Source organism: Allostigmatella hybrida (assembly GCF_020103775.1).
Lineage (GTDB): Bacteria > Myxococcota > Myxococcia > Myxococcales > Myxococcaceae > Hyalangium > Hyalangium aurantiaca.
In genome coordinates this window covers 1-228,701 of the sequence record NZ_JAHXBH010000006.1, presented here as the reverse complement: position 1 = coordinate 228,701, position 228,701 = coordinate 1, and the positions used below count along the sequence as shown (strand labels likewise).

The window sequence follows — 228,701 nt, the reverse complement described above, 5'->3', positions numbered from 1 at the left end:
GGCCATCCCGGTCCGCGTCGAGCATCGTGGCACGCGAGGGCTGGATGGAGTCCTCGCCCCAGGCCATCAGCGCCGCGAACAGCTTGGGCACCGGCTGGAACTGGGCGCTGGAGAGCGCCGAGGCCGGCGAGTGGTAGGTGTAGTGCACCGGGGGGGCAGTCTCCCCGGAGCTGAAGAGCTGCTGGACCTGGGAGAGGTAGAAGGCCGTGCCGATGCCGGCCTCCTGGTACCCGAGCTCGTAGCGCCAGCGCTCCTGGAAGGTCCCCAGGGCCGCGTGGCGCGCCTTCACCCGTACCTGGGAGACGCGCCGGTCGAGCTCGAGCGCCTGCCCGGAGCGGTAGTCGGAGAAGACGTGCGCCGTGGGGGCATAGCTCAGCTCGATGCGGTACTGGAAGTTGTTGCCGGTGCCGCCGTAGGACACGGCGGTGACGAACAAGCGGCCCGAGGCGTTGGCCTCGTAGTCGAAGTGCGTCTGGCGCCCCGTGGCGGACACCACGTCCTGGAGGTACCAGGCATAGGTGCCCTGAGCCGTGACGGCGCGGGCCTGGCCGCCGAAGGTCCAGGTGCTTCCGTCCGGGAGGAAGGCGGTGAGGACCGTGCCCGCGAGCTGCACGCGGACCGGCCCGCTCAGCCCCGCCGGGTACCAGTATCCGTCATTGCCGGCGACCAGACGGCCCCAGGGGCTGGAGAGCTCGTCGGTGGCGTAGTCCAGGTCTCCGCGCACCCGCCAGCGGGTGATGGCCAGCGTGGCCTGCCAGCCGTGGCCCCACTCGGAGAGGCCCGCGTCGGCGGAATAAGCCGGGAACGGACTGGCGAGCGGCGCGCCCCGCTCGGTGGGAACGGAGAAGGGAGCGGTGAGGGAGAAACCGCCCCGGGCCACGTCCGCCGGGCCGAAGGCCGTCTGCGCGTAAGTCCCCACGAGCGAGCCGCGTTGCGGTGCGCCGAGCTGGGGCGGTTGGATCTTCGAATCACTGAAGGGCAGCGTCTGGGCGGACGCGGAAAGGCAAAGGAAGGTCACGGCGCTGCTCAGCAGCCGCCGCAAGGGCAGGAAGGTTTTCATGGGGAGCTTTCAGGAAATCAAGGTTGCTGGCACACCTGCGGCTGCGAAACGCCGAGCACCGCGCGTTTGTCCACCTTCACCATCACGACGAGCTCGGTGGCGGCTTCCAGCGGGTTGGGCGCCTGCAGGAAGAAGTCAGACATGTCGACCTGCATGGCCCCGAAGGGTGACAGGCCGTCTCCGGCGATGTTCTGGTTGGCCTCGGGCTTGCCCGTCTCGTGCAGCTCGAACCGCTCGAGCGCCTGGGTGCCGTTGCCGAAGAGGATGCGGGGAGCGCCGGAGAGCCACAGCGGATTGACCATGGTGTAGCGCTTGGTCACGGTCTCGCCGGTGAAGTCGAAGCTGTCGGTCCAGTCCACATGGGCCCGCTTCATCTGGCTGTTGAGCGAGTCGTTCGAGGGCTGGTTGGGCCGGACCAGGAAGAAGGCCATCGTCTTCAGCAGGGGCGTGCCCTCGTTGCACTGCATGAGGCCCGAGGCACCGCCCACGGTGGTGTACAGGTCCTCCGGGGTCAGCTTCAGGGTGAACTTCCCCTGGCTGGCCAGGGCATTCCAGAGCGCCTCGGAGCGCTCACCATCCGCCTTGCGCCAGGGGGAGGCGGCACCGTTGCTGACGCCGGGGCGGGGAAAGCTGAGGGCCACGAGCATGTGGCTCTCCACCGGATCATTGATGCGGGCGTTGGCGAGCCCTGTCTCGATGGCCGACACCGCATTGATGGCCAGGGTGCTCAGGGACGGGAAGTCCGCCGACCAGTTGGCCCTCACCAGGGTGTCGAGCGCGGGCGCGGTCTTCAGGCTGGCGGCCGCCGTGGGATAGCGCAGGTCCATCACCGGATACAGGTAGTCGGTGACGAGGGTGGTGAGCGAACGCAGCCCGTCCCGCATCATCAGGCCGTCCAGGTTGCGCAGGCTCCACAGTGGCAGCAGCCGCAGCAGGCGGGCCTTCTCCTCGCCCGCGGCGAGATCATCCCTGAGGAATTGGAAGTCGAGCAGCATCGTCTGGAGGGCCCGCTCCACGGCATGCAGTTGCACCAGCCGCTCCAGGCGGGCCAGCTCCTTGCTGACGTGCGCGGTATAGAGCGCGTGGAAGACCTGGGGCATGTCCGAGACCTGGCAGCCCGGGCACTGCTGGCTGAAAGCCGTGAGCAGCCGGGCCAACGCCGCGTCGCGCAGGGCCCCCAGCTCGCTGGAGGTGACGCGGCCCTGGGAGACCGCCGCCGCCGTGGCGGCCCTCAGGTCCGTCAGGGACTGCGCCATGGCCTTGCCGAGCGCCTTGGCCGCCAGGCCCGCGGGCACCAGGTGGGTGAACTCCACGGAGAGGGCATGCTGGGTGTCCGCGACGCACCCTCCCTGATCATTCACCACGAGGTAGTAGTCCCGGTCCGCCTCCACCACCACCGCGGTGTGCGGATCCTGGAGGACGCGCACTTCGCGAACCTGCCCAGGGGCAACGCCGTCCTTTTCCATGGCCACCAGCAGCAGGCTGCCCACGGGCGCTTTGGGAAAGGGGGTGTTCGGCACACGCAGCCCCGTGGAGAAGGACGCGGAGGTGCGCGTATCGGCGCCCTGCTGGGCGTTGACCGAGGTCTCCATCCCCAGGGTGGCCGCGAGGCATTGCTCCACGGACGCGTAGGCCGTGACGCCACTGCCGTAGAAGGTGACTCCCGCCTCGACCTTGACGCCCGCGCAGATCCGGCTGTCCACCGAGGAGCGCGCGTACGTATTCATCGCCGTGGAGCCCGAGGAGAACTTCCCATCCTGGAAGGTGACGACGTAACCGCCGGGACCGGTGAGGGCGCCCCCCGCGGGGGCCTCGACGAAGAGGTAGCTGTCCGGATCCTCCGGATTCGCCAGGGTGGTTGTCTGCAGCGTGCAGCTCGGGGCATAAAGGCCCATGGTGCGGAAGTTCAGCAGGTGGCCTGTCTGGGCCGGCACCTTCCACACCTGCCCTCCAGTTTCGAAGGCGATCGCGCCGATGTTCTCCCAGGTGGTGTTGAAGTGAGCGTCCGCCGCGTCGACGTTCAGGGTCTGCGGCGGCGTGCGCTGAATCTGCATGAGCGCCAGCTGCCCGGTCTCCTGCTCCAACACGGTGTTGAAGGCGCTCGCGAAGTCCCCGAACTGGGCCTCATCGAGGGCGAGGTTGTCCTGAAGGCCGATCAGGTCCGCGTTGAGCGCGTAGAACTCCTGGACCTTCTTGTCGAGCTGACTCGTGAGCGAGGCCTGGTTGCTCGCGTTGCCCATCTCCGCGAGCAGGTTGCTCACGTAGTTCGCCTGATTGGCCGCGTATGCATCGCGCGCCGAGGTGAGCTCCTGCTTGCGGAGCTGAATCTGGGTGTTGAGCAGGCTCTGCTTTGACTCCTGAATGCCGATGCGCAGCGTGTCGCGGGCGGTGCTCTGGAAGACGCCTGCCTTGACGTAGCTCTTGGTGAAGCTGTCCGCCTGCTGAACCATCTTCGCCCACGCGGCCAGGGGCACGCTCGGAGCGCCCTGCGGCGCACGCAGTACCTGGGGGGTATACGAGGGCACGCCCGCGCTCGCGGCGGCCGCCCCGGCGAAGGTTCCGTGCCGCAGGGCGAGCAGGTTGAAGAGGTTCTTCCACTCCGCGTGGCCCGCGTACGGGGAGGCGGCCAGCACCGTGGACGCATTCACCGCGCTCTGGAGCGGTCCCGCCTCCGGCACCGCGGCAAAGAGCGCCCACAGCTCGCTCATCTCCGTCTTCACCTGGCCCGCCTCGCAGCCCTTGAAACGGCAGCCCAGGTCATGCAGCCGGCTGAAGTCCTCCATCCGTTCGAAAAGGCCCCGGAAGCCGTCCCCCAGGAGCATGAGCAGCGCGCCCCCCTTGAGCGGTGGATTGGCCGGGGACAGGGCCGCGCGGAGCACGGCTTGATCCGTCTTGAGCCCAATGTTGAGCGGGTCCGCCACCAGTCCCGTGCCGGACGGGTTGATGAGCGTGTTCGCATAGGCCGCCTTCCAGAAGACGCCCAGCGTGTCGCTCACGTCCCGCCAGAGCGTCCCGTCTGGCGGAGTCCCCGCATGGACAGTGGTGAGCTGGAGCTCGAACCAGCGATTGAGCTGCCCCAGGCGCACCGTCACATCGGCCTGCTCCGGGAGCTGCTCCGGTCCGCTCCGCTTCAGGCCGGCGAGGCTGTGCTCGAACAGCTTCAGCCATACCTGATGATACGCATCGCGGTAGGCCTGCCCCTGGCACGCCTCGGAGATCATCGAGACCGGGAGGCCCAGGTCCATGCAGGCGTTGAGCATCGCCGCGGCGGACTGCGGCGGCACGTGAGCGGAGGCCAGCTGCGCGCACATCTGCAGGGAGCCGTTCAGGTTCGCCTGGCTGGGACACGAGGGATCCCCGCCGGTGGGCGGGAGGAAGCCCGTGCCACAAGTACCATGCTGCGCGGGCTTGGTGGCATAGAGGTTGTGCGCGTAAGCCTTCTGCGTCTCCGTGAGCTGGTGGCCCCGCAGCTCGAACAACAGCTTCAGGCGGCTGACGAGCTCGCTCTCCAGCTTCGCGCCGCCGGCAGCGGGCGGGAGCGAGGGGTAGGCCTGGAGGGTGCTCTTGAGGCACTCGAACTTCGCACTGACCTGCGTCACCTGCACGGCCGGATCGGTGGCGTCGAGCGGCAGCGCGTCACAGGTCTGACAGGTGAGCGCCTTGGAGTAGTTCATGGAGCCCTCGTTCTTCAGGGCCGCATCGGCCCACTTCGCGCTCGCCTGGGCCTTCGCCTGGGTCAGCGTCGCGGGGGCGGTGGTGAAGAGGTTCCCCGTGCCACAGCTGCCCGTGCTGTCCGCGCCGTGCGCGGGGTGCCGGCAAGAGGCATAGATGGGCTTTTCCGTGTCATCGCACTGGACCGTACCGGTCTGCGCGCACGGTGCGCTGGCCTGCTGCTTGTAAACGGGGAAGTTCTGGAGCTCGAACTTGCAGGTGGAAGAGGGGACGTTGGACGTATAGCTGAGCACCTTGGCCACCACGCCGGTGCGAAAGCGGGAGTCGACCGTGGCCTTCTCGGCATCGGCCCGGGCCTGGCACGCTTCCTGGCACTTGTAGCCCACGGTATCGGTGACGCATTCCAGCTGGCCATACTCGTGGTCGTACCAGCATTCCTTCTCCGTGATCGCCTCGCAGGTCACGGTCTTCGTGTACTGGGGATGAGGGCTCGCGTACTTCTCCAAGCCAAAATCCGGGTGGCGGCAGGCCTGATAGACGGGGCACTGCTTCTGCTCGTACCCGGTCCGATGGCAGTACGGAGAAACCTGCTGCTTGTAACAGGCCAGGCCATAGTTCCACGGCACCTCGCATGTCTTCTGTGCATCGCCCGTCCCCGCCGCCCAGGCCAGCGCGCTCTCGTTGCACGCGGCGCTCAGCGCCTGCGATGGGGTCCCGGTATCGGCTTCGGGGGCAAAGGAGGTTTCTTCCAGGGGGGCGCCGCAGGCTGCCAGAAGGCAGACGGCACCGAGATACATCATGTTGAACAGACGCAAGGCAAACTCCTCGCGAGAGGCTCAGCGCGCACGTCATGCGTCCGGCCGGACTCTGCGGATCAATCGCGTTTGGAAGCACTCAACTGGGGTTGTTGAGGAGAGCGCCGTTTGGGTCCGGCGGCCGCCCCTGCCCCTTCTGCAAGGCGCGCGCCCGTCTTCCGGCCGCGTGACGCACCTCAGCGGACGAGGGTTCAGGCCTCCGGGGAGCGCCAGGCAGGCAAACCTTGCGCGCAACTTTTGCCCGCGAGAATTGCCCAGCCAGGGTCCTGGGGAGTGGCGATGCGCCGGAACTTACAGGCCCCTACCGTGGCTCACCCCGCCACGTTCTCCTGGCCGATAAAAGCCCTCGTTTCCTGCCTCGCAGCTGCCTGGGGCGCCTCGCTCGCCTCCTCCGCTCCCTACGTGAACGAGGCGGGAGGGGTGAGCGCGACCGTGGAGCACCTGGGCCTGCCCACGGCAGGTGCGAGGCGGGCCCCGGCGCGCGGGCACCTCCAGGCCTCAGGGGGTTGAAGCTCAAACGCCAACACCTCCAGGGCGAACGTCCTGCTCAGCAGCACGGCCCAGTCCAAACGGGGGCGCACTCCTTCCTCGGCTCCTCCACCGTCGCGGCACAGAAGTGCGCCGAGTGCCACGCAAGGGAGACCTCCGCCGTGGTGCACCAGTTCGAGCGCAGCCAGCACGCGGCGCGGGGCGTCAACTGCCTGGACTGCCACAAGCCGCTCGAGGGCCAGCAGCCCATGGAACACCGCGGCTTCACGCTGGCGCGCTCCCTCACCGCGAAGAACTGCGCCCAGTGCCACGCCACCGAATACGAGCAGTTCGAGCGCAGCCGGCACGCGGCGCCCTCCTGGGCGGCGGTGCGGGGAACGCAGGGCTTCTCGCCGGAGCAGATCGAGCTGGGCGAGCGCTTTCATCCCGGGTGGATCAAGCGCCCGCCCCACTCCGTGGGAGTGCTGGAGGGCGAGGTGGCGACGAGCAGCGGTTGCGACGCGTGCCATGACATCGGCAAGCCCAACGCGGACGGCTCCTTCGGCACCTGTACCGAGTGCCATGCCCGGCACTCCACCTCCGTCGCGCTCGCGCGCGAGCCGCGCACCTGCGGCCAGTGCCACATGGGGCCGGACCACTCGCAGATCGAAATCTTCGAGGAGTCCAAGCACGGCGTGCTCTTCACCGCGCAGCGGGAGCACTTCAACCTGAACGCCAACCCCAAGCAGTTGACGACGGTGGACATGCCCGCGCCCACCTGCGCCACCTGTCACATGAGCGGACTGGAGGGACTCAAGGTGACGCACAACCCGGGCGAGCGTCTGGCCTGGTACCTCTTCGCGCCCGTTTCCACGCGCCGCCCCGAGGGCAACTCGGGCGAGCAGCAGATGAAGGAGGTGTGCCTGAAGTGCCACGCGCACACCCAGGTGGAGAACTTCTACACCGCCGCGGAGAAGGTGCTGCAGAACACCAATGAGCGGGTGAAGGGCGCCCAGGACGTGGTGGCCGCGTTGCGCAAGGAGGGGCTGCTCGACGACGCGCCCTTCAATCACCCCATCAAGTTCGTCGAGTTCGACCTCTGGCATTACTTCGGCCGCACGGCCAAGCACGGCGCCTTCATGGGCGGCGCGGACTTCGTGCAGTGGCACGGGAACTACGAGCTGGCGCGGCTGCGCAACGAGCTGGACAGCATGGCCGAGGAGCTGCGTGCCAAGGGCAAGGGCGGCTCCGGGCCGGTGACGCCGGGGGACGCCCGGCCATGACGCTCCGGGAGCGGCTCGGCGCCGTGACGCCCTTCCTCGCGGCGCGTGCGTTCGCCGTGGGCAACCTGGCCTTCCTCGCCGTGGACATCCTGCTCGCGCACGCGGCCAACGACTTCGCCCATCGCGCGGAGTGGTTGCCCATTATCTTCTCGGTGGTGGCGCCGTTGCTGCTGCTGCCCGGCCTGGTTTCCGCGCGGCTGTGGGCGCGCACCCGGGCGGTGGACGTGGCCGTGGCGCTGGGCGCCATCGGCGTGGGGGTGGCGGGGATGATCCTGCACCTGCACAGCGCCTTCTTCGAGCGCCAATCGCTGCACAATCTCGTCTACACCGCGCCCTTCGTGGCCCCGCTCTCCTACGTGGGGCTGGGGCTGCTGGTGTTGCTCGACCGCATGGAGGACCCGGTAGGCCCCGCGTGGCCGAGCTGGGTGGTGATGCTCGCGCTGGGCGGCAGCGTGGGCAACCTGGGGCTGTCACTGCTGGACCATGCGCAGAATGGCTTTTTTTCCGCGACGGAGTGGATCCCCGTGGTGACGGCCGCCTTCGGCACCAGCTTCCTGCTGGTGGCGATGCTACGTCCGGCGCGCGGCTTCCTGTGGCTCACCCTGGGGGTGATGGGGGTGCAGGCCGCGGTGGGGGTGCTCGGCTTCGCGCTGCACGTGCTCGCCAACCTGCGGCACACGAACGTGCCGCTGAGGGATCAGCTCATCTTCGGCGCGCCCATCTTCGCCCCGCTGCTCTTCGCGGACATTTCCGTGCTCGCGGCCATTGGCATGTGGAGCCTGTTGCGCGGCGCCTCCCCGTCCCAGGGCTCGCTGGGAGCAGGCTCGCTCGCCCACGCCTCCAAGGAGGGCTGAGCGAGGTCCAGGCTGCTGCGCTGTAGGGTGGTGGGAGTGTGCCTGCTGGGCACGGCGCCGGTGAGCGCCGACGCGCCGAAGAAGGACGAGGACTCGCCCAGCCTCATCTACACCGAGCCGTGTGATCCCAAGGATCCGGCGATTCGCGCGAGCATAGGAAGGACAGGAGCCCGATTGGGGGTAGCGGGCGGGAACCTCCCCCCGCAGGGAGTCCGGAGCTGAAGGACAGCGCCACCCGGCGCCTCCTCCTCTTCCCCGTTGCAGCCCTCTACCCTGAGCCCCTTCTCGCAAGAAGGGGTGACACATGCTGCCATGGAGGATTCTCTGGAAGGCTGAAGCGCTGTTCCTTGCGTTGCTCGTGGGGTGCGCCAGCCCCCCTCGGGGTCCCCTCGTGGAGAACACCGGCCAGGGCAAAGCCGTCGTCCACGTGCCCCGCGCGGCGGACCTACAACCGGTGGAACTGAAAGAAGCGGAGTTCCAACAAGCTATGAGGCGCCTTGCGCGCGAAGTGCGGCTGACAGGCACGCCGCGCCAGACGGCAGAGAAGGCATTTCAGATGGACCCGCAGAGTGGCCAATACCTCTACCTCCAGCGAGATAGGAAGCTGGTGCCAGCAGGCGGCGAGCCCTGGGATGGCATGTTGACGAAAGAGGACTTGGCGCTGTCGGAACGCTATCGGCTCTGGTGCCAGAGCGCCTACAACGCCTATGGCGACTGTCTCGGCGGAGCGCTGGTGGCAGGCCGCTACTTGGACATGCAAGGCCGTTACATCTGGGCGCTGGCCATGAGCAAAAGCCCAGTGCTGGGCGAGATGAAAAGGCTCTCGGAGAGCTGGTGGAATTCCGAGCACTCATGAGCGCGGCCCTGTGGACGTTGGGCTCCATGCTGCTGATCCTGCTCCTCAATCCCGCAGCTCCGGCGCTGGTGGCGGTGTTGGGCGTCGGGATGCTCCTGTATGTAGGCTACGATGCGCTCCACAACCTCGTGACGGGCTGGGCGGAGTTGACGGGGGCGGCGAAGGCCGCAACCACCTTCGAGGAGATCCGCGAGGCAGGCGAGCGCTTCGGGAAGATCATCGGGCGAGAGTCCGCGCGCGCGTTCGCCCTGCTGCTGGTGGCGGCCATTGGTTCAACGGCGCAACGCTTCGCGGCGAAGGTGCCGACGCTGCCAGGCTCGGCGCAGGTGGCCATACAGGCCGAGGGTGAGGCAGGTATCTGGCTGCCCGCGCTGGGGACGGTGGAGGAGATCGCGGTCAGTGCCGAGGGCGTCAGCATCACACTTCCCGCTAACGCGGTGGCCATGGCGACGCGACCCCATCGCGGCAAGGGTCCCTGCGTCGAGACGCACCACATCGCCACCATCTGCAACGACAAGTCCACCGTGCGCGGGGGGCGTGGACGCCGAGATTCCGGGCGCTCTTCGCCAAAGCCGGGGTGGCCCTGAATGATCCGGCGAATAAAATGCCCCTCCCGGGGCACTACGGGCCCCACCCTGAGCGGTATCATCAAATCATCCTCAAGGAACTGACCGAGGCCACGGAAACCTGTCGCACCGTCGTCGAGTGCCGTCAGGCGTTGACTGGAGCACTCCGAATGCTGGTAGCCCCCACGCTAAATGGATGCCATGCCCAATCGTCATTTCGAACTATCCGACGATGTGAACTTCCCGCACCGCTGGCACCTGGCCACGCCGACAGACAGCCACGGCCAGAGCGTGGACGACAGGATGTTCAGACGCGGGGAACCCGTCCAGCTCCAGGAACGCTTGAGAATCCCCGTTGAGATAGCGGGCAAGCCACTGGACTACATGGAAGCGAACGTCAGCGTCCCGGTGGTCCATGTCCGGGTCGCATCCATGTTCGCGGAGCTGGCCCCGGACGACGTGCAATTGCTCCCCGTGGATGTGGAGGGCCATCCGGATCAGTATTTCATCCTCGTTGCCACACGCCTGATTCGCTGTATCGACGAAATGGCGTCCCGCATTCGGCTCTGGACGCACGAGGACGGAGTACCTCATAAGGTCGGCCAGTATGCTTCCGTGCGAGATCTGCGCATCGACAAGAGCAAGGTGGGAGACACGCGTGTGTTCCGTCTTGAGGGGTGGCGGAGTTCGCTGATCGTCTCCGGGGAGATCAAGGATGCGTTGGAGCGCATGGGCGCAACGGGTACGAGGTTCGAGGAGGTCTAAGAGTGTGTCGAGCTAACGAGCTATGGGCGTCGGGCGGACAGCCCGGCGCCTGCTGCCCTCAAGGGCAGCGAGCCCGCCGCTACGCGGCGGCCGTGGCTCGGTAAACCCACAGTCCGCGAGCTGTGGCGGCGCCCTCTCGGTACGCCTTGCCACCCTACAGGAAGGCTCCACCGACAGGCGGCAAGCTGTACGCGGCAATGCAGGAGGTACGCGATGCCCAGCTCGTTCTCCAAGCCACCTGGGCAGCCTTGCATCGCGTCGAACTCCCGTGTGTGCCGACCTCCCACTGCGATGGCGAGGCAGTTACCCTCACGATCGGCCCTCGCATGCATGCCCAGCCGGTGAGAATGCCCTCAGGCGCGCATGAGCCCGGGATTTCCCAGCTTGCCAGCACCTTCACAGCCTGAGGCAGAACCTTCGGTATCGGCGAGGTAGCCTGCGGCTGGTACCAACTGGTTGGTACCGTGGAGCGGCTGCTGCCAACTGGTTGGTACCGAGGAGCGGCTGGTACCGACTGGTTGGTACCGTGGAGCGACTGGTACCGACTGGTTGGTACTGGCGACGGGCGCAGTCCGCGATCTCGGACTGTGTTCAAAGCGCTTTCGCACTCAAGCGCCTGTTTTGACTGGAGAGCAGCCGTTGGTACGGAACCTGCTATGGGAGGCCTCAACCGCAATAACCCAATATTCGCGGCGGGAAACGCAATCGTGCGGTTCCCCTCAGCAGGTGCGGAGAAGGCGAGTGCGGGGATTGGGGCAGGAGCAGGAGCATAGGAAGGACAGGAGCCCGATTGGGCGTAGCGGTCGGGAGCAGAGCGGAAGGTGAGGGACGCTGCCGGGGAGCCCATGCGCCGCACTCCCGGCCGACGCAGAGGCCATTCATCTCCAGCAGCCACACGCCTGCCCAGCCCAGCCGCCTTCCCAGGCAGGGCGCGGCAGGGGCTTGGTTCTTTTGGCTGGCTGTGGCGGCTTGAGCTTCAACACCCCGCGCTCGGGGGCGGCCCTCGCGCAGGGGCCAGGGGCGCACTCGCCGTGGGCAACCCCAGGTGCTCCACAATCGCGCAGCGACGAGACGGGAGCCGACCCAGGAGTGCACGCCTCGGCTGGATGGGGCTGGGCTGCTGCGTGCCCCTGTTGGGCCGCATGTGCCCCCAGTGTGCCCCTCCAGCGGGGATGAGAACGGGACGAAACGGGATGGAGCGGGAGAACGAACCGACATGAGCTCAAGGCGTTAGCCGGTAACAGCGCGACCTGCTTGGGGTTTTGCTTCCGCCTTGATGCGGGTTCGAAACCCGCCGCCTCCCCTGTTTCAAGCTGAGCTTGCGGCCCTGCCGCAAAAGTTGGCGGCATGGCTACTGTCCACGTGACTGGGGCAAGCTCAAACTTCTTGGGAGGAGGATCAGTCGCCGCGCAGGCGGTTGACGGCCTCGATGAACTTGCCCTCAACGGCGTTCCAGGCGGGCTCGCGCTCGGCGGAGATCCAGCCGCGGTGTCTTCTCGCGATCGCCGCCGCGACCGTCTCGTCGGCCTCGAACTCCAGCTCGTCGACCTCCGGCCCGGCCAGGTAGGTGTCCTTGCTGAGACCGTGCTGCTGGAGCCAGTGCTCGAAGGAGCCCTGGGACCTGGGCCCGTCATCCCGCTGCGTATCCAGCAAGAACACCTCTTCGGTGTCGGGGTTCAGGAGCACGAACATCTCGCCGGGCTGGTAATCGTTGGTGCCGATCGTGACGAGCTGGCGCGCGCGCGCGTCTTCCCATTGATGTTCGTTCAGGTACTTCCAACGTGTGACGGGCAACAGGCAGACGTCGGCGGAGTAGCCGTGACTGTCGCGCTCCGGGAAGCCGCCGGTTGCGCCGCTGCACTCGCGCATCAGGTCACGGACGCGTGCCGGCAGCGTGACGCCGAGCCGTGCCTGGGCGGCGGCGATCTCTTCCTCGGTATTGCCGGGCTGCCACATGAACTCGAAGCCCGGCCAGTAGGCCTTCACCCGGGCCCAGACCTCCTGGGCAGACAGGCTCGCGCTGCCGCCGGTCTCCGCTCCGGAGCTGGCGCTCGGGCCGGTCGGGGGGGCACTCGGGCCGGTGGAGGTCGGGACAGCGTCGACCCCTGCGTGAGTGCCGTAGCCGATCTGCGCGACGAGCTTCCTTTGCGCGTCGCGGAGTTGGGCCACGCCGCCCTTGTCATTCCATACCGAGCGCTTGCTCTGGAACGAGAAGCCGCCGGTCTCCGGGTGCACCTCGTTGGTGTAGACGTGCACGGTCTGTCCCGGCACGAGCACGGTCTTCATTGGGAATGTAAAGCCTTGCCCGCCGTCACCCGCGCTGAGGACCCAGCCCGACACGTCCGCGGGAGCGGCGCCGCGGTTCGCTATGACCACGTACTCGTCAGACTGTGTGCGCTTGACTGCCCCCTTGTGGTTGATGGCGACGATGACGACCCCGGTCTGGATCGCCGTACCTGAATGCTCCAGTGAATTGCTCATGAGATGGTCCCTTTTCACCCGTCATCCATCCATGTGCGCTGCTATTGGCAGCCATGGCACCTTGGCCCCATATCACGCGCGGCGCCTTCGACCTTGCGCTAACATCGCCAGAGTCAGGCCGGGGTGGTGCCTGTCCTCCACCTGACAAGCTTATAGAACCCAGGTCAATGGTAGCCGCCAGTCGGACTTTCTCCCAATAGAAGGATCATGCCTCGGGCGATGCGGGCACGCTGCGCCTGTTCGTTCCCGAGGAGAAAGAGATCTGAAAATGACTACAGCAGTGACTTCGGGCATCTGGTCGGGCATCAACGCTTCTCCGCCGGGGCTCGCCGGGTTGAACAGTCAGCACGTCCGGTGGGGCGTGCCCGCTGGCGGCGCCGGGCAGAGCGGCTACATCTTCAAGGGCCGCACGGTCGAGGTGCCGCTCGACAGCACGACGTTCGTGCTCGGCACGTTCTCGCACCAGAACTTCCCGGTCTACGGCTATCAGCCCGCGCAGTTCGACGTCAGCCTGAGAGTCCACGTCACGTTCAGCGGGGGCGTGCTGGCGAGGGACTTCAGCTTCACCTTCCACCACAACGAGACGCCGAACGTCGGGCCAGCGCCCGAGGACCTGGTCGATCTGCCGACCTTGCGATCGCCGGAGACCATCGAGATCGACGGCGAGGAGTACGCGCTCGTCATCGAGGGCTTCATGCAGGGCGGCAAGCTGGTGACGAGGTTCATCAGCCCCGAGAACGGCTCCAACAGCGCCGATATCATTGCCAAGCTCGTGCAGATCGAGAAGCCGGTCCAGACCTACATGTTCAAGGTCCTCAACCCGGACGGGTCGGTGTTCGGTAGCGGGTGCTTCACCTACAAGGGCGAGGAGTACCCCGTCGACATCGCGCACGTCATCGGTGGGCTGGGGCGCGGGTCGAAGCTCACGGAGTTCTGGTATCACGACCCGCTGGTCGGTTCGCTCGGGCTGAGCGAGCTGCTTTCGCTGAACTTCCAGCGGGGGGCCGACGGTGAGCCGTCGCGCTTCGCCATCAATGGATTCAAGCTCCCCGGCGCGGCGAGCGGCATCACCGCGGGGATTGCCACGCGCGAGAAGCCGGGGCCGGTGACCACGCACCGCTCCGAGGACAAGGAGCATGGCCACGAGGGGCGCACGCTGGTCTTCCCCGGGATCTGCCGCCCGGGCCAGGTCCAGCAGCAGCCGGAGCCCGCGGTGCCCCTCGTCGACCTGGTCATCGTGATCGACTCGAGCACGTCGATGAAGCCCGACGCGACGAGCCTCAGCAACTCGGTCAGCTCGGCCATCGAGGCGGCGAAGTCGAAGTGCCCGTCGGATCTCAAGGTCAGCTACCTGGGGATCGAGGGGAAGTTCTCCGACTCGCTCTTCCGCACGACCATCCGCGAGCACCTCCATAAGCTCGGCGTCGCCGAGTCGGCGATGCGCGGGCGCAAGCGCGGCACGGTGACCTCTGGCGGCGCGCAGGAGGACGGCGGGCGCGCGATCGAGGACGTGGTGACGCACAACGACTGGCGCCCGAACGCCAAGCGCGCGCTCCTCTTGCTCGGCGACGAGGGGATGGAGGGCGGCGACAACGTCGACGCCGAGGATATCGCCGCCGCCAACAAGGCGATCGAGGTCGCCAAGGCCGGGAGCACGCGGGTGCACACCTACCTAGCCAAGAGCGGGGCGGACGAGAAGACGCGCAAGGCCAACCAAGCCGAGTTCGCGCGCGTGGCGGCCGAGACCGGCGGCAAGGCCTTCACGTACGAGGACACCCTGCGGGGCTTCCAGGAAATGCTCGAGGAGGTCATCTGTGCGAGCAAGCAGCCGGAGCAGCCGGTGGAGGACTGCAAGTGCTGCAAGGAGTGCATGGAGCGCAAGGTCGTCGCGGCGAAGCCGTGATCGGCTGCCGCGCCTTTCTCATGGCAAGGACGTCGGCCTCGATGCCCTGATGCACAAGCGGGGCGTCCCGGTCCCTGACGCCCCGGTGTAAAAGAAGAAGGCAAACCAGTTCGGGACTACCGGGTCCCCCACTACATCCGCACCGGGCTCCCTCCACCCTTCCAGTGAGGGGAGACCCGGAGTGCACTGAGCCTGCCCCAAGTTCAGTGGACAGACCCCGCTGGCGCTCTTCGAATACATTGAGGTCTTCTACAACCGGCAGAGGCGGCACTCGACGCGGGGCGATGTCAGCCCCATGTACTTTGAGCTTTCGGCCTGACCGCAGAAGTTGGCAGCATGGCCCTACTGTCCACGTAACTGGCTCTCCCGCAGTTTGTGTGGATCCTGGGCTCATGCGGACGGCCGCACGAGCGGGGTTCGCCCGATCACCACCGCTGAACCACATAAAGTGCGGGAGAGCCACGTAACTGGGGCAAGCCCAGGGGCCGAATGCCCAGGGACTTGAGCCTCAAGGACTGGATGGTACGTCGGCTGAGGACGAAGAAAGGCCGAGCGGTGTACGCACGCCGAAAGGCGGTGGCGGAGGCACCCTTTGGACAAATCAAGCAGGTGCGAGGCTTTCGGCAACTGCTGCTGCGAGGGCTGACGAAGGCCCGTGGGGAGTGGGCACTCATCTGCCTGACCCACAATCTGCTGAAGCTTTACCGAGCCACGGTCGCCGCATAGCGGCGGGCTCGCTTCCCGTGGAGGAATCAGGCGCCAAGCCGTCCGACGCCCCTGGCTCGTTAGCTCAACAGACTCCGAGCAAGGGGCGCCCGGAAGTGAGCCCCACAGGGTGCAGGCTGCATCTACGGCACACGATGACGGGCACCGTCATGTTGCGCGTATGTCGCAGGAGCGCGCGGAGCGGGAGGGAACAGGACGGGACGAGACGGGACGCGGCGGGATACCGACTCCTAAGCATTCCGGACGGTTGCGAGGTAAGGGCGCGATTCTGCTAGAGGTTTCGCACCGCCCGGCGTGGGTTCGATTCCCGCCGCCTCCCACTCAGCCCGGAGTTACGCGCCCGCCAATCTCCGGGAAGCGCTCATACGCACGCAAGAGCGCCGCAAGATGCGCGGGATTGTCGAGATCGAGCGGCGTATCTGTAAGCCGAACGATCCACCCGCCCCTCTCGGTGCGTCGCGCCAGCGAGAGCAAGTCCGCGTCACGCGAGGGATCCGGGAAGCCGATAGCCCGAGCGGCAGCATCGGACCAGTAGTTCAGCCACCCGAGGTAGTAGGGAATCTCTGGCGCGCGGATCTCCTTGAAGAGCTTCAGGGCAGGCAGCCCCCGGCGTGGGGACGGCGGCCCTTGCGGCGTGGGTGCTGTCTGATACGCGATGTCCACCTTAGCGGCGTACGGCGTTGCACACCCCCAGAACGCGCGTGCGCCTTCCGCCACGCCTTGCAGCACATCCGCCGCTGCTGCGATGCCGACCACATCCAGCGGCAGTTCTGCATGGACATCGAGCAACGGCTGGCCGCCCGGCGCTTGGAGTCCGGATGTCCGCAACCCATAAACCGTCACCGGGTAACTCTCGTCGCCGTTGCACAGCAGCGGGAAGTCCCCGCGCAAGGCCGCCTCAGCGAGCCACCGATCGCGTTGCGTCAACACGACGGGCCGCCCTGCCTTTGTCAGCTCCCATTCCAAGCGCACACCAGGGAACGCCCGTTCGATTCCGTGGACGACTGCGAGCGGGCGGCTGTCGTCACCCAGGAGCGCTGGCGCGTAGACGATGAGGACGAGGGAGTTTTGAGTGGTCATCGTTTGCATCCCGTGACGACGATATTGAGGGACTGATCCTCGACGAGCAGAGCGTCTTTGTGCGCTTGGGTGCTCACCCCGACGGCGAAGCCATATCCACATGCCGCCGCTATGTCCCGTTCTTCCCGCAGCAACGGCAGTTCCTCCTGGATCGTCATCCGCCGGATGAAGGCATTGTACGTGTCAAATCGATGGGTCTTGATCTCCCACAGCACGCGCACGCCGACTTGCAGCGCATCAAAGCGCTTGCCGCCAACGAGCACGTCCTTTCCGGGGTAGCGGTTCGGCGGAAACTTATCGGCGCACTGGTTATGAGGGGGATCTTCGCCCGCGTGCGGCACTGGGGTGGGCTCGCACTCTGGGCGGCGGCGCTCCGTCGTCACCGGGGCAGGCGGGCCCCTCCTGTTCGCTCCGGACTTCTCCGGTGTGGGGTTCGCCTCCGGTTCCTTCGAGGCGCGAGGAGCATCTCCGGCCCAAAGGCCCGGCTCCCGGGTGGGCGGCAACACGCGCTTGTGCGGGCTTCGCGGCAAGGACTGGGGGCGAACCTGCCCTGGCTGCCCGGGAGTGGGGAGGCCCGTACCGGGCACAGCGGGTGGGCGCACAGGCGCCCAAGCGTAGGTCTCAGGTGCCTCTTGAGAGGTGGCGCACCCAGCTACGACTACGGCAACGGCAACGGCAACGGCTTGGTGGAGTGCGCTGCAAGTTCGGAAGTTCATTCCACGTCCTTTCGGGGCACGGCGAACTGATCGCCGGGGCACACGCTACCGTCCGCCTCCCAGGGCCTTCTCGCCAGCCTCGGGAAACCGAGGAACTGAGGCTGCTCGCATCCCCCCGTAAGGTTGTCCCAGCCTGCCGCCCTGCACGAAAGGGCCCACACCGGCACGGCAGGTGGTATCACTGGCCCCGTCATGTCCCAGCCCCCTGCCCCGCTGTTCGCCACGGTCCCCAACGAGATCGACTTCCCCGCTGACGAGCGCCGCACCCTCGCCTTCTGGAAGGAGCGCCGCATTTTCGAGCAGACGCTCCAAGGCCGGGACCAGGCGCCCGCCTTCGTCTTCTACGAGGGCCCCCCGACCGCCAACGGCCTGCCCCACAACGGCCACGTCCTCACCCGCGTCATCAAGGACCTCTTCCCCCGCTACAAGACGATGCGCGGCTACCGCGTCCCCCGCAAGGCCGGGTGGGACACCCACGGTCTGCCCGTCGAAGTCGAGGTGGAGAAGGAGCTGCGCATCCACGGCAAGGCGGAGATCGAGCGCTACGGCGTCGAGCCCTTCACCCAGCGCTGCATCGAGTCCGTCTTCCGCTACACCAACGAGTGGGAGCGCCTCACCGAGCGCATCGGCTTCTGGGTGGACCTGCCCGAGGCCTACGTCACCTACCACCGCAGCTACGTGGAGAGCGTCTGGTGGGCGCTCGCCGAGCTGTACCGCAAGGGCCTGCTCTACCAGGGCCACAAGGTCGTCTGGTGGTGGCCCCAGGGTGGCACCGCGCTCAGCTCCGGCGAGGTGGGCATGGGCTACCGCACCGTGGACGACCCCAGCGCCTATGTCGCCTTCCCGCTGAGGGACGCGCCCGACACCGCGCTCCTCATCTGGACCACCACGCCCTGGACGCTCCCGTCCAACATGTTCGCCGCGGTCAACCCCACCGTGGACTACGTCACCGTGGACGCGGGCGACCGCAAGCTCATCGTCGCCGCCGCCCTGCGCGAGGAGCTGGCCAAGAAGCTCAAGAAGGACCTGCCCGTCCTGGCCACCCAGAAGGGCAGCGAGCTCGTGGGCCAGCGCTACACCCCGCCCTATGACGTCTACGCCCAGCGCGTGGGCGATAAGGAACTGCCGCTCAAGGACGGCGGCACCGCCGCGCCCGCATGGCGCGTCATCGCCGCGGACTTCGTCACCCTCTCCAGCGGTACCGGCATCGTCCACACCGCCCCGGCCTTTGGCGAGGACGACTACAACGCCTTCCGCCAGGAGCGCACCCGCTTCGCCCAGCCCGATGCGCTGGAGATGTTCTGCGCCATCCGCCCGGATGGCACCTTCTCCGAGGACTTCCCCTCGCTCACCGGCCGCTTCGTGAAGGACGCGGACAAGGACATCCAGCGCGAGCTCAAGGAGCGCGGCCGGCTCGTCCTCATCGAGCAGTACCGCCACGAGTACCCGTTCTGCTGGCGCGCGGATGACGACCCGCTCATCCAGTTCGCCCGCCCCGCCTGGTACATCCGCACCACGTCCGTCAAGGACCAGGCCATCGCCAACAACCGCCAGGTCAACTGGGTCCCCGAGCACATCAAGGAAGGCCGCTTCGGCGACTTCCTCGCCAACAACGTGGACTGGGCCCTGTCCCGCGAGCGCTACTGGGGCACCCCGCTGCCCCTGTGGATCCACTCGGAGACGGGCGAGGTGGAGGTCATCGCCTCGCTCCAGGACTTGCGCCAGAAGCCCGGCAACAACCTGGCCGCCATCGAGGCCGAGCTGAAGGAGTTCCTCACCCAGAAGCCCGGCGCCACCAGCAGCGAGCACCTCATCGTCCACAAGCCGTGGATCGACAAGGTCACCTTCGAGAAGCCCGGCACCCCGGGCCGCTTCGTCCGCGTGCCCGAGGTGGTGGACGTGTGGTTCGACTCAGGGTGCATGCCGTTTGCCCAGTGGGGCTACCCCCACGCGGCGGGCTCCCACGAGAAGTTCGCCCAGGCCTTCCCCGCGGACTTCATCTCCGAGGCCATCGACCAGACGCGCGGCTGGTTCTACTCCCTGCTGATGGTCAGCACGCTCGTCTTCGACGAGGAGACCCAGCGCCGCCAGGGGCTCACCCCCGTGCAGGGCTTCCCGCTGCCGTACCGGAGCTGCATCGTCCTCGGCCACGTCTCCGACAAGGAGGGCAAGAAGGAGTCCAAGTCCAAGGGCAACTACACCCCGCCGGAGATCATCCTCGACGAGGTCCGCATGGACTTCGCCGTGCTGGATGACAAGGCGGCGGGCGTCCCTGGCGTGGCCGGGGAGGCGCTCATCGCCCGCGAGGACCTGGAGGGCCTGGACATCCAGGAGGGCGCCAAGGTGCAGCTCTTCCGCCCGGATGCCCCCGGCGCCGCCGTCACCGTCACCGTGAAGGTCCACAAGAAGCTCAAGCGGCGCGTGGTGCTGCTCGCCAAGAAGGAGCTGGAGGCCCTGGGCGTGGCACCCTCCGCTCGCGGCGTGGACGTCATGCCGGTGGAGGTGCCCCGGCTCGCCCCCACCGAGCGCGTGGTGCTCAAGGACCCGGCCAGCCGGGCCCCCGGCGCGGACGCGTTCCGGTGGTTCTTCTTCGCCGCCAGCCCCACCTGGTCCAACACCCGCCACTCGCTGAGCAACGTGCGGCTGCTGCAGAAGGACTTCCAGGTCAAGCTGCGCAACGTCTACTCGTTCTTCACCATCTACGCGAACATCGACGGCTTCTCGCCCGCCACGGGCAACGCGGGCGCCACCGAGGCCCCGTGGCTCGCCGTCCGCCAGAGCACCGGCTGGCGTGAGCCCTCGCAGCGCACGGTGCTCGACCGGTGGATCCTCTCCGAGGTGCAGCTCGCCCTGCGCGACACCACCCGCTCGCTGGACACCTACCAGGTGTACGAGGCCGCCCAGCGGCTGGTGGCGCTCGTAGATGGCCTCTCCAACTGGTACCTGCGCCGCAGCCGCGAGCGCTTCTGGGGCCCCGGCCTGGAGCAGGACAAGCTCGATGCCTACTTCACCCTGTACGAGGCGCTGACCACCCTCACCGCGCTCTCCGCCCCCTTCATCCCCTTCTTCGCCGAGGAGATGTGGGGCAATCTCGTGCGCCGTCCCTGGCCCACCTCGCAGCCCGAGAGCGTGCACCTGGGCCGCTTCCCGGACGTGGAGGCGCGCCTCATCGACGAGGGGCTCTCCGCGGAGATGGGCGCGGTGCGCGAGCTCGTCTCCCTGGGCCTCAAGGTCCGCACGGACAACCGCCTCAAGGTGCGCCAGCCGCTGGCCCGCGCGGACGTCGTCCTCTCGCGCCGGGAGCTTCAAGAGCGCGTGGCCGTCTACCGCGACCTCATCTCCGACGAGCTGAACGTGCACGAGGTGCGCTTCCTGGAGTCCGGCCAGGAGACGGACGTGGTGCGCTACAAGGTCCGCCCCAACCTGCGCGCCATGGGCAGCCGCCTGGGCCCCAAGCTGGCCCCGGTGCGCAAGGCGTTCGACGCGGCCGACAGCCGGAGCCTCCAGCGCGAGCTGGCGCTCCAGGGCAAGGTGGTGCTGGCCGTGGACGGCGAGCAGATGACCTTCCCCGCCGAGGAGCTGGAGGTGCTCGTGGAGGCCAACCCCGGCTACGCCGCCGCGGGCGCGGGCGTGGGCGTGGTGGTGCTCCACACCGAGCTGACCGAGGCGCTGGTGGACGAGGGGCTCGTGCGCGAGCTGCTCGCCCGGGTGCAGGCGGCGCGCAAGGACATGGCGCTCGGCTACACGGACCGCATCCGCCTGTGGGTGGACGGCGATGCCCGGGTGCGCAAGGTCGCCGAGGAGGGCCGGGAGCTCATCTCCCGCGAGACGCTCACCTCGGAGCTGAAGGTGGGCCCCGAGGGCTTCACCGGCCAGGAGGAGGAGTTCAACCTCAATGGCCTGCCGGCGCGCCTGCGGGTGGAGCGCGCCTGAGCCGGCCTCACGGCTGGTAGTGGAGGATGGAGCCGCCCGCGCCGCCGATGCGCGGCTCCTTCCCCGCGCCCCACAGGGCGTTGAAGCGCCCGCCGTAGGGCACGGCGGCGCCCTTCCAGGTCTTCCCGTCGTAGTGGTGCAGGTTGGTGAAGGCCTTGGGGATGCCCTGCACGAGCTCCTCCCCTGCCTCGAGCACGTAGATGTCCGAGGGCCCCGTGCCCCAGATGCCCACGAGCTCGCCCTTGGCGAAGGGCACCCAGGTCTCCCAGCGCTTGCCATCGAAGTGCCGGATGCTGCCCTGGGCGCCCACCACCCAGACATCGTCCGGCCCCGTGCCCCACACGTCCCGGAAGGCCTGCCGGGTGGGCTTCTCCAGGGAGACCACCTTCCAGGTGGTCCCATCGTGGTGCAGCAGGGTGCCCAGCTCGCCCACGGCCCACACGTTCCGGGCGTCCGTTCCCCAGACCTGGGTCAGCGTCACCGAGGTGGGGCTCTCGCGGACGCTCCAGTCCTGGCCGTCATAATGAAGGATGCGCCCCTGCGCCCCCACGGCCCAGATGTCCGTGGGGCCGGAGCCCCAGATGCCCCGGAGCGCCGCCCCGCCGGGAACGTGCCGACGGAGGGCCGCCGCCGTGCCATCGGAGCGGACAATCGTTTCCTCCGCACCCACGGCCCAGACCTCTTCCGGGCTCGCGCCCCAGACGTCATGCAGGGCCGCCCCCGTGCCGCTGGCCAGGGTGCTCCACGCCCCCTCGCGCCAGCGCAGCAGCATGCCCTGCTCGCCGCAGGACCAGGCCTCCGCCGCGTTCAGCTCCCAGCCGCCCAGGACCGTCTTGCTGGCCCCCTCGCGCATCGACACCCAGCCGGTGTCCGTCTTGTGCATCACCTGGCCCGAGTCGCCCACCATCCAGAGCCCCGCCTCACGCGAGGCCCACACGTGGGCGAGGTTCTCCGGCACGTCCAGGAAGTTCAGGGCAATGCCCTCGGGCCCAATGTGGAGGGCAGCCCCTTCCGGTCCGGCCACCCAAGCCTCGTCCGCGCTCAGCGCGGCGATGCTGGTGAACCTCCGGCGCTCCTCGTGAACCACCTGCCATTCGCCCTTCTCGAAGCGGAGCACGCGCCAGACGCCCTCATCGACCTTCTCGTCCAGGGCCCACAGCACGCCCTCGGCGCCGCTCAGGCTCCAGACGCGATCGCTCGCGAAGCCCGGCTCGGGCACCCAGGCCTGGCCGTTCCAGCGCCATACATTGCCCTCCGCGCTGATGACCCGGACATCGTCCGGTGCGAAGCCCCAGATGCCCGTGTAGTAGTGCGGCAGCGTATCCGGAGGCCGCGACCAGTCGGTGCCATTCCAGTGCAGCAGCGCCCCGCCGGAGCCCACCACCCAGATGTCCTCGGGGCTGCTGCCCCAGACGGCCAGCAGCAGCTGCGTGAGCCCCGTGCCCACCGCCTGCCAGGCCTTGCCGTTCCAGCGCACCACGGCGCCCTCGCGGCCCACCGCCCAGACGTCCTCCGGCCCCGTGCCGAACAGGGCCAGCAGCGACTGGTCCGTGGCGGAGCGGTGAATCTTCCAGTTCTGGCCGTCCCAGTGGGTCGCCATGCCCGGCGCCCCCACGGCCCAGACGTCGTTTGGAGCGGAGGCCCAGACGGCCCGGTAGTAGTGCGCGTGCGGGGTCGGGTTCTCCCAGCACCAGTTCTCGTCCAAGCAGAGCGTGGGCGCCACGGCCGGCGGCTGCTGGGACTGCTGGCAGGTGGCCCCGGGCTGGACGCACATCTGCGTCGCCTCGCAGCACGTCCACCCGTCCCCACAGGGACAGGAGCGGTCGTCCAGGGACAGGGGGGCCACGCACGCGCCCAGGATCAACCCGAGCAGCGCGGCCAGGGAGACTGCGACACGAGGGGTCCACGCGGGGTTCAAAACCGTCCTCCCAGCTGCACCCCGGCCAGGTCTGGCCCGGCCACGGGGAGCGCCTCGGCCGGGGCCCCCGGCCACAAGAGCATTCCCAGCCCCGCCCCCGCCGCGAGGGCACCCGCCACGTACAGGGTGGTGGAGCGGTGGTTGAGGGTGCGAATCCGCTGGTTCTGGCCCATGGCCTCGGCATGGGGCAGCGTGGCCCTGTTGCCGGAGCGGGCCTCCCGCGCGGACAGCGTCGTCCAGAGCCCTCCGCCCAGGCTCGCCCCCGCCAGCCCCAGCGCGCTCCAGCCCGCCACCCGGCGCCAGGTGGGCCTGCGCCGGGAGGGCTCGGCCTCCAGGAGCACCGGCGCCTGAAAGTCGTACGCGTCCACCACCTGCCGGTCATACGGCAGCGAGAAGATGAGGCTGAACGCCTCGTGCTCCGCGCCGCGGTCCGCCGTCCGGGCCTGCTGCGGCGTGAGCGCGGCGAGCTGCACCACCTCCGGCATCGAGTCGATGCGGTACTCCCGGCCGTCCCCCATGCGCCGCAGGTAGAGCGGGCCGGTGCCGATGGGCCGCGCCAGCCACGTCCGCTGGCCGGAGGCATTGTGGAAGTCGGCCAGGCGCACCCCCCGGCTGTCCTCCAGCCGCAGGTGCTGGGCCTCCTGCCCATCCACCTCGATGCGGTGCTCCATCGCCTTGCCCAGCACCACCAGCCACGTCCCGTCCTTCGGCGGCCGGGCGTGGACCTGGGGGCGGAAGCGCTCGTTGGGAATGGCCGCGTTCGCGCGCTCCACGAAGGCGGCGATCTCCCGGTAGCTCACCCGCCCATCGCCATCCACGTCCGCCGCGCCGTAGAGCCCCGAGCGGACCTCGTGGCTGAAGACGCCCGACTGGAAGGCCTCCCACTCGTGGCTGGCCCGTGCGCTGGAGGTCGACAGCAACAGCCCCACGCGCCCGTCCTCCGAGAGCTGCGCCACCTCGCTGAACCCCTTCAGGGGCCGGCGCTGGCCGCCCGGGCCTCGCCCGTAGGCCAGGAAGTAGGAGGAGCACGCGTCCACGATGAGGTGGACCTGGTCCGCCTCCACCCGCTGGATGAGGCCCTTGGCCAGGTCCTCTCCCGTGAGCCGCCGGTCCTCCAGCGTCACGTAGCCCTGACCGTTGTGCACGCTGCCGTGGCCCGCATAGATGAAGTAGACGACGGTGCCCAGGTTGCGCGCGCGCGCCTGGGCCACATCGCGCGTGAGCTGCTCCACCAGCCGCTGCCACTCGCCCCAGTTCGGCACGCTGGTTTCCGCCGCCGCCTGAGGGTGCAGCCGCTCCGTGTTCTGGTCCATCCGGGCCAGCAGATACGTGCGCGCTCCGAGCAGCCGGAACAGGTCCTGGTAGCGCGCGGCATCGTCGTCCGCGTAGCGCAGGGGAAGCTCGTCCGCGTCCACGCTCCGGTTCACCCCGACGATGAAGGCGAAGGTGGCCTGCGGGCGCTCCTCCGCCCCCACCACCCCCGCCACCAGCAGCACGGCAAGGCCCAGGGCCTCGCGCGCGAACCTCACGGTTCCACCCGCATGGGGAAGGAGGTGTTCTCCGCGCCCGGCAGGGGCAGCGGATCCGAGGGGGCGCGGCCCTGCATCAAGGCCTCGGCCTGCTTCACCGAGAGCCGCTCGTCGGACAGCACGCCGTGGAGCACCAGCCGCTTTCCATCGAAGGTGTGCGAGATGGCCTCGGGCAGCTCATGCAGGGCCATCCCCTCGAAGGCCTGCACCGCCAGCGGGTTCGTGTCCGGGTCGGACCAGCTCGGGTGGAACCAGTACACGTGGTTGTGCTCGTCCACGCCATAGATGAGGAGCCACTTCCGGGCGCGCGGGTTCTGATAGGCGAAGGCCAGCTCGTCTCCCGGGCGAATCGCCTCACCCACCGCTTCGGCGGCCAGGCCCGGCCGGACGCGGTAAACGCGCAGGGCCTCGGACGAGGCCGTGGCGGCGCCTCCCCGCGCGGTGAACCCCTCCGTGTTGGCGAAGGGGTCCGGCCGCGTCGCCATGACGCCCAGGACGAGCACGGCCAGCACGCTGAGCGCCGCGGCCGCGGGGGCCACCGGCAGGGGCGGCCGGACCAGCCCCAGGCCCTGCCCCAGGCGGTCCTGGTCTCCCCGGCTGGATTTCGGGTCCAGGCGCCGCAGCAGCAGGTGGCGCTCGTAGATGGACTTGCACGCGCCGCAGCCCGGCAGGTGCTCGCGCAGCGAGTGCTCTTCCCGAGGCTTCAGGCGGCGGGCAAAGTGGTTGTCAACGTGCCCGCGCATGGGGCAGATCCCGGTATTCATGGTGTGTCCCCTTCGCGCAGGAGGAAACGCTTGAGCAGCGCGCGAATGCGCATCTCTTGGTAAGCCAGCGTGGTCCGGTGGATGCCCAGCTCCCGGGCCGCGTCTCTTTGAGGAAGTTGCCGCAGGAAGCGGACCTCGAAAACCCCGTGCCACTTGGCCGGCAGGCACTCGCGCTGGAAGCGTTCGATGAGCAGCCGCGCGTCGCTCTCCTCGGAGAACTCCCGCGTCCCGGTGTCCTCCTCCATGCCGAGCCCTCCGGCCTGCTCCAGCGCGCCTTGCTCCCGCTGCTGGCGCCGCACGTAGTCGAGCGCGAGGTGGTAGGCCACCGTGGCCATCCAGGCCTTGAGGGAGCCGCCCCGGAAGCTGCGGCGCAGCTCCTCGCGGGAGATCAACCGGTAGAAGACCTCATGAATGACGGTCTCCTGGTCTGCCCCCGACAACACCCGTCCCACGGCGCGCTGCACGGTGGGGTAGAGCTCCCGGTAACACCGCTCCAGCACGGGGCGGTTGCCGGCGTGGAACCCTGTCAGCCAGAGTTCCTCGCGTTCCGCGCCCAGACCGGAATAGAGCGCATTCTCGGTTTCCACCCGCACGCCCACGCCTCCCCATGTTGCTTGCAAGGTGGGATTTAGGGACAGCCCTCCGCGAGGCAACCCCACCCCTGCCCTCTCCCGGGAAAACGGTGTTCAGCGCCGGACGCGAAGCGGTTGGCACGAAAAAGAAAAAAAAGATTCGTCCAGGTTTCCCTACCCGGGCGCTTCACCCCTGAAAGCCAAGCAAGGCAACCACAGCGGGGGACTTCGGTGAGAACGGCGGCGGTGAGCGGGGTGGGGACGGGGCGGGACGGGCGGGGCCAGGAGCGCATGGTCTTCTGGATCGCGGTGGTGGGGACGGTGCTGCTGGGAGCCCTCGGTACCGGGTGTGGACAGGAGGAGGCCGGGGCGACTCTGGAGCCGGGGCCGAAGGAAGGGCAGTTCGCGTTCCCGGCGCTGCAGACGGAGGTTCCACTCTACGAGCTGACCATCCCCGCGGAGACGATGGCGAAGTTCGAGGCCAACCCCTACGAGGACGAGCACCCGGCCACCTTCGTCTTCGAGGGAAAGAGCTACACGGTAGGGGTACGGCTGCGCGGCTCCAGCTCCCGCTTCTTTCCGAAGAAGAGCTGGCGCATCGAGTTCCCCAAGGGCGTGGAGTTCGACGGGCGGCGCAAACACAACCTGGTCGCGGAGTTCCAGGACCGGACGATGATGGCGGAGAAGCTCGCCTATGACTTGATGCTCGCCATGGGGCTGCCCGCGCCCGTCACGAAATACGTGCGGCTGTCCATCAACGGCCAGTACCAGGGCGTCTACCTGGACATCGAGCGCGTGGACAACAGCTTCGCCAAGGCCCATGGCTTCGTGGATCCGGACCCCACCATCTACCGGTGCGGCGCCAAGGACTGCGAGATGAAGCTGTGGCGCACCGATTACCAGCAGGACTGGCAGAAGGAGACAAATGAGGAGAAGGAGCCGGGCAAGGACGACATCCGCACGCTGATGACCGTCATCAACCGCGCGCCCGAGCCGGACTTCGCGCAGATGCTGGGCGAGAACTTCGAGGTGGAGCGCTACCTGCGCACCCTGGCCGCCGAGGTGCTCATCTCCAACAACATCACGGAGGACTCGCAGAGCTACCTCATCCACGACCGGGTGACGTACAAGTGGACCTACGTGGCGTGGGACCTGAACAACGCCGATTCGCGCTGGTGGCCCACGTATGGCCTGGGCATGAAGCCGGTGGCGGACCACCCGCTGTTCCCCTTCAGCCTCGCGGACGCCTGGGTGGAGAAGATGTACCTCAAGCGCAACACGCGGCCGGACTTCCTGCCCACCTTCTCCAACCTCACCACGCGCATTCTCTACAACCCCGAGCTCCGGGAGCAGCTGTTCGCGGTGGTGGAGAAGAGCCTCGACGAGCTGTTCGCTCCCGCCGTCATCGAGCCCCGGCTGGACGCCATGCACCAGCTCATCGCCCCGTACATGGACGCCGACCCGTACCTGCTGCTCAATGACGTGGGCCATCCGGACCCGGACGGGCTGGCGAAGTTCCGCGAGGGGCTGCCCTTCCTCAAGGCCTACGCGAAGCAGCGGACGGACTTCGTGCGCCGCGAGCTGGAGCGCCTCCGCGCCCCGCCCTCCACCCTGCGCCTCCAGGCCGTGAGCCCCAGCGAGGGCTGGGTGGAGCTGCACAACCCCACCGGCCAGGCGCTCTCCACGGCGGGGCTGGTGCTGACCACGGACCTGCGGCGCACGATTCCCACGCTGCGCCATCCCTGGAGCAGCACCGTGCTGCCCGAGCGCCGGGTCCCCCCGAATGGCACGGTGCGCTTCACCCGCCAGGAGCTGGGCTTCACCCTGCCGCCCGAGGGCGAGCTGGGCCTCTTCGATGGCGTCTCCGTGGTGGGCGTGAAGGACGTCTTCTTCTACGCGGCCCTCCCCTCCGGCGGCACCTACGTCCGCGGGAGTGACGGCTCCCACTGGGAAGCCCGCTAAGGGGAGGCTCAGCCCCCTGAGCGCAGGGCCTTGAGGGCCTCGCGGAACAGGGCCTGGAAGGCGGCCTCGGGGCCGAGCCGCTCACCGGCCAGCTCCGCGGCCTTCTCCGCCTGCGGGGCCTTGTAGCCCAGGTTGAGCAGCGCCGAGACGAGGTCCGCCTTCGGGCCCGCCGGCACACTGGCCGAGGTGGCGCTCCGCGCCACCGTCTCCAGGTGAAGCTCCTTCACCTTCTCCCGGAGCTCCAGCACCAGCCGCTCGGCGGTCTTCTTCCCCACCCCGTGAATCTTGGTGAGCCGGGTCACCTCGCCCTTGTTGAGCGCCACCGCCAGCTCCCCCACCTCCATGCCCGACAGCACGGTCAGCGCCAGGCGGGGGCCCACGTGGGACACGGAGGTGAGCAGGAGGAACATCTCCTCCTCCGCCCGCGAGAGGAAGCCGAACAGCTCGAAGGCATCCTCGCGCACCACCGTGCGGACCCGCACGTGCACGGGCTGTCCCTCGGCGGGCAGCTTTCCCAGCGTCAGCGTGGAGAAGGCGACGCGGTAGCCCACGCCCCCCACGTCGATGATGGCCTCCTCCAGGTCCTTCTCCGCGACGGTTCCGCGCAGGGCCGCGATCATCGTGCCTCCGGGCGCCGGTAGGACGGGCGGAGCCGGTCCGCGAGCAGCGCGGACGCGCCCTTCCGGGGCTTGGAACGGGAAACCGCCGGGGACAGCCCCGGCACGCGTCCCTGGTTCAAGTGGCAGAGCGCCACCGCGAGCGCGTCGCTCGCGTCCGCCCTCTCAATGACGTCGATCTTCAGCAGGGTGCAGACCATGCGCGCGATGGCATCCTTGGCGCTGGCGCCGCTGGCCCCCACGGAGCGCTTCACCCGGGCCGGGGCATACTCGTGCACGGGCAGCCCCGCCTGGGCCGCCGCCAGCAGGGCCACACCCCGGGCATGGCCCAGCACCAGGGCGCTGCGCGCGTTGCGGAAGGTGAAGACGCCCTCCACCGCCACCGACTCGGGCCGGTACTTCCGCAGCACGGCCGACAGCTCCACGTGCAGCACCATCAGGCGCTGGTGAAGCGGCGCGTCGGGATCGACCTTGATGACGCCATGCCCCAGGTGCACGAGCTGGCCCCGCCGCTCCTCCACGACGCCATAGCCCATGAACCGGCTGCCAGGATCGACCCCCAGGACACGCAAGTGGCTCTCCCTCAGGACAACGAAACGGGTGTTCAGCCCTTGTAACGCGTGGGCGGGGCCGCTGTCGATTCCCCTCCCAGCGGCTACTGCAGCGACTCCATCAGCGCCTCGTCGATCTCGAAGTTCGCGTGGACGTTCTGCACGTCGTCGTTGTCCTCCAGCGTGTCCATCAGCTTGAGCATCTTCCGGGCGTTGTCCCCGTCGAGCCTGACGGTGGTCTGCGGGAAGAAACTCCACTTCTGCTCGCCCAGCGGCAGCCCTGCGGCCTCCAGGGTGGTGGCCACCGTGTGCAGGTCCGCTGGGGCGGTGCGCACCTCGAAGCCATCGGCGCCCTGGGGGACCATGTCCTCCGCGCCCGCCTCGATGGCCTTCTCCATCACCTGGTCCTCGGTCGGCCCGGGCTTCACGGTGATGACGCCCTTCTTGTGGAACATCCAGCCCACCGCGCCCTCGGTGCCCAGGTTCCCGCCCCCCTTGTTGAAGAGGATCCGGACGTCACTGGCGGTGCGGTTGCGGTTGTCCGTGAGGCACTCGACCATGACGGCGACACCGCCCGGCCCATAGCCCTCGTACGTCACCTCCTCGTAGCTCTCGCCTTCCAGCTCGCCGGTGCCCTTCTTGACGGCGCGGGCGACGGTGTCGCTGGGCATGTTCGCCTCGCGGGCCGCGGCGATGGCGGCGCGCAGGCGGGCGTTGCCATCCGGATTGCCACCGCCCAGGCGCGCCGCGACGGTGATTTCCTTGATGACCTTCGTGTACAGCTTGCCCTTGCTCGCGCCCATGGCTGCCTTCTGGCGCTTGATTTTCGACCACCGATTATGACCGGACATGGGAGTGTCGCCCCTCGGGCAACTTCTCCCTTAACCCCACCCGCCGAGTCAAACTTTGCCGGACACGCGCAGGGCCTAGGCCGCCGGGATCCGGGGCCGCTTGGGGAAGCTCAGGATGATGGGCGCACTCTGTGGCGCAGCCGCCTCCTCGGCCTCCTCGTCCAGCGGCTCGCCGTCGATGGCCTCCTCCGCCTCTTCGCCGGTGGCCGCCGCGGCTTCCTCGTCCACGAAGATCGGCAGCTCGTCCCCGCCGTCATCGCCCGAGAGCATCATGTCCAGGGCATCCGCCGCCGTCAGGAAGAGGCTCGGGGCGGCTGGAGGGCGCTCGCGCTCCTCCACGTGGCTGGCGGGCATGAGCACCCCCAGCGAGAACAGCTGGGTGATGGCCTCGTACGCGATGACCTCCGCGAAGCGGCTCTCCAGCAGCACCGCGCGCACCACGCGCCGGCCGTCGAAGAGGCGCACCAGGGCGATGATGTCGTCCGGCAGCGTGGCGAGGTGCTCGGACAGGCGCGCGAAGTCCACCGTCAGCCGCGCGGCCAGCGGCACGCCCACCTCGCGCAGCTTCTCGAACCGCTCCAGCGCGGGCAGCACCTGCTCGCTCAGGAAGGGCAGGTCCATCAGCAGCGAGCCCCGGTGCAGCTCGGGCCCGAAGGAGACCGCGTACACCCCGCTGCCAAAGCCCAGCAGGCGCCGGAACGCCGTCACCCCGCGCTCGCCCTGAAAGGCCGCATCCACCACATAGCCGCCACGGAACGCGAAGAAGCCCTCGTTGTCCTTGAGCACCACCCGGCCCGAGCGCGCCCCGGTGAGCAGCGCGCGCGCAATGTGCGTCAGCGGCAGCCGGGCCGCGTGGGCCTCATAGGCCATCTCCGAGGCGCGGCGGCCGGCCTTCAGCCGCGCCAGGGCCACCACGTCCTGCACCCGCACGGGCTTGGGCAGGTAGTCGTCCGCGCCCACCGTGCTCGCGAGCTCCGGGTGGAACGGCTCGCGCTTGGAGGAGAGCAGCAGCACCGGCACCCGCGCCGTGCGCACCTCGGCGCGCAGCTTCTCGCAGAACAGAAAGCCGTCGAGCCCCTCCAGCTGGGCCTCGGCCACGACGAGGTGCGGGGGCACCGGGAGGGCCGCCAGTTCCTCCAGGGCCGCCTCGGCCGTGGAGACCACCGTCACCTCGAAGCCCGCCTCGGCCAGGGCCGTTCCCAGCTGGGACTGGTACTGAGCGTCTGGCTCCACCAGCATCACCCGTGGAGACTTGCCCCGGCGGGTACGGGGACTCAGCCCTGCGGCGCCTGGGCTGGAAGCAGGCTCGATAATGGCCGCGCGAGAGGAACGAGCGCCCATGGGGTTTCCCTCGGAAAAGTCTGTCCCCATTGTCCACGGAACTGTGCTTTCGAGGAAGCTCCCGAGACACTTTTTTAACGTGAAGTTCCCGTGTGTCCGGAATCAGGCGAGTCCTGAGGGAAAGGTCGACGCGAGCGATGTGCGGCGTATGGTGGGGCCGTATGACGCACCCCGCCTTCCGGTTTCTGCTCCTCCTGGTCCTGTCGACTCCCGCCCTCGCGCAGGAACGGTCGTCCCCCCGTTCCGAGCGGTGGTCCTTCGGTGCCGTGGTGGCCCCCGTGACGATGCCCGAGGGGATGACCTCACTGTATGGGTATGTAGGCGTCCCCGAAATGGGGGCGGGCTTCCGCCAGGGGCTGGAGGGGCTGGAGCTGGAGGCGAAGGCGAAGCTGGACTACTTCCGGCTGGCCGGCATCTTCGAGGTGGGCGCGCGCCGGCAGGTGCTGGCCTCGGAGACGGCGGCCCTGGCCCCCACGCTGAGCCTGGGGCTGGTGCTCAACTCGGGCACCGACTACCTGGACGAGGAGAACTTCGGCGGGGTGTTGCTGCGGCTGTCTCCGGGCCTGGTGTCGGGTTGGCGCGCCGGGGAGACGGTGGTCCTGATGGGGCTGGTGGACGTGCCCATCGACATCGGCCTGAGCCCCACGGGGGCCTGGCGCATTCAAACGCTGGTGGGCGGGGGACCGGAAATCTACCTCGGCCAGGGCGTGACGCTGCTGCTCTCCGGGCAGATCGGCCTGGAGCACTTCCGGGAAGACCGCCACGACTGGAACACGCGCCTGGCCTACCAGATCCGGCTGGGCATCGGCTCGCGCATGTTCTGAGCGCTGCCCTCGGGCCGCTCAACCACAGCCCGGCACGTCCTCCAGCCGGGAGAAGACCTGCTTGCCCAGGGCCCGCGCGGTCCGCACCATGTCGTCCGCGCCCTGCGAGGGTCCGCCAATGCGCAGGCACGCATCACACTTGGGCAGGAGCCGGTGCGCGATGGGGTGGAAGATCTCGTTGAAGATCTCATCTCCCATCCGCTGAGAGCCCGCCGCTTCCACCAGCGGCAGCGCGAACCACTCGCCCAGCACCGGCAGGTGGCCCGCCCGGTAGAGCTTCAGGGCCACCTCCGTCATCGCCTGGACGTTGGCGTGAATCTTCGCGGGCTCATCGTTCGTTCCGGACCGGTAGGGGCCAGCAACGAGGATCATCAAGGGCTGTACGGAACGCGTTTCCATGAGCGTGAACCTATCTCCACCAGCGCCTTGACGTCCGCTAAGGACGCGGCGGGGGCGGCGTCTGGCGCGCGAGGAAGGCCAGCGCCGTATGGCGGACATCTCCGTTGGGATCATTCTGGCCCGCCCAGGACAGCAAGGGCCCGGCGCTGGGCAGATTCAGGAGGTTCGAGCCCAGCAAGCGCACCACCTCGATGCGCACCGCGCCCACGGTGTCGGTGCGCAGGGTGCGCTCCAGGGCGGGCATCAGGGGCGGTAGGGGCCGGAAGCTGCTGGCGAAGATGGCCGCGCGGCGCACCTCGGGAACGGGATCCTCCAGCATGCTCGCGGCCAGCATCTGATCGGCGGCGGGGCCCGGGATGAGGCGCAGCGCCTCCACGGCGGCCTCGCGCACCACGGCGGAGGCATCTCTCAGCGCCTCCTGGATGGTGGGCAGCGCGAGCGGGTGCGCGCTGTTGGCCAGGGCCCGGAGCTGGAGGGCCCGCGCCTCGGGGGTGGGCGCGGTGGCCACCGCGTCCTTCAGCTCGCGCAGCAGCGTGTCCGCCGAGGGATCCTTCTGCGTCTCCAGGTTCCGTGCGGCGTTGCCCAACGCGAGCGTGGCCGTGCTCCGCAAGTCCTCTTCACCGCTCTGGGCGAGCTGGCGCAGCGCCGTGAGCCCCTCCTGCGTGGGCTTCTCCACCACGCCCAGCCCCGCCGCGGCATCCACCCGGACCGCGGTGGGCAGCTGCTCATCCAGCACCACCTGCCCCAGGGCCTGCACGGCCTCCGGCGTGCTGGCCGCGGAGAGCGAGCCGATGAGGCTGCTGTACGTGTTGCGCTCCTTCTCGCCCCGCAGGAGCGCGGGCACCTGGGCGGCCGCCCCGGGCTCCAGCGTGAAGAGGGCGCGCATCCGGTTCATGAGCTGAGAGGTCGCCTGCCCCCGCTCGTTCTCGCCCGGGGGCAGCTTGCGCAGGTCCCCGACGAGATCCGCCAGCTGCGCGCCGCCCACGAGGCGCCGCAGCTCCGCCTGGGGGTCCTCGGGCGCAAACACCTGGGTGGCCAGCGAGGCGGTGGCCAGTTGCTGCCGCCGCGCCTCCAGCGAGCCAATGAGCAACGGCACACTGCGCACCGCCGTCCGGGTGAGCTGCACCTGCCCCTCGCCCCGCACCGTGGGCAGCCCCTCACCGGAGCTGACCGACACCTGCTCCCGGCTCGAGACCGACTCGGGCCAGCCCTCCTCGCCCAGGAGGAACGAGGCCGAGGCATCCACGGTGATGCGCACACTGGCGTCCAGGTTCTGCAGCCCGCTGGGCGAAGCCATCCGGAGGTAGCGCTCCTTGGTCTTCTCGTACTTCCGCGCGCCCGGCACCTGCCGGTACTGGGCGGCGTACAGCCCGGTGACATCCAGCTCCTGCGCCGGCCACGCCTCCTTGGGCACGTTGGGCGTGACGAACTGGGTGGAGGCCACCAGCGTGCGCAGGAAGTTCTGCGTCACCGGATCCAGGTTCCGCTCGAAGTGCCCCAGCAGCGCCGCGCCCTGACGGTTGAACGTCACGTAGAAAGGCGCCTGCAGGTGGGCCAGCATCAGCGGGCGTGACTTCGCATCGAGCGCGTCCTGGCCTTCCGCCTCGAAGGTGAGCCGGTTCGAGCGGAGCTGGAACTGCGCCTCCAGACGGTCCCCCTGGCCGCCCACCACCGCCATGGACAGCTCTCCGTCCAGCGTCAGGTGCAACGAGGGCGAGGTGCTCGCGCCTTGCTGGCCGAAGGTGACCTTCTGCTCGGCGGAGAGGGTGTAGACGAACTGGGTGCCCGCGGACCAGGTCCGGACACGCCCCTCGCTGGAAACGGCCCCTGCCTCCTGCTGCGCCGGAGCGGCCAGAGGCGCCGTCACCGCGGCCGGAGCGGCCGGAGGCTCCGCGGGGGCGGACTCCTTCGCCAGGGTCCAATAGACACCGGAGCCCAGGAGCAGGACCGCGGAGAGGGAGGGCACGAGCCAACGGCGGTCGAACACGAAAGAACCTCGGAACTCCGAAAGGAAAACCACGGTGGCGGAAGCTCTCCGCCACCGTGAAGGGCCTACCGCCTACTCCATCTGGCAAGGCATATCGGGCAGATAGTAGAGGCTGTCCACGCTCTGGTCCGTGGGGGCCCGCAGGCAGCTTCCTCCGCCGCCACCCCAGCCGCCGCCACCACCACCGCCGCCACCGCCCGTGTCTCCCCCACCGCCCGTGCCATCCAGCGAGCCCGTGCCACCCACCGGAGCCCCGTACGAGCAGGTGAAGTTGAGCGGCACCGAGCTGGTGGCGTTGTAGAGCGTCCAGCTCTTCGTCACGCCGCTCCACTTGGCGATGGTGAGCGAGAACTTCTTCTTGATGAAGAAGAGCTTGATCTTGATGAACGCCTTCAACTTGCCGGACAGGGTGTTGACGGTGAAGTCCGACTTGAGGTTCCAGTCCATGGAGCTGCAGCCGGTGGACACCAGCTGCGCGGTGACCGGCAGGCTCGCGCCGATGAGCGTCAGGCTGCCCTCCACGCCCAGGCTCGCCACGGAGATGCCCACCGCCGCGCTCGCGGCCACGTAGACGTTGCCCTTGGGCGTGGCGATGAGCTTCGCCACGGTGGGGGCCATGGAGCCGGTGACCTTGATGCCCGCGTTGCCGTTGAGCGACGCCGTCACCGTCACCGGGACGAACATGATGGGGAAGCTCTTGCTCGCCGACTTGAACGTGCGGTTGAAGAGCTGGTCCTCGTACAACGTGCCCGAGAGCAGATCCTTCGAGTAGATCTGCGAGCCCATCACGTACACTTTGACATTGGCGCCCACGAAGGCGTTCTGCTGGGCGGTGCCCGAGGCCCGGGCGCGCAGCAGCTCCGTCTGCGCGGAGCCGAACACCTTGCCCCAGACCTTGCCCTCGGCCACCGCGTCGAGCTTCGCGCCCGCGCTGGCCGTGGCCGGCAGGCCGTTGAGGGACGCGTCGATGACGTAGCCCGCGCCGAACGTGCTGTTGCCGAAGCCGTCGTCCTTGTGGAACGCCTTGCTGAACGGCTGGTTGCCGGGGCTGGTCGCGTTGGGGTCCACCTGGACGCCCGGAGGCTCCGTGGCGAGGTCCGCATCCGGCGTCTGGCCCTCGTCGTTGAAGACGTGCAGATCCGGATCTCCGGACTCCATGCCCGTGGTGCAGACGCCGATGCAGTCCTGATACAGCGCCTGGTTCATCTCGTTGTTGATCTGCACCACTGTGTACGGATCCCCGTACACCGTGGAGCCGTCATCCATGACGATTTCTCGCTCATAGGCGATGCGCGCCTGCGCCGGGCCGGACAGGCCCAGCGACGCCATCGTTCCGATCAATGCAACCTTGGGGGATAGACGAGACATGAGGTGGGGGACCCCTCTTTGGGTGGTTTCCTGGGATGGCAGGTGGGTGTGGATAGGCCCTGACTGCGGGCCCTCTGGCGCCGCCCCGGAAGCGTATGAAACCCCATAATTACAAAAATAAGCAACATTTCTATTATCCCTGCTATCCCTTGCCCCCTTATGCGCCGATAGACGCACGTAGGCGCACATCTCTCGGATGATGGAAGGACCGGGGGTTCTTGCCCGGAACTGGACACCCCCTCACCCGCGCCTCGGGGCGCCAGGAGGCCCTGGGCCATGCTCCCGCGCCAAAGGAGAGCCCTGGTGCCCATGGTTCAGAAAGCCCTGTTCGTTGTTCCGGCAGCCCTCTGTCTGGCGGCGTGTGCCCACGCGCCCGCGCCATCCCCTGCGCCTCCCACCGAGCCCCCGGCGGCCGGCGCGCCCTCGCTCCCGGCGCCCGACCCCAGCCATGACGTGAAGCGATACAGCAAGGTCATCGGCTGGGCGGAAGGACAGACGCCCGTGGCGCCCGACGGCTTCCAGGTGAGCCGGTTCGCGGACGGCCTGCGCAACCCGCGTTGGATCTACGTCCTACCCAACCAAGACATCCTGGTCGCGGAGGCCAGCTCTGAATACAAGGACGACGAGGACAAGAAAGAGGCGGAGGCGTCCGGAAAAGCCCAATCCCAGAACCTGGGCAACAGCGCGAATCAAATCACGCTGCTCCGGGACGCGAACGGCGACGGGAAGCCCGAGGTGCGGGAGGTGTTTCTCTCCGGGCTGCGCCAGCCGCTGGGCATGTTGCTCTTGAATGGGCAGTTCTATGTCGCCAACACGGATGGCGTCTGGCGATACCCTTACAAGACAGGGGAGACCACCCTGCGGGTCCGGGGCGAGAAGATCCTCAGCCTGCCCGCGGGTGGCTATAACAACCACTGGACGCGCAACCTGCTGGCAAACACAGACGGCTCGCGAATCTATGTCTCGGTGGGCTCGGCCAGCAACATTGGCGAGCACGGCATGGACGAGGAGAAGCGCCGCGCGAACATCCTGGAGATTCACCCCGACGGCAGCCAGGAGCGCATCTTCGCCAGCGGCCTGCGCAACCCCGTGGGCATGGGCTGGGCGCCTGGCACGCAAACCCTGTGGACCGTGGTCAACGAGCGGGACAACCTCGGCGACGACCTCGTTCCGGACTACCTGACCCGCGTTCAGGACGGCGGCTTCTACGGCTGGCCCTATGCCTACTTCGGCGCCAACGAGGATCCCCGGCATGCGGGGGAGCAGCCCGCGTTGGTGAACAAGACGCGGGTTCCGGAGGTGCCGCTGGGCTCGCACACCGCGTCGCTCGGCCTGGCCTTCTATGACCAGAAGGCCTTCCCGGCGAAGTACCAGGGCGGGGCCTTCATCGGCCAGCACGGCTCCTGGAACCGCTCGGAGCTCTCCGGCTACAAGGTCGTCTTCGTTCCCTTCCAGAATGGCAAGCCCAGCGGCGAGCCCGAGGACTTCCTGACGGGCTTCATCGCCAACCGCGAGAAGGCGGAGGTGCATGGCCGGCCCGTGGGCATCGCCGTCCTGCCCGATGGGGCCCTGCTGGTGGCGGACGACTCGAGCAACACGCTCTGGCGCGTGGCGCCCCGGAAGTAAGCACCCCTCACGGGGGCAAAGGGGCCTGCCGGGGCGTCCCCATCAGCTCCAGGGTGCGCGCCGCGATCCGCACGAGCAGCCCGGCACACGGCTCACACAACCCGCCACAACAGCCGGGCCAGCGGCCTTCCGGCTCTCGAATCAACGGGCGGACGCACGCCCAGTAATGGCTGGGGAGTTGAAACTCCTCACACGCCTGGGCGAGCGCGTCGTCGAAGGCAAGCGGGGGCGCGGCGGACACGCCCGCCACCCTACCCCGTGTTCCCCGTCGCGACGATGGGAACGGCTCCCGCCTATTCCTCGGGAGGCGGGTTCACCAGCCCCCGGCGGGAGACCTCCGAGTCAGGCTCCTCGTCCCCCCGGGCTTCGCGCTCGGGCACCTGCTCCTCGATCCACTCCTCGCCCCGCTCCACGCGGGCCTCCCACGGGGTCTGCTGGTGGGGCCCGGGGTTGACGGCCTCGTCCTCGGCCGCGAGCTGGCGGCTGACCTGCGCGGCCCCCCGGTCCAGTGCGTCCTCGACCTGGCCCCGGTTGCGAGGCTGGAAGTTCTCTCGTGGGTTCATGCCTGCTTGCGAGTCATCCCCGATGCCCCGGGGCGTGTCCTTCGGGTTATTGCCGGCCATGGCGCTGTCTCCCTCGTCAATCGCAGGGCCCGGGGGCCCCAGGACTCAAGCTCGGCACGGCAGCGCGCGGCCGAATCTCCCCAGGAGGAAAGGAGATGGCTTGGAGGCCCGGTGCGAGCCCAAGGAGGCGAGTCATCTTGCCCCAGGGGTGTTCGCACGGACCCAGGGTGATGACAGCCGTCCCCAGGGTGGTGGCTGCGGTCACCACTTCTCAGAGCCCTTCACCCAGAAATACGGTAAAAACACGACATCCACTGAAAAACCGGAAGCGGCATACGAATTGCTTCTGGCGCGCACCGGGAAAGGGGTGGGCAAGCCCCCCCTCTCATCACCCCATCGTCAGGAGCGAATTGTGTCGAAGATGAGTGTGTACCGTGGCCTGTCCCTGCTGGGCGTCGTGGCGGGACTGAGTGGATGCAGCACCCAGGAGCTGGAGACCGCCGAGGAGACCGGACAGCTTCAGGGCGAGGCCATCGTGTCGAGCATCACGGAGGGCGACTATGTCATCCGCTCCGTGATGACCGGCAAGTGTATCGACATCGCCGCGTCGGGCACCGCAGACGGAACCAAGGTGCAGCAGTGGGACTGCAACGGCAGCAACGCGCAGAAGTTCCGCATCTCCCCGACGTCGGGCGGATACTGGAAGATCCTCAACGTCAACAGCGGCAAGGCGCTCGACATCAAGGATGCGAGCACCGCGCAGAACGCCGAGCTCCACCAGTGGTCCTACGTCGGCGCCAACAACCAGCAGTTCAAGTTCGTGGACCGCGGCAGCAGCCGGTTCAGCGTCCATGCCCGCCACACGGACATGGTCATCGATCTGTCCTGGGGGAAGCCCGACAACGGGACGGTCTACGTGCAGTACCCCTATACCGGGACCAACAACCAGCTCTTCACCTTCGACAAGGTGAGCGGCGGCACCACGCCGCCCCCCACGGGCAACTGCGCCGTCTCGGGTGACGGGAAGACCACCCTGCGCTTCATCAACCAGTGCTCCTTCGAGGTGAACTTCGCCGGCAACAACATCACGGGCGGACTGCTGGGCTCCGGCAAGGAAGAGTGCCGGACCATCGGCTCCACCACGGAGATGATGCTGACGAAGCGCTACTGGGGCTTCCGCAAGGGCGAGGACCCGGGCTTCGAGAAGCACTCGCTGGCGGAGTTTGGCTTCAACGAGGTGTTCTACGAGCACCGGAGCTGGGACTGGTTCAACCTCAGCCACGTGGATGCCCACAACCTGCCCCTGAAGATCGTCCCCTATAACCTGCCGGGTGGAAACACCTGCGCGGGCCAGACGCGCAGCTGCCCCATGGACATGATCGCGAACTGCCCCCCCGAGGGCCAGTTCCGCAACGCCGCCGGCAAGGTCATCTCCTGCGTGAGCCGCGACCGCGACAACCCCAACAGCGTGGTGGCGCGGTACTTCGACGCGGCCTGCTCGCAGTCCTACTCGTGGTCCGGCGATGACTCGGTCATGGCGGCGTGCAACGGCGAGGACTTCGACATCGTCTTCTGCCCGCAGAACTAAGCGGGCCAAGCCTCGCGGGGCCTGCCTGGCCGTCCCCTCTGCGGGACTCCCGGCAGCCCCGCGCAGGCTTGCCTTCCCATACGTGGAATACGTCTCCCCCCCGCAGCGCTTCTAACGGGGCCCAACCATGCGTCCCCAGGAAGCCGGGGGCGGAACGGTGCGCGGAGGGAGACGGCGCGTGACGCAGCAGGTCGGCAAGTATCAGCTCATCCGGAAGCTCGCCACGGGAGGCATGGCGGAGGTGTATCTGGCCAAGGCCGCGGGCCCCCGGGGGTTCGAGAAAACCCTGGTGGTGAAGTGCATCCTGCCGCACCTGGCCCAGGAGCCCTCCTTCGTGGAGATGTTCCTCTCCGAGGCCATGCTGGCCGCCCAGCTCTCCCATACGCACATCGTTCAGATCTTCGACTTCGGAGAGGCCGGCGGCGCGTACTTCCTGGCCATGGAGTACATCGATGGCCCCAGCCTCCGCACGCTCATCAAGCGCGCCGCGGCCCAGAATCTGCCCCTGGACCCGCTGGTGTGCGCGCGGCTCGTCTCCCAGGCCTGTGAAGGGTTGGCGTTCGCCCACGACTTCGTGGACCCCGCGACCGAGCAGCCCCTGGCGCTCATCCACCGGGACGTCAGCCCCGACAACCTGCTGCTGTCCCGCCAGGGCTCGGTGAAGGTGGTGGACTTCGGCATCGCCAAGGCGACGGGCCAGACGCACAAGACCGAGAGCGGCGTCATCAAGGGCAAGCTCTCGTACATGCCGCCCGAGCAGTTGCGCGCCAAGAACCTGGACCGGCGGGTGGATGTGTATGCGCTGGGGGTGGTGCTCTACGAGCTGCTCACGTTCCGCAAGCCCTATAGCGCCCCCTCGGATGTCGCGCTGATGCACGCCATCCTCTACGAGACTCCCACGCCCGCAGTGCAACACCGGCCGGACCTGCCCGTGGCCCTGCAGCGCATCCTCGCCCGGGCCATCGCCAAGGACCGGGATCAGCGGTATCCGGACTGCCACTCGTTCCAGGCGGACCTGGAAGACTTCATCCTCTCCGGGGGCCGGCCCGTGACGGGCCAGCAGGTCGCCCAGCTCATCCAGCGCGCCACCTCCGGCACCGGCTTCCCCGCGTTGAACCTCGCGCCGGGGGTCATTCCCAGCCCCGTCCCCTTACCGGCCCGGGAAAGAACCCCCGTGGATACGCGCTCCAAGACCCTGCCCACGCCGGGGAGAGGCGCCGGGCTGGAGGGCGCGACCTTTCCCGAGCACACGGCGGCGACCCAGGATCTGTCCCTCACCCTTCCGTCTCCGGTGACCGGCCGGACCGAGCCCCGTGAACGGTCCCGGGCGCGCCCCAGGTGGGGTATCCCGGCCTGGAAGTGGCCTGCCCTGGTGGGCGGCGTCCTGCTCGCGGCAGGGCTCGGACTGGTGCGCTTCCAGCAGGACGCGCCTGGGACAGACACTGCCTCCCCGCCCATGGCGTCCGCCGGGGCCACCCCAGCCGCGGAGCCGATCATCCCTCCTCCTCCGCAGCCGCTGACCCAAGCCCCTCCGGTGGCGGCGCCTCTGCCGGAAGCCCCCGCTCCCGCCGCGGAGCCCGCCCCTTCCGAGCCCCAGACATCGCCTCTCGCTGCGGCCTCACCGCCCGCCCGGAAGCGCATCGCGCGCCCCGCCAAGACCAAGCGGCCAGCAGCGGCCCTGGGGACCCTGGAAGTGCGCTCCCAGCCCTACGCCATCGTTTACGTGGACGGGAAGAAGCAGGGGGCGACGCCCCTGGACGAGGAGCTTGAGTTGCCGGCCGGCTCCTACACCATGACGCTCGTCATTCCTGACCTGTCCAAGACGGTGATCAAACAGGTCACGATCGAGTCCGGAAAGCGCTCCCGTCTCTCCTTCCCGCCGTAGCGCCAGAGGGCGCCTCGCTCAAAGCCCGCCGGACAACAGCTCACAGGAGATCGAAATCGGGGCGGGGATGGGAATGATCCCCTCCACTCTCAGATTTGGCGGCAGCGAGACGAGCTTCTCGATCACCCTCTCGTCAACGCCAAGCCGGCCATCCTGGTTCGAGCCCCAGGCATACAAGCATCCGTTGCTGAGCACAGCCAGCGAACGGGACCGGCCGGCAGCAATGGCCTTGGCATTGGTGAGCAAGGCAACCTTCCCAGGAGTGAGTTGCTCCTCGGTTGACAGGTCAATGATCCCCAGTTGCCCTGCTGAGTTCTGCCCCCAAGCCATGAGTTCGTTGTTCCTGTTGCGTGCCAGGGAATGAGAAGGACCCGCGGCCAGCTCCTCGATGTTTTCCAACTGGTCAATCTGCTTGGGCGATGCACGGGCGTTTCCCTTGGAACCATCGCCCAGCTGGCCCTCCGTGTTGTCCCCCCACGCCCAGACCTTGTTCTCAGCGTCCAGCGCGAGCGAATGGTTGAAGCCTGCGGCAATGGCTTTGATTTTCGTCAACCCAAGCACCTTCCGGGGCATCAGGCTCACTTCCACATCATCCCTACCCAGCTGGAACTTGCTGTTATCCCCCCAGGCCCAAACGTCACCATTGGCATCCAAGGCCAACGAGTGAGCGCCGCCTGCGGCGATGGCCTCGACGTACGGCAGTCCCGTCACTCCCGTGGGGGTGTCGATTTCCTGATTCGCACCGTCGATGCCCCAGAACGAAACCGCCCCTGACTGGTGCCTGACCAGCGAATGAATGTTGCCCGCGGCGATGGCGGTGACGTCGTCCAGTCCCGGAACCTCCTCTGGGGTCATCCGGCGCGGTCCCGAGCCGATTTGTCCCCATCTCCAGACTTTCCCTCCCCCTCTGGCGAGCGAGTGCCCATAGCCCGCCGACACGGCCTCAATCCCACTCAGGCCCTGGAGCTTCGTGGGCCTCGTGCGATCCGTGACCGTTCCATCGCCCAGTTGAGCCGTGGTGTTCTGTCCCCAAGCCCAAACGCGGCCATCAGTTCCCACCGCCAAGGTGTGCTGTTCCCGCGAGGATACCTGCCGGACGGCGATGAGTTCCTCCCCGCATATGGTGGGGTTGTTCTGGCAGTACGTGGTTTCTTCCTTCTGGAAGTCCGCGCATCCCCACGAGGCAAGAAGCCCCACCCAGGTCAGCAACACGGAGCGCAAAGCCCCAGTCCCGCGCTTCACGGCCACCTCCCGTACACGAACGCGGCAGCCGTGCCGTCCGGGCCTACGCCCAGGGACACCGTTGGGCGCCCCGAATCCCCCAGCAGGTACATGGTGGCCGCCGTGGCAAGACCCGCGGCCCCCACGCCCAGCAAGCTCACCCCCACTGTTTGGAGCGTCCGGCCGCGACTCCCCGTGGAATTGACGTCCTCCGGGCTCGTGAGGTCCGGGTCGCCATCGCGCAGCTTGTTCAGTTCCGAGCGGGACATTCCCCAGGTGATGCCCCCCGCCACCACCAACGCGCCCCCCGCGACGGCGGGAATCCACGCGCGCTGGCGAAGCCGGGAGGAGGAGGAGCCTTCCAGTGAGGGGCTTTCGCCCGATGGGCCCTCGACGGGGGTGGCCTCGGGAACGAGGCGCGGCTTTGGACTCGCCTCCTCCGGAGGAGGCGGCGGGCTGGGCATGGCCTTCAGCTCGGCCTCGGCCTGCTTGCGGGCCGCTTCGGCCTCCTGCTGAATCTTGGGTGACACCGGCACCGGCAACTCCGCCTGGGGCCTGAGCAAGAAGGCCCTGCGGAAGGCCGCCTTGCCCTCGTCCCTCCGGCGCAGCTCGTACAGGAGAATCCCCTCATAGAGCGAGAGCGTGGCGTCCTCATCGGTTCCATGAGGCTCCTGGCGCGCCACCTGGACGAGATCGAGTGCCCGCTCGTATTCGGTGTTGACCAGGGACTGTTTGATCAAGACAAGGTGGTTGCGGATGTTGCCCTTCGCGGCAAGGGCCAGCCCCGGGAGCGCCATCATCCAGACCACCACCAGCCAGCCACCAGCTCGATGCTTCAGTAGGCGTCTCACAGACGGATGACCCCATGCGCGGCTCGAATGAGCGCAGCATCCACGTTTCAGTGAGGGAAAATATGTTGCCTCGGAGTGCGAGGAGCCACGCCGTGCGGTTCACCTTCGTTGAGGAGCCGACGCCCTTTCAGGCCGGCATGTTGAACAGCGTGCGGTCCACCGGGAGGCCATTCCATGCCTGCTGAAAAGTCCCTTCCCCGATGCCCCTGGGCCGAAAGCGACCCACGGATGAGCGCCTACCACGACCAGGAGTGGGGCGTGCCCGTCCGCGACAGCCGGGAGCTGTGGGAGACCCTCATGCTGGAGGGATTCCAGGCGGGGCTCTCCTGGTCCGTCATCCTCCGCCGGCGCGAGTCCTTCCGGGAGGCCTTCCAGGGGTTCGAGCCCAGGACCGTCGCACGCTTCACCGAAGCGGACGTCGCGCGGCTTCTCGAAAACCCCGGCATCATCCGCTCCCGGGCGAAGATCGAGGCGACGATTGGCGGCGCCCGGGCCTACCTGGCGATGCAGGACGCGGGAGAGGATTTCTCCGCCTTCGCCTGGTCCTTCGTGGACGGCAAACCCTTGCGGAACACGACGGGAGAGGTCCTCGCAAAAACTCCGCTCTCCGAGAAGCTCTCGGCCGCGCTCAAGAAGCGCGGCTTCAAGTTCGTGGGCCCGGTGATTGTCCATGCCTGGATGCAGGCGGTGGGGCTCGTCAATGACCACAGGCCCGGCTGCTTCAAGCGCCCCTAACCACGGACTTCCACCTCACGGACGCCGGCCGACACCTCGCTCACCTTCACCTTCACGTCCAGGAAGTGCGCGAAGGTTTCGAGCTGTGTCTGGGAATGCCCATCCAGCGGCAGGGTCCGGAAGGCGCCGCCCTTGGCCAGGGCGAGCAGCAGCAACAACTGGTCGCACAGGTGCTCTCCCACCGGCACCTCGGCCTCCAGGTAGCGCTTCGCGGCCTCCGCCGCCTTGCCCGCCACGGTCTCCGCCCGGACGCCCCGCTCCGCGAAGCCCGAGAACACCTCCGTCACGTGCTCGCTCTCCACCTCCAGCATCAGCGCGTTTCCAGGTCCGTAAGAGCGCTTCAGCTCCTCCACGCGCAGCTCGTCCGGCCTCCACCCCAGCACCTGCTCCACCGTGGCCAGCTCCCGCTGCACCACGTTGAACGGAAGCTGTGAGAAGAGCGCCGTGGCTTGCCGCCGCCTCACCCCGCCCCGCTCCAGCAGGGTCAGCGGCTGGAGCGGCGCGGGGTGGACGTTCACCCGGAACTTGCCGCCTCCGGCCGGGAAGAAGCCGTGCCGCTCCAGCACCGCCTCCACCCGGGGCCCCATTCGCCGCACCAGGGGCAGGTATGCCTTCTCCAGGAAGTCGAACGGGGGCGCCGCCGGGTTGTGCGTTCCGCCCTCCAGCATCAGGGTGGAGGGGCCACTGGCCACCATCAGCGCGGGCAGCACCGTCTGCAGCACCAGCGTGGCACTGCCCGCCGTGCCCACCGCGAAAAAGTAATTGCCCGGCGTCAAGGCGCGCGGCTTGAACGTCAGCTCCATCGAGCCCAGCTCCGCCCCCACCACCTCCGCCGCCCCTACCTCCGCCGCCGCCTTCACCGCCGTCAGGTGCTGGCGCAGCAGCCCTGGCTTGGCGCGCTTCGCCCGCACGTTCACCATCTGGAACGGGGTTCCCGTCACCAGCGCCAGCGCCAGCGCCGTGCGCAGCACCTGCCCTCCCCCTTCCCCGTTCGAACCGTCGATCCGAATCATCTGAACACCCCTCCCACTCACACCACGTAGCGGCGCCTGCTCCCCCATCCTAGCGACCGAAGTCTCGGGGGGAGCAGGCGCCTCGGCTGTCGTTATCCCGGCATGGTCACCTCGTGACACCTTCGGGTCATCCCTTCACACACACCACCTGCCGCAGCGTGTGCACCACCTCCACCAAGTCCGCCTGCGCCGCCATCACCGCGTCGATGGGCTTGTAGGCCCCCGGCGTCTCGTCGATGACGTCCTCGTCCTTGCGGCACTCGATTCCCTCGGTCGCGCGGGCATGGTCCTCCACCGAGAAGTGCCGCTTGGCCTCCGCCCGCGACATCACCCGCCCCGCCCCGTGGCTGCACGAGTGGAAGCTCTCCGCGTTTCCCTTTCCCCGGACGATGAAGGACCGCGCCCCCATGCTTCCGGGGATGATGCCCAGGTCGCCCTCGCGCGCCCGCACCGCTCCCTTGCGCGTCACGAAGCAGTTGCGCCCGTAGTGGTGCTCCCGCGCCACGTAGTTGTGGTGGCAGTTCACCGCCGCGTCCGTCAGCCCGCAGGAAGGCAGCAGGCCCGGGGCCCCGAGGGCCCGCACCACCGACTCCAGCATCAGCCGCCGGTTGGTGGCCGCGTACTCCTGCGCCCACTCCACCGCCTGCACGTAGTCCTGGAAGTGCACCGTCTCCTCCGGCAGGTACGCCAGGTCCGCGTCCGGCAGGTGGATGAAGAAGCGGCGCATCTCCTCCTTCGCCAGCTCGATGAAGTGGCTTCCGATGCGGTTTCCCACCCCGCGCGAGCCGCTGTGCAGCATCACCCACACGGCCCCGGCCTCATCCAGGCACAGCTCGATGAAGTGGTTTCCCGTCCCCAGCGTCCCCAGGTGCCCCAGCTCCGGGCCCCGGCCCAGGCGCGGGTGCTTCGCCACGATGGTGTCATAGCCGGGCTTCAGGTGCGCCCAGGCCTCGCGGTGCGCCGCGGGCGCGTCCTGCCAGGCCCCCCGGTCATTGCGGCCCCCGTTGTCCGTGCGGCCATGCGGCACCGCAGCCTCGATGGCCGAGCGCACCGCCCCCAGGGAGTCCGGCAGCTGCTCCGCGCGCAGCGTGGTGCGCACGGCGATCATCCCACAGCCGATGTCCACCCCCACCGCCGCCGGGATGACCGCGCCCACCGTGGGCACCACGGAGCCCACCGTCGCGCCGAACCCGCGGTGCACGTCCGGCATCGCGGCCACCCACTTGTGGATGAAGGGCAGGCCCGCGAGGTTCTTCAGCTGCTGCTTCGCCTCCTCCTCGAAGGGCACCCCCACCGTCCACGCCTTGATGGGGTTCTTCCCGTTCTCCGACAGCACCTCGTAGCCGCGATCCATGGTCTTGCCTTCCGCTGTTCGCCCGCGCCAGGTGCCGGGCACGGGAAGCGGTAAAGCAGCGGCCGTGCCAGCCCCGCTCCCGAGGGAGCACGCCTCCCCAGCCCCCCTTTTCTCTATCCCCTGGGATAAAGTTCTATCCGCATGGCGAAGACACGGGCGCGCAAGACGGTGGTTCTCGGGATGCTCGGGACGATGCTCGACGGGGGGCAGGGGCCCCGGCGGTGGGAGCGGTGGCGCCCCACGGTGGCGCTGTGCCAGCAGGAGGATCTGCTCGTGGACCGGCTGGAACTCCTCCACGCCCCGAATGCCGGGGTGCTCGCCGCCACGGTGACGGAGGACATCCTCCAGGTGTCCCCGGACACGCAGGTGCGCGGCGTGGAGGTGGACATCCAGGACCCCTGGGATCTGGAGGAGGTGTACGGGGCCCTGCTCGACTACGCCCGGAGCTACCCCTTCCAGCCCGAGCAGGAGGACTACCTCGTCCACATCACCACCGGGACGCACATCGTGCAGATCTGCATGTTCCTCCTGGTGGAGAGCCGGCACCTCCCCGCGCGGCTGATTCAGACCGCGCCCCCCTCGGGCCGGGACCGGGGCCCCGGTGGGCACAGCATCATCGACCTGGACCTGTCCAAGCACGACCGGCTGGCCACGCGCTTCCAGCAGGAGCAGCGCGAGGGGCTGTCCTTCCTCAAGGCGGGCATCGACACGCGCAACGCCGCGTTCAACCAGCTCATCGAGCGCATCGAACAGGTGGCCATCCGCTCCCGGGCGCCGCTGCTCATCACCGGCCCCACCGGGGCGGGCAAGTCCCAGCTCGCGCGGCGCATCTACGCGCTGAAGAAGGCCCGGCGGCAGGTGAGCGGCCCCTTCGTGGACCTCAACTGCGCCACGCTCCGGGGGGATGCCGCCATGTCAGCCCTCTTCGGCCACGTGAAGGGCGCCTTCACGGGAGCCCTGAGCGACCGGCCCGGGCTGCTGCGCCAGGCGAACGGGGGCATCCTCTTCCTGGATGAGATTGGCGAGCTGGGGGCGGACGAGCAGGCCATGCTCCTGCGCGCCGTGGAGGAGCAGCACTTCCTGCCCGTGGGCTCGGACAAGGAGGTGGAGAGCCGCTTCCAGCTCATCGCCGGGACGAACCGGGACCTCCAGACCGAGGTGGCCCAGGGGCGCTTCCGGGAGGACCTGCTGGCGCGCATCAACCTGTGGACGTTCCGCCTGCCGGCCCTGCGCGAGCGCCCCGAGGACATCCTCCCCAACCTCCTCTACGAGCTGGACCAGGCCTCGCAGACGCTGGACACCCGGGTGACGATGAACCGCGAGGCCCAGGAGCACTTCCTGCGCTTCGCCACCTCTCCCGAGGCCCGGTGGAGCGGCAACTTCCGCGACCTGAACGCGGCGGTGCTGCGCATGGCCACGCTGGCGCCCGGCGGCCGCATCACCCGGGAGAACGTGGACGAGGAGCTGGAGCGGCTCCGGGCCCACTGGCACCCGGGCTCCACCGGCCCGGGGGGCCCGGAGGAGCTGGTGCGGGAGGTGCTCGGCGCGGGCCCGGCGGCGGAACTCGACCGGTTCGACCGGGTGCAGCTCGCGGATGTGCTCGCCGTGTGCCGTCAGTCCCGGTCGATGTCCGAGGCGGGGCGGGGCCTGTTCGCGCGCTCCCGCGAACGCAAGCAGAGCCCCAACGACGCGGACCGGCTGCGCAAGTACCTGGCCCGCTTCGGGCTAAGCTGGGGAGACGTGAGCCGGGGCAGCCCCGCCTCCTGAGCCCCCCGCGGCGTCACGGCGGGCACAGCTCCGCCACCGAGGTGAGCGCGCGCGCCAGCCGGTGCAGCTCGTGGCTCTTGAAGGGCTTCTTCAGCTCCATCAGCGGAGGGTTCTCCTCGGCGAAGTTGCGCAGCAGCTCCTCCCACGAGTAGTCGGAGTAGGCCGAGCAGAGCACCACGGGCAGCGCGGGGGCCACCTGGCGCAGGTGCTTCAGCGTCTCGAAGCCGTTCCATCCCGGCGGCATGCGGTAGTCCAGGAAGGCCAGGGCATACGGGTTGCCCTCGGCCAGGGCCGCCTTCACCTTGACCACCCCTTCCTCGCCCTGGAAGGCCGAGTCCACCTCGAACAGGTCCGCGAGGTTCTCCTGCGCGGAGGAGGTGCCAAAGAGCGTCTCCTCCATCTGCGCCAGCGCATCCCAGCATTCCGCCGGGGCCGGGCAGAGCACCCGCTGGAAGTCCCGGTGAATGCTCTCGCAGTCGTCGATGATGAGGATCCGCTTCTTAGGCATGTGGTTGTCCCCCCTGCGGCTCGGCATTGGCTGGTAGCTCCAGTATGAAGGAGGCCCCTTGTCCAGGTCCATTGCTATGGACCCGCAGGGAGCCGCCCAGCTCCTGGGCGGCCAGGGCACTGGAGTGCAGCCCGAAGCCGTGCCCCTCCTGGCGGGTGGTGAAGCCGTGCTGGAAGATGCGGGTGAGCAGCTCCGGCGCGATGCCCACGCCGTTGTCCTTCACCTCGATGTGAACCTGCCCCCCGGGGGCCTGCTGTTCGATCCGGACAATCAATCGCCGCTCCTCCTCTGGAACCGCGTCCAGCGCATACTTGGCGTTGCTGATCAGGTTGACCAGGATCAACAACACCTTGTGCTTCTCGGTCAGGACCGAGGGAATGTCCGAGAGGATGCGCTCCACCTTGACCCGGTGCCGGCCGAGCGCGGCCTGGTTGATGCGCAGCGCGTCGTCCACCAGCGCCCGGAGGTCCACCTGCTCGTTCAGGTGGTGGGACGTCCGCGCATAGCGCTGCTGCAGGTTGACGATGGCACCAATGTGCTCGGTGTGCCGGGTGACGTCGTTGAGGAGCAGCTGAATCTCCTTGCGCTCGCTCTGCAGGTTCTTGCCCAGCTGGTTCAGGAAGGGCAGCGCCGTCTGCCCGCGCCGGTCCCCCCGGATGAAGGCGGAGAGGTCCGCCTGGTGCTCCTCCAGCAGGGACGCCACCTTCTCCACGTTCTCGAGCTTCAGCCCCGTGAGCCGCTCCTTGGCCAGCATGACCGAGATGAGGACGCTGCTGAGCACGTTGCCCACGTTGTGCAGAACGTTGGTGGCGATCTCGGCCCGGCCCACCTGCAACGCGGTCTCCACGAGCTTGCGGTGCGCCTCCTTGAGCTCCTGCGTGCGCTCCTCCACCCGCTGCTCCAGCCCCTCGTTGGCCTGCCGCAGCGCCTCCTCCCGGCGCTGAATCTCCCCGGCCATCTGGTGGAAGGCCCGCGCCAGCTGCCCCAGCTCATCCTCGCGCCAGATGTCCAGCGAGACGTCGAAGTCGCCCTGCTCCAGCTTGTGCGAGGCCTGGGTGAAGGTGAGCAGCGGCCGGGTGATTTGCAGCTGCAAGACCCAGGACATGATGCCCAGCTCGAGCAGCAGCGACACCAGGCCAAACACCAGGACGTAGCGGGAGGCCTCGATGGCGGCGGAGGCCACGATGTGCTCGGGCAGCACCGTGACGAACGTCCACCCCGGGCCCTTCAGCCGCTCCATGGCGATGTACTCGCCGAACTCCGGCAGCTCCAGCACGCGCTGGCCGGGCTGCCGGGACTTCACCCGCTCGAAGACGCCGCTCAGGTGGGCGCGCTGCTCGGGAGTGCCCTCTTTCGCGGCCGTCCCCTCGGGCAGGCCCAGGACGGCCGGGATGGTGTAGGGCCCCATGCCGCTCTCCATCTTCACGGTGGGGTGGGCGATGAGCTGGCCATCGTCCCGGACGAGGAAGTTGTAGGCCCCGGGCAGGTGGTCCCCGATGGTCCGGAGCATCAGCTCATCGAGCAGCACATCGTGGGTGAGGGTCGCGGCATGCTGCCCATCGATGTCCAGCGGCGTGGCGAGGGTCACCATCCAGGTCTTGCTGGTCGTGTCCTCGAAGATGCCCGTCCACACGGGCTCCCGCCGGGGGTTGTTCTCCGGCAGGGAGCGCGCCAGGTACTCCATGGGCAGAAACGAGAAGGAGGCCTCGACGTCCTGGAACCACGTAGCCCCTTCCGGCCAGTAGCCCACCAGCACGCCCTCGGGAAGGAGGACGCCGGTGTTGGTGAACCGGACCTCGAAGGCGGGCCCATACTGGGACACCACCTCGTAGGCGGCGAGAATCCGGCGGCGCACGCTGTCGGTGAGCGTCACGTCCCTGGGGACGATGACCCCGGGCACCTTCGTGCCATCGAACCCCTGGGGAATGTTGCGGGTGCTTCCATCCGGCAGCCGCACGAACAGGCTGTCGAAGCGGGGAGCGGGATCCTGCGTGTTCCAGAAGCGGATCCGCTCCTCCAGGGCCTTCTTGAGAACCGTGTGGTTGTCCTCCGCCAGCAGGAAGATGGCCTGCTCGCGCTGGCTGCGCTCGTGCACGCTCTGCTCCATCTGCAACAGGGCTTCCTTGCGGAAGGAGTTGAAGATGTGCAGGTAGCTGAAGAGCGTGGACAGGGCGATGATGACCGCGATGCGCACGCCCATCCGGATGAGCGTCGAGCGTGCCAGGGAGGTGCGTTCAGGAAGAACTAAACCGCGCGGGATGGCCATAGTGGAGCGGGGGAGCCCTCTCAGGGGTGGCTGTGCGGATCCGCGGGGTTGCTCCCCGCCATCCGCTCATCCCCGTCCCAGAACCCATCGAGATCGCGATCAATGCCGATGCGGGTGCCCGAGCCCGGGGGCGTGCACGTGTAGGTCATGAAACCGCCTCCGGCGGCGGTGAGCCAGCGCAGGGCCTCGCTGGAGACCGGGGGCAAGGCCGACCGGTCGCCCTGGAACAGGCCCGAGCCCTGGTAGGCGAAGCCCACCTCGAGCTGCGCCACGCGCCCCTGGGCCACCAGGTCGCACTCCCCTGCGTCCGCGCGCGCCCGGAGGAGCTGGAGGCGTGGGGCCACCACGGCGGTGTTGAGCGCCGTGTGCGTCACCTGCTGGCCCACGATGGGCGCCAGGTTGCTGTCGAAGGCCAGCATGTACTGCTCCATGTTGCGCTTCGCGGCCCGGCCCTCGGGCGAGTCCGGAATCCCCACGGGGTTCTCGGGAATCACGTCGAAGCCACTGTTGAAGCGGAACATGTCGGGGATGGCCCCGTCGCTGTTGAAACCGAAGCCTCGCACCTGGTCACCCAGGAATGGATCGGGCGGTTGCAGGCCGGAAGCAAAGCCCGCGCCGAACATTCCTACCTTTTGATACATGTTACGCAGGTGGGGAACCTTGGGGAAGAGCGGTTCGGCGTCGAAGGACGAGCGGCCATCCGTCCCGAAGAAGCCTTTGAAGGGCCCCTCCCCGGGGTTGGCGTTGGGATCGATGCGGTGGCAGGCCTCGCACGAGCCATGGAAGAAGCTCGTGGTGTTGACGAAGAAGTCGCGCCCCGCCTGCTGCGCCGGGGTGAGCGAGTTGTCGAGGTTGCGCACCGGGTTGGGCGGATAGGTGACCTGGAGGATGAACTCGGAGAACTGCTGCATCTGCGCGGGGGTGAGCTGCGCGGAGCGCCCCAGCAGGTCCACGAAGGCGGGGTTGAACTGCCGGAACGCCTCGGCCTCGTCGAAGGCGCCCTGGTTCGGCTGGACGCTCGGCGCGGTGGAGGCGCCCGTCCGGTCCCCGCGCCAGTGCATGGGGCCGTGGTTGGCCATGCCGCGCAGGCTCTGGGTGGCCAGGGGGCCCTTGAGCGGGTGGAAGTCCGTGTTCTGGCCGAACGTCGGATCCGGGCCGAACTCCGGCAGCACCGGAACGACGGGGTTGAGGTTCTTCCTCACCACGCCATCCGGGTTGCCGAGATCCCAGGAGAGGCTGTCGAAGTCCCCGAAGATGTGGCAGCTCGCGCAGGAGGAGTCGCCGTGGCTGGAGCTGTTGCGCGCGTCGTACAGGAAGACCCGGCCGTTCACCACGCTCGGAGGCTCGGGGGTGTACATGGGCAGGTGGGCCAGCTCCTGTTTCGTGGCCGTGTTGACGATGGAGATGGCGTTGTCGAAGCGCGTGAGGACATACATGCGCTGCGCCGTCTCATCCAGCACCATGCCGGTGGGCCCGCCCCCGCTCAGGAGAATCTGGTTCGCTGGGCTGGGCACGAAGGTATTGGCCTCGATCGCGGCGGTCGGGAAGACGCCAATCTTCGAGGAGCCGAACGCGGCCACGTAGAGCGTGGCGCCATTGGCCGTCACCGCCATGCCCAGCGGCTGCGCAAGGCTCCTCTCGCTCTCCGCGTTGGGCACCGGGGCGCAGCACACGCCATAGTTGATGTGCTTGTTGAGGTGGCGCGGCATGACGCCCGCGGGGCTTAGCACGGTGATGCGGCTCTCGTGCAGGTGTCCTTGGAGGCTGGGCCGCGTGGGCGAGGCCGGCCCCTCGAAGCGCAGGTCATTCCGGGCCTCGGTGTTGCTGACGTAGACCTTGCCGCTCACCGGGTTGACGGCCATGTTGAACAGGATGGTGCCCACCCCGGAGAAGAAGCCCGAGGCGCCCGGGAGCTGCCGGGGTGGCGTCGCGAGCGCATCCAGGACGAACACGTCCTTGTCCGGCAGGGAGAAGCGCATCTTGTCCGTCCACGGGCGGTTGAGGGCATCGAACCAGTTCTGGCCATCGAACCGGACCAGGACACTGACCTCGGTGCCCTGCACGCCGCTGGCGAAGTTGGGGGCGGGCACGCCGCCCACTGCCTGGCCCCCGTTGGGAACCAGGGATTCGTGCACCACGGAGGACCGGTTGCCGGAATGGAACGCCGCCGCGTAGACGCGCGAGCCATCCGGCGTCACCGCGAGCGCGCGCGGCGTGTCGCTGAAGAGGCTGACGATGGTGAGCGGCGTGCCGCCCAGCGAGGTGCCCAGGTGGTTGGCGTCGAAGACCCACACATCCGCGCGGCCAATGCCGGGCGTGGTGAACCGCGGATCAAACGGAACGTTCTGCCCCCGGTGCGCCGCCGTGATGAAGGCCCGGTGCTTTCCCGGGCCCGCGAAGACGATGTCCCGCGGCTCATCCCCCACGAGCAGGGTGCGCACCACGGTGCCACTCCGGCCATCCGCCCCCAGCCGCACGACGCTGAGGCTGTCCGACAGGTGGTTGACGACCCAAACCTCGTCGTTGCTCCGCGCCGCGACCGCCACGGGCTCGAGCCCCACGGGCACCGAAGTCAAATGGGAGAGCCCTTGAGGCTTGACCTGGAACACCTCCAGGCGGTTGTCCGGGGTGTTGACCGCGAAGAGGAACCGCCCATTCGGCGAGAGCGCGAGGGGCCGGACTTGACCACTCTCGAAGAGCGTATACGGCGCGGCGGCCGCGCTCTGGCCGCCCCCAATCCATGCGGCACAAAGCAAGGTGAGAATCCCTCTCGGAATCTCCCGGAACCACATCCTGCACTCGGTTGTCATGAGCCCCTCCCCGTGAAAGGGCCACCCATACCATGAAACACTGTTTCATCACGATGGCGGCCCCCGTGGTGGAATGGGCCCGGGCGGGGCCCGGAGGGACACATCCTCCGGGGGCCATGACGCGATTGGCCAGACATGGCTTTATCAGACAGGATTTCCTGTATTCATGACTTGCATGTATGGGAATGACTGAATGTCAGGGATTGAGCCCCCTGTCTTGAGAGGCTGGCGCCCCCGGCGGGCCTGGATACCCTGAACCACCCATGACTACATGAGCAGGCTGGCACTTGCGGGCACTTCCTGAATCCCGTGCCTCGCCGATTGCACGTGTCCACAGGGGGACATTCTTGATAAGACGGCTTCCCAGCCCTCTCCGCCGCGCCGTATGCCCTCCCCTTCCGACAGCCGCGACTACCGCGTCCTCTTCTTCTGCCCCGCATCCCTCGCGCAAGCCGAGCGCATCGAGGTTCCCGTGGGCCGGCTGCTGTCCCGCATCCAGGCGCCCCCCGCGGAGCTGGCCCCGCTGGAGGAGGCAGGCACGCTGAGCGAGGCGGGCTGGAAGGTCTACATGGTGCGCTCGCTGTCCGAGCGCTCCGCGGCCCATGCCCTGGCCGCCTACGTGAGCGAGGCCACCTGCACGCTCGCGGCGGAGCTGGAGGCGGAGGTGCTCGGGCTCTACGTGGACGTCTCGGGAGACTCGGCGCGCGTGTGCCGGTGTGAGCCGGACCAGGGCCCGGAGACCTTCGCGGGCCGCCGCCACGTGGCGCTGGGCCGCACCGCGGAGTGGCTGGAGGTCGCCCCCGCCACCCTCGCCGCGCTCTTCCAGCTCGAGGCGCCCGATGACTACGAGCCGGATGCCGAGGACCGCTTCGTCGAGGAGAAGCTCCAGGAGGCCCGGACGTTGATGGAGCAGTACCGGCGCCACGCCAAAGTCAGCACATGAGGTCCCGCACCCCGGAGGATCTCTCCGGACGCTGTCCCCGGTGCTACCTGCCCACCCGGCTGTGCCTGTGCGCGGACATTCCCCGCATCGACACGCGCACCGAGTTCCTCGTCATCCGCCACAACAAGGAGAAGGAGAAGTCCACCAACACCGCGCGCATGGCGGCGCTCGCGCTGGCGCGCTGCCAGGTGCTCACCTACGGGGCGCCAGGCGTGCCGTTCGATGCGTCGGTGCTGGAGGCGCCTGGAACGTGGGTGTTGTTTCCGGATGCGCCCCCGCCCGCCCCGGAGGCCCCGCTGCCCCAGCGGCTGGTGGTGCTGGATGGCAACTGGGGACAGGCGCGCCGCATGATGCAGCGCGTGCCCGCCCTGCGGCGGCTGCCCGGGCTGTCCCTGCCCCCGCCCCCCGCCCATACCCGGCGCCTGCGGCGGCCCCCTCACCCCGAGGGCATGTCCACGCTGGAGGCCATGGCGGGCGCGCTGGCCCTCCTGGAGGGCCCGGCGCAGGCCGAGCGGCTCTACGCGCTGCACGAGCGGATGATCGACCGGGTGCTGGAGAGCCGCGGGCGGCTCGGGCCGGGGGCCCCGGGCTCAGCGGACCTTCTTGAGCTCGGAGACGAACGGTGAGGGCGGCAGGAAGCCGGTGACGCGAGGGGCCGCCAGGGGCTCGCCAGTGGAGGCGATGAACGCCACGGTGGGCAGCCCCTCCACGCCAAAGCGCTCCATCAACGCATCCAGCGCATCCTCGCTGTTCGTCGCGTCGATCTTGATGTTGAGGAAGCGCGAGGACTCCTCGATGACTTCGAACGAGGGATAGGTCTCCCGGTCCAGCTCCTTGCAGGCCGCGCACCAGTCCGCGAAGAAGTCGATCATCACCGGGCGGCCCTCGGCGCGGGCGCGGCTGAGCGCCTCCTCGAACGCGTCGGGAGAGAAGGTCGCCGCCTTGGCCGGCATCACGTGGTGCCACTGGAAGGTGGGCGCCTGGGGGGGCTCGGCCCAGCCCAGCTGGACCCACAAGGCTCCGGTGGGCGCCGCATCCAGCGCGCTCACGCGGCTCACGAGGGCCAGCACCACCAACGTCACGCCCACGCCCTTGAGGGCGAACTGGCGGGCGTCCGACTTGAAGGAGCGGTGGATGGCGCCCACGAGCACGCCCACCCCCGCGAGCACCGCGGCGATGAAGGCCCCCGGCATGCGCCCCAGCTCCTGGGCCATGCCCTTCACCGCCGAGCCCACCGCGGGAAACGCGTCCTTCACGTAGTTGAAGGCCAGCGCCACCAGGACGATGCCCAGCACGCTCTTCACCCACTCCATCCACACGCCGCCGCGCGGCAGCCGCACGGTGAACACGCCAATGAGGAAGAAGGGCACGCCAATGCCCAGCGCGTAGATGAAGAGCAGCCCCGCCCCCAGGGTGGTGTTGGCCGTCTTCGCCACGAACGCGAGCAGGCCCGTGAGCACCGGCCCCGTGCAAGGCGCCGCCAGAAAGCCGGAGACGCTTCCCATGAGGAAGGCGCCCGCCACGCCCGCTCCCCCCACCGTGCTGAGACGCGTCTGGACGCTGGAGGGCAGCTCCAGCTCGAAGGCCCCGAACATGGAGGTGGCCAGCGCCAGCAGGAACACCGCCAGCCCCAGCACCACCCCCGGATGGCCCAGCAAGGACCCGAAGGCCTGCCCCGTCTTGGCCGCCAGCACCCCCAGCCCGCTGAACACCACCCCCATGCCGAGGATGTACGAGGATGTCAGCAGCAGGGCCTTGCCTCGCCCCTCGGCCTGCCGGGCGCCGAAGATGGACACGGTGATGGGAATGAGCGGGTAGACGCACGGGGTGAGCGCCGTGAGGAGCCCCCCGGCGAAGACGATGGCCGCGCCCATGGCCAGGCTGCCCGTCTCCAGGAACTGGGAGGCGTCCAGCCCCGCGTTGGGGCCCGTGGGCAGCAGCCACGGGACGAAGAGCACGGCGAGGCCGCACACCGCGGCGAGAATCCCGACCTTCTTCAACGGACAACCTCCTGAGCCACGCGGCCTTCCTTATATACGCCTGCCCCCGGGTGGGTGACCCTCCCCTGCGCTTTCCTTGGTATTTCAAGTACTTGCGCGGCGGGGAGGAACCCGAAGGTGCGATACCAAGGGAGCAGGCCGTGGGAGGCGTCGCGAACCTTATGTTCGCTTGACCAGCAGGGACCCAATTTTATAATTGACCATCTTGGTCCACATTGGTGAACCCGCCCGATGTCCCGCCTTGGTTTCCGGGGTGTTGGACATCCGATGCTCCGGGTGGGCACCGGAAGGTTTTTCGAGATGCTGAAGCTGCCCATCTACATGGACAACCACGCCACCACGCCGATGGATCCACGCGTGCTGGAGGCGATGCTGCCGTACCTGCGCGAGGACTTCGGCAACGCCGCCTCGCGCAACCACGCCTTCGGCTGGAAGGCGGAGGCGGCGGTGGAGCAGGCCCGCAAGCAGGTGGCGGCCCTGATCGGCGCGTCCGAGAAGGAGATCGTCTTCACCTCCGGGGCCACCGAGTCCGACAACCTGGCCATCAAGGGCGTCATCGAGTTCTACAAGGCCAAGGGTGACCACATCATCACCCTGAAGACCGAGCACAAGGCCGTGCTGGACAGCTGCAAGCGCCTGGAGCGCATCCGCCAGGAGCGCCTGGACGAGCTGAAGCTGCTGCGGCTCGCGCAGCTCGCCGACGTGGAGGTCACCCCCGACAACCTGGCGGAGATGGCCATCAAGCACCGGCTCGACGAGGACCCGGTCTACCAGAAGTGGGCCTCGCTCCCCACCGGCGGCGCGCGCGTCACCTACCTGGATGTCGAGGCGGACGGCCGGGTGAGCCTGGAGAAGCTGGCGGCGGCCTTCACGGACAAGACGGTGCTCGTCTCGGTGATGTTCGCCAACAACGAGATCGGCGTGGTGCAGCCCATCGCGGAGATCGGCAAGCTGTGCCGGGAGCGCGGCGTGCTGTTCCACTGCGACGCGGTCCAGGGCATCGGCAAGGTGCCCTTCCACGTCGAAGAGATGAACGTGGACCTCGTGTCCATCACCGCCCACAAGATGTACGGCCCCAAGGGCGTGGGCGCGCTCTACGTGCGCCGCAAGCCGCGCGTGCGCATCGCCCCCCTGGTGGACGGCGGCGGGCACGAGCGCGGCATGCGCTCCGGCACGCTGAACGTGGCGGCCATCGTGGGCTTCGGCAAGGCGGCGGAGCTGGCCCGGGAGGAGCTGCCCGAGGAGTCGGCGCGCCTGCTGCGCCTGCGCGAGCGGCTGCGCACCGGCATCATGAGCCAGCTAGACATGCTCAAGGTCAACGGCTCGCTGGAGCACCGGCTGCCGGGCAGCCTCAACCTGTCCTTCTCCTACGTCGAGGGCGAGGCCTTGATGATGTCCATCAAGGACGTGGCCGTGTCTTCCGGCTCCGCGTGCACCTCGGCGTCGCTCGAGCCCTCGTACGTCCTGCGGGCGTGCGGCGTGGAGGAGGACCTGGCGCACAGTTCCATCCGCTTCGGCATCGGAAGGTTCAACACCGAGGAGGAAGTGGACTACGTCATCCGGCTGGTAGTGGACAAGGTCAGCAAGTTGCGAGACATGAGCCCCCTGTACGAGATGGCCAAGGAAGGCATCGACCTGAAGAGCATCGAGTGGACGGCACACTAGCGCCCTCCAGGACGGCCCCGGCATCGGGAGGCGGACAGGCGCCTGCCCGGGGGGCTGTTGCCGGAACACCCGGCCGGTTAAAAACGTTTTGAAGGAGCACCCATGGCCTACAGCGACAAAGTCATCGAGCACTACGAGAACCCCCGCAACGTCGGCACGCTGGACAAGGCGGATCCGAACGTGGGCACCGGCCTGGTGGGAGCCCCCGCGTGCGGCGACGTGATGCGCCTGCAGCTGCGCATCACCGACGAGGGCGTCATCGAGGACGCCAAGTTCAAGACCTTCGGCTGCGGCTCGGCCATCGCCTCCAGCTCGCTCGTCACCGAGTGGGTGAAGGGCAAGACGGTGGACCAGGCGATGACCATCTCCAACAAGGACGTGGCGCGCGAGCTGTCGCTGCCCCCGGTGAAGATCCACTGCTCGGTGCTGGCCGAGGACGCCATCAAGGCCGCCATCGAGGACTTCAAGAAGAAGCGCCAGGAGCGCGCCCCCCAGAAGAGCGCGTAGGACGAGGACTTCGGCATGAGCGAGCAGGCAACGTCCCAGATTCAGCCGTCCCAGGCGGTGCCCGCCTCCGTGCCCACCGGCAAGCCGGCCGGCAAGGGCATCCTCCTGAGTGACAGTGCCGTGCAACGGCTCCAGCTCCTGCTGGCCGAGCGGCAGACGCCCGATGCGGGCCTTCGCCTCGCCGTGAAGGGCGGCGGCTGCTCCGGGCTCCAGTACGCCATGGAGTGGGCCGAGAAGCCCCGCGAGCGCGACAAGGTGTTCGAGCGCGACGGGGTGCGCGTCTTCGTGGACCCCAAGAGCTACCTGTACCTGATGGGCACGGAGCTGGTGTACGAGGAGACCCTGATGGCCTCGGGCTTCAAGCTCCAGAACCCGAACGTGAAGGCCGCGTGCGGCTGCGGCGAGAGCTTCACCATCTGAGCCAGACGGTCTCTTCCCCTTCTGGAAGAGGCCTCAACGGGAAGCCCGTGGGGCCCGGCGCGTCGTCCGGGCCCTTTTCATTTTTGTCCGCGAGGAGTGGAAACCGTGAAGTGCTGGAATTGCGATAAGGACACGGCCGGGCGCCCCTTCTGCCCCGCCTGCGGAAAGCTCGCCGCCCGGCCCCCCGGCGCCACGCTCTTCGACATGTTCGAGCTGACGCCCACCTATGACGTGGACGTGCCCAAGCTGGAGCGGCAGTTCCGGGACCTGTCGCTCCAGTTGCACCCGGACCGCTTCGCCCAGGCCAGCCCCAAGGAGCGGCGCCTGTCGCTGGAGCAGACCACGGCCCTCAACGAGGCCTACAAGACGCTCAAGGACCCGGCCCGCCGGGCCTTCTACCTGCTCAAGCTGCACGGCGTGGACATGGAGCGGGACGACGTGAGCGCCCAGAAGCGCATGCCCCAGGCATTCCTGGAGGAAGTGCTGGAGCTGCGCGAGGAGCTGGAGCTGGCCGTGAAGGCGCGCGACTTGACGCGCGCCCAGGCCATGGCGGTGGACGTGACGGCCCGCCAGCGCGAGGCCCAGGCCGAGGCGGCCGAGGCCCTGCGCGCCCTGACGAACACCCCCGCCGATGCGGAGCAGGTGAAAAAGGCATCGCATGCGCTGGGACGGGTGCGGTACTTCACGCGCTTTCTCGAAGAAGTCGAGGCGTTCGAGGAGGAGGTGTCGGCGTGAGCAAGAACGGCTACCTGCAGATCCATGATCCTCTCAAGCCCAAGGGGCATGCGGTGGGCATTGATTTGGGCACCACCAACTCGCTGGTGGCCAGCGTCGTCCAGGGCAAGCCCCGGTGCCTGCCCGCGGACGAGGGCGAGGCGATGCTCCTGCCCTCCGTGGTGCACTACGCGAAGGATGGCGGCGTGGTGGTGGGCGCCCGCGCGCGGCAGCTCGCCCCCGAGCACCCCACCGACACCCTCATCTCCGTGAAGCGCTTCATGGGCCGCAGCCCCGAGGACCCGGAGACGCGCAAGCTGGGGCACTACAAGTTCTTCGAGGGCCCGGGCCGGGTGGTCCGCTTCGATGTGGCCGGGGGCCAGCCCGTCACCCCCATCGAGGTTTCCGGGGAGATTCTCCGCGCGCTCAAGAGGCGCGCCGAGTCCCACTTCGCCGGCAAGGTGGAGCAGGCCGTCATCACCGTGCCCGCCTACTTCGACGAGGCCCAGCGCCAGGCCACCAAAGACGCCGGCAGGCTCGCGGGGCTGGAGGTGCTCCGGCTGCTCAACGAGCCCACCGCGGCGGCGCTCGCCTACGGCCTGGACAAGGGCAGCCAGGGCACCTTCGTGGTGTACGATTTGGGCGGCGGCACCTTCGACGTTTCCGTGCTCAAGCTGGTGGAGGGCATCTTCGAGGTGAAGTCCACCGGCGGGGACTCGGCGCTCGGCGGGGATGACTTCGACCGGGCCATTGCCCAGCACGTGTTCCAGTCCCAGGGGCAGACGGCCCCCTCCCCCGCCCAGGTGGCGGAGATGCTCGCCGCGGCCCGGAAGACCAAGGAGGCCCTCACGGACGTCCCCGAGGCGGAGCTCACCGTGAGCGGCCACCGGCAGCTCGTGCGGCGCGAGGCGTTCGAGGCGTGGATCCAGCCGCTCGTCCAGAAGACGGGCATGGTCTGCCGGCGGGCCCTCAAGGACGCGGGGATTACCGCGGCGGAGCTGGATGGCGTGATTCTGGTGGGCGGGGCCACGCGCGTGCCCGCCGTGCGCCGGTATGTGGCGGAGCTGTTCGGCCGCGAGCCGCTGGGGGACATCGACCCGGATCAGGTGGTGGCCCTGGGCGCGGCGGTGCAGGCGGACCTGCTCACCAACGAGGACCGTCAGGACGAGGTGCTGCTGCTGGACGTCATCCCCCTGTCCCTGGGGCTGGAGACGATGGGCGGCATCGTCGAGAAGCTCATCCCGCGCAACTCCACCATCCCCATCGCCGCCGCCCAGGTCTTCACCACCTTCAAGGATGGGCAGACGGGCCTGGACATCCACGTGCTCCAGGGCGAGCGCGAGGCGGTGGAGGACTGCCGCAGCCTCTCGCGCTTCCGCCTGTCGGGGATTCCCCCGATGGCGGCGGGCATGGGCCGGGTGGAGGTGCGCTTCCAGGTGGATGCCGACGGCATCCTCTCCGTCACCGCCCAGGAGCAGAGCACCGGCGTCACCCAGTCCATCACCGTGAAGCCCAGCCACGGGCTCACGGATGAGGAGGTGGAGCGCATGCTGCTCGACTCCATCGATCACGCCGAGGACGACATCCAGCTGCGCCAGATGCGCGAGCAGCGGGTGGAGGCCGAGCGGGTGCTCATGGATGCCACCAAGCAGCTCACCGAGCACGGCGCCCTCCTCCAGGAAGGCGAGCGGGCCACCATCGAGGCGGCCCTGGAGCGCATCCGGGTGCTGGCCCAGGGGCAGGATTCCCATGCCCTGAAGGAGGCCATCCACGCGGTGGACGAGGCGTCGCGGGCGTTCGTGGAGCGGGTCATGAACCAGGCCATCAGCAAGGTGGTGGCCGGCCATTCCGTCGAGGAGTACTGACGTGCCGAAGGTTCACTTCAAGAGCCCTCTGCAGGAGCTCACCGTGGAGGTCCGCCCCGGAACCACCCTCCTGGATGCCGCCGAGCAGGGCGGGGCCCAGGTGGGCCACAGCTGCGGCGGGGTGTGCGGGTGCTCCACCTGCCACGTGTGGATCCGCAAGGGGCTGGACACCCTCTCCGAGCAGGAGGACGCGGAGATGGACCGGCTGGACATGGGCTTCGACGTGCGGCCCTACTCCCGGCTGAGCTGCCAGACGGCCGTGGGCGTGGAGGACGTCCTGGTGGAGATCACCGAGGAGTCCCTGACAGCCTTCATGGACGAAAACCCCGCCCTCCGGCACCAGCTGGAGGCCGAAGGAAAGTGGCCGCTGAAGAAGTGAAGGGGTGAAGTCAGTTGTTCTTGACGGAGGCGCGGCGGTTCCCTATATGTCCGCACCCACAGCGGCACCCCACCTGCCCAGGTGGTGGAATTGGTAGACACACTAGATTCAGGGTCTAGCGCCTGCAAGGGCATGGAGGTTCGAGTCCTCTCCTGGGCACTGAAAAAGGGCCCCGGCTTTCAAAGCCGGGGCCCTTTTTCTTTTCCGGCTCACGGCGCCACGGGCTCCACCGCCTCGTGGGCCACGTGCTGCGTGGCCTGCCGGGCCAGGCTGCCGCCCCGCCGCAAATCCTTCAGGCGCAGCTTGCGCCGGTGGACAGAGAAAGCTCCCACGGACGCCTGGCTGAGCACGGTGCCCAGGTGGGTGAGCGTGGAGAAGGCCGCCGCGTCCGCCTCCGAGGCCCCGAGGCTCCGGGCCGCCCAGCTGGTGACGAAGTAGTAGATGCCCATGCCCGCGGGCACCCCCGGCAGCGACTGCCCCAGGGCGATGGCGCCCAGCACCACCGCCCCAGCGAACACGCCCCCGGGAATCTTCAGCCCCTGCAGGGCGAGCCCATAGGCCAGCGCGGGGGCCAGCACGGGCCCCACGGAGAACACGAGCGCCACCGCCATGCCCCGGAAGCTGCGCGCGGTGCCCAACCCGTCCGCCACGTGCTGGAGGAAGTTCTGGACGCGCGGCATCCGGTGGCGCCGGTGCAGCATCTGGGCGAGCGGCAGGGCGTAGTGGGCCAGCAGCACCACCAGTGCGACCAAACCGATACACAGAGAGACGGCCACCTTCAGGGCCTTCTCGAAGTGGACCATCGTGTCCGCGAAGGGCCCCAGGAAGGACAGGGCCACCAGCCCCATGAGCGCGGTGAACTCCAGCAGCTTGCACACCGCCACCGAGCCCAGGCACTGCAGGAAGGGCAGCCGCTGGGTGCGGGACATCAAGAAGGAGCGGATGAAGTCCCCCAGCTTCCCTGGCAGCGCGTTGTGCGTGAAGGCGCCGATGGCCACCAGGTGGTAGCGCTCCAGGAAGGGCACCGGCTTCTGGAGCGTGCGCTGCCACTGGATGGCGCGCAGGGGGATGATGGCCGCGGACAGCAGCAGGAACGGGATGAGCCACGGCAGGTGGCCCGGCAGCTCGGTGAAGAACTCCCGGAGGGGGAAGCGCGGCGTGAGCCACGGCCCCGGCTTGCCCAGGTTCCAGCGGAAAAAGGCCGTGGAGATGAGGGCGGCGGACAGCACCACCCCCACCCCCCCCATGAGGACCTTCAGGAGCGTCCGGCCCCAGGGCTTGCCCGGGCGTTCTTTCCGTTCAGTCAAGGTAAGCCTCCGCGAGCCGCTGGTGCAGGTTCACGCAATGGGTCAGCCCGGAGAGCTCCACGGGTCCTTCCGCGGGCCAGCACACCGTGCTGCAGGTCTCCGTGCGGGTCAGCCCTCCGTGAGAGCCGAACTCCCAGGCGAAGCCCACCGTGGCCCCGGGCCGCACCGCCTCGCCGAAGAGCACCAGGTCTCCCGCGGTGGGCATGAAGGGCAGCTCGCGCAGGTAGTCCGCCACGGCCCGGCGGCTGAATTCCCCCGCCAGCGGGGCGCGCTCGAGTTCCTCCGCGCGGTAAACCTGTCCCTTCACCAGCGCCACCGCCGAGTCGCCGCGCCGCAGGGCCACCAGGCCAATGTCCGGGTGACATGCGGCGCGCGCCAGGACATCCGGGTGGTGGGCCAGGAGCACCCGCGCCTCCAGCGGTTGGCGGCCCCGGGTGAGGTAGACGTGGGCGAAGTTGCCGGACTCGACCACCACCGGCTCCTCCGGGGCGGTCCGCGCCGAGAGAGAGAGCGGCTCACGTCCGTCGAGCAGCCCCCGGTGCAGCGCCTCCGGCGGTGTGGCCGGGGCCCCCCGCAGGAGCATGTTCTCCAGCCGCTGTCCCTGGCGCTGCTCGAAGGGAAGGCTCTCCACGTGGCCATGGTCGGTGAGGAAGACGACGTCATAGGGGTGCTCGACGGTCCGGGCCATCGCGTACAGCTCCGCGAGGTACCCATCCACCCGCTCCAGCTCCGCGACCGCCTGCTCCGAGCGGGGCCCCCGGCGGTGCGCCACCTCGTCGTAATTGCCGAACACGAGGTAAACACTGGGCACGCCCCGCACCATGTCCACCAGCGCCTTGGTATGAGCGAAGCTCCACCCGAGCCGCTGCAACAGCACCCGGCTGATCAGGAAGCCCCCCTCGTGGCGGAAGTCCCCAAGCGCCCTTCCCCAGCGCCAGATCTCCCGCAGCGCTCGCCAGGTGTCTCTCCCCAGGGAGCCCAGGTACCGGAACGGATTCCCCGTCCGCGCCGCCAGGAGCCCTTCCATCTCCGGGGACAACGCGCGTGCCATCCCCTTCAGGCTCGACAGGGTGCTCATGCAGATCCGGTTGCGCGCGCCTCCCCGGAACAGGGAGAAGTAGGTGTGCCCCCCTTCCACCAAAAGATTCGAGGGCTGCGTCCGCCCCAGCCGCTGTTCAATGTCGAGCGCGTCCTGGGGGGCGTTCATCCGCACCCGGCGCCCCAGCTCGCGGTCGAACCACGAGTAGGCAGGCAAGTTCGGATGCGGAATTCCGTAAAGAAGTCCCGCCTGGAAGCAGGGCGTGGAGGCAGGAGAGCCCCAGAACGCCTCCTCCAGGTGGTAGGCGCCCGAGCGCACCAGGGAGGAGAGGAAGGGCATACGTCCCGTCCGCACCGCCTCGTCCAGCAGATGCTTGGGAACCCCGTCCAGATGCACGAGCAGCAGGCGCCGCCGTCGCGTGGCGGCCACAGGCGGCACCTCCCGGCCAATGCGCCCTGCAAGGCCACGCGCCCAGGCGTGCATGTCCGAGGTGAGTAGGCTGCTCACAGTGATTGGCTCCCCGCTCCAGCGAGCGAAGGTGCGCACTCGCAGTCAGAGCAGCCATCAGGGCCCGCTGGGCTCCTCGCAGAGCAGCCAGGCAAGCCCCCGCCGGGAGCAACTCAGGCGTGCGCGTCCAGCCACGCGCGCAGCCGCGCATCCGGCTGCGCTTCGCCCCGGAGCCCGGGGTCCACATCCAGGGCCATCGTGTGGAAGCCTCGCGCTTCCAGGCCCTTCATCAGCTCGGCACGCACCTCTGGGCCCGGTGCGAAGAGGATGCACCCATCTCCGCCCCCTGCCCCGGACTGCTTGCCCGCACACCCATAGGAGCCCGCGATGGCCAGCACCCGGCGCATGCTCTCCGTCTCGGTGGGCCCCAGCTCCTGCAACAGCGCCTGCTGCGCCGTCACGGCCTCCGAGAACCCCCGGAAGTCCCCGCCGCCCAGCCCCTCTTCAATCGCGTGTCCCAGCGCGTCCGAGCGCTCCACGAACGCCTGGCGCCCTGCCTCGGCCAGCCGGGCCTCGACCTGGTTGATGAGCACGCGCGTCGAGGCGCTCTCTCCCGTGAAGGCGTACGCCATCGCCAGCTTCGGCGTGGGCAGCCGCCACAGGTCCACGGCAGGGGCCTCCAGCAGCGCCGCCCGGAAGCCTCCCGCGCTGGAGGCCGCCATCAGCGCCGCGGTGTCATAGCGCCGGTAGCGCAGCAGGCCGCCCGCGAAGCTCGCCGCCACGTCCCCGCCGCTCCCCTTCCCGCCCTGGCCCAGCGCGTGCGCCACCAGCGACAGCTTCAGCGTGTCGAAGCGCTCCTCCAGGATGAAGCGCGCCGCGTCCGCCGCCAGCACCGTCGCGCACGCACTGCCACCCATGCCCAGCTTCAGCCCACCGGGGCCCACCGCGGACGGGGCAATCGCCAGCTCGAAGCCCACGCTCTGCCGGCCATGTGCCCGCAGCGCCTCGTCCAGCGTGCGCGCCACGAAGGAGAACCCCGCGGGCACCTCGCGCTCCCACCGCACGCCCTTGGGCGTGGCACTGCCCGCGAGCAGCCCCTCTTCCAGGCACACGTGGACCCGCGCATCCGCGCGCCGGCGCACGAGCGCCGCCGTGCGGGGCGCCACCGCCGCCACCCGGGACATGCCGCCCCACAGCACGGCGTACTCCCCGGAGACGAACAGCTTCCCAGGCGCGGAGAGGGCGCGTTCCATCAGAACAGGTGCTCGCTCTTGAGCACCGCGTCCCCGCCGGGCACGCACCGCACCACGTCCACCGCCCCGCAGGCGCGCGCCAGCGCCTCGGCCGCCACCTCGTGGGCCGCGTCCGTGAGCAGCACCGGGTTCGGTCCCGCGTCCAGCGTGAACCACACCGGCGTGCCCTTCTTGCGCTGCTCGCGCAGGTGCTCGATGAGCCCCAGCGTGGCCGGGTGCATGTAGCTGAGCGGCGGATCCGCCGCGAACGCCGTGGCGTGCATGCGCCAGGCGTTGCGCTCACTCAGCGCCCCCAGCCCCTGCAGGTCCTTGCGCTGGATGAGCTCCACCGCCCGCGGCAACTCGGCCTCCGCGTCCTTCGCCCACGCGGCGTAGTACGGGCTCGTCTCCACGGTGAGCTTCATCCCATCCCGCGACTTCACCTCTTTCTCGTCGCGGTTGAGGATGGCCACCACCATGCGCAGCTCCGGCCAGTGCGACTCGGAGAAGCGCTGCACCGCGAAGCTGTCCGCCCCGTCCGCGCGCTCCCCTTTGCGCCACTCGCAGAAGCCACCCTGGATGCTGCGGCACGCCGAGCCGCTGCCCAGCCGCGCCAGCACGCTCGCCGCGCGGGGCTCGGGGGCCAGGCCCGCCGCCGCCCGGGCCGCCACCGCCAGCGCCGCGAAGCCCGCCGCGCTGCTGGCCAGGCCCGCCGCCGCCGGGAAGTCGCCGCGCGACACCATCCGCGCGGGGCCCAGCTTGCCGCCCGCCTCCGCCCGCACCGCCTCCAGCACGCGCAGGACGCGGTCCCGCTCGCTGCCCTTGGCGGTGTGGCCGTTGATCTCCACCTGGTCCGTGTCCGCTCCGAACTCCACCGTCGTGGTGACGGACATGGGCGAGAGCGTCAGGGACAGACTCGATTGATGGGGAAGGATGAGCGCGTCATCCCGCTTTCCCCAATACTTCACCAAGGCGATGTTGGGATGCGCCAGGGCAGTCGCTTTCATGGAAGCCCTCACAGCGCCCGCGGTCCCGCGAGCTGGCTGCTGAAACAACGGACCCCGTCATCCAGCAGCTTCTTCACCGCGGGCTCGGGTTCCAGGAAGAGGCCGATGACGGCCCCGCCGTCACCTCCAGCCCCCGTCAGCTTCGCGCCCAGGGCACCCAGGCCGCGCAGCCGGTACACCATGTCCTCCAACTGAGGCGAGGACAGCCCCAGCGCCGCCAGCAGCCCCTGGTTGACGTTCATCGCGTCCCCCAGCGCCTCCAGGTCGCCGTCCTCCACCGCCTTCGCCCCCTCCGCGGCCAACGTGCCGATCTGCTTGAACAGCCGCGTGTACCGCTCGGGCCACCGCGCCTGCCGCTCGCGCAGGGCGCCCACCGTGTGCTTCGTGGGGCTGCGGTCGCCCACCAGCGCCACCAGCACCTTGAGCGGACGCGGACTCTTGAGCACCTTCAGCCGCCCCGTGGACTGGCCCGGGGTGCGCTTGTAGAGCAGGAGCTTCTCCAGCGCGCTCGTGGTGTGGTCCACGCCCGAGGGCGTGCCGTGGAACTCCTGCTCCATCTCCAGCGCCAGCCGCGCCACTTCCTGCGGCGAGTCGTTCCGGCCCGCGGCCTTGAGCAGCACGCGCGTGCTGGCCACCGCCAGCGCGCCGGAGCTGCCCAGCCCCATGGACAGCGGCAGCTCGGACTCCAGCGTCACCTTCACCCCGGGCTCTCCGCACAGCGTGGCGACACGCTGGAAGGCCCGGGTGAGCAAGGCGCGCTGGGGCCGGCTGAGCGTGCCCGGCAGCGACAACTGGCACCGCTTCGCGGGCACCGCCCGCGCCGTCACGCCATACGACAGAGGGCCCGCCAACGCCGGGTACCCATACACCACACTGTGTTCGCCGAGCAAAATGACCTTGCCGGCGCCAAAGCCCTCCAACGGGGCCGCCCTTGCATTCATAGCGTGTCGAAAGAAAGGGGCCGCTAGCCCGCGGTCCCCGTCGCAGCAGCGGCCTCGTGAGGAGGCAGCGCGGCGATGATCTCCCGCGCCTTCTCTACCTTCACATGGCCCACCTTCACCAGTTCATTGGCGATCTTCTCCACCCAGTCGCCACGCGCACCCGCCGTCACGGCCACGCACCGCGCGTGCATCGCCATGTGGCCCTTCTGGATGCCCACGCTGCCCAGCGCGCGCACCGCCGCGAAGTTCTGCGCCAGGCCCACCGCCGCGAACACCATGGACATCTCGCGCACGGTGTGCGCCTGCATCAGCTTGAGCGCCACCTGCACGCCCGGGTGGACCTTGATGGGGCCGCCCACCAGCCCGAGCGCCATCGGCAGCTCGATGCGGCCCACCAGGTGGCCCTCTTCCAGGTGCCAGGTGGACAGCGGCCGGTACTGGCCGTCACGGCACGCGAAGGCATGCGCCCCCGCCTCGATGGCGCGCCAGTCCTGGCCCGTGGCGATGGCCACCGCGTCGATGCCGTTCATCACGCCCTTGTTGTGCGTGGCCGCCCGGTACGGGTCCGCCTGGGCGAACCGGCTCGCCTGGGAGATGCCCTCGGCGATGAGCTCGCCGGGCAGGTCGAAGTCCGCCAGGGCCGACGTCGGGATGCGGCACGTGGCGCGCGCCAGCCGGCGGTCCGCCAGGTTCGAGAGGATGCGCAGGTACACCTTGCCGCCGGTGATCTGCTCCAGCAGCGGCGTGACGCCCTCGGCCATGGTGTTGATGAGGTTGGCGCCCATGGCCTCCTGCGTGTCGACGAGCAGGTGGACGATGAGCAGGGGCTCGCCGCGCGGGCCCTCGGGCGCAGGCAGCACGCGCACCTCCACGTCCTTGGCCCCGCCGCCCCGGCGGATCATCGACGGGTGGAAGCTGTTGGCCAGCGCGAGCAGGTGCTCCTTGTGGGCCAGGATCTTCTGCGTGGCCTCGGTCGGATCGCCGTACCGGGTCAGCTGCACCTGGCCGATCATCATCGAGTCGTCGGCCTCGGCGGTGAAGCCGCCCGCCTCGCGGACGATCTTCGCGGCGAAGGAGACCGCGGCCACCACGGAGGGCTCCTCGACGGCCATGGGCACGAGGTACTCGCGCCCGTTGACCATCATGTTCAGCCCCAGCCCGAGCGGCAGCGAGAACGTGCCCACCGCGTTCTCGATCATCTGGTTGGCCAGGGTGGTCTGCAGGCTCCCGTGGCCGCTGAGCAGATCCATCTCCTCGGGGGACAGGCGGAACATCTGGGCAATCTGTGCGCGGCGCTCCTCCATCGACAGCTTGTGGAACCCTGCGAGCCTGGACGTCACGAAGTTAGACATACCCATTCCTTCCCGAGCCGTGGTGGCAGCACCCTCTACAGCGCCGCGAGCCAATCTTTCAATTCACCCGTCTTGATGACCGGGCGGCGCCGCAGGTCAGCGCACACTTTGCTTCCCGTCAGGAGCATGGCCTGACGCAGTCCCGCCAGGATGACCTGAAGGGCTTTCTCCGCCCCCTCCAGGCCGCCTTCCTGCTGAGCCTTGAACAGTGGCAGCGCCATGCCCGCGATATCCGCGCCCAGCGCCAGCACCTTGGCGGCTTCCAGCCCGGTGCGAATCCCGCCCGAGGCCACCAGCCGGACCTCGGGCCCCACCGCCTGCCGCACGGAGGCCGTGGCCGCCGCGGTGGGAATGCCCCAACCCGAGAACTCGGCGCCCACCTGCGCCAGGAGGCCCGTGGCGCGGAGCTGCTCCACCCGGACCCACGAGGTGCCGCCCAGGCCGGAGACGTCGATGTTGCGCACGCCCAGTTCCTTGAACCGGCGCGCCACGTCCGGACCGATGCCGCAGCCGGTCTCCTTCACCAGCAGCCGCGCCCCGAAGGCCTTCACCAGGCCCTCCACCAGCGCGTAGCCACCGCGGAAGTCGCGGTCGCCCTCGGGCTGGGTGAGCTCCTGGCCAGCATTGAGGTGCAGCGCCATGCCGTCGGCCCCGATGGCATCCATCAGCCGCCGCACCCCGTCCACGCCCAGCCGCGCCGCCTGGTAGAGGCCGATGTTGCCCAGCAGCACCACCGTGGGCGCCACGTCCCGCACCTGGAAGGAGGCCGCGCGCTCGGGCGCCTCGCTCATGGCGCGCTGGCTGCCCACGCCGAAGGCCAGCCCGTGCCGCTCCGCCAGCGTCGCCAGATCCTTGTTCACCTTCCCGGCGCGCTCCGTGCCCCCGGTCATCCCGGTGATGAGCAGCGGGCAGCGCAGGCGCTTGCCCAGGAACTCCGTGGACAGGTCCACATCCGCCGCATCCAGCTCCGGCATGGCGCAGTGCACCAGCTTGACGCACTCCAGCAAGGTGCTGTTCTGGCGGGGCTCGACTTCACCAGTGGCGCACAAGTCCAGGTGGGCATCCTTGCGCTTGGCTGTCGTCTCATCGCCCATGGAACTCGACCCCGAAGCCCTCTCGACCCGCTGCGTCGTAAAGGAATTGAGTGCTGGAAGAATTTTCTACCAAGTGTTGCTCCTCTAACGCAAGTCAAAGGTTGAAAAGTCGTAAGAACCGGCTTTGAAGGTTCAGAAGCTTCTCTTGGGTAGGACAAAGGAACACCTCGCCCGGGCCCCGCCGTTCCTCGCCCCCTTTTAACGAATTCCGCCCCGGGGGATACGCCGGGTGCACCGCGGGCGCACCGCTATTGACGTGGCAAGGCGGAACGTTAGGCTGCGGCGCTTTTTTTGCAGTCCCCTTGGAGGTCGTATCCGTGCTGGTCGCACTTATCCTCGTATCCATCGGCTTTGCCATCACGCTTGGCATGCTGCTGTTCGGCTCGAACCGGGCCGCTGTCCTGCCGCCCCCCACCGCCGCCAACGCCAAGAGGGCGGAGCTGTCGGAGGACTCGTCCAAGGCCCGTGCTCGCGCCAACGCAGAGGTGGAGCGCAAGCAGAAGGAGCTCGATGAGCAGCGCGCTCAGCTTCAGGACCTGAAGGAGCAGCTCAAGCAGGCCAAGCGCAAGCTGTTCGAACAGAAGGAGTCCGAGAAGGGCGACCGCGATCTGGCCAAGGCCCGCGCCGAGGTGGAACGTCAGGCGACCGCGCAGCTCGAGGTGGTGCGAGGCGAACTGTCCCAGGCGCTCTCGGAGATCGAGCGGCTGCGCGGTGAGCAGGGCGCGAACCGTCCCCGCCGTGCGCCCGCCCCGGCCCCCGTGGCTGCCCCGGCCGCTCCGGTGGCCGCCCCGGCCCCCGTGTCCGCGGAGCCCGCCGCGGCCGGACAGATCTCCGCCCCCGCCGCCGAGGGTGAGCGCGTGGTGGCCGCTTCCGTCCAGGTGACGCCCGCCGCCGAGCCCGCCGCGGAGAAGGCGCCGCGCCGCTACCGCGAGCTCAACGACGCGGACCGGGAGAAGATGGAGCGGCTGGAGCACACCGCCAACAAGGAGCGCAGCCGCGCGGCGGAGCTGGAGCGCGAGCTGCGCCGGATCAAGGGCCGTGCCGACACCCAGCAGCGCCTCTACACCGCCAGCAAGAGCGAGCTGGACCTGGCCAAGGACAAGTTCAAGGCGCTGGAGAAGCGCCTGAACCGCACGCTGCTCGAGCGGGACTTGCTGCGCCGGGCCATCAAGGACCTGGAGAAGAAGACCGGCATCCTGGCCGAGCGGACCGAGCTGACGCCGGAGGAGGTCGCCGCCAGCGATCAGAAGATCGAAACGGAAGCCCGCGAGCGGGCCGCCGCCGACGCCCAGCGCGCCGCGGCGCAGGCCCAGGCGGAGAGCGAGGCCGCCAAGGCCTCCGAGGCCGCCGCGCCTGCCGCCGACGCCCCGGCCGCTCCGGGCGAGACGGACAAGGCTCCGGTTCCGAACGCCTGAGCGCCCTGATGGGCTGAAGTCACGAAGCCCCTCTTCCCACCCGGGAGGAGGGGCTTCTGTGCGTCCAGGGCTCAAGGTCGCGCCCCATGTGTTGCACGTGTTGCACAAATTCCTGAAAAGACCCCATGTACTTTCAGCACCAAACAGACATATAGCCATTGTCCAGGCAATGCTGGGAGACCCCGCGCATGGACCGAGTGGAGAACCCAAAGAGTGCTCGCATTTATTGTGCGGGCCCCATGGGAGGTGCTCAGGACTTCGCGATGATGCGAGCGCTCTCCGCGATGCTCCGGGAGGCCGGATACAACACCTTCGCGCCGGTGGATGACGGTTTTCCTCTGCTCGAACTCTTCCGCCTCATGGACGAGGCGGGTTGGAGTCCGGAGAAAAAAGCAGAAGACCGGTACTACCTCATGGTGGCCGTGTTTGCCTTCGATCTCTTCAACCTCCTGGAGCATTGCCAGGCAATCGTCGCGAACCTGAGCCCCTTTGAGTGCTGCTCCGTCAACCCTGACTCGGGCACGGTCATGGAATTGTCCTTGGCCTACGCGGCGGGCAAACCGCTGGTCGCCTACAAGGACAAAGACATCCGCTACTTCCCCGTGGGCTCGACCCTCCAGAACGGTTGGGACAATCCCATGATCGTCGGGATGCTGAACAACTTCCACCTGGGCGGCACGGGCTATGTGGCCACCAGCTACCCGGAGCTTCTCCGGAGGCTGGAAGCCGCGCTCGCGCCGACGCCTTCGCCCCCCAGCACGGCGCACCTGCCCGAGCCCATCCGGCGGCGCCTGGAGCTTGGCAGACACGTCCAGGAACTCATGTCGCGCCCCGGCACGCCCGCTTCGAGATTGCAGCAGACCGAGGACATTGCCTCCTTCATCAAGCGCTCCCGCGAGCAGTTCCGCGTGGACCCTTGGAATGGCCACCTCCCTGAGTCCGTCCCCCCCAGAAGTCCCGCAAGGAGCGAGCAATGAGCGAAGTGAGGGTCCTGCACAGGAGCGATGTCCCCTGCCTGGATATTCTGGCCTACCGAGAGAAGGGAGATGCGTCGGGCCAGGTCGAGCGTGCACGGCAGGCGCTTGAGACGCTTGGGTTTCTCGTCCTGGAGCGCTCGCCCATCGATCCGGAGTTGGTGAAACGCTGCTACGCCATTGGCAAGGAATTCTTTTCCCTTCCGCTGGAAAAGAAGCTGGAGATCGACCACCGGTCCGTCGACCAGAAGGCGTTCGGAGACGTGGGGTATTACTCCTACCTGACCGAGACCGCGATGAACCATGCTCAGGCGGATCTGAAAGAGTTCATCCATCTGGGTCCGCTGATCGACGCAGCGCATCCCATGAGCGCGCACTACCCGCTCAATCCGTGGCCCACCGTCCCCACCGAATTCCGTCCGCTGTTCGAGAAGCTCTTCCGGCAGCTCACCGAGTGCGCCCATCTCGTCCTCCGCCTGGTGGGGACGGTGGCGGGCATGGATACCCACGCGCTCGACAACGTGGTGCTGGACGGGAAACACGTCTTGCGGATGCTCCACTATCCCGCCGTGGAGGAGCGCCGGGCCGCGCAAGGCGCCATGCGCGCGGCGCCGCATACCGGCATCAACATGATCGGCCTCCAGCTCCCCGCCTCTCACCCGGGATTGCAGTTCTGCACCCCGGCCGGCGAGTGGGTGGTCCTGGACTCGGAACTCCAGGATTACACAACGGTGAACATCGGGGAGATCCTCGCCATGATCAAAGGCGGAGGCCTTCGGCCGACGCTTCACCAGGTCGTCAACCCTCAGACGGGCACGGACCCGGCGAGCCGCTGGGCCATCGTCTTCTTCTTCGTCCCCAATCCGCTCAAGACCCTGTCCGTCCACGAGGAGAACTCGGGCAACGTGCGGTCGGTCCAGGCCGGCGAATTGCTTCTGGAACGGTTCCGGAAGATTGGAACGCGCGTGGCCCGTACCGACTCGTAAGGGGCCGAGAGGGAGCGCCCCTCACCACCGCAGGCGCGAGCCGATGCCGAGGGTGAGAACGTTCGGGTCGGGGTGAGCGGGCTCCCCCTCGAGGTTCACGTGGTAGCGCACGTCGAGGGCCAGCGGCGGCAGGTCCTTCCAGAAGGGCAGCTCCATCTCTCCGCCCACCGAGGCACCCGCGTGGCGCGACTGGTTGTTGTAGAAGGCCAGCCCCGCCAGGAGGGAGACCCGGGTGGGCCCGAACTCCGTGCCCAGGCGCAGCAGGCCTCCCAGTTGGAAGAGGGAGCGGTTCACCCGGGAGGTCTGCCCGTTGGACACCTCCGTGCGTGAGCCGATGGTGCTGTACCAGGCCGCTTCGGGGCCGAGCGCGGCATGGGAGCCGAGCAACGCCAGCAGGTGGAGCCGCCCTCCCCAGCCCTGGTTGGACTGAGCACTCCCCCGCTCTTGCGCCAGGCCCAGCGCTGCTCCCACTTCTCCCACGAAGTGCTGGCGGGAGACCTCGGGCTCACGAGGCGCCGGCCTGGGTCTTTCCCCCAGGAGCGGCAACGCTCCCGGGTCCCCCTTCTCATAGAGCGTGGACCAGTGGGGCACCAGCAGTCCGATCAACGCGCCGGCGCCCGCGCCGAGCAGCCCCCCGAGCAGCGACCCGATGCTCGCGCAGCCCCCCACGGAGGTCTCACGGCTCTCCTCGGCCTCGCTGCAGAGGACCGCCAGGAAGATTCCTCCCGCCAATCCCCCCACCCCGAAGCCCACCACCGCGCCCTCCTCGGCCGACCGCTTCCTCACCTCCAACCGCTGCACGTCCCCGAGCAGGAGATTCAGGGCGGGCTCGGAGCCGGTCCGCAGCCAGAGCGAGTCCGGCAGCAGGCGGACGACTTCGCCGGCGTGGCGCTGCCCCCCGTCCAGGCCGATGCGCACCTGCATCCCCGGCTTGAGGGCGATGGGCGAGCCTGACGGAGCCGCCGGAGGAAGGACGTCCGCGCTGGGAGCCCGCACCAAAGGAGGCGCGGAGCCCGTGAGCGGCTCCTGGCGCTGGGCGGGTTCCGCGGGTGTGCGCACCTCCTGTCCCCAGGAGGTGTGGAGCGGCAGGAGGCACAAGAGCCAGGAGAAGCGCATGGGCCTTCTTTAAAGGAGTCCCCGCACGGGCTGAAGCCCCGCCGTGAAGGGAAGTGACGCCCCCGGCGTCTGCGAGCGCCAACGGTTTTCCTTTGGCACAGGTGCTTGAAACACTCTTCACGGAGGACGATCGAGCCGTGCGTGAGGCCGAAGCCCTGGCTCCGGACTCAGGTAGGCACGGAGTACGCTCTGGGCAGGCAGACACTGAAGCGGCTCCCCTTGCCCAGCTCGCTCTCTGCGAGGAGCGTCCCGCCCAGGAAAAACACGATGGTCTTCACCACGGCCAGCCCCACTCCCCGCCCCGGGGAGACGTGCTCACTGCGCCTGTACATGTCGAAGATGGCAGGAAGCAAATCCGGTGCAATGCCCCGCCCGGTGTCCTCGACCGTGATGCGCACGCCGCTGCCCGTCTCGCTGGCCCGGACCCACACCGTCCCCACGGCCGTGTACTTGAGCGCATTATCCACGAGGTTTTGCAGCACCTGTCCCAGCAAGAGGCGATCTGTCCTGAGCAAAATCCCGCCGGGAATTTCCTCCTGCAAGCGAATCCCCTTCTCGTCCGCGCGAGGCTGCAGGATGGCCAGAACGTCCTCGGTCACCCGAGAGAGGCTCACCTCCTCCGCCTGGAACTGAAGATTGCCAGCAAGCGCCGCTTCGGTGGCCAGCTGCCCTTCGATGAGCAGCAGCAACCGGCGCGAGGCACGCTCGATGCGATCCAGGTTCTTGGGGCCTCCCTTGGAGAAGGACTCATCCCTCCGGATGAGTTCGACGCTGGCCAGGATCGTGCTCAGGGGGGAACGGAAGTCGTGGACGAGCCGGGCCAGGAAGTCCGACTGCCGCTCCCGGAGCTGCTCCTCCCGGAGCCGAATGTAATGTTCCACCCCTGCCCGGTGCGCTTGATCAATGGCCCCGTGCAAGGTGCTCGCGGCCGCGTTGTTCAGGACGATGCCGGCCGAGTCCAGGACTCCCAGGAACGCATTCCGGAGCGAGTTGTACTCTTCTCCCAGCTCGATCAGGCCGTACCCCAGCTTGAGGCGGCTTTCGCCATGCTCTTCAGCGATCTGTCTCGGAATATCCACGGCGCCGTGCCACACCTGGGCCCAGCCCAGCGCGTCGATGATCTGGTCCACCAAGCCAGGCATGTTGTTCAGGATCGACTGGCGAGAGAGAGACCGCGCAACCGGGCGCTTGCTGACACTCCGGACCCACTCCTCGATGATGGCGTCTCGCTGTCGAAGACACTCTGTTGTGACGGCGGGATCCATAAGCGCTCCAGAGTTAAGGTAATCATCCCGCTTAAAAGAAGGTGGCGGCCGAGCAAGTTGAGGAAGCGGGCTTCCACGGATCGGGAGTGACAATTTGACACGCGAACCGGGGTGGCTTCCGGACATCCCGGGCGTCATCCCTCGTGGACGAGCCGCTTCGCTCCCTTGGCCCCATCCTTGCTTTGAGAGAGGGTGCCTTCACATCCCGGGAGCCTCACCATGGCCGCCTTCTCCCGTCTTCCCCTGCGATCCCTTTACCGATTCGGCATGATTGCCTGCTTCGTGCTCCCCATCGGGTACGCATTTCACGTGGTCTTGGAACCATGGATCCGGAGCTCCTTTCAGGATGCGCACGTCTCCATCATGAAGCCCTCGGCCTTGGAACCGGCCCTCGAGGAGGACTGTTTACCCACCTCCGGGTCTTCCCCGCTCACTGTTCGCCAAACAGGCCCCTTCCACTATGAGATTGACCTCAAAGGCATGGACATGCGCGGCACAGCCTGCGGGACGAGAGGGTACCAGACCGTCCCCGCATTGAAGGATGGCCAGGTCATCGGACTCAAACTTCTCCCCATCCGTCCAGACTCCGTTTTGCTTCAACTTGGCCTGCGCGAGCAGGATGTCATCAGGCGCATCAACAGCATTCCCTTGGACAGCCCAGAGAACGCGCTTGAGGTCTATCTCCAAGCCATAGGCACAACCTCCCGCTTCGTGATTGAGTTGGAGCGGGGCGGGAAGATGTTGCGCCACACCTACTTCCTCAAGAGGTGAGGAAGCAGTCTGTCCGGAGCGGCATCACCCAGAGACGCGCTCGGACAAGCCCTCTACTCGTCCATTCGCTGGAACATCACCGGTTCGAGGAGCCTGACCGTAGCAGTGGTTGAGCAACCAGCCGTACGAAGCCCAACGCAAGTTTGGGGTTCTGGCGATTGAGAATGTTACGAAAGGGTTCTGGTAATGAAGCTGGAGGAACTCGTTAAGCAGTTCGCCGAGAACGTTGCTGCGCAGACCGATGCCCTCTGGAAGGGAGACGCAAAGACAGGGAACAAGCATGCCAAAAGGTATGGCGCCGCATTCGACAAGCTACGGGCCCATGGGGATGCTGGGCGCGATGCACTTGCTGTTCTTTTGAAACATCCGCGCATGGATGTCCGGGTTTCAGTCCCTGGGTAGCGGCACGAAGACGTAGGCGCCCTGGCTCACCCTGGGGTCTCCCTGGCTGTCGTCCAGGCCTCCCGTGACGAGCACGGCGCCATCCGGCAGCACCGTGCAGGTGTGCAGGTACAGCGCGGAGACGAGCGGCTCCTGGCCCAACACCGCCGAGGTCTCGCTCACGGTGGGAATCACCTGCTCCACCAGCGCGGAGCTCACGAGCCGGAAGTTCATGGGCTCCTGCCGGCGGCCACCCGCGACGAACACCCGGCCTCCGGGCAGGCTCTCGGCGCACGCGTCTCCCCGGGCCACCAGTGAAGGTCCGTCCGAGACCCGGGGGGCCGGTGAGCCCCAATCGATGACCTCCGAGACCGGCAGGGCATCCCCGGTGAACACCGGGTCCGCAGGGGAGCCGAAGCCGCCCACCACGAGCAGCCGCTGCCCTCCGAAAGGCGCCACGGCCGCATTGCGCCGGGGATAGCGCAGCTTCACTCCCGAGGAGGACGGCGCGAACGTGGCCCCGTCATAGGTGAAGGTCAGCACCTCGGCGGCCAGTTCCTGTCCGTCCGAGCCTCCGATGACCGCCACGCGCTGGCCATCCGGAAGGGCCGTCACGCTCGCGCCCACCCTGGGCAGCAGCAGCGGCACGGAGAACGTCCGGAGCGCCTGCGGCTCCAGCCCCTCAAGCTCGGGCACCGGCACGCTCCCCTCCCCCACCCCTCCGGCCAGCAAGATCCTTCCGGCGCTGTCGCTCGCGGCCCCGTGGCGGGACCGCGCCCACGCCAGCTCGAAGCCATAGAGCCCCAGGGCATCCGGGTCCCAGACCGCCGCGGTGCGCAAAGGCACCGTGACCCCGGCGATGGAGACTTCCCCTCCGGCCAGCACCACCTCGCCCTCCGGCGTCAACGTCGCCGTGTGAAACGCCCTCCGCGTGAGGCCCTCGTCCTGGCTGGGCAGGTGGGTCAGGGTCCGTGCGCCCGGGTCCAGGACTTCGAACGAGGACAGGGGCTCGGCGTTCCCCGCGCCGTCCATCCGGAAGCCTCCCGCCAGGAGCACCCGGCCGTCCTTCAGGAGCGTCGCGGTGTGCGCGGCCCGGGGCTCGGTGAGCTGCAAGCACTCGCCCGGCCGCTGCGCGTCCTCCACCGGCACCCACGTCTCCACCCGGCGGAGCACCACGCGCACGGGCTCCGAGGGCCCTCCCTCCGCGGGCATCTCGAAGGGCGCCGAGCGCCCCACGGAGACCACCTGGCCCAAGGCGAAGGGCTCTCCCGTGTACGCCCTCACCTCCAGCACCCGCGCCCGCCCCGGGGGCACGGCGGGCACGTCCTCGGGCCGCAGGTCCACGAGGGTGACGTGTTCGAGGGGGGGATCGATGCCCTCGCCCGTTATCCGCCAGAGCAGCCGCGAGGCGTTCTCCAGGGGGGCCCCCCCGGCACACGTGGTGGTGACGAGCTGAACCTGGGGCGCATGCCCCTTCTCCTGCTCCTGGCACGCAGGGGCAAGGGCCAGCAGGGCCCAGGGCAGGGCCTGACGAAAGGGGCGAAGCCGCATGGCGGGCCACCGTATCAGCTTGCGCTCGGGCCAGCGCGAGCGTAGCGATGGGGGTGGGCCGCGGGTCCACCCTCCCTCGTGATGAAGCTCTCGCTCGCCACGCGCATCTTCCTGGGCTACGCCGTGGTGCTCGTCACCTTCGGGGCGGTGTCCCTGTTCAGCGTGGCGGAGCTGCACCGCAATCAGCAGGAAATCCGGCTCATCAGCCAGGGCTACCAGCAGCTCTCCCAGGACGCCGCCGCCCTGGAGACCTTCCACACCAACCAGAGCAAGGACACCGAGCGGCTCCTGGACGAGGAGAGCGTGGAGACGCGGCGGGCCCTCATCCGGCTCGCCCGGGTGTACTACCCGCCCCTGATGGCGCAGCGCATGGCCTCCGCCCAGGACAAGGCCCGCGAGGTGCTCACCTTCGCCCCCGCCGGGGAGATGCCCTTCGTGCGGGAGCTGGAGGCCCGCTTCGGCGAGCTGGAGGCCCAGCACGCCAGCCACGTCCAGAAGGCCGAGGCCGTCTTCACCGCGCTGAGCACCGAGACGCTCAACCGGCAGCAGGTGGCCGAGCTCACCGCCGGCCTGCGGCAGCTGGAGGCCACCATCGGCCGCGAGCTGCGGGTGCTGCGCGCCGCCCTGGACCACCGCATCCGCGAGCGCGTGGACCGCGTCGAGGAGCGCGAGCGGGGCACGGGCCTGGCCATCATCATGCTCTCCCTGGTGGCCATCATCGTGGGCCTGGGCGCCACGCTGCTCTCCGCGCGGACCCTGCGCCCCGTGCGCACCCTCATCGAGGGCGTCTCCCGCATTGGCCGGGGCGACTACACCGCCCAGCTCGGCGTGCAGGGCGAGGACGAGGTGGCGGTGCTGGCGCGCGAGTTCGACGCCATGGCGCGCTCGCTCCAGGCGCGCGAGCTCCAGCTCAAGGCCCAGGCCGAGGCGCTCGCCCGCGCCGAGCAGCTCGCCGCCGTGGGCCGCATCTCCGCGCAGATCGCCCACGAGGTGCGCAACCCCCTGTCCTCCATCGGCCTCAACGTGGAGATGCTGGAGGATGCGCTGGCCCAGGCCTCCTTCAGCTCCCCGGGGGTGGCCCACGAGACGAAGGACCTGCTCACCGCGGTGACGCGCGAGGTGGACCGGCTCACCGAGGTGACGGAGCACTACCTGCGCATGGCCCGGCCTCCCCACCCCACCCTGGTGGCCGAGGACGTCACGGAGATGCTCGGCAGCCTGCTCGACTTCTCCCGGGAGGAGCTGGAGCGGGCAGGCGTCCAGGTGGTGCGCGACTTCGCCCCGGACACCCCCCTGGTCCTCGCCGACGAGGCGCAGCTCCGGCAGGTGTTCCTCAACCTGGTGCGCAACAGCCGGGAGGCCATGCCCGGCGGGGGCCGCCTCACGGTGGCCACCCGGAGCTTCGACACCGAGGTGGAGGTGTCCGTCCAGGACACCGGCCGGGGCATGCCCGAGGCCGTCCGGGAGCGCGTCTTCGAGCCCTTCTTCTCCACCAAGGAGGGGGGCACCGGGCTGGGCCTGTCCGTCAGCCAGCAGATTCTCCAAGCCCACGGCGGCTCGCTTTCCTGCCTGAGTTCACCCGGCCAAGGCACGACCTTCGTGTTAAGGCTTCCTCGCGCATGAGCTTCACACCCCATCGGGACGTCCTGCCCTCCGGGCTTCGCGTCGTCACCATCGAGACCCCTCACCTGCACACCGCCCTGCTGTCGGTGTATGTGCGGACGGGGAGCCGTCACGAGACGCCCCAGAACAACGGCGTCAGCCACTTCCTGGAGCACCTCTTCTTCCGGGGCAGCGCGGGCTGGCCCGACACCGTGAAGATGAACGCCGCCGTGGAGGAAGTGGGCGGCAACCTCAACGGCGTCACCACGAGGGACCACGGCTACTACTACACGCCCCTGCACCCGGACCACGTGGCCGTGGGCATGAACATCATCGGGGACATGCTCACCCGCCCGCGCCTCACGGACATGGAGGTGGAGCGGCAGATCATCCTCGAGGAGATGCTGGACGAAGTGGACGAGAAGGGCCGGGACATCGACATCGACAACCTGTCCAAGCGCCTGATCTTCCCGGACCACCCGCTGGCGCTGAAGATCGCCGGCACGCGCGAGTCCGTCTCCGCGCTCACCCACGCCCAGGTGCTGGAGCACTTCGCCCGCCACTACGTCACCGGCAACATCGTGGTGACCGCCTCCGGCCGGGTGCGGCACACCGAGGTGATGGCCCTGGCCGAGCAGGCCTTCGCGCGCCTGCCCCACGGACTTGCCACCACCGAGGAGGCGCCACCCCCCACCCCGCCGGGCCCGCGCCTCCACTTCGTCACCCACGACGAGTCCCAGACCGAGTTCCGCCTCAACTTCCGCATCGTCCCGGAGCACCACGAGGACTTCCCCGCGCTGCAGATCCTCCGCCGGGTGCTGGATGACGGCCTGTCCTCGCGCCTGCCCTACGAGATCGTCGAGAAGCGGGGCCTGGCGTACTCGCTCAACGCCTCGCTGGATGCCTTCCACGACGCGGGGCTGTTGGAGATCGACGGGGCGTGCGCCCCGGAGAAGGCCTCGCTCGTGGTGGAAGAGGTGCTGCGCGTGCTGGGCACGCTGTGCACGGACCTCGTCTCCGACGAGGAGATGGCCCGCGCCAAGCGCCGGCACCGGATGCTGCTGGAGTTCGCCCAGGACTCGCCCGGGGAGCTGACCGGCTGGTTCGGCGGCACGGAGCTGTTCCGGCGCCCCGAGTCCTTCAACCGCCGGGCGGACATGGTGGATGCCCAGACCGCCGAGCACGTGCGCGACATCGCCCGGCGCTACTTCGCCCGGGAGAACCTCACCGTCGTGGCGGTGGGCCAGCGCAAGGGCCTCCAGGCCCTCCAGCGCGTGGTCGAGGCCGCCGAGGCCCTGCCCAAGGCCGCCGCCCCCGCACTCACCGGCCGCCGCGCAGGATGATGGGGCCCTTGGCCTTCTTCTTCTTGGGCATCGCGTCGGTGAGGGCGGCCTTGATGGAGACGTAGGCCGGGTTGCCCGGCTCCCGCGCGAGCGCCTCGTCGATGAGCTTGCGCCCCCGCTCCAGGTGAATCTTGCTCTCCGCGTACATCTGCGCGAGGGCCACCTTCTCCTCGAGCGAGGCCTCGCCGATGAAGTGGATCTTCTCCAGGGAGGCCATTGCCTCCATCTTGTGGCCCGCGTCCCGGTGGATGCGCCACATGCGCGAGAGCGCCGGGGCGAAGCGGGGATCCGAGCTCAGCGCGTAGCTGTAGTTCTCCACCGCCCCGTCCTTGTCCCCTTGCGCCTCCAGCGCCCGCGCCCGGACATAGAGCGCCCGGGGAAAGCGCGACCGGAGGCGCAGCACCTTGTCCACCAGCGCCTGTGCTTCCTTGTTCTGGCCCAGCAGGAGCTTCGTCTCGGCCAGCATCGCCAGCGCCTCCACGCTGGTGGGCTCCGCCGCGACGAGCTTGGAGAGCAGCGCGTCGGCCTCCGCGGGGCGCTCCAGCCGGTTGAGGATGCGCGCGTGGAGCAGGATGACCTCGGGCCGCGCCGCGTCCTCCTTCGCGAGCGTCAGCAAGTCCTGCTCCGCCTCCGCCGTGAAGCCGCTGTTGAGGAAGTAGCGCACGCGCAGCATGCGCGCCTCCATCAGGCCCGGGTTCTCGGTGATGAGCCGGTCCATCAGCCGGGCCGCCAGCAGCTCCTCGCCCTTGAGCAGGAGGATCTCCGCCTCCACCACCTTGGCGTCCGCGTCGTCCGGGCGCGCCTTCTGGATGGGCTCCAGGGACTTGAAGGCCTCGTCCAGGCTCGCGTTCCGGGCCTGAAGCCGGGCCAGGGAGAGCAGCTCGGGGTCCGTGAGCTGCTGGTTGTCGCGCAGCACCACCAGCGTGGCGATGGCCTGCTCGGTGTGGCCCCCGCGCCGGTACAGGTCCGCCATCTGCTTCTGGATGGTGGGATCATTGCCCGGAGAGATGGCCTCGGCTTCCTTGAGGGCCAGGATGGCGGGCCCCTCGTTGCCCGCGACGCGGTAGGCCTCGGCCAGCAGCAGCAGGGGTTCGATCTCCTCGGTGCGCAGGTTGGCTGCCTCGCGGAAGGAGCGCGCGGCCCGCTCCGGCTGGTGGGCGGCGATGGCGGTGCGCCCCTCGGCGATCTTCGCCTCGTAGCTCTCCGACCGGGCATGCACGGCGGCCATCTCCGGGTCCTTGCAAGCAAGCGGGAGGAGCAAAGACAGCACGGGGGTCAACTTCAGAATTCTCAAACGCATCGCTGAGCGGGAGGGTACCGGATGTTATCCTCTTCCGTCGATGGACCCCTTTGTCCGGCGCCTCGTCGAGAGGCTCCACGATCCCACCCGGCCGCTTTCGCGCAACCGCCACTTCCACACCTTCGATACCCCCGAAGGACGGTCGGCGCTGAAGGTCTCCCGCCGCCTCAAGAGCCTGCAGCGGGACATCCTCTCCTGCTCCCGAGAGGGCCACCGCCCCCGGTTCTTCCGCCATGTGGGCCCCGAAGGGGAGACGCGCATCGAGCTGCTCATGGAGCGCATCCAGGGCCGCCGCGTCTCCCACCTGCAGGATGCCGAGTTCGAGCTGCTTGCTCAGCTGCCAGGCGTGCGCGAGGCTCTGGAGGAGATTCTCGAGCCCGCTGCGTGAGCGGGCTTGTTCCTGGGAGTGCGTGTGGAACCGGTGGCCCGCGTCCGCGTGAAGGTGTGCTGCATCATGTCCGAAGAGGAGGCCCTCCTCGCCGTGCGCCATGGGGCCGCCGCGCTGGGGCTCGTGTCGCATATGCCGAGCGGGCCCGGGGTCATCTCCGAGGAGCGCATCGCGCAGATCGCCGCGAAGGTGCCGCCACCCGTGGGCACGTTCCTGCTCTCCGCCTCCACGGACGTGGACGCGCTGGTGGCGCAACACCAGCGCACGCGGACGAACACCCTGCAGCTCGTGGACAGCCTCCCCGCCGGGCACCTCCAGGCCCTGCGCGAGCGCCTGCCGGGCGTGCGGCTCGTCCAAGTCATCCACGTCACCGGCCCGGCCTCGCTCGATGAGGCGCTGTCGGTGGCGCCGTGGGTGGATGCGCTGCTGCTCGACAGCGGCAACCCCACCCTCGCGGTGAAGGAGCTGGGCGGCACGGGACGGGTCCACGACTGGGAGGTCAGCCGGCGCATCCGCGAGCAGGCCTCCATCCCCGTCTTCCTCGCCGGGGGCCTGCGCCCGGAGAACGTGCTGGAGGCGGTGCGCCAGGTGGGCCCTTACGGCCTGGACATCTGCTCCGGGCTGCGGACGGACGGACGGCTCGACGAGGACAAGGCCTTCCGCTTCTTCCGCGCCCTGGACACGCTCGCGCCCCTCGCGCGGCCCTGATCAGGCGAACGAGGCGGACACGCGCGGCTCGGCCTCGGTGCCCGGCAGGATGGGCGTGGGGCTCAGGGCCTGGATGAGCAGCGTGCGCAGGGCCTCGGTCAGGTCGTCGCCCTGCGCGAGGACGCCCGCGGGGGCGCCCTGGAGCTTCTCCGGCACCACCTCGCCCACCACCACCACCGGGACGCGGATCTCCCACGCAAGGTAGCTGGCCAGCCGGACCGCCCCTTCCGAGGCGTCCATCAGCAGCGCCCCCACCGCCCCCGCGCTGAACGGGCGCCAGAGGGGCCGGGCCGCCTCGGCGGGCGGCAGCACGCAGAAGTCCAGGTGGAGCACCTCGCTCAGCTCCAGGTGCCCCAGCGTCCCGAAGCCGCTCTTCACCGCCGAGGGCTCCGCCGAGACGGCCGCCAGCCCGGGCAGGCGCGCGAACAGGCGGCGCGCCACGGCCGGGCCGTTGCCGCAGACGAACACCTTCGCCGTCACCACCTTCAAGGGGGCCCGGCCCCGGAGCACCCGGCTGCGCAGCGAGTGCATCTCCGCGGGCCCGAGCAGCGGCCCACTGCCCTCGCTCCCGTCCTCCTCGGCCACCCGCGCCACGCCCTTCTGCATCAGCGTGGTGAGCACGCCCAGCACTTCCAGGTCCGTGGCCGGCGCCAGGTCCAGCACCTCGCTCAGGGCGCGCGGCTGGCGCAGCAGGTCCACCACCTGCGCCGTCACCGGGTGCTGGTCCTGCGGCAGGTCCGCGTCCGGGGCAATCATCAGCCGCGTGGTGCGCGCGGGCAGCGCCGGCATCAGCCGGTTCACCTCGTCCGCCTGCCGCATGCCCTCCAGCAGCGCGTCGTCCATGCCCCGGGTGATGCGCGCCCGCGCGGTGTTCGAGCCCGGCGCGAAGGTGAATGTGCCCTCCGTCCAGGCCAGGAGCCGGAACAGCGCCTTCTCGCCCTCGACCCGCCCCAGCCGCGCGTTCGCGGGCCTGCCGTCCGCGACGGTGATTTCTCCGCGCTCGCTGCCGCGCTCCAGGTTGAGCTTCCCGCTGCGCTTGTTCATCCCGAGGATCTGCATCAGGTCCGGGATGCCCAGCTGGCTCAGCGAGCCTTCGATTTCCTGCGTGTCGCTCTTGAGGTCCTTGGCGGCCTCGGAGCGGCGGAAGATGTGCTCGATGCGGCTGAGCACCTCGTCCAGGTTGAAGGGCTTCTTGAGGTGGGCCGCCAGCCGCAGGCCGCGCAGCCGGTCCACATCCAGGTTGGTGGTGGTGAGCACCACCGGGATGTCCTCCGTGCGCGGGTTGGTGCGCAGAATCTGGATGAAGGTGCGCGCCTCCAGCAGCTTGCACCCCTCGTCGAACAGCGCCAGGTCCGGGTGGCGCAGCACGCAGATCTCCAGCGCCCGCGCGCCATCCGGCGCGTAGTGCACCTGGTAGCCCTTCTGGCGCAGGGCCCGGGAGAGCATCCGGACCGCGTCGAGGTCAGGGTCTGCGATGAGGATTTTCCGGACCGGGGCCACGGTGCGCGCTCGCTAGTAGGGCTGCAGGTCGTACTCCGCCTGCAGCTTGGAGATGAGCCCGTCCACCACCGCGGTGTCCGAGGAATGAAAGCCCCACGTCGCCCCCTTCCCACGCCGCTGAATGAGGGCGTAGGAGGCGTGTTCGGAGAGCCAGAAGAGAAACTCGTGCCGGGCCACCCGCTCGTCCCCTTCCAGGAACACGGGCATGAGCGCCGGGTGCGACTCCAGGTCCACCCGGCGGCCCAGCAGGTAGATGCGCGAGGCCAGCTCCGGCGGCGCCGACTCCAGCCCCGCGGCGATGGGCAGGTCCGCGCGAATCTCCGGCCCGCCCACATAGAGCAGGCCGCGCGAGCCGGGATCCCTCATCAGCTCCCGGGCAATCTCCGCCTGGAGCTCGTCGAAGAGGACATCCGCCACCTTGCCCCGGCGCGAGGGCTCCGCGCGCTCGTCCACCGGCAGCTTGGGGCTCGTGGGGCTGCCCAGGAGCAGCTCCACCTCGTCCCAGAAGGGCAACCCCTCCAGGAGCAGCCGCCGCTGGAGCGAGGCCCGGCGCTCGTCCATGCGCCGCCGGCACCGGTGCACCAGCTCGTCGAAGTCCTCCCCGTCCTTGGGGAAGGTGCCCGCCCCGCCCACCAGCGCCAGCGGCAGCTTCGCGTCCACCTCCTGCACGTCCGGCTCGTTGCGCACCGCCGACGTCGCCCGGCGCACGAACATGAGCGCGCCGAAGAAGTCCGTCTCCGGCAGGAGCAGGTAGAACTCCTGGTCGCTCGCCTTGGCGATGACGTCCGAGTCCCGGATGATGCGCGAGAGGGCGCGGATGATGCCGCGCACCGCCTTCTTGGCCTCCGCCGCGCCCAGCCGTGCCCGCACCAGCGGCAGGTTGTCGATGCTGAAGGTGAGCAGCGAGAAGGTGCGCCCGTAGCGCCGCGCCTTGTAGATCTCCTTGGAGGCGTAGTCGGTGAAGTAGCTGAGGTTGTAGGCGGCGGTGTCCCGGTCCCTCAGGCCCAGGCGCTGGAGCGCCAGCATGCGCCGGCCGTTCTTCACCCCCACCGCCGCGAAGTCGCCAATCACCCGCGCCTGGCGCACGTGCTCGTGCTGGAACTCGCCGCTGAGCGGATCCGACAGCTGCGCCAGCCCCATCAGCTCGCCCGCGGCGAACAGCGGCACGTACAGCACCGGGGAGCGCTCCTCGCGCACGCGCCACGGGGCAGTCTCTCGCAGGCGCGCGGCGAGCGGCCCCTCCGGGCGCAGCTTCTCCACCAGGAACTGCCGGTCGAGCAGCCCCCGGTACGCGCGCAGCGTCAGGTCTCCCCGGTCATCCACCACCCACAGGGCCGCGCTCTGCGCGTCGCACACGGCGGCCAAGTCCGCGATGACGCGCTCCTGCAACCCCTCCAGGTCCGGGTACGACAGGAACTCCAGGCAGCGGCGGTGCAGGTTGTGGTCGCGGGCGAACTCGAAGTTCTCGTCGCGCAGCTGGCTGCGCTCCTGGCGCAGCGCCACGCGTTGCAGGGCCCGCTCCACCGCCAGGAACAGGTCCGCCTCCTCGATGGGCTTGGTGAGGCAGTCGGCGGCGCCTGCCCGCAGCGCCATCTCCGAGCCCTTCACGTCCGGCCGGTGGCTGACGAGGAGCACCTCCTGCTCGGGATCCAGCTCGCGCAGCCGCGCCGTGAGCGCGAAGCCATCCAGCCCGGGCATCACCACGTCGGTGATGATGAGATCGAACCGCGTGAGCGCCACCTCCTCCAGGGCCCGCGCGCCGTCCTCCACCGCCACGACGCGGTAGTCCCGGCGCGACAGCAGGTCCGTCACGAACTCGCGGAAGAAGAGATCGTCATCGACGACGAGGATGGGGGCAGCCACGGTGGAGTCGCACTCCGATACGAGGAAGCCGAAAGGTTACCGGGCAGGTGGAATTGTCACAACGCCCTCGAAGACGGCGTCGACCGGCCCCCGAAGGCGGATGTCCGACAAATCCGAGGGAACCCGAATTTGGAGGTCCCCTCCTGGCAGGGTGACGCGCAGCCAGGTGTCCGCGGGGAGGCGTCCGGCCAGCACGGCCGCCGCGGCCGAGGCGCAGGCCCCGGTGCCACACGCCTGGGTCAGCCCGCAGCCGCGCTCCCACACCACGACGGTGAGCCCATCCGGGTCCACCCGGACGAACTCGACGTTGGTCCGGTCCGGGAAGGACGGGTGGTGCTCCAGGACGGAGCCCAGGCGTTCCGCCTCATATAAAGGATGGTCCAGCAGGACGAGGTGGGGGTTGCCCATGCTCACCGCCGTGCCGCGCAGGCCGAGGTGGTCCGGAATCGGCGCCTCGACGAAGGGCTTGCCCGTGGCGCCCGAGGGGAGATTCGGGGCCACCAGGCGGGCAGGCCCCATGGAGATGTCCACCTCCGTCACGCCCGTGGCGTCGTAGCCCGGCACACAGGCGAGGAGGCCCGCGCCCGTCTCGATCTGGATGCGCTCGGGACGGCCGCCCAGGTGGTCCACCAGGTACTTCACGGCGCAGCGCAGGCCGTTGCCGCACATCTCCGCGATGCTGCCGTCGGCGTTGTGCACCACCATGCGCGCCAGGCCCTCCTGGGAGGGAAGGAGCGAGAGGACCCCGTCCGCGCCGATGCCCCGCCGCCGGTCGCACATCCACCGGGACAGCTCCGCGTCGATGTCCACGCCGGTCTGGCGCCGATCGAGCACGACGAAGTCATTGCCGAGCCCGTGGTATTTGAAGATGCGTTCGCGTTCCAACACGGCCCTATCCTAATTCGCGGCCCTGGCCGTGGCAGCGGGATTCCGGGTGTGCCGCTCGCACGGCCCCCCTCACTCCTTGCCCTCTCCCTTGGAAGGAACGGGCGCCGGGGTGACGGCAGTGCCAGGCCGGGCGGCGGGCTTGGGCGTGAGCACGGGAGGCGCCCCGGTGCCACCGGCGGGCGTCAGGACCGGAGGCTTGGACACGCCACTCGACGTGGGCCTCCGGGCTGGGGCCCCCGGCACCGGCACTGGCACCGGCGTGCGCACCGGGGGCTGGGAGACCGCGACCGGGGTGGGCCGCTGCCCCACCGGCTCGGCGCGCGGTGGTTCTGGGAAAGGGGCCGCTGGACGGCGCAGGGTGGCCAGCTCCTCGCGCAGCGCCTGGGACTCGGCGGTGGCCGCTTCGCTCTGCTCGCGCAGCAGCGCCAGCTCCGCGGTGAGGGCCGGATCCACGGCGGGGGTTTCCTCCAACCGGGCCGTGAGATCCTGAATGCGGCCCTCCAGCCGGGATTGGTCCTCCAGGAGGATCTTCTTCTCCGCGCCCAGGCTCTCCGCCTGTTCCTTGAGCAGGGAGTGCTCGGCTTGAAGGGCCGCGAGGCGCTCGGCGAGCTCCTTGCCCTCCTTGTCCTGGGTCCGCGCGGCCTCCGCGGACGAGGACTCCAGCGTCATCACCCGGCTCTCCAGCCGGACCCGGGCGGCCTTGGCCACGGTCAGCTCGGACTGGACGCGTTCGAGCGCGGAACTCGCCTGGCGGGCCCGGTCCTGTTCCGTGCTCAGCGCGTCCTGTGCCTGCCGTGCCTCCGCGCGGAGCTGCTCGCGCTCGGAGTCCCAGGTAGTGCGCTCCGTCTCCAGCCGCTGAATCCGCGCCTGCTCCGCCTGGAGGGACTCCTGAAGCGTGGTGAGCTCGGCGCGCAAGGTCTCCAAGGCGGCGCGCTCCGCCTCCAGCGAAGCCTCCGCCGCGGAGGCACGGCCCGCGAAGCGCCTCGCCGATTGAAGCTGGACGCCGAGCAGCTCCAGTTGCTCGTGCTCGGACATGAGCCGGGCCTGGGTCTCGCCCAGCTGGGCCTCCATCTGCGCGAGCCGCATGTCCCGCTCGCCGAGGGCCCGCTGCATCCCCTGGAGCGCCATGCCCTGCCGGGCCACTTCGGCCCGCAGGGCCTCGCGCTCGGCCAGGACCGCCGCCTGTTCTTCCTGGGCCTGGGCCAGGGCCTGCTCGCGTGAGGCCAGGACGCCTGTGAACTGGGCCCCCTGGGCCTCGGCCTCGCGCGCCCGGGCCTCCACCCGCTCCACCTGCGCACTGAGTTCCTTGAGCGCGGCCTCGCGTTCGGCGAGCTGCGCCGCCGCGGCCTGGCGCGAGGTCTCGAACGCCTCCACCTGAGCAGCGAGCCGCTGGGCACGTGCCTCCGCTTCCGCCAGGGACTGCTGAACCGCGGTGAGCCGTGCCTGCTCCGCCTCGTGCGCGGCGCGGGCCTCGGCCTCGGCCGCCCGGACCTGGGAGAGCTGCGTCTCCAGGGCGGTGTGCTGCGCCCGCGCCGCCGTCTCCGCCGAGGCCTTCTCCGCTTCGAGGCGATCCACCGCCGCTTGAAGCTCCGCCTCGCGCGCCTCCGCCTGAGCCAGACGCTGGGTATTCCAGCCCTGTTCCTGCGTGAGGAGGGCCTTCGACTGCGTGGCAGAGATCTGCTGCTCTTCCAGCCGCGCCTTCAGCGCCTCTTCCTCTTCCCGCGCGGCCTCCAGCTCGGCGCGCAGCAGCGTCTGCGCCTCGCGCTCGGCCTCCCAGCCCCGCCGGGCGTCGGCGAGGAGCGCGGCGAGCTGCTCACGAGCGCCCTGCTCGGTATCCAGCGACTCTTGCGCGTGACCGAGCTCCGTCTCGATCGCCTCGCGCTGCGTGCGTTCGGACTCCAGCTCCGCCCGAAGCTGGGAGAGGCCCGCCTCGCCTTCGGTCCGCCCTTGCCGCTCGGCCGCCAGCGCCGCCTGGGATTGTGCCAGCGCCGTCTCGACCTGAGCGTGCCGGGCCTGCGCCAGGGTCAGCTCCGCCCGGACACGGCCCAGCATCTCGTCGGCCTGGATGCGCCCTTCCCGCTCAGCGTTCAGCGCCTCACGCACTTCGGCCAGAGCCGCGTCCAGCGTCCGCCGCGCTTGGAGTCCTTCGCCCGACTCCGCTTGGGCCTGGGCAAGTGCCGCCTGAAGCCGGGCCCCGTGGTCCTCTGCCTGGGAGCGCGCTTGCGTCTCAGCGCCCAGCGCGTCACGCGCCTCCTCCAGGGACACACGGACCTGGGCCAGGGTCTCTTCCGCCCGGGAGCGGGCTTCCGCCTCGGTGCTCAGCGCCGCACTCGCTTCGGCCAGCACCGCTTCCAGCTCCCGCCGCGCTTCCAGCCCCTCGCCGGACTCCGCTCGCGCCAGCGTCAGCGCCTCATCGCTCCGGGTGCGCGCCTCCTGCGCCTCGGCCAGCTCCGCCTGAATCCGGGCCAGGGCCGCCTCCACCTCCCGGCGCTGCTGCTGTTCCAGGGAGAGCGAGGCCTCGACCGATGCAAGCACCCCTGCGTCCTCGGCACGCCCGGTCCGCTCCGAGGCCAGCGCGGCCTGGAGCTGTTCGGCCGCCAAAACCGTCTGGGCGCGAAGCTCCTGCTCGGCCGCCCAGGAGGCCCGGAGCTGAGCCAGCTCCGCCTGCGCCTGGGCCAGGGACGCCTCGCCCTGGAGGCGCATCTGCTGCTCCGCCTCCAACGACTCCCGCGCTCCCGCGAGCAGCCCTTCGCCTTGGAGGCGCTGCTGGCGCTCGGCCTCGAACGCTTCCCGCTGCCGGGCCAGGGCCTCCTCGGAACGGGTGCGCTCCGCACGCTCGGACTCCACGGTCTCCCGCAGCCCCGCCAGCGCCTCCTCCAGAAGGAGCCGCTCTTGCCGCTCCCGCTCGAACGCCTCCCCCATCTGGGAAGTCGCGGCCTGCGCGTCGGCCCGTCCCCGGCGCTCCTCCTCGAACGCATCCTTATATGCGGCGAGTTCCCGCGTCAGCGCCTCCGCGCGCTGCTGCCCGGCCTCGAAGTCCTTGCCCAGGGTACCGAGCGCCGCCTCCGCCTCGGCCAACTGCTGCTGGAGCGCCTCGCGCTCCTCCTTCAGCGCTTCGGCCTGCTCCTCGGCCCGGGCCAGCGCGAGGACACCTTCCGTCCGCGCCGAGGACTCGGTCTGGAGCTGGGCGGTGAGCGCCCTCACCTGCTGCTCCAGCGCCTCGCGCCCCAGCGTCTCCCCGGCGAGCTGGGCCACCAGCGCCTCGGTCCGCTCCCGCGCCTCGGTCACCACCTGCTCGAGCCGCTGCGTTCCCAGCTCGCGCTCCGCATCCAGCGCCTGCGCGAACGTCGCCGAGGCCTTCTCGCGGTCCTCCTCGAGGTCCACCATGCGCTCCCGCGCCGCCTGGAGGGCCTCCTCGAGCTTCTCCGCCGAATCGCGGGCCTGCGCCTCCTCGCGCTGGAGCACTTCCAGCTGCGCCTTCACGCGGGCCGCGTCCGACCGCGCCGCCTCCAGCTCGGTCTCCAGCCCCCGCTGGGCCGACTCGTGCAGGAGCCGCTGCTGCTCCGCCTCGTGGCGCTTGGACTCGGCGGCGGCGGCGCGCTGCCGGTTCTCTTCCAGCCCCCGCGCGAGCTGGGCCAGCTCCGCGTCCTTCATCAGCAGGGCGTCGGCGGAAGCGCGGGCCTCCTGCTGGGCCTGGGCCAGCTCCTCCTTGAGGTGCTCCACCGCGGCGAGCGCCGAGGAGTACTGTCCGGCGATGCGCAGCTCGCGCTCCCGCGCCGCCTCGGCGTAGCGCCGGCGGTCCTCGGCCTGCTCCTGCGCCCGGTCCGCGGCGATCCGGTCCTTCTCCCGGTCGATGCGCAGGTTGGAGACCTCGTCCTGCAAGTCCCTCACCTGGGCGTACGCCTGGGTCAGCCGCTCCCGCGTCTCCTCCAGGGACGCGCCCGCCTCCTCCCGGCGGGCCCGCTCCAGCCGGTGGGCCTCCTGCGCGGCCAGGACCTGGACGCTGGCCTCGGTCTGGGCGCGCTGGGCCTGCTCCATCTCCAGGCGCTGCTGCGTCAGGCGCCGCTCGGCATCGGTGAGCCGCTCCTGGAGCACCTGCATCTCCAGCTCCCGGCGGCGCAGCTTCGCGGCCAGCTCATCCCGGTCCCGGGCCGCCTGCGGGGTCTCCCGGGCCTGCTCGAGCTGCGCCACCAGCCGGGCCCCCTCCTCGCGCGCCACCTCCAGGGAGGGCTTGAGGGAGGCCACCTCCGCCTCGCGGTCGGACAGCTCCGCGCGCAGCTTGGAGACCACCTCCTTCAGCTTCCCGGTGCGCTCCTCCCAGCCCTTGGCGCGCTGGGCCACCTCATCCAACCGCCCCCGGGTGAACGCCAGCGGTTCCGGGGGAAGCTGCACCCAGGTGGGGTCCACGCTGCGCGCAGGCTCCTGGCCCGCCACCACGACGAAGTAGGCGGCCTCGCCCCCGCGGATGAGCGAGCCATCCACCTGGAGCCCCTCTCCCCGCTCGAACGCGAGCTGGTAGCCGAGCAAGGGGCTCTGGGTGGCCACCTCCACGTGGGGGAAGTGGGGCGAGAGCACATCCAGGAGCTGCCCATAGGTCGGCGGGGCGCCCTCCTCGACTTCCATGAGCTGCCACAGCGCCAGCCCGCCCGGGTTGCGCAGCCCGCCGATCAGGTGGCCCTGCTTGGCCACCAGCCGCGCCAGCTCCTCCAGCAGCGCTGGGGCCCGCACATAGGGTGCGAGGTCCGCCACCAGCACCGCATCGAAGCTGCCCGGCTCCAGGTCATCGAACACGTTGGCGCGGAAGCGCAGCGAGGGGCCCCCGTACGCCTTCTGCGCGGCCTCCACCGCCGCCAGGTCCGCATCGCAGGCCACCACCACGCGCGCGCCCCGCTCCAGGAGGAAGCGGGCGCTCTCGCCCCCGGTGGAGGCCACGGCACCCACCTCGAGCACGCGGCGGCGGGCGCACAGACTCTCCGCGAAAATGTACCGGGGCAGCAGTTCACTGGGCCCCATGCGGCGAAAGGTTGGGTGCATGGGTGTGTTCGCGAGGTAGGAGTATATCCGTGGGGCTTCAGGTCCCAAGGAAAGCGCCGCGCCCCGGAGCCTTCGGGAGGGCGGCCGAACGAATGGAGGGCAGGAGATCATGAACGGCACACCCCCGCAGGGCTTCGGCTACCGCGCGAAGAAGACGTTCACCCGGTTGCTGGTGGTGGGGCTGATCCTCGCCATGGGCGGGGCAGTGCTGTTCCTGCTCTCCCAGCTCAACGCCCGCACCTTCACGCTGGACCTTTCCAACGGCCAGCTCGTGGTGATGAAGGGCCGGATGCTGCCCGCGGGCGCGGTGCCCTACCGCCCCGGTGACTCGGCCCTGGCGGACACGTACGCGCCCATCCCCGTGGAGGGCCACGACGTCACCCCGCTCATCACCCAGCGCTTCAGCGAGCGCGAGGAGCTGGACCGGGCCCTGTTCCAGTTCCTGGAGTCCCTGGCGCGGCCGCGCATCGCCTCGGACGAGCCGGAGCGCATCGAGCGCGGCGTCTACTACCTGCGGAGGGCCGAGCGCTTCTCCGGGCTGAGCCAGGAGCAGCGCACCACCCTCAAGGGGCTCCAGGCGGAGGTGGCCTACTACCAGGCCCGGCAGAAGCTGGAGGACGCGCGCAAGCTCATCGCCGAGGCCCTGGGGCAGCTGCGGCTGGCGGCCGAGAGCAACAACCGGCACTCGCGCAACGCCAACCAGATGCTCACCGTGGTCAGCCCCCCCACCACCGCCCTGGAGGCCGCGCTCCGGGAGGCCGTCCACACGCTGAGCGCGCCCCGGCTGAAGGAAGAGCCCCCCGCCCCGGCGCCCCCACAGGCCCCCCCGCCGGTGGGCGAGGAACCCCTCCTGCCCGGCCAACCTTTGACTCCCGACGCGGGCGAGGGGGGACCGTGACGTGTCCTACATCATCCGACTGTTTTCTACCAACAGTCGGGGACTGATCATCTTGTGATCATAGATTGCAAACGCCGATCCCACGCCCAGTGGGTTCGTTGGGCTGACAAACACTAGCTGTCGCGTTGACAGGTCACGCCCCCCCCCATACCTTGTGCCCGTCCGAGGGGGCGCCCGGAATCCCGGCAGCCCTCCCAGGACCCCCCCAAAACGCACGACGAGGTGCGTCAAGCCGCCTTCCGGTCCCCGGACGGGAGGGGTGCGTCTTGCCGTGTCCTTTCTTTGGAGTGAGCCGACCGTGACCATCGAAACCCCCATGAAGTCGCCTGCTGTGCCCCCCCTGGCCCCGTCTTCCTCGACCGCCAGCGAGCAGGGCCCGACGATGATGCGGGTACGCAAGCGCAATGGCTCCTCGGAGCCGGTGGACCTGAACAAGATTGTCCGCGCGGTGGGGCGCTGCTGCTCGGGGCTGACGCGGGTGGACGCGCTCCGGGTGTCCACGAAGACCATCAGCGGCCTGTACGACGGGGCCACCACGCGCGAGCTGGACAGCCTGTCCATCCAGACGGCCGCGGCGCTCATCGTCGAGGAGCCCGAGTACGCGCGCCTGTCGGCCCGCCTGCTGGCCACCTTCGTCCAGAAGGAAGTCTCCAACCAGGAGATCCACTCCTTCTCGCAGTCGATCGCCGCGGGCCACAAGCACGGCCTCATCGCGGACCGGCTCCTGCAGTTCGTGCAGACGAACGCGCGCAAGCTGAACGCGGCGGTGGAGCCGTCCCGCAACGACTTGTTCGAGTACTTCGGCCTGCGGACCGTGTACGACCGCTACCTGCTGAAGAACCCGCAGACGCGCGAAGTCATCGAGACGCCGCAGGACTTCTTCCTGCGCGTGGCGTGCGCCCTGACGGACACGGCCAAGGATGCCATCGAGCTGTACCGGCTGTTCAGCTCGCTGGAGTACCTGCCCAGCTCCCCCACCCTGTTCAACGCGGGCACGCGGCACGAGCAGCTCTCCAGCTGCTTCCTGCTGGACTCGCCCTTGGACGAGCTGGACTCCATCTACCGGAAGTACACGGACATCGCGATGCTGTCGAAGTTCTCCGGCGGCATCGGCGTGGCGTACCACCGGGTGCGCGCGCGCGGCTCGCTCATCCGCTCCACCAACGGGCACTCGAACGGCATCGTCCCCTGGCTGAAGACGCTGGATGCGTCCGTGGCGGCGGTGAACCAGGGCGGCAAGCGCAAGGGCGCGTGCTGCGTGTACCTGGAGACGTGGCACGCGGACATCGAGGACTTCCTCGAGCTGCGGGACAACACCGGTGACGACGCGCGGCGTACGCACAACCTGAACCTGGCCAACTGGGTGTCGGACCTCTTCATGCGCCGGGTGGAGGCGGACCAGGAGTGGTCGCTGTTCGACCCGAAGTCCGTGCCGCACCTGACGGACCTGTACGGCGAGGCCTTCGAGCGCGCCTACGCCGAGGCCGAGGCCCAGGGGCTGGCCGCGCGCAAGGTGAAGGCCCGGGACCTGTACGCCCGGATGATGAAGACGCTGGCGCAGACGGGCAACGGCTGGATGACCTTCAAGGACATCAGCAACCGCAAGAGCAACCAGACGGGCAAGGACGGCAACGTCATCCACCTGTCCAACCTGTGCACCGAGATTCTCGAGGTGACGAACGCCTCGGAGACGGCGGTATGCAACCTGGGCTCGCTCAACCTGGGCCGGATGATCTCCAACGGCGCGTTCGACTTCGAGCGCCTGCGGGCCAACGTGCAGCTGGCCGTCCGGCAGCTCGACCGGGTCATCGACCTCAACTTCTACCCCATCGCCACGGCGGCGGCCTCGAACAGCCGCTGGCGCCCGGTGGGCCTGGGGCTGATGGGGCTTCAGGACGTGTTCTTCCAGCTGCGGCTGCCCTTCGACGCCCCCGAGGCCCGGGCGCTCTCGAAGAAGATCTCCGAGGAGATTTACTTCGCGGCGCTGACCACCTCCGCGGACCTGTCCGAGCAGCACGGCCCGCACCAGGCGTTCCAGGAGACGCGCGCGGCGCGCGGCGAGCTGCAGTTCGACGCCTGGGGCGTGGTGCCCGAGGACACGGCGCGCTGGAACGCGCTGCGCGAGCGCATCCAGAAGGTGGGCCTGCGCAACTCGCTGATGATCGCCATCGCGCCCACGGCCACCATCGCCTCCATCGCCGGCTGCTACGAGTGCATCGAGCCGCAGGTGTCCAACCTCTTCAAGCGCGAGACGCTCTCGGGCGACTTCCTCCAGGTGAACAAGTACCTGGTGAGGGACCTGCAGGCGCTGGGGCAGTGGAACGACGCCATGCGCTCGAAGCTGAAGCTCTCGGAGGGCAGCGTGCAGGACCTGACCGAGCTGCCCTCGGACCTGAAGGCCGTCTACCGGACGGCGTGGGAGGTGCCCATGCGCTCGCTCATCGACATGGCCGCCGACCGCGGGGCCTTCATCGACCAGAGCCAGTCGCTGAACCTCTTCGTGGAGGCGCCGAACATCGGAAAGATGTCCTCGATGTACTTCTACGCGTGGCAGAAGGGGCTGAAGACCACCTATTACATGCGCTCGCGCCCCGCGACGCGCATCGCCAAGACGACGGTGGGCACCACCCAGGGCCAGGGCACCTCGGCCGCGCCGAACATGCCGATGGCGAGCGCCGCCCCGGCCCAGGCCCAGGCGCCGGAGGCCCCGTCCAAGTACACCGAGTCCGAGGCGGTGGCGTGCTCGCTGGAGAACCCGGAGATGTGCGAGGCGTGCCAGTAGGCCGCCCCCGCCCCTCTCCCCCCTTTTTCACGCTGTACCGAGGTCGCCGCCGATGCTGCTGAACGCTGGAATGAACCTGACGCTGCGCCCGATGGCGTACCCGGTCTTCTTCGAGATGTACCGCAACGCCATCAAGAACACCTGGACGGTGGAGGAGGTGGACTTCTCCACGGACTTGGTGGACCTGCGCGGCAAGATGACGGACGCGGAGCGCCACCTGATTCACCGGCTGGTGGCGTTCTTCGCCACGGGTGACTCCATCGTGGGCAACAACCTGGTGCTCAACCTCTACAAGCACCTGAACGCCCCCGAGGCGCGGATGTACCTGTCGCGCCAGCTCTACGAGGAGGCGCTGCACGTCCAGTTCTACCTGACGCTGCTGGACACGTACGTGCCAGACCCGGCGGACCGGGCCAAGGCGTTCGCCGCCATCGACAACATCCCCTCCATCCAGCGCAAGGCGCGCTTCTGCCTCAAGTGGATGGACTCCATCAACGACCTGGCGGAGCTGAAGACGCGCGAGGACCGGCGGAGGTTCCTGCTGAACCTCATCTGCTTCGCCGGCTGCATCGAGGGGCTCTTCTTCTTCGCGGCGTTCGCATACGTGTACTTCCTGCGCAGCAAGGGGCTGCTGCACGGGCTGGCCGCGGGCACCAACTGGGTCTTCCGGGACGAGAGCGCGCACATGACGTTCGCGTTCGAGGCCATCCGGGTGGCGCGCCAGGAGGAGCCGGACCTGTTCGATGCCCGGATGCAGGAGGACGTGGTGTCGATGATGCGCGAGGCGGTCGAGTGCGAGACGCTCTTCGCGCAGGACCTGCTGAGCGGCGGCGTGGCGGGCCTGTCCGTGCAGGAGATGCGGCAGTACCTGGAGTACGTGGCCGACCAGCGCCTGATGATGCTCGGCATGGCGCCGGTGTTCCGGGTGAAGAACTCCCTGCCCTTCATGGACCTGCAGGACGTGCAGGAGCTCACCAACTTCTTCGAGCGCCGGGTGAGCGCCTACCAGGTGGGCTTGGGCGTGGGCGCGGCGAACGACGTCATCCTCGACGCCGCGTTCTGAGGCAGCAGCGGGGCTCCCATGAGGGGAGCCCCACCCGAGGACTACTTGCCCTTCATGACGCCGATGAAGGGCACGTTGCGGTACTTCTCGGCGTAGTCCAGGCCGTAGCCCACGACGAACACGTCATCGATGACGAAGCCCTTGTAGTCGATGTCCACCTTCGTCCGGGCGCGCGAGGGCTTCTCCAGGAGCGAGGCCACCTTCACGGACGCGGGGTGACGCGCGCGGAGGTTCTCCAGCAGGAAGCCCATGGTGAGCCCCGTGTCGATGATGTCCTCGATGACGAGCAGGTGCTTGCCCGCCATGGGCTTGCTCACGTCCGTGGTGATGCGCACCTCGCCCGTCGTCTCCGTGCCGCCCTGGTAGGACGACACGCCCAGGAACTCGAGCGTCAGCGGCAGATCGATGTTCCGGGCCAGGTCCATGGCGAAGAACGTCGAGCCCTTGAGCACACAGACGAGCGTCAGCTCCTTGCCCTGGTAGTCCCGGGTAATCTCCGCCCCCAGCTCGCGGATGCGCGCCTGGAGCTTCGCCTCGTCAATCAGCGTACCGACATCTTTTTCGTAGAAAGCCACGGCGCCTCCACTGCGCGGTGTTGAGGAAAAAAGTTCTCCCCCGGGGCACCTGCCTGCCCGCCGGGAGTACCCCCCGTCCACTCAGTCGAACAGCTCCATCGTCTGCGGCGGCGTGGCCTCGGTGGGCTCGCCCAGGTGGCAGCGGCGGCACCGGGCCTCGTAGGCCCCCGCGGCCCCCACCACCACCCGCGCCTCGCTGGACACCAGGCGCTGGGAGCGGTTGGCGGGATTGCCGCACACCACACAGATGGCGAGCTGCTTCGTCACGTACTCGGCCACGGCCAGCAGCTGCGGCATCGGCTCGAAGGGCCGGCCCTGGTAGTCCTGATCCAGCCCCGCGCAGATGACGCGCACGCCCCGGTAGGCCAGCGCCTCACACACCTGGACCACTTCGGGCCCGAAAAATTGGACCTCATCAATACCGACCACCTGTGTGTCAGGCGACAGATGGTAGAAAATTTCTTCAGCCCGTTCGATGGGGGTGGAGGTGAGCTTGAGCTGCGAGTGGCTCACCACCTGCGTCTCGTCGTAGCGGTCATCGACCTTCGGTTTGAAGACCTGGACCCGCTGTTTGCCGTAGACGGCGCGCTTCACGCGGCGAATCAGTTCCTCCGTTTTTCCGGAGAACATCGAGCCGCAGATGACTTCTATCCACCCGATATCTTTGGGGAATTGGTGCACGAGAGGCTCCCCCGTCCGCTCTGGCGGAGGGCGCGGGGATACTCCGTCACGGCCCCCATGGAGTCAATCTTCCCGCCGCCGCCGCTCCCCCGCCGCGCCGGGGCCTATCCCCGAAAGACCCGCCTACCCGCCTGCCCTTCCGCGTGACGCCCACGGTTGGCAAGGCTCTTGAATGAAGGTCCTCCCAGGACCACACGGGAGGCGAGACAGGTGGCGGCGACAATCGAGCAGGGATTGACCAGGTTTCGGGCGGGACTGGGGACCTTCTACATCTCACCGGCGTCCGTGGCGCTGCTGCTGCTGAACCTGATGGACGGGCTCTTCACGCTCACCTTCCTGCAGCTCGACGTGGCCGAGGAGCTCAACCCCCTGATGCGGGTGGCCTACGAGCACTCGCCGCTCGTCTTCATGAGCTCCAAGCTCGTCATCGTGAACGCGGGCCTGACGCTGCTGTGCCTGCACCGGGCCATGCGCGCCAGCCGCCTGGCCATCCGTGCCGGGGCGCTCATCTACGCCATCATCAACGTCTATCACCTGGCATTCTTGACGCACCTCATCAGGCACTGGCCGTTCTTCTGACCGGCGGCCAACGGCGGTGCGCAGGAACACTTGCATTTACGGGCCGCTCTGTTCGAGTCTTCCCGCCAGCACCGATCTTTCGGGTTCTGGTGGGGGGCAGCATGAACATCACCGACGTCAGGGTCTTTCCAGTCACTGAAGATAAACTCAAGGCTTACGTGACCATCACCCTGGATCATTGTTTTGTCATCCGCGATCTCAAGGTCATTCACGGCGCATCGGGGTTGTTCATCGCGATGCCAGCCAAGAAACGCAAGGACGGGACTTACAAGGATATCGCGCATCCTCTCAACGCGGACACGCGCACGGAGATGGAACGGGTCATCCTCTCGGAGTACGAGCGGCAGACCCAGCAAGGGCATCTGGGCATGAGCGCCCTGCTGGCCGCGGAAGCCGACTAGATGCTTCCCTTGCGGGCGTGGTCAGGTTAGGAGCGCCCCCATGCAGCCCTCGCGTGACTTCAAGGTCTTCACGGGCAGCTCCAATCCGGGGCTTGCCCACCGCATCTGCGAATACCTCAAGCGCCCCTTGGGCAAGGCCCAGGTGGGGAGGTTCTCGGATGGAGAGATCCAGGTCGAGATCGACGAGAACGTGCGCGGGCAGGACATCTTCATCATCCAGTCCACGTGCCCGCCCTCGAATGATCACCTGATGGAGCTGCTCATCTACTGCGACGCGCTGAAGCGCGCGAGCGCGGGCTCCATCAACGCCGTCATTCCCTACTACGGCTACGCGCGGCAGGACCGGAAGGTGGCCCCGCGCACGCCCATCACCGCCAAGCTGGTGGCGGACCTCCTGGAGACGGCCGGCGCCACGCGCGTGGTGTCCATGGACATGCACGCCGGGCAGATTCAAGGCTTCTTCAACATCCCGTCGGATCATCTGTACGGCTCGCCGGTGTTCCTGGAGGACCTGCGCAAGCGCTTCCCGGACAACCAGGACACGGTCATCGTGTCACCGGACGCGGGCGGCGTGGAGCGGGCGCGCGCCTACTCCAAGCGGCTCAACTGCCCCCTGGCCATCATCGACAAGCGGCGCCCCCGGGCCAACGCCTCCGAGGTGATGAACCTCATCGGCGACGTGAAGGGCAAGGACGCCATCCTCGTGGACGACATGGTGGACACCGCGGGCACGCTCACCCAGGCGGCCGCGGCCCTCATGGACAAGGGAGGCGCCCGGCGGGTGGTGGCCTACGCCGTCCACCCCATCCTCTCGGGGCCCGCGCTCCAGCGCATCCAGGACTCGGTGCTCGAAGAGGTCGTCTTCACCGACACGGTGCCCCTGTCGCCCGCGGCCCAGGCCTGCACGAAGCTCCGGGTGCTCACCACCGACCGGCTCTTCGGCGAGGCCATCGCCCGGATTCACCGGGCCGACTCGCTCAGCTCCCTGTTCGTCTAGGCAGGCGCCAGGCGGCGGGCCTGCTTGACTCCCGGCCCGTCCGCTGGCATGTGCCACCCCCACTCCACCGGCTCCTCCCAGAGGCGCTGTCTTCGGGGCCCGCCATGGGGGCGGGATGCCGAGAGCGCCAGGCGGCCGGGTGGACCCACGCAGTCCCGAAAAGAGACAGTCCATGTCCGTCGACAAGAGCTCCCTCGAAGCGAAGTCCCGTGAAGGTTCCGGCAAGGGCGCGGCCCGCAAGCTGCGCGCGTCGGGCCTGGTGCCCGCGGTCGTCTACGGCAAGCACCTGGAGAAGCCGGTGCACGTGGCGGTAAACCCCAAGGCCGTGAAGCAGGCCATCAACACCCCGCACAAGTTCAACACCCTCATCCAGCTGAAGCTGGACAGCGCCTCGCACCAGGTGCTGCTGAAGGACTACCAGACGGATCCGCTCACCCGCGAAATCCTCCACGTGGACTTCATCGACGTGCGCGACAACGAGCAGGTGAAGGTGAACGTGCCGCTCGTGCTCGTCGGCAAGGCCGTGGGCACCGCCGACGGCGGTCTGCTCACCCAGGCCCGCCGCGAGCTCGAGGTGTGGGCGCTTCCCCAGGCCATCCCGGAGAAGATCGAGGTGGACGTCACCCCGCTGAAGATCGCCCAGGCGCTCCACATCAACGACATCAAGCTCCCCGAGGGCGTGTCGGTGAAGTCGAACGTCAACTACACGCTCGCGGTGGTCAGCGCGCCTGACCGCGAGGAGGCGGGTCCGGCGGCGGCGGCGGCGGCGGCTCCTGCGGCGGCGGCCCCGGCGGCGGGCGCCAAGGCGGGCGATGCCAAGGCGGGCGATGCCAAGGCGGCGGCCCCGGCCAAGGCCCCGGCCAAGAAGTAGTCTTCTCCCCGGTTTTGCACCGGAGCGGGGCTGGCCTTCCGGGGCTGGCCCCTTTTTCTTTTGGGAGCCTCTCATGAAGCTCATCTGCGGGCTGGGCAACCCCGGGCGCGAGTACGAGCGGCACCGGCACAACATCGGGTTCATGGCCGTGGAGGCGCTGCTGTCCCGGGCGCGGGCCGAGCTGAACCAGGAGAAGTTCCAGGCGCGCGTGGGCCAGGGCTCCCTGGGCGGCGAGCGCATCCTCTTCCTGGAGCCGCAGACCTACATGAACCTGTCGGGCCGCTCCCTGGCCGACGCCGCGCGCTTCTACAAGATTGCCGTGGAGGACATCCTCGTCATCCACGACGAGCTGGACTTGCCCTTCGGGCGGCTGCAGCTCAAGGCGGGCGGCGGCACGGGCGGGCACAACGGGCTGAAGAGCTCCGTGCAGTGCCTGGGGGCCGACGGCTTCATCCGCCTGCGCTTCGGCATCGGCAAGCCGGAGGGCCCCAACGCCAAGGAGCGCGTGGCGGGCTACGTGCTCTCTGCGTTCGACGACGGCGAGCGGCGCCAGTTGGAGGAGCACATCGGCCGGGCCGCGGACATGGCGGAAGTCTGGGCCCGCGAGGGGCTCTTGGTGGCCATGAACCGCTTCAACCGCCGCGCCTGAGCCGCCTCCAGCCAGGGAACCGGCCCCGGGAGCCCTTTCCCGGGGTGTGTGCGCCTTGACTTGGGGGGATACCCCCCGTAGAAGGCCCCCCTCCCTTCCGCCCACGGTGGAAGGGGATGTTCTTTGTCACCTTCCCGTGTTCGTGCACGGGACGAACGCGAAGGCAACGGGCGTGAGACGTTCCCGTTCCCGGCGGCAGGCCTCATGGGCCGGCTGACCGTTTCCCCGCTCCCCGGATTGGCCGGGGGGCACTCGACCCCAAGGGGAGAGAACACATGGCTGAAACGACGGCCGCGCAGCGGCTTCGTGAGTACGAGACCATCTTCCTGGTCAAGCCCGACCTGACCGACGACAACGTGGACCGCCTCAAGGAGCGCGTCCGCGGCATCGTCAACCGCGAGGGCGGCAAGCTCATCCGCTTCACGGTGTGGGGCAAGAAGAAGACCCTGTACCCCGTGGCCAAGCAGCCCCGCGCCATCTACGTGCACACCCACTTCCTGGGTGACTCGAAGCTGGTGGCCGAGGTGGAGCGCAACCTCCGCAACCTCGATGAGGTCACCCGCTACCTGTCCGTGAAGCTGGCGGACGAGGTGGACCCCGAGTCCCGCCCGGTGCTCGAGGACGTGAAGATGGCCGGAGACGTGGAGGAGACCCGTCCGGGCGCTCCCGAGCGTGAGCCCTTCCGCGCCGAGCCGGCCGAAGAGGCCGTCGACACCGAGGAGGAGGCCCCCGAGGAGGCTTAATCGCCCCTTGGCCTTCCACGGACCTTTTCGAGAACGAGAACATTCATGAACGGTACGGATAACAAGACGTCTTCTGGAGCGGGCGCGCGCAGCGGCGGGTCGGGCGGCGGCGGCCGGGGTGGCGGTTTCGGCGGTGGCGACCGGGGCGGTGACCGCGGCGGTTTCGGCGGTGGCGACCGGGGCGGTGACCGCGGCGGCTTCGGCGGTGGTGACCGGGACCGCGGCGGCGATCGCGGCATGGACGATGACAAGCGGGGCGGACGCGGCTTTGGCCGCAAGAAGGTCTGCCGCTTCTGCGCCGAGAAGAACGCCAAGGTGGACTTCAAGGATCAGGCCACGCTGAAGTACTTCGTCACCGAGCGCGGCAAGATCATCCCCCGCCGCATCTCCGGCAACTGCGCCAAGCACCAGCGCGAGGTGGCGGTGGCCATCAAGCGCGCCCGCGGCCTGGCGCTCCTTCCCTACAACGCGATGGTCGGCTAACCCCGTCCGGGACTTCGGAGACAACACATGAAGGTCATTCTTCGTGAGGACATCGACGGCCTCGGCAAGTCCGGTGAGCTGGTCACGGTCAAGGACGGCTTCGGCCGCAACTTCCTCCTGCCCCGCAAGAAGGCGGTGCTCGCCAACGAGCAGAACATCCGCCAGTTGGAGCACGAGCAGGGCGTCATCACCGCGCGCAACGCCAAGCTGAAGGGCGCTGCCGAGGAGAGCGCCAAGAAGCTCGGCTCCGTGCAGGTGGTCATCAAGCGCAAGGTGGGCGAGCAGGACAAGCTGTTCGGCTCCGTCACCGCGCTGGACATCGCCGAGGCGCTCGCCGCCCAGGGCCAGCAGGTGGACCGCCGCGGGCTGCACCTGCCCGAGCCCATCAAGACGGTGGGCAAGCACGAGGTGGAGCTGCGCCTGCACCGGGACGTCGTCGCCAAGATCAAGGTCGACGTGCAGCCCGAGTAGCAAGCGTCCTACCTTTCGCACACCGAGGGCCGTCCGGGTTCACCGGGCGGCCCTCTTCTTTTGTCAGCGCCCCCTGTAGACTGGTGAGCAGCAGCCATGTCCAACGTCCTTGATGGTCGGGAAGGTCGGCGGGTCCACGAGGATCTCGCCGCAGAGCGCGCGGTGCTGGGGGCCGTGCTGGCGGACAACAGCCTCATCGCGAGCGTGGCGGAGGTCGTCGCATCCGACGACTTCTCCAGCCCGGCCCACTCGGCCATCTTCGCGGCGATGCTCAAGCTGGACGGCTCCCAGCGGTCGGTGGACCACCTGACCCTGGCCGAGGAGCTGAAGGTGCTGGGGCACCTGGCCGCGGTGGGCGGCCCCGCCTACCTCATGACGCTGGACCAGGTGGTGCCGCTGGCCAGCAACGCCGTCCAGTACGCCAAGATCGTCAGCGACCAGGCCATCCGCCGGCGCCTGGCGCTGGTGGGCCGCGAAATCATGGAGATGGCCAGCCAGGAGACGGGCGACGTCGAAGTCGTCGTCGACGAGGCGGCCCGGAAGATGTTCCTCCTGGCCGAGAAGCGCCGGGAAGGCGACCTGCTGCCGGTCAGCGACTTGATGGAGCAGACGCTCAACCTGCTCGACAAGATGAAGGCCTCCGCCTCGGGCGTGACGGGCCTGTCCACGGGCTACGTGGACCTGGACATGCAGCTGACCGGCCTGCACGGCGGCGAGCTCATCATCCTCGCGGCCCGCCCCGGCATCGGCAAGACGTCGCTGGCGATGAACATCGCCATGCACGCGGCGCTGGAGGAAGACCCCAAGGCGGTGGCCATCTTCAGCCTGGAAATGCCCTCGGATCAGCTCCTCATGCGTCTGCTGGCCTCCAGCGCGCGCGTGGACATGAAGAAGCTGCGCGGCGGCCGGCTCACGCAGCACGACGAGGAGAAGTTCCAGGAGATGGCGGGCAAGCTCTACAACGCCCCCATCTACATCGACGACTCGGGCGGTCTGTCCCCGTTCGACTTGCGCGCCAAGGCGCGGCGGCTCAAGCAGAAGGACTCGCGGCTGTCGCTCATCGTCATCGACTACCTCCAGCTCATGCACCAGAAGGGCAAGGTGGAGAGCCGCCAGTTGGAGGTGTCCGAGATCTCCCGTGGCCTCAAGCAGCTCGCCAAGGAGCTGGAGGTGCCCATCATCGCTCTCAGCCAGCTCAACCGTAAGGTGGAGGAGCGCAAGGGCGGCAAGCCCATGCTCAGCGACCTGCGCGAGTCCGGCTCCATCGAGCAGGACGCCGACGTGGTGATGTTCATCCACCGCGAGGAGCCGGAGGAAGGCGCCGAGGGCGGCGGCGACGGTGGCCGCTCGAGCACCGTCATCCCCGTGGAGCTCATCATCGCCAAGCAGCGCAACGGCCCGGTGGGCTCGATCGATCTCGTCTTCCTCTCGGAGTTCACCCGCTTCGAGAGCCGCGCCCGGGGCGACTTCCAGCAGTAACCCCCGCGCGCCCTACTCCGCCCCCGTCCGCACGTACCGGGTCACGAAGGCCTTGGCCCGGCGCGCGGCGGCATCCACCGGCCTCCCCCGCCCCAGCTCCACCGCGAAGGCCGAGGCCAACCGGCACCCCGTCCCCCGCAGCCCGGCGGGCCGAGTGAAGCGGGTCCCCGCCAGGAGCCGCGTCTGGCCGGGCACGCACAGCACGTCCACGGCCCCGCGCGCCCGGTGCCCGCCCTTCACGAGCACCGCGCCGAAGCCCAGGGAGACCAGGCGCTCGCCCGCCTCGGCCGCCTCCTCCACGGTGCGCACCGCGGGCTGCCCCAGCAGCCACGCCGCCTCCTCCAGGTTGGGGGTGAGCGCGACGCGAGGCCCCGCCAGCGCCAGGTAGTGCCGCGCGCTCAAGCGCGAGAGGCGCTGCCCCCGGGAGCTTCGCACCACCGGGTCCACCACCCACCAGGCCTCCACGCCCCGCAGGGCCTCGCGCAGGGCCTTCAGGCGGAGGGCATCCGGCACCACGCCCAGCTTCACCGCGTGCAGCGGGCCCAGCTCGCGCGCCGCGGCCACCTGGGCGCGCAGCACCCGCGGCGGGGTGGGCTCGGTGTGGAAGGTGGTGAGCCCCTGCGCCGTCTGCACGGTGGGCACAGCCACCGGGGCGGCGCCCAGGGCCCGCGCCGTGGCGAGATCCGCCAGCAGCCCGGCCCGGCCCGTGGGCTCATGGCCCGCGAGCAACAACACGCGAGGCATCGCTCTCACCGCCGGTGGTCACGCGCTTTCTGGATGAAGACCTTGTAGAGGCCGCCGTGCACCGGGAGGTTGTGGATCATGTACTCCGGGTGCCACTGCACGCCCACCGCGAACAGGTGGGCGGTGGACTCGATGGCCTCGATGACGCCATCCGAGGACACGGCGCTCACGTTCACCTGCGGCCCCGGCTTCTTCACGGCCTGGTGGTGCGTGGAGTTCACCATGAGCTGGCCCCGGCCCACGGCCTCCGCGAGCAGCGAGCCCTCGCGTACATCCACCGGGTGCTGGGGCTGGGCACGGTCATGCTTCTGCTGGTGCTCGCGGGCTTCGGGCAGCTCGCGGGCAATGTCCTGGTGGAGCGTTCCGCCCAGCACCACGTTGAGCAGCTGCATGCCACCGCAGATGCCCAGCACGGGCATGTTGCGCTTGAGCGCCGAGCGCATCAGCGCGGTCTCGAAGGCGGTCCGCCCCTCCTTCAGGGGGCCCATCCCCTCCCCGGACGTCTCCCCGTAGGCCTCGGCGGGAATGTCGAACGCCCCGCCGGTGACGAGCACGCCCGAGACGCGGTCCAGGTACGCCTCCACGCACAGTGGGTCATCCGTGTACGGCAGCACGAAGGGCAGCCCGCCCGAGCGCAGCACCGCCTCCGCATAGGGCACCTTCAGCTCGTAGCGGGCGAAGGGCGAGTCCGGGGTTGCATCGGACCAGTCAGGGGTGATGCCGATGTTGGGGCGGCGCGGCGGCAGCCCGTGGTGTCTCAGGGGAGGCGTCATGGAGCATTCCGGAGGCTATTGCGCCACCGGCGCGTGTCAAACGGGGCCCCCAGGGCGAGGGCGTGGGGAAGCGAAAGACAATCCGAGACGTTCATCGGCTCCCAGGAGAAGGACGGGCGGCGTTGACAGGCGGGCCCTCTGCTATAAGGTGGCGCGCCCTTTTCCAAGAGATTCCGAGGATTTGAACATGGCGGACACCCTGGACCCGAAGCACCTCGATAAGCGCACCGCGGAGCGCTACCTGCGCAGCGGCCAGCTGGACGAGGGGACCTATGAACGCCACATCAAGGAGCTGCCGGACGTGGCCGAGAAGTCCGTCCCCGTGGAGACCGCGATGGACGGCGAGGAGTTCTTCGACGACGAGGACGACGAGGCCGACGACGAGGGTGGCGAGGGCGAGGAGGCCGCTGCGGACGACGCCGAGGACGGTGACGACGAAGACGAGGACGAGGACGAGGCGGCCGGCGACGCCGCGGGGGACACGGAAAACCCATGACCGACGAGAAGCGGGGCGAGACGTTCGTGATGCGGGGCGAGACGCAGCCCACGGGAAGTGAGGCCCCTATCGCCTTCACGACCTTCATCATCGGGCTGGCCTCCTCCGCTCTCATCCATCTGGGAGACACGCCCAATCCGGAGACGGGCCTCACCGAGCGCAACGTGGGGCTGGCCCGTCAGAGCCTGGATCTGCTGGCGATGCTGCACGTGAAGACCCGCGGCAACCTCACCGAGGAGGAGGAGAAGCTGTTCAACACCCTCCTCACCGACTTGCGCCTGCGGTTCGTGGAGGCAAGCAAGCGGTGAACACGCCCCCCTCCGCCCCGCGCAAGGGCCTGCCCCGCGGCGTCCACGTCGCGGCAGTGCTGTGCCTCATCCTGTCCGGACTGACGGGGATGTTCGCGGCCGTGGAGGCCACCAACCTCACCCACCTGTCCGACCTCCGCGAGGAAGCCCCGCCGCGCATGAGCGCACTCGGCGACCCGGCCGTCATCGAGAAGGTGGTGCAGGCGCAGATCTCCGCCCTGGAGCCCATGCGCGAGCCCCGCTCGTTGATTCTGGGGGCCCTGGCGGTGGCGTGCGCGTTCACCTTCGTGGCCGCGGGGAGAATCCTCCGGCCCGCGGGGCTGCCCCTGGAGGGCATGCGCCGGTTGCTGGGAGGCGCCGCCATCGCCGCCGCCGTGCTGCGCACCATCGACGGCGCGCAGTGGATGGTGGTCGTCAAGCGCGTGGGCATCGTCATGGCCGAGGCGCTGGGCACGCTGCCCGAGTTCCAGCACCCCACCACCGCCGAGCAGGTGAAGAGCACGGTGCCCGTGCTGATGTCCGCCGGCACCCTGGCCCAGACCATCTTCGTCGCCGGGGCCTTCGTGCTGATCGGCCAGTACTTCCGCAGCGACCGGGTCCGCGCGGCGGTGACGGCCCAGGACGGCCTCCGGGAGTAGCCCCCCCCGAGCGCTCAGCGCTTCTCGCGCCGGTCCCCCACCACCCGGGCCGGCACCCCGGCCACGATGGCCCACGCGGGCACATCCCGCGTCACCACCGCCCCCATGCCCACCACCGCGTGGTCCCCCACCGTCACCCCGTCGGTGATGCCCGCGTTGGCGCCAATCCACACGTCCGCGCCCACGCGAATGCCCCGGGACGTCACCGGCTGCTCGCGGATAGGCCGATCCGGCGCCAAGCCATGGTTGAAGGCGTAGAGGGCCGCCCCCGAGGCGATGCGCGTGCCATCCCCGATGTGGATGCCCCCTGCCCCCCCGTCCAGGCTGGCGCGGGCGTTGATGCTCACACCGCGCCCCAGCACCGCGGGGCCATGAAGGAAGGTGTCGGCCGCGATGCTCGAGCCCGGGCCAATGACGAGCGTGCGCCCGAGCTCGGCGAACAGCCGGGCCTCGGGGGCCACGAAGCAGCCCTCGGCGATCTGGATCGTCTCCAGGGCCATGAAGCGGGCTTGGACTTCCTGCTGCCAGGCCTCCGCCCACGCCCGGTGCCGGGGCTTCAGCGAGAAGTAGAGCCAGGGCATCCACGAGAGCCGGCGCTTGTGCTGCTCGCGCCGGAGGGCCTTCAGGTCATCCACGGCGCCTCAGCGGTTGAGCTTCCCGCCAGGCGGGGCGCCCGGAAAGGACCGGACCATGCGGGTGAACACCCAGTCCACGAAGGACTCGGGGAGCAGGAACAGCACGCGGACATCCCCGAAGCCCAGGCTGGCGCCGCTCGTCAGCGGGGCGGGCAGCCGGGGGCTGACGCGGGCCCCATCCACGAAGGAACCGTTCTGGCTCTCCGCATCGTTCAGGTACCACACGCCCGTGCGCTCCTCCTGCTGGAAGGAGGCGTGGAAGCGGCTCACCGTGGAGTCATCCAGCATGATGTCGTTGTTGGCCGCGCGCCCCACGGTGATGCCAAACGCCAGGCCCGAGGGCCGGGCATGCTCGACCTTGCGCACCTCGAAGATGAGCGGATCCGACGAGGTGGGGCGCTGCGAGCAGACGCCCGAGTGCGTCACCCACTGCAGCTCGTGCGACTGAGCCGGCGGCGTCTCCCACACCAGCAAGGGCGAGCGCACCTGCGTGAGAAAGCCGGCCCGGTCATTCAAGACGCTTCGAGCCGCGGCGGAAAAATTGAGTGGCAAAGGCGCCGTCCCCTTGGCTCCCGGAAGAGCCGGGAGCCTTTGATCACACAGGCCCAACTATAGAGAAAACATTGGACCCAGGGCCAGTCGCCGCCACGGGCTCACGCATTCAGCGCGGCGGCGTGGTGGCGCAGGTGATCCTCCATGAAGGTGGAGACGAAAAAGTAACTGTGGTCGTAGCCCTCCTGCATGCGCAGGGTGAGGGGTTGTCCCACGGCGGCACAGGCCTCGCGGAGCTGCTCGGGCAGCAGCTGCTCGGCGAGGAACTTGTCCCGCGTGCCCTGATCCACGAGCAGCGCGGGCAAGGGCTGGCGCAGACCGCGCACCAGCTCGCTGGCATCCCACGCCTTCCACGCCTCGGTGTCCGGCCCGAGGTAGCCCCCGAACGCCTTCTTCCCCCAAGGGCAGCGCATGGGCGCGGCGATGGGGGCGAACGCGGAGACGGAGCGGTACCGGCCCGGCTGGCGCAGCGCGCAGACGAGCGCCCCATGGCCCCCCATGGAGTGCCCGAAAATGCCCTCGCGATCCGGGCGGGCAGGCAGGTGCCCGGTCACCAGCGCGGGCAGCTCCTGCGTGACATACGTGTACATGAGGTAGCGCGAGGCCCAGGGCGCCTGGGTGGCATCCACGTAGAAGCCCGCCCCGGTGCCGAAGTCCCACGCATCGTCCTCGCCGGGGAGGCCCGCGCCGCGCGGGCTGGTGTCGGGGGCCACGAGCATCACCCCCAGCTCCGCGGCGAGCCGTTGGGCGCCTCCCTTGGCCAGGAAGGTCTCCTCCGTGCAGGTGAGCCCCGCCAGGTAGTAGAGCACCGGCACCTTGCGGGAGGCGGCCTGGGGCGGCGTGAAGACGCCGAAGCGCATCTCCCCGCCACAGGCCTGCGAGACATGCCGGTAGAAGGCCACGCTGCCACCGAAGCAGCGGTGTTCCGACGCGAGCGTCAGGGGCGAGCTCATGCTCAGTACCTCACCACGCTGCGGATGGACTCCCCGCGGTGCATCATGTCGAAGGCCTGGGAGATGTTCTCCAGCGGCACCGTGTGGGTGATGAGCGGGTCGATCTGGATCTTCCCCTCCATGTACCAGTCCACGATGCGGGGCACGTCCGTGCGGCCGCGCGCGCCGCCGAAGGCCGAGCCCTTCCACACGCGCCCGGTGACGAGCTGGAACGGCCGGGTGCTGATCTCCTGCCCCGCGGCCGCCACGCCGATGATGATGCTCTCGCCCCAGCCCTTGTGGCAGCACTCCAGGGCCTGGCGCATCGTCTGCACGTTGCCGATGCACTCGAAGCTGTAGTCCGCCCCACCCTTGGTGAGGTCCACCAGGTACTTCACGAGATCGCCCCCCACTTCCTTGGGGTTCACGAAGTGCGTCATGCCGAGCTTCGTGGCGAGCTCGCGCCGCGCGGGGTTGATGTCCACCCCGATGATCATGTTCGCGCCCACCATGCGCGCGCCCTGGATCACGTTGAGCCCGATGCCACCCAGGCCGAAGACGACCACGTTGCTGCCGGGCTTCACCTGGGCGGTGTAGACGACGGCGCCGATGCCGGTGGTCACCCCGCAGCCGATGTAGCAGACCTTCTCGAAGGGCGCGTCCTCGCGGATCTTCGCCACGGCGATCTCTGGGAGCACCGTGTACTGGGCGAAGGTGGAGGTGCCCATGTAGTGGTGGAGGCGCGTCTTGCCGAGCTTGAACCGGCTGGTGCCATCGGGCATCAGCCCCTGGCCCTGCGTCTGGCGGATGGCCTGGCAGAGGTTCGTCCGGCGCGACAGGCAGTACTCACACTGCCGGCACTCCGGGGTATAGAGGGGAATGACGTGGTCCCCCCGCTTCACCGAAGTGACTCCGGGCCCCACGTCCACCACCACCCCGGCCCCCTCGTGGCCCAGGATGGCCGGGAAGAGCCCCTCGGGATCCTTGCCCGACAGGGTGTAGTCATCGGTGTGGCAGACCCCGGTGGCCTTCAGCTCCACGAGCACTTCGCCCGCCTTGGGCCCCTCGAGCTGCACCGTCTCGATGCTCAAGGGCTTGCCCGCCTCGAACGCGACCGCCGCGCGAACGTCCATGGTCTCTCCCGCTGCCGTTGGCCCTCCGGAAGTGAAGGGCGATGGAGCAGCAACTATCGAAGTTGCCGCCCCGGATCCAATTCCTCTGCGATGGCGCGCAGGCCCGCCAGGGCCGTCACCGGCAGGCCGATGCCCTGGGGAGGGACCTGGGGCTCGCGCACGTTGAGGCGGATGAGCGTCCCCCGCCCCGCCGAGGCCACCTGCTCGCAAAACCGCCGCACCGAGGGAATGGCCGTGCCCGCCCCGCACTCGATGACCGCCAGCTTTCCGGGCGTCACCGTCTCCAGCCACGCCACGAGCCGTTGCTCCTGCTCCTCGGTGCGCGCGGAATCCCAGCCTCCATCCCCGAACATGAGGATGTTGGGCCGCAAGAGCGCGCCGCAGGAGGGACACGTGGGCAGGGGCGCCTCGGCCCGGAACGTCTCGGGCTCCACCTGCACCGCGTACGGGTCCGCGGGGAAGATGCCCCCGCATCCGCCCAGGCACTGCATGGCGTGGATGGAACCGTGGATCTCCAGGATCCGGTCCTCGGCAAAGCCCGCCTTCTGGAACTGCCCGTCCACGTTGGAGGTGAAGACGAAGGCGCCCCGCGGCATGCGCTCGGCCCAGGCGCGCAGCAGCGCGAACCCAGGGTGCGGCGCCGTCGCGCGGTACAGCCCGAGCCGGTGGCCATAGAACCCCCAGGCGAAGGAAGGGTCTTTCTGGAACCACCGGGGATTGGCCATGGCGGCGAAGTCGAGGCCGAGCTTCGCGTAGGCGGGATAGGCCCGCCAGAAGCCTTCACTCCCCCGGAAGTCTGGCAGGCCTGAGTCCACCCCCATCCCCGCCCCGGCTCCGATGAGGAGCGCTTCGGCGGAGCGGAGGACATCGGCGGCGCGGCGGAGGTCGTTTGAGCTCATGAGGCGCGGGAGAGCGTAACAAATTGACTTGCAGTCCCGAGACACCCGGAGCAGTCATCACGCGCTTTTCGACACCTCTCCAAAGGAGCAGGACATGACGCGAGTACTGGGAGTGCTGGTGGGCCTGATGGCCCTGACGGCGGCGGCCAAGCCGGTGCAGAAGCCGGTGAAGTATGAGCTGGACGGGACGAAGTTCGAGGGCGTGCTGGTCTACGACGACTCCGTGAAGAAGCCGCGGCCGGGGCTCGTCATGGTCCCCAACTGGCTGGGCATCAACGAGGCCACCCTGAAGATGGCCACGAACGTGGCCGGCAAGCAGTACATCGTCTTCGTCACCGACATGTACGGCGAGGCCGTGCGCCCCAAGAATCAGCAGGAGGCGGGCCAGGCGGCCGGCGCGGTGAAGGGCGACCGCAAGCTCATGCGCGCGCGCGTGAACAAGGGGCTGGAGCTGCTGCGCGCCGAGGGCAAGGCGGCGAAGCTCGACGACAAAAAGGTGGGCGCCATCGGGTTCTGCTTCGGCGGCACCAGCGTGCTGGAGCTGGCGCGCAGCGGCGCCAACGTGGCGGGCGTGGTGTCCTTCCACGGCGGCCTGGATGCGCCGGCGCCCGCAGCCGAGAACGCCCTCACCGCCAAGGTGCTGGCGCTGCACGGCGCGGATGACCCGTTCGTCCCCGCCACCGAGGTGAAGGGCTTCGAGGACGAGATGCGCAAGGCCAAGGCGGACTGGGAGCTGGTGTCCTACGGCGGCGCGGTGCACAGCTTCACCGAGCCGGAGGCCAACGCGCCGGGCCAGGCCCACTACAACGCCAAGGTGGCCAAGCGGGCCTTCCAGGCGATGAACAACTTCTTCGCCGAGGCGTTCGGGGGCTAAGCCCCCTCCGGGCCGAAGGGCCCTCAGGCCGCGTCGGACGCGAGCAGCTTCGCCTGAGGGCTCGGCAGCAGGACTTCCAGCCGCTCCTCCGCGTCCAGCGCATCCAGCGCCAGCACCGCGCTGGAGGAGACCCAGGGCAGCCCCACCAGTTCCTCACGCTTCAGCCCGAACACGTACGCCAGATGCCCCAGGGGCCAGCGCGAGCGCATGTAAGCGAAGGCCGCCTCGTCCATCTCCTCCATGGGGGTGGACAGCTCCACCTCGTCGTACACCACCCGGTCCCCCCCCACGCGGCGGCCATTGCCGTAGGCGATGACCTCCTCCTGGGTGGTGGGCTCGTAGACGTACGCATGCACGGTGGCATTGGCCACGCGGGACAGGAGCTGGGGCAGCTTTCCGTGCGTGGCATACCAGGAGGCGTCCGGCGCGCGCGGGCCCGTGAAGGCCAGCCGCACCACCTTGCGCCGCCGGATCACCGAGACGTGCAGGGGGGGCAAGCCACCCGAGAAGCCTTCGCTTGCCAGCGCCTCGCGCACCAGCCGGACGAGCTCCAGCCGACTGAACGATTCGATCCGGATGAGGTAACCGCCATGTGCTTCCAGTGTGTGCCCCCCAGCGAAAGGCGCGCGGCCTATAACCTCTGAGCCGCCCCGGAGCAATCCCGCCAACGGGAATCTTCCGGGTTTCCTATTGGCTCACAATATTCCAGCCTCCCCACCCAGATTCGAACTTGCCAAGGGGTCTTCGACCCTTACGGTAAGGACATGCGACTCGACAAATACACGGTGAAGGCGCAGGAGGCGATCCAGGCGGGTCAGACCCTGGCCCGTCGTGCGGACAACCCCAGCTACGAGCCCGAGCACCTGGCGGCCGCGCTGCTGGAGCAGAAGGACGGCATCGTGGAGCCCGTGCTGCGGAAGATCGGCGCGGACTCGAAGCTGTTCGCGGCGCGGTTGGGTGAGGCGCTCGAAAAGATCCCCCGCATGCAGGGTGGCGAGAGCGCGCTGCTCAGCCAGCGTCTGCTGAAGACGTTCGACAAGGCCGAGGACGAGGCCAAGGGGCTCAAGGACGAGTTCATCTCGTCCGAGCACCTGCTGCTGGCGCTGACGCACGACAAGGGCACGGTGGGCGAGGTGCTCAAGTCCTCCGGCGTCACGCGGGAGCGCGTGATGTCCGGCCTGAAGGACGTGCGCGGCTCGGCCCGGGTGACCAGCCAGGACGCGGAGTCCACCTACCAGGCGCTGGAGAAGTACGGGCGGGATCTGACGGCCTCGGCCCGCGCGGGCAAGCTGGATCCGGTCATCGGCCGGGACGAGGAGATCCGCCGCTGCATCCAGGTGCTCAGCCGCCGCACGAAGAACAACCCGGTGCTCATCGGTGAGCCGGGCGTGGGCAAGACGGCCATCGCCGAGGGCATGGCGCGGCGCATCGTCGATGGGGACGTGCCCGAGAGCCTGAAGAACAAGCGGCTCATCACCCTGGACCTGGGCTCCATGGTGGCCGGCGCGAAGTACCGCGGTGAGTTCGAGGAGCGCCTCAAGGCGGTCCTCAAGGAAGTGTCCGATGCGGCCGGTGAAATCATCCTGTTCATCGACGAGATGCACACCCTGGTGGGCGCGGGCAAGGCCGAGGGCGCGATGGACGCGGGCAACATGCTCAAGCCGGCGCTGGCGCGCGGCGAGCTGCACTGCATCGGCGCCACCACGCTGGATGAGTACCGCAAGCACATCGAGAAGGACGCGGCCCTGGAGCGGCGCTTCCAGCCGGTCATGGTGGGCGAGCCCTCCGTGCACGACACCATCAGCATCCTGCGCGGCCTGAAGGAGCGCTACGAGGTGCACCACGGCGTGCGCATCCAGGACCAGGCCTTGGTGGCCGCCGCCAACCTCTCGCACCGCTACATCGCCGACCGGTTCCTGCCCGACAAGGCGATCGACCTGGTGGACGAGGCCTCCAGCCGGCTGCGCATCGAGATCGACTCGATGCCCACGGAGATCGACGACATCCGCCGGAAGATGACCCAGCTGGAGATCGAACGGCAGGGCCTGAAGAAGGAGACGGATCCGCACTCCCAGGAGCGGCTGGGCCAGATCGAGAAGGAGCTGGCCAACTTCAGCGAGCGCTTCACCTCGCTCAAGGCGCACTGGGACGCGGAGAAGACGGCCATCACGGGCATCCGCGCGCTGAAGGAGAAACTGGAGAAGGCCAAGAACGACCAGGCGGCGGCCGAGCGTCAGGGCGACCTGAACCGCGCCGCGGAGCTGAAGTTCGGCGTCCTGCCCTCGCTGGAGAAGGAGGTGGCGGCGCAGAACGCGAAGCTGGCCGAGCTCCAGAAGAGCCAGAAGTTCCTCAAGGAGGAGGTGGACGCGGAGGACATCGCCGAGGTGGTGGCCAAGTGGACGCACATCCCGGTGTCCAAGCTCTTGGAGGGCGAGGTCCAGAAGCTGGTGAAGATGGAGGACCGGCTGGCGGACCGGGTGATTGGGCAGCGCAGCGCCATCGAGGCGGTGTCCAACGCGGTGCGCCGCGCGCGCAGCGGGTTGCAGGATCCGAACCGGCCCATCGGCTCGTTCATCTTCCTGGGCCCCACGGGCGTGGGAAAGACCGAGACGGCCAAGGCGCTGGCGGAGTTCCTCTTCGATGACGACACCTCGATGATCCGCATCGACATGTCCGAGTACATGGAGAAGCACTCCGTGGCCCGGCTCGTCGGCGCGCCTCCGGGCTACGTCGGCTACGACGAGGGCGGCCAGCTCACCGAGGCCGTGCGGCGGCGGCCCTACTCCGTCATCCTGTTCGATGAAATCGAGAAGGCGCACCACGATGTCTTCAACATCCTGCTGCAGATTCTCGACGAGGGCCGGCTGACGGACAGCCAGGGCCGCACGGTGGACTTCAAGAACACGGTGCTCATCCTCACCTCCAACATCGGCTCCCAGGCGCTGCAGGAGGGCATGGCGGGCAAGGAGACGCTGGACGAGCGGACGCGGGGCGAGGTGATGGAGGCGCTGCGAGGGCACTTCCGGCCCGAGTTCCTCAACCGCGTGGACGAGATCGTCCTCTTCGAGCCGCTCAAGCGCTCGGAGATCCACCGCATCGTCGACCTGCAGCTCGCACGGCTCCAGAAGCTGATGGCGGACAAGCGGCTGACGCTGGAGCTGACGGACGCGGCGCGCAACCTCCTGGGCGAGCGGGGGTATGACCCGACGTACGGGGCGCGGCCCCTGAAGCGCGTCATCCAGAAGCACCTGATGGACCCGCTGGCGCTCAAGGTGCTGGGCGGTGAGTTCCTGCCGGGAGACCACATCCAGGCGGATGTCGTCGGCGAGGGGCTCACCTTCGGCAAGGTGCTCGTGGACAACACCCGCGAGGGCCGGGCCACCCGGACCGCCTGAGCGGCACAGTCCTGAGCAGCCTCCACATGGGGGGACGTGGCCCGTAAGCCTGGCTACGTCCCGTCATCGTCATCGTCGTCGTCATCGTCATCCAGGACCTGGCTGAAGCCCTCGTCGAAGTGGCTCTCGATGGCGGCCAGGAGGCTGTCGAACTCGCCGGAGGACAGCCGGAGCCGCTCTTTCAAGCGGCTCTTGGTGCCCTCGAACACGGTGTGCCGAGCGCTCTTGATCCAGCGGGAGATCGTCGACTGGTTGACCCGGAAGAGCGGCCCCATCTCGGTGGTCGACAGCCGGTCGATGAAGTGCAGCCGCAGCAGGTGCCGCTGGTCCTGGGTGAGCGATATGACGGCCTCGCGCACCGCCTGCCGGAACTCCCTGTGGTAGCGGCGTTTGATCAGATCCAGCTCCGCGTTCGTGCCCGGCTCCGACAGTGCCTCGACGATCGTCAGCACGTTTTCCTCGGGCACCTCGCGGGCCACGCCTCCCTGCTTGAGGGCCATGCGGACCGCGATGACCCGGAGCCAGCTCAGCAACGCCCCCCGGCCCGTGTATTCCATGAGCCGGGGGCGCGATTGGGCCGTCCCCACCAGCAGATGGATGCGCACGAGCTGGCAGACATCATCCAGGATGGGCTCCGGCAGCCGGAGGTATCCCAGCAACTGGGGCACCTTGCCCAGGTAGTGATGCTCCAGTTCCTGCAAGGCTCCCGGCACCTCCTGCCCACAGGCACAGGCGAGATAAAGGTCTGGCAGCACCAGCTGCTCCAGCAGACCCGCAACCGGTCCCGCCAGCTCGGTGCTGGAGAGCTTCAGCGAGAGGTGCCGGACGAAGACCTCCGGGGGCACCGCCACACGGGGCCACGGCGCCCGCGCGGTGTCCCACGCGCGGCGCAGCAAGGCCTCCAGTGCAGCCACATCATCGGCACCGGTGACACGGGAAGGGGCGTTGTTCAGAAATGTTGTGGCGAGGGTGAACGGCTCCACCATGTTTTCCCATCCTACCCATCTCGTCCCCAGGTACCCACTGCCTTGACGGGTGGACATGGGATGGTGTCGTCTTCGTGCATTAGATTGACACCTTGGGTCACTCATGCCGCGTACTGCTGGCTCGCCCGAGCCACAATGCTTGACCGACGAGCTTCTCGCGGAATTGATTGATGGCCGCCTCCCCCCGGAGGAACTCTCCCGCGTACACCACCATGCGGCGGTCTGCGCCGACTGCCATGCCTTGCTGGTCACGGTGGTCCGCGGAGGCGTGCAACCTCAGGGGCTTGACGAGCCCCCGCTGGAGGGCCCTAAGACCCTGGAACCGGAGCCCTCCTCCGAACTCCCGGAAAAGGCCTGGGTCCCTCCGGACACGTTTGATGAATTCCGCCTCGTGCAGCTGCTCGGCCGGGGGGCGATGGGCGTCGTCTACCTCGCGCACGACACCTCCCTGGACCGGCAAGTCGCGGTCAAGTTCATCGCCTCACATCAGCCCCATGCCCGGGCCCTCGAACACTTTCGAATCGAGGTGCGCGCCATCGCGCGGGTGCAGCATCCCAACGTCGTCACCGCCTTCCGGGTGGGAGAGGTGGCGGGACGGCCCTACCTCGTCTCCGAATACCTGGCCGGCCAGAGTCTGGCGGACATGCCGCTGCCCTTGCCCTGGCGCCGCGCGCGGGTGATGGGATTGGGCATGGCCCGGGGGCTCGCGGCGGCCCACCGCCAGGGCGTGCTCCACCGCGACCTCAAGCCCGCCAACGTCTTTCTCACCGCCGAAGGCGAGGTGAAGCTGCTCGACTTCGGCCTGGCCGAACTCTTCGACGGGAAAACAGGGATTGGAGCGCCAGGCACCCGCACCCTCGCGGGCACGCCGAGGTACATGGCGCCCGAGCTCTTCCGGGGCCAGCTCGCAACCCCCCAGAGCGATCTCTATTCGTTGGGTGTCGTCCTCTACGAACTCTGCACGGGAACGCTCCCCTCCCCGCCTCGCACGCTTCCCCCCAAGGGCAACGGCCCGCCCGAAGCCCTTCCCACGAACGAGCAGACCCCGGAGAGAACGCCCTCCCTTCCGGAGCAGGTGCCAGGCATTGATCTCGACTTCGCAGCGCTCATCGAGCGCTGTCTCCATCTCAACCCTTCCGAACGCTTCGCTTCCGCGGAAGCGCTCCGTGTCGAGTTGGAGCGGCTCGGGCCATTCCTGGAAACGGACAGCATCCCGGATGCCAGCCCTTACCAGGGCTTGGCCTCGTTCGAAGCGGAGCACCGCGCGCTCTTCTTTGGCCGTGACGCCGACATTCGCGCCGTGCTCGACCGGCTGCGTCGGCACCCGGTGGTCCTCATCGCGGGTGATTCAGGTGTGGGCAAATCCTCGCTGTGCCGTGCCGGCATTCTGCCCCGCGTCGCCCAGGGGGCGCTCGATGACTACCTCGACTTTCGTCCGCTGACGTTGACGCCGGGCCGCCTGCCCCTCGCGGTGCTCGCCGCCACGCTGGCCCCTGTTCTTCACCGGACCGAGGCCGAGCTCATGGACCGGTTCACCGGAACACCAGGATGGTTGGGCGCTGCCCTCCGGGCCCTCCACCCAGACGGCCACGGGGTGCTCGTGTTCGTCGATCAGGCCGAAGAACTGGTGACCTTGAGCGAGCCCGCCCAAGCCGTTCGCTTCGCGGAACTTCTCGACGAATTGGCCCTGCCCGCGCCCGGCGTCCGGGTGCTGCTCACAGTCCGCGGCGACTTTCTCACCCGGTTGGGCGCCCTGCCCGGCATGAATTCGGCCATTGAGCGCTCGCTCTATCTGCTTCAGCACCTCAAGCCCGGAGGAATCCGCGAGGCCATCGTCGGCCCCGCGCGAAGCCGGGGCGTGAGCTTCGAATCCGAAGCGCTCTTGCAGACCCTGATTGACCAGACCTCTCAGGGCGCGGGCAGCTTGCCCCTGCTCCAGTTCACGCTGACCGAGCTGTGGGAGCGCCGCGATACCGCCCGCGCCCTCATTACCCGAGACACGCTGGAGGCCATGGGAGGAGTGGACGGCGCGCTCTCCCGGCATGCCGACACCGTGCTGGCACGGCTCACCCGCTTGGAGCAACAAGCCGCCCGTCACCTCTTGGGTCGGCTCATCACCCCGGAAGGCACACGCGGCGAACAAAGCGAAGCGGAACTCACTGCGGAGTCGCCCGAGGCGCGCGCCGCGCTCCGGGTTCTCATCGAAGGGCGCCTGCTGCATACCCGCACCACCGGCCATGACACACATTATGAGATCGCGCATGAGGCGCTGATCTCGAACTGGGGGACTTTGCGCCGCTGGCTCAACGAGGATGCCGGGCAACGGGTCATCCGGCAACGCCTCGCGATAGCGAGCACCGAGTGGGAGCGGCTGAATCAAGCCGAGGAACTGCTGTGGCGCGAGCGCCAGCTTGCCGAGGCCAGTGCCATCGAGCCGCTCAGCCTGAAGGGCCGGGAGCAGGCATTCCTCCGGGCCTCACGGCGAGCCCTACGCCGCCAGCGCAGACGCGTCTGGCTGAGCATGCTTCTGGTGGGACTCGTGGCGGGAAGCGCTTATGCGGGCCCGCGCCTGCAAGAGCACCTCAATACCCAGCAAGCCCTCCTGGGGATGCTGGAAGAGGCTCGGGCTTCGCTCCACGCCGGGCGGACGTTCGCGAAGCAGGCCACCGTCAACCGCGAGAAGGCCGTCGTGTTGTTCGATGGCCAGACTCCGGGCTGCGCCCCCTCCGTCCACGCGTTCGTCGACGAATTGGTTCAGACCGCGCTTCCATTGCCCGTGCAGCCCGAGGGAAAGCTTGGGCTCCCGTGCGCGCACCAGACCTTACTCCTGCGTGACCGGGTGGCCCGGGCGGAACACGCGTGGAGACAGGCACTCGGCGCGTTCGAGCAGGCGGAGCTGCGCTTCGCCGCCTCGGAGCGAAAGCTCGAAGATGTCCTCGAGCTGTCCTACCGGAACCCGGAAGCACGCCAACTCCTCACCGAGACCACCTACGAGCGCTTCTTGCTGGCCGAGCGCTTTCACCGGCAGGAGGACCGCAACCGGTTCGAGGAGCGGTTCAGACGGCTCACAGCCAACGATGCAGCGTCCAGAGACCTTCTCGATGTGCCCGCCACGGTAGAGATCGAAACCGTCCCCCCGGGTGCACGGGTCGAACTTGTCGCCAGTGGCGAAACGCTGAGAGCGCCTCGGGACCCTTCAGGCCGCGCGCACGGGATGCTGGGCCTGACGCCACTCGCCGGGTTGCCGCTCCGCCCGGGCTCGCACCAGCTGCGCATCACACAGGGGAACTTGCCCCCAGTCGATCTGCCCCTGCGTCTGGAGCGAGGAGAACACGCGCGCCTCCGGGTGGTGATTCCCGCCTTCGTGCCCGAGGGCTACACCTATATTCCCCCCGGCTGCTTCCTCATGGGCAGTGCCGACATCGAGCCCATGCGGCAATTCGAGGAGAGTCCTCCGATGTACCGGAAGTGCCTCCAAAAGGGGTTCTTCATCGGACGGACCGAGGTGACGCTCCAGGATTGGATGGACTATCTCGATGCGCTGGGTCCCAAGGCCGCAGCGCATAAGATTCTCGCGAGCCTCAACACCCGTGCAGAGACGGCGCTGGCATTGCGGAAACAGCCCCGGGGTGCATGGCAATTCTCGTTCCATCTGGCGGAAGAGGCCCCCCAACAACTGCTTGAGGGAAAGCCTCTTCACTACCCGCATCGGAAAAAGAATCAGACACAGGATTGGAGCCGTTTGCCCCTGGCAGGGGTCTCCGCGAGTGAGTTGGAGAAGTACCTCCAATGGCTCGATCAGTCGGGCCGGGTGAAGGGCGCCCGCCTGTGCAACGAGTCTGAATGGACTCGCGCGGCGCGGGGGGCGGATGACCGCCTGTTTCCCCACGGCAACAAGCTCGAACTGGACGATGCCAACCTCGACCAGACCTACGGCCGGCAGGTAGGCGCTTTTGGACCTGACGAGGCGGGGCGGCACCCGCGTTCCGACAGCCCTTGGAACCTCAGCGACATGGCGGGCAACATCTATGAAATCACGCAGCCCCTGTATCCCCAGCCGGGCGTCGTGCTGAAAGGGGGCGCTTGGTATTACCCCCCTGTGGCCGCGTACGTGGCGACGCGGCAGTTCGCCCCAGCCAGCATACAGGACATCCGGGTGGGGCTGCGCGTCTGCGCTTCGCTGCCCGCTCCCTGAGCGAGGGAGGGGCCGCGAGCGTGGAAGACGCCGTCGGCCGGAGCGGGGGGGAGGAAAGGCAGGCACAGAGGGCGACTGCATAGATTGGCCGAACCGTGCCTCCTCTTTGTAGTGCGGCACGAACCGCATCGGCCATCGCCCGGGACGCTTTGCCTCCCGGCAGGTGGTTTCCCTTCATCCCCAGCCAAAACATCCATGAAAAGACCGCTTTCGCTGCTTGTCTGCCTTTTGGTCAATTCGTCGTGGGCCTCTGGTCCTTCGCAGGACGCCGTGCGCCCCTCCACTCAGCCAGGCAAGCCGCCCCGGGTGGCCCCCTGTGGTGCCCCTGCGGATCCGATGCGCATGACGTGGCCCAATGGCTCCCAGCTGTGGGGAACCACGAAACTGACCTCCACCGAGGAGATGAGCAGTGTTCTGACCGCGGTGTCATTGACGGGTGTGCGATTGGAAGGTGCCCCACTCCAGAGCGTCCGTCTGGAGAACGGTTTCCTGGCGGCGCCCGACCTTGCCCCGGACAAGCTCACGGGTGCCATCTTCCAGGGCAAGGCCAGCGATGGAAGCCCGGTGGAGGTGGCGGTATGTGGCGCCGAGCCCTCGGCCCAGGATTCCTCCCTGCTCTCGTACCGCATCGAGATCTGGAGTCAGTCGAAGGAGGCCTGGGAAAACCCGTGCATCGCGACCCAGCGGATGCCCAATCCCAAGGCGCTCGCCGTGCAGAGCCTCTGGGATAAACGGGGGGCCAGCCGCGACGAGCCGGGAAAGTTCACCTTCGCCTGTGAAACGGGCGCCATCGCCAAGTGCATCCACTGGGGCTACAAGCCCTGGGCCACGAAGGACGGACAGCCGCTGAAGGACCTGCACCAGGCCTGCACGCGCATGGTCCGCGCGGACTACTGCGGCGATGGGCAGAGCCATACCCGTCAGGACCAGGTCATCGACATGTACGACGCCGTGGGCATCCAGGCCCGGACGACGGTGGCCTCCGCGCACTGGGTGCCCAGCAAGGCCTCCTTCGAAGCGGCCTGGACTCCCGAAGGTGCCTCGTGCCTGGCCCGCACCCGGGATGGACAGGAGGCCCAGACGGTCCTGAAGGAGTGCCCCGGGCGATTTGAAGTGGGCGAGCGGGATCTGGGAGAGGGCGACCACTGCGCCGTGCGCCTCAAGGCCCCGCGCGCCGGAATGGCGGCGCTGAGGAATCACTCTTACGGTCCGCAGCGCCCCGGTACGGCGACCGCGAAACTGAGCCACACCCCCTAAGCGCCACGCCGAAGCCCTGGGGAGGCGCTCCGGCCCTCCTCAGGGCATCAGCCGCAGGGACTGCTCGAGCTGCTCCCGCACCTCTCCCAGCCGCGAGGGGTGCTTCACCGCGATGAACACCGTGTCGTCCCCCGCGATGGTGCCGGCCACCCCTTCCATGCCCACCGCGCGGTCCACCATCACCCCGACAATCTGCGCGTAGCCCGGCGCCGTCTTGAGCACGAGCATGTTCGGCGGCGCCTCCATCACCGTGGCTCGCACCGGGGGCGCAGGGGCCCGCTCCACGCGTTGGTAGCGTCCATTCACCTTCTGGACGGACAGGCGCTTGAGGTGCCGGGAGAGCGTGGACTGGCTCGGCGCCTGTCCCTCCCCCTCCAGCAACTGCTGAAGCACCGCTTGGTCCGTGATCTCGTGGGCCTCCAGCAACCGGAGGATCGCTTCGTCCAGATCCATGCACGGGACGATGCATCCACCTGAATATGCATGCAAGGGCCTCGTGGAACTCCCCCTGAATATCCCTGGAAATTAATCTCTTGCGCTGCGCGTCGTGGTGAATACTATGCGCCCTTCCTGCGGGCAGGCGCATATTCATGCATGCATATGCAGGCTCATCCACCGCCCCCACGGGCACTGCGAGGAGTCACGATGAAGCACCTGACCCACATCCGGGATCTCGGCCCCGAGGGCGTCGAGACGATTCTGGCGAAGGCCGCCGCCTGGAAGGGCAAGCCCGCCGAGCCGCTGTTCCTGGGCCGCATCCTGGGCATGGTGTTCTTCAACCCCTCGCTGCGCACGCGCGCCTCGTTCGAGTCGGTGATGCTGCGCGGCAGCGGCAACGCCATCGTCCTGGACGTGGGCAATGGCGTGTGGAAGCTGGAGGACCGCCCCGGGGCCATCATGAATCAGGACCGCGCCGAGCACATCAAGGAGGCCGCGCCCGTGCTGTCGCGCTTCGTGGACATGCTCGGGGTGCGCACCTTCTCGGCCGGTGGGGACGACGAGCAGGACGAGGAGGATCCGGTCATCTCCGCCTTCCGCCGCCACGTCACCGTGCCCCTGGTGAGCATGGAGTCCGCGCGGGAGCACCCCTGCCAGGGGCTCGCGGACGTGCTCACGCTGCGCGAGAACTTCGGCTCCACGAAGAAGCTGCCGGTGACGCTCACCTGGGCGCCCCACATCAAGCCGCTGCCCAAGGCGGTGCCCAACTCCTTCCTGCTCACCGCCGCGGCGGCCGGCTGCGAGGTGCGCGTGGCGCATCCTCCCGGCTTCGAGCTGCACCCGGCGGTGCGCGCCGAGGCGGAGGCCTACGCCAAGGCCACGGGCGGCAGCGTCACCTACACGCATGACCAGAACGAGGCCCTGGCGGGCAGCCGCGCCGTCTACGCCAAGTCCTGGGGCCCGGCCACGCGCTCGGCGCACACCGCCGGGGACGTGTCCGCGCTGCTGGCCTCCCACGCGGACTGGATGCCCACGCGCCGCACCCTGTCGCGCGCCGCCGCGGACGCGCTGTTCCTCCACTGCCTGCCCGTGCGCCGCAACGTCGAGGTCGCCGACGAGGTGCTGGACCACCCGTCCAGCCGCGTCATCGACGAGGCGGAGAACCGCTTCCACGTCCAGCGCTCCATCCTCTCCTGGCTGCTGTCGGCCTGAGGCCGTCCGAGGTCCGCCATGCCCTTCTCTCCCGATCCCTACTCCGCGCTGCGCTCCGCCGCCCGCTACGTCCGGCAGTTCCGCCGGAAGACCTTCGTGGTGCTGCTCGACGGCCCCGTCATCGGGGATCCGAAGCTGCGCCGGGCGGCCTGCGACCAGATCGGCCTCCTGTGGGCCTTCTCCATCCAGCCCGTGGTGGTGCACAGCTCGAGCCCCGAGCTGGACACCCCGTTCGACACGGGCTCGCCCATCACCGGCCGGCTGCGCACGGACCTGCTCACGGACCTTCAGGCCGCGGGCGTGCCGTGCGTGGGCCTGAGCGGCGTGGACGCGGGCCTGCTCAAGGCCCGGCCGGTGCATGCCGGCACGAGCGGTGACATCGAGTCGGTGGACACGCGCCTGCTCCAGCACCTGCGCTCGGGCGAGTACGTGCCCGTGGTGGCGCCCCTCGCGGGCGACCCGACGGGCGCCGTGCACAACGCCAGCGCGGACACGGTGGCGGCCCTGCTCGCGGTGGCGCTGGGCGCCGAGAAGCTCTTCTTCCTGCTCACCACGCCGGGCCTGCTGCGCGACGCGTCCAACCCCAACTCCATCATCCCCCTGGCCTCGCTGCAGGAGCTGGTGGGGCTGGAGAAGGAAGGCCAGCTCTCCGGCAGCCTCAAGCCCAAGGCCCACGCCATCCGTCACGCCCTGGAGGGCGGCGTCGGCAGCGTGCACCTGGTGAGCGGCACCCTGCCGGATGCGCTCCTGGAGGAGGTCTTCACCAACGAGGGCAGCGGCACGATGGTGGTCCGCGAGCCTCCCGCGCGTGGCGCTGGAGGGTCCACGTGACGCCAGCCGCCCTGCTCGAAGCCCTCGTGGCCACCCCCAGCGTCTCGGGAAACGAGGCGGCGATCGCGGACAAGGTGGCCTCGTGGGCCGAGGGCTGGGGTGCGCGCGTGCAGCGCCAGGGCCACAACGTGTGGTTCTCCGTGGGCCAGGGCCCGCGGCGGCTGCTCGTCAACTCGCACCTGGACACCGTGCCCCCGTGCAGCGGGTGGACGCTGGAGCCCCTGCAGCCGCTGTGGCGCGAGGGGCGCCTCTATGGCCTGGGGAGCAACGACGCCAAGGGCTGCGTGACGGCGATGCTGCTCGCGGCCCGGGAGCTGCTGGCCTCTCCCCAGTCCCTGGACGGCAAGGGCGAGGTGATCTTCGCGTTCACCGCCGAGGAGGAGACCGGGGGCAAGGGCCTGGGCCCGCTGCTGGGCGAGCTGGGCCCGCTGGACGCCGCCGTGGTGGGCGAGCCCACGGGGCTGAAGCCCTGCACGGCCCAGCGCGGCATGCTGCTCTTGCGCTGCGTGGCCCACGGCACCTCCGGGCACGTGGCGCACGCGCACACCACCCAGACGGAGAACGCCATCCACGTGGCGGCGCGGGACATCGCCGCCCTGGCGGAGCTGCGCTTCCTGCCCCACCCGCTGCTGGGTGAGGCCCGCGCGCAAGTCACGCAGATTCAAGGAGGCCTGGCGCGCAACCAGGTCCCCGACCGGTGCGAGTTCTTCGTGGACCTGCGCACCACGCCCGGCATGGACCATGCGGCCATCGCCCTGCAGATTGGCCGGACGCTGAAGAGCGAGGTGACGGTGCACTCCGCGCGCTACCTCCCCAAGGGGACCGCGCCGGGCGAGCCCATCGTCCGCGCGGCCCTGGCGGCCTCGGGCGAGGCCCCCGTGGGCTCCAGCACCACCTCCGACTGGGCGTTCCTGGGCAGCCTGCCCGCCGTGAAGGTGGGCCCGGGCGACACGCTGCGCTCCCACCGCCCCGATGAACACCTCGCCCTGGTGGAGCTGGAGGCGGGGGTTTCCTTCTACCAGAAGCTCATCCGCGGCTACTTCGAGGAGGTGGCAGGTGGCTGAAGAGACGCTGTGGGCCAAGGGCCTCGCGCTGGACACCATCATCCATGGCTTCACCGTCGGGGATGACCCGCAGGTGGACCTGGCGCTCGCCCCTCACGACGCGCTCGGCAGCGCCGCCCATGCCCGGATGCTGGCGCGCGTGGGGCTCCTGTCCGAGGCGGACATGCGCGCCCTGGTGACGGCCCTGCGCGCGCTCCACGACGAGGCGCGGGTGGGCGCGTTCACCATCCGCCCCGAGCAGGAGGACGGACACACCGCCCTGGAGGCCGCCCTCGTCGAGCGCGTGGGCGAGCCCGGCCGGCGCATTCACCTGGGCCGCTCGCGCAATGATCAGGTGCAGCTCGCCCTGCGGCTGCTCCTGCGCGAGGAGGTGCTGGTGCTCGGCGCGCGCACGGCGGAGCTGGCCGGAGCGTTCCTGGACTTCGCCCAGGCGCACGCGGACAAGCCGATGCCCGGCTACACGCACATGCGGCGGGCCATGCCCAGCACGTTCGGGCTGTGGGGGGCCGCCTTCGCCGAGGCGCTGCTGGAGGAGCTGGAGGCCCTGAAGGGCCTGTGGGCGCGCGTGGACCGCTGCCCCCTGGGCGCCGCCGCCGGCTTCGGCGTGCCGCTGCCCATCGACCGGGAGTATGTCGCCTCGCTGCTCGGTTTCTCCCGCGTGCAACGCAGCCCCATCGATGTCCAGAACAGCCGAGGGCGTCTCGAGACGGCGGCGCTCTCGTGGGGGTGCTCCATCGCGGGAGGCCTGGAGAAGTGGCTGTGGGACTTGGCGCTCTTCACCACCGAGGAGTTTGGCTTCCTGGCGCTGCCGGACGCCTTCACCACCGGCTCGTCCATCATGCCGCAGAAGAAGAACCCGGACGTGGTGGAGCTGGCGCGGGGCCGGTGCCGGGAGCTGCGCGGCATGGCCCGTCAGGTGGAGGAGATCTCCAGCGGCCTGCCCTCCAGCTACCACCGCGACTTCCAGCTGCTCAAGCGCCCCACCCTCACGGCCCTCACCTCCCTGCGCGAGCTGCTGGAGGTCTCCACGCGCCTGGTGCCCGCGCTGCAGATCCGCGCCGAGGCGGCGGCCCGGGCGTGCGACGACACGCTGTACGCGGCCCACCATGCCTTCACGCTCGCCGGGCGCGGCCTGCCGTTCCGGGATGCCTACCGCGAGGTGGCCCAGCAGCTCGCCGGCGGCACCTTCCAGCCGGACCGGGCCGCGCTGACCGCCACCCACCTGGGCGGCGCCGGCAACCTGGGCCTGGAGCAGGCCCGCGCCGAGCTGGACGCCTCGCGCGCCTGGCTCACCGACACCCACCGTGCGCTCGCCGGTTGTGCCGAGCGCATCTGGCACCCCTGACCCTCGAAGGAATCGAAATCTCATGAGCAAGAAACCCGTGGTGCTGGCCTTCTCCGGCGGTCTGGACACCTCCTTCTGCGTCGTCTACCTGCGCGAGCAGGGCCACGCCGTCACCACCGTCACCGTGGACACTGGCGGCTTCTCGGCCGACGCCCTGAAGCGCATGCCCGAGCAGTCGGCGCGCCTGGGCGCCGTGGCCCACCACACCGTGGATGGCCGCGCGCTGCTCTTCGATGACTACCTGCGCCACCTGCTCGCCGGCAACGTGCTGCGCGGCCAGGCCTACCCCCTGAGCGTCTCCGCCGAGCGCGTCTGCCAGGCCACCGAGGTGGTGCGCATGGCGCGCCAGGTGGGCGGCCAGGCCCTGGCCCACGGCTCCACCGGAGCCGGCAATGATCAGATCCGCTTCGATGTGGCCTTCCGCGCCCTGGCGCCGGACCTGGACCTCATCACCCCCATCCGCGACCTGTCCCTGAGCCGGGCCCAGGAGATGGCCTACCTGGCCGAGCGCGGCTTCTCCATGCCCGCCAAGACGGCGGCCTACTCCGTCAACGAGGGCATGTGGGGCACCTCCGTGGGCGGCAAGGAGACACACGACTCCTGGAGCGCGCTGCCGGAGGCCGCCTACCCGGGCGGCGTGGTGCCCAGCGACCTGGCGCCCCGCACGCTGGTGGTGGGCTTCGACAAGGGCCGGCCGGTGTCGCTGGACGGCAAGGCGCTGTCCCCCGTGGAGATCATCGCCGAGCTGAACACCGTGGGGCAGCCCTACGGCGTGGGGCGCGGCGTGCACCTGGGCGACACCATCCTGGGCATCAAGGGGCGCGTGGGCTTCGAGGCGCCCGCGGCGGTGATGCTCATCACCGCGCACCGGGAGCTGGAGAAGCTGGTGCTCTCCGGCAAGCAGCTCTTCTGGAAGGAGACGCTGGGCAACCTCTACGGCACGCTGCTGCACGAGGGGCACTTCTTCGATCCGCTGGCCAGAGACCTGGAGGCCTTCCTCACCTCCTCGCAGGAGCGCGTCACGGGTGAAGTGCGGCTGACGCTCCAGCCGCGCGCGCTGTTGGTGGAAGGCGTGCGCTCGCCCTACTCGCTCATGGACGCCAAGGTGGCCAGCTACGGCGAGGCCAACCACATGTGGACGGGCGCCGAAGCCGCAGGCTTCGCCAAGGTGTATGGCGTGGCACAAACCCTGGCCCTCAAGGTGAAATCATGAAGGTACACGTCGACAAGGTGGGCAGCGTCACCCGCAACCTGCGGCTGGGCCGGACCGTGAGCCTCACCACCGATATCCAGGCGGTGGAGGGCGCGGTCATCGCCGCGCGCATCCACGGCGAGAAGTCCGTCTACAACCAGCTCGAGGACGTGCACGGGCGGCTGGTGACGCTGCACGGCGGGGACATCGTCGTGGGGGCGCTCGGCCACCGCAACGCGCTGCACGGCTACGAGGGCGTGGTGCCCGAGAAGGTGGAGGCCGGCCAGCGGCTGCACGTGCTCAACATGGGCGGCGTCATCGGCCAGTGCACCTCGCACAACCCCGGCGTGGGCACCCCGTTCGAGGCGGAGGTGCTCGGCCAGGTGCTCGTGTTCCCCGAGTTCCAGTCCCGCACGGGTCAGCCGGCCCACATCCGCGCCGGCGCGCTCCGCGGCTCGGAGAAGCCGGTGACGGTCCCGGTGGTGTACGTGGTGGGCACCTGCATGAACGCGGGCAAGACGTACGCCGCGTGCGCGCTGGTGCGCCGGCTCTCCCAGGCGGGCTACCGCGTGGGCGGCGCCAAGCTCACGGGCGTGTCGCTCATGCGCGACACGCTGAGCATGCGCGACTCGGGCGCCGAGGTGGTGATGGACTTCACCGACGCGGGCACCGTGTGCACCAGCCCCCGGACCGCCTCCCAGGTCTCCCGCATCATCCTCTCCGAGCTGGCGGCCGCCGAGGTGGACGTCATCGTCGCGGAGACGGGCGACGGCATCATGGGCGAGTACGGCGTGCAGTCGATCCTCGCCGACCCGGGCCTGCGCGGCCTGGGCAGCTCCTTCATGCTCTGCGCCAATGATCCGGTGGGAGCCTCCGGCGGCGTGCGTCACCTGAAGGAGACGTACGGCATCACCGTGGACGTGGTGGCCGGTCCCGCCACCGACAACGGGGTGGGCATCCGCTTCGTCGAGCGCGAAGTGGGCGTGCCCGCCCGCAATGCCCGCGCGGATGCGGCGGGCCTGGGCAATCTCATCCTGGAGCGGCTCACGCCCCAGCTTGGTACCGGTCGGAGGAGCGCATGAGTCGGGTTCACGCCTATATCCTGGGAGCATCGGGTTTCGGGGGGGGCGAGTTGCTGCGGCTGCTGGCCGGGCACCCGTCCGTTGCGGGCATCCGTGCGGTGTCCAAGCCGCACGCGGACACCCTGCTCTGGAAGGTGCACCCGCACCTGCGCAGCCTCATGGACGGCCACTTCGAGGCCGAGCCGGACTGGAAGTGGCTCACGGACTCGCCGCAGCCGGTGGTGTTCTCCTGCCTGGAGGACGAGGAGCTGGCGCGTCAGCTCCCCGCCCTGGAGAAGAAGTGGGCCGAGCTGGGGCTCGCCGACCGGATGATCCTCATCGATCTGTCGCCGGACTTCCGGTTGGATCACGCGGGGCGCTACGCCGCCACGCATGGCCGCCCCCACCCCACGCCGGAGCTGCTGGAGCGCTTCGTCTACGGGCTCACCGAGTGGCGCCGCGACAAGCTCAAGGGGGCCCGCCGCATCTCCAACCCGGGGTGCTTCGCCACCGCCGTGCAGCTCGCGCTCTTGCCGGTGGCCGCCACGCCGGGCCTGGGCCTCATCGCCGCCACGGCCGTCACGGGCTCCTCGGGCTCCGGGGCGATCCCCGTCGATGTGACGCACCACCCCACGCGCGCGCACGACTTCCGCGCCTACCGGCCGCTGGAGCACCAGCAGGAGGCGGAGATCGACGTGATGCTCGTGGCGCACAAGGCCTCGCGCCACCGGCTCACCTTCGTGCCGCACTCGGCACCGCTGGTGCGCGGCATCTTCGCCACCGTGCAGTTCGAGTGGCCGGAGACCGCGGGCGGTGTGAGCACCGCGTCCCTCACCACGCAGTACCGCAACTACTACACCGGCTCGCCGTTCATCCGGGTGGTGGAGGGCAGCCCGCGCCTGGCCTCCGTGGTGGGCAGCAACTTCGTCGACATCGCGGTAGCCACGCGGGGCCGCACCGTGGCGGCGATGGTGGCGCTGGACAACCTGGTGAAGGGCATGGCGGGCCAGGCGGTGCAGAACCTCAACGTGGCCCTGGGGCTGCCCGAGGACACTGCCCTGCGGCAAGCCGCGTGCTACCCCTGCTGACGTTCACTGCACGGCGAGCAGCAGACAACTCCTGAGGCCGCGGAGGGGGTGTTCGGGCTATAAGCCCCCTCCGCCAGCAACACCCGCCCCAGGAGTGGTGCATGACGACGGAAGCCCCAGGATTGCTACAGGCCGCCGCGGAGGTCGCGCGCAAGTCGGGAGACGTGGCGCTCGAGTTCTTCCGCCGCGGCGTCACGGTGGACATCAAGAAGGACGGCACCCCCGTGACGGTAGCCGACCGGACCGCCGAGAAGACCGCGCGCGACTGGATCGAAGCCCACTTCCCCGAGGACGGCATCCTCGGCGAGGAGTTCGGCGAGACGCGGCCCGGGGCCCGCCGCCGGTGGATCCTGGACCCCATCGACGGGACGAAGACCTTCATCCGGGGCGTCCCGCTCTGGGGCACCCTGGTGGCGGTCGCAGAGGGGGATCGCATCCTCGCGGGCGCCGCCTACTTTCCCCCGGTGGGGGAGCTGCTTGCGGCCGCGCCCGGCCAGGGCTGCTTCTGGAACGACAAGCCCGTGCGGGTGTCCGAGCTCGCCGACCTGTCCCAGGCGGTGGTGCTGTGCACGGACGAGCGCTTCCAGGTGCATCCGGACCGGGGCGAGCGGTGGCGTGCGCTCGCGGCCCGCTCGGCGATGGCCCGCACCTGGGGCGACTGCTACGGCTACCTCCTCGTCGCGACGGGCCGCGCCGAGGTGATGGTGGATGAGATCATGTCCCCCTGGGACGCGGCGGCGCTGCAGCCCATCATCGAGGAGGCAGGCGGCCTCTTCACCGACTGGACGGGAAAGCGCACCGCGTTCGGTGGCAACTCCATCGCGACGAACGCGGCCCTGGCGCAGCAAGTCCGCGAGATTCTGGGCGCCCAGACGCCGCGCCCGTAAGCAGGCGGAGGGCGCTCAGCGCTCAGGGGGAGGCGGAGTGGCCTCCCCGGGGGGCTCACGCGGGGCTTCGGAGCGCTCGCCCGCCTTCTCCGCTTCGCGCAGGAACTCCGCGTATTCAGCCTTCTGGGCCTCCGCGCGCGCCTGGGCCGCCGCAGCGGTCCGCGCCGAGGCCGCGCGTCCACTCACCACCGCCCGGTAGCTCAGGAACACCCCCAGGGCGAAGGCGAGCAGACGCAGCACTGCGCCCACCCACCCGTCCCACAGCCCCTCCAGGCCATCGCGCACGAAGTCGAGCGAGAGCACGAAGAACTCCCCGGAGAGCGCGGCCCCCAGGGCGGTGCTCAGGGGCTTCAGCTCCAGAATGCGCGCGGCGCCATACGCCAGCAGGGGCAGGGCCGCGAGCACCCACAGGTTCTGCAGGGCGATGCCGATGAGCAGGCGGGGCAGCTCTCCGGGCAGATCCTCGATGCGCGTGCTCAACCGGTAGGCCAGGGAGACGCTCACCATGGAGCCGGCCATCAACGACAGGAAGCCGAGCCCCAGGATGAACTGGAAGCGGCGGATACGGACTCGCAGGGGCTCAAGCATTCCGGGGGTGGGGCTCACGCCGCGAGAGCCTACCGCAAGCCCCCGGGAGCGGCCTCAGTCGCCGCCGTCGAAAATGTCCGCTGCGTCCCCCGCCTGGCGAGGAGGCGGACCGTCTCCATAGAAGACCTCCTCCATGACCAGGCCGTGCGGCGGGGCGGTGGGCCCCGCCCGGGTGCGGTCCTTCGAGGCGAGCACCTCGGCCACCCAGGCCTCGGGCCGGCGGCCCTTGCCCACCTCCACCAGGGTGCCCACGAGGTTGCGCACCATGTGCTTGAGGAAGGCGGTGCCCTCCACGACAAAGGCCACCGCATCCCCGGCGGTGCCCTCCACGCTCAACCGGCGCACCTCCCGCACGGCATGCGCCGCCTGGCAGTCCGAGGCCCGGAAGGCAGAGTAGTCATGCCGCCCGAGCAGGGCCGTGGCGGCGCGGGCCATGGCCTCCACCTGGAGCGGGGCGTAGATTTCCCAGTGGGTGTGGCGGCGCAGCGGCGAGCGGGACGGCAGGTTGCTCACCCGGTAGCGGTAGCGCTTGCCCCGGGACCAGCGCCGGGGATCGAACTCCGCGGCCACCTCTTCGGCCCGGACCACCGCGATGTCCTCGGGCAGCAGGCCGTTGAGCCCCCGGTGGTACGCCTTGAGCGGCAGCTGGCGCTCGGTGTCGAAGCACACCACCTGTCCCGTGGCGTGCACCCCAGAGTCGGTCCGCCCCGCGGCCACCACCTCCACGGGGGCCCCGAGCAGCTTGCCCAGCGCGTCGCCCAGCTCCGCCTGGACGGAGCGGCCGTTGCGCTGCACCTGCCACCCCACGTACCGGGAGCCGTCGTATTCGATCGTCAGTTTCAGGCGAGGCATGGGGACGGACGCGGCAAGGGCCTAGCGGTACTTCAACCAGGCCGCGAGGAGCTCCGCCACCATCTTGTTCACGGAGACGCCGTTGCGCTGGGCCACCGCCTCCAGCGCGGCGAGCTGCTCCGTGGGCAGTGGAACGCTCAGGAGCCGCTCGGAGAGGTTGCGCTTCTCGCGCAGCACGGGAGGCGCCGCGGGCGCGGGGGGCGGCGCCGAAACCAGCGCAACGGGAGGCAGGGTGGAGGGATCCGACTTCGCCTCCTCCAGCTCCAGCACCTCCTCCAGCCCGGAGGTCTGCTGCACCAGCCTCCCCTGCTCCGCCTGCATCTCGTCCAGGAAGAGCTGGCGCAGGAAGTTGGAGAGGTGGAGCTGGGTGGGGGTGAACTCGTAGGCGTTGAGGAAGGCGTCGATGGCCGCGCGCATCTCCGCGGCCGTCTGGTAGCGGCGATCCCGGTCCTTCTCGAGCGCCTTCATCAGAATGGCCTCGACGGGCTCGGGAATGTCCGCCTTGAAGTAGGACGGGGCGTAAATCTTCCCCTCGGTGATGCTGCGCATCACCGCCACCTCGGACTCGCCCGTGAAGAGCTTGAAGCCGGTGAGCCACTCGTACAGCGCCACCCCCACCGAGAAGATGTCGCTGCGGCAGTCCACCACCTTGCCCTGGCACTGCTCGGGGCTCATGTAGCTGATCTTGCCCTTGAGCTCTCCGGAGCGCGTCTCCTCCACCTGATTGGTGGCCTTGGCGATGCCGAAATCCAGCACCTTCACCATGCCGTCGAAGGCCACGAAGATGTTCTCGGGCGTCACGTCCCGGTGGACGATGTTCAGCGGGTTGCCGTAGAGGTCCACCTTCCGGTGCGCGTAGTGCAGCCCCGCGCACACGTCCGAGGCGATCTTCAGCGCGTAGACCATGGGGAACGGGATGCCCAGCGCCTCGGCCTTGGGGATGATGCGCCGCATGTCCCGGCCGAAGATGTACTCCATGGCGATGAAGTAGCTCTCGCCGATCTTCCCCAGGTCGTGGATCTGCACGATGTTGGGGTGGTTGAGCTGCGCGGCGAGCCGGGCCTCGTTGAGGAACATCTTCACGAAGCTGGCGTGCTTGGACAGGTGCGGGCGGATGCGCTTGATGACGACGGGCGTCTCCAGCCCCTCTCCATCCACCTGGTGCGCCAGGAAGATCTCCGCCATCCCCCCCACCGCGATGCGGTCGATGAGCTGGTACTTGCCGAAACGGCTGGTATCTCGCGAGGCGCCGGTGGACATCGGCCCCGCACGATAGCCGATAACCGTGTGACAGCACCGTGACTAACGCAGCTGGAGCACCTGGACCTTGAGCCCCGCGGGGGCCTCCGGAGATGACGGAAAGTCGACAGCCGAGGGGCCCAACGCGGCCACGGGGCGCGCGGTGCGGCCCGCCCGGGCGGTGCCCTCCATCACCAGGGCCTCGAAGCGGCGAGGCGTCAGGGGCGCCAGGTTGCAGCACGCCACCAACCGGCCTCCGGGGGCCACCACGCGCGCGGCGGCCTCGGCCAGCAGCGGGTAGTCCCGCGCCGCCGAGAAGCGCGTGCTGCGCGTGGTGGAGAACGAGGGCGGATCCGAGATGACGACATCGAATGTCTCGCCCTTCTTCGCCAGGCGCCCGAGCCAGTCGAAGACGTCCCCGGCGACGTAGTCGTACCGGTCCACCGGCTGGCCGTTGAGGCGCGCGTTCTCCTCGCCCCAGTCCAGCACCCGCCGGCTGCTGTCGATGTTGAGCACCCGCTTCGCCCCGCCCGCGGTGGCCACCACGCCGAAGGCACAGGTGTAGGAGAAGAGGTTGAGCACGGTGAGCCCCTTCACCTCGCCGTGCAGCCACGCCCGCGTCTCCCGCATGTCCAGGTACAGCCCCACCGAGAGCCCCTGCGCCGGACGGATGCGGAAGCGCAAGCCGTTCTCCAGCGCCTCCAGGGACTCCACGGGCTCGCCCCGCGCGGGCGCTTCGGGGGCCACCACGTCGCGGGCCACGTTGGCCAGCACGCGCGCCTCCCGGGGGCGGCGCTTGAGGTAGAGGCTCCGGGGCGCCCACGCCTCCCAGGCCGCATCAAGCAGGGCCTGCTCCTCCTCGGGGGAGAAGTCCCGGTACAGGCTGACCACGGGCAGCCCCGCGAAGGTGTCCACGGTGACGTCGGGCACACCGTCCGGCGCGCCATTCACCCACCGGAACGCGGTGGTGCGGGCGTCTGACAGCAGCGCGCCCCGCCGCGCCCGGGCTTCGCGGAGCCGTTCGGTGAGGGAGGTGCTCATCACGAAGAGAGCCGGGCGCGCGTCCACACGCTGGAGAGCGCGGAGGTGGCCTCCCGGGACAGCTCCACGAAGTCGGTGCCGAGCAGTTGCCCCTCGCGCACGGTGACGCGGCCGTTGACGATGGTCCACGCCACGCTCGAGCGGGCCAGTTGTCCCACCAGGTTCGGCGAGTAGCCCGTCTCGGGATCCGCCGCGGGCACGTAGTCGTAGACCACCAGGTCCGCGAGGAAGCCCTCCTCCAGGTTCCCCGAGGGCAGGTTGAACAGGCGGGTGCACAGCTCGGCCGGCCCGCTCACCAGGCACTGCGCCAGCGCGCTGTCGGGATCCGGCAGGCGGCCCGCGCGGGAGATGCGCAGCAGCGTCATGAACGCGGCCAGGGCCTCGTCCCAGAGGGTGCCATGGCCACTGGTCCCCAGGCCCACCAGGTGCTGGCGCAGGAGCACCGTCTCCAGGGACTCGCCGGTGCGCTCACTGGTGAAGTAGGAGCGGGGGCTGATGGCCACGAAGGTCTGGGTGGCCACGAGCCGCTCGGACTCCGAGGTGTCGATGGTGCGCGCGTGCGCGGCGATGGAGCGGGCGCCCAGCAGCCCCAGCTCCTCCAGCCGGGGCACCACGCGCTTGCCGTGCCGCGCATACGTCAGGGCAAGGTCCTCCTGCCCCTCGGCGAGGTGGAAGAGCAGGGGCGCCCCCGAGGCCTCGGCCACGTCACGGATGCGGAGCAGGAGCGCATCGTCACAGGTGTGCGAGGACAGGAAGCCCACCGCCCCCCGCACCAGCGGGTGCTCCCGGCGGCGGCGCGCGAAGTCCGCGTTGGCCTCGAGCCACTGCGCGGCGGAGGCCTCGCCCTGGAGGTTGTGGGTGAGGTGGCCCGACACCAACCGGAGGCCGAGCTGGGCCGCCGCGGAGGCCTGGGCCTCCAGGGCTCCCGCCACATCCGCGGGGGCCTCCAGGTGCTCCACGGCCAGGGTGATGCCGTCGCGCAGCGCCCGGGCGATGGCGAAGCGGGACAGGGCCTCCACCTCGCCCGGCGTCAGCAGCGAGGCCACATGCCGGCGCCGCTCCAGGCGGGTGTGGGGCGAGCTCAGCAGGAAGTTGCCCGAGGGGGGCAGGAGCTGGCCGCCGACGAGGTGCGTGTGGCAGTCCACCAGCCCGGGGGCCACCAACCGGCCCCGGCAGGCCACTTCCCAGTCACCGGGCAGGACGGGAATCTCGTCGTCGGGCGCCACGCGGCGGATGCGGCCCTCTTCGATGAGCAGGGCCATGCCCGTCCGGACCCGTCCGTCCGCACGGAACACGGCGCAGTTCTTGAGCAGAAGACGGCCTTCCATGGCCCTCTACTATGGCCCGAGCCCACCCTTCCGGCCACCTTCCATTCTCGCCGGGGCCGTCTCTCTTCCCCTTCCGTTTCCTGGCGGGCGCTAAGCTCCAGGCCTTCATGCGCCTTCGCCTCCGGCCCCCTTCCCGATCCACCGTGGCCTTCTGGGCCGGGTGGGCGGCCCTGCTCGCGCTGGCCTTCCTCGCGCGGGTGGCGAACTGGCGCCAGGTCTTCCTGGAGGGGGGCGTGGAGCTGGTCCCCACGGACTCGTACTACTACGTCCGCTACGCGCTCCTGCAGCAGCACGCCTTCCCCTTCTTCCACCGGTTCGATCCCTACATCAGCTTTCCGAGCGGGGCCTTCATCATCTGGCCGCCGCTGCACACCTGGCTGGTGGCGCTGTTCCTCGCCCTCGGCCCGGCGGATCCCGAGCGGGCCGCGGCCTGGGTGGGTCCTGGGCTGGCCCTCGTGGAGCTGGGGCTGCTCACGCTCCTGGCCCGGCGATGGCTCGGCGGAGGGGTCGCGCTGGGCGCGCTCGCGTTGATGGCCCTGGTACCCGCGGCCGTCGCTTCCGGGGCGCTGGGCAGCGCGGATCACCACGTCCACGAGCTGACCCTGTCTGCCCTCGCCGCGCTCCTGCTGGGCCGGGCCCTCGCCCAGGGCTCGCCCTGGATGGGGGCCGCCGCGGGCCTGGCGCTGGGGCTCGGACGGATGTTCACCACCACGAGCTTCACGCTGGTGCCCGGCATGGCCGTCGCCATTCCCCTGGCGGCCCTGCTCGTCCGGAACACTCCCGGGGCCGCCGCCAGCCGCGTGGGCCTGGCCGCCGGGGTGGGGCTCGCGCTGGCCCAGGGGATGGCGGTGGCCTGGTTTGGCACCCTCTCCTCCCTGGCCTACTACGACATCTCCCTCTTCCAGCCCCTCTTCGGCCTGGGCCTGTTCAGCGCGGGGGCCGGTGTGGCCGCCTTCCTGGAGCACCGCCGGCGCTGGCCCCTGCTCCTCCTCCTCGCGGTCCTGTGCGCCCTGCCCCTCGCCCCGGAGGTCTCCCGCGCCTTCGGCCACCTCGCGCACCAGGATCCCCTCCTCACCATCGTCTCGGAATCCATCCCGCTCTGGAGGGACCGGACCTTCGCCCGTCAGCTCCTGGGCGCGCTGTGCCTGCTGCTGCCCCTGGGCCTGGGGGTCGCCGCCGTCCGGGCCTGGCGCGAGCGCGACGTCCTGATCGCCACCCTTGTGGCGGCAACCCTGCCCCTCATCGGGGCCTCGCTGCTGCAGGCCCGCTTCACCCAGCCGCTCCTGGGCAGCGGCGCCCTGCTCACCTCCGCCGGGCTGGGCTGGGCGCTGCGCCAGGCCACCCCGCGCATCCGCCACGTGTCCTACGCGTTGCTCGGGCTGGTAGGGCTGTCCTTTCTGACCTCCGTCCTTCCCGCGCGGCGCGCTGCCGCCCCCACGGACGAGGGCCTCATCCGCTCCACCCTCGCCTGGATGCGGACGCACACCCCGGCGCCCTCTCCCGCCTGGGACACGCAGGTGCCCCCGGCCTACGGCGTGGTGGCCTACTTCAACCTGGGCCACTTGCTGGCCCTGTGGGCCGAGCGCCCCGCGGTGGCCACCCCCTTCTCCCAGGTGCCCGAGCACGTCCAGGCCAACCTCGCGGCCACCGAGGTGCTCAGCGCCCCGGACGACGAGACCGCCTCCGCGCAGGCCCAGGCCCTCTCCGCGCGGTACGTGCTGCTCATCCCCATCGAGTACTTCCTGGGGAAGCTGAAGGTGCCGCCGCGCGACACCGTGCACGACTGGCTGCTGGAGCACGCGGGAATGGCCCAGGGCCCCAGGCCCGCGAGCGCCCACTTCCGGCTCATCCACGAGTCGGAGGAGTCCCGCCCGGGCAAGCCCGGCCAGCCCTACGCCCGCCTCTTCGAGCACGTCCCGGGGGCGGTGCTCCAGGGACGCTGTGCTCCCGGAGCCCCGGTGTCCGCGCGCCTGGAGCTGACGACGCCCCGGGGAACGCCTCTGCACTACACCCCTCAGACCACCGCCGATGCCCAGGGGGCCTTCTCGCTGCGCGTGGCCTATCCCACCGAGGGGGACCCCGCCGCCTCGGACATCCGCGCCGCGGCGCCCTACCAGGTGACGTGCGAGGGGGGCGGCGGAACCGCCTCCGTCCCCGAGGCCGCCGTGCGCGAGGGCACGGTGCTCGGCCTCGACAAATGAAAAGAGCGGCCTCCCGAAGGAGCCGCTCTTTCCATCACACGCTGAGGCAAAACGCCTTAGTAGGCGTTCTCCTGGGCGAAGTTCTTGATGTTCTTGTTGTGGAGCTCCTGGCGGGTCTCCTGCGTGCCCGGATCCACCGAGTCATTGCCGGCGAGCGCGCTGGCCGAGGCGCCGAACAGCTTGCGGACGTTGTCGCCGAACAGGGTGATGACGCCGATGGCCGCAATGGCGATCAGGGCGACGATGATGATGTACTCGGTCATGCCCTGGCCACGGGCCTTGCGGAACTGCTTACGGGTCATCGCCTTCATGGAGAACTCCTGGGGGTTGGATTGCTGTGAGGGTGTGCGGACAGTAGAGGGCTTATTCCTACAGATCCATCCGTCATCGGGAGGATGCCGGGGAAAAGCGTGGAACTTCGGGGCGTTGCGAAGGCGGAAAGCACGAAACAAGATGTTCCAGCCCCCCTCCGGCTCCATGAAGGGGGACAGCATGAATCCGGAATCGTTATGGTCCCGCCCTGACCCATGAACCCTCTGCTCCTGCAAGCCGTGCAGCTCGCCTGGTCCCCTGGCATGCGGGTGACCCATGTCGAAGGGGACAGCCCCTCCATCCTCCGCCGGCCCGCGGCGGAGCTGCTGGATGCGCCCCTGCATACGGCCCTCGGCATCTCACCGGAGCGGGCGCGGGACCTGGACGCTTTGGCCCAGGAGAACCGCCGCGCCGTGGAGTTTCTTTCCGCCCAGTTCGGCACCGGAGAGCCCGTCTCGCTGCGGCTGGTGCTCGGCCTGCACGAGGGGGCCCCCGCGGCCGCCATCCTGGACCTGAACGCCCTGCTCGTCGGCGCCCCGCCCGTCCAGATTTCGGGCCTCTCCTCCTCGCTCAGCCATGAAATCCGCAACCCCCTGAGCTCCGTGAAGATGGCGGTGCAGACGCTCCAGCGGAACACGGGCCTGTCGGACCGGGACAAGCGCCGGCTGACCATCGCCAACCGGGAGATCCGCACCATGGAGCGGATGCTCTGGATGCTGTCCGAGTACGGCCGCGACAGCGTGCCCAACCTGGACTCCCACCCCCTGCGCTCGGTGCTCCAGGAGGCCCAGGCCATGGTGGCCCCGGAGCTGGCCGAGCGCCGCATCGAGCTTCAGATCGAGGAAGCGCCCGAGCTGCCCCGGGCCCGGGTGGACACCGTGCGGCTGCGGCCCGTGCTGGCCCAGCTGATGCTCAACATCGCCATGGGCCAGCCCGAGGGCTCCCCGCTCCAGGTGTACCTGCGCGCCGCGCCCACCGGCCAGGCGCAGCTCGTGCTGAAGGACCCCGTGGCGGCCTTGCCCCCGGAGGAGCAGGCCACCCTGTTCGAGCCCTTTGGCTCCCGGCTGGCCCATGGGGCAGGCCTCTCCCTGGCCGCGCTCCGGCGCGTCATGCTCAACCAGGGTGGCTCCGTGTCCGCCGAGGGAAGCGCCGAGCCGGGCATGGTGTTCACACTCACCTTCGCCTCGTGAGTGAGCCCCATGGAGACCCTTCTCATCATCGATGACGACGTGGGGCTCCTGGAGAACCTCCAGATGCACTTCGAGGAGATCCTCCAGGATGGCGCACCGCGTTACAACGTGGTGACGGCCACCAGCGCCGCCATGGGGCTCAAGGCGGCCCAGGACGCCATGCCCAGCGTGGTCATCCTGGACATGATGCTGCCGGACCGCAGCGGCCTGGAAATCATCGAGGAAATGAAGACGCTGTGCGGGGACGCGCGCATCATCCTCGTCACCGCGCACCACGACATGGAGACGACGATCCGGGCCATGAAGGCCGGGGCGTTCGACTACATCCACAAGCCCTTCCCGGACCCGGCCGCGCTGGATCTGGTGGTGGACCGGGCGCTGGAGTACCGGCAGCTGTCGCGGCGCGCCGCGTCCGTGAACGTGGAGAACGCGGCGGCGCGGCTGGGGGACATCGTCGGCACCAGCCCGCTGATGCAGCAGCTGGTGAAGGAGATCGGCAAGGTCACCAGCAGCACCGCCACGGTGCTCATCAATGGCGAGAGCGGCACGGGCAAGGAGCTCTTCGCCCGCGTCATCCACAACTACTCCTATGACGAGGCCAAGCCCTTCATCGGCATCAACTGCTCGGCCATCGTGGACACGCTCCTGGAGAGCGAGCTGTTCGGCCACGAGAAGGGCTCGTTCACCGGCGCCACCACCACCAAGCAGGGCAAGTTCGAGCTGGCCGAGGACGGCACCGTCTTCCTGGACGAGATCGGCGACATGTCGCTGATGCTCCAGGCCAAGCTGCTGCGCGTGCTCCAGGAGCGGGAGTTCGAGCGCGTGGGCGGCGTCAAACGCATCAAGCTGCGAGCGCGCGTCATCGCCGCCACCCACCGCACCCTCTCCGAGGAGGTGGCCTCGGGCCGCTTCCGCGAGGACCTCTACCAGCGCCTCAAGGTCATCACCCTGCGGATTCCCCCGCTGCGCGAGCGCCGCGAGGACATCCCCCTGCTGGTGCACCACCTGCTGGAGCGCATCAACGAGAAGGTGCACAAGCGCGTGCTCCGGGTCCCCCCGGAGGTGCTGGAGCACCTGACACGGCTGCCGTGGCGCGGCAACGTGCGCGAGTTGGAGAACGTGCTCACCCGCGCCGTGGTGCTCGCCCCGGGCGAGGTGTTGCTGGGTGAAGACTTGCCGGCCCTGGAGCCCGGGCCCCAGGAGCCTGGCCGGCCGCTCCCCGCCACCGGGCCCCTGTTCGCCGCCCCGGCCGTGGATGACGCCAGCCAGATTCCCACTTTGGAAGAAGCCGAACGCGTTCTCATCCAGCGCGCCATGGCCGTCACCAAGGGGCACAAGGGCAAAACGTGCCAGATTCTGGGAATCAGCCGCCCGACGCTCGAGCGCAAACTCCAGAAATACGCGCTCTCCCAGCCAATTCCCTCGTCCTTGGGTGGACAGGGATAGTGTCAATTTTCAGACCCGTCATCCTCCGGACATTGTCGGGCGTGGAACAAGGGCTCCCCAGAATTGAACGTTTCGTTCACGTTGATCAGACTGTTTGAACGTTCCGTTTCACATTCTGGACAGAGCGAGGGAAGGGGCAACGCACCGGAGCGCTAAGTTCCCAGCATTCTTGGGTTTGTTTCCCCCGGAGCATTTCATTCCCCTTTGGCACAATCCTTGGAGATGGGGTCCTGCGTTCGTTGCTCGGGATTCAGCCAACCTTCCGCTCCCCAGGAGTCCAATCCATGCACGGCTTCAACCGCCCCCTCGGCCCCATCGGTTCCAACGTTGTCGCCCCCCTGCAGACGACCAGCTCCGGAATGATGGTGACGGCCAACAAGATCGTTCCCGGCCAGGAATCGATCGACTTCAAGGGCTACTTCAAGGTCGAGTCCTTCCCCCACAACTCGGTCATCTACCGCTATGGGGACACCACCGACCGCGTGTACCTGCTCAAGTCCGGCCGCGTGCGCCTGATGCGCGTGGGCAAGAACGGCACCCGCTCGGTGGTGAGCATCCTGCGCCCTGGCGAGATCTTCGGCGAGGTGTTCCGCCCCGAGGGCACCACCATCGAGGAGATGGCGATCGCCTCCGGCGAGGCCGAGGTGTGGAGCATCGAGGGCCGTGACTTCCGCGCGCAGTTGGAGGCCCGCCCGGCCCTGGCGCTGGATGTGGTGCGCGCCTACGCCGAGCGCGTGCGTGCGCTGCGCAAGCGCGTGCTGGGCCTGACCTTCAAGGAAGTGCCGGCGCGCCTGGCCGACACCCTGCTGACGCTCGTCGAGGCGCACGGTGAGCGCTGCCCGCACGGCGGCGAGACGGACCTGCGCGGCATCACCCAGCAGGACCTGGCGGACCTGGTGGGCGCCTCGCGCTCCTTCGTGTCCACGCTCATCAACGAGATGAAGCGCGATGGCGTGCTGGGCAACGTCGGCCGCATCCTCTGCGTGCGCGACCAGAAGGCCCTGCGGAAGATCGCCGGCAAGGAGAAGTAAGCCGCTTTCGACCCGAGCACACCGAACACTGACGGGCTCGATCGCACTGGGTGCGGTCGGGCCCGTTGTGCATTTCACGCCCCGGCATTCCTTTCCCCACCCCGTCCGGCACGCCGCTATCCTCCGCCCCGCCACTCGCCCCCGGGCCCTATGACCGTTCCAGCCGAGTCTTCTCCCCACCGCACGTACACCGGGCTCCGCGCCGCCGCCCAAGCGAGACTCGCGGCCCTGGACCGGCTCAACGCGCGCTACGCCAACCTGCGGGGCCTCACCTTCCTGGCGGCGGCCCTCGTCGCGGGGTTGGCCGGCTTCGGGCGGCTCCCGCGGGACTACTGGTGGGCGGTGGCTGGGGCGGTGGTCCTCTATGCGGTGTGGGCCGTGCTGCACAACGCGGTCTTCCGCAAGGAGGCCCGGGAGCGGTTGTACGTCACGTTGAATGAGCGCGGGCTGGCGCGGCTGAGCGGTGCCTGGCGCGAGTTCACCGAGCGGGGGGATCGCTTCCTGTCCTCCTCACACCTGTACACACCGGACCTGGATGTCTTCGGGCAGGCCAGCCTCTTCCAGCTCTTGAACGAAACGGCGACCCGGGCCGGGGAAGAGCGGCTCGCCTCCTGGCTGTCCACCCCGGCCACCGCCCCCACGGTGGTGGAGCGGCAGGGGGCGGCCCAGGAGCTGGCGCCAGAGGTGGGCTTCCGGCAGGACCTGTGCGTGGAGGCGCGCCTGGTGTCCCGGGAGAAGGCGAACCCGCGGCTGTTCATCCAGTGGGCCGAGTCCGGCCCCATGCTCCAGTCCATCCGCTGGGCCCGGCCGCTGGCGCTGGTGCTCCCTCCCATCACCCTGACGCTCTACGTGCTCGGGCAGCTCCACCTCGTGCCCGGGTGGTCCTGGTGGGTGGGGCTCTTCGTGCAGCTTGGCGTGGTGCTGGCCACCCGGGGCGCCCTGCGGCAGATGGAGGAGCGGCTGTCGGCGGGGGAGCACGGCTTCGCGCGCTATGCGCCGCTCTTCGCCCGCATCGAGGGGCAGAAAGTCCAGCACCCCTTGCTCCAGCGGCTCCAGGCGGGGCTCCAGCGGCCGGGCGAGGCGCCCGTCTCCACCCACTTCCAGCGCTTCAGCCGGCTGTACTCGTTCGTGGAGTTCAAGCGGCACCAGTTCCACCCGGTGGTGCACCTGCTCACGCTCTGGGACATCCACGCCCTGTTCCCCCTCGATACTTGGCGCGAGAAGCACGGCGCCCAGGTGCGGCACTGGTTCGAGGCGCTCGCGGAGTGGGAGGCGCTCTCGTGCCTGGCGGGCTTCGCGCACGACCGGCCGGACTTCACCTGGCCCACGCTCACCCCCGAGGGCCCGCGCGTGGAGGCCCGGAAGCTGGGCCACCCGCTCCTGGACAACCCCGTCCCCAACGACGTGTCCCTGCCCGGCCCCCGCCACGCGCTGCTCATCACCGGCTCCAACATGTCGGGGAAGACCACCCTGATGCGGGCGGTGGGCGCCAATGCCGTCCTCGCGCTCGCGGGTGCCCCCGTGTGCGCGAGCGCGTTCGTCCTGAGCCCGCTCCAGGTGCTCACCAGCATGCGCGTGAAGGACTCACTGGAGCGCGGCGTGTCCTACTTCTACGCCGAGGTGCAGCGCATCAAGGCGGTGCTGGACGCGGCGGCGCAGGCCCAGGGGCAGGTGCTGTTCCTCCTGGATGAAATCCTGCTGGGCACCAACACGCGCGAGCGGCAGATCGCCTCGCGCGAGGTGCTGCGGCTGCTCCTGAGCACGGGGGCCTGCGGCGCGGTGACGACGCACGACTTGTCGCTGGCGGTGCTGGCCGACGAGCCCGGCGTCCACGTGGTGAACGTCCACTTCCGGGACCACCTGGAGGACGGGAAGATGGTGTTCGACTACACCCTGCGCCAGGGCGTGGTGGACACCACCAACGCGCTCCGGGTGCTGCGCATGGCGGGCGTTCCGGTGAACGAGAACGAAGCGCCCTTCGATTCGGGAGACAAGGCGCTCGCACGCTCGTAAACTCCGCGGTCATGTTCCGCACCGAAGCGCTCGGGGCTCGGACCGAGGAACTCATCCGGGTGGGCCGCTTCTTTTTCGAGCGCGGCTGGGTCCCCGCCACCGCGGGCAACTTCTCCGCGCGGCTGGACGCGCACCACGTGGTCCTCACCGCCTCGGGCCGCCACAAGGGGGAGCTCGACGCGGAGGGCTTTCTCGTGGTGACGCCCGAGGGCCAGGTGCTCCCCCCCGGCGGCAAGCCCTCGGCCGAGACGGCGTTGCACCTCCTGCTCTACCGGCGCGAGCCGCAGCTCGGGGCGGTGCTGCACACCCACTCGCGCCCGGCCACCCTGCTGTCCCGGCTGAGCCCTCAGGGGGTGGTGCTGGAAGGCTACGAGGTGCAGAAGGCCCTGCCGGGCGTGGACAGCCACACGGCGCGCGTGGAGGTGCCCGTGTTCCCCAACGACCAGGACATTCCCCGGCTCGCCGCCCGGGTCGAGGACTTCCTGCGCGGGCACCCGGCCACGTGCGGCTACCTCATCGAGGGCCATGGCCTCTACACCTGGGGCCGCACGGTGGCGGAGGCGCGGCGCCACGTGGAAGCGTTCGAGTTTCTGTTCGAGTGTGAGTTGGACCTGAGGAGGCTGACACGATGAGCGAGCTAAGGGTCTTCGACGAAGGGGATGTGTCCCACCCCCTCCTTCACACCCGGGACTTCGACACCATCCGCCGGGAGCTGGAGGCCGTGGGCATCCGCTTCGAGCGCTGGGAGGCGAGCAAGCCCCTGCCCCCCGGGGCGAGCCAGGCGGACATCCTGGCCGCCTACCAGGACTCCGTGGAGCGGCTGATGAAGGAGCGGGGGCTCCAATCCGTGGATGTGCTGGGCATGGTGCCGGACCATCCGGACCGGGCCGCCATCCGCAAGAAGTTCCTCGAGGAGCACACGCACAGCGAGGACGAGGTGCGCTTCTTCGTCGAGGGCCAGGGCCTCTTCAGCATCCACAAGGCGGGGCGCGTCTTCATGGTGCTGTGCGAGAAGGGCGACCTCATCAGCGTTCCGGACGGCACACCCCACTGGTTCGACATGGGCCCCTCGCCCCACTTCATCGCCATCCGCCTCTTCACGAACACCGAAGGCTGGGTGGCACGGATGACGGGCAGCGCCATCGCCTCGTCCTTCCCGCGCCTCGAATAACCCCATGGAGCGCTCCCCCGTGGTGCGGGCCATCGTCACCGACATCGAAGGGACCACCTCGAGCCTGTCCTTCGTGAAGGACGTGCTCTTCCCCTACTCGGCCCGCCACCTGCGGGAGTTCGTCCTCACCCACGGCCCACAGCCCCCGGTGCGCCGCCTGCTCGACGAGGCGCGGGAGCTGGACGGCGGGGCGAGGGACGACGCGGCGCTCGTGGACGTCCTGCTGCGCTGGATTCAGGAGGACCGGAAGTACGGGCCGCTCAAGGCGCTGCAGGGCCTGCTGTGGGAAGAGGGCTACCGCCGCGGGGACTTCCAGGGCCACGTGTACGAGGATGCCGCGCGCCGGCTGCGCGACTGGCACGCCCGGGGCTTGCGCCTCTACGTCTACTCCTCGGGCTCGGTGCAGGCGCAGGTGTCGCTCTTCCGCCACACACCCTTCGGGGACCTCACCCCGCTCTTCCAGGGCCACTTCGACACCCACATCGGGGGCAAGAAGGAGGCGGCCGCCTACGAGGCCATCCGCCGGGAGCTGGACCTGCCCGCCCCGTCCATCCTCTTCCTCTCGGACGTGCGGGAGGAGCTGGACGCGGCCGCCGCCGCGGGCCTGCGCACCGCGTGCCTGGTGCGGGGCGAGGGCCCCCCGGTGATTCCCGGGCCTCACCCGGTGGCGCGGAGCTTCGATGAACTGGCAGTGTGAGTTTTTCTTGTGCGAGCCAATGGCTCAACTAAACCCCGGAGCAGGGCCGAGGAGGCCCCTCTCGCGATTTCGGTTGTTCGAGGTCCCCGGGCTCACTACGCCGGGGGCGCCATCCCATGAGTAATCTCGACCCCTATCTTCTGTCCCTCGTGGTCTTCCTCCCGCTGTTCTTCGCGGGGATTCTGGCGTTCATCCCGGCCCAGGAGCCCGGGCCGATCCGGATGCTGGCCCTGCTGGCGGCCCTGGCGGACGGGGCGGTGGCCCTCTGGGCCTGGACGCGCTTCGAGCCCACGGGGCCGGAGTTCCAGCTGGAGTACCGCGCGAGCTGGCTCGACATGGGCGGGCTGTCCTACCACGTGGGCGTGGATGGGCTCGCCCTCTCGCTGGTGATGCTCGTGGCGCTGCTGGGGCCCGTGGTGGTGCTGGCCAGCTGGACGTCGGTGCGCGAGCGGGTGAAGGAGTTCCACCTGGCGCTCCTGTTCCTGCAGGCCGTGACGATGGGCGCGCTGGTGTCGCTGGATCTGCTGTTCTTCTACATCTGCTTCGAGGCGGCGCTGCTGCCCACGGGCCTGCTGGTGGGCGTGTGGGGCGGGCCGATGCGCAACAAGGCCAGCGCGCGCTACTTCCTGGCCTCGTTCGCCGGCAGCGTGCTCATGCTGGTGTCGCTGCTGGCCATCTACAGCGTAGCGATGCCCGCGGGCCAGCGGACCTTCGACTATGTCCGCGTCTTCAACACGCTGCAGGAGGCGCACCGGGAGCTGGCCGCGTGCCGCACGCCGGTGGCCGAGTGCGGCGCGCTCTCGCCGCTGGCCCAGACGGTGGGCACCTGGGGCCCGTGGATTTTCGGCGGCATCGCCCTGGCGTTCGCGGTGAAGTCGGCCCTGTTCCCGGTGCACCGGTGGCTGGCCGAGACGCAGTCCGAGGCCCCCCGCGCGGCCTCCGTGCTGCTGGCCATCAAGCTGGGCGCGTTCGGCTTCTGGCGCTTCGGCTTCCCGCTCTTCCCGGACGCCACCCAGCAGTTCCGGGGCGTGCTCACGGCCATGGCCGTCATCAGCATCGTGTACGGGGCGCTCATGTGCTTGGCCCAGCGGGACATCCGCCGGTTCCTCGCCTACGCGACCATCAGCCACCTGGGCAGCATCCTCCTGGGCATGCTGACGCTGACCGAGGAGGGTGCCACGGGCAGCGCCTACCACATGATCAACCAGGGCCTGTCCACCGCGGCCATCTTCCTCCTGGTGGGCTTCCTCCAGGAGCAGCGCGGCAGCAAGCAGGTGCAGGACTACGGCGGGCTGGCCCGCACGATGCCCCGCTTCGCCTTTGCCTTCGTGCTCATCACCTTCAGCCTCATCGGCCTGCCGGGCACCAACGGCTTCGTCAGCGAGTTCCTCGTGCTGCTGGGCGCCTTCAAGAGCAACCTGAGCCCGGTGGTGGGCGCGCTGGCGGCCACGGGCGTCATCCTCAGCGCCACGTACATGCTGTGGCTGGTGCAGAAGGTGCTCTTCGGGCCGGTGCGCCACCCGGAGAACCACGCCCTGAAGGACCTGCACGGGCGCGAGTGGGTCATCACCGTGCCCTTCCTGGTGCTGGCGGTGGTGCTGGGCCTCAAGCCCCAGCCCATCCTCGACCGGCTCGAGCCGGCGAGCCGCCGCTTCGTGGCGCGCGCCAGCCTGGGCATGGAGGGGGCCAACCCGCCGGCGGAGCTGCTCCGCGTGACGTCCGCGCCCCTGCCCGAGCAGGCCGCACGGGACCTCGGGCCGGACTTCGTCCAGCCCATGCAGTAACCCGGACGGAAGGGCCCTTCCGGGGCCTGTCCGCTATAACGGATGCCCGCGCTTGTTTGGCCGCTTGGGCATCCGTTATATTGGACGAGGCCATGATGAAGTCACTCCGGGTCCTCTTCCTCCCCCTGTCCCTGGCAGTCGCGCTCCCCGCCGGGGCCCAGGCCCCCGATTCCCCTCCGCCTCCCCCGCCTCCGGCCAGTGCCGCGCCCACCATCACCGCGGAGCCCGGAAAGGGCATCCTGGTGAAGGCCCCGGGGGACCGGTACTCCTTCGGCCTCCGGGCGCGGATTCAGTTCCGGGACACGTTCCAGCACTTCGACCGGAGCGACACGAACGAGCTCAACATCCGGACGCTCCGGCTCATCGTGCACGGCAACGTCCTCTCCCCGGACCTGCGCTACACCCTCCAGCTGGCCTTCGGCGGCAATGACTTCGAGACGGGCAGCAGCTCCCCCATCTTCGATGCCTTCGTGGACTACACGCGGCACAGGGACTTGAACATCCGGGTGGGCCAGTTCTTCGTCCCCTTCGACCGGGCCCGGACCATCCGCGAGTTCGCGCTGCAGATGGTGGACCGGCAGTTGGCGGTGCGGGAGCTGAACCTCGACCGGGACGTGGGCGTGATGTTCTCGTCCACCAACCTCTTCGGGCTGAACGAGTGGCTCGGCTACAACCTCTTCATCGGCGGGGGCGATGGCCGCAACCGGTTCGGGGCGTACGAGGCGGGCCCGCTGGCCGTGCTGCGGCTCACGCTGCGGCCCTTCGGCACCTTCGATGATGACCAGGAAGGAGACCTGACGCGCGGGGCGAAGCCCCGGCTGGCCCTCGGCATCGCGGGCGCCTACAACGCCAACACCTCGCGCCGCAACAGCACCCTGGGCACGGCCTTCACCGCAGGCACGGTGGACTACACGCACCTGGCGGCGGACCTGGTGTTCAAGTACCGCGGCCTCTCGGTGCTCGCCGAGGGGCTGTGGCGCAAGGCCAGCGCGGACGCGGTGGAGGGCACCGTCAACGGCACCGTCACGCGCGAGCCCACCCGCTCCGGCCATGGCTACTTCGTGCAGGCCGGCTACCTGGTGAGCCCGAAGGTGGAGCTGACCGCGCGCTGGGACCAGCTCTTCGCGCGGGACGGCACGGACCCGCAGCTCGTGCAGCTCGTGCGGACCCAAGGCAAGCAGGCCGGAGCAGGCGCCAACCTCTACCTGAACGGCCATGCCTTCAAGGTGCAGGGCGACTACTTCTACATCTTCGGTCCCGACGGAGAGCCCCGCCACGTCGCCCGCCTCCAGCTCGACGCGAGCTTCTAAAACCACTCAGGTCCGGGCGCTGCGCTCCGCATACCGGCGCGCGAGCACCGCGCAGACCATCAGCTGAATCTGGTGGAACAACATCAGCGGCAGCACGATGGCGCCCACGGCCGAGGCTGGAAACAGCACGCTCGCCATGGGCACCCCGCTGGCCAGGCTCTTCTTCGAGCCGCAGAAGACGATGGTGATTTCATCCTCTCGCGCGAAGCCCAGCGCGCGGCTGGCCAGCGTAGTGAGCCCCAGAATCGCCGCCAGCAGGGCGGAGGCAATTGCCCCGAGCAGCACCACGTCCCGCAGTCCCAGCTGCTGCCAGAGCCCGTTGACCACCGCCTCACTGAAGGCGGTGTAGACCACCAGCAGGATGGAGCCCCGGTCCACGAGGCTCAGCAGCTTGCGCTGGCGCTCGACCCAGGCGCCAATCACGGGGCGCAAGAGGTGCCCGGCCACGAACGGCACGAACAGCTGCACGAAGATGGAGCCGACGGCCTGCCCCGGGATGCCCCCGCCCTGCAGGTGCATGAGCAAGCCCACGAGCACGGGCGTCACCACCACGCCCAGCAGGTTCGACAGGGACGCGCCGCAGATGGCCGCCACCACGTTGCCGCCCGCCATCGACGTGAAGGCGATGGAGGACTGGACCGTCGAGGGCAGCAGGCACAGGAACAGGAAGCCCTGCAGCAGCCCGGGCGCCATCCACCCGGAGAGCGCACCTTGCAGCCCCAGCCCCAGGAGGGGAAAGAGCACGAAGGTGGAGGCCAGCACCGTGAGGTGAAGCCGCCAGTGCGTGAGGCCCGCGAGGATGGCGCTGCGCGAGAGCCGCGCGCCGTGCAGGAAGAAGAGCAGCGCGATGGCCGCGTGGGTGACGGCGTTGAAGACGGGCACGGCCCTGCCCCGGCAGGGCAGCACGGTGGCCACCCCCACGGTGGCCACCAGCGTCAGGGTAAACGGATCCGGACGAAGGCGGGACAGGCTCGGCATGGCGCTCCTGTCCCCACCCTACCCGGCTTCTACTTCAGGGAGTCCAGGTACGGCCGGTGGCTGTTGGTGAACTCATAGTTGGCGAACGCGTCCCAGTTCACCGACCACGACATCAGCCCCCGGAAGCCCTTGTTGTTCGCCGCGTTGCTGCGCAGCGTGTAGCTGCCCACGGGAATCCCCTTCACCAGGGCGTTCACCGCCTTCTGCACCTCGGCGGGCGGGGTGTAGCCGCCGCCCGCGTTGTTGTTGGCCGGCAGCCCGATGGCCACCTGATCCGGCCGCAGCGCGGGGAAGACGTTGTTAGGGTTCTTTCCCACGGGGAAGCCAGCCAGCAGCATGTCCGTCATGGCCACGTGGAAGTCCGCGTTGCCCATGGTGTGGTACTGGTCATCCAGGCCGATGATGGGGCCGGAGTTGTAGTCCTGCACCTGCAGCCAGCTCAGGATGTCGCGCACCGCGTAGATGACCGGCAGGTAGGCCCCGGCCCGGTTGTCGCAGGAGATGCAGCTGCCGCCGTAGAAGGCGTAGCCCAACTGAACGAAGAACGTCTCGGGCGCCATGGTGAGCAGGAACTTCGCGCCGAAGCGATCCCGCAGGGCGCGGATGGCGGAGATGAGGTTCGTGACGACGGGCGTGCGCGGGTTCTTGAAGTCCGCATCGCCGGCATCGAGCGACAGCGAGTGGCCCTCGAAGTCGATGTCCATGCCGTCAAAGCCATACTTCTCGATGATGGCGCCCATCGAGTTCACGAAGTTGGTACGGGCCGTGGCCGTCTCCAGCCGGACCTGCCCGTTGGCGCCGCCGATGGAGATGATGACCTTCTTGCCCTGGCTCTGCAGGTAGGCCACGTCCGCCTTGAAGTCCGCCTCGCTGGAGTTGTACGGCGTGAAGCCAATCGTCCCGCCGGTGGCGCCACTGGTGGGCTCGGCGAAGGAGACGTTGATGACATCCCACTTGGGCGACACGTTGCGCAGGCGGATGAAGCCCGAGCCGTTGTCGAAGTTGTGCCAGTAGCCCACGAGGATCTTGCTCGGCACATCGCCCACGGGGGCGGTCTGGGTCTTGACGCTCAGCGCGGTGCTCGCGGCGGAGCGGTTGCCAGCAGCGTCCCGTGCCTTCACCGTGAAGGAATACGACGTGTTGGCCGACAGCCCGGACACCGTCACGCTCGTGGCGCCCGAGGTGGTGGCCGCCGCGTTGGCCCCGCCGTTGGTGAACACCTCGTAGCCCGTCACCGCCACGTTGTCCGTGGAGCCATTCCACGCCAGCGACACGCTGGTGCTGGTGGTGCCCGTCGAGCGCAGGCTCGCGGGAACCGTCGGCGCCTGGGTGTCCGTGCTGGGCGGATTCGTCGTCACGCTGAAGGCGGAGCTGGCCGCGGAGCGGTTGCCGGCCGCATCCCGCGCCTTCACCGTGAAGGTATAGGTCATGTTGGGCGAGAGGCCGGACACCGTCACGCTCGTGGCGCCCGAGGTGGTGGCCACCGCGTTGGCCCCGCCGTTGGCGAACACCTCGTAGCCCGTCACCCCCACGTTGTCCGTGGAGGCATTCCAGGTGAGGGAGACGCTGTTGGCCGTCTTGCCCGGGGCCGCCAGGCCGGTGGGGGCGGTGGGCGCCTGCACATCCACGGAGCCCGTCTTCTCCAGCCACAGGGCCGGCACGTTGGGCGGCTCCCAGCCCGGCAGGGATTGGTGGGGCTGGCGGCAGTCATACCCCTTGCCGCCGTACGTCACGCTGTCACCGGCCCCATAGTTCACATACGCCGCCCAGGCCCCGCGATCCGCCGCCAACGCCTGCCACGGCAGGAGGCTCAGCAGCAGCGCCACGAGCACTCCGCCTGCGAACCACTTCTCACCGGGCCTCTGGGTTCCACCGTGCTGGCGCATCAAGACTCCCCTCGGGAAAGCCTTGTTAGATGGAAGAACCCAATTTTTCGGGTCAACCCGGCAGACCGGAAGTGAGTACTGCCGGGCGGTGTAATATTTGACCCACCTCTAAAAGGAACGGAGGCCCAGGCCGAGGTTGAGCTGCTGGTCCACATCGTGCCCCGCGAGGGTCCGGTGCCAATGCAGTTCGAGCGCGAGCGCGGTGCCGTGGGCCACCCTCAAGTCCAGGCCTGCCCCCACGGAATAGGACACGGTCTGCACGGAGTGGCCCGCGACCCCCACCATGAGGGAGGGCGTGAGGAGGGAGGGCCGGGGCGCGGCACGAACCAACGCTCCAAGCGAGACGACGAACCGGTCCGGCACCTGCTCGTCCGAGCCGAACAAGCGGTGAAGGGTGACCTCCGGGCCCACCGCGAGGTACGGACCGATCCGCGCGAGCCCATTGAGGCGGGCGCCCATGCCGAAGGAATCCGAGCGCTCCGAGTGGTAGTCCTCGGAGCTGAACAGCAAGGCATTGGACCAGAAGAAACCGAACTGCCCGGCCGCAGGCCAGGACCGCCTGCCGGCGGAACGCGCCCAGATCTCCTGCGAGGCCCGCTCCGGAGCAAGCACGAGCGGTCCATCCAAGGTCCGGTCATACACCCGGTCCCAGCTGAAGATGAGGCTCCCGATGAACGCCCCGATGCCGCCCCCCGCGGCCCCTCCACCCAGGGCGCTCAGGAGGCTCGCGGGGGCGCACGAGTCCACGGTGGAGTATTCCCCGAACAGGCAGAAGAACATGCCCAGGAAGGCGCCGGCGAGGGCGCCGGCCGTGGCCCCAATCGCCGCGCCGGTCCCCGCATGGCGCCCTCGGACGGAGAGCTCCTGAACCCCGGACAGCGGGAGCGGCTCCAGAAGCAAGCTGGACGCCCCCACATCGAGCGTGAGGGACTCGGTCCCTATCTCCAGCAGCCGCCCGTCCACGGTGCCACCCTCGGTGCGCACGCGCACCGGGTCCCCCAAGGCCTTCCCCACCCGGCTCGAGGCCTGGAAAGGGGCCCCCGCCGCCACGGGGCTGATGCAGACACAGAGCAGCAAAGGACCAATGCGCATGGGGATGGAAGGCTCCAGGGTGGGCAGGAAATGCCTGCGACGGCTCCCGGCAACCCAACGGGCGGCTCCGGAGATCTTCCCCGCGAAGGGCCCAACATTACCAAACCGTATAGTTCCCGAAAAACCCCAGCAATCCCCGGTGTGCATGATGAAAGCTGTCCCGGCATGGCGCCCGGACGCTTCTTGGAGAGATCCATGTTTCGACTGAAAGATGCCTTGGCCACGGCGGCGATCCTCGGGGGGATGGTGGCGGGAACCGCGCTGGCGAAGGATGCGGACGAAATCAAGATGCTGGCCCAGACGAAGATCACCCTGCAGCAGGCCATCGAGCTGGCGCAGCAGCATCAGGGAGGACAGGCCTTCGAGGCCTCCATCGACGATGACAGCTTCACGCCCGTCTACGAGGTCAGCGTCGTGAAGGACAACCGCGTCTACGAAGTCTGGGTCGACGGCGTGGAGGGCAAGGTGCTGCGCGCTCGCGAGGACCGGAAGGACTGAGCCCCGGCGGTGCCGGATTCCTGAGGGGAGCGGCCCTGCCCGCCCCCTCGGCCATTGCCTGGGAGGACGTGCTTGCGCATTTTGCTCATCGAGGATGACGCGCAGACGGCGGAATACATCCGCCGGGGCCTGACCGAGCTCGGGCAGAGCGTCGACCATGCCCGGGATGGCCAGGAAGGGCTGCTGATGGCGACCAGCGGCACCTACGACGTGCTCGTCATCGACCGGATGTTGCCCAGGCTCGATGGGCTGACCGTGCTGCGGATGCTGCGCGAGGGCCACGTCCGGACGCCCACGTTGTTTCTCACCGCCATGGGCAGCATCGACGACCGGGTGAAGGGACTGGAGTCGGGCGGGGACGACTACCTGGTGAAGCCCTTCGCCTTCTCCGAATTCTACGCCCGCGTCTGCTCGCTGGGCCGCCGGCCGCCGCTCCAGGACGTGCAGACGGTCTTCACACTGGGCGGCCTGGAGATGGACCTCATCAAGCGCACGGTGACGCGCGCCGGCAAGGCCATCGAGCTGCAGCCCACGGAGTTCCGGCTGCTGGAGTACCTGCTGCGCCATGCCGGACGGGCCGTCACGCGGACGATGCTGCTGGAGCACGTGTGGGGGTTTCACTTCGATCCGAAGACGAACATCGTCGAGACGCACATCAGCCGCTTGCGCGCCAAGGTGGACCGGGGGTTCACCCCGGAGCTGATCCACACGCTGCGCGGGGTGGGATACAAGGCCGATGTGGCGCCCTAGGGTCCTGCGGACGGCGAACTTCCGCCTCGCGCTGAGCTACGCCGCCGTCTTCAGCCTGTCCGTCTTTCTGCTCGGCGTGATTGTCTTCTTTGGGGTCCGCTCATCGCTCGAGCAGCAACTGCGAGGCCAGATCGAGGCCGAGGTGGGCCAGCTCCTGGTGGACTACCGCGACGATGGCCTGGAGGAGCTCCGGCACGACATCCACGAGCGCATCGAGGCCAACCCCGCCCGGAGGCTGCACTACTACATGCAGAGCCCCGAGGGGCGCGTGGTGTTCGACCCGCTGCCCGCCATCCCCGCCCCCGACGGCTGGTACCGCGTGAACGTTCCGGAGCAGGACGCGGACAACCCGGTGCTGCTCCGCGCCCTCACGCTCGATGGGGGCTACAAGCTGGCGGTGGCGGCCGATCTGGACCGGCTCCAGGATGCCGAGCGGGCCATCTTCCGGACCTTCGGCTGGGCCTTCCTCTTCACCTTGATGGCCGGGGCCCTGGGCGGCCTGTGGATCGGCCAGCGCTTCCTCTCCCAGGTCGATGCCATCACCCGGGTAGCGGACCGGATCGGCCAGGGAGACGTGAAGGAGCGCCTCCCCTCGCGGGGAACCGGGGATGACCTGGACCAGCTCGCCGCGGTCATCAACCGCATGCTGGACCGCATCCAGCAGCTCCTGGAGAACGTGCAGCAGGTGAGCACGAGCATCGCCCACGATCTGCGGACCCCGCTGGGGCACCTGCGGCAGACGCTGGAGGCCTTGCGCGAGGGGGCCGGGCCTGGCGAGCCGAAGAAGGACGCGCTGCTGGACGAGGCCCTGCAGCAGCTCGACGCCATTCTCGACACATTCGCGGCCCTGCTGCGCATCGCCGAGGTGGAGTCTGGCTCACGCAAGGCGGGCTTCGAACGCCTCTGCCTCTCCAGCGTGCTGGAGACCCTCGTGGACGCCTACCGGCCGGTCGCCGAGGACAACGGCCAGCACCTGACGGCAGACATCGCTCCCCTCCTCTGCCTGCAGGGCGACCGCAACCTGCTCACCCAGCTCTTCGCCAACCTGGTGGAGAACGCCCTGCGTCACAGCGGCCGGGGCAGCCGGATTCACCTGGCGCTGGAAGCAGGCCCGGACGGAGGGTTCACCGCCTCCGTGTCGGATACGGGCCCCGGCATCCCGAAGTCAGAGCATGCAAACGTTTTCAAACCCTTCTACCGCCTGGATGCAAGCCGTTCGGGCCCCGGCAGTGGGCTTGGCATGAGCCTGGTGTCGGCCATCGCGGGCCTTCATGGCCTCGCGGTCACACTTGATAACACCCAGCCTGGATTGAAGGTGCGCCTCAGCACACCGTTGAGCGAACCATCAAAACAGGATTAGCTGGAATTTCCCTTGTGAGCCTTGGGCCGTTCGACGCAGGATGCGGCCCATGAAACGGACACGCATTGACGGAAGTGTAGTGTGGCAGCGGGCACGGCTGAGCCGTCTCGCATTGGCTCCCCTGTTCCTCACCGCCACGGTTCACTGCGGCGAAGGCGCGGCGTCCGCCCCGGCCACGGGCGAGAGCACGGCGATGGAAGGCGCCCCCCTCGCGGGAGAATGTACGCCCGCCAGCTCGGGCAATCCCTTCGCGAGCGGCTGGTATGCCGATCCCGACATCAAGGTCTACAATGGCGTGTACTGGGTCTATCCCACCTACTCCGCGCCTTATGACTCGCAGACCTACCTGGATGCCTTCTCGTCCCCGGACCTCATCAACTGGACGAAGCACTCCAAGGTGCTGGACAAGGCGAACGTGTCCTGGGCCAAGCGGGCGGTCTGGGCCCCCTCTCCCATCTTCCGCAACAACACCTACTATCTCTACTTCGGGGCCAACGACATCCAGAACAACTCCCAATTGGGAGGCATTGGCGTCGCAAAGGCCAGCCACCCCGCTGGGCCCTACGTCGATGCGATTGGCCGCCCGCTCATCAGCACGTTCATCAACGGCGCGCAGCCGATTGACCAGAACATCTTCATCGACGACGACGGACAGGCCTACCTGTATTACGGCGGCCACAGCCACTGCAACGTCGTCAAGATCAACAGCGACATGATCAGCCTGGACAGCTCGTCCTTCCGGGAGATCACCCCCTCGGGCTACGTTGAGGGCGCGCTGATGTTCAAGCGCAATGGGAAGTACTACCTGATGTGGTCCGAGGGCGGCTGGACGGGGCCGGACTACCGCGTGTCGTACGCCATCGCCAACTCGCCGCTGGGGCCCTTCCCCAAGCTGGGAACGATTCTCAGCCAGAACGCGGCCATCGCCACCGGCTCGGGCCACAACTCGGTGGTCAACGTTCCGGGCACGGATGACTGGTACATCTTCTATCACCGCCGCCCGCTGGGAGAGACGGACGGCAACCACCGCGTGCTCGCCTACGATCGCATGTATTTCAACAGCGACGGGACGATCAAACCCGTGGAGATGGCCACCCGGGACAACTTCTGTGACGGCAACGCGCTGGGCTGGAGCACCTACGGCGCCACGTGGAGCGTGTCCAACGGCCGGTACGTCAATCAGCATCAGCCCGACGCCAAGGCCCTGCTGAACACCCACTTCTCCGCGCTGACCCTCGAGGCCGACGTCACGCCGGGCGCCTCCGGCGACGCGGGGTTGCTCTTCCGGACGAGCAGCCCTGGCGCGGGGCTCGACGCATACAAGGGCTACTACGCGGGCATCGCGGCGGGCAGTGACCGGGTGGTGCTGGGCCGGGCCAACGCAGGCAGTTGGACGGAGCTGGCGAGCGCTCCTGCAGTCATCGACGCGAACGTCACCTACAACCTCAAGGTCGTGGCCAGCGGCAGCCGCATCTCGGTGTACCTGAACCGGTCGGCCACCCCGCTCCTCGCGGCCACGGATGCCACGTACGCCTCCGGCGCGGTGGGCCTCCGGGCCCACGACAGCGCGGCCGCGTTCGACAACGTGAACGCCACCCAGGCACCCGGAGCCATCTTCTACGCGGACGGAGGGTACGGCGGCCTCGGCGTCTCGCTGAACCCTGGCAGCTACACGATGGCGCAGCTCAACGCGGCGGGCATCCCCAACGACTGGATGAGCTCGCTCCGCGTCCCCGCGGGTTGGACGGTCCAGGTCTACGAGCACAACGACTTCACCGGCACGGTGTGGACGTTCACGGCGGACACGGCGCTGGTCCCGGCCGACGCCAATGACAAGATGACGTCGGTGAGAATCCTCGCGCCGTAGCCGTTCCGGCAGTTGAGCTCAGGACGCGGGCTTTCCGCCCGCGTCCTTCGTGAAGAAGCTCCACTGGAACGGTGACGGCACGCCCCTCTTCGGCGTGCCTCCGAAAAACGGAGAGAGACGCCCGCGCCTTTGGGGGAAGTGGCGCTGTATTCCGCTTCGCCCATCGCCAACGGCGTGTACCGGCTGGTGCCCCCGCAGCACCACCGGCAGCATCTTGGAGTTGGCGGACGGAGATCATCCAGTTGGGCTGGCAGCAGGACGCCACGCAGCAATGGCGCTTCTACTTCCTGGGCCAGCCCTCCCTCCGCAACGACATCTACGCCATCTTCAACCAGGCCAGCGGACAGGCCATGGACGTCGCGGGCTGCTCGGCGGCCAATGGTGCCAAGATCGAGCAGTTCCCGTGGTGGGGCGGCGATTGCCAGCGGTTCCAGGTCACGGCCAACGGCGATGGTTCCTTCCGCATCACCGTGCGCACAGCACGGGCCGGGCCCTCGATGTGCCCGGATGCTCCACGGAGCCGTCGTACAGATTCAGCAGTACGACTGGCTGAACAATGATTGCCAGAAGTGGCACATCAACCCGGTGAGCAACGGGTATTACAACATCATCAACAAGCTTCCATGAAATGCCATCAGCCGACGCCCTCCCTGCGTGAAACAGCGTGTCCGGACACGGCGCCATAGGGCTTGCTTTTTTCATGATCAACCGGAATAATGCATAAAAATTGACAGCCAGGGAGAACCTTATGAGTCTGGAAAGCCTGAAATGGATGCCGCTTGCGCTTCTGTCCTTTCTCGGCGGACCACAGCCGGAAGAAGTCCAGATGAACGGTGGGATGGCTCCGTTGCAGTCATCAGGAAGCCAAAAAATATGCACGGTGGTTTTTATGATGCCCAACGGCGCATCCTCGATTGTCTCCGTGCCAGCCCCCGCCAGTTGGACATCCGCAGCCTGTAGGGCTTATGGACAAGCGCAATCGCCCTATGTGAGCAGCTATCAGCTAACCTGTCTGTTTGACAGCTCCAACCCATCCGCGGCTTTCTCCTTCGGAACCGCTGTTGCCCTTGGAGCAGCCGCGCCAGCCCCTCCCGCCAACTGTGGTTGGTAGCAAGAGACGCTAACGAAATGAAAAAGGGGAGGCTGCCACGCGGGCAACCTCCCCTTTCTCAATCTTGCCTGACTTCGGGAATTACTTCGCCAGCTCGATGAGCGCCGCAGCGCCCATGCCGCCACCGATGCACATGGTGACGATGCCGTAGCGGCCGTTGCGGCGCTTCAGCTCGTACAGAATGGTGCCCACCATGCGCGCACCGGACACGCCCAGCGGGTGGCCCAAGGCGATGGCGCCCCCGTTCGGGTTCGCCTTCTCCAGGGGGATTCCCAGCTCACGCAGGCAGTGCAGCGCCTGCGCCGCGAACGCCTCGTTCAGCTCGAAGACGTCGATGTCCTCCACCTTGAGCTTGTTGCGCGCCAGCAGCTTCTTCACCGCCGGGATGGGGCCAATGCCCATCACGTCCGGCGGCACGCCCGCCACCTGGAAATCCACGAAGTAGCCCAGCGGCTTCACGCCCAGCTCCTTCGCCTTCTCCTCGCTCATCACCACCGCGGCCGCCGCGCCGTCCGTCAGCGGCGAGGCGTTGCCCGCCGTCACCACGCCCTTGGCGTTGAAGGCAGGCCGCAGCTTCGCCAGCCCCTCCGCCGTCGTCTCCGGGCGAAGGATGGTGTCCACCGACACCGTCACCTGCTTCGCCGTGCCGTCCTCGTCGAAGTAGGTGGTGGTGATGGGAAGAATCTCTTCCTTGAACTTCCCCTGCTCGCGCGCGGTGGCCGCGCGGCGCTGGGACTCGGCGGCGAACTTGTCCGCGTCCTCCCGGCTCACGCTGTAGCGGCTGGCGATGTTCTCCGCCGTCACGCCCATGGAGGTGTACACCTCGGGGTACTTCTCCATGATCTCCGGGTTGGCGCTCACCTTGTTGCCGCCCATGGGCACCATGGACATCGACTCGGTGCCGCCGGCGACCGCCACCTGAATCATGCCCGCCTGGATGGCCTGCGCCGCCTGGGCGATGGACTGCGTGCCCGACGAGCAGAAGCGGTTGATGGTCATCGCCGGCACCGTGTCCGGCAGCCCGCCCAGCAGCGCCGCCTGCCGCGCCACGTTCATGCCCTGCTCGGCCTCCGGCATGGCACAGCCCAGGATGACGTCCTCCACATCCGCGGGCTTCAGGCCCGGCACCCGCGCCACGGCCTCCTTGATGACATGGGCCGCGAGCGTATCCGGCCGGGTGTCCTTGAACTCTCCCTTGTTCGCGCGGGTGAACGGCGTGCGCACCGCGCTGGCAATCACGACTCGACTGGCCATCTTCCGTCTCCTTGCCCGGACAGCGTCCGGGCACTCGAAGGTCTGTGTCTCAAACTGACTGGGGACAATGGATACAAGCCACGCGCTAGTTCCGCAGCGGCTTGCCCTTCTCCAGCATGAACTGCAGCCGGTCCTGGGTCTTCTCCTCGCCGCACAGGCTCAGGAAGGCCTCCAGCTCCAGCTCCAGCAGCCGCTCCTCGGTCAGCAGCACCGACGGGCTCGTGTCGCCGCCCGTGAGCACCCGCGCCAGCTTCTGGGCGATCTTCCGGTCGTGCGCGGAGATCTGATTGTTGAGCGCCATGTCGTACAGCAGCATGTCGATGGTGGCGAAGCCGCTGGGCCCCGGCAGCCGGAACCGGCTGGGGCGCGGCGCCCGGAAGCCCGCCTTCGCCATGCCCAGCACCCGCTGCTTGGCGTCGTGCAGCTGGAAGTCCCGGTTGGCGCTGATGCCGTCGTTGGCGCTCAGGAAGCCCAGCTCTCGCGCCTCCTCGGCGCTGGTGGCCACCTTCGCCATGCCCACCGCCAGGAACACCTTCTTGATGAAGGGGAACGGATCGAAGTCCTTGTCCGCCGAGTACGCGCCGTACACGTTGCGCAACAGCTGCATCGTGCCGCCGCCGCCGGGGATGAGACCCACGCCCACCTCCACCAGGCCCATGTACAGCTCCGCCGCCGCCTGGATGGCGTTGCCACCCATGGCCATCTCGGCGCCGCCGCCCAGGGTCAGGTTGAAAGGCGCCGTCACCACCGGCACCGGGCTGTAGCGCATGCGCTGGTTGGCCGCCTGGAAGGCCCCCACCATCTTCCGCAGCGTGTCGAACTCGCCGTTCCGCGCCGCCCACAGAAGCCCGAAGATGTTGGCGCCCGCCGAGAAGTTCGCCCCGTCGTTGCCCACCACCAGGCCCAGGTGGTTCTTCTCGGTCTCGTCCAGCGCCGTGCCCACCATCGCGATGATGTCATCGTCGATGGAGTTCATCTTGGAGTGGAACTCCAGCAGCGTGACGCCATCGCCCATGTCCCACAGGGTGGCGCTGCCGTTGCTGTCGATCTTCTTGTTGCCGCGCTTGAGGTACTCCACCTTCGCGATGCGCGCGCTCTCGGGCACCGGCTTCACGGACTTGCTGGCGATGTCCCAGTAGGTGTCGCGGCCGTCCTGCACGCCGTAGAAGGACTCACGCCCCGAGGCGAGCATCTGCTCCACCCAAGCGGCCGGCTTGAGCCCCAGCTCCTTCATCCGCTCCACGCCCGCCTTCACGCCGTACGCGTCCCACGTCTCGAAGGGGCCCACGTCCCAGCCGAAGCCCCAGCGCATGCCGCGGTCGATGTTGACGATGTCGTCGGCTATCTCCGGAATCCGGCGGCTGGAGTACGCCAGCACGTCCAGGGTGACGCGCTCGGCGAACTTGGCGGCCTTGTCCTGGCCCTTCATCACCGTGGCCACGCGCTCGCGCACGTCCTCCACGTCCCGGGCGGCGCCCAGCGACTCGTAGCGCACCTTGTTCTGCGGCCGGTAGTCGAGCGTCTTCAGGTCCAGCGCGAGGATTTCCTTGTCCCCGCCGCCGCCCTTGCCCTTCTTGTAGAAGCCCGAGCCGCTCTTGTCGCCCAGCATCCCCTTCTCCACCATCTTCTGGAGGAAGTCGGGGGCGGCGAACGTCTGGCGCTCCTCATCCTGGGTGAGCGTGTCGAAGCAGTTCTTCGCCACGTGGGTGAAGGTGTCCAGGCCGACGATGTCCGCGGTGCGGAACACGGCGGACTTGGGGCGGCCCATGGCGGGGCCAAAAATCTTGTCCACCTCCTCCACCGTCAGCTCCGCCTTCTGCATCTCGGCGATGGTGCGCATCATCCCGTACACGCCGATGCGGTTGGCGATGAAGTTGGTGGTGTCCTTGCCGTAGACGATGCCCTTGCCGAGCACGCCCTCGCCGAAGGTGTGGATCGCCTTCACCACCTCCGCGTCCGTCTCCGGGCCCGCCACCAGCTCCAGCAGCTTCATGTAGCGCACGGGGTTGAAGAAGTGCGTCACCAGGAAGCGCTTGCGGAAGTCCGCGCCGCGGCCCTGGAGCATGCCCGCGATGGACAGGCCCGAGGTGTTGGAGCTGACGATGGCGTCCTTGCGCAGGTGCTTCTCCACCTTCTCGAAGAGCGCCTGCTTGACGGCCAGGTCCTCCTTCACCACCTCAATCACCCAGTCGCACTCGGCGATGCGGGCGATGTCGTCCTCCAGGTTGCCCACTTCCAGCGAGGCGAACACCTGCTCGGAGACGATGGGGCTGGGCTTCTGCTTGCGCAGGTTCGCCAGCGCGCCCAGCACGAACTTGTTGCGGAAGGCCTTGGAGGAGGTGTCCTCGCCGGGGCCCGCCTTGGGGGGGACGATGTCCAGCAGCAGCGCGCGCACGCCCGAGTTTGCCAGGTGGGCGGCGATGCCGCTGCCCATCACTCCGGCGCCCAGCACAGCCACTTTGCGGATCCGCGTCGTCATTTGGAAAAGGCTCCCTTTCTGGGATGAGGGACTGCACAAATGTCGGCGATTGACCCAAAAGTCAATCGGGCTCTCTCGCCAGGGTTCGTTCCTGGGACTACAACCCCCGGGAACATGGCCCGCCTCGACCCCCACTCGTACAACGAAGACACCCAGCCCGAGACCGAATCCCTGGATTGGAAGGCTCGTGTGGATTTCCGGACCCGGCGCCTGCACGCCGAGGTGACCCTCACCCTCAAGGAGGCCTCCGCGGGCCCGTTGGACCTGGATACCCGGGATCTCGACATCCGTGCGGTGGTGAACGCCGAGGGCCGCCCCCTGCCCTACCTGCTCTCACCTCCAGAGCCCATCCTGGGCAGCCGGCTGCGCGTGGAGCTGCCCCCGGGGCTGCGCCGGTTCACCGTGCGCTACCGGACGTCCCCCCAGGCGAGCGCCCTGCAGTGGCTGACGCCCTCGCAGACGGCGGGCGGCCAGCACCCGTTCCTCTTCAGCCAGTGCCAGGCCATCCATGCCCGCTCCGTGGTGCCGCTGCAGGACACGCCGCGCATCCGGGTGCGCTACCGGGCCTCGCTCACCATCCCCAAGGCGCTCAAGGCGGTGATGGCCGCGGGCTTCCTGAGCCGGGAGGAGCACGGCGTGGAGGCGGTGGAGCACTACGAGATGCCCCAGCCCATTCCGCCCTATCTCCTGGCGTTCGCGGTGGGGAGCCTCGCGCCGAAGGAGTTGGGGCCACGCTCGCGTGTGTGGGCCGAGCCGGAGCTGCTGGAGGACGCGGCCGCCGAGTTCGAGGACGTGGATGCCATGCTGCGCGTGGCCGAGTCGCTCTTCGGCCCGTATGACTGGGAGCGCTTCGATGTGCTCACCATGCCGCCCTCGTTCCCGTACGGGGGCATGGAGAACCCGCGCCTCACCTTCCTCACGCCCACGCTGCTCGCGGGGGACAAGAGCCTGGTGAACGTGGTGGCGCACGAGCTGGCGCACTCGTGGACGGGCAACCTCATCACCAATGCCTCCGCCGAGCACTTCTGGCTCAACGAGGGCTTCACGGTGTTCGCCGAGCGGCGGATTCTCGAGGCGCTGGAGGGCTCCGAGGTGGCCGCGCTTCACGGGGCGCTGGGCCGGCGCTCGCTGGACACGGCGCTGGAGCACTTCCGGGCCCACCCGCAGCTCACCGTGCTGCGCACTCACCTGACGGGCGTGGACCCGGACGAGGTGTTCTCCCAGGTGCCCTACGAGAAGGGCTACCTGCTGCTGCGCGCCCTGGAGGACGCGGTGGGCCGGGAGACCTTCGATGCGTACCTGCGCCGCTACATCAGCACCCACCGCTTCCAGGCGCTCACCACCGAGGACTTCGTCGCCTTCACCGAGCGCGAGCTGCCCGGGGCCCTGGCGAAGGTGAATGGGGAGGCCTACCTGCACCAGCCCGGCATTCCCGCGAACGCCCCCGCGCCCCACTCCCGCCGCCTGGAGGAGCTGCGGCGGCTCCAGGGCAGCGTGCCCTCGCAGGAGGACGTGAAGGACTGGACGCCCACCGAATGGCAGCTCTTCCTGGAGTCGATGCCGCAGAACACCTCGCGCGAGGTGCTGAAGCAGCTCGATGAGCGCTTCCACTTCACCCAGAGCCGCAACTCGGAGGTGCTGGTGGCATGGCTCGTGGCGGCGCTCAAGGGCCACTACGCCCCGGCGCTGGACCGGACCGAGGCCTTCCTGGGCGAGGTGGGCCGCATGAAGTACCTCAAGCCGCTCTACAGCGTACTGGCCTCCACCCCCGAGTACCGGGGCCGGGCCCGGGACATCTTCCAGAAGCACGCGGAGCGCTACCACCCCATCGCCCGCCAGGGTGTGGAGAGCATTCTGGCCCGGGCGTGAGCCGGCGGCAGGCCCCGGGGACAATGGGCTATCGTCCCCGGGCATGAGCCTCCAGCCTTTCACCGCCCTGCTGCTGATGGGGCTTCTGCTGACGGGATGCGACCGCCAGACGGCCCCGCGTCCCCCTTCCCCTCCCGCCCCTCCCGCGAAGGCGTCCCCCGCCCGGAGTCCCCTCGCCGAGCCGTTCGAGAAGGCGGGCCTCACCGCCCCGGCCGCGGTGCTGGGCCACCCGGACACCGGGGAGGTGCGGCTGGACGAGCTGCGGGACTCCGTGGCGGACCCACAGGAAGTCACCGAGGCCGAGCTCGCGAAGCTCATGCCAGCGCAGGCCGCCGAGGCACCCGCCCGCCCTGCGGCGAGCCCCCGGCCCACCTCCTCCCGGGCCCCGCCGCAAGACGCCGTCTCCGAGGGCGCCCCGTCCCCGCCTCCTCCGCCTCCTGCCCCGGAGCCCGCGCTCAGAGCAGAGGCGGAATCGCTGCACGGCGCCCCCGGGTCGTTCCTGCAGGGACCGCGGCGGGAGACCATTCAGATCATGCAGGGCAGCGGTTCGGGCGCCCCGGGCGGTGTGGGCATTCCGTCCCAGGAGGAGGCCAAGGACCAGAGGGCCCAGCAGTCCAAGGGCGGGGGGGGCCCCACCCCCGTGCTGCCCAAGGTGGAGGCGGCGCCCCGGGCCGCCAAGGTGCTGGTGACCGGTCTAGACGGCCGGTACCAGCCGCTCAAGACCCGGGCGATCCGTGTGGTGACCTACATCCAGGGCTCCCGGGCGCGCACGGTGGTGGATTCGCTCTTCGAGAACGACTCGAACCGCACGCTGGAGGGAACCTTCTTCCACCCGCTGCCCGGCGGGGCGACGGTGGCGGGCTTCGCCATGTACTCGGGCGCGGTGGCGGTGGACGGACCCTCGTTCTTCCAATCCGCTGACCTGCTGCCACCCCTGGGGGAAGGCTCCGGCCAAGCCGAGGACCTGGGGGCCTCCGCGCCCCCGAGTCCGCCGGGGGCCAAGCGCTCCTGGGGCGAGCGGCAGGAGGCCCGCGTCGTCGAACAGAAGCGGGCCCGGGAGGTCTACGAGGAGGTGGTGCGCCGCAACGTGGACCCCGCGCTGCTGGAGTGGGCGGGCGCGTCCACCTTCAGCGCCCGCGTGTTCCCGCTGCCGCCCAAGTCCCTCAAGCGCGTGGTGCTCGCCTACGAGCAGACGCTGCTCTTCGATGGGCAGCGCCTGCGCTACACGTGGCCGCTGCCCCCGGGCGCGGGCGGGGACCTGAAGGTGTCCGCCCGGGTCCATGTGGATCCGCTCCACGCGGGCGAGGTGAGTGTCCAACCCGCGCAGGACACCCCGCCGCGCCGGCTGGGCGCCTGGCAGGCCTATGACTTCCCCGAGCTGCGAGGCGATGGGGTGCTGTCGGTGGCGCTCGCGCCCCGGAACGCGGAGGCGGACGTGCTGGTGGGCAAGGACGCCGCGGGCCTTCCCGGCCAGGCCTTCCACGCGCGGGTCCGGCTGCCCGCGCGGCTGACTTCGGCAGCCGAAGGCCCCCCCACCGGGCGCGCCGTGCTGGTGGTGGACACCTCCCTGTCCTCGGAGGACGGCAATGCGTGGGCGCTCCAGGCCGCGACCCTGCGTGCCCTGCTGGAGAAGGATGAGACGCTGAAGGAGTACACGGTGCTCCTCTTCGACGTGCGCCCGCGGTGGCTGCATGCCGCGGGCTGGCGCCCCAACGATGCGGCGCACCGTCAGGAGACCTTCGCCGAGCTGGAGCACCTGTTCCTGGAGGGGGCCTCGCACGTGGACGGCGCCCTGGAGGAGCTGGATCAAGCCTCTCGCGAGTGGCTCCGGCCCGCCCCGTCCCAGGAGCGGGTGACGGCCTTCCTCCTCTCGGACGGCAATGCCACCTGGGGCCAGAGCCGGGTGGACGCCATGGTGACCCGCCACCCCAGCGTGGAGGGCCTGCGCTGGGTGAGCTACCGCTTCGGTGAGGCCTCGGCCAACACGGAGCTGTTCGACGCGCTGTCACGCGCCAGCGGTGGCCGGACGGTGACGGTGCTGTCTGGCGCCGAGGTGGCCGCGGCGGCCCGGGCGCACCGGGCCGGCTCGGTGGTGCTCGCGCGCGTGGGGGTGAAGGGCGCGGAGGCGAAGGACCTGGTGGTGGCGGGCCGGCCTCAACTCGTCTTCCCAGGCCAGGAGCTGCAGGTGGCGGGGCGGCTCCCCTCCGAGGGCGCCGCGGCGCTGGAGGTGGTGACCCGCTCTGGGGAGCAGGAGCAGGTGCTGAGCGTGCCGCTGCCCCGGGAGCAGAACAGCACGTTCGCCCCCCGGGCCTGGGCAGAGCTGTTCGTGGCGCGGCTGGTGGCGCTCGACGATGAGCGCCTGGACCGGATGGTGGTGGCCCTCAGCCAGCACTACCGGCTGGCCCATGCGCGCGCCTCCATGCTCATCCTCGAATCCGAGGGCGACTACACGCGCTACGCGGTGGCCAACGAGCAGGTGGACCTGGAGAACCTGGAGGACCTGCGGCGCCGCGAGGAGGACCAGCGCCGGGACAAGCTGCTGGGCATCGACCTGGACGGCGTGCTGGACACGGGCCGTGCCGTGGTGAAGCAGCTCACCGGACTCCAGAAGACGCTGCCGCCCCTCTTGCGCAGCCAGCCCCTGCGGGACGAGCCCTATGCCGGCGGGCAGGAGCGGCTGGAGGCGGAGCTGCACTACCGCAAGGCCCGCAAGGAGAACCGGGACGATGTGCTCATCTACGAGGCCGTCTCGCGCAAGCGGGCGTTCGCGGGGGACACCTGGGGCGCGGTGCGCGCGCTCTCCTCTCCCGTGGAGCTGCGGCCCAAGGACGCGGAAGCCCTGCGCCTGGTCGGCTACGGCATGCTCGCCCTGGGCCAGTACCCGGTGGCCGCGGAGCTCTTCGAGCACGTGCGGCTCCAGCGGCCCTTCGAGGGCCAGGCGTTCCTCGAGGAGGCGCTCGCCCTGGATGCGGCGGGCCGCTACGCGGAGGCCGCGCGCAACTATGAAATCGTCCTGGCGCGCACCTGGGGCCGGCACCCCCGCGAGGTGAAGACGGTGGCCGCCTACCACTATGCCCGCATGCTCTCGGCGCTGGCGCGCCAGCCGGGCGCCCAGTCCGTGGCGGCCCTGCTCCAGGAGCGCCGGGAGTCCTTGAAAGAAGACCCCAAGGCGAAGCCCGGGGAGGGCCTGGATTTCCAGCCCATCGGCTACCAGCTCACCACGCACTGGAACTCGGACAGCACGGACATCGACCTGTGGGTCATCGAGCCCAACGGCGAGCGCTGCTTCTACTCCCACCGCGACACGCGCCTGGGAGGCCACCTGTTCTGGGACATCACCGATGGCCTGGGGCCCGAGCTGTACCACGCCCGCAAGGTGGCGCCGGGGCCCTACCACGTGGTGGTGCACTACTACGGCAACAACTCGCCGCGGTACGTGGTGCCCACGTCCCTGCTGCTGGTGAGCGACCGCAACGTCTTCACCCCGGAGGACACCTTCCAGCGCCGCTTCCAGGTGCGCATCCTGCCTAACAAGAACGCCCTGCTCCTCCTTCGCCGCGAGGAGCTGCTCCCGGCGAAGTAACGCTCAAGCCCCCGGTGAGGCGCTCAGCGCTTCACCGCGTCCAGGCGCTTCTTCGTCAGGCTCAGGTAGTTGGCGTCCAGGTCGATGCCCGTGTAGCGGCGGCCCAGCTTCAGCGCCGCCACGCCCGTGGTGCCGCTGCCGTTGAAGGGATCCAACACCGTGGCGTCCTCGGGGGTGCTGGCCTCGATGATGCGCTCCAGCAGCGCCACCGGCTTCTGCGTGGGGTGGCTGCCGAAGGCCTTCTCCTCGCGGCGCGGGGCAATCTGCGTCCACATCCGCCCGGAGCCATCCGCCGACAGCTCCTCCTCGCCGGTGCGCGGCAGGTTCCACACGTCGCGCATCTGCTTGCCGCCGTTCTCGCTCTTCATCCGCGCGTAGTTGAACGTGTGCTGGAGCGTCTTGGCCGGCTTGGGCGAGGCCCAGATGAGCAGCTCCGTCGAGTGCGTGAAGTAGCGGCACGACAGGTTCGGGCTGGCGTTGGGCTTGTACCAGGTGACGGTGTTCAGCAGCTTGAAGCCGAGCTTCTGCATGGCGAAGCCGACGTTGAAGATGACGTGCTGGGTGCCGCTCACCCACAGCGTCCCGGTGGGCTTGAGCACGCGCTGGCACGCCTTGAGCCACTCGGTGGTGAAGCGGTGGTCCTCCTCAATCCCGCGCGACACGTCCCAGGCCCCCTTGGCCACCGAGGCGCGCTTGCCGCTCTTGCAGGTGAAGCCGCCGTTGGACAGGAAGTACGGCGGATCCGCGAAGACGAGATCGAACTGCTGCTCGGGGAACTGGTTGAGCAGCGCCACGCTGTCGCCCTGGTACAGCTTGTACGCGTCCGACTTCGCGAACTCGCTCTGCTTCAGGGACTTCTCGACAAGCTTCAGCGCAGTGGCTTCCGCGGACATCTCGCCTCCGTCTCGGCACTTCGTGGACGGGGCGGACTGTGCGGTCGTCTCGGTGCTACGTCTAATTTCTGGTCTGTAGCACTTGAAAACTTGACGGCGGCCCCCCCTGAAAACACTTCGAGCAGGGCAGGAGGGGCTCTGTCACGAGGCCCTCCGTCACCCTGCTCGACGGATGCAGCGAAGGCTGTGCGGCGGAAGAGACTACGCCTTGGCCTTGGCCTTCTTGCCACCGGCGGCCGGCGCGGCGGCCTCGGCGCCCGCGGCGGGAGCCTCTTCCTTGGCGGCGGTGTTGCCCGCGTACTTCTTGCGGAAGCGGTCGATGCGGCCCGCGGTGTCCACGAGCTTGTACTTGCCCGTGAAGAAGGGGTGGCAGTTCGAGCAGATTTCCACCGCGAACGAGCCGCGCGTGGACTTGGTCTCGACGATGTTGCCGCAGGCACAGGTGATGCGCGAGGCCGGGTACACCGGGTGCATATCGGGCTTCATGGTGACGTCTCCTGGGCGCCTTGCCCCCACCCGGAAGCGGGTGGGAGGTCCAGCGATTGAGGTAGCCGGCGCTTATAACGGCGCGCCGGGTGTTGCACAAGGCCACCCACCGCTAGTGGTGCGCCGAGCCGGGCGGCTCGATGCGTTCCACCAACTTCTGGACGGCGGGATCGGACGGCACGTCCGTCCCCAACTGCTTGTACGACAACAGATGCGTGCGGCCCGCCCCCGTTGCGCCCGCCTGGACCGACTTCTTCAAGGCCGCCCGCCGGGTCTCGAAGGTGGCGAGGGTCTCTTCCAGCGCCTTGCGGACCGTCTCGTCCTTCGTCGCCCCCAGCCGCTCCTTCGTCCGGGCGATGTTGGCCTCGATCATTTTCAGGCTTTCCTGGTCCCGCTGGGCGGTGGCGGCATCCGTGAAGGCGCCCTTCCCGTCCACGGTCAGCTCCAGGCGGGCAAGCTGGCGCCCGCGCTCTCCCGGGGGAACCAGGGTGGCGAGCCCTTCCTTCTGGGCGATGCCTGGCCCGCGCCCCTCGTGGGACTGGACGACGAAGTCGACCCCTTCCCCCGCCTGGGCCAGCCGTCGGCTGGCGTCATAGGGCAGCGCCGCCAGCACCACCACCACGTCCACCTTGTCCTTCTCGCGCAGGCGCTTGGCCTCGGCCAGGACGGCCGGCAGCGCGGGCTTGCCCTGGGCGCCCTGCAGCTCGCCCTCGGGCGAGGCGCCGATGACGCCCACCTTCAGCTTGCCCGCGGTGAGCACCGTGGAGGCCGGGAACACGGCCTTGCCGTCCTTGTCCACCAGGTTGGCGGACAGGAGCTTCAGCTTCTTCTCCCGGGCTTGCTTCCGGAGCCACTCCACGCCCAGCGGCAGGTCGCGCGCCCCCACGGCCATGGCCGCGGTGCCCATGGCATCCATCTGCTCCAAGAGGAGCTCCGCGCGCGCCTTGTCGCTCGGGTCCCCACTGCTCACGGGACTCCGGAAGAGCGCATTGCCCGCATCCAACACGAGCACCGGCACGCCCTTCGCGCGCTCCTCGCCAATCGCCATCTTTCGTCTGGCCAGACCGCCAGACGGGTTGTGGCGTCAACCACAGGGGGCGATTTCGCCCCCATTGTCTCCCGTGAAGAGCAACACGGCCTTCTGGGGCGCCGCGCCCGCCCCGAGGGGGGCCAGCCACAGCGCCAGCACGGCCAGCAACAGCGAGGGCAACCTCATTTGCTCACCTTCTTCGGGGCCGGGGCCGGCTTCTTCGCCTTGTCGAGCTCGGCGAGCTTCGCCTTCGCCTTCTTCGCCGCCTCGGCCTTCGGGTAGCTCTTGATGAGTTCCTCCAGGGCCAGCCGGGACTCATCCTTCATCTTCAGCTTGGCGAAGCAGTCCGAGGAGCGCAAGTAGGCTTCCGGCGCGGACGGGGACTTCGCGTGGTCCTGAATCACCTTGCCGTACTCGAAGAGGGCCTCGCGGCACTTGTCCTCGCTGAAGTACGTCTCGCCCAGGCCGAAGTGCGCCTCGCCCGCCAGCGCGTCCTTGGCCCACTTCTTCAGGAACTCCGTGTAGAGCTGGCGCGCCACCAGCGCGTCCCCGGCCTTGGCCTTCTCCTGCGCGAGCGCCAGGAACTCCTTCTTGTCCGTGGGCCGCTGGAGCGCCTCGGCCTGCTTCTTCGCCTCGGCCTCCTTCACCGCCGCCGAGCCCTGCAGCGCCAGCATCCGCTTCTCCGACTCCTCGGTGACGCGCGCCAGGGACGTCTCCAGCTCGGAGATTTTATAGACGTAGGTCTCCACCTGCCCGCGCAGCTGGGCCATGTCCTCCACCGTCTTCTGCAGCTGGATGCCGATGTCCGCGTCGTTGCGGCGCGAGGCCTTGTCCAGGCTGTCCAGCGCCTGGGTGACTTCGGCAACCTTCTCGTCGATGCGGGGCAAGGTGGCGGCGAGCTGCTCGCGCGCCTGCTTCAGCTCCTCGGCCATCCGGGTGTTCTCGGCCCCCAGCCGGTCCACCTTCGTCTCGAGCGCGCGGCCACGGTTGGCCGGGTAGAAGCATCCGGACAGGGTCAACAGCGACAGCAGGGCAAGCCTTCTCATAGGGCGGCGCATCTTACGGGCAAATCCCTTCCGCGTCCGAGTCCTTCTCGCCCGGGTTCCCGGCCGGCCGCTGGCTTAGCGGGGCCGGCCCTCCTCCATCCGCTCGACGGCCCGGGCACAGGCCACCTGGAGGCGGGTGGGGTTCAGGAAGAACGGCGTGGCCCGGGCCCTCCCCTCCTCCAGGGAGCGGAGCGCGCGGCGGTATTCACTGGCAGCCTCGGGGAACTCCTCGCGCAGCTCCAGCATCATCCCCAGCAGGTACCGCGCCGCGGCCAGCTCCGGGTCCAGCGACAGGCAGCGCCGCAGGTACTCCTCCTTCTGGCCATCCGTGTCCCCCGCCCCCTCCAGAATCTGGGCGAACAGGGCATCGGCCTCGGCGAAGATCAGCTCCTGCGAGGGCGTGGGGCCTGCCGGCTCGCTCCCCCCGCCCACCGCCGGAAACCGGCCCGAGTCCCGCGCGGCACTGGCGGGCACGGTGGCGAAGCGGCCCGAGTCCCGCACGGGCCGGGCCGACATGGCGGCATACCGGCCCGAGTCCCGCGCGGCGCCGGCGGCCACGGTGGCGAAGCGGCCCGAGTCCCGGCGGCCCTCGGAGGGGAGCGTGGCGGAGGAGGCCGCAGCGCCGCTTGCCTCCCGGGTCCACTCCCCCACCGGGGCCAGGGGCGCCACCACGGGGAAGCTTCCCGAGTCCCGCCGCCGCTCGAGGCGGGGCGGCGGCTCCGCCAGGAGGCTCCCGGAGGCGGGCAGCCGCCGGGGCGGCGCGGTGTGGATGTCGAACGTCCGGACGTAGAAGAACGCGTGCTCGCAGCGGATGATGCGCAGGCTGGGCGGCGCGTGGAGCAGCGGCTCGGCGGCGGAGAGCACCAGCGTGCCGCCCGGCGCGAGCCGCTCGGCCAGCGCCTCCACCACCCGGTCGAACGCCTCCGCGGTGAAGTAGATGAGGACGTTGCGGCAGAAGATGATGTCGAAGCCCTCGCCGTGGGCGGGGTACGGCGCCTCCATCAGGTTGTGGAGCTGGAAGAGCGAGCGCGCGCGCAGCTCCGGCGCCAGGAGGGAGCGGGCCCCGTCGGACAGGAAGTAGCGCTCGCGCACGGGGGCCGGAAGCCTTCGCACCTGCTCCGGGTGGAAGGTGAGCGTGCGCGCCCGGAGCAGCACCTGCTCGGAGATGTCCGTGCCCAGCACCGTGCTGTTCGGGTCCGCCCCCGCCTCGTCGAGCAGGATGAGCAGCGTGGCCACCTCCTCGCCGGTGGCGCAGCCCGCGCTCCACACGCGCAAGGGCCGCCCGGGGGAGCGCGCCACCAGGGGCTCCAGCACGTGCGAGCGGAAGGAGGCGAGCTGGACTTCATCCCGGAACAGGTCCGTCTTGTGCACGGCGATGACGGAGATGAGCGAGGCCAGGTCCGCGGCGCCCGAGGGAGACTGGAGGTGCAGCAGGTACTGCTGCTCCGTGAGCACGCCCTGGAGCACCGCCAGCCGCTCGTCGAGCCGCCGGCGCTGCGTGCCACTCAGCGCCATGCCCGAGCGCGCGGAGATGAACGCGTGGAGCAGCGAAGCGGGCCGGGAAGGAGGCCCCTGCATCAGCGCCCCACGGGGAGGGGTTCACCACGCGCCAGCTTCATCAACGAAGCGGCCACCTCGTCTCCATGGATGAGGTAGTCCACCGCGTTGCGCTCCACGGCCGCCCCCGGCATGCCGAATACCACGCAGGACTCCTCGTTCTGGGCCACCGCGATGCCGCCGGCCTGCTTGATGGCGTACATGCCCGCGGCCCCATCCTCGCCCATGCCGGTGAGGATGAGCCCCACGGCGCGCCGGCCATAGGCCTTGGCCACGCTCTCCAGCAGCACCGTGCCCGAGGGCATGTGCCCGTCGCGCTCCTCGCCCTGCCGCAGCGCCACGCGGCCCCGGAATGGAATCACCATGTGCGTGCCCGGCGGGGCCACGAGCACGTGGCCCGGCATCAGCAGCTCCCCGTCCTGGGCCAGCCGCACCTTCAGGCGCGAGGCGTTGGCCAGCCACCCCGCCAGCGACTCGGCGAAGGCGGCGTTGATGTGCTGGACGATGACGATGGGGGCCGGGAAGTCCGCGGGCAGCTCGGACAGGAACCGGTGGAGGATCTGCGGCCCGCCGGTGGAGGCGGCCACCGCCACCACGCCCATGTTCGCGGGGCCGAGCGCCGGGCCCGAGGGGCGCGCGGGCGTCACCTTGCGCGAGCTGCGCACGTGGCGAATCACCCGCACGGAGGACAGCAGCTTCAGCTCCTTGGCCAGGTTCCAGGCCTCGAGCCCATCGTCGATGGAGGGCTTGACGCGCAGGCCCAGCGCCCCCAGCTCCAGCGCCCGGCACGTCAGCTCCGGCGCCTGCTGCCGCGGGTCCGCGGTGAGCACCAGGATGGGCGTGGGGCACTCGGCCATGATGTGCTCGACCGCGGTGAGCCCGTCCATCACCGGCATGTCCACGTCCATGGTGACGACGTTGGGGCGCAGCTCCTTGACGCGGGCCACGGCCTCCTTGCCGTCGGCGCACATGCCCACGACCTGCAGGTCCGGGTCCTGGTTCAGTGCTTCGCTGATGAGCTGTCGGCAGATGAGTGAGTCATCGACCACCAGCACCGACACTTTCTTGCCCATTGCCTGTGCATACCCCGTGCGCGCCTCGGGGAGTATACCCAATGCTCGCGCCACGCTCAGGGGAGCTTCACCCCAGTAACCGCTTCACCACATCCACCAGGTCCTGGCGGACCAAGTCCCCCTTGGTGATGTAGCCATCCGCCCCCGCCGCCAACCCCCGCTGCCGGTCCTCCTCACCCCCTCGGGTGGTGAGAATGATGACTGGCAACCGGTTCAGGGTCTCGTGACTCTTGAGCTGGCGGGTCAATTCCAGCCCATCCAATCCCGGCATTTCCAGGTCCGTCACCACCAGATCCGCTGGCGCGTGGGACAGGATGTGCAGTGCCTCGACGCCATCCGAGGCGGTGGTGATGTCATATCCGACCGCCTCCAGCAGGGCCGAGATGAGCTCCCGGGTCAGGGGTGAGTCATCCACGACCAGGATGCGGCGGCGCTGGATGTCAGGGGCCCGGGCCACGGCGCGCGGCAGCTTCAGGGCGACGGAGCCCTGGGCACTGGCGGTGAGGTAGGCGGCCGACACCACCATGGCCAGCTTGCCGTCAGCCAGGGTGGTGGCTCCCGCGAGGTGGGCAAACCGTCCCAGCAGGCCCCTCAGGGGCAGGATGGCCTGAACCCGCTCCTCCAGGACGCGCTCCACGGCCAGGGCGGCGGTGGCCCCCTGGCTGCGCACCACGAGCACCAGCTCCCCGTCGCTTGGGGGCCGCTCCGGGGCCAGCCCCAGCACGGAGGAGAGGTGGGCAAAGGGCAGCACCCGGCCCTCCACGTCCAGCGTGGGCCGCCCGGCTACCTCGCCGAGCTGCGCCAGGTCCAGCTTGAGCGCCTGGGAGACGTGGGTGGCGCTCAGCGCCAGCGTCTCCTGGCCCACCTTCACGAAGAGCAGGGGCGCCACCGTGAGGGACACCGGGACGCGCACCTCGAAGATGGTGCCCACCCCCACCGCGGACACGACGCTCGCATCGCCCCCCAGCCCCTGCACCGCGCTGCGCACGGCGTCCAACCCCACGCCCCGGCCCGACAGGTCCGTGGCCACCTCGCGGGAGGAGAAGCCGGAGAGGAAGACGAGATCCCTCGCCGCCGCGTCACTGAGCGCGCCCGCGGCCGCCTCGTCCAGGAAGCCCCGGCGCACCGCCACCCGGCGCAGCATGGCCGGGTCGAGCCCCATGCCATCGTCCTCCACCCGCAGGACGATGCGGTTGCCCTCGCGCGTGGCGCGCAGCGTCAAACAGCCCTTGGGCCGCTTGCCCGAGGCGACGCGGTCCACGCGCGTCTCCAGGCCGTGGTCCAGCGCGTTGCGGATGAGGTGCAGGAGCGGCTCCCGGAGCGCCTCCACCACGGCCCGGTCGGCGCGGGTGTCCTCGCCGTCCACCACCAGCTCCACTTCCTTGCCCAGCTCGCGCGCCAAGTCCCGCACCACGCGGGGATAGGGCTCGAAGAGCACGGAGAGCGGCAGCATGCGGATGCGGTGCACCTCCTCCACCGCCTGCCCCAAGTCTCTCAGCTCCTCGTTGGCCAGCAGCTTCGCCTCGCGGTGAAGCTCGGCCGCCAGCTCCTTGGCCTTGCCCAGGCGGGCCGCCAGCGCGGCGCCCACGGGCCCCAGGTCCTCGGCCTCGCGCGCCAGGAACGTCAGCTCGCGCGTCAACTGGAGCCTGCGCGCATTGGCCAGCTCCCGCCGGCGCGCCACGTGGGACAGGTTGGTGGCCGCGCTGGTGAGCAGGTCCAGGCTCTGCGCGTCGATGCGGATGGAGCCGTCCGCCCGGGCATCCTGCGACCGCTGCGGCGAGGCGCGGGCCGGGGCCGGTTTGGAGGGGTCCGGCATCCGCGGAATCGTCTCCGCCACCAGGTGGGTGGCGGGCCCGGCCCCCGGGGTGCTGGAGGACGGCTCGGGAACACCCTCCCCGGCGGGAAGGGGCACGGGCGTCCACAGGTTGCGCCCCGCGCCGCCCCGGACCCCGTTGGCCCCCCGGGGAGACGCCACCAGGGCGCTGTTTCCTGGGAGCGGAGGCGGGGTCGGCGTCCTCATCCCAGGAGACGCTTGATGCCGGGACGGGGCCACCGGGGCCTCGGCGGCGGGAGGCGCCACCGGCAGGGCCGCGTCCGGCACGGGCGGCACCGCCAGGAAGCGGCTCTGCTCGATGCGGGTGCGCTCGCGGAGCACGGCCACCAGCTTGGCCACCTCGGGGGAGTTGTCCGAGGCCAGCATTCCCGACAGGGCGATCACCGCATCGGAGGACTTCAGCAGCGCGTCGGCGGACTCGTGCGAGAAGGCGTACTGGGCGGGCTCGATGGCGCGCACCAGCTCCTCCATCTCGTGCACCAGGGTGTTGATGCGGTCAAAGCCCATCATCCGGGCCTCGCCCTTGAGGCCGTGGAGGTCCCGGAGCACCTTGCGCCCCGTCTCCACGTCGCCTCCGGACTCCAGCGTGAGGATGAAGGCGCTGATGCGCCCCAGCCGCTCCTCGACCAGGTCCCGGAACTTCTTCAGCAGCCGGTCACGCGGGGTCGTCACCCGTCACCCCGCGGCGGGACCTGGCCGATCTGAAACCGCTCCACCACCGCGCGCAGGTCCAACGCCAGCACCAGCAAGTCCCCGTTGGCGGTGCTCACCTGCTTGGTGGCATTGAGGCTCTGCTGGGTGATGCGCAGGATGTCCGCCATGGTGTCGGCGAGCTGGTCGGTGCCCGTCTGCTGCTGCTGGGTGGCCAGGGAGATGGAGCGCACCGCGTCCGACGTCTGGCTGGCCAGCTCGACAATCTGCTTGAGCGACTCGGAGACCTGCTGCGCCAGCGACGTCCCGGTCTCCGTGGCGCGCACCCCGCCATCCGTGGCGGCCACCGCGGCGCGCGAGGCCTCGCGCACCTCCTCGATGAGCCCCTCGATTTCCTTGGTGGACTCGAGCACGTTCTCGGCGAGCCGCCGCATCTCCGCGGCCACCAGCGAGAAGCCCCGGCCCACCTCGCCCGCCTTGGTGCCCTCCAGCTCCGCGTTGAGCGCCAGCAGGTCCGACTTGTCGGCCACGCCGTTGATGAACTCGACGATCTTTCCAATCTGCTGCACGCGCTTGTTGAGCCGGTTCACCGCCGAGGCGATGGCCTGGTTGTCGTTGCGCATGCGGCCCATGGAGGCGAGGAAGGCCTCGGCGCTGCCCTGGCCCGCCTCGGCCGCCGCCAGCGTGCGGTGCGCGATTTCCGACACCGAGCCGGCGTTCTCGGCGATCTGCCGCGCGCTCCGGGCCAGCTCCTCCGTGGTGGCGCTCGTCTCGTCCAGGGAGCTGGCCTGCTCGGAGGCACCGGCCTCGTAGCGGCCCGAGGTGGCGAGAATCTCCTCGGTGGTGGCGCTGATCTGCGCCCCGGCGCGCTGGAGCTGGGAGAGCACGTCCGCCAGGTGCGCGCGCATCATCGCGAACGCGGCGGAGACGGACCACACCTCGTCCTCGGCGGGGATGAGGTGCGGGGCGGCCAGGTCCCCATCGGCGATGCGCCGCGCCTCGTCCGCGAGCTGGCGGATGGGGCGCCCCAGGAGCGTGCCGCCCAGGTACGCGGTGGTGAGCGCCATCGCGAAGACGAGCAGGCACAGGAGCCCGCCGGAGGTGAAAGCCTCCATCTGAAGGTCCTGCGCGCGCGCGGCCTGGAGCCGAAGGGGCGAGGTGAGCACGCGCTCGTAGGCCTGGTCCGCCAGGGCCGAGGCCAGCCGCGAGCAGAACACGGCGGGCGTCACCACGGAGATGATGGTGAAGAGCACCAGCCGCCCGCGGATCTGCGCCCGGCGCGGCATGGCGGCGATGACCTGCTGCTGGCTGAGGCCCAGCTCCGTCAGCCACAGCATCACCTGGCGCGCCCGCAGGGTGACCAGGCAGTGCACGAGCAGCGAGGTGATGGGCCCGAAGAGCACGCCCAGGCCGACAATGCCCAGCCCCGCGCTCCAGCCTCCCCCGCCCACGATGCCCACCACCACGCCCAGGAGCATGGAGCACAGCAGCCAGCTGAGGATGGACTTGACGAAGGTGGCATCCGCCACGCTGGCCGCCTCCACCATGGCGCGGGCCAGGCGCTCCTGCGAGGCCACCACCTCTCCGCGCTCCAGGATGCGCAGGCCCCGCAGGCGCCGCAGCAGCAGGGAGACGCCCGTGCCCGTCACGGCGGCACACAGCGCCATGCCCAGCCCCACGAACAGGTGGAAGCTGCCGCTCAGCCGGTCGCCCAGCGTGAGCCAGGCGTAGTGGCACGAGAGCGCCACCCCGACCGCGGTGGCCAGCGGGACGGGGGCAATCAGACGAAGGCTGTAGGAGCCCCGGGGGCGGGCACGTCGCTCGCTCATCGGCTCAGCCCTCCCTGCCCGCGAGGTGGAAGCGGTCCACCACGAGCTTCAAGTCCCGCGCCAGCGAGGACAGGTCGCTGTTGGCGGCCACCATCTGCTTGGTCGCCGCGGCGTTCTGCTCGGTGACGCGCAGGATGTCCCCCATGGCGGCGGCGAGCTGGTCGGTGCCCGTCTGCTGCTGCTGGGTGGCCAGGGAGATGGAGCGCACCGCGTGCGAGGTCTGCCGCGCCAGCTCCAGGATGAGGCTCAGGCTCTCGTCCACCTGGGCCGCCAGGAGCGTGCCCGCATCGGTCGTCTTCAGCCCTGCCTCCGTGGCCATCACCGCCGCGTGGGTCGCATCGCGAATCTCTTCGATGAGCTGCTCGATGGTGCGCGTGGAGCGGAGGACGTTCTCGGCGAGCCTGCGCATCTCGGCGGCCACCAGCGAGAAGCCCCGGCCCACCTCGCCCGCCTTGGTGCCCTCCAGCTCCGCGTTGACGGCCAAAAGGTCCGTCTTGTCGGCGATCTCGTTGATGAACTCCACCACCTTGCCGATCTGCTGCACGCGCTTGTTGAGCCGCACCACCGCGTCCGCGATGGACTGGTTGTCCTCCTTCATCCGCTGCATGGCGGTGAGGAAGGCGGCCGCGTTGCGCTGGCCCCCTTGGGCCGCGGCGAAGGTGCGCTCGGCGATGCCGGCCACGGACTCGGCGTTGCCGGCGATCTGCTGCGCGCTCCGGGCCAGCTCCTCCGTGGTGGCGCTCGTCTCGTTGAGGGAGCTCGCCTGCTCGTCGGCCCCCGTCTCCTGCTCGCCGGAGGTGGCCACCAGCTGCTCGGTGGTGCTGGAGATCTGCATGCCCGCGCGCCGCATCTGCGCGAGCGCCTGGCCGAGCTGAGCCTGCATCTGCACGAAGGCGGCCGAAGCCGACCACATCTCGTCCTCGGCGGGGATGACGCGCGGGGGGCGCAAGTCCCCCCGGGCAATGCGGGTGGCATCCTCGGTGATGGCCTGCAGCGGCTCGGCCAGCACCGCCCCGCCCGCGTACGCCGTGCTCAGCACCAGCAGGATGACGAGCGCCAGCAAGAGGCCCATGGCCAGCCCGCCCTCGTTCCGAAACTGGGAAATCACCGCCATCTGCGCCTGGGGATCCTGCACCCGGACCATCTGGTCCAGCACGCGCACCGAGCGGTGGATGGTCAGGTCGAGGATGAAGATGGACGGGCTGAGCACCGCGATGGCGGTGAACAGCACCAACCGCTGGCGGACCTTCTGACGCCGGGGCGGCACCGCGGCGATGAACTCCAGCGCCGACAGCCCCTCGTCCGCGATGCGCTCGGCGGCCTTGCGGCTGCGGCGCACCACCAGCAGGTACACGAGCAGCGCGCTCAGGGGCGCCAGCGACGCGCCCGCCAGCGCGATGCGCATCCCCACCTTCCACGCCACCCCCATCAGGGGCGGAAAGAGCACGGCCACCAGCAGCACGCCGCCCAGCCACCCCTGGAGCGTGAACCAGAAGCACCGCTCCGGCACGGCGCGCGCCTCCTGGAGCGCCTCGCGCAGGTGCTGCTGCTGCTGGGGCACCCGGCCCTGCTCCAGCGCCCACAGCACCTTGAGGGCGCGGCGCTCCAGCACCGTGACGAGCCCCAGCGCCAGCGCCACCGCCACCGCCACCAGCCCCAGGAAGGGGCCCCAGTACGCGGGCGCGTCGATGGCATTCGAGAGCGGCCCGTACACCAGCACGAGCACCAGCCCCAGCCCCCCGCTCACCCACGAGGGCTGGGTCATCCAACGCGCCAGCCCCTTCAAGCCCGACTCCGCGGTCATGCGGCCTCCTGCGAGGAGCCCGCCAGAAAGTGCTCGAACTCCACCAGGCTCACCAGGGGCCAGAGCAGACCGCGCGCCAGGATGAAGCCCCGCAGGCTCCCTCCGGCGGCGCGGCCCAAGAGGGAAGGCAGGCCCAGAATCAAATGGGGCTCGGTGTCGATTTCGAGCGTGTCCACGCCCACGCCCTCGCCCGGGCGGGACAGGAGCACCCGGACCGGGTCCGAGCGGTGGCCGAAGGCCAGGCCCGCGGCGAGCGAGCGCCCGTCCAGGGCCGAGGGCAAATCAATGCTGGTCACGTCCTGGGCCAGGAACGCGATGCGATCCGCGCCGGCATGGCACAGCAGGATGCCGGAAGCGCGCGAGGCCAGCATGGCTCACGCCCCCTGACTGAGGTAGTCAAACAGCCCGTCAGGCTCGATGACCGCCACGTCCCGCTGCGCCCCCTTGGCCGGGCCTCTCAGGTGCACGTGGACGCCACTGGCGCCCAGCGGCTCCAGCGTGCCCGTCACCTGGGAGACGCCCGCCACGGTGCTGGCGGTCAGCGCCAGGGTGCCGCGCGGCAGGCGCACCAGCACCGCCCGCCGCGTGGATTGGCTGCCCTTGCCCACCAGCAGGCCGATGTCCACCACCGGGATGACCTCTCCCCGGTGGGCGAACACCCCCAAAAGGTGGACGGGAGCGCCGGGCACCCGCGTCAGCTCGGGGAAGGTAACCACCTCCGCCGCGCTCTCCGCAGGCACCGCATACCAGCTGCTCCCACATGCAAACACAAGGTAGGACTGTCTCGCTTCAGGCTCGATAAGGCCCATCGCGCGGCAGCCTACCTCAGATCAGCGCTGGAACTCGACGCGGCGATTCTGGGCCCACGCCTCCTCGTCCGAGGCGCTGCTAAGCGGGCGCGTCTCGCCGTAGCCCACGGTGGCCAGGCGGCCCGCGGGCACACCCAGGTCGGTCAGGTAGCGCTTGACCGAGGCGGCGCGGCGGTTGGACAGCTGGAGGTTGTACTCCTCGGTGCCGCGGTCGTCGGCGTGGCCCTGCAGGGTGATGCGGCCCTGGGTGGCCTTGATGCAGTCGGCCAGCGAGGACAGCCGGCCCTGGGCCTCGGAGTCCAGGGAGAACTCGTTGAAGCCGAAGCGCACCGGCTCCCAGTCGCAGGCGCTGGCCTGCGCCGTCACGCACTGGCCGCCCTTGCACTCCTGGCCCTCGCCGCAGTCGCTGTTGGCCGAGCAGGTGTTGGAGGGCGCCTGGCACCGGCCGCGCTCGCACTTGCCGCCGCCGGGGCACTGCGCATCATCCTTGCACTGGGCGTCGGCGCACTTGCCCACTTCGCAGATCCGTCCCGAGCCACACTGGGTGTCGGTCGTGCACTCCGGAGGCTTGGGCACGCACTTGTTGGCCTGGCAGGTGAAGCCCTCCTTGCAGTTGGCGTCCGTGGCACACTCCTGGCACTGGCCCTGGACACACACCTCGCCCCGCTCCTGGCACTGATCATCCTTGTCGCAGTTGGGGTACGCCTTCGGACAGCCGGAGAGCACTGCCACGGCGAGAGCGAGCCCCGCCACCATCGAGATCCGACGCATCGTTCACTCCAAAATCCGGTCAATACCCGTCTTCTTTGAGACAGGTTCCCCGGCCCGCGTGTAGTCGCAGCAAGCCATTGAGTCAAAGCAATTTGTCCCCGCCTGGGTCTTCCCCGTCCCTCCCCCCCAAGGCCTTGGGAATCCTTTGGAATCATTGAATCGCCAAGAGGTTTCCCGGACAGTGGGAGCCAGGGCCACACCCGACGCCCCCCGAGGTCTTCCGCGCCATGCCCGCCTCCGTGCTCATCGTCGATGACGAGAAGAACATCCTGCTCACCTTGAGCCAGTCCTTGCAGCTCGCGGGCTACCGCACGGAGCTGGCCAGCTCCGGCCAGGTGGCGCTGGATGTCGTCTCCGCGCGCCCCGTGGACGCGGTGCTCATGGACGTGAAGATGCCCGACATGGATGGGCTCACGGCGCTCGCGCGGCTCCAGGAACTCAAGCCCGAGCTGCCCGTCATCATGATGTCGGGCCACGGCACCATCGACACCGCGGTGAAGGCCACGCAGCTGGGCGCGCGCGACTTCCTGGAGAAGCCCCTGGCGCGCGACAAGCTGCTCGTGGCGCTGCGCAACGCGCTCAAGCACCAGGCGGTGATGGAGGAGCTGCAGGAGCTGCGCGCGCAGATGAGCCGCTACGACATGGTGGGCAGCGGCCCCGGCATGCAGCGCATCTTCTCGCTCATCCAGCGCACCGCCCCCTCCGAGGGCCGGGTGCTCATCACCGGCGAGAACGGCACGGGCAAGGAGCTCATCGCGCGCGCGCTCCACCAGCACTCGCGGCGCAAGGCCGGGCCCTTCGTGAAGCTCAACTGCGCCGCGGTGCCCCACGAGCTCATCGAGAGCGAGCTGTTCGGCCACGAGAAGGGCGCCTTCACCGGCGCGGTGAGCGTGCGGCGCGGCAAGTTCGAGCTGGCCCACGAGGGCACGCTGTTCCTCGACGAGATTGGCGACATGCCCGCCGCCATGCAGGCCAAGCTGCTGCGCGTGCTCCAGGAGGGCGAGCTGGAGCGCGTGGGCGGCACGGAGACGCTCAAGGTGGACGTGCGCGTGCTCGCCGCGACGAACAAGAACCTGGAGAAGGAAATCGCGGCGGGGCACTTCCGCGAGGACCTCTATTACCGCATCAACGTGGTGCAGATTCACTCGCCCCCGCTGCGGGAGCGGCGCGAGGACCTGCCGGACCTCATCGACACGTTCCTCCAGGAGGCCTGCGCGCGCAACGGGCGCAAGCCGCTGCGGCTCTCCCCCGAGGCGCTCACCGTCATGGCCGCCTACCCCTACCCCGGCAACGTGCGGGAGCTGCGCAACCTGGTGGAGCGGCTGGCCATCCTCTGCGAGGGCCCCACCGTCTCCGGCCCGGAGGCCCAGGAGCTGCTGCCCCGCGCCCACGGGCTCGCCGCGCCGCCGGCCGCCAGCGCCCCCGTGTTCCCCGTCTTCCCGGTGGCCTCGCCCGCCGCCCCGCCATCCCCCGGGCCCGCCCTGCCCCGGCCCGCCGAGCTGGCCGCCCCCACGGGCTTCCGGCCCCGGGCGGACCGCACTTTCCGTGAACAGGTGGAGGATGCGGAGCGGGAGATCATCCTGCATGCGCTCGCGCACACGCAGGAGAACGTCACCGAGGCCGCGCGATTGCTGGACCTGGAGCGCGGCCACTTCTACAAGAAGATGAAGGCGCTGGGCCTGCGGCGGGGTGCCGCGGACAAGGAGCCCGCAGCGGGCCCCGGCGGGGACTGAGCCCCGCGCGCGCGCCACGAGGAGACACGGAATGCAGGGTCAGCGAGGGGTTGCCGCGTGGACGCTCGTGCGGCTCGTCTTTGGGCTGTCGCTCGCGCTGGGGCACGGGCTGCCGAAGGTGACGGGCCACATGGCGGGCTTCGCCGAAGGGGTGGCGAGGCTCGGCTTCCCCTTCCCCACGTTCTTCGCCTGGTGCGCGGCGCTCTCGGAGCTCGTGGGCGGGCTGCTCGTGGCGGTGGGGCTCTTCACCCGGCCCGCGGCCCTGGTGGCGGCCTGCACCCTGGCGGTCGCGCTCTACCGCCACCGCGTGGACCCGTTCGGCACGATGGAGAAGGCCCTGGTCTTCCTCACGGTGTTCCTGGCCGTGGTGCTGGCGGGCCCGGGCCCCTGGAGCCTGGACGCCAAGGTGCGGCGGCGGCTCTGAGCCCGCCTCAGGCGGCGACCCGCTCCACGCACGCGGGCAAATCCTGCATGGGCGAGTTCACCACGCGCGACACCTCGTAGGCCTCCAGGCTGTCCTCCTCGAAGGGCACCAGCAGCGGCTGCAGCACCGAGGACTCCTGCGGCCCGGGGCGCAACCACACCTCCTGGCCCTCGGGCGTCAGGAGCACCGGCATCCGGTCATGAATGGGGGCCATCAGGGCATTGGGCCCCGTGGTGAGCAGCGTGCAGGTGCGCACCACCTCGCCCGTCTCGGGGGACGTCCACTCCTCCCACAGGCCGGCCAGCGCCAGGGGCCGGCCGTCCTTGCGGCGGAAGTGGAAGGGCGTCTTGGGCTTGGTTGTCTGGCGCCACTCGAACCAGCCATCGATGAGCGCCAGGCACCGGCGGCGCTTGAAGGCGGCGCGGAAGCTCGGCTTCTCGGCCACCGTCTCGCAGCGCGCGTTGATGAGCTTGTTGCCGATGGCGGCGTCCTTCGCCCACGAGGGGATGAGCCCCCAGCGGTACGCGTCCAGCATCCGCTGGCCGTCGTTGGGCACCACCGCCATGAGCTGGGTGGGGGCCAGGTTGTAGCGGGGCCGTTCAATCGAGGCGCGGATGCCCAGGAGGGCGAATTCCCGCGCGAGGTCCACGGCCGGCGTCTGAAGCGTCACACGTCCACACATGCCCCCAGTATCGCGCGCGCCGCGCGGCGGCACCAACTCCTGGCCCGCGCCGGGCCGCTCACGGCTCGAGCGGCAGCACCACCGTGGCCACCGCCCCCCCGCCCTCCCGCTGCCGCAGGGCAATGGAGCCGTTGTGGCGCCGCACAATCTCCCGGGACACGTAGAGCCCCACCCCCAGCCCGGAGATGTTCGCCACCTCCTGGCGCTCGCCCCGCTCGAAGCGCCCGAAGAGCTGCTCCTTGTCCTCCCCGCCCAGGCCGATGCCGCGGTCGGCCACTTCGACTTCCGCCTCGCCCCCCGGCAGGGACCGCACCCGCACCTCGATGGCGCCCCCCGCAGGACTGTACTTGATGGCGTTGGCCACCAGGTTGTGGAGCACCTGCTCGATGCGCATCTCGTCGAACGCGCCCACCATCGGAGAGACTTCCAGCACGAGGTTGTGGCGGGGCGAGGCCCCCACGAGCGCCTCGGCGACGCGCCGGGCCACCTCCGCCAGGTCCACCCGCGAGCGCTGCAGCGGCAGCTTGCCGGAGCCGAGCTGCGAGGCATCCAGGAGCTGGTTCACCAGCCGCGTGAGCCGGTCCACCTGCCGGTCGAACATCTCCACCCGCTCGGCCTGCGCCTTGCCCACCGCGCGCTTGAGCAACGCCACCTGGACCTTGATGGCCGTGAGCGGCGTCTTCAGCTCGTGGGAGGCGATGGACAGGAAGATGTCCTTCTCCTGGCTCGCCCCCTCGATGGTCTCCATCTGGCGGGAGAGCTGGGCGGCCATTTGATCGAACGTGCGGGCCAGCTCGTGCAGCTCGCGGGGCGCATCCCGCGTGGACTCCTCGGCGCGGGCCTGGCGGTCGCCCGCGGCCAGCCGGAGCGCGGCATCCGCCACGCGGCGCACCGGCGAGAGCACCGCGCGCGCCAGGAACAAGGACACGGCCAGCGTCACCCCGATGGCGCCCGCCACGGTGACGAGCAGCCCGGCGTAGGTCTGCTCGACTTCGCGCTGCAGGATGACCGCCGACTGCTCGACGACCACCCGCCAGCCCACCTGCGCCACGCTCCGCACACAGAACAGGTGCTCCGAGCCGGTCCGGATGATCAGACGTCCATCCGGAAGGCGCTGGTAGCGGGCGGAGCCCGTGCTGCCGACCCGGTCGAGCGCCTCCGCGAGCGGCGTGCCCTCGATGCTGCGCACCTCCGTGGAGACCTCCTCCTGCGAGTCGAAGACCACGCGCTGGCGCGCATCGACGACCCGCACGCGCTGCTGGAGCGTGTGGGCCTGGTCGCGGGCATACGCGCGCATCTTCGGCAAGTCCAACGCGGCGAGCACATAGCCCAGGTACCGGTCCCCGTCCCGGATGGGCGCCACCGTGGCGACCAGCGGCGCCCGCTCCCCCACCCGGCCCAGGAAGACATCGCTGACCAGCGGCCCGTGCGCCTGGCGGGCCTTCCGGACGTACTCCCGGTCCGAGAAATCGGAGCCCGCCAGGGGCCGCCCTTCCGCGTCATGGCGCGGCGAGAACGCCAGCGACCGGCCCTCGGGGCTGCCCACGTAGGCGTAGATGACCTCGGGCGAGTACGTCACCAGCGAGTCGAGCCCATCCTCCAGGAACGTCGCGTTGGGCAGCCCGCCTTGCGGCGTCGCGCGCTCGCTGAGCAGCAGGGACAACTGGGCGACGGAATGCGAGGAGTGTTCGAGCCGCCTCTCGATTTCGCGCACCACGGCGCGCGCGACCTGGAGGTTCTCCTCCTCCACATGGCGCACGGCGGCCTCGTAGCGCGCGCGCCCCTCCACCATGCCCACCCAGAGCAGGGGGAGGAGGGCCCCCAGGGTGAAGGACAGGGCAAAGGCCCGCCCCATGGAGATGGCCGCCACGGGCGCGGGCAGCCACGGCCCCAGGCGCCGCCGCAGGGCGGGCACCAGCAGCGTCACCTGGACGATGAGCGCCGCGAGCAGCCCATTCATGGCCTGCTTGACCCCTGACACCAGGGTGGCCTCGAGGGGAAGCCCCGCCATCACGCCATAGGTCAGCAGGAAGTAGAGCGGGCTGACCAGCCAGAAGAGCCCATCGGCGGTGATGGGCATGAGGCGCCGTCGCATCGCCCCGACGAACAGCCCCTCCAGGACGATGTTGAGCCAGCCCCAGGGGTGCCCCCACAGGAAGTAGGCCTGGATGCCGGAGATGGCGCCCGCGAGCCCCCCCGCGGCAGGGCCCAGCAGCACCGCCGCCATCAGGACCATGCAAGGCCCCAGCAGCAGGTGCACTCCCGGGAGAATCTCGACGGCCGCCAGATTCAGCAGCAGCCCGCCCAGTCCCAGGAGGACGCCCCCTCCGATCCGCTTCCAGATACCCATCCGGGCGCGAATTCAGCCACTTCCGCCCCCCCTTCGGGAGCTTTTCGTCCACCTTTCGCTCAGCCCCTTACACCTGGGGCTCAAACGGCACCGGCGTGGGACCGGAGGAGACTCCGAGCCCACGCCGGGAATGAAGCCCTGCCGCCAGGAACTAGCGGGTGATGGTCAGCGCCGTGTCATCGACGAAGAAGCTCGTCTGCAGGTAGGTGTCCTCGACGCCGTTGAAGTAGATGCGGATCGTCTGGCCCTTGTACGCGGACAGATCGAAGGTCTTCTGGGCGTAGGCCGTGGACTTGTCCAGGTTGCTGTAGCCGGCCAGGGTCGCCTTCACCGCGTTGGCGCTGTCACGCACCTGGATGCTCAGCTTGTCGTACGCCACGCTCTCGGTCTCCGCCGTGGTGATCTTCAGCCAGAACGACAGGCTGGCGCTGCACGCCGTCGCCGGGATGGTCACCGTCTGGTAGGCGTAATCCGTCGCGGTCTTGCCGCGGCCGTTCAGCCAGGCCTTGTAGGTGCCCGTGCGGGGCGCGCTGCCGCTCGTCGTGCCGCTGATGACGCCCGAGGTGGCCGTCCAGCTCGCGGCACCCGACTCGAAGCCGGGGTTGATCAGCAACTGCTCGGTGGTGGAGCAGCTGCCCGTGGTGTTGCTCACCGTCACGGAGACCGCCGCCGAGGAGGCCGAGTTGCCCGACGCGTCGAAGGCCTTGGAGGTCAGCGTGTAGCTGCCGTTGGCCACGCTGGCGGTGTTCCAGCTGATGCTGTACGGCGCGCTGCTGTCGGTGCCGATGAGCGAGGTGCCCGCGTAGAACTCGACGCGGGAGACGCCCACGTTGTCGCTGGCATCCGCGCTGAGGGTGGCCGAGCCGCTGAGCGAGGCGCCGCCCGCGGGGGACGTGATGGAGGTGGACGGAGGCGTGGTGTCGCCCGGGTTCTGGCCGCCATCGCCGATGAAGCCGGTGTAGAGCAGCACGTTCGGCGAGCCCGTGCCGGGGCTGGTCACCTTGCCCGCGGTGCCGTTGTTCACCAGCGCGTCACGCACCTGCTGCGGCGTGGCGGAGGGGTTGGCCGCCAGGTAGAGCGCCGCGGCGCCCGCCACGTGGGGGCTCGCCATCGAGGTGCCGCTGATGGTGCTGGTGGCCGTGGTGCTGTTGTACCAGGCCGAGGTGATGCTGGAGCCCGGGGCGAAGATGTCCAGGCACGTGCCGTAGTTGGAGTAGCTGGCGCGCGCGTCGGTGCGCTCCGTGGCGCCCACGGTGATGGCGCTGGGCGTGCGGGCCGGCGAGTAGCTGCAGGCGTTGCCGTTGTCGTTGCCCGCGGCGACGGCGAACACCACGCCCGCGTTGATGGCGCCGGCGACCGCGTCATCCAGCGTCTGCGAGGCCCCGCCGCCGAGGCTCATGTTGGCCACGGCCGGCTTGATGTGGTTGTTCTTCACCCAGTCCACGCCGGCGATGACGCCCGCGGTGGTGCCCGAGCCGTTGCAGTCCAGCACGCGCACCGGGTGGATGGTGACCTTCTTGGCCACGCCGTAGACGGTGCCGCCCACGGTGCCCGCCACGTGCGAGCCGTGGCCGTTGCAGTCCGTGGCCGCGCCGCCCGCCGTCACCGCGTCAAACCCGTTGCCGATGCGGCCGGTGAACTCGGTGTGGGTGGTCAGCACGCCGGTGTCGACGATATAGGCGTGAACGCCGGTGCCATCGTTGTTGTAGTTGTAGGTGCTGTTGAGCGGCAGCGCGGACTGGTCGATGCGGTCGATGCCCCAGGTGGCCCCCGTCTGGCTCCCCACGGCCTCGACGAAGCTGTCCTCCTCGATGTAGGCCACGCGCGGGTCGGCGAGCAGCTCACGCACCTGCGCCTCGCTCATGCGGGCGGCAAAGCCGTTGATGGCGGACGTGTAGGTGTGCAGCACCTCTCCGCCCGTCTTGAGCACCATCTGCTGGGCAATCTCGCCCTCGGCGGCCAGGGCCACCGTCTTCAGGTCCTTCTTCAGGACGACGATGTAGCGGTTGGGAACGGCGCGCGGGCTGCGCAGCAGCTGCGCCATCTCGCCGAGCTGCTGCCTCGGCTCAGAGGGGCTGCCCTCCTGCTCCTCCATCTCGGCACCACACGCACCGAGCACCAGGAACGACAGGGTGCATGCAGCCTTCGTGATCCGCTTCATGACGGCCTCTTCTTGTCTTGGGGGATGGTCCTGCGCGCCTCGAACAAGGCCAAGCAACGCTACTTGTCACCATTCGAGACCGTCAATACTGATTAACGTCCTCTCGGCTGTTTCACTTCGAATGCATGTATTTCGTTTTGTTTGTTAATTTATAGTTAGACTGGACTGAGCAATCGAAGACACTCGGCCCCCCAGGGCATCACCCACTCACGGAGGTATTCATGCGCCTGAAGGCGCTCTGCATGGCCCTTTCGCTGCTGGCGGCACCGGGCGGAGCACTCGCCCAGAGCAAGCTGGATCAGTTCAAGAAGGCCGCGGGCAACGCGAGCAAGTCCACGCTGGAGAAGAAGATCAACACGAAGCTGACGGAGGATGCGCGCAAGAACCAGTGCAGCTTCAAGTCCGGCACGGATGTGCTGGAGGCCGGCTGCGATCAGAAGCTCAAGAACCTCACCTCCGCGCTCGTCGAGGCCAAGAAGCAGCTCGATGCGGGCGGGGTGAAGAACTACAAGTTCGAGGTCTCCGGCCACACCGACTCCAGCGGTGACGCGGCGAAGAACAAGGCGCTCAGCGAGAAGCGCGCCGCGGTCATCGTGAAGGAGCTGGTGGCCCGGGGCGTGCCGCGCGGGGAGATTGCCGCGGTGGGCCGGGGCTCGGAGCAGCCCCTGGTCAAGCCCGACGACACCGCCGCGAAGAAGGCGAAGAACCGGCGCTACGAAATCCAGGTCCGGCTCTGAGGCACCCCACCGGGTGGGCTGGGTCACTTCTGTCCCGGCCCCCCCGGTGGGTTTTCCAAGCAGGCGATTCAAGTCGCCTAATGGGCCCGCATCCATAGAATCGCGGCCCATGCGTCTGGAACAGACATCCATCGAGCCCAACCGGCTGCACCTGTGGGGCGCGCATGCCGCGCTCGAGATCCGCTGTCCCCTGCCTGGCGTGCTGCGCCTGCGGCACATCCCCGCCTCGCTGACCGCGGGCTTCACCCATCCCCGGCTGGGCCCCAAGACGCCCTTCGCCGTCGTCACCGACGAGGGCCTGCCGCTCCAGGCGCGCCGCGAGGGCAACACGCTCCACGTCACCGCGGAGGGCGTCAGCCTGGAGCTGACGCTGGACACCGGGGCCTGGAGCTTCCGGGACGCCGAGGGGCGCACGCTGGCGCGGTGCGAGTCCGTGTCGGGCGAGAGCGTGCCCAACATGCCGCTCAACCACCACCGCTCGCGGCTGTCGCTGCACGCGCCGGAGGACGAGGCCTACCTGGGCTTCGGGGAGAAGGTGGGCCCGCTGGACAAGCGCGGGCTGCGCTTCGTGTTCTGGAACACGGACATCCAGCCGCACCACCCGGACACGGATCCGCTCTACGTCTCCATTCCCTTCTCCATCGGCCTGCGCCAGGGCGTGGCGTGGGGCTTCTTCCTGGATGAGACGTGGCGCTCGGAAGTGGACGTGGCCTACGCGGACCCCCACCGGGTGAAGTGGGAGAGCTGGGGCCCCGAGCTGGACGCGTACCTCATCGCCGGCCCCCACCCCGCGCAGGTGGTGAGCCGCTACGTGAAGCTCACCGGCAAGCCGCCGCTGCCGCCGCTGTGGAGCCTCGGGGCGCAGCAGTCCCGCTGGGGCTACGAGAGCGCGGAGGACATCCGCAACGTGGTGCAGGCCTACCGCTCCCGGGGGCTGCCCCTGGACGTGGTGTACCTGGATATCGACTACCAGGATGCCTACAAGCTGTGGGAGTGGGACCCCTCGCGCTACCCGGACCCGGAGGGGCTCGCGCGCGACATGGCGGCCGAGGGCGTGCGGCTGGTGCCCATCATCAACCCCAGCCTGAAGGCGGTGCCCGGCTACGCCCTTTATGAGGAGGCCAAGGAGCTCAACTACCTCGTCCGGGCCGACAGCGGCGATGTGCTGGTGGGCGAGGTGTGGGCCAAGCCCGCCACGTTCCCGGACTTCACCCGCGAGGAGGTGCAGCACTGGTGGGGAGAGTGGCACTCGGACTTCCTCCAGCAGGGCATGGCGGGCATCTGGAACGACATGAACGAGCCGGCGTGCTTCTCGCTGCTGGAGGCCTCCGGCAGCGTGTCCGCCACGGGCGCGCGCATGAACGAGGAGGTGCAGCGCACCGAGGGCAAGACGCTGCCGTTCGCGGCGCGCCACGGCACGCGGCGCCACGTGGAGGTGCACAACATCTTCGGCATGGGCATGGTGAAGGCCGGCTACGAGGGGTTCCGTCGGCTGGTGCCCGAGCGCAGGCCCTTCCTGCTGACGCGCGCGGGGTTCGCGGGCATCCAGCGCTACGCCTCGGTGTGGACGGGGGACAACTCCAGCCACTGGGAGCACATGGAGCTGTCGATTCCCATGCTCCTGGGGCTCGGCCTGTCGGGCGTGGGCTTCACGGGCTCGGACATCCCCGGCTTCATCGGCCGGCCCACCCCGGAGATGTTCACCCGCTGGACGCAGCTGGGCGTGTTCTACCCGCTCATGCGCAACCACGCGGCCAAGCCCATGCCCTTCCAGGAGCCGTGGCGCTTTGGCGAGAAGCACCTGGCCCTGGCCAAGGCCGCGCTGGAGCGGCGCTACCGGCTGCTGCCCACGCTCTACTCGCTCATGCACGAGGCGTCGCAGTCGGGCCTGCCCATCCTGCGCGCCCTGCTCATGTTGGATCCGGCGGATCCCCAGGCGGTGCGGGCGTACGACCAGTTCCTCTTCGGACCGGACGTGCTGGTGGCCCCCATCACCAAGCCCGGCCAGACCAAGCGCATGGCCTACCTGCCCAAGGGCGAGTGGCTGGAGTGGCCCAACCTGGAGACGCCGGGCGCCATCGTCCCGGGCGGCCAGTACGTCATCGCCGAGGGCCCCCTGGACACCGTGCCGCTCTGGCTGCGCGCGGGCGGCGCCGTGGCGCTCACCAAGTCCGCCCCGCACACCACGACGGCGAACTGGGAGCACCTGGAGTGGCACATCCACGCCGGTGAGGGCGTGAACGCGACGCTCTACGAGGACGCCGGGGACGGCTATGGGGACTACCGCCTCACCACGCTCACGGGCGGCTTCGACCGGGGCCGCCTCGTGCTGGAGCGGAAAGTCCAGGGCACCCTGCCCCTGGCGCGCCAGACCGAGACGCTGCGCATCTACGGGCTCAAGGGCGTGCGCTCCATCACCGGCGCCCTGGAGCTGCGGGGCGTGGTGAACGGGGTGCTGGAGGTGCCCATGAGCGCCAACTGGGACCGGCTCGTCGTGACGTCCTGAGCCGCGCCGCTCACCCCGTGGGGGCCAGGGCCTTCTTCGCCGGAATGAAGGTCATGGCCCGCTCGGCCAGCGCGGTGATGGTCAGGGACGGGTTGACGCCGGGATTGGCGGACACCGCCGAACCGTCCACCACGTAGAGCCCCTCGTAGCCGAACACCCGGTGCTGGGCGTCGATGACGCCCGACTCGGCCGACTCGCCCATGCAGCAGCCCCCCAGGATGTGGGCCGTCGTGGGAATGCCCAGCACCGTCTCGTTGACCAGGCTCATGGGCATGCCGTCCACCTTCTCGGCCACCCGGCGCGCCAGCTCCGCCGCCTCGGGGATGTTCGCCGTGGGCGCGGGCCCCGCCTTGAGTGACGTGACGAGCCCCTGGCGCAGCCCCGTCAGCGCGCCCCGCCCCCGCTTCATGCTCAGGTGCCCATCGAGGGTGCGCATATAGAGGAGGATGATGGTCTGCTTCGCGTAGTCGCGGACGGTCAGCACCCGCATCAACTTGAGCGGATGGCGCAGCACACTGCCCAGGAGCCGGGCCAGCCGCGTCACCACCCCCTCGCCCGTGACATACGGCGCGCCCAGCATCCGGAAGAACCCCGAGCCCGCCGAGTAGCGCACCGGCTCCAGGTGCGAGTGCTCATCCGTATGCAGGATGGAGCCAATGGCGATGCCCCGGGACAGGTCCTGCTGCCTCCGGGGGGACACCACACCGATGAGCGCCTCGGAGTTGGTGCGCACCGCCTCCCCCAGCCGGTCCGACAGCCGGGGGAGCCCGCCGGGGCTCGCCTTCAGCTTGAGCAGCAGGTCCACCGTGCCCAGCACGCCCCCGGCGAAGATGACGTGGTGCGCGGTGAAGCGGCGCTTGCGGCGGAAGAACGAGGCGCCCTCCAGGGCCTCCACCTCGTAGCCCCCCCCGGGCAGCGGACGCACCCAGGTGGCCTCCGTGTCCGCATGAATGGACAACCCGCGCTTCTCCGCGAGGTACAGGTAGTTCTTGTCGAGCGTGTTCTTCGCCCCGTGCCGGCACCCCAGCATGCAGCCGCCGCAGGCGTTGCACCCGGTGCGCGGGGGCCCCTCTCCTCCGAAGAAGGGGTCCGGCACGGTGACGCCCGGCTCCCCGAAGTAGACGGCCACGGAGGTGGGCTGGAAGTCCGTGCGGCCCATCTCCTGGCCCACCTCCTGGAGCAGCTGATCCGGCAGCGTGCGCAGCGGGTTCACCCGGGCCCCGAGCATCCGCTGCGCCTCGCGGTAGTGCGGCGCCAGCTCGCTCTTCCAGTCCGCCAGGCGGCTCCAGTCCCCATTCTGGAAGAAGTAGTCCTTCGGGATGGGCAGCGTGTTGGCGTAGACGAGCGAGCCCCCCCCTACCCCCACGCCTGACATCACGGTGACGTGGCGGAAGAAGGTCATCTTGAACAACCCGCGCCAGCCGAGCTGGGGCATCCACAGCCACCGCTTGAGATCCCAGTTCGTCTTCGGGAAGTCCTGGGACTGGAGGCGGCGGCCTTTCTCCAGCATCCGCACGCGGTAGCCCTTCTCCGTCAGCCGCAGCGCGCTCACGCTGCCGCCGAACCCCGAGCCAATGATGAGCCAGTCGCAATCCATGGAAGCCTCCATCCCAAGATGGAGAGGCTTCTTAGCGGATGGCGTGCTTCCGGGCTCGCCTGGCCGCCGGGCAGTGCTTCAGTCCCGGAATTCGGACCAGACGGGGGCGTGGTCCGACGGCTGCTTGCCCTTGCGCTCTTCCCGGTCGATCTCCGCCTTCACCAGCCGCTCCACCAGGGGCGCGGTGGCGAAGATGTGGTCGATGCGCACGCCCAGGTTCTTGGGGAACGACAGGCCCCGGTAGTCCCACCAGCTGAACTTCTTCTCCAGCGTGGGGTGCAGCTTGCGGAACGTGTCCGCCAGCCCGAAGGCGCACATGCGCTGCAGCGCGTCCCGCTCCTTCAGCGTGAAGAGCGTCTGCCCCTCCCAGGCCGCCGGGTCGTACACGTCGATGGGCTCGGGGGCCACGTTCCAGTCCCCGCACAGCACCAGCGCCTGGTCCGGCGTGTGCCGCGTGTCCAGGTAGCGCCGCAGCCGCGCGTACCACTCCAGCTTGTAGACGTAGGCCGGGGAGTCCACCGCCTGGCCGTTGGGCACGTAGGCGCTGACCACGCGGACCCCATTCACGGTGGCCGCGATGAGCCGCGCGTGGGAGTCCTCCACGTCATCCGACAGGCCCCGCACCACGTCCGTGGGCTCCGTCTTCGCGAGGATGGCCACGCCGTTGTACGTCTTCTGCCCATGGGTGACGGCGTGGTAGCCCGCCTCGCGGACCGCCTCCGTGGGGAAGTCCGCGTCCACGCACTTCAGCTCCTGGAGGCAGAGCACGTCCGGCTGGTGGGCCTTCAGCCAGTTCACCAGGCGCTCCTGCCGCGCCCTCACCGAGTTCACGTTCCAGCTGGCGATCTTCATCGCGCGCCACCGTTGCATGCCACCCGCGCCCCTTCCACGCTTTTCCCCACCCCTCCGTGGCCCGGCGGACACACTCCCCTCTGGCGCCCGAGGGAAAAGCCGCTGGCACGCGGGTCGCATTGAGGAAGGGGCACGGAGCGCGGAGTGCCCCTGCCAGGGCGTCCTCACCTCCGGGAGGGTCGCACCATGAAGAAGAGGTCCCCCAAGTCCCGCCTGCTGCCGTCCCTCTTACCCGCCGTGGCAGCCCTGATCTTCGCCGCCCAGCAGGGGCTCCAGGACTCGACCCCTCCCGCCCCCATCCCCACGGTCCCCAGGGCCCTCCTGCCGGAGGCGGAGCTTCCCCTGGGGCCGGTGGAGCGTCCCGAGGTGGCGGAGCATGTGCCCCAGACGGACGTCCCGGAGGCTTCCGCCGACACCCTGAGCCTTCCCCACGAGCACCTCTACCGGGTGAACCACCTGGCCCGGGCCCGGACCCTGAGCGAGCTGGGCGACCCGGCCGGGGCCATCACCGAGTGCCGGCGCGCCCTGCACGACGACCCCGGACACGAGGAAGCCTTGCGGCTCCTGGCCCGCCTGGCGCCGCGCGCGGGGAGCCCGGATCTGGCCCTGCAGGCCCTGGCCCGCCTGGGGGACCAGTTCCCGGAGGACGCCTCCCCGCTCATCCAGCAGGCGCGCCTGCTCGTCACCCTGGGCCGGTTCCCGGAGGCCGTGCGCGTGGGCGAAGAGGCCCTCCTGCGGGAGCCCGAGGAGGCCGAGGTGTACCAGGTGCTCGGCCGGGCCCACCTGGCCACGGGCGCGCTCCCCGAGGCCATCCTCCGCCTCCAGCAGGCCGTCCACCTGGATCCCGAGCACGGCCACGCGCTCAACAACCTGGGCTTCGCCTGGCTGCGCGCCAACGAGAACCAGAAGGCCGCCGAGGTGCTCGCCCGCGCCGCGGCCCTGCTCCCCCATGTGGGCCACGTCCACAACAACCTGGGGGTGGCCTACGAGCGGCTCGGCCGCATGGCCGAGGCCCAGGCCGCCTACGCCGCCGCCACCCAGCTCTCCCCGCGCTACGTCAAGGCGCGCGTCAACGCCCACCGGATGAATGCCGTGGCCCGCCTCCAGGGGACCCCCGCCCTCCTGGAGGAGCCCCGGGTTCCGGTTTCTCAAGGGTTGGAGCGGTAGGGCCCCGGGCCTTCGCTTGTGTCCAGGCAGGTTTCCGTTCCCTGCCCATCGGTCTAACGTGCTTTTCCTCCTCCCGAGCCCCATGAACCCGGCACGAGCGATGTCCACGCCTCCCGACGCCCTTCCTCCTTCCGAACCGCCCCAGGTTCCCCCTCCTCCCTCCCGCCCCGGGCCCGGCGCCCGCATCTGGAAGTGGACGAAGCGGCTGCTCATCGCCGCGGGAGTGGCCCTGGTGCTGGCGGGCATCGCGGGCGTGAGCGCCTACTCCTACTTCAGCCAGGGCCTGCCTTCGGTGGAGGCCCTGCGCAACTACCAGCCTCCGCAGGTGACGAAGGTCACCTGTGGGGATGGCTCGCTCTGCGCGGAGTTCTACAACGAGCGCCGCACGCTGGTGCGCATCGAGGATCTGCCCGCGCACGTGCGCAACGCGTTCCTCGCCGCCGAGGACGCGGACTTCTACAAGCACGAGGGCCTGGACTTCTTCGGCATCACCCGCGCGGCCCTGAAGAACCTCATCCCCGGCAGCCGCAAGTCCGGCGCCTCCACCATCACGCAGCAGGTGGTGAAGAACCTGCTGCTCACCCCGGAGCGGAGCCTCACGCGCAAGATTCGCGAGTGGATCCTCACCCCGCGCGTGGAGGAGGCCTTCACCAAGGATCAGATCCTCAACCTCTACGTCAATCAGATCTACTACGGGCAGCGGCGCTACGGCCTGGAGGAGGCCGCGCTCTTCTACTTTGGCAAGCACGCCAAGGACCTGAGCCTCGGCGAGGCCACGGTGCTGGCCGGCACGCCCCAGTCCCCGCACCGCATCAACCCGGTGACGAACATCGTGCGCGCCAAGTCGCGGCAGAAGTACGTGCTGGAGCAGATGGCGCGCAACGGCTTCGCCTCCCGCGAGGACGTGGACGCGGAGATGGAGAAGCCCATCGTCCTGGCGCCCCGGCAGACGCCCCGCGTGGGCGCCTACTACGCCGAGGAGATGCGCCGCACGCTCATCGAGCGCTACGGGGAGCAGGCGGTGCTCGAAGGCGGCCTGCGCGTGCAGATCGCCATGGAGCCCAAGCACCAGGCGGTGGCGGAGGAGGCGGTGCGCAATGGCCTGGAGGCGCTCGACCGGCGCCAGGGCTACCGCGGGCCCCTGGGCACCGTGGAGGCGCAGCGCTTCGGGCGCATGAAGGACCTCATCGCCCACCGCATCGACGAGGCCGGGCGCCGGCAGAAGGACGCCGAGTACGTGGCGGATCTCTCCCCGCTGGCCAAGGCGGCCCCCGAGCCCGAGGCCACGGGCGGCGAGGGCGCCGAGGAGCAGCGCCCGGAGCTCACCCCCGAGGAAGAGGCCCCGCCCTCCGCCGAGGAGACCCTGGTGGGCTCCGTGCCCCTCGTCCCCCTGAAGGAGGGGCTGCGCCTGGCCGGCTACATCGCCTCGGTGGATGACAAGCGGAACGTGGCCCGGGTGGACCTCGTCAGCCGCACCGCGGAAGTCTCCTTGCCCACGGTGAAGTGGGCCCGGATGAAGGGCAAGGGCGCGCCCGCGAAGATCTCCGATGTGTTCACGCCGGGCGAGCTGGTGCTCGTGCGCATCACCAAGCCCACCCCGGCGCCCGCCGCCGTGGAGGCCACGCTGGATCAGATCCCCGTGGCCCAAGGGGGCCTCGTCGTCATCCGGCCCTCGGACCGGCACGTGCTGGCGCTGGTGGGGGGCTATGACTTCGACCGCTCGTCGTTCAACCGCGCCACGCAGGCCAAGCGGCAGCCGGGCTCGTCCTTCAAGCCCTTCCTCTATGCGGCGGCGCTCGGCAGCGGCCGCTACACGCCGCTGAGCACGGTGAACGACGCGCCCGAGGCCATCCGCGACCCGTACACCGGCAAGCAGTGGAAGCCGAAGAACTTCGACAACCGGTTCGATGGCCCCATGACGCTGCGCGAGGCGCTCACCAAGTCCAAGAACACCGTGTCCGTGCGGCTCATCGAGTCGCTCACCCCCGCCGCCGTCATCGACTACGCGCGCCGCGCGGGCATCTCCTCGGCGCTGCCGGAGAACCTCACGCTGGCGCTGGGCACCGGCGAGGTGACGATGCTGGAGGCCGCCAACGCCTACGCCACGCTCCAGGCCAACGGCCGCTATGCGGACCCGCTGCTGCTGCTGCGCGTGCAGGACGCGCAGGGCCTCGTGCTGGAGGAGCACCAGCCCGCCTTCGAGGAGAAGCTGCCCCCGGCGGTGGCCTACCTCACCACGACGCTCATGCGCAGCGTCGTCGAGGAGGGCACCGCCAAGGCCGTGCGCGAGCTGAACCGCCCCGCGGCCGGCAAGACGGGCACCACCAACGAGTCCAAGGACACGTGGTTCTCCGGCTACACCATGGACTACGTGGCCAGCGCCTGGGTGGGCTTCGATGACAACACCCCGCTGGGCAGCACGGAGACGGGTGGCCGCGCGGCCCTGCCCATCTGGCTGGACTTCATGCGCGTGGCGCACGAGGGGCTGCCCGTGCGCGACTTCGAAGTGCCCCCCGGCATCATCGCCGTGCGGATCGACCCCTCGACCGGGCTGCTCGCCGGCAACGCCGTGCCCGGACGGCTCGAATCCTTCATGGAGGGCACCCAGCCCACCGCCGAGGCGCCGCCCCCGGGCCAGGTGGACCCGAGCGGGTTCTTCCTCGAGGACGGCAACCGGAGAGGTTTGTGAGCCGCCTTCTCGTCCCGCTCCTGCTGTCCACCCTGGCCGTGGCCGCTGCCGTGGCCGCCCCCGTGGAGGGGCCTCCTTCCGTCGAGCGGCTCGCGCAGCTCGTGGCCGAGGACGTGCGCGCCCAGTCTCCCGAGGCCCCCGTCGCCCTTCACCTGAGCGGCGCCTCGCCCGAGATGCGGCGCGCGATGGGGACCCTGCTCGCCTCGCGGCTGGCCGCGCTGGAGCTGGGCCCGATGGTGCTGGAGGCCCCCTCCCCCGAGGCGGCCGAGGCGCTGGCCCGGGAGAAGGGCGCCCGCGCGCTCGTGCGCCTCACCCTCTCGCTTCAGGAGGGCGCGCTGCATGCCCGGGGCGATGTGCTGGGCACCTGGGCCAACTTCTGGTCCGGGCGCACCCCGACCCGGCCCGCCAGCCCCGCCGCGGCGGTGACGCGGTCCGTGGAGGCCGACGCGGGCACGCTGGCCCTCATCTCGGTGGTGCCTCCGCCCAGCAGCACGGGCTCGGTGATGCCGCTCGCCCCCGTGTCCGGCTCCCGCCAGGTGCGGCTGATGGGCGCGGTGCTGGTGCAGCTGGAGCAGCCCCCCGCCGCCCTCGCCGCGGGAGACCTGGATGGCGATGGCCGGGACGAGGTGGCGGTCCTCACCCACCGGGCCGTGTCCGTCTATGCGGCGGATGGGCGCCTGCTCGCGCGCCGCGACATCGAAGGCATTCCCCTGAGCTCCACCCCCCCGCGGGAGCCCTTCGGCGTGGTGGCCGTCCTGCCCCAGCCGCCCCGGCTGGCGGCCTGGTCCGCCCACTTCGCCCACGGGGAGGTGCTGGTGCTGGACCGGGCCCAGGGCGCGCTGCGGCCCATTGGCCCGCTGGACACCGCGCCCCTGGGCGCCAACGAGCGCGCCAGCTTCACGCCGGGCCGGACGACGTTCGCGCCGGAGGTCCGGGTGGGCGAGGGCCAGCTGCTCTCCGTCCCCGCCCCCTTCGTCAGCGCGAGCCTCGCCGCCTCCCAGCTGCTCTTCGTCCACCCGGATGGTGGCGGCTCGCTCTATCCCCGGGCCACCACCCCGCCCATCCGCATGCAGGGGCTGGGCGCCGGCAGCGCGCTGGGCGACCTGGATGGGGATGGGCGGCCCGAGTTGATCACCACCTCCCCGCTCCTCTTCCCCAACCCCGACTTCGTGCGCGTCCACGCGCTCACCGGGGATGACCCCACGGCCCACAGCCCGCTCTGGCAGAGCACCCTGCCGGTGGGCCGCGCGCTGCAGGTGGTGACGGCCGACCTGGACCTGGACCACCGGCGGGAAGTCCTCGTGGGCCTCTGGCTCCCGGATGGCACGGGCCAAGTCTTCCTCATGCGCCAGGGGGCGCCATGACACTCCGGCACGCTCTCGCAGGCCTTCTCGTCCTCGGCGCCGCCCCCACGCTCGCCGCGGGGCGCGTTCCCTATGGGGGCGAGCTGCGGCTGGCCCACACGGGCCCGGCCCCCCAGGGGGACCCCACGCTCGCGGACACCCCCGTGGAGGCCACGCTCCTGGGCCTCCAGTCCCGCCCGCTCTGCCGGCTGGAGGCGAACGGCACCGCCCACCCCGCCGTGGCGCGAGAGCTGTCCCGGCCCATGGCCCAGACGGTGCGCATCGCCCTGCCCTCGCTGGGCCTGGCCAACACCCTGGCCCGGGCGTGGACGCGCTTCACGGGCACCGACGCCCCGTCGCCCTACCGCGCGCTGCTCTTCGCCGTGAACGGCGAGGCCCGGCAGCTCTCCCCCCGGGGCGCGGCCCTGGAGCTGCCCCTGTCCTTTCCCTGGCCGGACCTGGAGCGCTCGCTGTGCCACCCGGCGCTGGCCCTGCCCGTCACCACGGGCGCCCCGTCCCTGGGGCCCTTCGCCTCCACCACCCCGGGCGTCTTCGACGCGCGGCTCGGCTACCCCGAGGGCCGTCCCTATCTCGACCGCCTCCTGGTGACCCGGACGGATGAGCGGGGCCTCACGCGGATGTGGAACGCCCGGCAGGTCCACGTGGCGCTGGGGGCCTTGCCGGAAGCCGGTGCCCCCGTGGGGGCGGCGCTCCATGCCACCTACCTCGCCTTCTCGCCACGCCGGGTGCCCGCGGACTTCCGGCAGGCCTTCGAGAGCGCCATCGACCGGGACGACTTGATTCGCCTCTTCGTGCGCGCCCCCGCGGTGCCCATGCCCCACCTGCTGCCGCCCGCCCTGCTGGCCCAGGCGCCCCGGCCGCGCCCGGGCTCCCCCGCATCCGGGGGCACGCGGACGGTGACGCTGCTCTACGACGCGGGCATCGAGGACCAGCGCGCGGTGGCCGAGCGCATCCAGGTGAAGCTCCACGAGCGTGGCTACAAGGTCGCGCTGGAGCCCCTGCCCCGCGCCACCCTGCGCTCCCGCTGGGCCAAGGGGGACTTTGACTTGATGCTGCACGCGCTGCTGTTGCCGCCGCTGCCGGGCCCCGCGCTGGCGGTGGTGCTGGACGCGGCCGGCCGGAAGGACCTGCTGGGCGTGGAGCTGCCCCTCATTGGCGCCATCGAGGACGCCTCCGCGAGGGATACCCGGGCCCGGGAGCGGGCGCTCGCCCTGGCCCCCTCCGTGCCCCTGCTACCTTTATATGCGCAGGGCCTCGGCCTGCGCGTGGCCCCCGAAGTCGAGGGCCTGGAGATGGATGCCCAGGGGCTGCCCCTGCTCGAAGGGGCCTACCTGCCACCGGAGCCCCCGGCTCCCCCCGGCGGCCGGAAGTGAGAAGGCCATGCGCCTGAGAACCCGGCTCGCGCTGGCCTTCGCCGTGCTGGCGCTGGTGCCGCTGGCGGTGGTGGTGCCCCTCACCATGAGCCGCCTGCGCACCACGCTCTCGCGCGAGCTGGACGCGCGCATGCAAGGGGCCACCACCTCCGCCCAGGAAGGGCTGGAGCGCTCCGCCGAGCGGGCCCGCCGCGCCGTGGAGGAGTTGGTGGAGAGCACCGCCATGGAGGACCTGGCCCGCGAGGCCCGCGAGCGCCCCACCCAGGCCATCCAGGCGGGGACCGCCGAGGGGCTGATGAAGAGCCGGAGCCTCACGGTGCTCAGCCTCTTCGACCGGCAGGGCACCACGCTGTCCTCAGGCCACCTGCCCGCGCGGCGGGGAGACCCCGACCCGGCCCTCTTCGCCGTCACCCAGCAGAAGTCCCCCAAGCCCGTCCCCGTGCGCGTGAGCGTGCGCGGGGACAGCGGCCTCCGGGAGATGCCCGCGCTCGTCACCGCCCGCCCGGTGGACTACGGCGACTCACGGCTGTGGGCCGTGGGCGGCGTGCTGCTGGACGAGGGGCTCGCCCAGCACCTGGCGCGGCTCACCCAGGCCGAGGTGTCCCTGCTCTCGCAGGGCACCGTGGTGGCCCGGGCCGGCAGCGCCACGGCGCCCACGGTGGAGCGCGTGCTCCCGCTGGGAGACGTGGCCGCGGTGCACCTCGTCTTCAGCCACGCGGCGGCGCATGAGGCCGAGCGGGGCGTCATCAACGCCTTCCTCCTCATGGCCGCGCTGGGGCTGGGCTTCTCGGTGCTGCTGGGGCTGCTCGTGGCCCGCCGCATCACCCGGCCGGTGGAGGCGCTCACGGAGGGCGCCCGCCGCGTGGCCGAGGGCTCGCGCGAGGTGCAGGTGACGGCCGAGGCTGGCGGCGAGGTGGGCGAGCTGGTGCGCGCCTTCAACCACATGACGTCCGAGCTGCTCACCACCACCGAGCAGCTCATGGCCAGCGAGCGCATCGCCGCGTGGCAGGAGGTGGCGCGGCGGCTGGCCCACGAAATCAAGAACCCCCTCACCCCCATCCAGATGTCGCTGGAGACGCTGCTCGCCGCCCAGAGCGCCCAGGACGCGCGCTTCCCGGCGCTCTTCCGCGAGAGCGCGGGGGTGGTGCTGGAGGAGGTGGACCGGCTGCGCCGCATCGTGGACGAGTTCAGCCGCTTCGCCCGGCTGCCCAAGCCGCAGATGGCGCCGGTGGACCTGGGCGAGCTGGTCCAGAGCATCCTGTCGCTCTACGCCACCCCGCCCCCGGGCATCACCCTGCTGCCCACGCTGCAGACGGGGGTGGTGGTGCAGGCGGACCGGGATCAGCTCACGCAGGTGCTCGTCAACCTGGTGAAGAACGCGGAGGAAGCCCTGGCGGAGCGGGGCGGCTCGGTGCGCGTGCGCGTGAAGGGCACGCAGACCGACGCCCTCGTGGAGGTGGAGGACACCGGGCCAGGCATTCCGCCGGAGCACCGCAGCCGCATCTTCGAGCCCTACTTCACCACCAAGCAGGGGGGCACCGGGCTGGGGCTGGCCATCGCCGCCCGGATTCTCCAGGAGCACGGCGGCAAGCTGGAGGTGGGCGGCGAGCCCGGCGAAGGGGCCCGCTTTAGCCTCGTGCTCCCCCGCCAGGAGTGAGTCAGTCCTTGACGGGGGTGGCCTTGAGGGCCGCCTTGCCCTCCTTCACGTACACCTGGAAGCGCACGGTGCGGCAGGTGTACTTCTGGACGAGCTGCTCCTTGTTCTTGCGGAGCTTCTGCACGAACTTGTCGTAGGTGAGGCCGTCGGCCTGCTCCCCGCACCGCTCGCGGGTGAGGACGAACTCCCGGAAGACTTCCTGGAAGTGGTAGTCCTCCTCCGAGAAGGCATCGGCCACGTTGCCCATGAACGTCGAGGCCCCGGGCAGCGACGAACCCGGCAACGGCACGGCCGCCCCGGCGGCGGGGGACACGGCCCAGGGCACCGACGCGGGGCCGGGCGCGGGCACGGGCGCCGTGGGGTAGGTGTCCGCGAACGGCATCGGCATCTCGCGGGTGGGCGGGCGGACGGAGGCCTGGAGCAGTTCGCGCGGAATGGTGGCCACGCGGGTCGTCTCCGGGCTGTCAATCGTCGCCGCGGCGGCGGCCATCGGATCCGCGGCCTGCTGGAGCGTGTACGCCGCCGTGGGGATCTCCTCGAAGGAGAACGCGCCCGCGCGCGGCGAGGCGGTGGAGAACGCCGGGTCCTCGATGGACGGCAGCACGGGCGAGAGGCCCTGCTCGGGATCAAAGGGGACGACAGCCCCGGCTTGCAGGGGCTGCGGCTCGGGCGCGGGCGGAAAGGGGAACGCCTCCTCGGGGGCCGGGGCCGTGTAGCCGTTCTCCGGGGGAGGGGCGGCGCCGAACGGCAGGTCCGGCGAGCCACCGGGCAGCCCGGACGCCTCGGCCAGCGGCGTGTGCAGGGTGTTCTCCAGGCTCTGCGGAGAGGACCCGAGGTTCATCGCGGACACCGGCTCGGCCCCCAGCGCGGGCGCCCCCCCGGGGGTGGAGGCCTGCGCACCGGCCAGGCCCAGCGTGTCCCGGCTGCCGGAAGCCGGCGCCGCGGCCTGCCGCCGGGAGGAGCCCATGAGCACGGTCCACAGCAGGCTCAGCCCCAGCAGGCCCGCGAGGCCCATGAGGGCGTTGCGCTGATAGTCCGCCAGCGTGCCCAGCAGGGGCCGGGTGCTGACCAGGGCGATCACCTCGTAGGGCGTGCCCTCCAGCTCCCGGCGCGTCCCCACCACCAGCGGCGCCTGGCCGCCCAGGTAGTCCTTGCCCGTGGTGAGCACCGGCAGCTTCACGGGCCCCAGCACCTGGAGCCCCCCGCGCTGCACGACAGGCTGCGAAGCCTTGAGCGTGGTGACCGCGGTCTCGACGAGCTTCGCCTGTCCGCCGCTGGCCACCACCTGGGCCTCCTTCACCAGCCCGAGCGCGGCGGCGCCGGCGCTGACCGCCGGGCTGTCGAGAAGCCCCTCGGGCAGCAGCGGCACGCCCACCACCAGCGTCGCGGCGAGCTGGGTCTCCAGCTGCTCCGCCCCGGGGATGCGCACGAAGTTCCACAGCACCGGCACGGAGGCAAAGGCATGGGGCGCGCCGAACGCCTCCACCACGGCGGGGGCCTCGGCCTGGAGCAGCGCCTTCACGTCCAGCTCCGCGACTTTGTCGTTGCCGGGCTGCCCCACGCGCGCGTGCCAGGCATCCTGCGGCGTGGAGATCGCGAAGAACACGCCGGGGATGTCCTTGGGCAGCAGGGCCTCGGCGGCCGACTGCACGGAGGCGAAGCCGCGGATGTCCTGCTCCTGGGCATTCACCAGTTGCTGCACGGCCGAGACCAGCTCGGGGCTCGCCGCCAACCGCAAGGCCAGGGCCCGGGCGATCGCGCGCCGGCTCTCCAACGTGCGGACCACTTCCGCGGTGCTCGAAGCGGCTTGCGCCTGAGCCCCCTCGACGGCGCGGGCACCCATCGGGCCCGACAGCACGGCGAGGTGAACCAGACCCAGCGCGAGCACCAGGAGTGCGAAAATCAGAAACTTGACGCGAACCATCGCCGTCCTTTGGCCCGAGGGGGGTGCTCGCTTATAGCGTTCACCGCTCCGGCCCAGCAAGAATCGGCATGGCAAGACGCGAGGCGCTCGGGTGCCAAGCGGGCTGCCTGGAAACCCGAGCCCTCGCCCTACTGCTCACCCTCCAGGAGTCCCGGATTAGTAGGTCGGGACGTTCGCCTCGGTATCGTCCGGCAGCCCCTGCTTGGCGCTCACATCGCGCCGCTTGCCCAGGGTGCGCTTGAGGGCCGTCTCCAGACGGTCCCGCACCGCATCGATGGCCTGGTGCAGCGTCTCCGTGGTCTCGGTGACGTGGATGGCCGCCAATCCTGGCAGACGCACCGTCACCCGGCATTCCTTGTCCACGCCCCCCTTGGGGCCATTGATGTCCACGAGCGCGATGTCGATCTCCGCTGCCTCGTCATCACAGAACCGCTCGATATGGTCGACCAGATGCTCCTGCACGTATGACTTCAGCCCGTCCGACAAGGACAGGTGGACCCCTCGCATCAACACCTTCATGGCATCACCTCCGGGCCTGAAGATGGGCAGCCATCCCCCGGCTGGTGAGGGGGACGTTCCCTGCCTGCCTGCCCTCCGGGGAGCCAAGGTCCAGGGCCCCACCCCAGGACGAACGTTTCGCCTCCGGCGTGGGTTGCACGGGTGCATGGATACCGAGCGCATCAAGGTGTTGTTGGTCGAGGACGACGGGGACAGCCGGGAGTTGCTCGCGGAGCTCTTGGAAGAGGAGTTCGATGTCCAGACCGCGGGGGATGGGCTCGCCGGGCTCAAGGCCTTCGAGGAGGAGCATGCCGATGTCGTCGTCACGGACGAGTCCCTGCCGGGCATGTGCGGCACGGTGCTCGCCCAGCACGTGAAGGCGAGAGCCCCGCACACGCGCGTCATCCTCGTCTCGGGCTACTCCCAAGTGGAGGGTGCTGAACACTGCGATGTGGTGTTGCGTAAACCCATCGACGTGCAGCGGCTGTCGGCGGCGGTGGAAAGCCTGGGGGAGGCGGCCAGGCACTGAAACCGCGTGCTAATTTCGAACGCAGTCCCCAGCTTCTTGGGCAGGGAGGCAACGATGAAGTACTGCGTCGAGTGCGGCTCGGAGTACCAAGACGGCGTCACGGCATGTGCGGATTGTCCGGGGGCCCAGCTGGTGGACAAGGAGACCATGCATCAGCGGGGTCTTCCCGTCGCCAATGAACGGGACACCCGGCAGTTCGTCCGCGTGGGAACCGCCGAGGATCCCCTCACGGCGGAGGACTACGTGCAACTGCTGGAGGAGGAACGGGTCCCCGTGTTCACCCGGCCTGGCCGGGCTGGCAGCGTGGACGCGCTCACCACGGGCAACGTGATGCCCTGGTGGGAGATCCTCGTGCCGGTGGAGCACAGCGCCCGGGCCATGGAGCTCATCGCCCGCGAGAAGGACCACCTCCAGGCCACCGAGGCCGAGGCCATCCGCGCGGCCGAAGAGGAGGAGCTCGAGAGCGAGGGCTACACGGCGCCCCCGCCCGCCTGAGCCGAACTGCTCAGGGCGCGCGGAGGGAGGCGGAGGGCTCACGGCCCTCGTCCGTGGGCGGGTGGACCTCGAAGAGGCTCACCCCCGTCACCCTCCATTTGTCGTACTTGGCGTTGCGCGTCAGGAACGACTCCAGGTCCTCATCCACCACCCGGCCATAGCGGTTGCGGGCGGCATGGCGCAGCCACGTCCGCCGCCCTTTCTGCACCACGAAGCCCAGGTGGGTGATGCGCGTGGCCTTGAGGGGCAGGTCCTCCCGGAGCACCAGCAGGATGGTGCCCGTGGGGATCTGCCGCGCGTGCGCCAGGATGCGGTCCAGGGGCAGCATGTTCAGCGAGAACGTCCCCTTGGGCTGCCGCTCCGGGGGCAGCGTCAGCGCCTGCGAGGAGCGCGACTGCCACGTGAGCGAGGTAAGGACTTTCTGCACCCGGACGGTGTCCTCGCCGCCGTAGCGCCGCGTCACGTCCACCACGAAGCCCTTGCGCACGTTGTTCGGCAGCCACTGGGCCTCCATGAGGTGGTTGCGGTCCTCGTACACGGGCGTGCTCGCGTACCGGATGCGCTCCAGCAGGGGGGCCACCTCGGACTCGTCCCGGGCGAGGCTCAGCGCCATCGACTGCTCGACGAACGTCAGACAGTCCACCGCATCCACGCGGAAGGTGGGATCCGGGTCCACCCCCGTGCCCTCCCCCAGCGGGGAGACCAGGTAGGGCGTGCCGAGGAAACGCCCGCTCACGTGCAGCAGCCGCTCGGCGAGCGGCGTGGGAGATTCCAGGGCCAGCAACGCGGCGCGTTGCTCGGGGGACAGCGCGGCCCACCCTCCGGGGGTGGCGGGGGTGGGGGCCGCCGCGGGGGCCTGCGCGAGCAGCAGCGCCGTGGTGAGCGAGACCGCCAGGGCCATCATTTCAGCACACCCGCCTTGCGCAGGATGGCGCTGCGCTGGTCATCGGCGAGCCGGAGCGCCTCCAGCTCCTTCTCGTAGGCCAGCTTCTCCTGGCCTTCGGAGTTGAAGGAGGCCAGCACCAGCCATTCCAGCATCTTCGGCTCGCCCCCCTGGTAGAGGATGCGGGCGGCGCCCGCCGCGAGGGAGCGGTCGGAATCCTCCAGGAGGGGCTTGAGCGAGGCCCGGGCCTTCGGGGCGGGCACCCCCTCGAAGAGCTCCAGCCCCTGGCGGCGCACGAACCGGTCCTGCGCGCCGAGCAGCTTGTGGGCGAAGGCGAACCCCTCGGGCGCGCCCAAGTGGCACAGCCCCCGGGCGGCCGCGAAGCGGGTGCTCTCCGAGTCGCTGGCGAGAAACTCCTTCAGGGTGGCCGCCTGCTTGCTGTCCCCGGAGCGGCCCGCAGCCACCAGCAGCTCGGCGCGCACCTCGGGCTCCGTCTCCGTGCGGGCCAGGGCCACCAGTGTCTTTCCCACCTTGGGGTTGCCGGACAGCCCCAGGGCCTTGGCGGCCTCCTTGCGGACCCCCAGGCTCTTGTCCTGAAGCAGGGGCGTCAGCACATCCACCCGGCGGCTGCGCACCTTCCCCAGCCCCTGGGCGGCATACATGCGCACCGGGCTGTCCCCATCCGAGGCGAGCCGGGCCAGGAACGGCTCGGCCCCCCGGGCCCCCAGGGCCGCGAGCACCGCGGTGAGGTTGCGCCGGGTGCGCTCGTCCACCGTCTTGCGCATCAGCAGCTGAATCTCCTGCGCCGCGTACTCCTCCTCGTTGAGGTATTGCAGCCGGGAGATGGTGGTGGGCACCGGTGCGCCCGTGACGAGCTGCTGGAGCTGGGAATCGACTTCCGCCCGGTGGCGCAGGCGCTTCTGGGCGGACGGGGGCAGCGCCAGGGCGAGCGGGGCAAGCAGGACCAGGGCCAGGCCAGCGAAGCGGAGGGACGTGCGCACGGAGGCGGACGATGACAAGGGGGGCGCCGGCCTGTCAAAATCCTGCCCCTACTTGCTCCTTCGCTTGGCAGACGTGCCCGATTCTTGACCCCCCTGGGCCCGGTTGATACGACCTGAACGTTCGTTTTCCAGCCCTCACCTCAAGGCCTCCCCATGAAGCAGCTGACGGTACTGGTGGCAGTGGCGGGTGTCCTCGCCGGGTGCGGCCCGGTGCGCACCACCGCCAACCTCCTGGACGCCGACGTGCAGATCCAGGCGGCCCGCACCGCGGGGGCCGAGAAGGAAGCCCCGTACGAGTGGACCCTCGCCAACCTCTACCTGCACAAGGCCCGCGAGGAAGTGGGCCATTCGGACTATCAGGCGGGCGTGGACTTCGCCGTGAAGGCCTCCAAGTACGCCAACGAGGCTCGCGAGAAGGCCATGGCCGCGGGCTCCGAGTCCTCCTCCGGCGGTAGCCGCCTCTCTCCCTAGAGCGCCCCTGATGACGCGTCTTTTCCCCTTCGCGCTGCTCCTTCTCCTCTCCGCCTGTGTCAGCGGCTCGAAGATCCGCGCGGACTCCGAAGTCATCCAGGCGGACGTCGAGCGTGCCCGCCGCAGCGGCGCCCAGCGCTGCGCCCCGCGGGAGCTGGCCGTGGCCGAGGCCAACCTGGACTTCGCCCGGGGCGAGCTGAGCCAGGGCAGCAGCTTCCGCGCCTCCGAGCACATCCGCCTGGCGGACACCTCCATCAAGAAGGCGCTGGTGCTCTCCAAGGACTGCGCGCCCAAGCAGGTGGTGGTGCGCGAGAAGCCCGATCAGCCCCAGCAGCCCGCCCAGCCCCAGCCCTCCCAGGTGGTGGTCCGCATCGAGGAGACGGACAGCGACGGGGACGGCGTGCTCGACAAGGACGACCCCTGCCCCGACCAGCCCGAGGACCGGGACGGCTTCGAGGACATGGACGGCTGCCCCGAGCCGGACAACGACAAGGACGGCGTGCTGGACGCGGCGGACAAGTGCCCCCTCATCCCCGGCCCTGCGGACAACGCGGGCTGCCCCGAGGAGACGCCCAAGGACCGCGACGGCGACGGCATCCCCGACAAGCAGGACAAGTGCCCGGACCAGGCCGAGGACCGCGACAGCTTCCAGGACGAGGACGGCTGCCCCGAGCTGGACAACGACGGCGACGGCATCATCGACAGCGCGGACAAGTGCCCCAACGAGCTGGGCCCGCTGCAGAACCTGGGCTGCCCCATCGTCGACAAGGACGGGGACGGCATCAATGATCCGCAGGACAAGTGCCCGGACGAGCCCGAGGACAAGGACGGCTTCCAGGACGAGGACGGGTGCCCGGACCTGGACAACGACGCGGACGGCGTGCCGGATGGCCAGGACAAGTGCCCGCTCGAGGCGGGACCGGCGGAGAACGGCGGCTGCCCGGACGCGGACAAGGACCGGGACGGGATTGTGGACCGGCTGGACGCGTGCCCCGAGGAGCCCGGCGTTCCCGAGGAGAAGGGCTGCGCCAAGAAGTACAAGATGGTGGTCGTCAAGAAGGACCGGATCGAGATCAAGAAGCAGATCAACTTCGGCACCGGCTCGGCGAAAATCATCGGCGCCCAGAGCCAGGCCATCCTCAAGGATGTGGCCACGGTGCTGAAGGACATGCCGATCCTCAAGAAGGTGCGCATCGAGGGCCACACGGACTCGCTGGGCGCCGATACGTCCAACCTGCGCCTGTCGCAGAAGCGGGCCGACGCGGTGATGGCGCAGCTCATCAAGCTGGGCGTCGATCCGGGCCGCCTGGATGCCGTGGGCTACGGCGAGACGAAGCCCATCGCGTCCAACGCGACGAAGGCGGGCCGCGCGGAGAACCGCCGGACCGAGTTCAACATCGTCGAGCAGTAAGGCCGGGGGCCGCCGGGGTGAGGGGCACTTGCCCTCCCCCGCCGCCCGCCCCGTCCCCTACGCTTCCTTGAGCAGCTCGGCCAGCACCTCGGTGGCGTAAGCGCCCCGGGACAGCTCGAAGGACAGCAGCAGGTCCTCGCCCTCCGGAGAGAACACCGGCTGAGCCAGGCGCACCCGGTAGGGCCTCCGGGCCCCTTCCGTCTCCCCCCGTCCCCGGGCGAAGTCCGAGAGCGTCACGCCCTCTTCCACGAGAAGGGCGGCCTCGGCCTCCGCCACGCCATGGGCGGCGGGCGTCATGTCCGGGCCGAACATGGGGCCCGCGGGGCTCACCTCGAACGCGGCGGCGCGGGGCGCATCCACCTCCGGCGCCTCGCAGACGAAGAGGCCTCCGGTCTCCTCCTTGCGGAGCACATCGCCCAGGAGGGCCGTGTCGAAGGTGCCAGCGCTCAGGCGCGCGGCGAGGGCGCGGTTGAAGAGGCGGGACTGGAAGGCCGAGAGGTACAGCTTGCGCTCGAAGCGGTCCGGCTTCCGGGGCAGGCGCTGGCCCAGGAGCAGCGCCTTGCCCAGGTCCGCGTTGTCTCCCTGGCGGCCGAAGCGCTGCTCGCCGAAGTAGTTGGGCACCCCGCGCGCGGCCAGCCGGGAGAAGGCCTCGCGCGCGGCGTCCACGTCCTTCACCCCACGCATGCGCAGCTGGAAGCGGTTGCCCTTCAGGTGGCCCGTCCGAAGCTTGTTGCCATGCCGGCGCGTCCAGAGCACCCGCACGCCCTCCAGCGCGAAGCCGGCCAGCTTGGCCTCGGCCCGCGCGGGCACGGAGAGGAGCTGGCGGGTGACGGCGTGGCGGTCCTTCATGCCGGCCACGCCGATGTCGCCCTCGGGGACCTCCAGGGCCTTCGCGAGCGCGCGCACCACCTCGCGCGTGTCCCGGCCGCGCTTCTCCAGCCAGAGGTAGAGGTGTTCGCCCTGCCCGCTGGGCTCGTAGGCGGGCAGCTCCTCCACCTCGAAGTCCTCGGGAACGAGCTTGAAGGCCCCGCCACATCCGGGGACATCGGCAGTCAGTCGTGGGAGTGAGTTCACGGAATCTTGAGCGTGGAGCGCAGCTCTTTCACGCGCCGGGCGAGGTCCTCGTCCGAGCGGGCCTCCAGCAAGTCGCCGGCCTGGAAGAGCAGGAAGAACATCACGTCGCTGAGCGCCTGCGTGAAGGAGGCGAGCGGCTCGGAGCCGAGGCTCGTGCGGTGGCGCTCGAAGGCCTCGATGAGCCGCTGCTCGGAGAAGGTGCCCTCGGCCGTCAAATCCAACCCCGCGAGCACGGGCGAGGAGGACAGGGCCTGCCCGGAGAGCGCGGCGTTGGCGGAGGCGATGAACTCCCCGTCCATGCCCTGCCGGGCCACCTCGTCGCGGATCTCCCGGAAGATGCGGTTGAAGACGCGGACCACTTCCCGGTGGTCCACCCCTTCGGGGCGCACCGCGGGGATGGGCCAGGCGGGGGTGGGCGGGGACAGCTCCAGCTCCGGCGAGGCCACCAGGGGCTTCTCGGAGAGCAGCGCGAAGCCGCCCTCCAGCAGCCGGAAGACCACCTTGGTGACGTCGAACTCGGACAGCTTGGCCGTGTGCCCCAGCTCCAGCAGCGTGCGCTGGCCATTGAGCAGCGCCAGCACCCGGTCCTCGTCCTCCTCCAGCTTGCCGTCGGAGGGGCGCTTCTTGCCCACGTAGAGCCGCCCATGGGGGATGCGCTTCCGGAAGTGCGCCATCTCGTCGATCTTCCGGATGCTGTCCATCAGCAGGCTCTGCGTGGACAGCTGGATGCTGTGCGTGGACTTGTCCTCCAGCGGGTGGTCGATGAGGAAGAACGAGCCCTCCCGGCACAGGACGAGCGAGTGGAAAATCTCGCTCACCTGGTGGGTGACGCACTTGAAGAGATCGTGCGCCTGCAGGTAGCCCTTCTCCACCAGCGCCCGGCCCACCTTCGAGGGGGGCTGCTCCCGGAGCACTTCCTCCAGCTGGGGGCGCTTCACGTAGCCCAGGCGGATGAGCACCTCGCCCAGCCGGTCCGCGGGGTCATCGGAGCTGGCGCCGCGCACCTCGCCCTCGCGCAGGGTGATGGAGCGCTCGCCGCCGGGGGTGCGCACCCGGAGGATGCCGCTCCAGCGCGCCTGGCTCAGAAAGGCGATGAGGTCCGAGAGGGGAAAGCCGCTGGCATCCCCCGCGAGCACCACGCGCGGCGCGGGCGCCGAGCCGCCGTGCGCGGGGGTGCGCGAGAAGAGCAGGAGATCCGGCGCCGTGGGCATCAGCACGTACACTCCCGCGCGCCCCGCCAGCGGCGACGGCCCCTGGCGGTCCTCGGGGACGAGTTGGGAGGACCCGTCGATGCGAAAGCGGTGCGTCATCCCCGTCCCGTCAGTCCGCGGCCCACGCGTTGTTGTTGGAACGCCACTCCAGCTCGTCCTCCAGGCTGTGGGCGAGCAGCTCCGGATCGAGCGCCAGCGCGCCCGGGTACGGGCGGCCGTTGAAGAAGACCGCCGGGGTGCCCGAGATGTTGGCGGCACGGCCCTGGGTGCGGAAGGTCTCCACCTCATTCAGGTAGGTGCCCACCTTGAGCACCTCCTGCAGCTTCGCGCCGGACAGGCCAATCTTGTCGGCCAGCGCGGGCAGCGCCGCGGGGGAGAGGTTCTGCTGCTGGCCGAAGAGCGCATCGTGCATCTCCCAGAACTTGCCCTGGTCGCGCGCCCACAGGGCCGCCTGGGCCGCGGGCAGCGCGTTGGGGTGGCTGGGCAGCGGGAACGGCAGGAAGCACAGGCGCACCTTGTCCCCCCCCTTCTGGGCGAACTCCTTGAGCAGGGGGCTGGCGTGGCCGCAGGAAGGACACTCGAAGTCGGCGAACTCCGCCACCGTCACCGGGGCGTTCTCCGGGCCCTTGCACATGCGCGCGTCCACCTTCAGGTTCGCGCGGGCCTCGCGGAAGGTGCCGTAGTAGCTGGACAGCCCCACGATGACCTCGGCCGCGGACACGCCCGCGGACACGCTCCGGGCGGCCAGCCGGGCCATGCGCTTGGCGTGCCGGCAGTCCGTGTGCTGCCGCAGGCAGGCCCCCAGGGTGTGCGGGCAGCCGCAGTAGCAGAACTCGTCGCTGAAGATGGTGGCCAGCTCCGCCTGGGCGGACGGGGGCAGCGCCGAGAAATCCATGCCGGGAATCCCCGCGAGCGCCGAGGCCCCCCCCACGGGGGGCGCCGCGGGCGGAGCGGCAGGGGGCGCGGCCGGGGTGGGCCGGGCGGAGGCCGGGCCTTTGTCGGCGGCGGCCTCGGGGTTCTTGGTGCACGCCAGGCCGGTGAACGCCACGGCGGCGATCAGGGGGACGACTCGCTTCCAACAACAGATGAGGGGCACGCGGCGGTCTTAGCCATGCGCGCAAGGCTTGTAAAGCAAGGCGGGCTTTGTCAGTGAGGGGTGGCCCATGCCCAAAGTCCTTCTGCTGCATACCGGGGGAACACTGGGGATGGCCGGCGGGCAGCCCTCGGCCTTGCGCCCCTCGGCCTTCTTCCGGACGTTGAAGCAGCGTGCCCCGGAGCTCTTCCGGCTCGCCGACATCGAGCTGGAGCTGTTCTCCAACCTGGACAGCTCGGAGATGCAGCCGGAGCTCTGGAGCCGCATGGCCGCGCACCTGCACGCGCGCATGCCCGCCTTCGATGGCGTGGTGGTGACCCACGGCACGGATACGCTTGCCTACACCGCCAGCGCCCTGTCCTTCATGCTGAGGGACTTGCCCTGCCCGGTGGTGCTCACCGGCTCCCAGCGCCCCCTGGGGGAAATCCGCAGCGATGCGCGCCTGAACCTCATCGACGCGGTGCTCTCGGCGCTGCACGGGCCGCGCGAGGTGACCATCTGCTTCGACTCCCACCTCTACCGGGGCAACCGCACCCGGAAGGTGAAGGTCTCCGAGTACGACGCCTTCGAGAGCCCCAACTTCCCGGTGCTGGGCACCCTGGGGGTGGAGGCCACCTTCGAGCCGGGCCTGCGCCCCCTCGGCGCCCCGCGCCTGTTCGAGCGGTTGGATCCGCGCGTCTTTCTGCTCAAGGTGTTCCCGGGGTTGGATCCGGCCCTGCCCCTGGCGCTGCTGCCCCACATCCGGGGGCTGGTGCTGGAGGCGTACGGGGCGGGCAACTTCCCCATCGACAAGGCGCTGGGCCGCTCCCTGCTGCCCCTGTTCACCGAGGCGCGCCAGCAGGGCATCCCCGTGGTGGTGGTCAGCCAGGCCTACCGCAACGGGGTGAACCTCACCCTGTACGAGTCGGGGGCCGCCGCCCGCGAGCAGGGGGCCATCAGCGGCGGGGACATGACGCCGTCGGCCGCGGTGGTGAAGCTGATGCAGACGATCGTTTACCACCGCACACCCCAGGCCATCGCCCGGGCCATCCAGACGCCGCTGGCGGGCGAGCTGACGCCGTGGCAGGCGCCCGCCGCTTTTCCCAAGATCCGGAAGGAACGGGTCAAAACTCGCACGTCTTGAGAATTCGCCCCCCCTCCCCGAGATCGGACGTGCGTGAGCTTGCCGCCCAGAAATACCGGCCCTTAAGATGGGGGGGCGATGTCCGATGAGAAAACAGCCGTCCATTCCGTCTCGGACCTGCTGAGCAGCGCTCAGCAGCAGAGCGCCTATCTGATCGTCATCAGTGCGAAGTCCGCGGCGGGCATCGGGCGGATGTTCAAGCTGGACCGCTCCGAGACGGTGCTCGGCCGGAGCACGGAAGCCCAGTTCCAGGTGGAAGACGACGGCATCTCGCGCAAGCACGCGAAGGTGGTCGCCCTGGGCGATGGCCGCTTCCAGCTCATGGACCTGGGCAGCACCAACGGCACCTACCTCAACGGCCTGAGGGTGAACACCGCCCCGCTCTACGACGGGGACAAGATCCAGATCGGCTCCAACACCGTCCTCAAGTTCTCCATCCAGGACCAATTGGAGGAGCAGTACCAGCGCAGCATCTACGAGTCCGCCACGCGGGACGGCCTGACGCGGCTCTACAATAAGAAGTACTTCACGGAGACCTTGCGCAAGGAGTTCGCCTACTGCCTGCGCCACCGGGTGGCCCTGTCCCTGGTGATGTTCGACGTGGACCACTTCAAGAAGATCAACGACGTGTACGGCCACCCGGCCGGAGACTACGTGCTGGCGCGCATCGCCCAGCGCGTGGGGGACACGGTGCGGACCGAGGACCTGCTGGCGCGCTACGGCGGCGAGGAGTTCGCCCTGATGCTGCGCGAGTCGGCCGAGGAGCAGGCGCTCTCGTGCGCCGAGCGGTGCCGGCAGGCGGTGGACCGCAGCGACTTCATCTTCAGCGGCACCCCCATCAAGGTGAGCATCAGCCTGGGCGTGGCGACGCTGCTGGACTCGGACTTCGCGCAGCCGGAGGACCTGCTCGCCTCGGCGGACAAGTACCTCTACCGCGCCAAGCGCGCGGGCCGGAACCGGGTGGACGCCAAGGCCGTCAGCGGCCCGTGAGCCTCGCCCGTCCGCGCCCCCCGGGCAGGCCTCACCGCTGAAAGCCGAGCCTCCGCAGGGCCTCGCGCGACACGTGCTGGACGTGGGTATCCCCATCGCGCTGAACCGCCTCGCTCAGCGCGGAGACCGCGAACGGCCCCCCGAGCACGCCCAGCGCCTGCGCCGCCGAGACGCGGATGGCCGCGACCGTGTCCTGGCGGAGGCACTCGGCCAGCGCCTTGACGTGGTGGGGACGGCCCAGGTGCTCCAGGGCGCTCGCGGCCGCCTGCCGCACCAGGGGCGTGCCCTCCAGGAGGCGCTTGGCGATGGCATCCCCCCACCGCACCTGCCGCCGGAGGGCCGAGACCTCGATGGCCGCCGCGACGACTTCCGGGGCGGGGTCCTCCATGCCCGCGGTCAGGATGCCGGTCAGCTCCGCGCCCCCGGCGCCCCCGGTTCCCAGGGCGCGGAGGGCCCCGGCGCGCACGAGCGCCTCGGGGTCCCGGAGAAACGGCGACACCGCGTCGAGCCGCTGCCGGGGCGCCATGTCACATTCGGAGAGCAGGGCCAGGGCCTCGCCCCGGAGCGCCGGGGACTGGGACGGGCTGCTGGCCACGGCGAGCAGCGCCGGCTGACAGGACTTCTCGCGGGCCACCGCCTCCAGCCAGGGCAGCTGCGCCCCCAGGGGCGCGGAGGTCCGCAGGCGCCGTCCGGCCGCCTCGAACAGGGAGAACCCCTCGGCCCGGGCCATGCCCCGGGCGGCGGACTGGCGCACCAGCCGGTCCGGATCATTCAGGGCCTGCTCCAGCTCCCGCTGCGCCAGGGGCCCATAGGGCCGCAGCGCGGACACCGCGGAGCGCCGCTTCACGGGGTCGCTCGAGGCGAGCTCGCCCTGAAGCACCTGGATTTCCTGGGAGTAGAGGGCCACGAGCCGGTTCACACGGGCTTGGTTGGCCGGCACCGCCGCATCGAGCAGCATCCGCCCCACGGAAGAAGGCCCGCGCTCGGTAGCTGCCTTCAGGGCGGAGGCCACGGCGGCATCGGCGGACTCGGGACGCCCCTCCATCGCGTCGAGCACCACCTGGGCAGGCGTCAGCCCCAGGAAGACGGCCAGATGGGAGAGCGCCTCCTCCCGCACCGTGGCGTCCTCCGCGTACAGCTCCAGCGTCAGGGCTTCCCGGAGGGCCTCCTGGCGAGCCCGGATCCGCTCGGCCGCCGCGGCGCCCCGCTCTCCGGCCTTCTGGAGAAAGGCGGCGGGAGGGCGCCCCGCCTCGGCGGAGATCCGGACGGCCGTGAGGCATGCGGCCAGCTCCGCCTCGCCTTGCGCCGCCAGGACCCAGTCCGCCAGGGCGCGGGGCTCGGAGGCGCCCCGTGTCTTCGCGGTGAGCCGCACGGCCGCCCAGCGCACCCGCCACTGCTCATCCGTGAGCGCCGAGCGCAGGGGCTCGCGGGGCACGGGCCGCAGGTGCCCGAGCGCCACCAGCCAGCCCTCGGGGCGGCCCTGGGTGATACAGGCCTGACAGAGCGAGGCGCGCAGGGCCGGGTCCTGGACGTGGCGCTGACAGGACATCCAGCAGGCGGTGGCCCCCACGCCCCCACGCGGATCGGCCGAGAGCAGCAGGAGAACGAGGAGGGCGGAACTCACGCGGGGCGCACTCTAGTCAATTCCGCACCTCCTTTTTACCCCCTGCGTCCTTGCGTTTTCCGTGCCCCTGGGCCATATCCGCACCCCTTTTCACGACATTTACAAGCCACGGCGGAAGGAGGTGACTGCATTGCCCGGTATCCGAGTCAAGGAGGGTGAGTCCATTGAGAGCGCCCTGAAGCGCTTCAAGAAGGCCACCGAGAAGGCGGGAATCCTCTCCGAGATCCGCAAGCGCGAGCACTACGAGAAGCCTTCCGTCAAGCGCAAGAAGAAGGCCCTCGCCGCCAAGAAGCGCGCGGTGAAGAAGGCGCGCAAGTCGTTCTAGCGTGCCCCCGAAGGGCTGGGGCGCCCCGTCGCGGTGCCCCGGCTCTTCCCCCCGCTGCCGTCCCCTCCCCTTCCCCACGCAGAAAGAGCACCCATGGCCACCCTCAAAGAGCGCCTCGACGCGGACCTGAAGGACGCGATGCGGGCCAAGAACGAGCTGTCCACGAGCGTCCTGCGGATGCTCAAGAGCGCCGTGAAGTACAAGGAAGTGGAGCCGGGAGCCTCGGCCCTGGATGACGCGGGCATCGAGAAGGTCATCGCCGGGCTCATCAAGCAGCGCCGCGACTCCATCGACCAGTTCAAGTCCGGTGGACGGGCCGACCTGGCCGAGAAGGAAGAGGCGGAGATCTCCGTCCTCCAGAAGTACCTGCCCCAGCAGCTCACCGCCGAGGAGCTGACCGCCGAGGTGCAGGCGGCCATCACCGCCGTGGGCGCCAAGGGCCCCAAGGACATGGGCGCGGTGATGAAGCAGGTGAACCCCAAGGTGCAGGGCCGCGCCGAGGGCAAGGCCGTCTCCGAGGAAGTGAAGGCCCAGCTGGCCAAGCTGGCCTGATCCGGCCGCGTTTCCCGGAAGCTGGCCGGAAGCTTGCCCTCCCGCCAGCCCACCGTTAAGGGCTATTCCTGAACCCGTCACGGGCGCCTGCCGGCGCTCCCCGGCGGGCGGGAGCCTGCCCTTGCCCATCCTACTTCCCAGGCGTGAAGCGCGCCCTTGCTGGACGGGTGCCCGGAGCCCCGGGAGCCGCCCTGGAACGTCGGACGGCTCCGGCATGCTCTCCTGCTCTCCTTCCAAGCCCTGGACAGCGCGGTCCGGGCAAGGCGGAGCCGAGGGACGGGCGCCGTGAACATCCCTGAGCACAAACTCGAAGAAATCATCGACCGGGTGGACCTGGCCGGTCTCATCTCCCGCTACGTGGAACTCAAGAAGTCCGGGCGGGAGTACAAGGGCCGCTGCCCGTTCCACCAGGAGAAGACCCCCTCCTTCTACGTCATCCCGGAGAAGCGCTTTTACTTCTGCCACGGGTGCCGGGCGAGCGGGGATGCCGTGTCGTTCGTCCAGCGCTACCTGGGCAAGCCCTTCATCGAGGCGGTGAAGGACCTGGCCCGCGAAGTGGGCGTGGACATCGAGGCGGCGCAGGACCCCACGGCCCGGGAGCGCCAGCAGCTCAAGGAAGTCACGGACCTGGCGGCCGAGCACTTCCGCGCCCTGCTCTGGCAGGACGAGGGCCGCGCGGCCCGGGCGTACCTGGCCAACCGCGGCGTCTCCGAGGAGACCGCCCAGGCGTTCGGCCTGGGGTGGGCGGCCAACGCCTGGAGCCTCCTGGCCGACAAGCTCACCCGGGCGGGCATGGTGGAGTGGGGCGTGAAGGCGGGGCTCGTCCAGCAACGCTCGAACGCCGACGGGTACTACGACTTCTTCCGCAGCCGCCTCATGGTGCCCATCCGGGCCCCCGAGGGCCGCCCCATCGGCTTCGGCGGCCGGCTGGTGGGCGCCGACGAGGGGCCCAAGTACCTCAACTCGAAGGAGTCCCGGCTCTACAACAAGAGCGACACGCTGTACGGCATGGACCAGGCCCGCGACGAGATTCGCCGGCGCAAGTCCGCCATCCTGGTGGAGGGCTACTTCGACTGCATCGGCCTGCACCAGGTGGGCGTCCGCCATGCCGTGGCCCTGTGCTCCACGGCGCTCACCCCCGGCCACCTGCAGGCGCTGCACCGGGGCGAGGCGCGGGAGCTGGTGCTGCTGCTGGACGGCGACCAGGCGGGCCTGAATGCCGTCGAGCGGCTGGCCGGCCCCCTGGTGGCCGCGGGGGCGTCCACCCGGGTGGCGCTGCTGCCGCAAGGGGATGATCCGGACACCTTCGCGCGCCGGGAAGGGGTGGAGGGCGTGGAGCGGCTGATCCAGGAGGCACAGCCCCTGACGGGCCACCTCTTCACCAGCGTCCTTCCCCAGGGGGCGCAGGCGAGCTTCGAGGAAAAGATGGCGGCCATCGAGCGGCTCAAGCCGATGACGGCCCAGATTCCTCCGGGGCTGGTGCGCTCGGCCTTCCTCAACGCGGTGGCCGCGCACTTCAGCCTCCCGGTGGGAGACCTGGAGGGGGCCCTGCGCTTCAAAGCGCCCCCGAAGCCTGCCCCCTCCCCGGCCAGGCCTGCCCCGGTGGCCCCCCGGAGCCCTCCCGTCCGCCCGCCGGACGCCCTGGAGTCCTTCTACGTTGCCGCCGCCCTCCGGGAGCCCCGGCTGGTGGCCCGGGACACCTTCCGGGCGTGTGATGACTTGTCCCACCCGGGGCTGCGCATGGTGCTGGCCCACGCCACCTCCGGGCAGGGCGCCGAGGACGCCCTGTTCGAGGCGCCGGAGACCGTGAAAAAGGCCCTGGAGGCCGCCCTGCGGCAGCTGCCCGAGGCAGGCGCCCCTCTGGAGGGGGCCTTCCTCGCGGTCTGCCGCAAGCTGATGCTGCGGCGCATCGACGAGCAGCTTGGCTATATAGAGAAAGCCACGAAGCAGGCTCCGGGAGCCTACGACTTGACCGAGGAGACGCGCCGGTTGCTTACCGAGCGCGTGGAGTTGCTGGCCTTGAAGAAACGCGTCCTCGACGAGCTCCGCCCCGCGCCTACGGGAACAAAGGCCCCAATGCAACCGGTTTGAGTTCGCGTTTGTAAGTATCCTGCAATTTGCGATAGATCGGCCGGCTCGCTCCAGGCCAAGCACCTGTTTTCTAAGGAGAAGTACCCGAATGCCGACGCAGAAGCCCTCGAAGGGGTCCGTGAAGCCCAAGAAGAAGGTGGATCCGGTGATCCGCAAGAAGAAGGCTCCGGAGAGTGTCGCGGCAAAGGGCGCCAAGGCGGCTGCGGCCGCTGAGGAGCTTGCGAGCGCAGAGGCCACCGAGAAGGCCCTCGAGAAGCTCAAGAAGCGCAAGGCCGTCACCGAGGCCTCCGCCGACGACATCGATCCCGAGGAAGCCGCGGAGGAAGCCGCCGCCGCCGTCGAGGTGGACCCCGACGCCGTCGAGGACGAAGTCGAGGAGGAGGCGATCGCCGAGCGCAAGGAAGTCAAGGACCTGCTGGCCGCGGGGCGAGAGAAGGGCTTCCTCACCTATGACGAGGTGAATGACGCGCTGCCCGCGGACATCGTGTCGTCGGATCAGATCGACGACGTGATGAGCATGTTCGGCGACAACGACATCGAGATCGTCGACGCGCAGAAGGCCGCTCAGTCCAACGAGATCAAGCCCACCGTGGCCGTCGAGGAGGAGAGCAAGCAGGACGCCGACGCCGACGACGACGACGAGGACGATGAGCCGGGTGGCAAGTCGAACGACCCGGTGCGCCTGTACCTGCGCAAGATGGGCAGCGTGAGCCTGCTCACGCGCGAGGGCGAAGTGGAGATCGCCAAGCGCATCGAGGACGGCGAGAAGGAAGTGCTGCGCGCCATGCTGGCCTGCCGGGTGGCGGTGGCGGACATCCTCGACATCGGCAACAAGCTCAAGACGGGCAAGCTGCGCGTGCGCGACGTCATCAAGGACGCGCCCGAGGAGGCCCAGGCCGAGGGCGCCGAGGAGGCCCCCGAGGAGGGCGTCGAGGGTGAGCAGCCCCAGCAGCTGGCGCAGAGCGAGCTCAACAAGATCGAGCAGATCAACAAGCAGATCGAGCGCTTCCGCAAGTTCGCCAAGGACTGCGAGGTGCTGGAGGAGGACCTCTCCGGCAAGAAGAAGCTCACCGATGTGAAGAAGAAGGAAGTGAAGCAGGAGGTGAAGGACCTTCGGACCAAGATGATGGAGGTCCTGGAGGAGATGCGCCTCAACAAGAAGCAGGTGGACCGCATCGTCCTCAACCTCAAGCAGCTCATCGAGCGGGTGGACAAGGCCGAGGAGGAGCTGCGCGACCTGGAGCGGCGCAACGGCGTCTCCATGAAGGAGCTGCGCCCGCAGCTCAAGGAGTCGCGCGACAACCCGAACACGGCCAAGAAGCTCCAGAAGCAGCTGAACTTCACCCCGGAGCAGCTCGAGGCGCTGGACCGCGACGTGCGCACCGCGGTGCGGAAGATCAAGCGCGTGGAGGAGGAGGCCAACCTCCCCGTGGACGCGCTGCGCCGCAACTACGACGCCATCCGCCTGGGTGAGCGCCGCGCCGAGCGCGCCAAGAGCGAGCTGGTGGAGGCGAACCTGCGCCTCGTGGTGTCCATCGCGAAGAAGTACACGAACCGCGGCCTGCAGTTCCTGGACCTCATCCAGGAGGGCAACATCGGCCTGATGAAGGCGGTGGACAAGTTCGAGTACAAGCGCGGCTACAAGTTCTCGACGTACGCCACGTGGTGGATCCGCCAGGCCATCACCCGCGCCATCGCGGACCAGGCACGCACCATCCGCATCCCGGTGCACATGATCGAGACCATCAACAAGCTCATCCGCACCAGCCGCTACCTCGTGCAGGAGATTGGCCGCGAGCCGACGCCCGAGGAGATCGCCGAGAAGATGGAGCTGCCGCTCGACAAGGTGCGCAAGGTCCTGAAGATCGCCAAGGAGCCCATCTCCCTGGAGACGCCCATTGGCGAGGAAGAGGACAGCCACCTGGGCGACTTCATCGAGGACAAGAGCCTGGTGTCGCCGGCCGACGCGGTCATCAACATGAACCTGGCGGAGCAGACCCGCAAGGTGCTGGCCACGCTGACGCCGCGCGAGGAGAAGGTGCTGCGCATGCGCTTCGGCATCGGCGAGAAGAGCGACCACACGCTGGAAGAGGTGGGCCAGGACTTCGAGGTGACGCGTGAGCGCATCCGTCAGATTGAAGCCAAGGCGCTGCGCAAGCTGCGCCACCCGAGCCGCTCCAAGCGCTTGCGCTCCTTCGTGGAGAGCTGAGCCAGACCGGTTGAAATGACAGAAGCCCCCGCGTCCTCATGGACCGGGGGCTTCGTCATTTCTAGAGTCCGGCGGTGCCCGTGACGCCTCCCCTCCCCTTCTCCGAAGCCGTGCGGCGCGCGGTACGCGCCATTCCCCGGGGCCAGGTGCGCTCGTACGCGCAGGTGGCCCTCTACGCGGGCAAGCCCGGGGCGGCGCGCGGGGTGGGCCGGGAGCTGAAGACATTGGAGGGGGTGCCCTGGTGGCGGGTCATCCGCTCGGATAGGACGCTGGCGCCCGCGGTGGCCCCTGAGCAGGCCCGGCGGTTGAAGGCCGAGGGCGTCCAGGTGAAGCGGAGCGGAGAACACTTCCGCGTGCAGACCTGAGCCCTACCGGGCTGGGGGCCGCCTCACCTCTTGTCAGCGGCACGGACTGAGGGATACTCCTTCCGCGTCGCAGCGCGTTGTTTGTGAAGGGCCCTTAGCTCAGCGGTTAGAGCTGTCGGCTCATAACCGATTGGTCCCCGGTTCGAATCCGGGAGGGCCCACTCGCCGTAACCCCTCCCCACGCCTCGGGATTTTCCTCCGAGGCGCTGGGGCGGGAAGCTCCCCTCGCCGCGTTCCGCACCACCGGCGCACCATGCCTCCTATGACGTGGCACCTTGCTCCTTGCCTTTGATACCGTCAGTGGCTCGCGGGGAATGCATCGAGGAGTGCAAGTGAATGGGCGTGCAGCACTGGCCATCCTCGTGAGCCTGTTGCTGCCGCTGCCACTCGTCTTCTTGCTGAGCGGTGGGCTGCTGCCCGGCTTGCGTGAAGGAGGAGCCGGCAGCAACCGCGTCAGCCCGGTCCTCACCGCCGAAGCCCGCATGAGGCTGACGACATACCGTAGCGACTGCGGGCTCAGCTCGGAGTGTGAGCCTCCCCTTGGCTGCGTCATGGAAGCCCGCGCGAGACGGCAGTACTGCATCGACAGCCAATGCACCCAGGACACCGAGTGTCCCGAAGACCAGAGCTGCCGTCCCATCGCTTCTTCGGGCGGCGGCCCCTTGGTAAGGCTCTGCATTCCCACGGGCGTGAGGAAAGAAGGCGAGCACTGCATCGCGCTGCCAGAAACCCGGGAAGCAGCCTGCGCCCCCGGTCTTCTCTGCGGCTCAAAAGAGGGGTGGTGCGCTCAGCCCTGCCGGAAGGAAAATGCGACGGTGTGCCCGGAGGGCTTTTTCTGCGCGGACACGGAGCCAGAGCCACTGTGCCTGCCCACATGCAAGGCCAAAGGATGCCCGCCAGGGCAGCGTTGCATTCATGGTGCCGAAGGCGCCTCAGCGTGCGCGGAAGTCTACGGACCTGATTGCCAACAGAATCCTTGTCCCAGAGCCGGTGAGTGCCAAGTGAGCCACGACTCGACGCGCCCCGGCAAAGTGTGGCTGGAATGCGTTGAGCGGTGTGGTGAAGGCTACCCTCCCTGCAGTGCGGGGCTGATCTGCGATGCATGGGTGTGCAGAGTCCCTTGCAATTCGCAAGATCCTCATCCCTGTATGAAAGGCTACCTTTGCAAGCAGAACAGGCCCGGAAGGCCCGAGGTTTGCCAACCGGAATGAATGGGACTCAAACGCCACCACCCTCTCGGGTCTGCTAGTCTGGGGGTTACCTGGGAGGTCCCCCCGCTTTGCTCCAACCCTGCATCGTTCCCATCGCACTTGCCGCTTTGCTGATGGGCCTTCCTGCTGCGGCACAGGCCGCGCCCGTAGAAGGCCCGGCTCCGCGCTCCATCGTGCTCACGGGCAAAGCGGGCGAGTCTCCCTTGCTTTATCTCGCGCCTGGCACCTTCACTTTCATCCTCTTGGACGCGCCGATCCTCCGCGAGTCCGTCGAGGTGGAAGACCGCGCCCGATTCGCGCGGGTGGATCCATCCGATCAGGGCATCACGCTTGCGCTCAGGGCGCCACTGGCTCCCACGGAACGGCTGGCGCTCCGGTTCACCTACCGCGAAGGTTCCCCTTCCAGTGCCGTGTTCCTGCTCACGGGGCGAGCCGGTGAAGCGGACACCGTGGTCAACGTAAGCCGCCCGCCACAAACCGTGGAGGCGTGCCGTGTGGAACTGTCCGTCACACGCGAGCGCTGCGAGACGCAGCGCCAGGAATTGGAGGCGTTGAGGGCCCGCTCGCTGACAGTGAGTCCGGCCGCCGTGGCGCTCGCGGAGTTCGTGGACAAAGAAGGCATGAGGACTAGGAATTTCAAGGAGTCATGCTTCGATGCGCCGGGAGAGTTTCTCCCCACCCGGTGCAGGGCGCTCGGGGCATCCACGTGGACCGTGTTTGTCTTCGAAGTGAGCAACGGCGGGGCGGCGCCTTGGGCGCCCGCGTGGGCCGAAGTCACGCCCGACTCTGGAGGGGTGCCACGCCGCGCCCGTGCGGTGCTCGCCAGACGGGCCACCATTCTCCCAGGGGAGGAGGTGAGCGTGGCTGTCGAGGTGGAAATGCCAGTGCGTAAGCCGCAAGAATGGCTGAGGGCGCCGCATGCGTTGAGGCTGTGTGACGCCGCCGGAAGCCGCTGTCTGTCCTTCTCCCGGGTGCTGCTGTAGCAACAGGCGAGAGGTGTCTGGCGTGAAGGTGGAGAGGGTGGCTCAAGTGGACCCAAGGGATCTCAAGCCCGGCCAGTGGGTGGACGGCTGGCGCATCGTGCGGCGCATCGGCAGCGGCGCCTACGGGGTTGTCTACGAAGTGGAGAAGGACGGGCAACGCTTCGCGCTCAAGCTGGCCTGCCACCGTGAGCAGAGTGGAGACCCGAGACAGACGGACGCACGCGCGAAGCGCGAGGTGGCCTGTCTCCAGCAACTCCATCACCGCCACATCATCCGCATGTGGGCACATGGCCGTTGGCCAGAGCCTCGCTCAGGCTTTCTCTACATCGTCCTCGATTTCGTGGACGGCTACACGCTGGGGCAATGGGTGGAGCGAACCCACCCAACGCCGCATGAAGTGGCCGTCCTGTTCCTGAAGCTGTTCGACGCATTGGAGCACCTGCACGGGCGGGGTGTCCTCCACCGGGACTTGAGCTTGCGGAACATCATGGTCTCCCAGGACGGGGAACCGGTGCTCATCGACTTTGGTGCGGCGGACTACACCACCGCCGAGGAGCTGACGGATGCCCCATTGCCTCCCGGGACACCTCGCAACCGGAGCCCGGAGGCCGTGAGTTTCTGGACGGCCAACCGTCACAACCCCGAGGCGCGTTACCCCTTCAAGGCGACCGACGACATTTTCGCGCTCGGAGCCAATCTCTACGACGTGCTGACGGACCCCTCACCCGAGAGCAGCAAGAAGCGGCCCCCGCTCGGAGGAGTGATGCCACCGCCCTCTCCCTTCAAGGTGACGCAAGGGCGCGTTCCGCAAGAGTTGAGCGCCCATGCGATGCACCTGATCGCCAGCGAGCCCAGGGCGCGGCCTGCGACCGCGAAGGATGCGCGGCGTCCGCTGGAGGAATTCGCTCGATTCGAGCGCCCCGAGTGGCGAGGGCTCCCCATTCACCCAGTCGCCTCGCAGCTCCCGCCAGAGCCCGCCAA

185 protein-coding genes, 2 tRNA genes and 5 pseudogenes (1 of these 192 running past the window's edge) are annotated in these 228,701 nt (G+C 69.5%); 102 read left to right on the top strand and 90 right to left on the bottom strand.

All coding sequences use genetic code 11. From position 1 onward, the window contains the following. A protein-coding gene (locus KY661_RS13505; RefSeq protein WP_225410585.1) for an RHS repeat-associated core domain-containing protein crosses the window boundary here: on the bottom strand, positions 1-1,060 show its 5' portion. Its footprint begins 4,610 nt before the window's first position; the window shows 1,060 of its 5,670 coding nt (coding positions 1-1,060); its start codon is at positions 1,058-1,060; its stop codon lies beyond the left edge, outside the window. A gap of 17 nt (positions 1,061-1,077) precedes the next feature. Further along, the gene (locus tag KY661_RS13500; RefSeq protein WP_225410584.1) at positions 1,078-5,547 is read right to left on the bottom strand and encodes a hypothetical protein; all 4,470 of its coding nucleotides are present in this window, start codon (positions 5,545-5,547) and stop codon (positions 1,078-1,080) included. Positions 5,548-6,197: 650 nt separating this feature from the next. Between KY661_RS13500 and KY661_RS13495 the strand changes: the two genes are divergently transcribed. From KY661_RS13495 to KY661_RS13470, 4 genes and pseudogenes are all read left to right on the top strand, one after another. Continuing rightward, positions 6,198-7,298 (top strand): multiheme c-type cytochrome, encoded by a 1,101-nt coding sequence (locus KY661_RS13495; protein WP_225410583.1) that lies wholly within the window; start codon positions 6,198-6,200, stop codon positions 7,296-7,298. After that, complete coding sequence (locus tag KY661_RS13490) at positions 7,295-8,152, top strand: hypothetical protein (protein WP_225410582.1); 858 nt, start codon at positions 7,295-7,297, stop codon at positions 8,150-8,152. The genes KY661_RS13495 and KY661_RS13490 overlap by 4 nt, the downstream gene beginning before the upstream one ends. 304 nt (positions 8,153-8,456) lie before the next feature. Continuing rightward, positions 8,457-9,750, top strand: a pseudogene (locus tag KY661_RS37895) (AHH domain-containing protein); the annotation flags it as partial. A 25-nt stretch (positions 9,751-9,775) separates the two neighbouring features. Further along, positions 9,776-10,339 carry an imm11 family protein gene (locus KY661_RS13470; protein WP_317987256.1) on the top strand — a complete coding sequence of 188 codons (564 nt, stop codon included), beginning with the start codon at positions 9,776-9,778 and terminating at the stop codon, positions 10,337-10,339. A gap of 1,398 nt (positions 10,340-11,737) precedes the next feature. Here the strand turns inward: KY661_RS13470 and KY661_RS13465 are convergent. Continuing rightward, positions 11,738-12,820 carry a lamin tail domain-containing protein gene (locus KY661_RS13465; protein ID WP_225410579.1) on the bottom strand — a complete coding sequence of 361 codons (1,083 nt, stop codon included), beginning with the start codon at positions 12,818-12,820 and terminating at the stop codon, positions 11,738-11,740. Positions 12,821-13,088: 268 nt separating this feature from the next. Here KY661_RS13465 and KY661_RS13460 point away from each other — a divergent pair, with 268 nt between their 5' ends. The 3 genes and pseudogenes from KY661_RS13460 to KY661_RS13450 all read left to right on the top strand — a co-directional run. Then, a complete protein-coding gene (locus KY661_RS13460; protein ID WP_225410578.1) occupies positions 13,089-14,723 on the top strand; it encodes a choice-of-anchor K domain-containing protein in 1,635 nt (544 codons plus the stop codon). 223 nt (positions 14,724-14,946) lie between these two features. Continuing rightward, positions 14,947-15,042, top strand: a pseudogene (locus KY661_RS13455) (IS3 family transposase); the annotation flags it as partial. Between the two features lie 161 nt (positions 15,043-15,203). Next, positions 15,204-15,449, top strand: a pseudogene (locus tag KY661_RS13450) (transposase); the annotation flags it as partial. A 321-nt stretch (positions 15,450-15,770) separates the two neighbouring features. Here KY661_RS13450 and KY661_RS13445 read toward each other — a convergent pair. Together KY661_RS13445 and KY661_RS37710 are read right to left on the bottom strand one after the other, a co-directional pair. Continuing rightward, the gene (locus tag KY661_RS13445) at positions 15,771-16,529 is read right to left on the bottom strand and encodes a DUF5953 family protein (RefSeq protein WP_225410577.1); all 759 of its coding nucleotides are present in this window, start codon (positions 16,527-16,529) and stop codon (positions 15,771-15,773) included. Beyond that, positions 16,526-16,912, bottom strand: coding sequence for a DUF6310 domain-containing protein (locus tag KY661_RS37710; protein ID WP_398577183.1), 387 nt, complete (start codon positions 16,910-16,912; stop codon positions 16,526-16,528). Before KY661_RS37710 ends, KY661_RS13445 begins: the two co-directional genes overlap by 4 nt. A 525-nt stretch (positions 16,913-17,437) precedes the next feature. Here KY661_RS37710 and ileS point away from each other — a divergent pair. Further along, positions 17,438-21,178, top strand: coding sequence for an isoleucine--tRNA ligase (gene ileS, locus KY661_RS13435; protein ID WP_225410575.1), 3,741 nt, complete (start codon positions 17,438-17,440; stop codon positions 21,176-21,178). 7 nt (positions 21,179-21,185) lie between these two features. Here ileS and KY661_RS13430 read toward each other — a convergent pair whose 3' ends face one another. The 4 genes from KY661_RS13430 to KY661_RS13415 are packed head-to-tail and all read right to left on the bottom strand — an operon-like array spanning position 21,186 to position 25,976. After that, on the bottom strand, positions 21,186-23,096 hold the full coding sequence (locus KY661_RS13430; RefSeq protein ID WP_225410574.1) for a WD40/YVTN/BNR-like repeat-containing protein: 1,911 nt from the start codon (positions 23,094-23,096) through the stop codon (positions 21,186-21,188). After that, complete coding sequence (locus KY661_RS13425; protein WP_225410573.1) at positions 23,093-24,625, bottom strand: caspase family protein; 1,533 nt, start codon at positions 24,623-24,625, stop codon at positions 23,093-23,095. Before KY661_RS13425 ends, KY661_RS13430 begins: the two co-directional genes overlap by 4 nt. Further along, positions 24,622-25,368, bottom strand: coding sequence for a hypothetical protein (locus KY661_RS13420; protein WP_225410572.1), 747 nt, complete (start codon positions 25,366-25,368; stop codon positions 24,622-24,624). Before KY661_RS13420 ends, KY661_RS13425 begins: the two co-directional genes overlap by 4 nt. Positions 25,369-25,385: 17 nt before the next feature. Next, entirely contained in the window at positions 25,386-25,976 is a 591-nt protein-coding gene (locus tag KY661_RS13415; RefSeq protein WP_225410571.1) for an RNA polymerase sigma factor, read from the bottom strand. 216 nt (positions 25,977-26,192) lie between these two features. Between KY661_RS13415 and KY661_RS13410 the strand changes: the two genes are divergently transcribed. Continuing rightward, the gene (locus KY661_RS13410; RefSeq protein ID WP_225410570.1) at positions 26,193-27,923 is read left to right on the top strand and encodes a CotH kinase family protein; all 1,731 of its coding nucleotides are present in this window, start codon (positions 26,193-26,195) and stop codon (positions 27,921-27,923) included. A gap of 8 nt (positions 27,924-27,931) precedes the next feature. Here KY661_RS13410 and ruvA read toward each other — a convergent pair whose 3' ends face one another. The 4 genes from ruvA to KY661_RS13390 form a co-directional block, all read right to left on the bottom strand. Continuing rightward, positions 27,932-28,543 (bottom strand): Holliday junction branch migration protein RuvA, encoded by a 612-nt coding sequence (ruvA, locus tag KY661_RS13405; protein ID WP_225410569.1) that lies wholly within the window; start codon positions 28,541-28,543, stop codon positions 27,932-27,934. Beyond that, a complete protein-coding gene (ruvC, locus tag KY661_RS13400; protein WP_075007133.1) occupies positions 28,540-29,112 on the bottom strand; it encodes a crossover junction endodeoxyribonuclease RuvC in 573 nt (190 codons plus the stop codon). The genes ruvA and ruvC overlap by 4 nt, the downstream gene beginning before the upstream one ends. A gap of 83 nt (positions 29,113-29,195) precedes the next feature. Next, the gene (locus tag KY661_RS13395) at positions 29,196-29,942 is read right to left on the bottom strand and encodes a YebC/PmpR family DNA-binding transcriptional regulator (protein ID WP_225410568.1); all 747 of its coding nucleotides are present in this window, start codon (positions 29,940-29,942) and stop codon (positions 29,196-29,198) included. Positions 29,943-30,017: 75 nt separating this feature from the next. Beyond that, the gene (locus KY661_RS13390; protein WP_225410567.1) at positions 30,018-31,283 is read right to left on the bottom strand and encodes a response regulator; all 1,266 of its coding nucleotides are present in this window, start codon (positions 31,281-31,283) and stop codon (positions 30,018-30,020) included. Between the two features lie 161 nt (positions 31,284-31,444). Between KY661_RS13390 and KY661_RS13385 the strand changes: the two genes are divergently transcribed. After that, positions 31,445-32,107, top strand: coding sequence for a hypothetical protein (locus tag KY661_RS13385; protein WP_225410566.1), 663 nt, complete (start codon positions 31,445-31,447; stop codon positions 32,105-32,107). An 18-nt stretch (positions 32,108-32,125) separates the two neighbouring features. Here the strand turns inward: KY661_RS13385 and KY661_RS13380 are convergent, their stop codons facing one another. The 3 genes from KY661_RS13380 to KY661_RS13370 form a co-directional block, all read right to left on the bottom strand. Next, positions 32,126-32,506 (bottom strand): DUF4406 domain-containing protein, encoded by a 381-nt coding sequence (locus KY661_RS13380; protein ID WP_225410565.1) that lies wholly within the window; start codon positions 32,504-32,506, stop codon positions 32,126-32,128. Between the two features lie 37 nt (positions 32,507-32,543). Further along, positions 32,544-34,493, bottom strand: a complete 1,950-nt coding sequence (locus KY661_RS13375; protein WP_225410564.1) for a HEAT repeat domain-containing protein — start codon at positions 34,491-34,493, stop codon at positions 32,544-32,546. A 72-nt stretch (positions 34,494-34,565) separates the two neighbouring features. Then, on the bottom strand, positions 34,566-35,861 hold the full coding sequence (locus tag KY661_RS13370; protein WP_225410563.1) for a hypothetical protein: 1,296 nt from the start codon (positions 35,859-35,861) through the stop codon (positions 34,566-34,568). Positions 35,862-36,170: 309 nt separating this feature from the next. On the opposite strand from KY661_RS13370, the gene KY661_RS13365 reads away from it, so the two are divergent. Then, positions 36,171-37,487, top strand: a complete 1,317-nt coding sequence (locus KY661_RS13365) for a PQQ-dependent sugar dehydrogenase (RefSeq protein WP_225410562.1) — start codon at positions 36,171-36,173, stop codon at positions 37,485-37,487. 7 nt (positions 37,488-37,494) lie between these two features. On the opposite strand, the gene KY661_RS13360 is transcribed toward KY661_RS13365, so the two are convergent. Then, positions 37,495-37,728 (bottom strand): hypothetical protein, encoded by a 234-nt coding sequence (locus tag KY661_RS13360; protein WP_225410561.1) that lies wholly within the window; start codon positions 37,726-37,728, stop codon positions 37,495-37,497. A gap of 52 nt (positions 37,729-37,780) precedes the next feature. Further along, a complete protein-coding gene (locus tag KY661_RS13355) occupies positions 37,781-38,110 on the bottom strand; it encodes a hypothetical protein (RefSeq protein ID WP_225410560.1) in 330 nt (109 codons plus the stop codon). A 361-nt stretch (positions 38,111-38,471) separates the two neighbouring features. Between KY661_RS13355 and KY661_RS13350 the strand changes: the two genes are divergently transcribed. Beyond that, complete coding sequence (locus KY661_RS13350) at positions 38,472-39,638, top strand: RICIN domain-containing protein (RefSeq protein WP_263436974.1); 1,167 nt, start codon at positions 38,472-38,474, stop codon at positions 39,636-39,638. Positions 39,639-39,870: 232 nt separating this feature from the next. After that, positions 39,871-41,523, top strand: a complete 1,653-nt coding sequence (locus KY661_RS13345) for a protein kinase domain-containing protein (RefSeq protein WP_398577189.1) — start codon at positions 39,871-39,873, stop codon at positions 41,521-41,523. Positions 41,524-41,541: 18 nt separating this feature from the next. Here KY661_RS13345 and KY661_RS13340 read toward each other — a convergent pair whose 3' ends face one another. Together KY661_RS13340 and KY661_RS13335 are read right to left on the bottom strand one after the other, a co-directional pair. After that, complete coding sequence (locus KY661_RS13340; RefSeq protein WP_225410557.1) at positions 41,542-42,765, bottom strand: RCC1 domain-containing protein; 1,224 nt, start codon at positions 42,763-42,765, stop codon at positions 41,542-41,544. Next, complete coding sequence (locus tag KY661_RS13335; RefSeq protein ID WP_225410556.1) at positions 42,762-43,595, bottom strand: hypothetical protein; 834 nt, start codon at positions 43,593-43,595, stop codon at positions 42,762-42,764. The genes KY661_RS13340 and KY661_RS13335 overlap by 4 nt, the downstream gene beginning before the upstream one ends. 174 nt (positions 43,596-43,769) lie before the next feature. Between KY661_RS13335 and KY661_RS13330 the strand changes: the two genes are divergently transcribed. Beyond that, positions 43,770-44,330 carry a DNA-3-methyladenine glycosylase I gene (locus KY661_RS13330; protein ID WP_225410555.1) on the top strand — a complete coding sequence of 187 codons (561 nt, stop codon included), beginning with the start codon at positions 43,770-43,772 and terminating at the stop codon, positions 44,328-44,330. Here the strand turns inward: KY661_RS13330 and rtcA are convergent. Then, positions 44,327-45,343, bottom strand: coding sequence for an RNA 3'-terminal phosphate cyclase (gene rtcA / locus KY661_RS13325; protein ID WP_225410554.1), 1,017 nt, complete (start codon positions 45,341-45,343; stop codon positions 44,327-44,329). The genes KY661_RS13330 and rtcA overlap by 4 nt on opposite strands. Positions 45,344-45,470: 127 nt before the next feature. Further along, positions 45,471-46,697: an RtcB family protein gene (locus KY661_RS13320; RefSeq protein ID WP_225410553.1), complete on the bottom strand. Its 1,227-nt coding sequence runs from the start codon at positions 46,695-46,697 to the stop codon at positions 45,471-45,473. A gap of 141 nt (positions 46,698-46,838) precedes the next feature. Here KY661_RS13320 and rtcR point away from each other — a divergent pair, with 141 nt between their 5' ends. Continuing rightward, on the top strand, positions 46,839-48,464 hold the full coding sequence (gene rtcR / locus KY661_RS13315) for an RNA repair transcriptional activator RtcR (protein ID WP_225410552.1): 1,626 nt from the start codon (positions 46,839-46,841) through the stop codon (positions 48,462-48,464). Positions 48,465-48,477: 13 nt separating this feature from the next. Here the strand turns inward: rtcR and KY661_RS13310 are convergent, their stop codons facing one another. The 3 genes from KY661_RS13310 to KY661_RS13300 all read right to left on the bottom strand — a co-directional run bounded on the left by KY661_RS13310 (position 48,478) and on the right by KY661_RS13300 (position 54,048). Continuing rightward, positions 48,478-48,972 carry a response regulator gene (locus KY661_RS13310; protein ID WP_225410551.1) on the bottom strand — a complete coding sequence of 165 codons (495 nt, stop codon included), beginning with the start codon at positions 48,970-48,972 and terminating at the stop codon, positions 48,478-48,480. After that, entirely contained in the window at positions 48,965-51,172 is a 2,208-nt protein-coding gene (locus KY661_RS13305) for an ATP-binding protein (RefSeq protein ID WP_225410550.1), read from the bottom strand. Before KY661_RS13305 ends, KY661_RS13310 begins: the two co-directional genes overlap by 8 nt. Before the next feature lie 86 nt (positions 51,173-51,258). Continuing rightward, positions 51,259-54,048 (bottom strand): YncE family protein, encoded by a 2,790-nt coding sequence (locus KY661_RS13300; protein ID WP_225410549.1) that lies wholly within the window; start codon positions 54,046-54,048, stop codon positions 51,259-51,261. Positions 54,049-54,433: 385 nt separating this feature from the next. Here KY661_RS13300 and KY661_RS13295 point away from each other — a divergent pair, with 385 nt between their 5' ends. Beyond that, on the top strand, positions 54,434-54,991 hold the full coding sequence (locus tag KY661_RS13295) for a hypothetical protein (protein ID WP_075007149.1): 558 nt from the start codon (positions 54,434-54,436) through the stop codon (positions 54,989-54,991). After that, the gene (locus KY661_RS13290) at positions 54,988-55,617 is read left to right on the top strand and encodes a tRNA-uridine aminocarboxypropyltransferase (RefSeq protein WP_225410548.1); all 630 of its coding nucleotides are present in this window, start codon (positions 54,988-54,990) and stop codon (positions 55,615-55,617) included. Before KY661_RS13295 ends, KY661_RS13290 begins: the two co-directional genes overlap by 4 nt. On the opposite strand, the gene KY661_RS13285 is transcribed toward KY661_RS13290, so the two are convergent. Next, complete coding sequence (locus KY661_RS13285) at positions 55,582-56,991, bottom strand: protein-disulfide reductase DsbD family protein (RefSeq protein ID WP_225410547.1); 1,410 nt, start codon at positions 56,989-56,991, stop codon at positions 55,582-55,584. The two genes, KY661_RS13290 and KY661_RS13285, sit on opposite strands and share 36 nt — an antisense overlap. A 303-nt stretch (positions 56,992-57,294) precedes the next feature. On the opposite strand from KY661_RS13285, the gene KY661_RS13280 reads away from it, so the two are divergent. The 7 genes from KY661_RS13280 to KY661_RS13250 all read left to right on the top strand — a co-directional run bounded on the left by KY661_RS13280 (position 57,295) and on the right by KY661_RS13250 (position 62,700). Further along, positions 57,295-58,656, top strand: a complete 1,362-nt coding sequence (locus tag KY661_RS13280; RefSeq protein ID WP_225410716.1) for an IscS subfamily cysteine desulfurase — start codon at positions 57,295-57,297, stop codon at positions 58,654-58,656. 102 nt (positions 58,657-58,758) lie between these two features. Beyond that, a complete protein-coding gene (iscU, locus tag KY661_RS13275) occupies positions 58,759-59,163 on the top strand; it encodes a Fe-S cluster assembly scaffold IscU (RefSeq protein WP_075007152.1) in 405 nt (134 codons plus the stop codon). A 15-nt stretch (positions 59,164-59,178) separates the two neighbouring features. Next, positions 59,179-59,583, top strand: a complete 405-nt coding sequence (locus KY661_RS13270; RefSeq protein ID WP_225410546.1) for a HesB/IscA family protein — start codon at positions 59,179-59,181, stop codon at positions 59,581-59,583. Positions 59,584-59,787: 204 nt separating this feature from the next. Continuing rightward, positions 59,788-60,318 (top strand): Fe-S protein assembly co-chaperone HscB, encoded by a 531-nt coding sequence (hscB, locus tag KY661_RS13265; RefSeq protein WP_225410715.1) that lies wholly within the window; start codon positions 59,788-59,790, stop codon positions 60,316-60,318. Next, a complete protein-coding gene (gene hscA, locus KY661_RS13260; RefSeq protein ID WP_225410545.1) occupies positions 60,315-62,162 on the top strand; it encodes a Fe-S protein assembly chaperone HscA in 1,848 nt (615 codons plus the stop codon). Before hscB ends, hscA begins: the two co-directional genes overlap by 4 nt. A 1-nt stretch (position 62,163) precedes the next feature. Next, positions 62,164-62,541: a 2Fe-2S iron-sulfur cluster-binding protein gene (locus tag KY661_RS13255; RefSeq protein ID WP_075007155.1), complete on the top strand. Its 378-nt coding sequence runs from the start codon at positions 62,164-62,166 to the stop codon at positions 62,539-62,541. Between the two features lie 75 nt (positions 62,542-62,616). Then, positions 62,617-62,700 (top strand) — tRNA-Leu (locus tag KY661_RS13250). Between the two features lie 50 nt (positions 62,701-62,750). Here KY661_RS13250 and KY661_RS13245 read toward each other — a convergent pair. The 7 genes from KY661_RS13245 to fni all read right to left on the bottom strand — a co-directional run bounded on the left by KY661_RS13245 (position 62,751) and on the right by fni (position 70,960). Further along, positions 62,751-63,788, bottom strand: coding sequence for a lysylphosphatidylglycerol synthase transmembrane domain-containing protein (locus KY661_RS13245; RefSeq protein WP_225410714.1), 1,038 nt, complete (start codon positions 63,786-63,788; stop codon positions 62,751-62,753). A 52-nt stretch (positions 63,789-63,840) separates the two neighbouring features. After that, positions 63,841-65,370, bottom strand: a complete 1,530-nt coding sequence (locus KY661_RS13240; protein ID WP_225410713.1) for an alkaline phosphatase family protein — start codon at positions 65,368-65,370, stop codon at positions 63,841-63,843. 137 nt (positions 65,371-65,507) lie between these two features. Continuing rightward, on the bottom strand, positions 65,508-66,587 hold the full coding sequence (locus tag KY661_RS13235; protein ID WP_225410544.1) for a mevalonate kinase family protein: 1,080 nt from the start codon (positions 66,585-66,587) through the stop codon (positions 65,508-65,510). Beyond that, positions 66,587-67,573: a diphosphomevalonate decarboxylase gene (gene mvaD, locus KY661_RS13230; RefSeq protein WP_225410543.1), complete on the bottom strand. Its 987-nt coding sequence runs from the start codon at positions 67,571-67,573 to the stop codon at positions 66,587-66,589. The genes KY661_RS13235 and mvaD overlap by 1 nt, the downstream gene beginning before the upstream one ends. A gap of 8 nt (positions 67,574-67,581) precedes the next feature. Beyond that, positions 67,582-68,514, bottom strand: a complete 933-nt coding sequence (mvk, locus tag KY661_RS13225; protein ID WP_225410542.1) for a mevalonate kinase — start codon at positions 68,512-68,514, stop codon at positions 67,582-67,584. 23 nt (positions 68,515-68,537) lie between these two features. Further along, on the bottom strand, positions 68,538-69,866 hold the full coding sequence (locus KY661_RS13220) for a hydroxymethylglutaryl-CoA reductase, degradative (protein ID WP_083423223.1): 1,329 nt from the start codon (positions 69,864-69,866) through the stop codon (positions 68,538-68,540). Between the two features lie 35 nt (positions 69,867-69,901). Continuing rightward, positions 69,902-70,960 (bottom strand): type 2 isopentenyl-diphosphate Delta-isomerase, encoded by a 1,059-nt coding sequence (gene fni / locus KY661_RS13215; protein WP_225410541.1) that lies wholly within the window; start codon positions 70,958-70,960, stop codon positions 69,902-69,904. Positions 70,961-71,277: 317 nt separating this feature from the next. Here fni and KY661_RS13210 point away from each other — a divergent pair, with 317 nt between their 5' ends. From KY661_RS13210 to KY661_RS13200, 3 genes are all read left to right on the top strand, one after another. Next, complete coding sequence (locus KY661_RS13210) at positions 71,278-72,375, top strand: coiled-coil domain-containing protein (protein WP_225410540.1); 1,098 nt, start codon at positions 71,278-71,280, stop codon at positions 72,373-72,375. A gap of 188 nt (positions 72,376-72,563) precedes the next feature. Then, on the top strand, positions 72,564-73,352 hold the full coding sequence (locus KY661_RS13205; protein WP_225410539.1) for a nucleoside 2-deoxyribosyltransferase: 789 nt from the start codon (positions 72,564-72,566) through the stop codon (positions 73,350-73,352). Next, positions 73,349-74,335 carry a 2-oxoglutarate and iron-dependent oxygenase domain-containing protein gene (locus KY661_RS13200; protein WP_225410538.1) on the top strand — a complete coding sequence of 329 codons (987 nt, stop codon included), beginning with the start codon at positions 73,349-73,351 and terminating at the stop codon, positions 74,333-74,335. The genes KY661_RS13205 and KY661_RS13200 overlap by 4 nt, the downstream gene beginning before the upstream one ends. 21 nt (positions 74,336-74,356) lie before the next feature. Here the strand turns inward: KY661_RS13200 and KY661_RS13195 are convergent, their stop codons facing one another. Further along, positions 74,357-75,451 (bottom strand): hypothetical protein, encoded by a 1,095-nt coding sequence (locus tag KY661_RS13195; RefSeq protein ID WP_225410537.1) that lies wholly within the window; start codon positions 75,449-75,451, stop codon positions 74,357-74,359. A 167-nt stretch (positions 75,452-75,618) separates the two neighbouring features. Continuing rightward, complete coding sequence (locus KY661_RS13190; protein WP_225410536.1) at positions 75,619-76,716, bottom strand: sensor histidine kinase; 1,098 nt, start codon at positions 76,714-76,716, stop codon at positions 75,619-75,621. 219 nt (positions 76,717-76,935) lie between these two features. Between KY661_RS13190 and KY661_RS13185 the strand changes: the two genes are divergently transcribed. From KY661_RS13185 to KY661_RS13180, 3 genes and pseudogenes are all read left to right on the top strand, one after another. Continuing rightward, positions 76,936-77,487, top strand: a complete 552-nt coding sequence (locus KY661_RS13185; RefSeq protein WP_225410535.1) for a hypothetical protein — start codon at positions 76,936-76,938, stop codon at positions 77,485-77,487. Between the two features lie 48 nt (positions 77,488-77,535). Continuing rightward, positions 77,536-77,674: pseudogene (locus KY661_RS37890) on the top strand (AHH domain-containing protein); the annotation flags it as partial. Beyond that, a pseudogene (locus tag KY661_RS13180) lies at positions 77,674-77,877 on the top strand (DUF2019 domain-containing protein); the annotation flags it as partial. The pseudogenes KY661_RS37890 and KY661_RS13180, both read left to right, overlap by 1 nt. On the opposite strand, the gene KY661_RS13175 reads toward KY661_RS13180, so the two are convergent. Beyond that, complete coding sequence (locus tag KY661_RS13175; RefSeq protein ID WP_225410534.1) at positions 77,875-79,419, bottom strand: Kelch repeat-containing protein; 1,545 nt, start codon at positions 79,417-79,419, stop codon at positions 77,875-77,877. The pseudogene KY661_RS13180 and the gene KY661_RS13175 overlap by 3 nt on opposite strands. Before the next feature lie 81 nt (positions 79,420-79,500). On the opposite strand from KY661_RS13175, the gene KY661_RS13170 reads away from it, so the two are divergent. Then, on the top strand, positions 79,501-81,042 hold the full coding sequence (locus tag KY661_RS13170) for a sensor histidine kinase (protein WP_225410533.1): 1,542 nt from the start codon (positions 79,501-79,503) through the stop codon (positions 81,040-81,042). Then, the gene (locus tag KY661_RS13165) at positions 81,039-82,364 is read left to right on the top strand and encodes a M16 family metallopeptidase (protein WP_225410532.1); all 1,326 of its coding nucleotides are present in this window, start codon (positions 81,039-81,041) and stop codon (positions 82,362-82,364) included. Before KY661_RS13170 ends, KY661_RS13165 begins: the two co-directional genes overlap by 4 nt. Here KY661_RS13165 and KY661_RS13160 read toward each other — a convergent pair. Then, positions 82,342-83,634, bottom strand: coding sequence for a tetratricopeptide repeat protein (locus tag KY661_RS13160; RefSeq protein WP_225410531.1), 1,293 nt, complete (start codon positions 83,632-83,634; stop codon positions 82,342-82,344). The two genes, KY661_RS13165 and KY661_RS13160, sit on opposite strands and share 23 nt — an antisense overlap. Positions 83,635-83,704: 70 nt before the next feature. Between KY661_RS13160 and KY661_RS13155 the strand changes: the two genes are divergently transcribed. Both KY661_RS13155 and KY661_RS13150 read left to right on the top strand, forming a co-directional pair. Further along, complete coding sequence (locus KY661_RS13155; RefSeq protein ID WP_225410530.1) at positions 83,705-84,052, top strand: hypothetical protein; 348 nt, start codon at positions 83,705-83,707, stop codon at positions 84,050-84,052. 24 nt (positions 84,053-84,076) lie between these two features. Then, entirely contained in the window at positions 84,077-84,760 is a 684-nt protein-coding gene (locus tag KY661_RS13150) for a phosphoribosylanthranilate isomerase (protein ID WP_225410529.1), read from the top strand. On the opposite strand, the gene KY661_RS13145 is transcribed toward KY661_RS13150, so the two are convergent. The 4 genes from KY661_RS13145 to KY661_RS13130 form a co-directional block, all read right to left on the bottom strand. Continuing rightward, positions 84,761-86,260 (bottom strand): DUF4388 domain-containing protein, encoded by a 1,500-nt coding sequence (locus KY661_RS13145; protein WP_225410528.1) that lies wholly within the window; start codon positions 86,258-86,260, stop codon positions 84,761-84,763. It lies immediately after the preceding gene. A 12-nt stretch (positions 86,261-86,272) separates the two neighbouring features. Next, complete coding sequence (locus tag KY661_RS37550; protein WP_225410527.1) at positions 86,273-88,123, bottom strand: response regulator; 1,851 nt, start codon at positions 88,121-88,123, stop codon at positions 86,273-86,275. A gap of 36 nt (positions 88,124-88,159) precedes the next feature. Beyond that, positions 88,160-89,011 carry a diaminopimelate epimerase gene (dapF, locus tag KY661_RS13135; RefSeq protein WP_225410526.1) on the bottom strand — a complete coding sequence of 284 codons (852 nt, stop codon included), beginning with the start codon at positions 89,009-89,011 and terminating at the stop codon, positions 88,160-88,162. A gap of 69 nt (positions 89,012-89,080) precedes the next feature. Then, positions 89,081-94,045, bottom strand: a complete 4,965-nt coding sequence (locus tag KY661_RS13130; protein WP_225410525.1) for a methyltransferase domain-containing protein — start codon at positions 94,043-94,045, stop codon at positions 89,081-89,083. 109 nt (positions 94,046-94,154) lie between these two features. Between KY661_RS13130 and KY661_RS13125 the strand changes: the two genes are divergently transcribed. The 3 genes from KY661_RS13125 (at position 94,155) to KY661_RS13115 (ending at position 98,788) form a co-directional block, all read left to right on the top strand. Further along, positions 94,155-94,943 (top strand): IF-2 protein, encoded by a 789-nt coding sequence (locus KY661_RS13125; RefSeq protein WP_225410524.1) that lies wholly within the window; start codon positions 94,155-94,157, stop codon positions 94,941-94,943. Positions 94,944-95,325: 382 nt separating this feature from the next. After that, positions 95,326-97,725, top strand: a complete 2,400-nt coding sequence (locus KY661_RS13120) for a ribonucleoside-diphosphate reductase subunit alpha (RefSeq protein ID WP_398577188.1) — start codon at positions 95,326-95,328, stop codon at positions 97,723-97,725. 52 nt (positions 97,726-97,777) lie between these two features. Beyond that, positions 97,778-98,788 (top strand): ribonucleotide-diphosphate reductase subunit beta, encoded by a 1,011-nt coding sequence (locus KY661_RS13115; RefSeq protein WP_075007183.1) that lies wholly within the window; start codon positions 97,778-97,780, stop codon positions 98,786-98,788. Between the two features lie 41 nt (positions 98,789-98,829). Here KY661_RS13115 and hpt read toward each other — a convergent pair whose 3' ends face one another. Both hpt and KY661_RS13105 read right to left on the bottom strand, forming a co-directional pair. Continuing rightward, on the bottom strand, positions 98,830-99,363 hold the full coding sequence (gene hpt / locus KY661_RS13110) for a hypoxanthine phosphoribosyltransferase (RefSeq protein WP_075007184.1): 534 nt from the start codon (positions 99,361-99,363) through the stop codon (positions 98,830-98,832). Between the two features lie 81 nt (positions 99,364-99,444). Then, positions 99,445-100,044, bottom strand: coding sequence for a thymidine kinase (locus tag KY661_RS13105; protein WP_075007185.1), 600 nt, complete (start codon positions 100,042-100,044; stop codon positions 99,445-99,447). A 210-nt stretch (positions 100,045-100,254) separates the two neighbouring features. Between KY661_RS13105 and KY661_RS13100 the strand changes: the two genes are divergently transcribed. The 9 genes from KY661_RS13100 to dnaB all read left to right on the top strand — a co-directional run bounded on the left by KY661_RS13100 (position 100,255) and on the right by dnaB (position 106,717). Further along, the gene (locus tag KY661_RS13100) at positions 100,255-100,623 is read left to right on the top strand and encodes a DUF5658 family protein (RefSeq protein WP_075007186.1); all 369 of its coding nucleotides are present in this window, start codon (positions 100,255-100,257) and stop codon (positions 100,621-100,623) included. Between the two features lie 101 nt (positions 100,624-100,724). Continuing rightward, complete coding sequence (gene spoVG, locus KY661_RS13095; RefSeq protein ID WP_075007375.1) at positions 100,725-101,024, top strand: septation regulator SpoVG; 300 nt, start codon at positions 100,725-100,727, stop codon at positions 101,022-101,024. Positions 101,025-101,064: 40 nt separating this feature from the next. Then, the gene (locus KY661_RS13090) at positions 101,065-102,021 is read left to right on the top strand and encodes a ribose-phosphate pyrophosphokinase (protein ID WP_225410521.1); all 957 of its coding nucleotides are present in this window, start codon (positions 101,065-101,067) and stop codon (positions 102,019-102,021) included. A 172-nt stretch (positions 102,022-102,193) separates the two neighbouring features. Further along, entirely contained in the window at positions 102,194-102,892 is a 699-nt protein-coding gene (locus KY661_RS13085) for a 50S ribosomal protein L25/general stress protein Ctc (RefSeq protein WP_075007188.1), read from the top strand. A 73-nt stretch (positions 102,893-102,965) separates the two neighbouring features. Continuing rightward, on the top strand, positions 102,966-103,541 hold the full coding sequence (gene pth, locus KY661_RS13080; protein ID WP_225410520.1) for an aminoacyl-tRNA hydrolase: 576 nt from the start codon (positions 102,966-102,968) through the stop codon (positions 103,539-103,541). A 275-nt stretch (positions 103,542-103,816) separates the two neighbouring features. Then, on the top strand, positions 103,817-104,284 hold the full coding sequence (rpsF, locus tag KY661_RS13075) for a 30S ribosomal protein S6 (RefSeq protein ID WP_225410519.1): 468 nt from the start codon (positions 103,817-103,819) through the stop codon (positions 104,282-104,284). A gap of 45 nt (positions 104,285-104,329) precedes the next feature. Next, positions 104,330-104,767: a 30S ribosomal protein S18 gene (gene rpsR / locus KY661_RS13070; protein WP_075007191.1), complete on the top strand. Its 438-nt coding sequence runs from the start codon at positions 104,330-104,332 to the stop codon at positions 104,765-104,767. A gap of 27 nt (positions 104,768-104,794) precedes the next feature. Next, positions 104,795-105,238 carry a 50S ribosomal protein L9 gene (gene rplI, locus KY661_RS13065; protein WP_093518247.1) on the top strand — a complete coding sequence of 148 codons (444 nt, stop codon included), beginning with the start codon at positions 104,795-104,797 and terminating at the stop codon, positions 105,236-105,238. Positions 105,239-105,334: 96 nt separating this feature from the next. Then, on the top strand, positions 105,335-106,717 hold the full coding sequence (gene dnaB / locus KY661_RS13060; protein ID WP_075007193.1) for a replicative DNA helicase: 1,383 nt from the start codon (positions 105,335-105,337) through the stop codon (positions 106,715-106,717). Positions 106,718-106,729: 12 nt separating this feature from the next. Here dnaB and thiD read toward each other — a convergent pair whose 3' ends face one another. Both thiD and KY661_RS13050 read right to left on the bottom strand, forming a co-directional pair. Then, positions 106,730-107,461 carry a bifunctional hydroxymethylpyrimidine kinase/phosphomethylpyrimidine kinase gene (gene thiD / locus KY661_RS13055; RefSeq protein WP_225410518.1) on the bottom strand — a complete coding sequence of 244 codons (732 nt, stop codon included), beginning with the start codon at positions 107,459-107,461 and terminating at the stop codon, positions 106,730-106,732. Between the two features lie 5 nt (positions 107,462-107,466). Further along, positions 107,467-108,234 (bottom strand): gamma-glutamyl-gamma-aminobutyrate hydrolase family protein, encoded by a 768-nt coding sequence (locus KY661_RS13050; protein WP_225410517.1) that lies wholly within the window; start codon positions 108,232-108,234, stop codon positions 107,467-107,469. Between the two features lie 187 nt (positions 108,235-108,421). Between KY661_RS13050 and KY661_RS13045 the strand changes: the two genes are divergently transcribed. From KY661_RS13045 to KY661_RS13035, 3 genes are read left to right on the top strand one after another with little or no spacing between them, the layout of a single operon-like run. Then, positions 108,422-108,730, top strand: a complete 309-nt coding sequence (locus KY661_RS13045) for a hypothetical protein (protein ID WP_225410516.1) — start codon at positions 108,422-108,424, stop codon at positions 108,728-108,730. Next, positions 108,727-109,038 carry a DUF1844 domain-containing protein gene (locus KY661_RS13040; protein ID WP_083423224.1) on the top strand — a complete coding sequence of 104 codons (312 nt, stop codon included), beginning with the start codon at positions 108,727-108,729 and terminating at the stop codon, positions 109,036-109,038. Before KY661_RS13045 ends, KY661_RS13040 begins: the two co-directional genes overlap by 4 nt. Further along, positions 109,035-109,676, top strand: coding sequence for a hypothetical protein (locus tag KY661_RS13035; protein ID WP_225410515.1), 642 nt, complete (start codon positions 109,035-109,037; stop codon positions 109,674-109,676). The genes KY661_RS13040 and KY661_RS13035 overlap by 4 nt, the downstream gene beginning before the upstream one ends. Before the next feature lie 14 nt (positions 109,677-109,690). Here the strand turns inward: KY661_RS13035 and KY661_RS13030 are convergent, their stop codons facing one another. From KY661_RS13030 to KY661_RS13010, 5 genes are all read right to left on the bottom strand, one after another. Next, positions 109,691-110,257 (bottom strand): acyltransferase, encoded by a 567-nt coding sequence (locus tag KY661_RS13030; protein WP_225410712.1) that lies wholly within the window; start codon positions 110,255-110,257, stop codon positions 109,691-109,693. A 60-nt stretch (positions 110,258-110,317) separates the two neighbouring features. Beyond that, on the bottom strand, positions 110,318-110,827 hold the full coding sequence (locus tag KY661_RS13025; protein WP_225410514.1) for an FHA domain-containing protein: 510 nt from the start codon (positions 110,825-110,827) through the stop codon (positions 110,318-110,320). A 137-nt stretch (positions 110,828-110,964) separates the two neighbouring features. Then, positions 110,965-111,816, bottom strand: coding sequence for an S-formylglutathione hydrolase (gene fghA / locus KY661_RS13020; RefSeq protein WP_225410513.1), 852 nt, complete (start codon positions 111,814-111,816; stop codon positions 110,965-110,967). Between the two features lie 2 nt (positions 111,817-111,818). After that, positions 111,819-112,928, bottom strand: a complete 1,110-nt coding sequence (locus KY661_RS13015; RefSeq protein WP_225410512.1) for an S-(hydroxymethyl)glutathione dehydrogenase/class III alcohol dehydrogenase — start codon at positions 112,926-112,928, stop codon at positions 111,819-111,821. 53 nt (positions 112,929-112,981) lie between these two features. Next, complete coding sequence (locus tag KY661_RS13010; RefSeq protein WP_225410511.1) at positions 112,982-113,827, bottom strand: SIR2 family NAD-dependent protein deacylase; 846 nt, start codon at positions 113,825-113,827, stop codon at positions 112,982-112,984. 94 nt (positions 113,828-113,921) lie between these two features. Between KY661_RS13010 and KY661_RS13005 the strand changes: the two genes are divergently transcribed. Further along, positions 113,922-114,701 (top strand): dienelactone hydrolase family protein, encoded by a 780-nt coding sequence (locus tag KY661_RS13005; RefSeq protein WP_225410510.1) that lies wholly within the window; start codon positions 113,922-113,924, stop codon positions 114,699-114,701. Positions 114,702-114,724: 23 nt separating this feature from the next. Here the strand turns inward: KY661_RS13005 and KY661_RS13000 are convergent, their stop codons facing one another. Beyond that, positions 114,725-115,237, bottom strand: coding sequence for a hypothetical protein (locus KY661_RS13000; protein WP_225410509.1), 513 nt, complete (start codon positions 115,235-115,237; stop codon positions 114,725-114,727). A 228-nt stretch (positions 115,238-115,465) separates the two neighbouring features. On the opposite strand from KY661_RS13000, the gene clpB reads away from it, so the two are divergent. After that, positions 115,466-118,096: an ATP-dependent chaperone ClpB gene (clpB, locus tag KY661_RS12995; protein WP_225410508.1), complete on the top strand. Its 2,631-nt coding sequence runs from the start codon at positions 115,466-115,468 to the stop codon at positions 118,094-118,096. Between the two features lie 53 nt (positions 118,097-118,149). On the opposite strand, the gene KY661_RS12990 is transcribed toward clpB, so the two are convergent. Next, complete coding sequence (locus KY661_RS12990; RefSeq protein WP_225410507.1) at positions 118,150-119,082, bottom strand: sigma-70 family RNA polymerase sigma factor; 933 nt, start codon at positions 119,080-119,082, stop codon at positions 118,150-118,152. A 391-nt stretch (positions 119,083-119,473) separates the two neighbouring features. On the opposite strand from KY661_RS12990, the gene KY661_RS12985 reads away from it, so the two are divergent. Further along, on the top strand, positions 119,474-123,277 hold the full coding sequence (locus KY661_RS12985) for a bifunctional serine/threonine-protein kinase/formylglycine-generating enzyme family protein (RefSeq protein ID WP_317987255.1): 3,804 nt from the start codon (positions 119,474-119,476) through the stop codon (positions 123,275-123,277). A 342-nt stretch (positions 123,278-123,619) separates the two neighbouring features. Then, positions 123,620-124,534 (top strand): ADYC domain-containing protein, encoded by a 915-nt coding sequence (locus KY661_RS12980; protein WP_225410505.1) that lies wholly within the window; start codon positions 123,620-123,622, stop codon positions 124,532-124,534. A gap of 39 nt (positions 124,535-124,573) precedes the next feature. Here KY661_RS12980 and KY661_RS12975 read toward each other — a convergent pair whose 3' ends face one another. Then, positions 124,574-124,987: an arginine repressor gene (locus KY661_RS12975; RefSeq protein ID WP_075007206.1), complete on the bottom strand. Its 414-nt coding sequence runs from the start codon at positions 124,985-124,987 to the stop codon at positions 124,574-124,576. Positions 124,988-125,179: 192 nt separating this feature from the next. On the opposite strand from KY661_RS12975, the gene KY661_RS12970 reads away from it, so the two are divergent. From KY661_RS12970 to hisN, 8 genes are all read left to right on the top strand, one after another. Next, the gene (locus tag KY661_RS12970) at positions 125,180-126,184 is read left to right on the top strand and encodes an N-acetylornithine carbamoyltransferase (RefSeq protein ID WP_075007207.1); all 1,005 of its coding nucleotides are present in this window, start codon (positions 125,180-125,182) and stop codon (positions 126,182-126,184) included. A gap of 18 nt (positions 126,185-126,202) precedes the next feature. Next, positions 126,203-127,015 (top strand): amino acid kinase family protein, encoded by an 813-nt coding sequence (locus KY661_RS12965; protein WP_225410504.1) that lies wholly within the window; start codon positions 126,203-126,205, stop codon positions 127,013-127,015. Further along, entirely contained in the window at positions 127,012-128,079 is a 1,068-nt protein-coding gene (locus KY661_RS12960) for a M20/M25/M40 family metallo-hydrolase (protein WP_225410503.1), read from the top strand. The genes KY661_RS12965 and KY661_RS12960 overlap by 4 nt, the downstream gene beginning before the upstream one ends. Next, a complete protein-coding gene (gene argH / locus KY661_RS12955; RefSeq protein WP_225410502.1) occupies positions 128,072-129,424 on the top strand; it encodes an argininosuccinate lyase in 1,353 nt (450 codons plus the stop codon). The genes KY661_RS12960 and argH overlap by 8 nt, the downstream gene beginning before the upstream one ends. Positions 129,425-129,446: 22 nt before the next feature. Then, positions 129,447-130,637: an argininosuccinate synthase gene (gene argG, locus KY661_RS12950; protein WP_225410501.1), complete on the top strand. Its 1,191-nt coding sequence runs from the start codon at positions 129,447-129,449 to the stop codon at positions 130,635-130,637. Further along, a complete protein-coding gene (locus KY661_RS12945) occupies positions 130,634-131,698 on the top strand; it encodes a P-loop NTPase family protein (protein WP_075007212.1) in 1,065 nt (354 codons plus the stop codon). The genes argG and KY661_RS12945 overlap by 4 nt, the downstream gene beginning before the upstream one ends. Then, positions 131,695-132,765, top strand: a complete 1,071-nt coding sequence (gene argC / locus KY661_RS12940; RefSeq protein WP_075007213.1) for an N-acetyl-gamma-glutamyl-phosphate reductase — start codon at positions 131,695-131,697, stop codon at positions 132,763-132,765. Before KY661_RS12945 ends, argC begins: the two co-directional genes overlap by 4 nt. 101 nt (positions 132,766-132,866) lie before the next feature. Further along, a complete protein-coding gene (gene hisN, locus KY661_RS12935; RefSeq protein ID WP_075007214.1) occupies positions 132,867-133,652 on the top strand; it encodes a histidinol-phosphatase in 786 nt (261 codons plus the stop codon). Between the two features lie 15 nt (positions 133,653-133,667). Here the strand turns inward: hisN and KY661_RS12930 are convergent, their stop codons facing one another. Genes KY661_RS12930 through KY661_RS12910 form a run of 5 tightly spaced genes read right to left on the bottom strand, consistent with a single transcriptional unit; the run spans position 133,668 to position 138,700 of the window. Next, the gene (locus tag KY661_RS12930; protein ID WP_225410500.1) at positions 133,668-134,240 is read right to left on the bottom strand and encodes a hypothetical protein; all 573 of its coding nucleotides are present in this window, start codon (positions 134,238-134,240) and stop codon (positions 133,668-133,670) included. Positions 134,241-134,294: 54 nt separating this feature from the next. After that, entirely contained in the window at positions 134,295-135,092 is a 798-nt protein-coding gene (truA, locus tag KY661_RS12925) for a tRNA pseudouridine(38-40) synthase TruA (RefSeq protein WP_075007216.1), read from the bottom strand. Between the two features lie 21 nt (positions 135,093-135,113). After that, the gene (locus KY661_RS12920; protein WP_225410499.1) at positions 135,114-136,352 is read right to left on the bottom strand and encodes a serine/threonine protein kinase; all 1,239 of its coding nucleotides are present in this window, start codon (positions 136,350-136,352) and stop codon (positions 135,114-135,116) included. Positions 136,353-136,394: 42 nt separating this feature from the next. Then, on the bottom strand, positions 136,395-137,372 hold the full coding sequence (locus tag KY661_RS12915) for a class I SAM-dependent rRNA methyltransferase (RefSeq protein WP_225410498.1): 978 nt from the start codon (positions 137,370-137,372) through the stop codon (positions 136,395-136,397). Continuing rightward, positions 137,372-138,700: an amidohydrolase family protein gene (locus KY661_RS12910; RefSeq protein ID WP_075007218.1), complete on the bottom strand. Its 1,329-nt coding sequence runs from the start codon at positions 138,698-138,700 to the stop codon at positions 137,372-137,374. Before KY661_RS12910 ends, KY661_RS12915 begins: the two co-directional genes overlap by 1 nt. 107 nt (positions 138,701-138,807) lie before the next feature. On the opposite strand from KY661_RS12910, the gene KY661_RS12905 reads away from it, so the two are divergent. Beyond that, a complete protein-coding gene (locus KY661_RS12905; protein WP_225410497.1) occupies positions 138,808-140,901 on the top strand; it encodes an STT3 domain-containing protein in 2,094 nt (697 codons plus the stop codon). Between the two features lie 56 nt (positions 140,902-140,957). Here the strand turns inward: KY661_RS12905 and KY661_RS12900 are convergent, their stop codons facing one another. After that, positions 140,958-141,212: a hypothetical protein gene (locus tag KY661_RS12900; protein ID WP_075007221.1), complete on the bottom strand. Its 255-nt coding sequence runs from the start codon at positions 141,210-141,212 to the stop codon at positions 140,958-140,960. A 216-nt stretch (positions 141,213-141,428) separates the two neighbouring features. Between KY661_RS12900 and KY661_RS12895 the strand changes: the two genes are divergently transcribed. From KY661_RS12895 to KY661_RS12855, 9 genes are all read left to right on the top strand, one after another. Continuing rightward, positions 141,429-142,403: a sensor histidine kinase gene (locus KY661_RS12895; RefSeq protein WP_225410496.1), complete on the top strand. Its 975-nt coding sequence runs from the start codon at positions 141,429-141,431 to the stop codon at positions 142,401-142,403. 9 nt (positions 142,404-142,412) lie between these two features. Further along, positions 142,413-143,849, top strand: coding sequence for a sigma-54-dependent transcriptional regulator (locus KY661_RS12890; protein WP_075007223.1), 1,437 nt, complete (start codon positions 142,413-142,415; stop codon positions 143,847-143,849). Positions 143,850-144,133: 284 nt separating this feature from the next. Further along, positions 144,134-144,880 carry a Crp/Fnr family transcriptional regulator MrpC gene (gene mrpC, locus KY661_RS12885; protein WP_002613653.1) on the top strand — a complete coding sequence of 249 codons (747 nt, stop codon included), beginning with the start codon at positions 144,134-144,136 and terminating at the stop codon, positions 144,878-144,880. Positions 144,881-145,030: 150 nt separating this feature from the next. Further along, a complete protein-coding gene (locus tag KY661_RS12880) occupies positions 145,031-146,893 on the top strand; it encodes a MutS-related protein (protein ID WP_225410495.1) in 1,863 nt (620 codons plus the stop codon). An 11-nt stretch (positions 146,894-146,904) separates the two neighbouring features. Then, on the top strand, positions 146,905-147,525 hold the full coding sequence (locus KY661_RS12875; protein WP_075007225.1) for a methylthioribulose 1-phosphate dehydratase: 621 nt from the start codon (positions 146,905-146,907) through the stop codon (positions 147,523-147,525). Continuing rightward, positions 147,522-148,064, top strand: a complete 543-nt coding sequence (locus KY661_RS12870; protein WP_225410494.1) for a 1,2-dihydroxy-3-keto-5-methylthiopentene dioxygenase — start codon at positions 147,522-147,524, stop codon at positions 148,062-148,064. Before KY661_RS12875 ends, KY661_RS12870 begins: the two co-directional genes overlap by 4 nt. A gap of 4 nt (positions 148,065-148,068) precedes the next feature. Then, complete coding sequence (gene mtnC, locus KY661_RS12865; protein WP_225410493.1) at positions 148,069-148,761, top strand: acireductone synthase; 693 nt, start codon at positions 148,069-148,071, stop codon at positions 148,759-148,761. Positions 148,762-148,877: 116 nt separating this feature from the next. Then, positions 148,878-150,545, top strand: a complete 1,668-nt coding sequence (locus tag KY661_RS12860; protein ID WP_225410492.1) for a complex I subunit 4 family protein — start codon at positions 148,878-148,880, stop codon at positions 150,543-150,545. Positions 150,546-150,637: 92 nt separating this feature from the next. Continuing rightward, positions 150,638-151,855: a porin gene (locus KY661_RS12855; RefSeq protein WP_225410491.1), complete on the top strand. Its 1,218-nt coding sequence runs from the start codon at positions 150,638-150,640 to the stop codon at positions 151,853-151,855. 6 nt (positions 151,856-151,861) lie between these two features. Here KY661_RS12855 and KY661_RS12850 read toward each other — a convergent pair whose 3' ends face one another. The 3 genes from KY661_RS12850 to KY661_RS12840 form a co-directional block, all read right to left on the bottom strand. Then, the gene (locus KY661_RS12850; protein ID WP_225410490.1) at positions 151,862-152,833 is read right to left on the bottom strand and encodes a bile acid:sodium symporter family protein; all 972 of its coding nucleotides are present in this window, start codon (positions 152,831-152,833) and stop codon (positions 151,862-151,864) included. A 29-nt stretch (positions 152,834-152,862) separates the two neighbouring features. Further along, on the bottom strand, positions 152,863-154,719 hold the full coding sequence (locus KY661_RS12845; RefSeq protein ID WP_225410489.1) for a fibronectin type III domain-containing protein: 1,857 nt from the start codon (positions 154,717-154,719) through the stop codon (positions 152,863-152,865). A gap of 108 nt (positions 154,720-154,827) precedes the next feature. Further along, entirely contained in the window at positions 154,828-155,811 is a 984-nt protein-coding gene (locus KY661_RS12840; RefSeq protein WP_225410488.1) for a hypothetical protein, read from the bottom strand. A 195-nt stretch (positions 155,812-156,006) separates the two neighbouring features. Between KY661_RS12840 and KY661_RS12835 the strand changes: the two genes are divergently transcribed. The 6 genes from KY661_RS12835 to KY661_RS37705 all read left to right on the top strand — a co-directional run bounded on the left by KY661_RS12835 (position 156,007) and on the right by KY661_RS37705 (position 160,913). Further along, complete coding sequence (locus KY661_RS12835; RefSeq protein ID WP_225410487.1) at positions 156,007-156,309, top strand: PepSY domain-containing protein; 303 nt, start codon at positions 156,007-156,009, stop codon at positions 156,307-156,309. A 72-nt stretch (positions 156,310-156,381) separates the two neighbouring features. Next, the gene (locus tag KY661_RS12830; protein WP_225410486.1) at positions 156,382-157,059 is read left to right on the top strand and encodes a winged helix-turn-helix domain-containing protein; all 678 of its coding nucleotides are present in this window, start codon (positions 156,382-156,384) and stop codon (positions 157,057-157,059) included. After that, positions 157,046-158,419 carry a sensor histidine kinase gene (locus tag KY661_RS12825; RefSeq protein ID WP_225410485.1) on the top strand — a complete coding sequence of 458 codons (1,374 nt, stop codon included), beginning with the start codon at positions 157,046-157,048 and terminating at the stop codon, positions 158,417-158,419. The genes KY661_RS12830 and KY661_RS12825 overlap by 14 nt, the downstream gene beginning before the upstream one ends. 49 nt (positions 158,420-158,468) lie before the next feature. Continuing rightward, a complete protein-coding gene (locus KY661_RS12820; RefSeq protein WP_225410484.1) occupies positions 158,469-160,286 on the top strand; it encodes a family 43 glycosylhydrolase in 1,818 nt (605 codons plus the stop codon). Positions 160,287-160,528: 242 nt separating this feature from the next. Next, positions 160,529-160,846, top strand: coding sequence for an RICIN domain-containing protein (locus tag KY661_RS12815; protein ID WP_225410483.1), 318 nt, complete (start codon positions 160,529-160,531; stop codon positions 160,844-160,846). Beyond that, a complete protein-coding gene (locus KY661_RS37705; protein WP_398577178.1) occupies positions 160,794-160,913 on the top strand; it encodes an RICIN domain-containing protein in 120 nt (39 codons plus the stop codon). Before KY661_RS12815 ends, KY661_RS37705 begins: the two co-directional genes overlap by 53 nt. A gap of 565 nt (positions 160,914-161,478) precedes the next feature. Here the strand turns inward: KY661_RS37705 and KY661_RS12810 are convergent. Both KY661_RS12810 and KY661_RS12805 read right to left on the bottom strand, forming a co-directional pair. Continuing rightward, positions 161,479-162,651: a thiolase family protein gene (locus KY661_RS12810; RefSeq protein ID WP_225410482.1), complete on the bottom strand. Its 1,173-nt coding sequence runs from the start codon at positions 162,649-162,651 to the stop codon at positions 161,479-161,481. Between the two features lie 85 nt (positions 162,652-162,736). Continuing rightward, entirely contained in the window at positions 162,737-165,130 is a 2,394-nt protein-coding gene (locus KY661_RS12805; RefSeq protein ID WP_225410481.1) for a 3-hydroxyacyl-CoA dehydrogenase NAD-binding domain-containing protein, read from the bottom strand. A gap of 114 nt (positions 165,131-165,244) precedes the next feature. Between KY661_RS12805 and KY661_RS12800 the strand changes: the two genes are divergently transcribed. Further along, positions 165,245-166,999 (top strand): M1 family metallopeptidase, encoded by a 1,755-nt coding sequence (locus KY661_RS12800; protein WP_225410480.1) that lies wholly within the window; start codon positions 165,245-165,247, stop codon positions 166,997-166,999. 43 nt (positions 167,000-167,042) lie between these two features. After that, positions 167,043-170,582 (top strand): VIT domain-containing protein, encoded by a 3,540-nt coding sequence (locus tag KY661_RS12795; RefSeq protein WP_225410479.1) that lies wholly within the window; start codon positions 167,043-167,045, stop codon positions 170,580-170,582. 23 nt (positions 170,583-170,605) lie between these two features. Here the strand turns inward: KY661_RS12795 and KY661_RS12790 are convergent, their stop codons facing one another. From KY661_RS12790 to KY661_RS12735, 13 genes are all read right to left on the bottom strand, one after another. Then, on the bottom strand, positions 170,606-171,475 hold the full coding sequence (locus tag KY661_RS12790; RefSeq protein ID WP_075007244.1) for a DNA-methyltransferase: 870 nt from the start codon (positions 171,473-171,475) through the stop codon (positions 170,606-170,608). 201 nt (positions 171,476-171,676) lie between these two features. Further along, positions 171,677-171,961 carry a 50S ribosomal protein L31 gene (gene rpmE, locus KY661_RS12785; protein WP_225410478.1) on the bottom strand — a complete coding sequence of 95 codons (285 nt, stop codon included), beginning with the start codon at positions 171,959-171,961 and terminating at the stop codon, positions 171,677-171,679. A gap of 112 nt (positions 171,962-172,073) precedes the next feature. Then, positions 172,074-173,009, bottom strand: a complete 936-nt coding sequence (locus tag KY661_RS12780; protein ID WP_225410477.1) for a bifunctional UDP-sugar hydrolase/5'-nucleotidase — start codon at positions 173,007-173,009, stop codon at positions 172,074-172,076. A 36-nt stretch (positions 173,010-173,045) separates the two neighbouring features. Continuing rightward, a complete protein-coding gene (locus KY661_RS37255; RefSeq protein WP_263436969.1) occupies positions 173,046-173,177 on the bottom strand; it encodes a hypothetical protein in 132 nt (43 codons plus the stop codon). Next, entirely contained in the window at positions 173,174-174,037 is an 864-nt protein-coding gene (locus KY661_RS12775) for a tetratricopeptide repeat protein (protein ID WP_225410476.1), read from the bottom strand. Before KY661_RS12775 ends, KY661_RS37255 begins: the two co-directional genes overlap by 4 nt. Before the next feature lie 75 nt (positions 174,038-174,112). Continuing rightward, positions 174,113-175,615, bottom strand: a complete 1,503-nt coding sequence (locus KY661_RS12770; protein ID WP_225410475.1) for a CheR family methyltransferase — start codon at positions 175,613-175,615, stop codon at positions 174,113-174,115. Continuing rightward, positions 175,615-176,667, bottom strand: a complete 1,053-nt coding sequence (cheB, locus tag KY661_RS12765) for a chemotaxis-specific protein-glutamate methyltransferase CheB (protein ID WP_075007248.1) — start codon at positions 176,665-176,667, stop codon at positions 175,615-175,617. Before cheB ends, KY661_RS12770 begins: the two co-directional genes overlap by 1 nt. 67 nt (positions 176,668-176,734) lie before the next feature. After that, positions 176,735-179,173 carry a response regulator gene (locus KY661_RS12760; protein WP_225410474.1) on the bottom strand — a complete coding sequence of 813 codons (2,439 nt, stop codon included), beginning with the start codon at positions 179,171-179,173 and terminating at the stop codon, positions 176,735-176,737. Further along, positions 179,170-180,981, bottom strand: coding sequence for a methyl-accepting chemotaxis protein (locus tag KY661_RS12755; protein WP_225410473.1), 1,812 nt, complete (start codon positions 180,979-180,981; stop codon positions 179,170-179,172). The genes KY661_RS12760 and KY661_RS12755 overlap by 4 nt, the downstream gene beginning before the upstream one ends. 4 nt (positions 180,982-180,985) lie before the next feature. Next, the gene (locus tag KY661_RS12750; protein ID WP_225410472.1) at positions 180,986-182,785 is read right to left on the bottom strand and encodes a methyl-accepting chemotaxis protein; all 1,800 of its coding nucleotides are present in this window, start codon (positions 182,783-182,785) and stop codon (positions 180,986-180,988) included. Continuing rightward, positions 182,782-183,156 carry a protein CrdC gene (locus KY661_RS12745; protein ID WP_225410471.1) on the bottom strand — a complete coding sequence of 125 codons (375 nt, stop codon included), beginning with the start codon at positions 183,154-183,156 and terminating at the stop codon, positions 182,782-182,784. The genes KY661_RS12750 and KY661_RS12745 overlap by 4 nt, the downstream gene beginning before the upstream one ends. Before the next feature lie 3 nt (positions 183,157-183,159). Further along, entirely contained in the window at positions 183,160-183,594 is a 435-nt protein-coding gene (locus KY661_RS12740; protein ID WP_225410470.1) for a chemotaxis protein CheW, read from the bottom strand. Between the two features lie 21 nt (positions 183,595-183,615). Continuing rightward, positions 183,616-184,365, bottom strand: a complete 750-nt coding sequence (locus KY661_RS12735) for an OmpA family protein (RefSeq protein ID WP_225410469.1) — start codon at positions 184,363-184,365, stop codon at positions 183,616-183,618. 227 nt (positions 184,366-184,592) lie between these two features. Here KY661_RS12735 and KY661_RS12730 point away from each other — a divergent pair, with 227 nt between their 5' ends. Both KY661_RS12730 and KY661_RS12725 read left to right on the top strand, forming a co-directional pair. Further along, positions 184,593-186,098 carry a sigma-54-dependent transcriptional regulator gene (locus KY661_RS12730; RefSeq protein ID WP_225410468.1) on the top strand — a complete coding sequence of 502 codons (1,506 nt, stop codon included), beginning with the start codon at positions 184,593-184,595 and terminating at the stop codon, positions 186,096-186,098. Positions 186,099-186,129: 31 nt separating this feature from the next. Continuing rightward, positions 186,130-186,522: a DoxX family protein gene (locus KY661_RS12725; RefSeq protein WP_225410467.1), complete on the top strand. Its 393-nt coding sequence runs from the start codon at positions 186,130-186,132 to the stop codon at positions 186,520-186,522. 7 nt (positions 186,523-186,529) lie between these two features. Here the strand turns inward: KY661_RS12725 and KY661_RS12720 are convergent, their stop codons facing one another. From KY661_RS12720 to KY661_RS12710, 3 genes are all read right to left on the bottom strand, one after another. Continuing rightward, positions 186,530-187,204 (bottom strand): SOS response-associated peptidase, encoded by a 675-nt coding sequence (locus tag KY661_RS12720; protein ID WP_225410466.1) that lies wholly within the window; start codon positions 187,202-187,204, stop codon positions 186,530-186,532. Positions 187,205-187,262: 58 nt separating this feature from the next. Beyond that, a complete protein-coding gene (locus tag KY661_RS12715) occupies positions 187,263-189,554 on the bottom strand; it encodes a sensor histidine kinase (protein WP_225410465.1) in 2,292 nt (763 codons plus the stop codon). A gap of 151 nt (positions 189,555-189,705) precedes the next feature. Beyond that, entirely contained in the window at positions 189,706-191,715 is a 2,010-nt protein-coding gene (locus KY661_RS12710) for a S8 family serine peptidase (RefSeq protein WP_225410464.1), read from the bottom strand. A gap of 221 nt (positions 191,716-191,936) precedes the next feature. Between KY661_RS12710 and KY661_RS12705 the strand changes: the two genes are divergently transcribed. Both KY661_RS12705 and KY661_RS12700 read left to right on the top strand, forming a co-directional pair. Further along, a complete protein-coding gene (locus KY661_RS12705; RefSeq protein ID WP_225410463.1) occupies positions 191,937-192,452 on the top strand; it encodes an OmpA family protein in 516 nt (171 codons plus the stop codon). A 109-nt stretch (positions 192,453-192,561) separates the two neighbouring features. After that, complete coding sequence (locus tag KY661_RS12700; protein ID WP_225410462.1) at positions 192,562-194,958, top strand: glycoside hydrolase family 31 protein; 2,397 nt, start codon at positions 192,562-192,564, stop codon at positions 194,956-194,958. A gap of 10 nt (positions 194,959-194,968) precedes the next feature. Here the strand turns inward: KY661_RS12700 and KY661_RS12695 are convergent, their stop codons facing one another. Both KY661_RS12695 and xth read right to left on the bottom strand, forming a co-directional pair. Then, entirely contained in the window at positions 194,969-196,555 is a 1,587-nt protein-coding gene (locus KY661_RS12695; protein WP_225410461.1) for a GMC oxidoreductase, read from the bottom strand. A 78-nt stretch (positions 196,556-196,633) separates the two neighbouring features. Continuing rightward, on the bottom strand, positions 196,634-197,407 hold the full coding sequence (gene xth, locus KY661_RS12690) for an exodeoxyribonuclease III (protein WP_225410710.1): 774 nt from the start codon (positions 197,405-197,407) through the stop codon (positions 196,634-196,636). Between the two features lie 186 nt (positions 197,408-197,593). On the opposite strand from xth, the gene KY661_RS12685 reads away from it, so the two are divergent. From KY661_RS12685 to KY661_RS12665, 5 genes are all read left to right on the top strand, one after another. Then, entirely contained in the window at positions 197,594-198,574 is a 981-nt protein-coding gene (locus tag KY661_RS12685; RefSeq protein WP_225410460.1) for a tetratricopeptide repeat protein, read from the top strand. Between the two features lie 100 nt (positions 198,575-198,674). Then, on the top strand, positions 198,675-201,263 hold the full coding sequence (locus KY661_RS12680) for a penicillin-binding protein 1A (protein WP_225410459.1): 2,589 nt from the start codon (positions 198,675-198,677) through the stop codon (positions 201,261-201,263). Further along, a complete protein-coding gene (locus KY661_RS12675; RefSeq protein WP_225410458.1) occupies positions 201,260-202,627 on the top strand; it encodes an FG-GAP repeat domain-containing protein in 1,368 nt (455 codons plus the stop codon). The genes KY661_RS12680 and KY661_RS12675 overlap by 4 nt, the downstream gene beginning before the upstream one ends. After that, positions 202,624-204,000 carry an ABC transporter substrate-binding protein gene (locus KY661_RS37250; protein WP_263436968.1) on the top strand — a complete coding sequence of 459 codons (1,377 nt, stop codon included), beginning with the start codon at positions 202,624-202,626 and terminating at the stop codon, positions 203,998-204,000. Before KY661_RS12675 ends, KY661_RS37250 begins: the two co-directional genes overlap by 4 nt. A 7-nt stretch (positions 204,001-204,007) precedes the next feature. Beyond that, positions 204,008-205,657: an ATP-binding protein gene (locus tag KY661_RS12665; protein ID WP_075007267.1), complete on the top strand. Its 1,650-nt coding sequence runs from the start codon at positions 204,008-204,010 to the stop codon at positions 205,655-205,657. Position 205,658: 1 nt separating this feature from the next. On the opposite strand, the gene KY661_RS12660 is transcribed toward KY661_RS12665, so the two are convergent. Beyond that, positions 205,659-207,581 (bottom strand): MXAN_5187 family protein, encoded by a 1,923-nt coding sequence (locus tag KY661_RS12660; protein ID WP_225410457.1) that lies wholly within the window; start codon positions 207,579-207,581, stop codon positions 205,659-205,661. Positions 207,582-207,737: 156 nt separating this feature from the next. Continuing rightward, positions 207,738-208,100: an HPF/RaiA family ribosome-associated protein gene (locus KY661_RS12655; protein ID WP_075007269.1), complete on the bottom strand. Its 363-nt coding sequence runs from the start codon at positions 208,098-208,100 to the stop codon at positions 207,738-207,740. A 145-nt stretch (positions 208,101-208,245) separates the two neighbouring features. On the opposite strand from KY661_RS12655, the gene KY661_RS12650 reads away from it, so the two are divergent. After that, complete coding sequence (locus KY661_RS12650) at positions 208,246-208,608, top strand: response regulator (protein WP_225410456.1); 363 nt, start codon at positions 208,246-208,248, stop codon at positions 208,606-208,608. 54 nt (positions 208,609-208,662) lie between these two features. Continuing rightward, a complete protein-coding gene (locus KY661_RS12645) occupies positions 208,663-209,103 on the top strand; it encodes a DUF2007 domain-containing protein (RefSeq protein WP_225410455.1) in 441 nt (146 codons plus the stop codon). Between the two features lie 10 nt (positions 209,104-209,113). On the opposite strand, the gene KY661_RS12640 is transcribed toward KY661_RS12645, so the two are convergent. After that, entirely contained in the window at positions 209,114-210,004 is an 891-nt protein-coding gene (locus KY661_RS12640) for an N-acetylmuramoyl-L-alanine amidase-like domain-containing protein (RefSeq protein ID WP_398577187.1), read from the bottom strand. Next, positions 210,004-210,987, bottom strand: coding sequence for a HEAT repeat domain-containing protein (locus KY661_RS12635; protein ID WP_225410453.1), 984 nt, complete (start codon positions 210,985-210,987; stop codon positions 210,004-210,006). Before KY661_RS12635 ends, KY661_RS12640 begins: the two co-directional genes overlap by 1 nt. Before the next feature lie 153 nt (positions 210,988-211,140). On the opposite strand from KY661_RS12635, the gene KY661_RS12630 reads away from it, so the two are divergent. Both KY661_RS12630 and KY661_RS12625 read left to right on the top strand, forming a co-directional pair. Further along, positions 211,141-211,458, top strand: coding sequence for a DUF4398 domain-containing protein (locus KY661_RS12630; protein ID WP_075007273.1), 318 nt, complete (start codon positions 211,141-211,143; stop codon positions 211,456-211,458). Positions 211,459-211,468: 10 nt separating this feature from the next. Beyond that, the gene (locus KY661_RS12625; RefSeq protein WP_225410452.1) at positions 211,469-212,869 is read left to right on the top strand and encodes an OmpA family protein; all 1,401 of its coding nucleotides are present in this window, start codon (positions 211,469-211,471) and stop codon (positions 212,867-212,869) included. A 57-nt stretch (positions 212,870-212,926) separates the two neighbouring features. On the opposite strand, the gene truD is transcribed toward KY661_RS12625, so the two are convergent. From truD to KY661_RS12610, 3 genes are read right to left on the bottom strand one after another with little or no spacing between them, the layout of a single operon-like run. Beyond that, positions 212,927-213,943: a tRNA pseudouridine(13) synthase TruD gene (truD, locus tag KY661_RS12620; RefSeq protein ID WP_225410451.1), complete on the bottom strand. Its 1,017-nt coding sequence runs from the start codon at positions 213,941-213,943 to the stop codon at positions 212,927-212,929. Next, positions 213,940-215,253, bottom strand: a complete 1,314-nt coding sequence (locus tag KY661_RS12615) for a DUF4388 domain-containing protein (RefSeq protein ID WP_177241395.1) — start codon at positions 215,251-215,253, stop codon at positions 213,940-213,942. Before KY661_RS12615 ends, truD begins: the two co-directional genes overlap by 4 nt. Before the next feature lie 10 nt (positions 215,254-215,263). Next, the gene (locus tag KY661_RS12610) at positions 215,264-216,250 is read right to left on the bottom strand and encodes a DsbA family protein (RefSeq protein ID WP_225410450.1); all 987 of its coding nucleotides are present in this window, start codon (positions 216,248-216,250) and stop codon (positions 215,264-215,266) included. Between the two features lie 67 nt (positions 216,251-216,317). Between KY661_RS12610 and KY661_RS12605 the strand changes: the two genes are divergently transcribed. Both KY661_RS12605 and KY661_RS12600 read left to right on the top strand, forming a co-directional pair. Next, complete coding sequence (locus KY661_RS12605) at positions 216,318-217,370, top strand: asparaginase (protein ID WP_225410449.1); 1,053 nt, start codon at positions 216,318-216,320, stop codon at positions 217,368-217,370. A gap of 78 nt (positions 217,371-217,448) precedes the next feature. Continuing rightward, entirely contained in the window at positions 217,449-218,360 is a 912-nt protein-coding gene (locus KY661_RS12600; RefSeq protein ID WP_075007279.1) for a GGDEF domain-containing protein, read from the top strand. Between the two features lie 31 nt (positions 218,361-218,391). Here KY661_RS12600 and KY661_RS12595 read toward each other — a convergent pair whose 3' ends face one another. Then, on the bottom strand, positions 218,392-219,984 hold the full coding sequence (locus tag KY661_RS12595) for a HEAT repeat domain-containing protein (RefSeq protein ID WP_225410448.1): 1,593 nt from the start codon (positions 219,982-219,984) through the stop codon (positions 218,392-218,394). Between the two features lie 130 nt (positions 219,985-220,114). On the opposite strand from KY661_RS12595, the gene rpsU reads away from it, so the two are divergent. The 8 genes from rpsU to KY661_RS12555 form a co-directional block, all read left to right on the top strand. Continuing rightward, entirely contained in the window at positions 220,115-220,309 is a 195-nt protein-coding gene (gene rpsU / locus KY661_RS12590) for a 30S ribosomal protein S21 (RefSeq protein WP_002614080.1), read from the top strand. Positions 220,310-220,402: 93 nt separating this feature from the next. Continuing rightward, positions 220,403-220,861, top strand: coding sequence for a GatB/YqeY domain-containing protein (locus KY661_RS12585; RefSeq protein WP_225410447.1), 459 nt, complete (start codon positions 220,403-220,405; stop codon positions 220,859-220,861). A 285-nt stretch (positions 220,862-221,146) separates the two neighbouring features. After that, positions 221,147-222,952, top strand: coding sequence for a DNA primase (gene dnaG, locus KY661_RS12580; RefSeq protein WP_225410446.1), 1,806 nt, complete (start codon positions 221,147-221,149; stop codon positions 222,950-222,952). Positions 222,953-223,040: 88 nt separating this feature from the next. Continuing rightward, the gene (gene rpoD, locus KY661_RS12575) at positions 223,041-225,161 is read left to right on the top strand and encodes an RNA polymerase sigma factor RpoD (RefSeq protein WP_075007283.1); all 2,121 of its coding nucleotides are present in this window, start codon (positions 223,041-223,043) and stop codon (positions 225,159-225,161) included. Between the two features lie 80 nt (positions 225,162-225,241). Further along, entirely contained in the window at positions 225,242-225,526 is a 285-nt protein-coding gene (locus KY661_RS12570) for an MGMT family protein (protein ID WP_225410445.1), read from the top strand. An 88-nt stretch (positions 225,527-225,614) separates the two neighbouring features. Next, positions 225,615-225,687: transfer RNA gene (locus KY661_RS12565), tRNA-Ile, on the top strand. A gap of 1,118 nt (positions 225,688-226,805) precedes the next feature. Next, positions 226,806-227,720 (top strand): DUF2381 family protein, encoded by a 915-nt coding sequence (locus tag KY661_RS12560; RefSeq protein ID WP_225410444.1) that lies wholly within the window; start codon positions 226,806-226,808, stop codon positions 227,718-227,720. A 22-nt stretch (positions 227,721-227,742) separates the two neighbouring features. Then, positions 227,743-228,701, top strand: a 959-nt coding sequence (locus KY661_RS12555; protein ID WP_225410443.1) for a serine/threonine-protein kinase, incomplete at its 3' end; no start/stop codon positions are given.

What these genes read in the sequence shown, in the direction of transcription:
- fghA (WP_225410513.1), bottom strand. Translation starts at nt 111,816, where the DNA reads ATGAGCTCGCCCCTGACGCTCGCGTCGGAACACCGCTGCTTCGGTGGC.
- KY661_RS13365 (WP_225410562.1), top strand. Translation starts at nt 36,171, where the DNA reads ATGGTTCAGAAAGCCCTGTTCGTTGTTCCGGCAGCCCTCTGTCTGGCG.
- KY661_RS12795 (WP_225410479.1), top strand. Translation starts at nt 167,043, where the DNA reads ATGAGCCTCCAGCCTTTCACCGCCCTGCTGCTGATGGGGCTTCTGCTG.
- argG (WP_225410501.1), top strand. Translation starts at nt 129,447, where the DNA reads ATGAGCAAGAAACCCGTGGTGCTGGCCTTCTCCGGCGGTCTGGACACC.
- KY661_RS13355 (WP_225410560.1), bottom strand. Translation starts at nt 38,110, where the DNA reads ATGGCCGGCAATAACCCGAAGGACACGCCCCGGGGCATCGGGGATGAC.
- KY661_RS12585 (WP_225410447.1), top strand. Translation starts at nt 220,403, where the DNA reads ATGGCCACCCTCAAAGAGCGCCTCGACGCGGACCTGAAGGACGCGATG.
- KY661_RS12835 (WP_225410487.1), top strand. Translation starts at nt 156,007, where the DNA reads ATGTTTCGACTGAAAGATGCCTTGGCCACGGCGGCGATCCTCGGGGGG.
- KY661_RS13205 (WP_225410539.1), top strand. Translation starts at nt 72,564, where the DNA reads ATGGACCGAGTGGAGAACCCAAAGAGTGCTCGCATTTATTGTGCGGGC.
- KY661_RS12700 (WP_225410462.1), top strand. Translation starts at nt 192,562, where the DNA reads ATGCGTCTGGAACAGACATCCATCGAGCCCAACCGGCTGCACCTGTGG.
- KY661_RS12880 (WP_225410495.1), top strand. Translation starts at nt 145,031, where the DNA reads ATGACCGTTCCAGCCGAGTCTTCTCCCCACCGCACGTACACCGGGCTC.
- KY661_RS12900 (WP_075007221.1), bottom strand. Translation starts at nt 141,212, where the DNA reads ATGAAGGCGATGACCCGTAAGCAGTTCCGCAAGGCCCGTGGCCAGGGC.
- KY661_RS12980 (WP_225410505.1), top strand. Translation starts at nt 123,620, where the DNA reads ATGACGTGGCCCAATGGCTCCCAGCTGTGGGGAACCACGAAACTGACC.
- KY661_RS12735 (WP_225410469.1), bottom strand. Translation starts at nt 184,365, where the DNA reads ATGCGTCGGATCTCGATGGTGGCGGGGCTCGCTCTCGCCGTGGCAGTG.
- KY661_RS13310 (WP_225410551.1), bottom strand. Translation starts at nt 48,972, where the DNA reads ATGCCTAAGAAGCGGATCCTCATCATCGACGACTGCGAGAGCATTCAC.
- KY661_RS13030 (WP_225410712.1), bottom strand. Translation starts at nt 110,257, where the DNA reads ATGCCCTGGCTCTACTTCTCGCTGAAGCCCCGGCACCGGGCGTGGGCG.
- KY661_RS13045 (WP_225410516.1), top strand. Translation starts at nt 108,422, where the DNA reads ATGGCGGACACCCTGGACCCGAAGCACCTCGATAAGCGCACCGCGGAG.
- KY661_RS12820 (WP_225410484.1), top strand. Translation starts at nt 158,469, where the DNA reads ATGAAACGGACACGCATTGACGGAAGTGTAGTGTGGCAGCGGGCACGG.
- KY661_RS12855 (WP_225410491.1), top strand. Translation starts at nt 150,638, where the DNA reads ATGATGAAGTCACTCCGGGTCCTCTTCCTCCCCCTGTCCCTGGCAGTC.
- KY661_RS13005 (WP_225410510.1), top strand. Translation starts at nt 113,922, where the DNA reads ATGACGCGAGTACTGGGAGTGCTGGTGGGCCTGATGGCCCTGACGGCG.
- KY661_RS13300 (WP_225410549.1), bottom strand. Translation starts at nt 54,048, where the DNA reads ATGACAACCGAGTGCAGGATGTGGTTCCGGGAGATTCCGAGAGGGATT.
- mvaD (WP_225410543.1), bottom strand. Translation starts at nt 67,573, where the DNA reads ATGAAAGCGACTGCCCTGGCGCATCCCAACATCGCCTTGGTGAAGTAT.
- KY661_RS12625 (WP_225410452.1), top strand. Translation starts at nt 211,469, where the DNA reads ATGACGCGTCTTTTCCCCTTCGCGCTGCTCCTTCTCCTCTCCGCCTGT.
- KY661_RS12695 (WP_225410461.1), bottom strand. Translation starts at nt 196,555, where the DNA reads ATGGATTGCGACTGGCTCATCATTGGCTCGGGGTTCGGCGGCAGCGTG.
- KY661_RS13320 (WP_225410553.1), bottom strand. Translation starts at nt 46,697, where the DNA reads ATGGATCGCGGCTACGAGGTGCTGTCGGAGAACGGGAAGAACCCCATC.
- KY661_RS12715 (WP_225410465.1), bottom strand. Translation starts at nt 189,554, where the DNA reads ATGGGTATCTGGAAGCGGATCGGAGGGGGCGTCCTCCTGGGACTGGGC.
- KY661_RS12965 (WP_225410504.1), top strand. Translation starts at nt 126,203, where the DNA reads ATGCCCTTCTCTCCCGATCCCTACTCCGCGCTGCGCTCCGCCGCCCGC.
- KY661_RS12975 (WP_075007206.1), bottom strand. Translation starts at nt 124,987, where the DNA reads ATGGATCTGGACGAAGCGATCCTCCGGTTGCTGGAGGCCCACGAGATC.
- KY661_RS13245 (WP_225410714.1), bottom strand. Translation starts at nt 63,788, where the DNA reads ATGGGGGGGGTGGGGGTGGTGCTGTCCGCCGCCCTCATCTCCACGGCC.
- KY661_RS13240 (WP_225410713.1), bottom strand. Translation starts at nt 65,370, where the DNA reads ATGCACGCCTGGGCGCGTGGCCTTGCAGGGCGCATTGGCCGGGAGGTG.
- pth (WP_225410520.1), top strand. Translation starts at nt 102,966, where the DNA reads ATGAAGCTCATCTGCGGGCTGGGCAACCCCGGGCGCGAGTACGAGCGG.
- KY661_RS13200 (WP_225410538.1), top strand. Translation starts at nt 73,349, where the DNA reads ATGAGCGAAGTGAGGGTCCTGCACAGGAGCGATGTCCCCTGCCTGGAT.
- KY661_RS12770 (WP_225410475.1), bottom strand. Translation starts at nt 175,615, where the DNA reads ATGCAGGGGCCTCCTTCCCGGCCCGCTTCGCTGCTCCACGCGTTCATC.
- hscB (WP_225410715.1), top strand. Translation starts at nt 59,788, where the DNA reads ATGTTCGAGCTGACGCCCACCTATGACGTGGACGTGCCCAAGCTGGAG.
- KY661_RS13015 (WP_225410512.1), bottom strand. Translation starts at nt 112,928, where the DNA reads ATGGACGTTCGCGCGGCGGTCGCGTTCGAGGCGGGCAAGCCCTTGAGC.
- KY661_RS12600 (WP_075007279.1), top strand. Translation starts at nt 217,449, where the DNA reads ATGTCCGATGAGAAAACAGCCGTCCATTCCGTCTCGGACCTGCTGAGC.
- KY661_RS12845 (WP_225410489.1), bottom strand. Translation starts at nt 154,719, where the DNA reads ATGCGCCAGCACGGTGGAACCCAGAGGCCCGGTGAGAAGTGGTTCGCA.
- KY661_RS12755 (WP_225410473.1), bottom strand. Translation starts at nt 180,981, where the DNA reads ATGAGCGAGCGACGTGCCCGCCCCCGGGGCTCCTACAGCCTTCGTCTG.
- KY661_RS13350 (WP_263436974.1), top strand. Translation starts at nt 38,472, where the DNA reads ATGAGTGTGTACCGTGGCCTGTCCCTGCTGGGCGTCGTGGCGGGACTG.
- KY661_RS12740 (WP_225410470.1), bottom strand. Translation starts at nt 183,594, where the DNA reads ATGGGCCTTATCGAGCCTGAAGCGAGACAGTCCTACCTTGTGTTTGCA.
- KY661_RS13460 (WP_225410578.1), top strand. Translation starts at nt 13,089, where the DNA reads ATGACTACAGCAGTGACTTCGGGCATCTGGTCGGGCATCAACGCTTCT.
- KY661_RS13395 (WP_225410568.1), bottom strand. Translation starts at nt 29,942, where the DNA reads ATGTCCGGTCATAATCGGTGGTCGAAAATCAAGCGCCAGAAGGCAGCC.
- xth (WP_225410710.1), bottom strand. Translation starts at nt 197,407, where the DNA reads ATGAAGATCGCCAGCTGGAACGTGAACTCGGTGAGGGCGCGGCAGGAG.
- KY661_RS13490 (WP_225410582.1), top strand. Translation starts at nt 7,295, where the DNA reads ATGACGCTCCGGGAGCGGCTCGGCGCCGTGACGCCCTTCCTCGCGGCG.
- KY661_RS12630 (WP_075007273.1), top strand. Translation starts at nt 211,141, where the DNA reads ATGAAGCAGCTGACGGTACTGGTGGCAGTGGCGGGTGTCCTCGCCGGG.
- KY661_RS13390 (WP_225410567.1), bottom strand. Translation starts at nt 31,283, where the DNA reads ATGGGCGCTCGTTCCTCTCGCGCGGCCATTATCGAGCCTGCTTCCAGC.
- KY661_RS12800 (WP_225410480.1), top strand. Translation starts at nt 165,245, where the DNA reads ATGGCCCGCCTCGACCCCCACTCGTACAACGAAGACACCCAGCCCGAG.
- KY661_RS13175 (WP_225410534.1), bottom strand. Translation starts at nt 79,419, where the DNA reads ATGCGGCTTCGCCCCTTTCGTCAGGCCCTGCCCTGGGCCCTGCTGGCC.
- KY661_RS12750 (WP_225410472.1), bottom strand. Translation starts at nt 182,785, where the DNA reads ATGACCGCGGAGTCGGGCTTGAAGGGGCTGGCGCGTTGGATGACCCAG.
- mvk (WP_225410542.1), bottom strand. Translation starts at nt 68,514, where the DNA reads ATGAATGCAAGGGCGGCCCCGTTGGAGGGCTTTGGCGCCGGCAAGGTC.
- KY661_RS12745 (WP_225410471.1), bottom strand. Translation starts at nt 183,156, where the DNA reads ATGCTGGCCTCGCGCGCTTCCGGCATCCTGCTGTGCCATGCCGGCGCG.
- KY661_RS13190 (WP_225410536.1), bottom strand. Translation starts at nt 76,716, where the DNA reads ATGGATCCCGCCGTCACAACAGAGTGTCTTCGACAGCGAGACGCCATC.
- KY661_RS12790 (WP_075007244.1), bottom strand. Translation starts at nt 171,475, where the DNA reads ATGTCCGCGGAAGCCACTGCGCTGAAGCTTGTCGAGAAGTCCCTGAAG.
- KY661_RS13235 (WP_225410544.1), bottom strand. Translation starts at nt 66,587, where the DNA reads ATGGAACGCGCCCTCTCCGCGCCTGGGAAGCTGTTCGTCTCCGGGGAG.
- KY661_RS12645 (WP_225410455.1), top strand. Translation starts at nt 208,663, where the DNA reads ATGAAGTACTGCGTCGAGTGCGGCTCGGAGTACCAAGACGGCGTCACG.
- KY661_RS12870 (WP_225410494.1), top strand. Translation starts at nt 147,522, where the DNA reads ATGAGCGAGCTAAGGGTCTTCGACGAAGGGGATGTGTCCCACCCCCTC.
- KY661_RS12915 (WP_225410498.1), bottom strand. Translation starts at nt 137,372, where the DNA reads ATGAGCACCTCCCTCACCGAACGGCTCCGCGAAGCCCGGGCGCGGCGG.
- KY661_RS13445 (WP_225410577.1), bottom strand. Translation starts at nt 16,529, where the DNA reads ATGACCACTCAAAACTCCCTCGTCCTCATCGTCTACGCGCCAGCGCTC.
- thiD (WP_225410518.1), bottom strand. Translation starts at nt 107,461, where the DNA reads ATGCCTCGCGTGTTGTTGCTCGCGGGCCATGAGCCCACGGGCCGGGCC.
- KY661_RS12730 (WP_225410468.1), top strand. Translation starts at nt 184,593, where the DNA reads ATGCCCGCCTCCGTGCTCATCGTCGATGACGAGAAGAACATCCTGCTC.
- KY661_RS13465 (WP_225410579.1), bottom strand. Translation starts at nt 12,820, where the DNA reads ATGAGCAATTCACTGGAGCATTCAGGTACGGCGATCCAGACCGGGGTC.
- KY661_RS13120 (WP_398577188.1), top strand. Translation starts at nt 95,326, where the DNA reads ATGATGCGGGTACGCAAGCGCAATGGCTCCTCGGAGCCGGTGGACCTG.
- KY661_RS13380 (WP_225410565.1), bottom strand. Translation starts at nt 32,506, where the DNA reads ATGGAAACGCGTTCCGTACAGCCCTTGATGATCCTCGTTGCTGGCCCC.
- KY661_RS13115 (WP_075007183.1), top strand. Translation starts at nt 97,778, where the DNA reads ATGCTGCTGAACGCTGGAATGAACCTGACGCTGCGCCCGATGGCGTAC.
- KY661_RS37250 (WP_263436968.1), top strand. Translation starts at nt 202,624, where the DNA reads ATGACACTCCGGCACGCTCTCGCAGGCCTTCTCGTCCTCGGCGCCGCC.
- KY661_RS12860 (WP_225410492.1), top strand. Translation starts at nt 148,878, where the DNA reads ATGAGTAATCTCGACCCCTATCTTCTGTCCCTCGTGGTCTTCCTCCCG.
- mtnC (WP_225410493.1), top strand. Translation starts at nt 148,069, where the DNA reads ATGGAGCGCTCCCCCGTGGTGCGGGCCATCGTCACCGACATCGAAGGG.
- rpsR (WP_075007191.1), top strand. Translation starts at nt 104,330, where the DNA reads ATGAACGGTACGGATAACAAGACGTCTTCTGGAGCGGGCGCGCGCAGC.
- ruvA (WP_225410569.1), bottom strand. Translation starts at nt 28,543, where the DNA reads ATGATCGCGGCCCTGCGCGGAACCGTCGCGGAGAAGGACCTGGAGGAG.
- KY661_RS12930 (WP_225410500.1), bottom strand. Translation starts at nt 134,240, where the DNA reads ATGCTTGAGCCCCTGCGAGTCCGTATCCGCCGCTTCCAGTTCATCCTG.
- fni (WP_225410541.1), bottom strand. Translation starts at nt 70,960, where the DNA reads ATGGGCGATGAGACGACAGCCAAGCGCAAGGATGCCCACCTGGACTTG.
- KY661_RS12725 (WP_225410467.1), top strand. Translation starts at nt 186,130, where the DNA reads ATGCAGGGTCAGCGAGGGGTTGCCGCGTGGACGCTCGTGCGGCTCGTC.
- KY661_RS13305 (WP_225410550.1), bottom strand. Translation starts at nt 51,172, where the DNA reads ATGGGCGTGCGCATCGCGGTCATCATCGCCCTGTCCACGCTCTTCAGC.
- KY661_RS13220 (WP_083423223.1), bottom strand. Translation starts at nt 69,866, where the DNA reads ATGTCTAACTTCGTGACGTCCAGGCTCGCAGGGTTCCACAAGCTGTCG.
- KY661_RS13470 (WP_317987256.1), top strand. Translation starts at nt 9,776, where the DNA reads ATGCCCAATCGTCATTTCGAACTATCCGACGATGTGAACTTCCCGCAC.
- KY661_RS13050 (WP_225410517.1), bottom strand. Translation starts at nt 108,234, where the DNA reads ATGACGCCTCCCCTGAGACACCACGGGCTGCCGCCGCGCCGCCCCAAC.
- KY661_RS12875 (WP_075007225.1), top strand. Translation starts at nt 146,905, where the DNA reads ATGTTCCGCACCGAAGCGCTCGGGGCTCGGACCGAGGAACTCATCCGG.
- KY661_RS12810 (WP_225410482.1), bottom strand. Translation starts at nt 162,651, where the DNA reads ATGGCCAGTCGAGTCGTGATTGCCAGCGCGGTGCGCACGCCGTTCACC.
- KY661_RS13185 (WP_225410535.1), top strand. Translation starts at nt 76,936, where the DNA reads ATGGCCGCCTTCTCCCGTCTTCCCCTGCGATCCCTTTACCGATTCGGC.
- KY661_RS12650 (WP_225410456.1), top strand. Translation starts at nt 208,246, where the DNA reads ATGGATACCGAGCGCATCAAGGTGTTGTTGGTCGAGGACGACGGGGAC.
- KY661_RS12615 (WP_177241395.1), bottom strand. Translation starts at nt 215,253, where the DNA reads ATGACGCACCGCTTTCGCATCGACGGGTCCTCCCAACTCGTCCCCGAG.
- dnaB (WP_075007193.1), top strand. Translation starts at nt 105,335, where the DNA reads ATGTCCAACGTCCTTGATGGTCGGGAAGGTCGGCGGGTCCACGAGGAT.
- KY661_RS12945 (WP_075007212.1), top strand. Translation starts at nt 130,634, where the DNA reads ATGAAGGTACACGTCGACAAGGTGGGCAGCGTCACCCGCAACCTGCGG.
- argC (WP_075007213.1), top strand. Translation starts at nt 131,695, where the DNA reads ATGAGTCGGGTTCACGCCTATATCCTGGGAGCATCGGGTTTCGGGGGG.
- clpB (WP_225410508.1), top strand. Translation starts at nt 115,466, where the DNA reads ATGCGACTCGACAAATACACGGTGAAGGCGCAGGAGGCGATCCAGGCG.
- iscU (WP_075007152.1), top strand. Translation starts at nt 58,759, where the DNA reads ATGGCCTACAGCGACAAAGTCATCGAGCACTACGAGAACCCCCGCAAC.
- KY661_RS13345 (WP_398577189.1), top strand. Translation starts at nt 39,871, where the DNA reads ATGGCGGAGGTGTATCTGGCCAAGGCCGCGGGCCCCCGGGGGTTCGAG.
- KY661_RS12660 (WP_225410457.1), bottom strand. Translation starts at nt 207,581, where the DNA reads ATGGTTCGCGTCAAGTTTCTGATTTTCGCACTCCTGGTGCTCGCGCTG.
- KY661_RS12605 (WP_225410449.1), top strand. Translation starts at nt 216,318, where the DNA reads ATGCCCAAAGTCCTTCTGCTGCATACCGGGGGAACACTGGGGATGGCC.
- KY661_RS13330 (WP_225410555.1), top strand. Translation starts at nt 43,770, where the DNA reads ATGCCTGCTGAAAAGTCCCTTCCCCGATGCCCCTGGGCCGAAAGCGAC.
- KY661_RS12805 (WP_225410481.1), bottom strand. Translation starts at nt 165,130, where the DNA reads ATGACGACGCGGATCCGCAAAGTGGCTGTGCTGGGCGCCGGAGTGATG.
- KY661_RS12710 (WP_225410464.1), bottom strand. Translation starts at nt 191,715, where the DNA reads ATGAAGCGGATCACGAAGGCTGCATGCACCCTGTCGTTCCTGGTGCTC.
- KY661_RS12910 (WP_075007218.1), bottom strand. Translation starts at nt 138,700, where the DNA reads ATGGAAGGCCGTCTTCTGCTCAAGAACTGCGCCGTGTTCCGTGCGGAC.
- KY661_RS37705 (WP_398577178.1), top strand. Translation starts at nt 160,794, where the DNA reads ATGCTCCACGGAGCCGTCGTACAGATTCAGCAGTACGACTGGCTGAAC.
- KY661_RS13170 (WP_225410533.1), top strand. Translation starts at nt 79,501, where the DNA reads ATGAAGCTCTCGCTCGCCACGCGCATCTTCCTGGGCTACGCCGTGGTG.
- rpmE (WP_225410478.1), bottom strand. Translation starts at nt 171,961, where the DNA reads ATGAAGCCCGATATGCACCCGGTGTACCCGGCCTCGCGCATCACCTGT.
- spoVG (WP_075007375.1), top strand. Translation starts at nt 100,725, where the DNA reads ATGAACATCACCGACGTCAGGGTCTTTCCAGTCACTGAAGATAAACTC.
- KY661_RS12890 (WP_075007223.1), top strand. Translation starts at nt 142,413, where the DNA reads ATGGAGACCCTTCTCATCATCGATGACGACGTGGGGCTCCTGGAGAAC.
- ileS (WP_225410575.1), top strand. Translation starts at nt 17,438, where the DNA reads ATGTCCCAGCCCCCTGCCCCGCTGTTCGCCACGGTCCCCAACGAGATC.
- KY661_RS12665 (WP_075007267.1), top strand. Translation starts at nt 204,008, where the DNA reads ATGCGCCTGAGAACCCGGCTCGCGCTGGCCTTCGCCGTGCTGGCGCTG.
- KY661_RS13040 (WP_083423224.1), top strand. Translation starts at nt 108,727, where the DNA reads ATGACCGACGAGAAGCGGGGCGAGACGTTCGTGATGCGGGGCGAGACG.
- KY661_RS12840 (WP_225410488.1), bottom strand. Translation starts at nt 155,811, where the DNA reads ATGCGCATTGGTCCTTTGCTGCTCTGTGTCTGCATCAGCCCCGTGGCG.
- KY661_RS12905 (WP_225410497.1), top strand. Translation starts at nt 138,808, where the DNA reads ATGCGCCTTCGCCTCCGGCCCCCTTCCCGATCCACCGTGGCCTTCTGG.
- KY661_RS12990 (WP_225410507.1), bottom strand. Translation starts at nt 119,082, where the DNA reads ATGGTGGAGCCGTTCACCCTCGCCACAACATTTCTGAACAACGCCCCT.
- mrpC (WP_002613653.1), top strand. Translation starts at nt 144,134, where the DNA reads ATGCACGGCTTCAACCGCCCCCTCGGCCCCATCGGTTCCAACGTTGTC.
- KY661_RS12895 (WP_225410496.1), top strand. Translation starts at nt 141,429, where the DNA reads ATGAACCCTCTGCTCCTGCAAGCCGTGCAGCTCGCCTGGTCCCCTGGC.
- KY661_RS13290 (WP_225410548.1), top strand. Translation starts at nt 54,988, where the DNA reads ATGAGGTCCCGCACCCCGGAGGATCTCTCCGGACGCTGTCCCCGGTGC.
- KY661_RS13165 (WP_225410532.1), top strand. Translation starts at nt 81,039, where the DNA reads ATGAGCTTCACACCCCATCGGGACGTCCTGCCCTCCGGGCTTCGCGTC.
- KY661_RS13195 (WP_225410537.1), bottom strand. Translation starts at nt 75,451, where the DNA reads ATGCGCTTCTCCTGGCTCTTGTGCCTCCTGCCGCTCCACACCTCCTGG.
- rplI (WP_093518247.1), top strand. Translation starts at nt 104,795, where the DNA reads ATGAAGGTCATTCTTCGTGAGGACATCGACGGCCTCGGCAAGTCCGGT.
- KY661_RS37255 (WP_263436969.1), bottom strand. Translation starts at nt 173,177, where the DNA reads ATGAGGTTGCCCTCGCTGTTGCTGGCCGTGCTGGCGCTGTGGCTGGCC.
- KY661_RS12850 (WP_225410490.1), bottom strand. Translation starts at nt 152,833, where the DNA reads ATGCCGAGCCTGTCCCGCCTTCGTCCGGATCCGTTTACCCTGACGCTG.
- KY661_RS12685 (WP_225410460.1), top strand. Translation starts at nt 197,594, where the DNA reads ATGAAGAAGAGGTCCCCCAAGTCCCGCCTGCTGCCGTCCCTCTTACCC.
- KY661_RS13295 (WP_075007149.1), top strand. Translation starts at nt 54,434, where the DNA reads ATGCCCTCCCCTTCCGACAGCCGCGACTACCGCGTCCTCTTCTTCTGC.
- KY661_RS13090 (WP_225410521.1), top strand. Translation starts at nt 101,065, where the DNA reads ATGCAGCCCTCGCGTGACTTCAAGGTCTTCACGGGCAGCTCCAATCCG.
- KY661_RS12705 (WP_225410463.1), top strand. Translation starts at nt 191,937, where the DNA reads ATGCGCCTGAAGGCGCTCTGCATGGCCCTTTCGCTGCTGGCGGCACCG.
- KY661_RS12640 (WP_398577187.1), bottom strand. Translation starts at nt 210,004, where the DNA reads ATGGCCCTGGCGGTCTCGCTCACCACGGCGCTGCTGCTCGCGCAGGCC.
- rtcR (WP_225410552.1), top strand. Translation starts at nt 46,839, where the DNA reads ATGGCGAAGACACGGGCGCGCAAGACGGTGGTTCTCGGGATGCTCGGG.
- KY661_RS12920 (WP_225410499.1), bottom strand. Translation starts at nt 136,352, where the DNA reads ATGTCCACCGGCGCCTCGCGAGATACCAGCCGTTTCGGCAAGTACCAG.
- rtcA (WP_225410554.1), bottom strand. Translation starts at nt 45,343, where the DNA reads ATGATTCGGATCGACGGTTCGAACGGGGAAGGGGGAGGGCAGGTGCTG.
- rpsF (WP_225410519.1), top strand. Translation starts at nt 103,817, where the DNA reads ATGGCTGAAACGACGGCCGCGCAGCGGCTTCGTGAGTACGAGACCATC.
- truA (WP_075007216.1), bottom strand. Translation starts at nt 135,092, where the DNA reads ATGCCTCGCCTGAAACTGACGATCGAATACGACGGCTCCCGGTACGTG.
- cheB (WP_075007248.1), bottom strand. Translation starts at nt 176,667, where the DNA reads ATGGGCAAGAAAGTGTCGGTGCTGGTGGTCGATGACTCACTCATCTGC.
- KY661_RS12720 (WP_225410466.1), bottom strand. Translation starts at nt 187,204, where the DNA reads ATGTGTGGACGTGTGACGCTTCAGACGCCGGCCGTGGACCTCGCGCGG.
- KY661_RS12825 (WP_225410485.1), top strand. Translation starts at nt 157,046, where the DNA reads ATGTGGCGCCCTAGGGTCCTGCGGACGGCGAACTTCCGCCTCGCGCTG.
- KY661_RS12680 (WP_225410459.1), top strand. Translation starts at nt 198,675, where the DNA reads ATGTCCACGCCTCCCGACGCCCTTCCTCCTTCCGAACCGCCCCAGGTT.
- rpoD (WP_075007283.1), top strand. Translation starts at nt 223,041, where the DNA reads ATGCCGACGCAGAAGCCCTCGAAGGGGTCCGTGAAGCCCAAGAAGAAG.
- KY661_RS13385 (WP_225410566.1), top strand. Translation starts at nt 31,445, where the DNA reads ATGACGCACCCCGCCTTCCGGTTTCTGCTCCTCCTGGTCCTGTCGACT.
- KY661_RS13010 (WP_225410511.1), bottom strand. Translation starts at nt 113,827, where the DNA reads ATGAGCTCAAACGACCTCCGCCGCGCCGCCGATGTCCTCCGCTCCGCC.
- KY661_RS13270 (WP_225410546.1), top strand. Translation starts at nt 59,179, where the DNA reads ATGAGCGAGCAGGCAACGTCCCAGATTCAGCCGTCCCAGGCGGTGCCC.
- hisN (WP_075007214.1), top strand. Translation starts at nt 132,867, where the DNA reads ATGACGACGGAAGCCCCAGGATTGCTACAGGCCGCCGCGGAGGTCGCG.
- KY661_RS12775 (WP_225410476.1), bottom strand. Translation starts at nt 174,037, where the DNA reads ATGAGAAGGCTTGCCCTGCTGTCGCTGTTGACCCTGTCCGGATGCTTC.
- KY661_RS12970 (WP_075007207.1), top strand. Translation starts at nt 125,180, where the DNA reads ATGAAGCACCTGACCCACATCCGGGATCTCGGCCCCGAGGGCGTCGAG.
- KY661_RS13420 (WP_225410572.1), bottom strand. Translation starts at nt 25,368, where the DNA reads ATGCGCGGGCACGTTGACAACCACTTTGCCCGCCGCCTGAAGCCTCGG.
- KY661_RS13155 (WP_225410530.1), top strand. Translation starts at nt 83,705, where the DNA reads ATGGACCCCTTTGTCCGGCGCCTCGTCGAGAGGCTCCACGATCCCACC.
- KY661_RS13370 (WP_225410563.1), bottom strand. Translation starts at nt 35,861, where the DNA reads ATGTCTCGTCTATCCCCCAAGGTTGCATTGATCGGAACGATGGCGTCG.
- KY661_RS12655 (WP_075007269.1), bottom strand. Translation starts at nt 208,100, where the DNA reads ATGAAGGTGTTGATGCGAGGGGTCCACCTGTCCTTGTCGGACGGGCTG.
- KY661_RS13085 (WP_075007188.1), top strand. Translation starts at nt 102,194, where the DNA reads ATGTCCGTCGACAAGAGCTCCCTCGAAGCGAAGTCCCGTGAAGGTTCC.
- KY661_RS12780 (WP_225410477.1), bottom strand. Translation starts at nt 173,009, where the DNA reads ATGGCGATTGGCGAGGAGCGCGCGAAGGGCGTGCCGGTGCTCGTGTTG.
- KY661_RS13130 (WP_225410525.1), bottom strand. Translation starts at nt 94,045, where the DNA reads ATGCACCCAACCTTTCGCCGCATGGGGCCCAGTGAACTGCTGCCCCGG.
- KY661_RS13125 (WP_225410524.1), top strand. Translation starts at nt 94,155, where the DNA reads ATGAACGGCACACCCCCGCAGGGCTTCGGCTACCGCGCGAAGAAGACG.